This is a genomic window from Lysinibacillus sphaericus, assembly GCF_006864135.1.
Taxonomy (GTDB): domain Bacteria; phylum Bacillota; class Bacilli; order Bacillales_A; family Planococcaceae; genus Lysinibacillus.
The window spans coordinates 230,685-422,374 of record NZ_SADV01000002.1; the positions used below are offsets into that span (position 1 = coordinate 230,685).

General features: G+C 38.1%; 175 protein-coding genes, 2 pseudogenes and 1 other annotated feature (1 of these 178 only partly in view). Of the genes and pseudogenes, 30 read left to right on the forward strand and 147 right to left on the reverse strand.

Annotated elements, in window-relative coordinates; translation table 11 throughout:
• The 31 genes from trmFO to C7Y47_RS03555 all read right to left on the reverse strand — a co-directional run.
• Positions 1-274: the start of an FADH(2)-oxidizing methylenetetrahydrofolate--tRNA-(uracil(54)-C(5))-methyltransferase TrmFO gene (trmFO, locus tag C7Y47_RS03405; protein WP_142507478.1), read on the reverse strand. 1,040 nt of this gene lie to the left of the window's left edge; the window shows 274 of its 1,314 coding nt (coding positions 1-274); it begins with the start codon at positions 272-274; its stop codon lies off the left edge, out of view.
• A gap of 18 nt (positions 275-292) precedes the next feature.
• Positions 293-2,371 (reverse strand): type I DNA topoisomerase, encoded by a 2,079-nt coding sequence (topA, locus tag C7Y47_RS03410; RefSeq protein ID WP_142507479.1) that lies wholly within the window; start codon positions 2,369-2,371, stop codon positions 293-295.
• A gap of 90 nt (positions 2,372-2,461) precedes the next feature.
• The gene (gene dprA, locus C7Y47_RS03415) at positions 2,462-3,358 is read right to left on the reverse strand and encodes a DNA-processing protein DprA (RefSeq protein WP_142507480.1); all 897 of its coding nucleotides are present in this window, start codon (positions 3,356-3,358) and stop codon (positions 2,462-2,464) included.
• Between the two features lie 153 nt (positions 3,359-3,511).
• Positions 3,512-4,414, reverse strand: a complete 903-nt coding sequence (gene sucD / locus C7Y47_RS03420; RefSeq protein WP_142507481.1) for a succinate--CoA ligase subunit alpha — start codon at positions 4,412-4,414, stop codon at positions 3,512-3,514.
• 17 nt (positions 4,415-4,431) lie between these two features.
• Positions 4,432-5,592: an ADP-forming succinate--CoA ligase subunit beta gene (gene sucC / locus C7Y47_RS03425; RefSeq protein WP_142507482.1), complete on the reverse strand. Its 1,161-nt coding sequence runs from the start codon at positions 5,590-5,592 to the stop codon at positions 4,432-4,434.
• 140 nt (positions 5,593-5,732) lie between these two features.
• Complete coding sequence (locus tag C7Y47_RS03430) at positions 5,733-6,056, reverse strand: EscU/YscU/HrcU family type III secretion system export apparatus switch protein (RefSeq protein WP_142507483.1); 324 nt, start codon at positions 6,054-6,056, stop codon at positions 5,733-5,735.
• On the reverse strand, positions 6,053-7,945 hold the full coding sequence (locus tag C7Y47_RS03435; protein WP_142507484.1) for a hypothetical protein: 1,893 nt from the start codon (positions 7,943-7,945) through the stop codon (positions 6,053-6,055). Before C7Y47_RS03435 ends, C7Y47_RS03430 begins: the two co-directional genes overlap by 4 nt.
• A gap of 339 nt (positions 7,946-8,284) precedes the next feature.
• Positions 8,285-9,043 carry a ribonuclease HII gene (locus C7Y47_RS03440; RefSeq protein WP_142507485.1) on the reverse strand — a complete coding sequence of 253 codons (759 nt, stop codon included), beginning with the start codon at positions 9,041-9,043 and terminating at the stop codon, positions 8,285-8,287.
• Positions 9,044-9,682: 639 nt separating this feature from the next.
• The gene (ylqF, locus tag C7Y47_RS03445) at positions 9,683-10,555 is read right to left on the reverse strand and encodes a ribosome biogenesis GTPase YlqF (protein WP_142507486.1); all 873 of its coding nucleotides are present in this window, start codon (positions 10,553-10,555) and stop codon (positions 9,683-9,685) included.
• Between the two features lie 56 nt (positions 10,556-10,611).
• Positions 10,612-11,181: a signal peptidase I gene (lepB, locus tag C7Y47_RS03450; RefSeq protein ID WP_132357459.1), complete on the reverse strand. Its 570-nt coding sequence runs from the start codon at positions 11,179-11,181 to the stop codon at positions 10,612-10,614.
• Between the two features lie 106 nt (positions 11,182-11,287).
• Positions 11,288-11,632: a 50S ribosomal protein L19 gene (gene rplS, locus C7Y47_RS03455; RefSeq protein WP_049668419.1), complete on the reverse strand. Its 345-nt coding sequence runs from the start codon at positions 11,630-11,632 to the stop codon at positions 11,288-11,290.
• Positions 11,633-11,748: 116 nt separating this feature from the next.
• Positions 11,749-12,486, reverse strand: coding sequence for a tRNA (guanosine(37)-N1)-methyltransferase TrmD (gene trmD, locus C7Y47_RS03460; protein ID WP_132357881.1), 738 nt, complete (start codon positions 12,484-12,486; stop codon positions 11,749-11,751).
• Positions 12,486-13,001, reverse strand: a complete 516-nt coding sequence (gene rimM, locus C7Y47_RS03465; RefSeq protein ID WP_142507487.1) for a ribosome maturation factor RimM — start codon at positions 12,999-13,001, stop codon at positions 12,486-12,488. Before rimM ends, trmD begins: the two co-directional genes overlap by 1 nt.
• 611 nt (positions 13,002-13,612) lie before the next feature.
• Positions 13,613-13,846 carry a KH domain-containing protein gene (locus C7Y47_RS03470; RefSeq protein WP_004269410.1) on the reverse strand — a complete coding sequence of 78 codons (234 nt, stop codon included), beginning with the start codon at positions 13,844-13,846 and terminating at the stop codon, positions 13,613-13,615.
• Between the two features lie 15 nt (positions 13,847-13,861).
• Positions 13,862-14,134 carry a 30S ribosomal protein S16 gene (gene rpsP, locus C7Y47_RS03475; protein ID WP_142507488.1) on the reverse strand — a complete coding sequence of 91 codons (273 nt, stop codon included), beginning with the start codon at positions 14,132-14,134 and terminating at the stop codon, positions 13,862-13,864.
• A gap of 94 nt (positions 14,135-14,228) precedes the next feature.
• Positions 14,229-15,587 (reverse strand): signal recognition particle protein, encoded by a 1,359-nt coding sequence (gene ffh / locus C7Y47_RS03480; protein ID WP_142507489.1) that lies wholly within the window; start codon positions 15,585-15,587, stop codon positions 14,229-14,231.
• A 12-nt stretch (positions 15,588-15,599) separates the two neighbouring features.
• On the reverse strand, positions 15,600-15,935 hold the full coding sequence (locus C7Y47_RS03485; RefSeq protein ID WP_132357463.1) for a putative DNA-binding protein: 336 nt from the start codon (positions 15,933-15,935) through the stop codon (positions 15,600-15,602).
• Positions 15,936-16,127: 192 nt separating this feature from the next.
• On the reverse strand, positions 16,128-17,375 hold the full coding sequence (gene ftsY / locus C7Y47_RS03490) for a signal recognition particle-docking protein FtsY (protein WP_142507490.1): 1,248 nt from the start codon (positions 17,373-17,375) through the stop codon (positions 16,128-16,130).
• On the reverse strand, positions 17,372-20,953 hold the full coding sequence (gene smc, locus C7Y47_RS03495) for a chromosome segregation protein SMC (RefSeq protein ID WP_142507491.1): 3,582 nt from the start codon (positions 20,951-20,953) through the stop codon (positions 17,372-17,374). The genes ftsY and smc overlap by 4 nt, the downstream gene beginning before the upstream one ends.
• Positions 20,954-20,957: 4 nt before the next feature.
• Positions 20,958-21,722: a ribonuclease III gene (rnc, locus tag C7Y47_RS03500; protein WP_142507492.1), complete on the reverse strand. Its 765-nt coding sequence runs from the start codon at positions 21,720-21,722 to the stop codon at positions 20,958-20,960.
• A 525-nt stretch (positions 21,723-22,247) separates the two neighbouring features.
• On the reverse strand, positions 22,248-22,484 hold the full coding sequence (acpP, locus tag C7Y47_RS03505; RefSeq protein ID WP_036124798.1) for an acyl carrier protein: 237 nt from the start codon (positions 22,482-22,484) through the stop codon (positions 22,248-22,250).
• A gap of 57 nt (positions 22,485-22,541) precedes the next feature.
• Positions 22,542-23,288 (reverse strand): 3-oxoacyl-[acyl-carrier-protein] reductase, encoded by a 747-nt coding sequence (gene fabG, locus C7Y47_RS03510; protein WP_142507493.1) that lies wholly within the window; start codon positions 23,286-23,288, stop codon positions 22,542-22,544.
• A complete protein-coding gene (fabD, locus tag C7Y47_RS03515) occupies positions 23,281-24,234 on the reverse strand; it encodes an ACP S-malonyltransferase (protein ID WP_142507494.1) in 954 nt (317 codons plus the stop codon). Before fabD ends, fabG begins: the two co-directional genes overlap by 8 nt.
• 420 nt (positions 24,235-24,654) lie before the next feature.
• Positions 24,655-25,647 (reverse strand): phosphate acyltransferase PlsX, encoded by a 993-nt coding sequence (gene plsX / locus C7Y47_RS03520; RefSeq protein WP_142507495.1) that lies wholly within the window; start codon positions 25,645-25,647, stop codon positions 24,655-24,657.
• Positions 25,644-26,222, reverse strand: a complete 579-nt coding sequence (gene fapR / locus C7Y47_RS03525; RefSeq protein ID WP_132357884.1) for a transcription factor FapR — start codon at positions 26,220-26,222, stop codon at positions 25,644-25,646. Before fapR ends, plsX begins: the two co-directional genes overlap by 4 nt.
• A 130-nt stretch (positions 26,223-26,352) precedes the next feature.
• Complete coding sequence (gene recG, locus C7Y47_RS03530) at positions 26,353-28,398, reverse strand: ATP-dependent DNA helicase RecG (RefSeq protein ID WP_142507496.1); 2,046 nt, start codon at positions 28,396-28,398, stop codon at positions 26,353-26,355.
• A 540-nt stretch (positions 28,399-28,938) separates the two neighbouring features.
• Entirely contained in the window at positions 28,939-29,850 is a 912-nt protein-coding gene (gene sdaAA / locus C7Y47_RS03535) for an L-serine ammonia-lyase, iron-sulfur-dependent, subunit alpha (RefSeq protein ID WP_142507497.1), read from the reverse strand.
• A 14-nt stretch (positions 29,851-29,864) separates the two neighbouring features.
• On the reverse strand, positions 29,865-30,527 hold the full coding sequence (sdaAB, locus tag C7Y47_RS03540) for an L-serine ammonia-lyase, iron-sulfur-dependent subunit beta (protein WP_049668406.1): 663 nt from the start codon (positions 30,525-30,527) through the stop codon (positions 29,865-29,867).
• A 351-nt stretch (positions 30,528-30,878) separates the two neighbouring features.
• The gene (locus C7Y47_RS03545; protein WP_142507498.1) at positions 30,879-32,528 is read right to left on the reverse strand and encodes a DAK2 domain-containing protein; all 1,650 of its coding nucleotides are present in this window, start codon (positions 32,526-32,528) and stop codon (positions 30,879-30,881) included.
• 18 nt (positions 32,529-32,546) lie between these two features.
• Positions 32,547-32,909: an Asp23/Gls24 family envelope stress response protein gene (locus C7Y47_RS03550; protein WP_132357473.1), complete on the reverse strand. Its 363-nt coding sequence runs from the start codon at positions 32,907-32,909 to the stop codon at positions 32,547-32,549.
• 100 nt (positions 32,910-33,009) lie between these two features.
• A complete protein-coding gene (locus tag C7Y47_RS03555; RefSeq protein ID WP_255504990.1) occupies positions 33,010-33,525 on the reverse strand; it encodes a diguanylate cyclase in 516 nt (171 codons plus the stop codon).
• Between the two features lie 15 nt (positions 33,526-33,540).
• Here C7Y47_RS03555 and C7Y47_RS03560 point away from each other — a divergent pair, with 15 nt between their 5' ends.
• Together C7Y47_RS03560 and rpmB are read left to right on the forward strand one after the other, a co-directional pair.
• On the forward strand, positions 33,541-33,669 hold the full coding sequence (locus C7Y47_RS03560; RefSeq protein WP_255504991.1) for a helix-turn-helix domain-containing protein: 129 nt from the start codon (positions 33,541-33,543) through the stop codon (positions 33,667-33,669).
• Between the two features lie 412 nt (positions 33,670-34,081).
• Entirely contained in the window at positions 34,082-34,270 is a 189-nt protein-coding gene (gene rpmB / locus C7Y47_RS03565) for a 50S ribosomal protein L28 (RefSeq protein WP_004227417.1), read from the forward strand.
• 884 nt (positions 34,271-35,154) lie between these two features.
• Here rpmB and spoVM read toward each other — a convergent pair.
• The 15 genes from spoVM to C7Y47_RS03640 form a co-directional block, all read right to left on the reverse strand.
• Positions 35,155-35,256, reverse strand: a complete 102-nt coding sequence (gene spoVM, locus C7Y47_RS03570) for a stage V sporulation protein SpoVM (protein WP_100544041.1) — start codon at positions 35,254-35,256, stop codon at positions 35,155-35,157.
• 18 nt (positions 35,257-35,274) lie between these two features.
• Entirely contained in the window at positions 35,275-35,928 is a 654-nt protein-coding gene (locus tag C7Y47_RS03575; protein WP_142507500.1) for a thiamine diphosphokinase, read from the reverse strand.
• Positions 35,925-36,593 carry a ribulose-phosphate 3-epimerase gene (rpe, locus tag C7Y47_RS03580; protein WP_142507629.1) on the reverse strand — a complete coding sequence of 223 codons (669 nt, stop codon included), beginning with the start codon at positions 36,591-36,593 and terminating at the stop codon, positions 35,925-35,927. The genes C7Y47_RS03575 and rpe overlap by 4 nt, the downstream gene beginning before the upstream one ends.
• A gap of 2 nt (positions 36,594-36,595) precedes the next feature.
• The gene (gene rsgA, locus C7Y47_RS03585) at positions 36,596-37,480 is read right to left on the reverse strand and encodes a ribosome small subunit-dependent GTPase A (RefSeq protein ID WP_142507501.1); all 885 of its coding nucleotides are present in this window, start codon (positions 37,478-37,480) and stop codon (positions 36,596-36,598) included.
• Between the two features lie 11 nt (positions 37,481-37,491).
• Positions 37,492-39,477, reverse strand: a complete 1,986-nt coding sequence (gene pknB / locus C7Y47_RS03590) for a Stk1 family PASTA domain-containing Ser/Thr kinase (RefSeq protein ID WP_142507502.1) — start codon at positions 39,475-39,477, stop codon at positions 37,492-37,494.
• A gap of 2 nt (positions 39,478-39,479) precedes the next feature.
• Positions 39,480-40,229 (reverse strand): Stp1/IreP family PP2C-type Ser/Thr phosphatase, encoded by a 750-nt coding sequence (locus tag C7Y47_RS03595; protein WP_142507630.1) that lies wholly within the window; start codon positions 40,227-40,229, stop codon positions 39,480-39,482.
• A gap of 6 nt (positions 40,230-40,235) precedes the next feature.
• A complete protein-coding gene (rlmN, locus tag C7Y47_RS03600) occupies positions 40,236-41,378 on the reverse strand; it encodes a 23S rRNA (adenine(2503)-C(2))-methyltransferase RlmN (RefSeq protein WP_142507503.1) in 1,143 nt (380 codons plus the stop codon).
• Positions 41,378-42,739, reverse strand: a complete 1,362-nt coding sequence (gene rsmB / locus C7Y47_RS03605) for a 16S rRNA (cytosine(967)-C(5))-methyltransferase RsmB (RefSeq protein WP_142507504.1) — start codon at positions 42,737-42,739, stop codon at positions 41,378-41,380. The genes rlmN and rsmB overlap by 1 nt, the downstream gene beginning before the upstream one ends.
• Entirely contained in the window at positions 42,736-43,677 is a 942-nt protein-coding gene (gene fmt / locus C7Y47_RS03610) for a methionyl-tRNA formyltransferase (protein WP_142507505.1), read from the reverse strand. Before fmt ends, rsmB begins: the two co-directional genes overlap by 4 nt.
• Before the next feature lies 1 nt (position 43,678).
• A complete protein-coding gene (gene def, locus C7Y47_RS03615) occupies positions 43,679-44,173 on the reverse strand; it encodes a peptide deformylase (RefSeq protein ID WP_142507506.1) in 495 nt (164 codons plus the stop codon).
• Positions 44,174-44,731: 558 nt separating this feature from the next.
• The gene (gene priA / locus C7Y47_RS03620) at positions 44,732-47,146 is read right to left on the reverse strand and encodes a primosomal protein N' (RefSeq protein ID WP_142507507.1); all 2,415 of its coding nucleotides are present in this window, start codon (positions 47,144-47,146) and stop codon (positions 44,732-44,734) included.
• Complete coding sequence (gene coaBC, locus C7Y47_RS03625; RefSeq protein WP_142507508.1) at positions 47,143-48,153, reverse strand: bifunctional phosphopantothenoylcysteine decarboxylase/phosphopantothenate--cysteine ligase CoaBC; 1,011 nt, start codon at positions 48,151-48,153, stop codon at positions 47,143-47,145. Before coaBC ends, priA begins: the two co-directional genes overlap by 4 nt.
• 481 nt (positions 48,154-48,634) lie before the next feature.
• Entirely contained in the window at positions 48,635-48,862 is a 228-nt protein-coding gene (gene rpoZ, locus C7Y47_RS03630) for a DNA-directed RNA polymerase subunit omega (RefSeq protein WP_053483349.1), read from the reverse strand.
• A 4-nt stretch (positions 48,863-48,866) separates the two neighbouring features.
• Entirely contained in the window at positions 48,867-49,484 is a 618-nt protein-coding gene (gene gmk / locus C7Y47_RS03635; RefSeq protein ID WP_132357484.1) for a guanylate kinase, read from the reverse strand.
• 43 nt (positions 49,485-49,527) lie between these two features.
• Positions 49,528-50,403, reverse strand: a complete 876-nt coding sequence (locus C7Y47_RS03640; RefSeq protein ID WP_142507509.1) for a YicC/YloC family endoribonuclease — start codon at positions 50,401-50,403, stop codon at positions 49,528-49,530.
• 594 nt (positions 50,404-50,997) lie between these two features.
• On the opposite strand from C7Y47_RS03640, the gene C7Y47_RS03645 reads away from it, so the two are divergent.
• The 6 genes from C7Y47_RS03645 to C7Y47_RS03670 all read left to right on the forward strand — a co-directional run bounded on the left by C7Y47_RS03645 (position 50,998) and on the right by C7Y47_RS03670 (position 59,528).
• Positions 50,998-52,695 (forward strand): Rqc2 family fibronectin-binding protein, encoded by a 1,698-nt coding sequence (locus tag C7Y47_RS03645; RefSeq protein ID WP_142507510.1) that lies wholly within the window; start codon positions 50,998-51,000, stop codon positions 52,693-52,695.
• 1,222 nt (positions 52,696-53,917) lie between these two features.
• Complete coding sequence (locus tag C7Y47_RS03650; protein ID WP_142507511.1) at positions 53,918-55,567, forward strand: peptide ABC transporter substrate-binding protein; 1,650 nt, start codon at positions 53,918-53,920, stop codon at positions 55,565-55,567.
• A 122-nt stretch (positions 55,568-55,689) separates the two neighbouring features.
• Complete coding sequence (locus C7Y47_RS03655) at positions 55,690-56,619, forward strand: ABC transporter permease (RefSeq protein ID WP_132357488.1); 930 nt, start codon at positions 55,690-55,692, stop codon at positions 56,617-56,619.
• Positions 56,619-57,539, forward strand: coding sequence for an ABC transporter permease (locus C7Y47_RS03660; protein WP_142507512.1), 921 nt, complete (start codon positions 56,619-56,621; stop codon positions 57,537-57,539). The genes C7Y47_RS03655 and C7Y47_RS03660 overlap by 1 nt, the downstream gene beginning before the upstream one ends.
• Before the next feature lie 14 nt (positions 57,540-57,553).
• The gene (locus tag C7Y47_RS03665) at positions 57,554-58,609 is read left to right on the forward strand and encodes an ABC transporter ATP-binding protein (protein ID WP_142507513.1); all 1,056 of its coding nucleotides are present in this window, start codon (positions 57,554-57,556) and stop codon (positions 58,607-58,609) included.
• Positions 58,602-59,528, forward strand: a complete 927-nt coding sequence (locus C7Y47_RS03670; protein ID WP_142507514.1) for an ABC transporter ATP-binding protein — start codon at positions 58,602-58,604, stop codon at positions 59,526-59,528. Before C7Y47_RS03665 ends, C7Y47_RS03670 begins: the two co-directional genes overlap by 8 nt.
• Positions 59,529-59,680: 152 nt before the next feature.
• Here C7Y47_RS03670 and opp4C read toward each other — a convergent pair whose 3' ends face one another.
• The 10 genes from opp4C to C7Y47_RS03720 all read right to left on the reverse strand — a co-directional run bounded on the left by opp4C (position 59,681) and on the right by C7Y47_RS03720 (position 72,504).
• A complete protein-coding gene (gene opp4C, locus C7Y47_RS03675; RefSeq protein ID WP_142507515.1) occupies positions 59,681-60,589 on the reverse strand; it encodes an oligopeptide ABC transporter permease in 909 nt (302 codons plus the stop codon).
• A 12-nt stretch (positions 60,590-60,601) separates the two neighbouring features.
• Positions 60,602-61,567 (reverse strand): oligopeptide ABC transporter permease, encoded by a 966-nt coding sequence (gene opp4B, locus C7Y47_RS03680; RefSeq protein ID WP_142507516.1) that lies wholly within the window; start codon positions 61,565-61,567, stop codon positions 60,602-60,604.
• Between the two features lie 82 nt (positions 61,568-61,649).
• Complete coding sequence (gene opp4A, locus C7Y47_RS03685) at positions 61,650-63,374, reverse strand: oligopeptide ABC transporter substrate-binding protein (protein WP_142507517.1); 1,725 nt, start codon at positions 63,372-63,374, stop codon at positions 61,650-61,652.
• A 61-nt stretch (positions 63,375-63,435) separates the two neighbouring features.
• Positions 63,436-64,419 carry an ABC transporter ATP-binding protein gene (locus C7Y47_RS03690; RefSeq protein WP_142507518.1) on the reverse strand — a complete coding sequence of 328 codons (984 nt, stop codon included), beginning with the start codon at positions 64,417-64,419 and terminating at the stop codon, positions 63,436-63,438.
• The gene (locus C7Y47_RS03695; protein WP_142507519.1) at positions 64,400-65,419 is read right to left on the reverse strand and encodes an ABC transporter ATP-binding protein; all 1,020 of its coding nucleotides are present in this window, start codon (positions 65,417-65,419) and stop codon (positions 64,400-64,402) included. Before C7Y47_RS03695 ends, C7Y47_RS03690 begins: the two co-directional genes overlap by 20 nt.
• Before the next feature lie 1,448 nt (positions 65,420-66,867).
• Complete coding sequence (locus C7Y47_RS03700) at positions 66,868-68,661, reverse strand: oligopeptide ABC transporter substrate-binding protein (protein WP_142507520.1); 1,794 nt, start codon at positions 68,659-68,661, stop codon at positions 66,868-66,870.
• A gap of 13 nt (positions 68,662-68,674) precedes the next feature.
• Positions 68,675-69,577, reverse strand: a complete 903-nt coding sequence (locus tag C7Y47_RS03705; protein ID WP_142507521.1) for an ABC transporter permease — start codon at positions 69,575-69,577, stop codon at positions 68,675-68,677.
• Between the two features lie 26 nt (positions 69,578-69,603).
• Positions 69,604-70,566, reverse strand: a complete 963-nt coding sequence (gene opp4B / locus C7Y47_RS03710) for an oligopeptide ABC transporter permease (RefSeq protein ID WP_142507522.1) — start codon at positions 70,564-70,566, stop codon at positions 69,604-69,606.
• A 2-nt stretch (positions 70,567-70,568) separates the two neighbouring features.
• The gene (locus tag C7Y47_RS03715) at positions 70,569-71,513 is read right to left on the reverse strand and encodes an ATP-binding cassette domain-containing protein (protein WP_142507523.1); all 945 of its coding nucleotides are present in this window, start codon (positions 71,511-71,513) and stop codon (positions 70,569-70,571) included.
• 1 nt (position 71,514) lies between these two features.
• A complete protein-coding gene (locus tag C7Y47_RS03720; RefSeq protein ID WP_142507631.1) occupies positions 71,515-72,504 on the reverse strand; it encodes an ABC transporter ATP-binding protein in 990 nt (329 codons plus the stop codon).
• 1,206 nt (positions 72,505-73,710) lie between these two features.
• Here C7Y47_RS03720 and C7Y47_RS03725 point away from each other — a divergent pair.
• Positions 73,711-75,240 (forward strand): cardiolipin synthase, encoded by a 1,530-nt coding sequence (locus C7Y47_RS03725; RefSeq protein ID WP_142507524.1) that lies wholly within the window; start codon positions 73,711-73,713, stop codon positions 75,238-75,240.
• Positions 75,241-75,653: 413 nt separating this feature from the next.
• Here the strand turns inward: C7Y47_RS03725 and pyrE are convergent, their stop codons facing one another.
• The 12 genes from pyrE to lspA all read right to left on the reverse strand — a co-directional run bounded on the left by pyrE (position 75,654) and on the right by lspA (position 89,010).
• Positions 75,654-76,283, reverse strand: coding sequence for an orotate phosphoribosyltransferase (pyrE, locus tag C7Y47_RS03730; RefSeq protein ID WP_142507525.1), 630 nt, complete (start codon positions 76,281-76,283; stop codon positions 75,654-75,656).
• A gap of 2 nt (positions 76,284-76,285) precedes the next feature.
• A complete protein-coding gene (gene pyrF, locus C7Y47_RS03735) occupies positions 76,286-76,990 on the reverse strand; it encodes an orotidine-5'-phosphate decarboxylase (protein ID WP_142507526.1) in 705 nt (234 codons plus the stop codon).
• Positions 76,987-77,901, reverse strand: coding sequence for a dihydroorotate dehydrogenase (locus C7Y47_RS03740; protein WP_142507527.1), 915 nt, complete (start codon positions 77,899-77,901; stop codon positions 76,987-76,989). Before C7Y47_RS03740 ends, pyrF begins: the two co-directional genes overlap by 4 nt.
• Positions 77,898-78,671, reverse strand: coding sequence for a dihydroorotate dehydrogenase electron transfer subunit (locus C7Y47_RS03745; RefSeq protein ID WP_142507528.1), 774 nt, complete (start codon positions 78,669-78,671; stop codon positions 77,898-77,900). Before C7Y47_RS03745 ends, C7Y47_RS03740 begins: the two co-directional genes overlap by 4 nt.
• Position 78,672: 1 nt before the next feature.
• Positions 78,673-81,870, reverse strand: a complete 3,198-nt coding sequence (carB, locus tag C7Y47_RS03750) for a carbamoyl-phosphate synthase large subunit (RefSeq protein WP_142507529.1) — start codon at positions 81,868-81,870, stop codon at positions 78,673-78,675.
• The gene (locus tag C7Y47_RS03755; protein ID WP_142507530.1) at positions 81,863-82,963 is read right to left on the reverse strand and encodes a carbamoyl phosphate synthase small subunit; all 1,101 of its coding nucleotides are present in this window, start codon (positions 82,961-82,963) and stop codon (positions 81,863-81,865) included. Before C7Y47_RS03755 ends, carB begins: the two co-directional genes overlap by 8 nt.
• Positions 82,963-84,240, reverse strand: coding sequence for a dihydroorotase (locus tag C7Y47_RS03760; RefSeq protein WP_142507531.1), 1,278 nt, complete (start codon positions 84,238-84,240; stop codon positions 82,963-82,965). The genes C7Y47_RS03755 and C7Y47_RS03760 overlap by 1 nt, the downstream gene beginning before the upstream one ends.
• A 1-nt stretch (position 84,241) precedes the next feature.
• Complete coding sequence (locus C7Y47_RS03765; protein ID WP_142507632.1) at positions 84,242-85,120, reverse strand: aspartate carbamoyltransferase catalytic subunit; 879 nt, start codon at positions 85,118-85,120, stop codon at positions 84,242-84,244.
• Between the two features lie 388 nt (positions 85,121-85,508).
• The gene (locus C7Y47_RS03770) at positions 85,509-86,819 is read right to left on the reverse strand and encodes a solute carrier family 23 protein (RefSeq protein WP_142507532.1); all 1,311 of its coding nucleotides are present in this window, start codon (positions 86,817-86,819) and stop codon (positions 85,509-85,511) included.
• 20 nt (positions 86,820-86,839) lie between these two features.
• Positions 86,840-87,382 (reverse strand): bifunctional pyr operon transcriptional regulator/uracil phosphoribosyltransferase PyrR, encoded by a 543-nt coding sequence (gene pyrR, locus C7Y47_RS03775; protein WP_142507533.1) that lies wholly within the window; start codon positions 87,380-87,382, stop codon positions 86,840-86,842.
• Between the two features lie 240 nt (positions 87,383-87,622).
• Positions 87,623-88,534 (reverse strand): RluA family pseudouridine synthase, encoded by a 912-nt coding sequence (locus C7Y47_RS03780; RefSeq protein WP_142507534.1) that lies wholly within the window; start codon positions 88,532-88,534, stop codon positions 87,623-87,625.
• On the reverse strand, positions 88,531-89,010 hold the full coding sequence (lspA, locus tag C7Y47_RS03785) for a signal peptidase II (RefSeq protein ID WP_142507535.1): 480 nt from the start codon (positions 89,008-89,010) through the stop codon (positions 88,531-88,533). The genes C7Y47_RS03780 and lspA overlap by 4 nt, the downstream gene beginning before the upstream one ends.
• 80 nt (positions 89,011-89,090) lie before the next feature.
• On the opposite strand from lspA, the gene C7Y47_RS03790 reads away from it, so the two are divergent.
• Positions 89,091-89,789, forward strand: coding sequence for a hypothetical protein (locus C7Y47_RS03790; RefSeq protein ID WP_142507536.1), 699 nt, complete (start codon positions 89,091-89,093; stop codon positions 89,787-89,789).
• Positions 89,790-89,831: 42 nt separating this feature from the next.
• Here C7Y47_RS03790 and ileS read toward each other — a convergent pair whose 3' ends face one another.
• From ileS to C7Y47_RS03945, 31 genes are all read right to left on the reverse strand, one after another.
• Positions 89,832-92,600: an isoleucine--tRNA ligase gene (ileS, locus tag C7Y47_RS03795; RefSeq protein WP_142507537.1), complete on the reverse strand. Its 2,769-nt coding sequence runs from the start codon at positions 92,598-92,600 to the stop codon at positions 89,832-89,834.
• Positions 92,601-92,878: 278 nt separating this feature from the next.
• Positions 92,879-93,100, reverse strand: a binding site (T-box leader).
• 90 nt (positions 93,101-93,190) lie between these two features.
• Positions 93,191-93,715: a DivIVA domain-containing protein gene (locus tag C7Y47_RS03800; protein WP_142507538.1), complete on the reverse strand. Its 525-nt coding sequence runs from the start codon at positions 93,713-93,715 to the stop codon at positions 93,191-93,193.
• 94 nt (positions 93,716-93,809) lie between these two features.
• Complete coding sequence (locus tag C7Y47_RS03805; protein WP_142507539.1) at positions 93,810-94,598, reverse strand: RNA-binding protein; 789 nt, start codon at positions 94,596-94,598, stop codon at positions 93,810-93,812.
• A gap of 225 nt (positions 94,599-94,823) precedes the next feature.
• On the reverse strand, positions 94,824-95,102 hold the full coding sequence (locus C7Y47_RS03810) for a YggT family protein (RefSeq protein ID WP_142507540.1): 279 nt from the start codon (positions 95,100-95,102) through the stop codon (positions 94,824-94,826).
• 20 nt (positions 95,103-95,122) lie between these two features.
• Positions 95,123-95,620 carry a cell division protein SepF gene (locus C7Y47_RS03815; RefSeq protein ID WP_142507541.1) on the reverse strand — a complete coding sequence of 166 codons (498 nt, stop codon included), beginning with the start codon at positions 95,618-95,620 and terminating at the stop codon, positions 95,123-95,125.
• Positions 95,604-96,308 (reverse strand): YggS family pyridoxal phosphate-dependent enzyme, encoded by a 705-nt coding sequence (locus tag C7Y47_RS03820; RefSeq protein ID WP_305067635.1) that lies wholly within the window; start codon positions 96,306-96,308, stop codon positions 95,604-95,606. The genes C7Y47_RS03815 and C7Y47_RS03820 overlap by 17 nt, the downstream gene beginning before the upstream one ends.
• 143 nt (positions 96,309-96,451) lie before the next feature.
• Positions 96,452-96,688, reverse strand: a complete 237-nt coding sequence (locus C7Y47_RS03825) for a PRC-barrel domain-containing protein (RefSeq protein WP_049668351.1) — start codon at positions 96,686-96,688, stop codon at positions 96,452-96,454.
• Between the two features lie 677 nt (positions 96,689-97,365).
• Positions 97,366-98,139, reverse strand: a complete 774-nt coding sequence (sigG, locus tag C7Y47_RS03830; RefSeq protein ID WP_142507543.1) for an RNA polymerase sporulation sigma factor SigG — start codon at positions 98,137-98,139, stop codon at positions 97,366-97,368.
• Positions 98,140-98,253: 114 nt separating this feature from the next.
• Positions 98,254-98,961 carry an RNA polymerase sporulation sigma factor SigE gene (sigE, locus tag C7Y47_RS03835; RefSeq protein ID WP_049668349.1) on the reverse strand — a complete coding sequence of 236 codons (708 nt, stop codon included), beginning with the start codon at positions 98,959-98,961 and terminating at the stop codon, positions 98,254-98,256.
• Between the two features lie 13 nt (positions 98,962-98,974).
• Positions 98,975-99,808: a sigma-E processing peptidase SpoIIGA gene (locus tag C7Y47_RS03840; RefSeq protein ID WP_142507544.1), complete on the reverse strand. Its 834-nt coding sequence runs from the start codon at positions 99,806-99,808 to the stop codon at positions 98,975-98,977.
• A 424-nt stretch (positions 99,809-100,232) separates the two neighbouring features.
• The gene (gene ftsZ / locus C7Y47_RS03845) at positions 100,233-101,390 is read right to left on the reverse strand and encodes a cell division protein FtsZ (protein ID WP_142507545.1); all 1,158 of its coding nucleotides are present in this window, start codon (positions 101,388-101,390) and stop codon (positions 100,233-100,235) included.
• Between the two features lie 330 nt (positions 101,391-101,720).
• Positions 101,721-103,004 (reverse strand): cell division protein FtsA, encoded by a 1,284-nt coding sequence (gene ftsA / locus C7Y47_RS03850; protein ID WP_142507546.1) that lies wholly within the window; start codon positions 103,002-103,004, stop codon positions 101,721-101,723.
• 96 nt (positions 103,005-103,100) lie between these two features.
• Positions 103,101-103,472 carry a small basic family protein gene (locus C7Y47_RS03855; RefSeq protein WP_132357543.1) on the reverse strand — a complete coding sequence of 124 codons (372 nt, stop codon included), beginning with the start codon at positions 103,470-103,472 and terminating at the stop codon, positions 103,101-103,103.
• Between the two features lie 3 nt (positions 103,473-103,475).
• Positions 103,476-104,195 carry a DUF881 domain-containing protein gene (locus C7Y47_RS03860; protein WP_142507547.1) on the reverse strand — a complete coding sequence of 240 codons (720 nt, stop codon included), beginning with the start codon at positions 104,193-104,195 and terminating at the stop codon, positions 103,476-103,478.
• 126 nt (positions 104,196-104,321) lie between these two features.
• Positions 104,322-105,050, reverse strand: a complete 729-nt coding sequence (locus tag C7Y47_RS03865; RefSeq protein WP_142507548.1) for a DUF881 domain-containing protein — start codon at positions 105,048-105,050, stop codon at positions 104,322-104,324.
• Entirely contained in the window at positions 105,028-105,849 is an 822-nt protein-coding gene (locus C7Y47_RS03870; RefSeq protein WP_142507549.1) for a cell division protein FtsQ/DivIB, read from the reverse strand. Before C7Y47_RS03870 ends, C7Y47_RS03865 begins: the two co-directional genes overlap by 23 nt.
• A gap of 21 nt (positions 105,850-105,870) precedes the next feature.
• Positions 105,871-106,950 (reverse strand): putative lipid II flippase FtsW, encoded by a 1,080-nt coding sequence (ftsW, locus tag C7Y47_RS03875; protein WP_142507550.1) that lies wholly within the window; start codon positions 106,948-106,950, stop codon positions 105,871-105,873.
• Between the two features lie 40 nt (positions 106,951-106,990).
• Positions 106,991-108,340 carry a UDP-N-acetylmuramoyl-L-alanine--D-glutamate ligase gene (gene murD / locus C7Y47_RS03880; protein WP_142507551.1) on the reverse strand — a complete coding sequence of 450 codons (1,350 nt, stop codon included), beginning with the start codon at positions 108,338-108,340 and terminating at the stop codon, positions 106,991-106,993.
• Complete coding sequence (gene mraY / locus C7Y47_RS03885; RefSeq protein WP_142507552.1) at positions 108,337-109,320, reverse strand: phospho-N-acetylmuramoyl-pentapeptide-transferase; 984 nt, start codon at positions 109,318-109,320, stop codon at positions 108,337-108,339. Before mraY ends, murD begins: the two co-directional genes overlap by 4 nt.
• A gap of 125 nt (positions 109,321-109,445) precedes the next feature.
• Positions 109,446-111,362, reverse strand: a complete 1,917-nt coding sequence (locus C7Y47_RS03890; protein WP_142507553.1) for a stage V sporulation protein D — start codon at positions 111,360-111,362, stop codon at positions 109,446-109,448.
• Between the two features lie 58 nt (positions 111,363-111,420).
• A complete protein-coding gene (locus C7Y47_RS03895) occupies positions 111,421-113,625 on the reverse strand; it encodes a penicillin-binding protein (protein WP_142507554.1) in 2,205 nt (734 codons plus the stop codon).
• Positions 113,622-113,990: a cell division protein FtsL gene (ftsL2, locus tag C7Y47_RS03900; RefSeq protein ID WP_142507555.1), complete on the reverse strand. Its 369-nt coding sequence runs from the start codon at positions 113,988-113,990 to the stop codon at positions 113,622-113,624. Before ftsL2 ends, C7Y47_RS03895 begins: the two co-directional genes overlap by 4 nt.
• A complete protein-coding gene (rsmH, locus tag C7Y47_RS03905) occupies positions 113,991-114,941 on the reverse strand; it encodes a 16S rRNA (cytosine(1402)-N(4))-methyltransferase RsmH (protein WP_132357563.1) in 951 nt (316 codons plus the stop codon).
• Positions 114,942-114,977: 36 nt separating this feature from the next.
• Positions 114,978-115,409: a division/cell wall cluster transcriptional repressor MraZ gene (gene mraZ, locus C7Y47_RS03910; RefSeq protein WP_142507556.1), complete on the reverse strand. Its 432-nt coding sequence runs from the start codon at positions 115,407-115,409 to the stop codon at positions 114,978-114,980.
• 253 nt (positions 115,410-115,662) lie between these two features.
• Complete coding sequence (gene bshC, locus C7Y47_RS03915) at positions 115,663-117,279, reverse strand: bacillithiol biosynthesis cysteine-adding enzyme BshC (RefSeq protein ID WP_142507557.1); 1,617 nt, start codon at positions 117,277-117,279, stop codon at positions 115,663-115,665.
• A gap of 282 nt (positions 117,280-117,561) precedes the next feature.
• A complete protein-coding gene (locus C7Y47_RS03920; RefSeq protein WP_142507558.1) occupies positions 117,562-117,957 on the reverse strand; it encodes a DUF3397 domain-containing protein in 396 nt (131 codons plus the stop codon).
• Positions 117,954-118,856 (reverse strand): ketopantoate reductase family protein, encoded by a 903-nt coding sequence (locus C7Y47_RS03925; RefSeq protein WP_142507559.1) that lies wholly within the window; start codon positions 118,854-118,856, stop codon positions 117,954-117,956. The genes C7Y47_RS03920 and C7Y47_RS03925 overlap by 4 nt, the downstream gene beginning before the upstream one ends.
• A gap of 607 nt (positions 118,857-119,463) precedes the next feature.
• A complete protein-coding gene (locus tag C7Y47_RS03930) occupies positions 119,464-119,841 on the reverse strand; it encodes a transcriptional regulator (RefSeq protein WP_132357574.1) in 378 nt (125 codons plus the stop codon).
• 110 nt (positions 119,842-119,951) lie between these two features.
• Positions 119,952-120,719 (reverse strand): enoyl-CoA hydratase/isomerase family protein, encoded by a 768-nt coding sequence (locus C7Y47_RS03935; protein WP_142507560.1) that lies wholly within the window; start codon positions 120,717-120,719, stop codon positions 119,952-119,954.
• A 163-nt stretch (positions 120,720-120,882) separates the two neighbouring features.
• A complete protein-coding gene (gene rpmF, locus C7Y47_RS03940) occupies positions 120,883-121,056 on the reverse strand; it encodes a 50S ribosomal protein L32 (RefSeq protein WP_010858320.1) in 174 nt (57 codons plus the stop codon).
• Between the two features lie 24 nt (positions 121,057-121,080).
• On the reverse strand, positions 121,081-121,614 hold the full coding sequence (locus tag C7Y47_RS03945) for a YceD family protein (protein WP_142507561.1): 534 nt from the start codon (positions 121,612-121,614) through the stop codon (positions 121,081-121,083).
• Between the two features lie 198 nt (positions 121,615-121,812).
• Between C7Y47_RS03945 and C7Y47_RS03950 the strand changes: the two genes are divergently transcribed.
• Entirely contained in the window at positions 121,813-123,024 is a 1,212-nt protein-coding gene (locus tag C7Y47_RS03950; protein WP_142507562.1) for a nucleotidyltransferase, read from the forward strand.
• A 41-nt stretch (positions 123,025-123,065) separates the two neighbouring features.
• Positions 123,066-123,392, forward strand: a complete 327-nt coding sequence (locus C7Y47_RS03955; RefSeq protein ID WP_142507563.1) for a hypothetical protein — start codon at positions 123,066-123,068, stop codon at positions 123,390-123,392.
• A gap of 259 nt (positions 123,393-123,651) precedes the next feature.
• Here C7Y47_RS03955 and C7Y47_RS03960 read toward each other — a convergent pair whose 3' ends face one another.
• The gene (locus C7Y47_RS03960) at positions 123,652-124,698 is read right to left on the reverse strand and encodes a SepM family pheromone-processing serine protease (protein WP_142507564.1); all 1,047 of its coding nucleotides are present in this window, start codon (positions 124,696-124,698) and stop codon (positions 123,652-123,654) included.
• 118 nt (positions 124,699-124,816) lie between these two features.
• Between C7Y47_RS03960 and C7Y47_RS03965 the strand changes: the two genes are divergently transcribed.
• Entirely contained in the window at positions 124,817-125,716 is a 900-nt protein-coding gene (locus C7Y47_RS03965; RefSeq protein ID WP_255504992.1) for a hypothetical protein, read from the forward strand.
• A 428-nt stretch (positions 125,717-126,144) separates the two neighbouring features.
• Here C7Y47_RS03965 and coaD read toward each other — a convergent pair whose 3' ends face one another.
• The 3 genes from coaD to C7Y47_RS03980 form a co-directional block, all read right to left on the reverse strand.
• Positions 126,145-126,630, reverse strand: coding sequence for a pantetheine-phosphate adenylyltransferase (gene coaD / locus C7Y47_RS03970; protein ID WP_142507566.1), 486 nt, complete (start codon positions 126,628-126,630; stop codon positions 126,145-126,147).
• Positions 126,631-126,677: 47 nt separating this feature from the next.
• Positions 126,678-127,238 carry a 16S rRNA (guanine(966)-N(2))-methyltransferase RsmD gene (gene rsmD / locus C7Y47_RS03975; RefSeq protein WP_142507567.1) on the reverse strand — a complete coding sequence of 187 codons (561 nt, stop codon included), beginning with the start codon at positions 127,236-127,238 and terminating at the stop codon, positions 126,678-126,680.
• 167 nt (positions 127,239-127,405) lie between these two features.
• A complete protein-coding gene (locus tag C7Y47_RS03980) occupies positions 127,406-128,833 on the reverse strand; it encodes an RNA polymerase II (protein WP_142507568.1) in 1,428 nt (475 codons plus the stop codon).
• A 56-nt stretch (positions 128,834-128,889) separates the two neighbouring features.
• On the opposite strand from C7Y47_RS03980, the gene C7Y47_RS03985 reads away from it, so the two are divergent.
• Positions 128,890-129,279 (forward strand): DUF7147 family protein, encoded by a 390-nt coding sequence (locus tag C7Y47_RS03985; RefSeq protein WP_142507569.1) that lies wholly within the window; start codon positions 128,890-128,892, stop codon positions 129,277-129,279.
• 2 nt (positions 129,280-129,281) lie between these two features.
• Here C7Y47_RS03985 and C7Y47_RS03990 read toward each other — a convergent pair whose 3' ends face one another.
• The gene (locus C7Y47_RS03990; RefSeq protein ID WP_142507570.1) at positions 129,282-129,554 is read right to left on the reverse strand and encodes a YlbG family protein; all 273 of its coding nucleotides are present in this window, start codon (positions 129,552-129,554) and stop codon (positions 129,282-129,284) included.
• Positions 129,555-129,864: 310 nt separating this feature from the next.
• Here C7Y47_RS03990 and C7Y47_RS03995 point away from each other — a divergent pair, with 310 nt between their 5' ends.
• Positions 129,865-130,770, forward strand: a complete 906-nt coding sequence (locus C7Y47_RS03995; RefSeq protein WP_142507571.1) for a glycerophosphodiester phosphodiesterase — start codon at positions 129,865-129,867, stop codon at positions 130,768-130,770.
• 60 nt (positions 130,771-130,830) lie between these two features.
• Here C7Y47_RS03995 and C7Y47_RS26235 read toward each other — a convergent pair.
• From C7Y47_RS26235 to C7Y47_RS04020, 6 genes and pseudogenes are all read right to left on the reverse strand, one after another.
• Positions 130,831-130,950: pseudogene (locus tag C7Y47_RS26235) on the reverse strand (hypothetical protein); the annotation flags it as partial.
• A gap of 518 nt (positions 130,951-131,468) precedes the next feature.
• A pseudogene (locus C7Y47_RS25405) lies at positions 131,469-131,738 on the reverse strand (DUF4306 domain-containing protein).
• A gap of 152 nt (positions 131,739-131,890) precedes the next feature.
• The gene (locus C7Y47_RS04005) at positions 131,891-133,162 is read right to left on the reverse strand and encodes a hypothetical protein (protein WP_142507572.1); all 1,272 of its coding nucleotides are present in this window, start codon (positions 133,160-133,162) and stop codon (positions 131,891-131,893) included.
• On the reverse strand, positions 133,155-133,682 hold the full coding sequence (locus C7Y47_RS04010; protein ID WP_142507573.1) for an RNA polymerase sigma factor: 528 nt from the start codon (positions 133,680-133,682) through the stop codon (positions 133,155-133,157). The genes C7Y47_RS04005 and C7Y47_RS04010 overlap by 8 nt, the downstream gene beginning before the upstream one ends.
• 394 nt (positions 133,683-134,076) lie before the next feature.
• Entirely contained in the window at positions 134,077-135,129 is a 1,053-nt protein-coding gene (locus C7Y47_RS04015; protein WP_142507574.1) for a tartrate dehydrogenase, read from the reverse strand.
• Positions 135,130-135,288: 159 nt separating this feature from the next.
• Positions 135,289-135,735, reverse strand: coding sequence for a YlbF family regulator (locus tag C7Y47_RS04020; protein ID WP_142507575.1), 447 nt, complete (start codon positions 135,733-135,735; stop codon positions 135,289-135,291).
• 87 nt (positions 135,736-135,822) lie between these two features.
• On the opposite strand from C7Y47_RS04020, the gene C7Y47_RS04025 reads away from it, so the two are divergent.
• Positions 135,823-136,323 carry a PaaI family thioesterase gene (locus C7Y47_RS04025; protein WP_142507576.1) on the forward strand — a complete coding sequence of 167 codons (501 nt, stop codon included), beginning with the start codon at positions 135,823-135,825 and terminating at the stop codon, positions 136,321-136,323.
• Here C7Y47_RS04025 and C7Y47_RS04030 read toward each other — a convergent pair.
• Together C7Y47_RS04030 and C7Y47_RS04035 are read right to left on the reverse strand one after the other, a co-directional pair.
• On the reverse strand, positions 136,304-137,779 hold the full coding sequence (locus tag C7Y47_RS04030) for a UDP-N-acetylmuramoyl-L-alanyl-D-glutamate--2,6-diaminopimelate ligase (protein WP_142507577.1): 1,476 nt from the start codon (positions 137,777-137,779) through the stop codon (positions 136,304-136,306). The two genes, C7Y47_RS04025 and C7Y47_RS04030, sit on opposite strands and share 20 nt — an antisense overlap.
• Positions 137,780-137,986: 207 nt before the next feature.
• Positions 137,987-139,105, reverse strand: a complete 1,119-nt coding sequence (locus tag C7Y47_RS04035; RefSeq protein ID WP_142507578.1) for a CAP domain-containing protein — start codon at positions 139,103-139,105, stop codon at positions 137,987-137,989.
• A gap of 145 nt (positions 139,106-139,250) precedes the next feature.
• Here C7Y47_RS04035 and C7Y47_RS04040 point away from each other — a divergent pair, with 145 nt between their 5' ends.
• Together C7Y47_RS04040 and ytvI are read left to right on the forward strand one after the other, a co-directional pair.
• The gene (locus C7Y47_RS04040) at positions 139,251-139,616 is read left to right on the forward strand and encodes a YugN family protein (protein ID WP_132357615.1); all 366 of its coding nucleotides are present in this window, start codon (positions 139,251-139,253) and stop codon (positions 139,614-139,616) included.
• A 207-nt stretch (positions 139,617-139,823) separates the two neighbouring features.
• A complete protein-coding gene (gene ytvI, locus C7Y47_RS04045) occupies positions 139,824-140,888 on the forward strand; it encodes a sporulation integral membrane protein YtvI (RefSeq protein WP_142507579.1) in 1,065 nt (354 codons plus the stop codon).
• 182 nt (positions 140,889-141,070) lie between these two features.
• Here ytvI and C7Y47_RS04050 read toward each other — a convergent pair whose 3' ends face one another.
• The 7 genes from C7Y47_RS04050 to cyoE all read right to left on the reverse strand — a co-directional run bounded on the left by C7Y47_RS04050 (position 141,071) and on the right by cyoE (position 148,369).
• Positions 141,071-141,532: a DUF420 domain-containing protein gene (locus C7Y47_RS04050; RefSeq protein WP_142507580.1), complete on the reverse strand. Its 462-nt coding sequence runs from the start codon at positions 141,530-141,532 to the stop codon at positions 141,071-141,073.
• A gap of 34 nt (positions 141,533-141,566) precedes the next feature.
• Positions 141,567-142,499 (reverse strand): cytochrome c oxidase assembly factor CtaG, encoded by a 933-nt coding sequence (ctaG, locus tag C7Y47_RS04055; RefSeq protein ID WP_142507581.1) that lies wholly within the window; start codon positions 142,497-142,499, stop codon positions 141,567-141,569.
• A gap of 871 nt (positions 142,500-143,370) precedes the next feature.
• The gene (locus tag C7Y47_RS04060) at positions 143,371-143,715 is read right to left on the reverse strand and encodes a cytochrome C oxidase subunit IV family protein (protein ID WP_132357623.1); all 345 of its coding nucleotides are present in this window, start codon (positions 143,713-143,715) and stop codon (positions 143,371-143,373) included.
• A 1-nt stretch (position 143,716) separates the two neighbouring features.
• On the reverse strand, positions 143,717-144,343 hold the full coding sequence (locus tag C7Y47_RS04065) for a cytochrome c oxidase subunit 3 (RefSeq protein ID WP_142507582.1): 627 nt from the start codon (positions 144,341-144,343) through the stop codon (positions 143,717-143,719).
• Positions 144,343-146,226, reverse strand: a complete 1,884-nt coding sequence (gene ctaD, locus C7Y47_RS04070) for a cytochrome c oxidase subunit I (protein ID WP_142507583.1) — start codon at positions 146,224-146,226, stop codon at positions 144,343-144,345. The genes C7Y47_RS04065 and ctaD overlap by 1 nt, the downstream gene beginning before the upstream one ends.
• A gap of 41 nt (positions 146,227-146,267) precedes the next feature.
• Positions 146,268-147,356 carry a cytochrome c oxidase subunit II gene (coxB, locus tag C7Y47_RS04075; protein ID WP_142507584.1) on the reverse strand — a complete coding sequence of 363 codons (1,089 nt, stop codon included), beginning with the start codon at positions 147,354-147,356 and terminating at the stop codon, positions 146,268-146,270.
• A 95-nt stretch (positions 147,357-147,451) separates the two neighbouring features.
• A complete protein-coding gene (gene cyoE / locus C7Y47_RS04080; protein ID WP_142507585.1) occupies positions 147,452-148,369 on the reverse strand; it encodes a heme o synthase in 918 nt (305 codons plus the stop codon).
• Between the two features lie 336 nt (positions 148,370-148,705).
• On the opposite strand from cyoE, the gene C7Y47_RS04085 reads away from it, so the two are divergent.
• Complete coding sequence (locus C7Y47_RS04085; protein ID WP_142507586.1) at positions 148,706-149,629, forward strand: COX15/CtaA family protein; 924 nt, start codon at positions 148,706-148,708, stop codon at positions 149,627-149,629.
• Between the two features lie 449 nt (positions 149,630-150,078).
• Here the strand turns inward: C7Y47_RS04085 and pyc are convergent, their stop codons facing one another.
• From pyc to C7Y47_RS04100, 3 genes are read right to left on the reverse strand one after another with little or no spacing between them, the layout of a single operon-like run.
• Entirely contained in the window at positions 150,079-153,513 is a 3,435-nt protein-coding gene (pyc, locus tag C7Y47_RS04090; protein ID WP_142507587.1) for a pyruvate carboxylase, read from the reverse strand.
• Between the two features lie 12 nt (positions 153,514-153,525).
• Positions 153,526-154,707 carry an FtsW/RodA/SpoVE family cell cycle protein gene (locus C7Y47_RS04095; RefSeq protein WP_142507588.1) on the reverse strand — a complete coding sequence of 394 codons (1,182 nt, stop codon included), beginning with the start codon at positions 154,705-154,707 and terminating at the stop codon, positions 153,526-153,528.
• A gap of 60 nt (positions 154,708-154,767) precedes the next feature.
• On the reverse strand, positions 154,768-155,049 hold the full coding sequence (locus C7Y47_RS04100) for a YlaN family protein (protein WP_053483432.1): 282 nt from the start codon (positions 155,047-155,049) through the stop codon (positions 154,768-154,770).
• 182 nt (positions 155,050-155,231) lie between these two features.
• Here C7Y47_RS04100 and C7Y47_RS04105 point away from each other — a divergent pair, with 182 nt between their 5' ends.
• Positions 155,232-155,732, forward strand: a complete 501-nt coding sequence (locus C7Y47_RS04105; RefSeq protein WP_142507589.1) for a peptidyl-prolyl cis-trans isomerase — start codon at positions 155,232-155,234, stop codon at positions 155,730-155,732.
• A gap of 11 nt (positions 155,733-155,743) precedes the next feature.
• Positions 155,744-155,947 (forward strand): YlaI family protein, encoded by a 204-nt coding sequence (locus C7Y47_RS04110; protein WP_053483434.1) that lies wholly within the window; start codon positions 155,744-155,746, stop codon positions 155,945-155,947.
• Positions 155,948-155,996: 49 nt separating this feature from the next.
• On the opposite strand, the gene C7Y47_RS04115 is transcribed toward C7Y47_RS04110, so the two are convergent.
• From C7Y47_RS04115 to typA, 5 genes are all read right to left on the reverse strand, one after another.
• Complete coding sequence (locus C7Y47_RS04115; RefSeq protein ID WP_142507590.1) at positions 155,997-156,791, reverse strand: ABC transporter permease; 795 nt, start codon at positions 156,789-156,791, stop codon at positions 155,997-155,999.
• Positions 156,784-157,551: an ABC transporter ATP-binding protein gene (locus tag C7Y47_RS04120; RefSeq protein WP_142507591.1), complete on the reverse strand. Its 768-nt coding sequence runs from the start codon at positions 157,549-157,551 to the stop codon at positions 156,784-156,786. The genes C7Y47_RS04115 and C7Y47_RS04120 overlap by 8 nt, the downstream gene beginning before the upstream one ends.
• A gap of 1 nt (position 157,552) precedes the next feature.
• Complete coding sequence (locus C7Y47_RS04125) at positions 157,553-158,545, reverse strand: ABC transporter substrate-binding protein (protein WP_142507592.1); 993 nt, start codon at positions 158,543-158,545, stop codon at positions 157,553-157,555.
• 404 nt (positions 158,546-158,949) lie between these two features.
• A complete protein-coding gene (locus tag C7Y47_RS04130; RefSeq protein WP_142507593.1) occupies positions 158,950-159,348 on the reverse strand; it encodes a YlaH-like family protein in 399 nt (132 codons plus the stop codon).
• Positions 159,349-159,378: 30 nt separating this feature from the next.
• Entirely contained in the window at positions 159,379-161,223 is a 1,845-nt protein-coding gene (gene typA / locus C7Y47_RS04135; RefSeq protein WP_142507594.1) for a translational GTPase TypA, read from the reverse strand.
• Positions 161,224-161,361: 138 nt separating this feature from the next.
• Between typA and C7Y47_RS04140 the strand changes: the two genes are divergently transcribed.
• Positions 161,362-161,547, forward strand: a complete 186-nt coding sequence (locus tag C7Y47_RS04140) for a DUF5325 family protein (RefSeq protein WP_142507595.1) — start codon at positions 161,362-161,364, stop codon at positions 161,545-161,547.
• Between the two features lie 44 nt (positions 161,548-161,591).
• Here the strand turns inward: C7Y47_RS04140 and C7Y47_RS04145 are convergent, their stop codons facing one another.
• Positions 161,592-162,386: an inositol monophosphatase family protein gene (locus C7Y47_RS04145; protein ID WP_142507596.1), complete on the reverse strand. Its 795-nt coding sequence runs from the start codon at positions 162,384-162,386 to the stop codon at positions 161,592-161,594.
• 280 nt (positions 162,387-162,666) lie between these two features.
• Positions 162,667-162,864, reverse strand: coding sequence for a hypothetical protein (locus C7Y47_RS04150; protein WP_132357656.1), 198 nt, complete (start codon positions 162,862-162,864; stop codon positions 162,667-162,669).
• A 123-nt stretch (positions 162,865-162,987) separates the two neighbouring features.
• Between C7Y47_RS04150 and C7Y47_RS04155 the strand changes: the two genes are divergently transcribed.
• A complete protein-coding gene (locus C7Y47_RS04155) occupies positions 162,988-163,614 on the forward strand; it encodes a YktB family protein (protein ID WP_142507597.1) in 627 nt (208 codons plus the stop codon).
• Positions 163,615-164,427: 813 nt separating this feature from the next.
• Here the strand turns inward: C7Y47_RS04155 and C7Y47_RS04160 are convergent.
• The 3 genes from C7Y47_RS04160 to C7Y47_RS04170 form a co-directional block, all read right to left on the reverse strand.
• Positions 164,428-164,715 carry a UPF0223 family protein gene (locus tag C7Y47_RS04160; RefSeq protein ID WP_142507598.1) on the reverse strand — a complete coding sequence of 96 codons (288 nt, stop codon included), beginning with the start codon at positions 164,713-164,715 and terminating at the stop codon, positions 164,428-164,430.
• A gap of 232 nt (positions 164,716-164,947) precedes the next feature.
• Positions 164,948-165,220 (reverse strand): zinc ribbon domain-containing protein, encoded by a 273-nt coding sequence (locus tag C7Y47_RS04165; RefSeq protein ID WP_221887663.1) that lies wholly within the window; start codon positions 165,218-165,220, stop codon positions 164,948-164,950.
• A 52-nt stretch (positions 165,221-165,272) separates the two neighbouring features.
• Positions 165,273-166,229, reverse strand: coding sequence for an NAD(P)H-dependent flavin oxidoreductase (locus C7Y47_RS04170; RefSeq protein ID WP_142507599.1), 957 nt, complete (start codon positions 166,227-166,229; stop codon positions 165,273-165,275).
• Between the two features lie 151 nt (positions 166,230-166,380).
• On the opposite strand from C7Y47_RS04170, the gene C7Y47_RS04175 reads away from it, so the two are divergent.
• Complete coding sequence (locus C7Y47_RS04175) at positions 166,381-167,850, forward strand: aminotransferase class I/II-fold pyridoxal phosphate-dependent enzyme (RefSeq protein ID WP_142507600.1); 1,470 nt, start codon at positions 166,381-166,383, stop codon at positions 167,848-167,850.
• Between the two features lie 41 nt (positions 167,851-167,891).
• On the opposite strand, the gene C7Y47_RS04180 is transcribed toward C7Y47_RS04175, so the two are convergent.
• A complete protein-coding gene (locus C7Y47_RS04180) occupies positions 167,892-168,239 on the reverse strand; it encodes a helix-turn-helix transcriptional regulator (RefSeq protein WP_142507601.1) in 348 nt (115 codons plus the stop codon).
• 241 nt (positions 168,240-168,480) lie between these two features.
• Between C7Y47_RS04180 and C7Y47_RS04185 the strand changes: the two genes are divergently transcribed.
• Positions 168,481-169,077: a class I SAM-dependent methyltransferase gene (locus C7Y47_RS04185; RefSeq protein ID WP_142507602.1), complete on the forward strand. Its 597-nt coding sequence runs from the start codon at positions 168,481-168,483 to the stop codon at positions 169,075-169,077.
• 39 nt (positions 169,078-169,116) lie between these two features.
• Here C7Y47_RS04185 and C7Y47_RS04190 read toward each other — a convergent pair whose 3' ends face one another.
• From C7Y47_RS04190 to pdhA, 7 genes are all read right to left on the reverse strand, one after another.
• Positions 169,117-169,794: an LrgB family protein gene (locus tag C7Y47_RS04190; RefSeq protein WP_142507603.1), complete on the reverse strand. Its 678-nt coding sequence runs from the start codon at positions 169,792-169,794 to the stop codon at positions 169,117-169,119.
• Positions 169,787-170,230, reverse strand: a complete 444-nt coding sequence (locus C7Y47_RS04195) for a CidA/LrgA family protein (protein WP_255504993.1) — start codon at positions 170,228-170,230, stop codon at positions 169,787-169,789. The genes C7Y47_RS04190 and C7Y47_RS04195 overlap by 8 nt, the downstream gene beginning before the upstream one ends.
• 496 nt (positions 170,231-170,726) lie before the next feature.
• Entirely contained in the window at positions 170,727-171,509 is a 783-nt protein-coding gene (locus C7Y47_RS04200) for an SDR family NAD(P)-dependent oxidoreductase (protein WP_142507605.1), read from the reverse strand.
• 248 nt (positions 171,510-171,757) lie between these two features.
• Entirely contained in the window at positions 171,758-173,173 is a 1,416-nt protein-coding gene (lpdA, locus tag C7Y47_RS04205) for a dihydrolipoyl dehydrogenase (protein ID WP_142507606.1), read from the reverse strand.
• Positions 173,174-173,178: 5 nt separating this feature from the next.
• On the reverse strand, positions 173,179-174,519 hold the full coding sequence (locus C7Y47_RS04210; protein ID WP_142507607.1) for a dihydrolipoamide acetyltransferase family protein: 1,341 nt from the start codon (positions 174,517-174,519) through the stop codon (positions 173,179-173,181).
• Between the two features lie 42 nt (positions 174,520-174,561).
• On the reverse strand, positions 174,562-175,539 hold the full coding sequence (locus tag C7Y47_RS04215) for an alpha-ketoacid dehydrogenase subunit beta (protein ID WP_079559704.1): 978 nt from the start codon (positions 175,537-175,539) through the stop codon (positions 174,562-174,564).
• A gap of 3 nt (positions 175,540-175,542) precedes the next feature.
• The gene (pdhA, locus tag C7Y47_RS04220) at positions 175,543-176,658 is read right to left on the reverse strand and encodes a pyruvate dehydrogenase (acetyl-transferring) E1 component subunit alpha (protein WP_142507608.1); all 1,116 of its coding nucleotides are present in this window, start codon (positions 176,656-176,658) and stop codon (positions 175,543-175,545) included.
• 392 nt (positions 176,659-177,050) lie between these two features.
• On the opposite strand from pdhA, the gene def (C7Y47_RS04225) reads away from it, so the two are divergent.
• Positions 177,051-177,608 (forward strand): peptide deformylase, encoded by a 558-nt coding sequence (def, locus tag C7Y47_RS04225; RefSeq protein WP_142507609.1) that lies wholly within the window; start codon positions 177,051-177,053, stop codon positions 177,606-177,608.
• Positions 177,609-177,710: 102 nt separating this feature from the next.
• On the opposite strand, the gene phnX is transcribed toward def (C7Y47_RS04225), so the two are convergent.
• The 5 genes from phnX to C7Y47_RS04250 are packed head-to-tail and all read right to left on the reverse strand — an operon-like array spanning position 177,711 to position 182,978.
• Positions 177,711-178,517 (reverse strand): phosphonoacetaldehyde hydrolase, encoded by an 807-nt coding sequence (gene phnX / locus C7Y47_RS04230; protein ID WP_142507610.1) that lies wholly within the window; start codon positions 178,515-178,517, stop codon positions 177,711-177,713.
• Positions 178,507-179,607 (reverse strand): 2-aminoethylphosphonate--pyruvate transaminase, encoded by a 1,101-nt coding sequence (gene phnW / locus C7Y47_RS04235; RefSeq protein ID WP_142507611.1) that lies wholly within the window; start codon positions 179,605-179,607, stop codon positions 178,507-178,509. Before phnW ends, phnX begins: the two co-directional genes overlap by 11 nt.
• Before the next feature lie 15 nt (positions 179,608-179,622).
• Positions 179,623-180,606, reverse strand: coding sequence for an extracellular solute-binding protein (locus C7Y47_RS04240; protein WP_142507612.1), 984 nt, complete (start codon positions 180,604-180,606; stop codon positions 179,623-179,625).
• Positions 180,569-182,233, reverse strand: a complete 1,665-nt coding sequence (locus C7Y47_RS04245) for an ABC transporter permease subunit (protein ID WP_142507613.1) — start codon at positions 182,231-182,233, stop codon at positions 180,569-180,571. The genes C7Y47_RS04240 and C7Y47_RS04245 overlap by 38 nt, the downstream gene beginning before the upstream one ends.
• Positions 182,226-182,978 (reverse strand): ABC transporter ATP-binding protein, encoded by a 753-nt coding sequence (locus C7Y47_RS04250; protein WP_142507614.1) that lies wholly within the window; start codon positions 182,976-182,978, stop codon positions 182,226-182,228. Before C7Y47_RS04250 ends, C7Y47_RS04245 begins: the two co-directional genes overlap by 8 nt.
• A gap of 146 nt (positions 182,979-183,124) precedes the next feature.
• Between C7Y47_RS04250 and C7Y47_RS04255 the strand changes: the two genes are divergently transcribed.
• Positions 183,125-183,901: a DeoR/GlpR family DNA-binding transcription regulator gene (locus C7Y47_RS04255; protein WP_142507615.1), complete on the forward strand. Its 777-nt coding sequence runs from the start codon at positions 183,125-183,127 to the stop codon at positions 183,899-183,901.
• Between the two features lie 212 nt (positions 183,902-184,113).
• Here C7Y47_RS04255 and C7Y47_RS04260 read toward each other — a convergent pair whose 3' ends face one another.
• On the reverse strand, positions 184,114-184,884 hold the full coding sequence (locus tag C7Y47_RS04260) for a Cof-type HAD-IIB family hydrolase (protein WP_142507616.1): 771 nt from the start codon (positions 184,882-184,884) through the stop codon (positions 184,114-184,116).
• 449 nt (positions 184,885-185,333) lie between these two features.
• On the opposite strand from C7Y47_RS04260, the gene C7Y47_RS04265 reads away from it, so the two are divergent.
• Both C7Y47_RS04265 and rnjA read left to right on the forward strand, forming a co-directional pair.
• Positions 185,334-185,543 carry a DNA-dependent RNA polymerase subunit epsilon gene (locus tag C7Y47_RS04265; RefSeq protein WP_142507617.1) on the forward strand — a complete coding sequence of 70 codons (210 nt, stop codon included), beginning with the start codon at positions 185,334-185,336 and terminating at the stop codon, positions 185,541-185,543.
• A gap of 5 nt (positions 185,544-185,548) precedes the next feature.
• Complete coding sequence (rnjA, locus tag C7Y47_RS04270; RefSeq protein ID WP_142507618.1) at positions 185,549-187,216, forward strand: ribonuclease J1; 1,668 nt, start codon at positions 185,549-185,551, stop codon at positions 187,214-187,216.
• 342 nt (positions 187,217-187,558) lie between these two features.
• Here the strand turns inward: rnjA and C7Y47_RS04275 are convergent, their stop codons facing one another.
• On the reverse strand, positions 187,559-188,392 hold the full coding sequence (locus C7Y47_RS04275; RefSeq protein ID WP_142507619.1) for a TetR/AcrR family transcriptional regulator: 834 nt from the start codon (positions 188,390-188,392) through the stop codon (positions 187,559-187,561).
• A gap of 99 nt (positions 188,393-188,491) precedes the next feature.
• Between C7Y47_RS04275 and C7Y47_RS04280 the strand changes: the two genes are divergently transcribed.
• A complete protein-coding gene (locus C7Y47_RS04280; RefSeq protein WP_142507620.1) occupies positions 188,492-191,581 on the forward strand; it encodes an efflux RND transporter permease subunit in 3,090 nt (1,029 codons plus the stop codon).
• Positions 191,582-191,690: the final 109 nt, after the last annotated feature.

A 191,690-nucleotide genomic window follows, 5' to 3' on the forward strand; every position in this document is an offset into this window, starting at 1 on the left:
CTGCCGGTACTGAACATGCATCTGCTGCCTTCAAAATAACAGAATCTAAAATACGCATTTCTTCTTTAATCACACCTACGGCATTTGTTAATCCATTTGCACGTAATGAGTTTGAACAAACAAGCTCTGCAAATTTATCAGTATGGTGTGCTGGAGTTTGCTTTACCGGACGCATTTCATAAAGTTTAACTTTCACACCACGTTGAGCAATTTGCCAAGCTGCCTCACTGCCCGCAAGACCTGCGCCTATTACATTTACTACTTGTTCAGTCATGTTCTTACCATCTTTCTATCATTGAGTAGGTGTCTCTTCATAGTCACATTTCGTACACTGAATTTGTACACCTTTTTTAATTTTTTTCTCTACTAATAATGCACTACATTTAGGGCATGGTCTACTAATTGGCTTGTCCCAAGAAACAAATTCACACTCAGGGTACTGATTGCAACCATAGAATAAACGCTTTGTTTTACTCTTTCGTTCTACAATTTCGCCAGTTTCACAGGAAGGACATTTTACACCAATAGGTTTCATAATAGCTTTTGTATTGCGGCAATCTGGGAAGTTTGAACAAGCCATAAATTTCCCATATCGTCCAAGCTTAAAGACCATTGGAGATCCACAAAGCTCACAATCCTCGCCAGCGGGTTCATCTTTTATAACAACCTTTTCCATAGCCTCATCTGCATACTTTACATGGACCTCAAAATCCTTATAAAACTCACGGACAATTTCTTTCCACTGACGACTACCTTCTTCAATATCATCCAAATCTTGCTCCATTTGTGCTGTGAATTCGATATTTATTTCATCAGGGAAAAACTCTAGTACGAGTTGATGCACGATTTCTCCCAGCTCAGTCGGCATAAACCGTTTTGCATCTAATACGACATAGCCACGGCGCTGTATTGTATCGAGGGTCGGTGCATATGTGGACGGGCGCCCTATACCTAACTCTTCCATTGTCTTTACAAGACGCGCCTCAGAATAGCGTGGTGGTGGCTGTGTAAAATGTTGCTTTGGCTCAATTTCAAGAGATTTTACTTGATCGCCAACTTCCATTTCAGGTAGCAGCTTTGTTGTTTCTTCAGTTTGATCATCTGTACCCTCAATATATAACTTCATAAAGCCAGCAAATTTAACTTGTGAGCCGTTTGCACGGAATAAAACATCCCCATTTTGCAAATCAACAGCAACTGTATCAAGTACAGCCGGCGCCATCTGACTAGCGATAAAGCGCTCCCAAATTAAACGATATAAGCGCAATTGGTCGCGACTAAGCACTGCTTTTAATTCATCTGGAGTTCGTATCGTACTAGTTGGACGAATGGCCTCATGGGCATCTTGTGCATTGGATGCTTTTTTAGCCTGCTTCGACTCCGTGGAGATGAATTCTTTACCGTACTTGGATTCAATGTAGGCAATTACTTCAGTTTTTGCTGTGTCCGAAATACGTGTAGAATCGGTACGCATATAAGTAATTAAACCGACTGTCCCCTCTTTTTTACCAATATCAATACCTTCATATAATTGTTGGGCAAGCATCATCGTTTTCTTAGCACGGAAATTTAACTTACGTGCGGCCTCTTGCTGTAAAGAAGATGTTGTAAAAGCAGGTGCTGCATTTCGTTTACGTTCTTTTTTAGATACATTGACAACTTCAAAACTTGTACCTTTAACATTTTTTAAAATAGATTTTACTTGCTCTTCATTTGTTAATTTAATTTTTTCTTTGCCATTACCATAATAAAGCGCATCGAACGTTTTCTTACCTTTTTCAAAAGAACCTTCAATTGTCCAATATTCTTCCGGTTGGAAGTTTTTAATTTCATTTTCACGATCAATAATCATGCGTAGTGCTACAGATTGTACTCGTCCTGCTGATAATCCCTTTTTAACCTTTTTCCAAAGAATTGGACTAATGTTATAACCAACAAGTCTATCCAAAATACGGCGTGTTTGTTGTGCATCTACTAAATCCATATTAATAGGACGTGGATTTTTAAAGGATTCTACAATCGCATCCTTTGTAATTTCATTAAAAACAACACGACAATCTGAATTAATATCAATATTTAACGCAGTCGCAAGGTGCCAAGCAATCGCTTCTCCCTCGCGGTCTGGATCGGCCGCTAGGAAAACTTTCTTCACTTTTTTAGCTGCAGACTTTAAGTCCTGTAAAACAGGACCTTTACCACGAATAGTAATATATTTAGGTTCAAAATCATTTTCAGGACCAACACCCATTTGGCTACGTGGTAGATCACGAACATGCCCGATTGACGCTTTCACTTTATATTTTTTCCCTAAATATCGTTCAATTGTTTTTGCTTTTGCTGGTGATTCTACAATCACTAAATAATCCGCCATCTATGTCTCCCCCTTAGAGAGGTCTATTGCTATTTTTTAAGTTACCTGTTGCAAAATGTATAACAGATTTTAAGATAATGCAACTTTTTTTCAATTTTTGTTAGAAAAGAGAGTAAGTGTTTCAACGATTTCGTGACCATTGCACACCGGAATAGCTCCTTCTAATAGTAGTTTATTTGTGCCTTTTGATTGCTCCGCATTAATTGGACCCGGTACAACAAATACATCTTTTCCTTGCTCTAAAGCATATTCTGTTGTAATAAGTGTGCCACTTCTTAATGCTGCTTCGGTTACAACTAAAGCTTTGGACAATCCACTAATTATTCGGTTCCGCATTGGAAAATGCCATTTTTCTGGCTTCATATATGGGGGATACTCTGTGACAAGTAACTGATGCTCCGCCATATGCTCAGCGAGCGACTGGTTTTCCTTAGGGTATATAAAATTAAACCCATGTCCAAGCACTGCAATTGTGGAACCACCAACTTTTATGGTTGTCTCATGAGCGATCGTATCTGCCCCTCTTGCAAGCCCGCTTACGACAATATATTCGTGTTCAACAAGAGGCGGGACAATTAGGTCCAACGCAGTCTTTGTATAAGTTGTAGCCTTTCTAGAGCCTATAATGGCTACTTGTTTTTCTTTCGTTAATAAAGAATACCGACCTTTCACATACAATACAGTAGGTGGACTGGATATTTCAAATAATTGCGCCGGGTATAAAGGATGATGAAAAGGGATAGGGAAAATATTAGCCCGTTCATACGCTTCCCGAAACGAAAATGTCATAATTTGTCGAAAACTCTTGGATATTTCCAACGCTCTTTGGGATGATATTTGCAATGCTTTGGCAATCTCGTTGGGGGGCACTTCTTCAAAATAACTTAGTATATCCACCGGGGACAATAATTGCTGAAGTTTTTGAAGTGGCAATGGGTATATATAATGTAAAGCTAGTAATCTCTGTGTATCAACTGATAAAATCATTTAAAAACCTCCTTTTAATAGAAGAAATTAAATGACCGCATCTTTAATGACATAGCTTTTTTAGACAGTAAGTAGGGAGTTAGCTATTTCATCTCTTAAAGCCGTGTCTAAATAAAGAAAAAGATGTAGCCACAACGTGCTACATCTTCCATTTTAATGGGTTTTACACTTTTCGTATAGCCCTTTTTCTTTGATTACTTTAATAAGTGTGTCACCAATGACAGATGGCGTTTCTGCTACTTCAATACCAGCAGCATTCATTGCTTTAATTTTCTCTGCTGCTGTTCCTTTACCACCTGAAATAATAGCACCAGCGTGACCCATACGTTTTCCTGGAGGCGCTGTTTGGCCACCGATAAAGCCAACGACAGGCTTCGTCATATTCGCTTTAATCCACTCAGCCGCCTCTTCTTCAGCTGTACCTCCAATTTCCCCGATCATTACCACTGCATATGTTTCCGTATCGTTGTTAAACGCTTCCAAAACATCGATAAAGTTCGTACCATTGACAGGGTCTCCACCGATACCTACAGCTGTAGTTTGGCCAATACCAGCTTGTGTCAATTGGTGTACAGCTTCGTATGTTAACGTACCAGAGCGAGAAACAACCCCTACATGCCCTTTCGTATGGATATAACCTGGCATAATACCAATCTTACATTCATCTGCTGTAATAACACCTGGACAGTTCGGACCAACTAGACGTGTCTTTTTACCTTCCATATAACGTTTAACCTTAACCATATCAAGGACAGGAATATGTTCAGTAATACAGATTGTTAATTCTAATTCAGCATCAACTGCCTCTAAAATAGCATCCGCCGCGAATGGAGCAGGTACATAAATAACTGAAGTTGTTGCGCCTGTTGCAGCTACAGCTTCCACTACAGTGTTAAATACAGGCACTCCTTCGATTTCCAGACCACCTTTACCTGGTGTTACACCAGCTACAATTTTAGTACCATAATCAAGCATTTGCTTCGTATGGAAAAGCGCTGTTTCGCCCGTAATCCCTTGTACAATTACCTTCGTATCTTTATCAATAAATACAGCCATTGTTCTCCCTGCCTTCCTTAGCCTACTAGTCCCACAATTTTTTGTGCACCGTCAGCCATTGAATCCGCTGCAACGATGTTTAAACCAGATGCATTTAATATTTCTTTTCCAAGTTCCACATTTGTACCTTCTAAACGTACAACTAATGGCACAGCTAAGCCAATTTCTTTGGCAGCTGTCACAACACCCTCGGCAATAATGTCACATTTCATAATTCCGCCAAAAATGTTTACGAAAATACCTTTTACATGTGGATCAGAAAGAATAATTTTGAAAGCTTCTGTTACTTTTTCTGCCGTTGCACCGCCACCTACATCTAAAAAGTTAGCAGGGCTTCCGCCATAATAGCTAATTGTGTCCATTGTAGCCATTGCAAGACCCGCTCCATTAACCATACAGCCAATGTTGCCATCTAGAGAAATATAACTAAGATCATATTTTGATGCTTCGATTTCCTTTGGATCTTCTTCATCAAAATCGCGTAATTCGACAATATCTTTATGACGATACAACGCATTTGCATCGAAATTAAATTTAGCATCTAATGCCAAAACTTCTCCTTGTCCAGTTATAACAAGTGGATTAATTTCTACAATAGAAGCATCTTTGTCGATAAATGCTTGATACAAACCTAACATTAATTTAACAGCTTTCCCTACTAGGTTAGCTGGAATATTCATATTAAACGCCATGCGACGTGCCTGGAAACCTGTTAATCCAACAACTGGATCCACAACTTCTTTGAAGATTTTTTCTGGATTTGATGCTGCTACTTCTTCAATATCCATGCCACCCTCTTCAGACCCCATCATTGTTACACGGGATGTTGCGCGGTCTAATACTAGACTTAAATAATATTCTTTTTGAATATCAGAACCCTCTTCAATATATAAGCGTTTTACTTCTTTTCCCTCTGGACCTGTTTGATGAGTTACTAAAATTTTACCTAGTAATTCTTTTGCGTATGCACGCACCTCGTCAAGGTTTTTAGCGATTTTTACGCCTCCCGCCTTACCGCGTCCACCTGCATGAATTTGCGCCTTGACTACTGTCACATTAGAGCCAAGTTCTTTCGCTACTTTCACTGCTTCATCAGGGGAAAAAGCTACTTTTCCGTTTGGTACAGCTACACCATATTTTCTAAGAATCTCTTTCCCTTGATATTCATGGATATTCATAATACATCCTCCCATCAAACATTTGCATAAAATTGTTTTACTAACATAATCTATTCTAACGAAAGATTCTGATAAAGTCTATACCTTGTCTCTTATTCATTTTTTATCTTTTAATATGACGCTTTTTACTGTTTTGTGTACTAAAACAGAGTTTTATGAAAATCAGAATTCTCTATTTTTTCTATTTTTTCGGCATATTGTTGGTCTAATCGATAAATAAATGCAAAAACCTCAGCAACAGCTTCAAACAATTCTTCCGGGATTGACTCATTTAAATCTAATTGTCCAAGTAAATGAACAAGGTTAGGATCCTCATAAATTGGGATTTCGTGCTCATTCGCGCGTGCTAATATATTTTCTGCTATTTTCCCTTTTCCTTTTGCTACTACTGTTGGACTATCAAAACTTCCTAACTTATACGTGAGAGCGATAGCCTCTTTTCGAGTAAATTTTTCTTCACTCATACGCGAAAATCCACCCCATTATGTTCCTCCTGCTGTTCTACTACAGGTGTTTTTGCAGGTTGGGCTTTTTCAAATTGCTTAATAAAAACGCCTGAAAGTTGATATTCTTTTTCTGCTAGGCCAATTTTCAACGCTGCTTTCAGCGGTTCTGCAAGTGGAATAATATCATCATTTCCATTAAATACTGTCACAGAAACTACACGATTTTGAACCTGCATATCAATAACGGTTTCTTTCATAGATTCCATTTGTAAATAAAATAGTATACGCGCATAATTGGCATCAATTTTACCGTCTTCCTGCATGCGCCCATTCCACTGCAATGTTGCATCCATTTTCCTACCAAAGAATTCTAATGGTACTTGCATAATAAGCTGATGCTGATGACCATTCTCCCCTGATGCTAGCTGCATGCCGTTCATGCGTGCCATTAACATTTCTGCTGCTTCCTTCAGCTGCGGAGAAATATGTGTTTCCTGCAATAATGTATGTAGCTGCGGTTTTAATTGATGTGCAATCTGCTGTAAATCTGCTGACTTATTACTAAGTGTCGCTTCATAGCTAACTCCTAGATTTTTTAATACTGTTTTAAGTGCATGTTCCATTGCTTTACTGTCCATAGAATTTTGTACATGGGCATCTGCTTGCGTCACGATTTGCTGAATCATTGCTTGCGGGGATTCAACACTATTTTTCATAAGACTTCGCATGAATGCTTCATTTTGTAGCGGAGTAGTAGCTTCATGCTTTAAAAGCGATAATAAATGGTCCTTTACTGAAAGAGCATTGGCGTCTTGTGTAAATAAACGCTCCGAAGAATTTTCTGCAAACGCTTTTATAAATTGTTCTTGCATCTGTTTTGCGAAAATCTCTAGCGTTTGTTTAGTTGCTGGTAGCTGATTAAATCGATCGATAAGTTGATTGAATGACTGCTTTTGTTCGTTGGTTAGCAAGCTTTGATTTGCTGTCCAAGATTTAAGCTGGTCAACTAGATGATTTATATTGTCAGATTTTGTCGTTAAAATTGATTGAATAACTTCTCCAGCCTGTTGAAACTGATTTGATTGAATAGACTTTACATTGCTAAGGCTCGACCAGTTTTGCAAGGTTGCCTGCTGAGGAAGTATCCCTGCCTCTTTTAAAATAGTCATGGCTTGAATCTTTTCACTCATAGAAGCAGCATTATTCGATAATATTTGTATGGATTTGGCAAGTACTAAACTACCTGTTTCTACTTCAAAAGGCTTTGCAATAGCCATTACCTGTTGGATTAGATTTTGCTTAAGGTTTTCTGGTAAAGCTATTTCTTTCGTTAAAAGCTGTGTAAAGTTATCCATTACGGAAACCATGCCAGTAGTTTTTTGTCCACTTATAAGAGCATGAAAAACATCATTTGTCATCGGCATTTTAAGCTCCACCATTTTTTGAATAGCTTGTAGGGCATCCATCTTAGTAACACCCTCTGGTAATGCCTTTAACCACATTTCTGCCTGCATTAGCTGCTCTTTTGAAATCGGTAGCTGCGCTTTCATAAAATGAGCTAGAAGTTGCTGCATCTCAGCTGTTTTGGGTAAATTCATTGAGTCAAGTAACTGATTAATTTGTTGGCTTTGAGAAGCCGTTTGTCCCATAGGGCCCGTAACAACTTTTAGTTCTGTTTGTGGGCTTGTACCAGTTACTTGGAAGAAGTGGGCATCCCCTGCTTTTAGCGGCACTTCGAGTTTAGCAATAAACTTCTGATGGCCAACCTGTATTTCTGCCATTTGATCTGGATATAATTGTTTGATTGTTCCTTGAAATACTTGCCCTTGTTTTAAAGTAAGTGGCTGATTATTTAGGGTTAAAGCAGTTTGTTGCATTTGAATCGGATTAAAAGATGTGGCTGTCATATACGTACTCCTTTCATCAACTACTCCTTGTAATTGGCGTCCTTTTTAACGTGAGGTAGATTTTTGCTCCGACTGGGCGCCTTCCTAGAGGGCCTAGTCGGAGCTCTAATCAACTTATTCACATGATATACGTTTTTACAAATGTCATTTCTAACTGCTTGAATGTGCCTTTTATTTTTTGCTTGCTATTATGTTTTAAAAATGACATCCGCCGGAACATTAACTTATTTCAGCGGATGTTTGTACAATAAACATTTGTAGCTGTCGCTTTGCTTTCGCTACATAAAACACTTGTAGCTGTCGCTTTGCTTTCGCTACATAAACCATCGCTGAAACAAATTAAAGCATTGACTTTATCGGCTCAAATGATTTGCGATGATGAATAGTTGGACCAAACTCTTCAAGGGCTATTAAATGCTGTTTTGTTCCATATCCTGCATGCTGAGCAAAACCATACATAGGGAATTCCTCGTCCAATTGATCCATATAATCATCTCGAGCTGTTTTTGCCAATATGGATGCAGCTGCAATAGCTAAGCTTTTCGCATCCCCTTTAATTATTGAATCCTGCGGAATAGAGATTGGCAGCGTCATAGCATCAACTAGCACATAATTAGGTTTTATAGCTAACGATTCTACACTTGTCTTCATCGATTGCTTCGTCGCTTCGTAAATATTTAATTCATCAATTTGCTGTGTTGATTGGAAATGGATAAAGTAACATAATGCATGCTCTTTTACTAAAGCAGCATAAGCATTGCGTTTATTTTTTGATAATTGCTTTGAATCATTTAAGCCGACTAGAGCTTCACAGTTCGCAGGTAAAATAACAGCTGCTGTTACTACCGGCCCTGCTAACGGTCCACGCCCTGCTTCATCTACCCCTGCAATTAAAGTATTCTCTCCTCCGTAACTTCGATCGAAATCAATTTTCGCTTGATGTTCCTGCAGTATCTGTTGCTTTTTCTCTTGGCACTTTTGCCAACTTTGCCAAGCCTTTTGCACACCTGCACGTTCATCGGTTGCTACCCCTGTCATCCAGTCCTGCCATTCCTCCGCTTCTTTCAATGCTGTAGTAATTTCTTTAATCGTTTTCATATATTTACTCCCTATTGGTTCTTAACAGTTATTCGCTAATTTTACTTTTTAGTGGGCTAAGGATTAACCCTAACGTTTTGGCGTTCTTCACAATATATCCTTTTTTGTAATATGTACTTGAATGCACAGCACTCTTCATGCCGCACATTTGCAGCCTGAGTCTTCTCGTCCATGCTCTTATACTAACAATACTTTTTTAGAAAGAACAGGTTTGGAATCGTATTACATTTAATGGTATTCCGTGTATATTAATTGATTGTAGTGGAGGTTGGGCGACTCCTTAGGAATCAGCAATTGAGGAACAAAGGCTAAAACCATCACATCCTGCGATAACACCTTCATGACCAACACCGGTGCCGCTTCACTTTCACGCAAAAAACATCTGTTGGCCCGAGACCACGCAGCGAGCAGCGCGAGTGAAGCTGCTCATCGGACGCCCCCAGAAGTCTTTGCTCTTTTGCGAAAGCGAAGCGCAAGCCTTCACTACAATCAATCCCTACGTTATAACGAAAAGCTCCAAATCCATTCAAAAATATTTATTGCTTTTTTCTCGCTCTATATCATTTATCGGCAAGATGGCGTATTCCTAAAAGAAAAACTGTCACACTCACGATTTAAGGCGTGAGTGTGACAGTTTTATTACTGTTCTGTTTCTTTTTCAAGTTGTTCGTCAACAAAATCAAATGTTAGTTTACCTAATTGCAACCCACGGATATCGCGAACGACTAGTTGAGCTACTTGATCATAATCGATTTCTCCTCCAGGACCGAAAACACGGCGAAGTTTACCGATATGATCGAAGGTATCCACTAAATCTTCATGGATAAACTGGAAGCCATAGCGTTCTTCCATTCGTGCCGGATAATGAACGGATAAAAAGCGTAGACCATATACAGCTAAATCCTCCATATTCGTTATAGTATCCTTTATAGCACCTGTTAAGGCTAATTTAAAGCCTACTTCTTGGTCTTCGAATTTCGGCCATAAAATACCTGGCGTATCGAGTAATTCTAGCTCCTTGCCAACCTTTATCCATTGCTGAGCCTTAGTGACCCCTGGCGTATTCCCTGTTTTTGCGATATTTTTCTTCGCTAAGCGATTAATAAGCGTCGATTTTCCTACGTTCGGAATGCCAACAATCATTGCACGAATGGCTCTTGGCTTCATCCCACGTGATTTCATGCGTTCAAATTTTTCTTTCAAAATTTCTTGAGCAGCCTTTGTCACCTGCTGTAATCCTTTGCCTTCAAGAGAATTGATTGCAACCGCCTTATGACCTCGTTGCGCAAAGTATTCAACCCATTTACGTGTTTCGTGCTCATCTGCCATATCTGACTTATTTAAGATAAGGAGACGCGGTTTTTGATTGATTACTTCGTCGATCATCGGATTTCGGGAAGATAGCGGTAAACGTGCATCTATTAATTCAAATATAATATCAACTAGCTTTAATTTTTCTGTAACTTCTCTGCGGGCCTTTGCCATATGCCCAGGAAACCATTGTATAGTCATATCTATACCTCCTAAACTAAAAGAAAAAGGGAGTGTTTAGCCCTCCCTTTCAAGAATTACTTTACAATTTTAATATCACTAAACGGCCAGAAAATCAGACTTGTACTTCCAATAATCTCTTTCTGATCGACGACTCCAATAATACGACTGTCCTTACTGTATCGACGATTATCTCCCATAACGAAAACATAGCCTTCTGGAATTACATTATCTTTTAGGTTTACATCAATGTCTTTTAATGTAAAATCCTCGGTTAAAGTACCTTCTGTAATTTTTGATTTGTAAGCATCTAAATAAGGTTCATCTATCGGTTCACCATTAATGTATAATTGATCATTTTTATACTCCAATGTCTCTCCTGGAAGCCCAATAACACGTTTAATATAGTTTTTCTTTTCAGGAGCATGGAATACCACAATATCAAAGCGTTTTGGTTCACCTATTTTATAACCGATTTTATTCACAATCATACGGTCGCCATCTTCAAGGGTTGGCATCATGGATTGGCCATCTACTGCAATGGGTGTAAATAAAAAATAACGAATAATCGCTGCAATCGCAAATGCAATTAGAAGTGCCTTTGTCCATTCCCATAGTTCATTCTTTTCCTTTATCTGTTTTTCCATCGAGATTTGCCCCCTTGTCTATCCTCATTTTAGTTGATAGCTATTTAAGATGACAAGCAAAAAGAAAAGGGGCTTGTTACACAAGCCCCTCACTTTTAAGTCATAATTATCGAATTTCTTTAATACGAGCAGCTTTACCACGTAGGTTACGTAGGTAGTAAAGTTTAGCACGACGTACTTTACCACGACGTACAACTTCTAAGTTAGCGATTTTTGGTGTGTGTACAGGGAATGTACGTTCAACACCTACACCGTAAGAAATTTTACGAACTGTGAAAGTTTCGCTAATACCGCCACCACGACGTTTAATTACTACACCTTCGTATACTTGTACACGTTCACGAGTACCCTCTACTACTTTCACGTGTACCTTAACAGTATCACCAGGACGGAAAGTTGGTAGATCAGTGCGAAGCTGAGCTTTTGTAATCTCTGTAATAATGTTTGACATTGTTTTCTCTCCTTAGACAGATGCTCTTGCACGCAATCTATGCCACAGCGGAACACCGTAATTCAGTACTTCACATAGAAGTACAGAATAGATGTTATCATAAATATAGATAGCAATCAAGCATCTTTATCGTTATTTTTAAGTTTTTCTAGATACAATTTTTGCTTGTCTGTTAATGGATAATTCTCGAGCAAATCAGGACGACGCTCGAATGTTCTTTTCAGAGATTCTTCCATACGCCATTGCTCAATCTTTGCGTGATTGCCCGATAGTAAGACATCAGGTACTTTCATCCCACGAAATTCAGCGGGGCGTGTATAATGTGGGTGCTCTAGAAGACCCGTTGAGAACGAATCTTGTATGTGGGAATCCTCTTGTCCTAAAACCCCCGGCAGAAGTCGTACAACGCTATCTATAACTGTCATAGCCCCTAGCTCGCCACCAGTTAATACGAAATCTCCAATTGAAATCTCATCTGTGACAAGATGCTGACGAATGCGTTCATCATAACCTTCGTAATGACCACATAAAAATACTAGCTCTTTTTCTTGCGCCAGCTCTTCTGCCTTTTTTTGAGTAAAGCGCTCACCTTGTGGGCACATCAAAATGATACGAGGATTTTTCCCTTCTGTAATGGCCTCGACAGCGCTAAACATCGGCTCTGGTTTTAAGACCATTCCCGCACCACCACCATACGGATAATCGTCTACTTGATTATGCTTATTACCCGAAAATCCACGGAGATCAGTGACTTCCAGATTTACAGCACCTTTTTCCTGCGCCTTCTTTAATATGGACGCTCCAAAAACGCCTGTAAACATATCCGGAAATAAACTTAACACATGAATATTCATCATAGTAGACCTTCCATTACATGGATCACTATTTTCTTCTCATCAATATTAATTTCCTTGACGATATCCTCGATATACGGGATATAATGCTCTTTTTTAGTGCCTTTGACTACCCACACATCGTTTGCACCTGTTTGAAGAATGTCGGTCACTGCTCCAATTGTTTCGCCTTCTTCAGATACAATTGTACAGCCAATTATTTCGTGGAAGAAATATTCATTTTCCTCTAATAAATCATCTGTCAATTGATCTTTCGTAATTTTGAGCATTCCTTCTTTGAAAGGCTCAACCAAGTTGATGTTATTCATTCCCTCAAAGGTTAACAAAATAAAGTTTTTATGACGACGCACTGATTCAATTGTTACCCACGTTGGCTTTTTATCGTCTTTTTTAAACGCCGCAAGCTTTATTCCCACTGCAAAGCGCTCTTCCTCAAAATCAGTTGTTGATAATACACGCACCTCACCGCGAATACCGTGCGTATTGACAATACGACCTACATTAAACCATTCCATTCAAATCTCACCTCATATCAATTTCGCCTTGGCGTAATTGCGTCCGGATTTTGAATTGTGCCCAGGCCTACGCGAAGTAGGTAGGTAAGTTAACCGTTTTCGCAGGATGCGAAGGTTTTAGGCTAACATCCTTCATTTCATTCCTTTCAAAATCCGTGACATCCGCCGGAGGCTTTATCTTCATTCAGCGGGAGTTTGAAATCCGCTGAAAAGGAATCACATCCTCATTCATCTCACAACCTTAAGAGGCGGGAGTCTTAAGCTGAATGAAGATAAAAAATGCTAAAACATGCTCGTCCCCGTCAAGCTACTTGCTAGCCAGATCAAAAAGTAACATTTCTCTCACCTTTCACCTACAAAAACAGTTTAACTTTTGGTGGACGGTGTTATAGCTAAGACGTTGACCAGTCTTCCTCAATGTCATTATGTTCAATTATCTCTCAATGTAACTAAGATAATGAAAAAAGGAAGGAACCGGCAAGCTCCTTCCTTTTAAGTCCAGATTTTACGCTTTACCTCAAGGCCACTTCGAATTCCTAAGCGCATGTAAACATACCTGTTAGGACTCTCCAGTGCTTGTTGCATATAAAAGAGCGTGAAAATCTTTTCTTTCAATCCAATATATCGACGTAGGTCTTTTTTTGATGGTGACTACCCGCCGCTGAATAAACAATTGTACGAATCGCTTTCGCTACTCGCCCTTGCTTGCCTATGACTTTCCCTCGATCCTCTGGATGAACAAAAAGTTTATAAACAATTCGATTTGCATTTTCATCCGTCTCTATACGAACTTCTTCTGGATAATCGACTAACGGTAAAACGATTGCTTCAATCAGCTGCTTCAAAGACCTCGCCCCCGATTATTTACTGAATTTTTGGTTATGGTATTTTTCCATGATACCTTGTTCTGAGAACAAGTTACGCACTGTATCTGATGGTTTTGCACCGTCAGTTAACCATTTAAGAGCTTTCTCTTCATCAATGTTTACAGTAGCTGGTTTAGTTAGTGGGTTGTAAGTACCAACTGTTTCGATTGAACGACCGTCACGTGGTGAACGAGCGTCTGCAACTACGATACGATAGAAAGGAGATTTTTTAGCTCCCATACGTTTTAAGCGAATTTTAACTGCCATTTTAATAGCACCTCCGAATAAGTTTCACACAAGATAGTATATTATCAATGTTTAGGTTGTTTGTAAAGTGTTTTTTCTTAACACCTATAAAATATTATTTAAACAATGAATCGAAGCCTGGTAGTTTCATCTTTTTCTTTCCTTTTCCACTCGCCATGCCTGTCATTTGCTTCATCATTTTTTTCATTTCTTCAAATTGCTTCAATAGACGATTTACCTCTTGAATTGATGTCCCAGAACCCTTCGCTATACGCTTTTTACGGCTACCGTTAATAATTTCTGGATTCGTCTTTTCAGCAGGTGTCATCGAATAAATAATCGCTTCTACGCGACCCATTTGCTTATCATCGACTTTAACATTGTCTAAGCCTTTGATTTTGCCGGCACCTGGCAACATTTTTAAAATTTCGTCAAGTGGGCCCATTTTCTTTACTTGTTGCAATTGTTCCACGAAATCATCGAACGTAAAGGTCTGGGATTTAAATTTTTCCTCTAGTTCTTTAGCCTTTGCTTCGTCAACATTCGCCTGAGCCTTTTCTATAAGTGATAGAACGTCACCCATTCCTAATATACGGGACGCCATACGCTCTGGATGGAAAGGTTCCAGCGCATCCATCTTCTCACCCATACCAACAAACTTAATAGGCTTCTGTGTAACGGAACGAATTGATAACGCCGCACCACCACGTGTATCACCATCTAGCTTTGTTAAAACGACTCCTGTAATACCGACTGCTTCATTAAAGCTTTCTGCCACGTTTACAGCATCCTGACCTGTCATAGCATCTACAACTAGGAATACTTCATCCGGCTCTTTTAACGCACGAATATCCTTTAATTCTTGCATTAAATCTTCATCGATATGCAAGCGACCAGCTGTATCGATAATAACGACATCATGATGTTCTTCTTTTGCCAATTCAATTGCCTGACGTGCAATTTCTACTGGAGATACATCGGTTCCTAATGCAAAAACAGGTAGGGATAACTGCTTGCCTAATGTTTGTAACTGCTGAACAGCCGCTGGACGATAAACGTCTGCAGCAACTAGTAATGGCTTACGATTATATTTTTTACGTAACACATTTGCCAATTTACCTGTAGTTGTCGTTTTACCTGCACCTTGTAAGCCGACCATCATAATGACAGTTGGTGGCTTTGTATTAAATTTAATTGGGCTTTGCTCGCCACCCATTAATTCTGTTAATTCTTCTTGTACGATTTTAATAACTTGCTGACCTGGTGTTAAGCTTTGCATAACATCTACACCGACAGCACGTTCACTGACCTTTTTAACGAATTCTTTGACTACTTTTAAGTTAACATCCGCCTCGATTAAAGCAAATCGGACTTCGCGCATCATTTCTTTAACGTCTTGTTCCGATACTTTACCTTTACCTTTAATCTTTTGGATCGTTCCTTGGAGTCGTTCCGCTAATCCTTCAAAAGCCATTGCTTTCGCCTCCTAATCCCATTCTTTCAACTGTTCTATAAGCGTTAGCTGCTCTTCAATTGTCATACTTTGTTCTGTAATCCCTGTTGTTAGCTGCGCAAGCATTTGTGTACGTTGTTGAAATTTTTCAAGTAAACATAGTTTTTCTTCATATTCTTCAAGCATCGCTTCTGTTCGACGAATATTATCATAAACAGCTTGGCGTGAAACCCCATACGATTCAGCGATTTCTCCAAGTGAGTGATCATCTAAATAATAGAGTTCCATATAACTTCGTTGCTTATCTGTTAATAATGCTTGATAAAAGTCGAAGAGAAAGTTCATGCGTGTTGTTTTTTCAAGTAGCATCGAATGTTTCTCCTCCCGTTATTAGTCATTTGTATCATAACGAAAAGCGCCCGTCTGTGTCAAGGTAATCTCCTTGTCTAAAAGCTTTAATTAACTGCTTTTTAGGTGTTTTCCACCTATAGCCAGTATTTCCCTTTTAAACAATGCGATTCCCCTGTTTACAGACGAGCGCTTCAAATTACTTGTGAGCCATTAGTCCTCACTATTTTGTAATTCTTTATCTAAACCATCAGCAAATAAGCCATACACATAACGCTCTGCATCAAATGGTTGTAAATCATCCATTTTTTCACCAAGACCAACAAACTTTACAGGAATGTGTAATTTATTACGAATAGCAAGAACAATACCGCCTTTTGCAGTGCCGTCAAGCTTTGTTAAAACGATCCCCGTTACATTTGTAGCTTCCTTAAATGTTTGTGCTTGAACAAGTGCATTTTGGCCTGTTGTTGCATCTAATGCTAATAGTACTTCATGTGGAGCATTCGGTATCTCACGAGAGATTACTCGATGAACTTTTTCAAGCTCATTCATTAAGTTTACTTTGTTTTGTAAGCGCCCTGCTGTATCACAAATTAACACATCTGCATTACGGTTTTTCGCTGCACGAATGGCATCATACATAACCGCCGCTGGATCTGAACCTTCCGATTGCTTAATCACTTCACAGCCTACACGGTCTCCCCAAACTTGTAATTGATCGATGGCACCAGCACGGAAAGTATCACCTGCCGCTAAAACAACTGTTTTACCTTGCGATTTTAGACGATGGGCAAGTTTACCGATTGTCGTCGTTTTCCCAACACCGTTTACCCCTACGAATAAAATTACCGTAAGCTCACCTTTAGGTTGCATATTAAGCTCGATTAAATCCTCTTCTCCTTGCTCATAAACTTCCACAAGTTTTTCAGAAATAATCGTTTGAATACCGTTTGTATCTTTTATATTTTTACGCTGAACCTCAAAGCGTAATTTGTCCATTAGCTCCATTACTGTTTCAAAGCCAACGTCTGCCTGTAATAATAAGTCTTCTAATTCTTCAAAGAAATCTTCATCCACTTTTCGATAACGAGCAACTAGATCGTTTACTTTAGAAGTAAATGAATTACGCGTTTTTTCAAGACCAGCCTTGAATTTTTGTGTAATAGACCATGCAGAAGGTTTTTTCTCCTTTTCAGGTTCTTCTACTACTGCGACTTCTTGCACTTCTTGTTGCTCTTGATCTTTAATTGCTACAGGAGTTTCTGTTTCAATTGAGGTTTCTGTTTCAGAAACTTCTTCAATTTTTTCCATTTCATCTACAGTTGCTTCAATTTGAGCAGGCTCTGTTGCTTCGTCTTGCTTCTGTTCAGCAGCTTCTTCTTCATTGATTGCTACTACTTTTTCTTCCTCGGTGGGATTGCCTGTCAATTTATCTTTTAAACGTTTAAAAAAACTCATGCTTGTTCGCTCCTTTGCTCCGCAAGTACGGGTTCATCTTCTAATTTTACTGATACAAGTTTAGATACGCCAGATTCCTGCATTGTAATACCATACAATACATCCGCTCCCTCCATCGTCCCTTTACGATGGGTGATCACAATAAATTGCGTATTGCGACTAAATTTCTTCAAATATTGGCTATATCGAACGACATTCGCCTCATCTAAAGCCGCCTCTACCTCATCGAGAATACAAAATGGTACAGGTCGAATATTTAGGATGGAGAATAATAACGCGATTGCAGTTAGTGCACGCTCACCACCGGAAAGCAAAGTTAGATTTTGTAATTTTTTCCCTGGAGGTTGTGCTACAATTTCTATACCTGTTTCTAGCAGATTCTGAGGGTCCAATAACACTAAATCCGCCTGTCCTCCACCAAATAATTCACGGAATACACGTTTAAATTGCTCTCGAATGGCATAGAAGGTTTCGCTAAATCGTAGCGTCATTTCTTCATCCATTTCTTTAATAGCCTCATGTAATGTTTCCTGTGCAGCAAGTAAATCCTCACGCTGCTCTGTTAAAAATGAATGGCGTTCAAGTACGCGATCGTATTCCTCGATGGCGCTCAAATTAACAGGACCTAGCTCTTCTATCGATTTCTTCAGTAATTTCACTCGACGTCGCATATGCTCTTCATCTTCAATTGCAAGGGCTAACTCCTCAGCTTCCTCATATGTTAGCTGATAGTTTTCTTCTAGCTGTTCATTGAAATTATTAATTTCAAACTCTACGCGACTTCGCTTCAATTCATTTGCACGTATCGCTTCAAGGTAGCCTTTATGCGTACGTTGCAATTCCTTCAGCTGTTCTTCTAAAGTAGTAAGCTCTTGTTGTTGTGCTACTTTTTCATCTTTTTTCTGTGAAATAGTGTCTTGCAACGAATCTCTTGTCGTTTTCCACGTAGCAACTTGCTCATCCACTTCTTCATCGCTTAAAAGTTTTGTCGATTCATCAGATTGAAGCCAGATTATTTCCTGAGAAATATTTTCGTCTTTTTGACGAGCTTTGTTTAATTGTAGGGCTAACTCTGCTGTAGCAATTTGTACTTGTGACATTTGCTCCTGCATTACCGCTAACTGCGAGCGTTTTTCAGCTGACTGCTCACGAAGTAAATCTTTCTCCGATTCACTTTGTAGCTTCACCTTGCTTAATTGCTCCACTGTTTCGTTTATCTCTAGCAGTTCTGTCGCTAGTGCCGTTAAACGCTCCGTAGACGCTTCCTTTTGAGCTAACAATGCTTCTTCGCGTGTTTTTACATCTTGTGTTTCATTTGAAGCAAAGGATACTCTTGCGGATAAGCTTTTCTCGACAACCTCTAGCTCGCGAATACGACTTGCCTGTTGCATTTCATCTTTTCGAAGTTGCTCACCGTCAAGCTTCAATTGTTCTACTTTGTCTCGCAATGTTGCAAGCTTCTCTTTCTCAACTGAGACAGCCTGTTCAGCACTATAAATAGATGCATCCAGCGATTCTAGTTTTACTATTAAACCATCTAATTCCGCTTTTCTTGTAAAGAGTGACGATTGTTGCTTCATTGCACCACCTGTTAATGAACCGCCTGCATTAACGATATCACCTTCAAGTGTTACAACACGATACCTAAACCCACATAAACGAGCAATTTGACTTGCACCTTCTAAACTTGATGCAACGATAACATTACCAAGGAGGTTCTCAACAATTGTGCGGTTGTTTTCATCGAACGTTACAAGTGCATCAGCCATTTGGACAAATGCTGGGTGCTCAGTTGCTAGCTGAATCATAGATAGATTGATCTTCCGTGACTTGATAACTGTTTTAGGTAAAAATGTTGCCCGTCCAGCTCTCTTTTGTTTTAACCAATGAATTGCCTGTTGAGCAAATTGTTCATTGGTTGTCACAATATGCTGAGAGGCTGCCCCTAATGCTGTTTCAATAGCCTGGGAATATTTCCCTTCAACTTGAATTAACTCAGCAACAGCTCCTTCAATCCCAGCTAATTCACTTTTATCACGTGCTAGTAATACTTCTTTTACGCCATGGAAAAACCCAGAGAAATCTGCTTCAAGCTCAGCAAGCGTATCTTTTCTAGCTTTCAGTTGCTGCTGATGCTGATAAGCTTTATAAAGCATATCCTGCTTTTCATTAAATGATGCATTGACGTTTTTAAGCTGTATTTGCAATGCTTCATATTGCTCAAGTTTTTCCTGTAAGTCATTAGTTGTTGTAGTATGAGCAACAACTAGCTTCTCTTTTTCAGCTAGAATTTGCGCAAGCTCTTGCCCGATTTCATCAGTTTGATCTAACATTCGTGTCGCCATCGCTTTTTGCTGCGCTAACTGTTGTTCGATATTTTTTAATTCATTTTTAACTGTTGCTTCTTCGTTTAAAGAGTCGATATAGCGGTTCTTTTGTTCTTCAATTTCTTCTTCAATTTCAGAAACTGAGCGATTTAAAGATTGTTCTAATTGCTTAATGCTTTGTTTCAGCGCTGCAACCTCTTGCTGTTTTTCAATGAACAATTCTTTTTTCTCTCGCTCTTGGGCTATAAGAGACTCAACCTCAGCTTTAGCTTCCTGTAATGCCGTATTCAATTGAAGTAGTTGATTAGAAGCATTTTGTCGTTTTTCAGCCATTAACGCTTTACGACCATCCCAACGCTCTACCTCCATTGTTGCATTAACAAACTCAGCCTGAGTCGTATCTAGATAATCATCTAACTCTTTTAAAAGCTTACGAATACTTACAGTTTGCTGTTCTATCGAAGAAATATGATGAGCTTGTTTTTGCTCCGTTTCATATAGCTCCGTATACTCAGCTTTCAGAGCATGCAAAGATTGTGCACAATTTTTTAAATCGTGCACAAGGATAGCAATATCAAAATCCTTTAACTCTGTTGACATTTGCACATAATCTCTTGCACTTGATGCCTGAATTTCTAACGGCTCTAGACGACTGTCTAGCTCATGTAAAATATCCAAAACACGATACAAGTTTTCATCTGTTTCAACAAGCTTATGCTCTGCTTTTTTCTTTCTTAGTTTATACTTTAATACGCCAGCTGCCTCTTCAAAAATTGAACGACGGTCATCAGGTCGGCTATTTAAAATTTCATCGACACGGCCTTGCGAAATAATGGAGAAGGCCTCTTTCCCAAGTCCTGAGTCCATAAACAAGTCCGTAATATCCTTCAGGCGACACTGCTGGTTATTTAGTAAATATTCACTATCACCTGAACGGTATACGCGTCTTGTTACGCTAACTTCTGTATATGAAAAAGCTAACTGTTCATCTGTGTTATCTAAAATTAATGTTACTTCTGCAAAGTTTAGTGGCTTACGTGAGTCACTTCCAGCAAAAATAACATCCTCCATCTTTGCCCCACGTAACGACTTTGCCGATTGCTCCCCAAGTACCCAACGAATAGCATCAGTGACATTACTTTTACCACTACCATTTGGTCCAACCACCGCTGTAACACCAGGTACAAAATCAACTCCAATGCGTTCCGCAAAAGATTTAAAGCCAATCACTTCGAGTCGTTTTAGGAACATCTATTTAAGCCTCCTCTTTTGCAGTTTGCTCACGTATTGAACGCATCGCACATTGCGCAGCTTGCTGCTCGGCTTCTTTTTTTGATTTCCCACGACCAATACCAAGTTCTTGCCCATTTAATAGCACGCTCGATACAAAGGTACGATTATGTGCAGGACCCTTTTCATCAATAATTTCATAATGAAGAAGACCATTATTTGTTTGCTGTACCATTTCTTGCAATTGGCTTTTGAAATCCATCACATGCGAAAAAGCACCGATTTCTACTTTCGGGAATACGATTCGTTCTAAAAAGCACACAACCGTTTGTAAGCCTTGATCTAAATAAAGGGCACCTACAAATGACTCAAATACATCTGCAAGTAACGCTGGGCGTTCCCGTCCACCTGTTAATTCCTCACCTTTTCCAAGTAATACAAAGCGACCAAAGCCTAATTCATTTGCAAAGATAACAAGTGACGGCTCACATACTATGGATGCTCGTAGCTTCGTCAGCTCACCCTCACTCATATGTGGGTATTTCTCAAAAAGGTATTTAGAAACAGACAGTTCAAGTACTGCGTCTCCTAAAAATTCAAGACGCTCATTATCCGTAAACAATTTACGGCGATGCTCATTCACATAAGATGAATGTGTGAAAGCTTGATACAATAAATTTTTATTAATAAATGTGATATTTAATTCATGCTGTAACAGCTCGAATTGATTGCGTACTTTTTCAGGAAGCACGCCAGATTTCTGCATAGTTCCTTTTCTTTTCATAGCCATTGAACAATCTGCCTTCCTAATAGTTTCTACCGTTTAAGTGTACCTTTTTCAAGGCATTTATGCAAAAGTATTTCGGCTTAAATACAATGTTTTGGAAATTATTTTTTTAAAGGTCAATTTTGCCTTGGCATAATTGCGCCCGGAGGCTTTAGGCCAAGGTGATGTTGGTCACTCAGTTGTCACCACAGGACGCGGCGTTCTTAGACTGAGTTCCTTTATATCAGTAGGTGTTAGGCACTCACTAAAAAGGGGTAACTTTTGCATTCTTCTTACTACCTTGAAAAATGAGTGTCTCTACTGAATGAAGATAAAAAAAGGGACGATCACAGTTCGCTAAACGAACCATTTCGCCCCTTTTTAAACATACCCTCAGCATAGTATTTGCTCTTCACAATGAAGAAAAGCATGCGTAATTTCTGCCAAAGGCTTTAACTTTATTTAATCATAAACATTTATTGTATAATGACCGCATCCATGTCAGCACCAGTAGAGGTGATTAATCTCAGCTATATAAAGTTAAATGAATTAGTTTAATTTACTTTCGATGTATGAAATTGCAGAACCAACTGTTGAGATTTTTTCAGCATCTTCATCAGAAATTTCCATATCGAATTCGTCTTCAAGCTCCATTACAAGCTCAACTACGTCTAATGAGTCAGCACCTAAATCATCACGGAAAGAAGCTTCTAGTGTAACTTCACTTTCTTCAACACCTAAACGGTCCACGATTACTTTTGTTACGCGTTCTAATACTGTAGACAAAACATTCACCTCCCCTCAATGATTATACAAAAAATCATTATTTATGACTAATTGAAATTACATTACCATACCGCCATCTATATGTAATGTTTGACCTGTCATATAGTTAGCATCATCTGAAGCTAGAAAAGCTACTGCCTTTGCAATATCCTCAGGCTGCCCAAGTTTTGCTAGAGGAATTTGCGTAAGCATACCTTGCTTTATATCTTCTGGTAGTTGCTCTGTCATTTCAGTTTCTATAAATCCTGGTGCAATTGCATTCACTAAAATATTACGTGATGCTAATTCCTTTGCAGTTGTTTTCGTTAGCCCAATAACACCTGCTTTTGCAGCTACGTAATTAGCTTGCCCTGCATTACCAGCTACACCAACAATTGAAGAAATATTGATGATACGGCCTGCACGTTGCTTCATCATTTGACGTGTTACTGCTTTCGTACAAAGGAAAACACCTTTTAGGTTCGTATCTAGCACATCGTCCCATTCATCTTCTTTCATACGCATTAACAAGTTATCACGCGTAATACCCGCATTATTGACTAAAATATCAAGCGAGCCGAATGTTTTCACCGCTGCATCCATTAACGCAGAAACTTCCTCAGTTTTTGAAACACTCGCTTGTACGGCTATAGCCTCGCCGCCATTCTCTTGAATCGTAGCTACAACTTCCTCTGCCTTTGCCTGTGAACCGCTGTAGTTAACGACAACTTTAGCACCCTCGTCAGCAAGCTTTAATGCAATAGCTCTTCCTATTCCACGTGAAGCACCAGTTACAACAGCTACTTTACCCTCTAGTTTACGCATTAATTGTCCACTCCTTCGCCGCTTTTAGTACAGCCTCTAATGATGCTTCATCATAAACACAGTATGTCGCAACAGATCGATCGATTTTCTTCACTAATCCACTTAATACTTTGCCTGGTCCACACTCAATAAAGACATCCACACCTTGTGCAATCATTTCACGCACAGATGCTTCCCATTGTACAGCGCTATATACTTGTTCTACTAACTCCTGCTGAATAGCTGGAACATCCTCTAATACTTTCGCCATTACATTTCCGATTACAGGAATTTGTGGAGCTGATAATGATATAGTAGCCAATGCTGCTCTTAATTTTTCAGATGATGGTCGCATTAGCTCTGAGTGGAATGGACCACTAACAACTAAAGGAATAGCTCGTTTTGCACCAGCTTCCTTTGCCGCTAAAGAAGCCTTTTCAACGCCTTCCTTCGTACCAGAAATAACGATTTGCCCCGGACAGTTTACATTCGCTACCTGAACTGGATCACTTGTTGCAGATACTTTTTCAGTTACTTCATGCAGTGCCTCAAGCTCCATCCCTAAAATAGCTGCCATAGCACCTTGTCCTGCAGGTACAGCTTCATTCATATAAAGCCCACGCTTATGCACAACTGAAACTGCATCCTCAAATGAGAGCACACCAGCGATTACTAATGCACTATATTCTCCAAGCGAATGTCCAGCTGCAAAATTTGGCGTTATACCTGCTGTACGTAATTTTTCTGCAACCATTACACCAGTAGTTAAGAGTGCCGGTTGTGCATGGTAAGTCAATGTTAGTTCCTCAACTGGTCCCTCTAACATAAGCTTAGATAACTCAAAGCCAAGCGATTGATTTGCACGGTCATAAAATGCTTTACTTTCTGCAGCGTTTTCAATAAACTCTTGCCCCATCCCAACTACTTGGGAACCTTGTCCTGGAAAAATAAATGCTATTTTCGTCATTTTTTATTAATCCCCTTTTTAATCAATTATGCCTCGGCATAATTACGTCCGGAATCGGCTTTGTGCTTAGGCCTGCACGAGGGCCGACACGATGTCGGTCATTTCGGTAATGCCACAGGACGTGGCGTTTTTACCGATGCAGGTCAGTTAGCCGTTATCGCATGGAGCGATGATTTTAGGCTAACATCCTACATTGAATCCCTTTCCGATTTCGTGACATCCGCCGGAGGCTTTTGGCCAACGTGATGTTGGTCACTCAGTCGTGTGTTGTTGTTGCTGTCGCTTTCGCACAGATAAAACCGTGTTGCTGTCGCTTCGCTTTCGCACAGATAAATTGCCACAGGGCGTGGCGTTCTTAGACTGAGTTCATCTTGTACCTGTCGCTTTGCTTTCGGCACAAAAGACACTTGCTTAAATAAGTTAATCAATTTCTAAGTGACGTACTGTATCTGTAATCGTCGAGATGACTGTATGCTCAACCATCGTATTTGCTTGGCGAATTGCACTGTATATCGCTTTAGCATTAGATGAGCCATGCGCCTTAATGACAGGTGCTTGCAAACCAAACAAGCCTGCACCACCGTACTCTGTGTAGTCCATTTTATTTTTTAGGTCACGTAAATTATTTTTCATAAGTGCTGCCGAAATTTTTGTTTTTGTTGAAGACATAAACGCTTCTTTTAGCATTGAAAATAACGCTCCAGCAGTACCTTCGATCGATTTCAGCACCATATTACCTGTAAAGCCATCTGTTACAACAACATCCGCTACCCCTTCAAGTAAATCTCGTGCTTCTACATTACCGATAAAATTTAAATCAGCTTCTTTTAATAAGCCAAAAGCTGCCTTCGTTAATTCATTCCCTTTTTTATCCTCAGTACCGATATTTAATAAGCCGATACGTGGCTTTTGTAAGCCACCTACCTTTTTCGCATAAATATCGCCCATAATGGCATATTGCAATAAATGCTCAGGTCGTGCGTCCGCATTTGCCCCTAAATCGAGCATTAAAAAGCCCTTACCATCTAAAGTAGGCAGTGTAGTGGCTAGAGCAGGTCTAGCAATCCCTTCAATACGTCCTACTTTAAATAATCCTCCTGCCATTAAAGCACCTGTATTACCCGCCGAAAGACAAGCATCCGCCTTTCCTTCTTCAACCGCATCCATCATGCGTGCCATGGATGAATCCTTTTTACGACGAACAGCGCGTGCTGGATCGTCTGTTCCTTCGACAACTTCATCACACTGTATTACAGTTAATCGATCATGTATTTTTAAAAATGGTTCGAGCTTTTGCTGCTGACCATATAATTGAATTTCTAAATTTGGAATTTGCTCTAATGCTAATAAAGCACCTTCAACAACTGATTTTGGTGCGTTGTCTCCACCCATTCCATCAAGCGCTAATTTCATTGTTGTTCACCTTTACCTTTCGTGCGGTACATATCAAATTCACCAACAAAAACTGTTTCACCGTTAACAGTGGACGTTAACTCTACTTTTGTACGATGATTTTTTTCATCACGTCCGATAACGATTGCTTTTGTAATAACACGATCTCCAGCTCTAACAGGTTTCACAAAGGTAATGTTAGAATGTACTGTTAATGCTAGTTCGTCATCAATTACTGCTACCGCTAATGAGTTTGCCTGTGCAAACAAATGATGTCCACGTGCGATGCCATTGCGCTGAAAAACATGTTCTTCTTTTACGTCAAAAATAGATAATGCACGATTATCCAATTCAATATCAATTATTTCTCCGATAACTTCATCAATCGGTAGTGATTTCACTTCATTTTCATAGGTTTTCGAAGCAACATCTTTAATTCGTTCTCGTAATTCTGGAATAGATAATTCCATACGATCTAAACGAATTGTTTGGACACTAACCTGAAACTGTGTTGCTAGCTGTTCATCTGTGACGAATGGATTATCAGCTATCGTTTCGGATAATTGTCGCTGTCGCTCTTTTTTCGTTCGTCTCAACATCATTCGCCACCTTTTCAGTTGTTATTAGCACTTGGTACTAATATCAGTATATAGAGTATAAAAAAAGAATGCAAGACTTGTTTTTAAAACAAGTGCTCACATTCCTAATTGAGCATCAAAGAATCAGTTAATCGAAGCGGTCCCCTTGTAAAACACCTGAATTTTCAAGCATTTCACGTAAATATTTGTACTCATCATCATGCCAAAAAGCATCAGTCTCAAGCATATCCGTTGCATCTTTTCTCGCCGTTTCAAGTATTCGGTAATCGTGCACTAAATCCGCTACTTTAAAATCAGGCAAACCACTTTGTTTACGCCCAAAAAAGTCACCTGGGCCACGTAGTTCCAAATCCTTTTCAGCTAGACGAAAGCCATCATTCGTTTCCGTCATCGACTGCATTCGCTCTTTGCCTTCATCGGATTTCGGATCGGCTAACAACACACAATATGACTGATGTTCACCTCGTCCAACACGCCCACGCAACTGATGCAACTGAGCTAAGCCGAAGCGTTCTGCGTCATAAATAATCATAAAAGTTGCATTCGGTACGTTCACCCCAACCTCAACAACAGTTGTAGACACGAGCACGTGAATAGTTCCCTCACTAAAGGCTCGCATAACAGCGTCTTTTTCATTCGCTGATAGGCGACCATGCATTAGCCCGACTTTGTAACGCCCATTAAAATACGTTGCAAGTTGCTCATAGATTTCTACCGCATTTTGTACATCCAGCTTGTCTGATTCCTCGATTAGTGGACAAATAGCATAAGCCTGCCTACCAGCAGCAAGCTCTAATTCTAGCTTTGACATAACAGAGCCCAATTGCTCTTTTTTCATCCAATGCGTTTCAATTTGCTTACGCCCCGCTGGCATTTCATCAATCATCGAAACATCCATTTCTCCAAATGCTGTAATCGCGAGTGTACGCGGGATTGGTGTCGCGGTCATAAAGAGCACATCTGGATTTTCTCCTTTATCACGTAATATTCTACGCTGCTCTACACCAAAACGATGCTGTTCATCCGTTATAACAAAACCAAGTTTATAAAAAACGACATCAGGCTGAATTAACGCATGTGTACCAATTAAAATATCTATGTCTCCGTTTGCCAGTTCTTCTAAAAGTAAACGACGCTCCTTTGCTTTCGTCGATCCTGATAGTAAAGCTACACGTACGCCAAACGGCTCAAACCATTCCTTCAAATTTTCAGCATGCTGCTCTGCTAAAATTTCCGTTGGCGCCATTAATGCCCCTTGGAAACCAGCAGTTACTGCTGCATATAAACATATTGCCGCAACAACTGTTTTCCCCGACCCTACGTCACCTTGAAGTAAGCGATTCATACGATGTGGCTCTTTCAAATCTTTACAAATTTCATTGACAACGCGTTTTTGCGCACCTGTTAATTCATAGGGTAATGATGCAATAAAAACACGTAACTTTTGTAAATCAAACTGTATAACTGTACCGCGCTCACTATCTTTTCTAATTTTACGTAACGCTTGAATACGTACTTGAAAGTTTAGTAGCTCTTCATAGGCAAAGCGTCTTCTAGCCTGTTTCGCATGCCCAGCATCAAGAGGAAAATGAATGCCCTCAAGCCCTTCACGCATTGTCGTAAGTTTATAATCGGCTTGTAAACGCTGCGGAACAGCATCTGGTATTTCTACACCAAACTCATCTAATGCTTGTCGCATATATTTACGAAAACGTTTTTGTGGAATCAAACCTTTTAAACTATAAACAGGTTCAAAATCGACTTGATCTGTCTTAGGGCCAAACGTTACAGACGTTCCATTTATTACTTGTCTGCCGCGATCCCATTTTCCCGTAACGGTTATAATAGCTCCCGGTACAAGCTTTTGTTTCAAATAACCTTGATTAAAAAAAACAACCTTAACTAAATGTCGCCCTGCTAGCACCGTAACTTGTAATCGTGATTTATTGCGCCCTAAAAACAGTACTGTCGGTTCCCGTTCAACTTTACACTCAACTGTGACACGTTCATTATGTGGTGTTTGTGCTAAATCCTTTAAACGAAAATCCTCATGCCGATGCGGAAACGTCCATAACAAATCCGCAATCGTCTCGATGCCCAATGCCTCTAAATGTCCTGCTGTTTCTTTCCCGATTCCCTTTAATTCAGTAACGGGAGTCGTTAAATCAGTCACCTTGCACGACAGCTCCTCCAAAGTTTTTCACCACAAGTACTTTACCTGCAGTCATTTGTATCATCATACTATTTTTCAGCATATGAGTTTTCCCCTTTCATACGATTACTCTTAGCGTTTAACACATCTGAACACACGTATTATTATTCTCAATATTATTATATAACTTTTCATTTTCTGTAGGATAGCAATTCAATCTATTAATAATTGATTGATAGTTAATTATATCGAATGAATTAACACTTTTTCATCCTATTGCATTTTCATAATGATACTCCTTTTCTAGACTCATCACCATAACGTGTGGTTGATTTCCGTTCCGGCTGGGCGCTTTCCTGGGGGCGTCTGATGAGCCGCTTCGCTTACGCTCCAGGGTCTCATCTGTGACGCTAATCCCCAAGGAGTCGCCCAGCCTCCACTCCAATCAACTTATTTACATGGCGTACTATTTCAGCATGCTTTTCATTAACTATAAAAAATCTATAGCATAGAGAACCTCAAAAAAACACGCCTCCCTTAGGAATAGCGTGTTTCATATTTTTATTTTTGAAGTGACTTGATACTTTCTAAATCGCCATTATCAAAAATGGCTTTGCTAATAGCTTTACCTGTTGGTGTTGCAGCAAGTCCTCCACGTGCAGTTTCTTTTAAATTCGGACTCATAGATTGTCCAATTCGATACATCGCACCAATCACTTCGTCACACGGGATGCGACTTGTAACCCCTGCAAGTGCCATATCCGCTGCCACAAGGGAATTTGCCGCTCCCATTGCATTTCGCTTAACACAAGGAACCTCTACTAATCCCGCTACCGGGTCACAAACAAGCCCTAGCATATTTTTCAGTGTAATGGCAAATGCTTCTGAACATTGCTGCGGCGTACCAGCAGCCATCTCTACAATCGCTGCGGCCGCCATACCAGCAGCTGAGCCAACCTCTGCTTGACAGCCACCGGCAGCACCTGAAATCGAAGCATTATTAGCAACAACGAAGCCGAAAGCACCCGATGTGAATAAATAACGAATCATTTGCTCACGTGTCGGATTTAGCTTGTTCTTTACCGCGAACAACGTCCCTGGTACAACCCCAGCAGAACCCGCGGTTGGGGTAGCACAAATTGTACCCATAGCTGCATTCACTTCGTTTGTTGCAACAGCCTTACTCACCGCGTCTAGTAATAAATCCCCCGACAGTGAATTACCTTGCGCAATATAATTTTGAAGCAATACTGCGTCACCGCCCGTTAAGCCTGTTACAGATTTTACACCCTTCAAACCTCTTTCAACAGCTTCTTCCATCACCGTTAAATTATTGTCCATTTGCTGTATAATTTCATCTCTTGAGCGTCCAGTTATTAACATTTCTTGCTCAATCATAATTTCAGAAATTAGCTTTCCTTCTTGCTCCGCTCGTTCAACTAGTTCACGAACATTATGAAACAATACGTCCATATTCGTGCACCTCCTTAGTTATTAATTTTAGAAACCTTCGAAATATGTGGTATTAAAGAAATTTGTTGTAATATTTTATCCTCAATGTTTTGATCGACTTCTATCACCATAAGGGCCGTTAAACCACGTTCTATACGCGAAACCTCCATATGTCCAATGTTGACTGCATGCATCGCTAAGCAATTTGCCACATTGGCAATACAGCCAGCACGATCATCATGAACAACAAGGATTGCTGGCATACCACCTGTTAAACGTAGCTTAAAGCCATTAACCTCACTTACTTCAATTTTACCGCCACCGATAGAAATACCAACGACAGACATCTCTCCTTCATCATCGCCAATTACAAGGCGGGCAGTATTCGGATGCTCCATATTTGCTGTTTCTGGGATAAACTCATAATCTAATCCTGCCTTTTCTGCATCGGCAAAAGCTGTTTTGATCCGCTCATCGAATGTATCGTAATTTAATAGGCCCCCTACCAAAGCTACATCTGTTCCATGTCCTTTATACGTTTCAGCAAACGAACCATACAAGTGGATTTTCGCCCATTTTGGTTGTCTTCCAAATAAATCTCTAGCAACGCGTCCAATTCGTGCGGCTCCTGCCGTATGAGAAGATGAAGGCCCAATCATCACTGGTCCAATAATATCAAATACTGAAGTAAACTTCATAATAACACCCCTCTATTCTATCCATATAATAATATCGATTTTTTATTTATATCATGCTTGATAGTTACTATAAAAGTAAAGCACTTCTTTATCAACTTTCAGAAAATTTACACGACTATGTTTTTCACAATGGCAATATTGATTAACCTTTGTCTACTCCGTATACACAATAATTTCAAAATGCTGTTATTCCAATATTTCCAAGTTCGTTGTCCACTGGACACATACATCGAATCATTTATTTTTAGCTACTTCAGCTCGTGTATGATCCCCTATTCTCCCAGTACCATAAACAAAAGCAGTACACGGCTTGTGCACTGCTTTGTCTACTTATGCGCAAAGTAGAGTGAATTATTCTACTGAAATAATATATGGATATAATCCTTGTTTACCATTAAATAACTCTACTTCAACCTCTGGATAATTCTCTTCAATGAATTTCACTAATTCTGAAGCATTTTCTTCGGTTGTATCCTCACCATAGATAACTGTTACAATTTCTGCATCTTCATCCACTAAATCAGTAATTACCTTCTCAGCAGCATCTTTTAATGCTGGAGTAGATAATACAATTTTCCCTTCTGCAAGAGCCATGAAATCATCCTTATGAATTTCCACACCATCAATAGATGTATCTCGAACTGCATAAGTTACTTGGCCTGTTTTAACATTTGCGAAGGCTTCTGTCATTGTTGCTTGGTTCATTTCAACTGCCGCCTCTGGATTAAACGATAAAATCGCTGCCATACCTTGAGGGATCGTTTTCGTTGGAACTACAGCCGCTTCTATATCTAATAGCTCTACCGCTTGTTCTGCTGCCATCACGATATTTTTGTTATTTGGTAAAATCAATACTTTTTCAGCACCAATTTCTTTTACTGCCTTCACAATATCTTCAGTTGAAGGGTTCATTGTTTGACCACCTTCAATAACATAAGAGGCACCAATTGAACGGAGTAATTCAGCAACTCCCTCGCCCATTGCAATCGTTACAATTGCATATGGGTGCTTTTCTGCTTTTTTAGCTGAAGAAGGTGCTTTATGATCCTCACCAACAATGGCAGAATGCTGTTCACGCATATTGTCGACTTTAATTTTAATAAGACTACCATATTTTTGACCCATTGCTAATACAGCGCCTGGTTGTTCAGAATGAATATGCACTTTTGCAATTTCTTCATCTGAAATAACGAGTAAAGAATCACCTAGAGGATTTAATTCATTGCGGAATTGTTCTTCACTAAATGGCTCTTTTCCTTCTTCAAAACGTACCATGATTTCAGTACAATAACCAAATTCAATATCCATAGTATTCATGAAATCTTGTGCTCTATGATGTTCTGCATTAATTAAATCATCTAAAGTTGCTTCATTTTTCACCGGTAATGGCTCGCCCTTTAAGGATGCTAAAAATCCTTCATACACAAATAGCAGACCCTGACCGCCACTATCTACAACTCCGACTTCTTTTAGAACAGGTAGAAGTTCAGGCGTACGTTGCAACGAAGCCTGTGCTTCAGCAGTAAATGCCTCCATCACTGCAATGATATCGGTTTCAGTTTGTGCCACTTCTACACCTTTTTTCGCCGCTTCACGTGCAACCGTTAAAATCGTTCCCTCAACTGGCTTCATTACTGCTTTATAAGCAGTTTCTACGCCTGCTTGGAAGGCACCAGCAAAGCCCTTAGCATCAATCGTCGCTTCTTTTTCGATAGATTTACCAAAGCCACGGAATAACTGCGATAAAATAACGCCTGAATTTCCGCGTGCTCCCATAAGTAAACCTTTCGATAAAGCTTGAGCTGTTTTGCCGATATGTTCTGACGCATACTGCTCTGTTTCCTTTGACCCAGATGTCATCGATAAGTTCATATTCGTTCCTGTATCACCATCTGGTACTGGAAATACATTTAATGAATCAACATAATTTGCATTTTGGAATAGGTGATGGGCACCCATTTGCACCATTTCTGCAAACTTTATTCCGTCTAAAGACTGCATTAGAATTAGTTCCTCCTCTTAATCATTCGCTACACGAACGCCCTGCACAAAGATATTGACAGATTTCACGCTCATACCTAATGTTTTATCCACTGTATATTTCACTTTCGACTGTACTTGATAAGCAACTTCCGAAATTTTTGTCCCGTAACTAACAATAATGTACATATCAATATGTAAATCGTCGTTCTGTTTTCGAATAACAACACCTTTTGCAAAATTTTCTTTACGTAAAATATCAGTTAGACCATCACGAATTTGATGTTTAGATGCCATGCCAACAATACCGTAGCATTCTACAGCAGCACCACCAGCTATTTGTGCAAGTACATCTGTTGAAATATCAATTTGGCCGAATTCATTGTTTAATTCAATCGACATAGAAATGCCCCCTTGGCTCTTTTTGACTAAATGATATTGTAACACTTTCGTTATGCATTAAGCAACCTTAGAAGGCATTAAAGCGCATTGTATCAACGTTTTACTGACATTTTAAAGGGAAACATACATCTTCATCGAAATTTCCACTTTTGCTGAAAAAGTCGTTACGACCGTTTTGTTTTGCTGTGTATAGTGCTTGATCAGCTAATTCACAGCATATTTTCAATTGCTCGCTATTTGAGATTTTGGCATGACACATCCCGATGCTGACTGTTACAATATCAGCAACTTCTGAATGCTCATGACGTATATTTAAATGGCGTACTTCCTCTAAAATTTCCTCACACACATGCTCTGAAAATTTAGCCGCATGTTGGCTAACGATTACGAACTCTTCGCCTCCCCAACGTGCTGCAAATGCATTATACTTTTCTGCAATTTCATCTAATAGAGCTGCCACTTTTATTAAAGCTTCATCACCTTGTAAATGACCGTAATAATCATTTAATTTTTTAAAGAAATCAAGATCAATCATCATGACAGATAAAGATTTTGGTTTACTTAGTTGTTGCCCTATTTGTGTCAATTTATTATTAAAAGCTCGACGATTAGGCAAGGAGGTGGGACACCAATGCAATTACTAGAACAAGCTATGACAATCGCTCAAGTTTTGGCTTCTGAAGCAAATGAAAACAGCTTGTCCATTTCAGAGCTTTCAGCAAAATGCAATTTACCACTTAGCACATTACATAGAATTTAAAAGAGATGATGAAGTAGTCGGTTCAGTAAGTATAGGTTTTGTTGCTTTAACGTTTCTGCAGAACATATTAATACCTTAACAGAGCGTTTAGTGGAAACTGGTAAACGTGTTTCAATGAAGCTTGGCTACCGAGGAAAATAAGGTTTTTTTATCTTCCACTGATTGTCAATCCCTTACAATCAGGCGTGCGGTTAGCGCGAGTTAAAATCGAGCTACTATATACCAGGATTGCAACACCTAGGAATTTACAACCATTATTTAACAAGTATTTTTGTCTGTAAAGGTTTTTTTCTTGAAAGGTTATGTGAAAACTATTGCACTGAACGTCATGGTATGTTAAATTATTATGGTATGTGAAATATCGAACTGAAATAATAATCTTTCAGCATCAACAGTAAGGAGGGAATACTACATGCCTAAACAATGTGTAATCACTGGACGTAAAGCTCGTACTGGTAACAACCGTTCCCACGCTATGAACGCTAACAAACGTACTTGGGGTGCTAACCTTCAAAAAGTTCGTATCTTAGTAGACGGTAAACCAAAACGTGTATGGGTTTCTGCACGTGCATTAAAATCAGGTAAAATCGAGCGCGTTTAATCGTTGCTTCCAAAAAATCGATTTCGCATTTGGCGCAAATCGATTTTTTTCTGTCTTATTAACTGGGCAAACTACCAACCGCCTTTGTGAATATTTATATAATAAAATGACTATGCCGCTAGGAATTACTTCTCATAGTAATTCCTAGCGGCTTTCATTACATATAGCAGCACAACAAAACACCTATGCAGAATGGCAGTTACGATATAATAAAGTATAGTTCTTCAACAAAGCGAGGGGTTGATTTCCGTTCCGACTGGGCGCTTTGTTGCTGCCGCTTCGCTTTCGCTACAGAAAACATTTGTTGCTGCCGCTTCGCTTTCGCACAGAGCAAAGCTTCCTGGGGGCGTCCGATGAGCTGCTTCACTCGCGTTGCTCGCTCTAGGGTCTCGGGCCAACAGGATGTTGGTCACGAAGGCGTTATCACAGGACGTGATGCTTTTAGCCTTCGTTCCTCTATATCGCTGATCCCCGAGGAGTCGCCCAGTCTCCACTACAATCAACCACTTCTCATAGTATGTATCTTCTGGCATGTCTTTCGCGAAAGCCTAGAATTAACGTAGCGTCAGCAAGATCAGGTGTACAATAGCATTATTGTAATAAGTTTCTTCTGTTTGATTATGGTGAGTAGCCATAGCGTTCACTTTTGACATACATAAAATTAATAAAAGTTCTACGCTACCGCTGATTGGAGTGGAAGGCTACTCGACTCCCGTGGGAAAGCGAGACAGGCGAGACCCTGCACGGAGCGCAGCGGAGGAAGCGACTCGACGCTCGCCCACAGGAAAGCGAGTAGCCTGGAACGGAAATCATCCACCATAATATTCACAAAGAATCCCTTGACCGTTTTGTTTTTCAATACTATAAAAAAAATCCGACTAGTGTTAGTCGGATTTTTTTACTTTCTTTTCTTTTTTAAAAATGTTGATACATGTACGCGTAATACTACTTACAAATTTCGGCAACTGGAACGTATATACTTTCAGGACTCTCTCCCCCTTACGCTAATCTATGCTTCTTATCATTAAACATATGCCTTGCGAGAAAGATATAGACCCTGAATTCCCTATTATTTCATTACTTGTAAAGCGAGATGTACCAAGAGAGATTTTTTCATTTGTTGTTTCATACTTCACATGCCTTAATGTCACATCTTTAATCGGCTCTTCATGTGCAAAGAAAGACAAATAACGGTATTGCTCGTCTGCTTCAATGAAGTGCTTGCCCGGCATTAAAAATTGCAACATATTTGCATGATTAATAATCTTCAATACTACCTGTGGATGCTCTTTTTGTAATCGATAAATCGAACGAACTGCTGCCTCATAATGATCTAAACGACCACCTGTAACACCTGTAAGTACAATTTCTAGCGGTGTATAGGTCAAAGCTTTTAATAATGCTAAGTCCGTATCTGTTTCATCTTTTTCTTCCTGGAATCGTTGTCTATCATTTGTATGTGCCATCACCAGCTTGTATTCCTCTTGCGATAGTGAGTCAAAATCTCCTACTATGGCATGCGGTGTGATTCCTTGCTCGATTAAATATAGCGCTCCTCGGTCTGCTCCGATAAATAACACATCACTTTGTTCTTTATACGGACTAAATGAACAGAGTTCCGCTCTTGGCCCACCTGCACAAACAACGACTACTGTCATCCTTGAATCGCTGCCTCACCAGCAGCTAAAATTTCCTGTAGGGCCGCAGAACGATCTTCTTTACTATAAATAGCGGAACCAGCTACAAAAATTGTTGCTCCTGCTTTGGCACAAGGAATAATAGTCTCTGCATTAATACCACCGTCAATCTCTATAGCAATATCGAGATTACGTTCTTTAATGATAGCTGCTAGTGCTTCAATTTTTGGCACAACAGAATGAATGAATTTTTGCCCACCAAACCCTGGATTTACTGTCATGAACAACACCATATCAATATCTTCTAAAATGTGTTGAATAGATTCTATTGGGGTATGTGGGTTTAATACAACACCAGGTTTAACTCCATATGAGCGAATTAATTGAATCGTGCGGTGTAAATGGCGGCAAGCTTCAACATGCACCGTAATATAGTCCGCTCCTGCTTTGGCGAATTGTTCAATATATTGATCAGGATTTTCGATCATTAAATGAACGTCTAGTGGCAAATCAGTTAAAGGGCGAATGGCATCTAAAACAATAGAGCCGAAAGAAATATTTGGCACAAAATGACCATCCATAACATCGATATGAATAAGCTGTGCCCCTGCCTTCTCTACTTCTTTTACTTCTTCTCCTAATTTAGCAAAGTTCGCTGCTAAAATTGATGGTGCTATTTGTATCATCATTAATACCTCGGCTTTCGATCCATAATTTCTTGCATAAATTGTTTGTAGTGTTTATAACGGTAGTCACGAATTTCTCCCGCCTCAACAGCTGCCTTTACTGCACATTTTGGCTCCTTTAAGTGTAAACAGCCTCTAAATTTACAATCATCTGCCATACGGGCCATCTCAGGGAAGCATGCGCCTAATTCTTCTTTTTCTATTTCATCAAAATCAAATGAACTAAATCCTGGAGTATCTGCTAATAAGCCGTCACATACCTCGATTAATTCGACATGGCGAGTCGTATGTTTTCCACGCCCTAAACTTTGCGAAATAATGCCGGTTTTTAAATTTAAATCTGGAATTAAAGTATTTAGTAGTGTGGATTTCCCAACTCCAGATTGCCCTGCTAATACAGAAGTTTTTCCCTTTAAAATAGGTTGTAGACGATCAACTAATTCTTCTTCACCTTTATAGGTTTGTAGCACTGTATAACCCATGCTTTCATAATCTGCTATATAGCTTTGCAATTCCTCGCGTTCATGATCTTCTAGTAAATCCATCTTTGTTAAACAAATAATCGGATGAACATGGAATGATTCTAAAACAACTAAGAAACGATCCAGTAAAATTGTATTAAAACTAGGTTCTTTTACAGAAAATACCAAAATACCTTGATCAATATTAGCTATTGGCGGACGTACTAATTCATTTTGGCGTTCCATAATTTTTTGAATAGTACCGTCTGACCCCTCTATTTCCAGAGTGTATTCTACATTGTCGCCAACGAGTGGAGATTCCCCGCGATTGCGAAAAACCCCACGTCCTCGACATTGTATTAGTTGTTCTCCATCATATACATAGTAGTAACCGCTTAATGCTTTACGTATTTGGCCTTGCGCCATCCAATTCCCCCTTATTTAACATCATCATAATTAAAACTTTCTCCAGCAATAATTTGCGAATCACGTATAATTCTATATGCGCCTACTTTGCCTTCTTCAATGACAAGCTGGATTTTATACGGTTTATTAGCCGTAATAGTAAATTGATCGGCAGCTGATGACATTGTATGGTCTTTATCTTCAATTTCAATACGAATAGATTGCTCCATACCTTCCTCTGTTGGCTCATATGGTATTTCCAAGTGCACAGTTTTCACCAACGTTTTTACAGGTTTTTCGGCAGGTCCTTTACTTATTACAACAGCTATTGTAGATCCTACTTCAACTGAAGTCCCTGCTCTTGGCAATTGGGAAATAACACTTCCGGCCGCTACTGTATTATGATAGTCTTCACGAGCAATACTCCATTTTAAGCTATTTCTTCTTACATACTCATCCATTTGAGCCTTCGTATAATTCGCAACATTACCTACGGTAACCATTTGTATACCTGCGCTTACCTTAAATTTCATCTTTGTATCTTTTGCGATTACCTCTTCTTGAGGTTTTGGCTCTTGATCAATAATTTGCCCTTCTGGCTCTGTTGAATGCACGAAGGTAATATCTGGCTCTAAAAATTTATCCTTTAACATTGATTCAACTTGGCTGATTTGCTGCCCTCTATAATCTTCCACTTTCGTCATTTCTACTCCAAGACTGACGATTAAATCTATTTCCGTACCTTTTACACGCTCCGTACTCTCTGCAGGGTCCGTTTCAATAACTTTACCCTTTTCAACTTTCTCATCATAACGCTCCTGATGTTCTTCACCAACAGTAAAACCTTCAGTCACTAATTTATTTGTAGCTTCCTTAACGGTCATATTAGCCACATTAGGTACAGGTATCTTTTTCGGGCTAAATAAATCTGTGGCAAAGAAAAAGAATAGGAAGATAGCGATAGCGGCTATTACTAGTCCAGCAACAACTATTGGCCATTTTTTCTTTTTCTTCACAGGTGTTGTCTTTTCAACAGGCTTCTTAGTCTCAGGTTTCGGCTTTGATTGCGCAATTGGTTCGATTGCTCTTGTCTTCGTTAAATCTTCGTCTTTACGTATAACTGGCTCTTTTATAATTGGAATAGCCTTTGTCACATCATTATCTTCCGGTATGACAAACTTCGGTTCATTCATACGATTTGGCGATAAAACTGTTTCTAAATCTGCTTGCATTTCTTCTACTGTCGAATAACGATGAGAAGCATCTTTTGCTGTAGCTTTTAGCACAACGTTTTCCAGGCTTTGTGGAATCGTGGCATCGAATGCACGAACAGACGGCGTCTCAGATTGTAAATGTTTAAGCGCGATAGAAACAGCTGACTCGCCTGAGAAGGGCAATTCCCCTGTTAATAATTCATATAAAACAATGCCAAGTGCATAAATATCAGACTTGTTTGTTGCCGTACCACCACGAGCCTGCTCTGGTGATAAATAATGCACCGTTCCAAGTACGGAGTTCGTTTGTGTAAATGACGTTGCACTAAGCGTCATCGCTATGCCGAAATCAGTTATTTTCACATTGCCTTCAGCATCCATTAAAATATTTTGAGGTTTAATGTCACGATGGATAATATGATTTTCATGAGCATTGGCAATTGCTGATGTTAACTGCTTCATAATATGCACACTTCTAGCAGGAGAAATTGGTGCAAATTCCTGTATGTACTGCTTTAATGTTTTCCCTTGGACATACTCCATCACAATATAATGTAAATCACCATCATCACCTACATCATAAACACTAACAATATGTGGATGTGTAAGGCTTGTAGCAGAAAGTGCTTCACGTTGAAAACGGCGATGCAATTCATCCTCATTGGTAAAATCATAGCGTAATATTTTGATCGCTACATCACGGTTTAAAATCATGTCATGTGCTAAATAAACATTGGACATACCACCGCCACCAATTAGCCCTATAATTTTATAGCGATCACTAATTCGTTTACCTACAAGCATACTTACACCTCCTCATCTTGCCTTGTGAGTAGCACGAGGGAGATATTGTCTTCTCCCCCGCTTGCATTTGCTAATTCCACAAGTTTTCGTCCTTTTTCTTCTATTGAATCCGGATACGTAATAATTGATGCCATTTCATACACTGTAAGTTTATTGCTTAAACCGTCAGAGCAAATGAGTAAATACGATTCTGATGCTAAATCAACTTCATAAAAGTCTGGTTCAATCGTTTCTTCTGTACCAACAGCTTTTAAGATGAAATTTTTTTTAGGATGTGTCAACGCTTCCTCTTCACTAATTTCACCATTTTCAACTAGAACATTTACATAGGAATGATCTCTTGTTATTTGTTGTGCACCATCATCAAAGAAATAATACACACGACTATCACCAACATGTGCGATAAAGCAATGATGTTCTTCAATTAACACTGCAATAAACGTCGTGCCCATTCCTTTACAGTCTTCATGTGATAAAGAATAGTCATATATACTTTTATTCAATTGCTTGACTGCCTGTAATAACCACTCTTTTTTTGTTGTCGTTGATGCAAAATGATGTGCTTCTGCCTGTAAAAAAACGGATTCCATCTGTTTCATCGCCATATCACTCGCTACATCGCCAGCATTATGACCACCCATGCCGTCCGCTACAAGTGCTAGCGCAAGACCGTTTGGACGTTTGAAAAATGCCGCACGGTCTTCATTAATTGCTCGTTTTAACCCAATATCACTTTCGACTGTGTATTCCAACACTGGTCACCTCGTCTCTTCAGATCTCTCTTGCGCACGTAATTGACCACACGCAGCAGCAATATCAGAACCTTGCTCTCGGCGGATCGTTACGTTAATACCATTCTTCTTTAATGTTTTTTCAAAGGCAAAAATTTGACTACGAGATGTGCGAACATAATCACGTTCTGGTACGTAGTTTACAGGAATTAAGTTCACGTGGCATTTAAGTCCTTTTATTAATGCAGATAATTCTTCTGCAATTTCAACTGAATCATTTTCACCAGACATTAAACCATACTCAAAAGTAACACGTCGGCCAGTTTTTTTAGTATAGTAACGAACGGCTTCCATTAATTCATCTAATTTGTAAGCACGTGCAATTGGCATCAGCTTTTGACGAGCCTCTTGGTTTGGTGCGTGTAAGGATACTGCAAAGTTGATTTGTAGCTGTTCATCAGCAAATTCGTAAATTTTAGGAACAATTCCTGATGTTGAGACAGTAATGTGACGAGCACCAATATTTAACCCTTTTTCATGGTTGATGACTTTTAAGAAGTTCATCATCGCATCATAATTATCGAAAGGTTCTCCAATACCCATAATGACGATATGTGACACACGTTCGTCCAATTCATCTAAAGTTTGTTGTACTTTGACAACTTGCTCCACGATTTCTCCTGCTAATAAGTGACGTTTTAATCCACCTAAAGTTGATGCACAAAACGTACAGCCAATTCGGCAGCCTACTTGTGTCGTCACACAAACAGAGTTCCCATACTCATGACGCATTAATACAGTTTCAATAGAATAGCCATCTTGTAACTGGAATAAAAACTTGATCGTACCATCTTTGGATTCCTGTTGAATAATTGTTGACAATGTCGTTAATGCAAAACTTGCTTCAAGCTTTTCACGTAATCCCTTTGAAAGGTTTGACATTTCTTCAAATGTTTTTACACGTTTATTATAAAGCCAATCAAAAATTTGTGCTGCACGGAATGGTTTTTCACCATTTTCCTTTAACCATTCTTCTAATTGTTCCGGCTGTAATGAGTATACCGATTCCTTTAAATTTGGTTTTTCTTTTTTTGCGCGTCGAACAGGCTTGTCTTCTGCTTCATCAACTAAGTCGTTAATGCGCTCATTAAATTTCTCTTGATCCACCATTAGTTGGATCCTCCTTTTTTACGAAAGGCGGCAACGAAGAAACCGTCACTGCCAAAGTCTTGTGGAAAGACTTGAAGCATGCCATTTGCTTGCTTTTCCGCTAATTTTGTTGGTAAAGATTCTAGTTGTATAGCTTCCATTTCTGGATGCGTTGTTAAAAAGGCTTCTACAGTACCTTCGTTTTCTCTTTTATCTACTGTACATGTACTGTACACAAGCTTGCCATCTATTTTTAATACTTTTGTTGCAGCATCTAATAGTGCCAATTGTATTTTTTGGAGGCTTTCTAAATCTTCTTCTCGTTTTGTATATTTAATATCTGGCTTACGGCGCATAACACCTAAGCCACTACAAGGTGCATCGACTAAAATAGCGTCGAATGATTCTAGTTGTAGAAAATCCGGTGCCTTACGTCCGTCAATCGGAGCAGTCTCTACGATATCAATCCCTAGACGATCCGTATTATGGTCGATTAAATCTAATTTATGGGGGTGAAGGTCAGTCGCTAAAATTGAACCTTCATTTTTCATAATCTCAGCTATATGTGTTGTCTTTCCTCCCGGAGCTGCACACATATCTAAGACGCGCATGCCAGGTGATGGATGTAAAACATTTGCTGGAATCATTGAGCTTTCATCCTGAATAGTAATAAGCCCTTCTTGGAATGCCTTTGTTCGAGCTGGCTGACCATTTGTTACATATAAACATTCAGGCATTAGCTCGCTTCTTTGCGCCGATAAACCTTCCGCTTCTATGCTAGCAATCGCTTGCTCAACGCTTGCTTTCGTCGTATTTACACGTACAGTCTGCACTGGAGGCACATTATTTTCATGTAACATTTCAGCAGCTGCTTCAATACCATAGTTATCGACAAAGCGCTGCACTAACCATTCAGGATGACTCGTTTCAATAGCAAGGCGCTCAATTGGATCTTTAATGTCATCCGTAGAAGCTACACCTTGACGTAAAATAGATCGTAAAATACCATTGACCATTGAAGCTATCCCTTTGTGACCTCGACGCTTAGCAATTTCAACAGCCTCATTTACCGCTGCATGTGGTGGGATACGCGTTAAATAATGCATTTGATATAAAGATAAACGTAAAAGCCAGCGTACCCAATGATCCACTGTGCCACGAATAAATGGCTCTAGATAATAATCAAGTGTCATTTTATATTGTAAAGTACCATACGTAATTTCTGTTAAAAGCGCACGATCCTTCGCTTCAATTTTATGTCGCTTGATCGTTTCATTTAAAAGCAAATTACTATAGGCTTGATTTTTATCTACTGCTAACAGAATAGAAAGTGCAGCATCACGCACATTTCCATCCCAAATTACTACGCTTTTTTTACTCATTTAAATTGGTCCCCGATCTGTAATTTAGAACCTGTACCACGCAAATATTCCTCTGCTGTCATGCGTTTTTTACCAGCTGGTTGTACATCATACAGGGCTAGTGTTGTACCATTTCCTGCTGAAACTTCAAAATGGTCCTTTGAAATCGCAACAACCTCACCTGGTAAAGTATCATGCTTTGTGTTACCAAGCTGCGCCCACCAAATTTTAAAGTTTCCATCTTCAAATGTTGTGTAGGCAACAGGCCACGGATGAAGACCACGCACTTGATTGTATAAAGTTGTCGCATCCTTTGTCCAATCGATACGTTCCTGTTCACGTGAAATATTGCTCGCAAAGGTTACTTGTGCTTCATCCTGCACTGTACGACTATTTGTTCCATTAATAATAGAAGGAAGTGTATCTTTTAATAATTCACAGCCTACAACACTTAGCTTATCAAATAGTCCACCTGTATGATCATCCTCTTCAATTGGGATAGCCTTTTGAGATATGATGTCACCGGCATCAAGCTTTTGTGCCATATACATAATCGTTACACCCGTCTCTTTTTCACCATCAATAATTGCTTGGTGAATAGGTGCTCCTCCACGATACTTTGGTAAAAGTGACGCATGGACGTTAATACAACCAAGCGGTGGTGTATCAAGTAATTCTTTCGGCAAAATTTGTCCAAAAGCGGCTGTTACGACTAGGTCAGGCTGTAAATCAATAATTTGCTGTAATTCCTCGGAACCACGCAATTTTTCAGGCTGAATAACAGGTAAACCTAATTCCATAGCTGCTGCTTTAACAGGTGGTGGTGTTAGCACACGCTTACGCCCAACTGGACGGTCTGGTTGTGTAACTACAGCTTTAATATCATAACCTTCATGATGTAGCATACGCAAAATTGGCGCGGAGAAATCAGGTGTTCCCATAAAAATTATTGAAGTCATGTTATTCCTCCTCTTCAGCGTACATCGCTTCAAGCTCTTCTTCAGTTAAAATGCGTTTGATTTTCGAATCAAATAGCACGCCGTCTAAATGATCGATTTCATGTAAAATTGCTCGTGCATCAAAGCCTCCCGCTTCCAACTCATATACACGTCCTTCACGGTCACATGCTTCAATTTTCACGTAGTCAGGTCGTTCAACCTCACCGTATAATCCCGGGAAGCTTAAGCATCCTTCAATATCAACTTCAGCGCCATCTGTTTCAATGACAGTCGGGTTAATCATTTCTAAAATATCTCGTTCCTCGCCAAGCTCGACAATAGCAACACGTAATCCTACATTTATTTGCGGTGCAGCAATACCAACACCATCGTATTCAACCATTGTGTCATATAAATCATCTAGTAATGTAATAATTTCTTCATTGATTTCTTTTACTTCCGCGCACTGCGTTGATAATACCTTTGCTGGATGTTCAACAACTTTTTTAATTGCCATCTTATGTTCCTCATTTCTATATTTAAGGTCAAGTGTTGATTAGCTATTTTTATCCATTCTAATTATTTAGAAGGCTCTGATTTCCGCTACGGGCTACTCGCTTTCCTGCGGGAGTCGAGTAGCCCTCGCTACAATCAGTAAAAAATGGGGATATATTAGCAAGATAGCAACAAAAAAATTCTTCTATCAGCCAACAACAAACCTATATTTACCAATCAACATGCCTGATTTTAAAGTTATACCTTATTTAATTGACTCCATATCACTAACTACGACTCTTTCAGCATTTAATATGCTCAGCATCATAACTCGTAGGTAATTTTCGTTCCGACTGAGCGCTTTCCTGGGGCGTTAAGTAAGCAAATGTTTTAAATGTGCAAAAGCGAAGCGACAGCGGCACCGATGTTGGTCACGAAGGCGTTATCACAGGATGTGATGGTTTTCAGCCTTCGTTCCTCTATTGCTCATCCCCATGAAGTTGCCCAGTCTCCAATCAACTAATCCACATGACATCAGTTTTAACAAAATGTCATCCCAAACTTTGAGTGATGGAGCATTTTATATAGTTGACGGGTCTAAATCTACCGTCATTAATATACCCTGTTTAATCCATTCCGCTCGATACATCGCTAAAAGGCGCTGTAATACAGGAATGAGATTTGGTTCAATTTTATATTTTATCAAACATTGATAACGATATCTATTTTGGAGACGACTAATGCTTGCAGTTGTCGGTCCAATAATGGCTACCCGGTTTGATAAGTTTTCCCTTAGCCAATCCGCTGCACGTCCAGCATACTCTGCTGCCAGCATGACATCCTCATGAGATATTTGAACAAGTGCTACATAATAATACGGTGGATAACTAGAGCGGCGACGTAAAAACATTTCTCGTTCGTAAAATGGCTCATAATCTTGTATTTTGGCCAATTCAATTGCATAATGCTCAGGTGTATACGATTGAACAATAACCTCACCATGCTTTTCATGACGTCCAGCTCTACCACTAACCTGCGTTAATAATTGGAATGTACGCTCCGCTGCACGGTAGTCGGGTAAATGCAGAGATGTATCTGCACTAAGTACACCAACAAGCGTAATATTAGGGAAATCAAGACCTTTAGCAATCATTTGCGTCCCGAGCAAAATATCTGCCTGTCCTTCTCCAAATGACTGCAAAATTTCTTCATGTGCACCTTTTTGTTTCGTTGTATCCACATCCATTCGGAGAACCCTTGCCTCAGGAAATAGCTTATAAATTTCTTCCTCGACTTTTTGTGTTCCCGTACCAAAATAACGAATATGCTCACTCTGGCATTGGGGACATATTTGAGGAACACGCTCCTCATAACCACAATAATGACATTTTAATTTCTCGGTTGTTCGATGATACGTTAACGAGATGTCACAGTTCGGACATTGTACAACCGTTCCACAATCACGACAAAGCACAAAAGAAGAATAGCCACGACGATTTAAAAATAGCACCATCTGTTCTTTTTTCTCAAGCCGTACACGTATTGCATCAATAAGCTGCTCCGAAAACATAGAACGATTCCCTTTTTGAAGTTCTTCACGCATATCAGCAATATAAACAGTTGGTAACGCTTGATTCAAAGCACGTTGCTTTAAGGATAGCAAACTATATACACCTTTCTTTGCTCTCGCAAATGATTCAAGTGCAGGCGTTGCACTACCTAATATAACAGGACATTTGTAAAATTTACTTCGCCAAATCGCAACATCTCTAGCATGATAACGAGGTGAATCTTCTTGCTTGTAGGTTGATTCATGCTCTTCATCTAAAATAATGAGGCCTAAATTTGTAAAAGGTGCGAAAATGGCTGAACGAGCACCAACAACAACGCTTACTTTTCCTTGCTGAATTTTTCGCCATTCATCATACTTTTCACCGACAGATAATCCACTATGCATCACAGCCACCATCTCACCAAAACGACTACGAAAACGCTCTGTCATTTGTGGTGTTAATGATATTTCAGGTACTAACATAATGGCTTCCTTACCTTCATCTAACACCTTTTGTATCGCTTGCAAATATATTTCAGTTTTACCGCTTCCCGTGACGCCGTGTAGTAAAAAAGTTTGCGCCGTCTGTTCTTCCATCGAACTAGTAATAGCCTTAAGTGCAATGTGCTGCTCATTCGTCAACTGTAAAGATTGAGTACGGGAAACCTCCTTCGTAAAGGGGTCACGATATACCTCTTCTTGTATAAAATGAGCGGCCCCTTTGTCAATAACTGACTGCAAGACCGCGGAAGATGCACCTGTTTCCTCATAGATTTTCTGTGGCAAAAGGACCTCTCCAAGATGTCTGCCCATCCATTCAATCAGTTGGCGTTGTTTAGCTGCTCTCGCTGCACCTTCCATTGCTTTGTCTATATCTTGCTGATAATCGGATATTTTGACCATCCGTATTTCTTTCACATTGCCTTGCTGCTTCACAACATTTTCAATTTTTACAATTTTATTAGTCATAAGCTGTTTTAATAAAGGAAGTAATTGTGCACGCTCGAATTCTTTGAAATTAGCCTGTTGTCGCTTACCAAAAATAGCTTGAGCTTCATCTGGCAAAGCATCTTTCTCTTCTAATAGCGTTATGATTTTTTCATACTTCGCACGAAGCGCTGAAGGGAGCATGACCTGTAAGGCATCAATTTCATAACAAATCGTTTCGTTTTTCAACCATTTCGCCATTAACAACATTTCTTCGGTCAATACCGGCTCTATATCTAAAATTTGCGCAATAGACTTTAATTTATTAGATGGTACATCCGTTTCATTTTTTAATCCGACCACAAAGCCTAGAACATTTCTTGGCCCAAACGGTACTTTTACTCGACAACCCAGCTCGATAATATGTGCCCATTCTGCAGGCACTTCATAGTCAAATGGACGATCTACATGGTATGTCGAAACATCCACTATAACCTCTGCAATCAACCAACTCATCGCTTCTCACCCTGTAGTATATATGTCCAAAATGCTTGCGCAAACTGCGTGGCATTTGTCGTATCCCACAGTTGACCATTTACTTCTGCCGTGTCACTAAAATCAATCCACGTGTCAGACATAATTGTTAACATTGGCTCACCAATAACCTTTTGCCCAAAAGTTATTGCGGTCATGCCTTTTACGGATAGCATCGGCGCCCCTTCAATTGTAGGCGTATTTGCTGCATGGATAAAAAATGCAGATGGATATTGCTTTTTATAATCCTCAAGCTGCTCAAAAAGCTTATGCATGCTTCTTTCGTTCTCATCTATGAGGATTACATTTGCCCCAAGTGTTTTTGCCTCTTTTGCTATTGCCTGACCAATTCTACTATTCGACTGTGTACTAATTATATGGCGCTCGTCCATCGGAACATAAAACGCTCCAGCTGTAACTACAACCGTTTTACTAGCTAACGGCTTATGCTTCTCTGAAAAAAACGCTTGCACAATCGCCGTTATTTTTTCTGGCTCCTCTAAACGACCTTTACCAACATAGCCGCATGCTAAAAATCCTTCCGAAGGCTCAATAAATTGATAGCCATCAGATTGTAACTGCGCCAAATTTCGTTTTACCGCTGGATGGTCATACATATGTACATTCATCGCTGGTGCAAGCCATACAGGGGCAGTTGTTGCAAGCAAGGTCGTCGTTACCATATCGTCTGCAATTCCATTCGCCAGTTTCCCTATGACATTTGCAGTAGCTGGTGCAACTAAAATTAAATCTGCCCAATCCGCCAAATCAATATGGGCAATCACACTCGAATCCTTTTCATCAAAAGTATCGAAAAAAACATCATTTTTGGACATAACTTGAAAACTCAGCGGATTCACAAATTGTCTTGCTGATGCTGTCATGATAACCTTTACAGTTGCTCCTGCCTGAGATAGCTTACTAACTAAAGCGACAGCCTTATAAACTGCTATACCACCTGAAACACAAAGTAAAATATTTTTATTCATGCACAATCGTCCTTTCAAATGATAAGCTCCCAAAGGAACATTCCCCGGGAGCTCTCGACATTCTGTATAATCAAAAATCCACTGCAGACGATCAATTATGCCTCGGCATAATTGCGTCCGGAATCGGCTTTGTGCTTAGGCCTGCACATGCAGGTCAGTTAGCCGTTATCGCACGGATGCGATGATTTTAGGCTAGCATCCTTTATGAACTCATTTCCGATTCCGGGACACCCGCCGGAGGCTTTAGGCCAACACGATGTTGGTCACTCAGTCGTTGCCACAAGACGTGGTGTTCCTAGACTGAGTTCCTCTATTTCAGCTTGTGTTTGGACATCCGCTGAAAAGTAGCTTAAATCGGCATTCATCTCACCTATAGAGGTGGGAGACTTCTGTAGCTGACGCTTCGCTTTCGTTACAGGATATAAATGCTGAAAGAAGTTAACATTAATTTAGCAATTTGGCAAAAGCTCTCTTATCAATGTTAGATTTCGTCTTCGTACACAGTTGACTCATCCTGTGATACTTTCGTAAGTACACCTGCTGCTACTTCTTCAAGTGCTTTCCCTACGTACTTATGGGAAACGTATTTGTGTAAACGTTCAGTGTCTTGTTCCTCTTGCATTTGACGAGCACGTTTAGATGCTAGACTTACTAAAGAGTATTTTGAATCGATTTCTTTTTTTAATGTATCTACTGATGGGTATAACATAGGTTTATTCTCCTCTCAACATTGACAAATATCTTTTTTCAACACGTTCTCTACGACAATGCTCTGCTTTAATAATCGCATTTATACGATCACAAGCATTTGTCACTTCATCATTTTCAACTACATAATCATAAAGGCTCATCATTTCAAGCTCTTCACTTGCAGTTGCAATACGCTTCGCAATAACGTCTGCTGTTTCTGTCCCTCGACCAACTAAACGGTCTTTTAATTCCGTTAAGCTTGGTGGGGCTAAGAAAATAAATAATGCATCTGGTGCCTTTTTGCGGATTTGTGCAGCACCTTGCACTTCGATTTCTAAAAACACATCGCGTCCTGCATCAAGTGTTTCATTTACGTAGGCTAACGGTGTTCCGTAATAATTCCCTACAAATTCAGCATGCTCCAATAAGCCACCCTGTTCAATCAACGCTTCAAATTCTTCACGTGTCTTGAAAAAATAGTCTACACCATCTACTTCACCTTCGCGAGGATTTCGTGTTGTCATCGAGATGGAATACTCATAATTCGTATTCGGCTGAGAAAATAATTCTTTGCGCACTGTCCCTTTACCTACACCAGATGGGCCAGACAGAACAATTAATAATCCACGTTCTTTTATCATTTATTCTCTATATCTCCCTTAATTTATAACAGATACAGGCAAGCTATTCGATATTTTGAACTTGCTCACGCATCTTTTCTAAAATTGTTTTCGCCTGAACTACTGCAACGGCCGCCTCTGTTGATTGATTTTTGGAACCAATCGTATTGATCTCGCGGTGTATTTCCTGCATTAAAAAGTCTAATTTACGACCAACTGAAATCATTTCTTGTAATGTTTCTTCCAGCTGATTAAAGTGACTATCTAATCGGTCCAATTCTTCAGTGATGTCCACACGTTCTGCGAATATCGCTACTTCGGCAAGTAGGCGATCTTCTAACAACGCTCCATCCGCCACTTGAGAAATTCGTTCCGATAATCGTGTACGATATTTTTCTACAGCAAGAGATGCACATGAACGAATCTGGTTCACTTGTTCCATTAACTGTGCTTTATATTGTACAACAACATCATGTAATTCTTGCCCTTCACGCTCACGCATTTGAATGAGCTGTTCAAGTGCTTGTGAAATAGCCTTTTCAACAGCAAAGAGTAAATCCTCAGGTGTAAGCTGTGCCTTTTCCTGTACAAGCGCTTGTTCAAGCGATAATAGCTCTTGCATTGTCCATTTTTCTTCTAGTGGTACTTTACTTGCTAATTGCTCTTTTGCCTTACGATACGCTTCAATTAATGACCAATTAATTTCAATAGATTGCTCGACGTTCTCTAAATCCTTAACATAAACCATCACATCAATCTTGCCACGTGACAAAGCTTGCGAAATTAATTTCTTTGCAAAAATTTCTGCTTCAAGCCATTCTTTCGGGAATTTTGCATTGATTTCTAAAAATCGATGGTTGACCGAGCGCATTTCTACGGTTAATTGAAAGTCTGTTGTTATTGTGACACCTCTGCCAAAACCAGTCATACTACGCACCAAGGTTCGTCACACCTTTCTTTGCATACTGGCATTATTATAACATAAGCTCTGTCATTTATGATGTCTCTCCGTAAAAAATTAGATCAATTTCGCCTTAGCAAAATTGTAGCTGTCGCTACAGAAAACATTTGTTGCTGTGATAGGTCGTTGGACAACCAATAAATGAAAATAGAACAAAAGCTAATTCTACCACATTCGAAGCTATATTTTAATATTCACCTAAAAAATGCTATGATAAACATAAGAAAAAACTCATTAAAAAAGAAGGGATGACCTTTGTATTAAAATTCATGCCATGTCTAGAAGTTGATTGGCGTGGAGACTGGGCGGCTCCTTGTGAATCAGCAATAGAGGAACGAAGGCTAAAGCCATCACTTCCTTTGACATCTGTTGGCTCGAGACCCTGGAGCGAGCAGCGCGAGTGAAGCGACTCATCGGACTCCCCCAGGAAAGCGCAGCAATCAACCACACGTTATGCCGATGAGTCATAAATAAAGTGCATTTGTGCTCCAGCAAAGTGATGAGAATGCACCATAAAAAAATAATAAATACGAAAGTACCAAGATGCTTATATCTTTGGAAAGAGGAATTCAGATGGCATTTGATGGCTTATTTACTTATTCAATGACAGCCGACCTCCAACAATTAGTAACAGGTCGGATTACTAAAATACATCAACCAAACGCTCAGGAAGTTGTGCTACATATCCGCGCGAACGGCAGTAATCATAAATTACTTTATTCGATTCATCCTTCTTACGCACGTGTTCACCTTACTGAGCAATCTATAGAAAATCCAGCAGAGCCCCCTATGTTTTGCATGCTGTTGAGAAAGCATTTAGAGGGTGGTTTTATTTCTTCTATTAAACAGCACGATTTTGATCGAATTATAATAGTAGAAATTGAAAGTAAAAATGAAATAGGCGACCCTATTGTACGGGAGTTACATGCTGAAATTATGGGCCGTCACAGTAACCTGTTATTAATAGATAAAGAACAGGGAAAAATAGTCGACAGCTTAAAGCATTTGCCACCTTCCGTGAATAGTTTCCGTACAGTTTTACCTGGTCAGCCTTATATCGCACCGCCCGCACAGAATAAGTGGCACCCTTTAGCAGTAACCGACGAACAGCTTACACTGTTTTTCTCTGAACCAAAAACAGCTAAGGAAGTAGTTTCGCAATTTATTGGTTTCTCGCCTATACATGCTGAGGAATTATTATGCCGATTAACAGACACAGATGATCGTGTAAATTGCTTTAAACATTTTATTGCTTCCTTTAATAATGGCGGAACAAAGCCGATGTATGTAAACGTAAATAATAAAACGTACTTCTCACCAATCGCGCTAACACATTTGCAAGGAGATGTAACGATTTATCCAAATGTCCATGAGCTACTTGACCGTGTATTCTTTGCTCGAGCTGAGCGTGATCGTGTCAAACAGCAGGCTGGTGATTTGGAGCGATGGCTACAAAATGAAATTGACAAACTTATCTTAAAAACTAAAAAGTTGAATAAAGACTACGAACGCGCATCTAAGCTAGATCAGTTCCAATTATATGGAGAATTACTGATGGCAAATATTTACGCGTTCGAAAAAGGTGAAAAGGAAGTAACTGTCACTAACTATTATAGTGACACTGGAGATGAAGAAATCACCATTCCAGTGAGTGAACGTAAAACACCTGTTGAAAATGCTCAAAGCTATTACACAAAATATACAAAGGCAAAAAATGCCCTTATTATGGTTCAAGAACAGTTAGAAAAAACGAAAGAAGAAATTGCCTATTTCGAAATGCTTGCTCAGCAAGTACAACAAGCTGCTCCTGGAGATATTGAAGAAATTCGCGAAGAATTAGCAGAACAAGGTTATTTGAAATTACGTCATGCACGAAAAAAGAAAAAACAAGCGAAGCCTGAGCCTGAACGTTACGTCTCTTCAACAGGCGTAGCGATTTCTGTTGGGAAAAATAACAAACAAAATGACATGCTTACATTTAAAATTGCTAAACGCACGGATATTTGGTTGCATACGAAGGATATTCCAGGCTCACATGTTGTCATCCATACAAGTGAACCTGACGAAACGACATTACGAGAAGCTGCAACACTTGCTGCCTATTTTTCAAAAGCAAGAGACTCTTCCTCTGTTCCAGTAGATTACACAGAAATACGTCAGGTAAAAAAGCCAAATGGCGCTAAACCTGGGTTTGTTATTTACTTTGAACAAAAGACTGTATACATCGATCCAGATGAAGCTGTCATTTTACAACTAAAAAAACAGTCCTAAAGATTGAAGCTGGGACTAACTGGTTAAAACCTAAAAAGCGCGAGAAATCCATTTTAGAAATGTTGATTTCTCGCGCTTTACTAATGTTATTTTTTATTGTATCTTCCTAGCCTCTCAAACTGTAGACAAACTCTTGAATTATTAGATTTAATCGTAATTCAGTATGTTGTGGAGATACGACTCGTTATCTCTATGGTGAGCTTATCATAGAGATGAAAAGCTGCCTCGGCATAATTGATTCATTTAAGCAGAGCATTTCTTTCATCGAAAGCGTACGTGCAACGCTACCATAGTTAGGAGACTACCCTCATATACGGGCTAATAATCCTTCACACGCCTAAGAAAACGTTAGCCTTTAACGACCGTTAATCGCAACTTAACTGTTTATTTTCAGGAAGACTACCAATTAGTTATTGATATATGGTAAAATAGACCATGCAAAGATGCGCATTATATTTCTGCTCTTTAAGTTCTAGCTACATAACGGATAGTAACTTTATGTAGGAGCTTTCCTCCTAAGCAAGACAATTGAATTTCTCCATAAAACAACATCAAAAATAAACGTGTTTTTCCATTTATTGCATGCAAAATCCTACATTTATATAATTAATTCTATGCATTGTTTTTATACAGCATTGTATATTCAAGTAATGTGTAAATTATTTCAAAAAAACATATTTTACTAAATACCCGATATTTATTCTTTAAGAGAGGCACATTTTACTCTAATTTTTCTTTCTTCTCTTTTATACTGGTTAATCTTAGATAAATACAAAACAAGTTTCTTATATATCATTAATAGATAAAAATATTCATTCTTCGAGAAAATAAATTACAAAAAATACGTTTCTAGGAATCTAAATCACTCTTTTTTACAATTATTTTCTACAAATCTACACAAATATCTTAAATATCCCACGCATGACTTTAGACTCATTTTTCAAATAACAATAGTGTTATCTGAACAATAAGAATTTTCGATATAGTATGTTACTTTTTTATTTTTATTCCATTTTTGATGTATACACCAAATAAATATCATTTTTTTATCATGTAAGCGCTTTCTCGATTTAGAGTGGTGAATCAGAAAAAGTTATTATCTTCAAAAATGTCAGATAATACTATACAAATTGGAATATTTTTTATTTTGTACACAATGATTTTTTTGGTATATTAAATAAGAGCTTCATAGAAGGCTTAAAATTGTATAAGGGGGATTTACATGAATAAAAACAAAAAGTTTTTATTATTAACTGTCCTTGCAGTATTCTCATTAGTACTGGCTGCATGTGGCTTCGGTGGTGAAAAGTCTGATAATTCTTCATCTTCAGACGGCAGTAAAGATTCTGGTTCAAAAGCTAAAGAGCTTAACTTAGCAATTACTTCAGAACCACCATCTTTAAACCCAGGACTTGCAGAGGATACTACATCTAGTGCAATCTTAATTAATGTTTTTGAGGGTCTAACTGTGTCAGACGCTGAAGGTAAGCCTACTCCAGGTATGGCTGAAAAGTGGGAAATCAGTCCTGATAAAAAGACTTACACTTTCCATTTACGTGATGCAAAATGGTCAAATGGCGATACAGTTGTAGCTGGCGACTTCGAATATGCTTGGAAATGGGCATTAAATCCAGATAACCTTTCTGCGTATTCTTCTATTTTCTACCCAATTAAAGGGGCTCAAGCTTACCACCAAAATGGCGGTTCTGCTGATGACGTTGGTGTCAAAGCTGAAGATGACAAAACTTTAGTCGTAACTTTAGAAAACCCAACTCCGTATTTCCTAGAATTAACAGGATTCAAAACTTATTTACCAGTTAACAAAAAAGTGACTGAAGCTAATAAACAATGGTACGCAGACGCAGGTGAAAATTACGTAACAAATGGTCCTTATAAATTAAGCGATTGGCAACATGACGCTTCTATCACTCTTACAAAATTTGAAGATTATTGGGATGCTTCAAATGTTGATGTTGATACTGTAAATATTGCTATGATTGAAAAAGAACCAACTGTTGCTACTAACTTTAAATCTGGCTCGCTTGACTATATTGGTGCACCATTCCAAACAGTAGATCTTAATGCAATTGATGGCTTCAAAAAAGATGGTTCTTTAAGAATCAAGGACCAAGCAAGTATTTATTGGTATAAATTCAATACAAAAGACAAAATTATGAACAATGCAAATATCCGTAAAGCTCTTGCTCTAGCAATCGATCGTCAAAAATTAATTGACAACGTAACTAAAGGTGAACAAAAACCGGCTACAGGTATGATTCCGGTAGCAGTTCCTAACTTTACAGAAGACCGTGGTTACTTCAAAGATAATGATGTTGCTGCAGCAAAAGCTGCTCTTGAAGCAGGGATGAAAGAACTTGGTATTAAAGACGCTAAAGATATTAAAGTGAATATTTCATTCAACACTTCTGAAGCGCATGCAGCAATCGCTCAATATATTCAAGAAGAATGGAGCAAAAAACTTGGTATTTCATCTCAGTTAGATAACTCAGAATGGCAAGTTTATATTGACAAATTAAAAACTGGTGACTATCAAATTGGTCGTATGGGCTGGGTAGCTGATTATCTTGATCCATATACATTCCTTGAACAGTTCGATACAGCTAAAAATGGTAACAACCAAACAGGCTGGGAAAATGCTGAGTACAAAAAATTATTGGACAAAGCAGTTGCTGAGGTTGACGAAGCTAAACGTCTTGATTATTTAAAACAAGCCGAAGCAATTATTATGACAGAATTCCCAGTTGCACCTATTTACTACTACACTAACTTGTCAGTAGTTAAAAAAGGTATTGAAAACTTAGATCCAAATCCAACTGGTGATATTCACCTTAAATACGTAAAGATTAAATAATAATTTCTTTTAAGCTCTAAGCGGAGAGCTGCCTCGTAGCCACTGCGGCGCGAGTCAGCTCTTTTTAAAATACGAAGGCACTTATTTGTCAGAAAATTGACAAATAGAAGGAGGAGTTTTATGTGATTAAATATATTTTGAAAAGGCTGATGTATATACTTCTCGCGCTTTTCGTCATCGTAACGGCTACGTTTTTCCTATTGCGTCTTGCTCCTGGTAACCCATTTGCATCTGAACGTAATTTACCTCCTCAAATAGAGGCAAAGTTAAACGAAACGTATGGATTAAATAACCCTTGGTATATTCAGTACAAAGATTATTTAATCGATGCGGCCACTTTTAATTTCGGTGAATCTATGAAATATAAAGCGCGTTCTACAAATGATATGATTGCAGAAGGCTTCCCTGTATCATTAACTTTAGGAATTGAAGCGATGCTGCTAGCAATTGGATTTGGTGTATTAATCGGTGTAATTGCTGCGCTTTATCATAATAGGTGGCCAGATTATTTGGCAACGACCTTTGCGGTGCTCGGAATTTCCGTTCCATCTTTTATATTAGCTGGACTTATGCAGTATTTCCTTGCATACAAGCTCCAATTATTCCCAATAAGTGGATGGAAAGGCTTTGCTTATAGTATATTGCCAGCCTTAGCTATTGCATTATCGCATATGGGCTTTATTGCTAAACTAGTACGTTCAAGTATGCTCGATCAAAATAATAGTGATTACGTAAAAATGGCTCGTGCAAAAGGTATAGGTAAATGGACAATCGTCTTCCGCCATACTTTACGAAACGCCCTCTTACCAGTCGTTACTTATTTAGGTCCATTAACAGCTGCTGTTGTTACAGGTAGCTTCATTGTAGAGTCAATTTTTGCGGTTCCTGGATTAGGTAAGCACTTTGTGCAAAGTATTACGAACCGTGATTATACTGTTATTATGGGGACAACCGTGTTCTACGCAATCATTCTTTTATTTGCGGTATTCATCGTAGATATTTTATATAGCGTGATCGATCCGCGAATTAGACTGAAAGGAGCGAAAAAGTAATGACACAGCAACAAATCGAAAAAGATAAATTTAAAATTGTTGGCGGAAATCATGAAGCAACCGAAAAATTAACTGATAAATCTGTCTCTTTTTGGAAGGAAGTATTTATCCGTTTTTCCCATAATAAAATGGCCATTTTTGGCTTAATTGCTTTAATAATTATTGTTTTAATGGCTACCTTTGTACCAATGTTTTCACAATACCACTATAGCGATCAATTAGGTGCTTTTAATGCCCCACCATCATCAGAATTTTGGTTTGGTACAGATGATTTGGGTCGAGATATTTTCGTTCGCATATGGGCTGGCGCTCGTATTTCTTTATTCATCGGGTTTGCTGCGGCAATCATAGACTTGATCATTGGTGTATTATGGGGAAGTATTTCTGGTTTAGCAGGCGGTCGTGTTGACAATATTATGATGCGTATTGCCGATGTTTTAACAGCAGTACCTTACCTTTTAGTAGTAATCGTACTTTTAGTAGTATTAGAACAAGGTATTTTTCCAATGATTATTGCATTATCCATTACAGGTTGGATCAATATGGCCCGTATTGTACGTGGTGAAGTATTATCTATTAAAAATCAAGAGTATGTTTTAGCGGCTCGTACATTGGGCGCAAGAACAGGACATTTAATTATCAAACATTTAGTGCCAAATGCACTTGGTGCGATTTTAGTATCCATGACATTAACAGTGCCAACTGCTATTTTTACTGAGTCTTTCCTTAGTTATTTAGGACTTGGGGTTCCTGCCCCACAAGCCTCTTGGGGAACAATGGCATCTGATGGAAATGGCGCGATTGCCAATGCTCCTTGGCGTTTAATATTCCCTGCACTGTTCATTTCACTAACAATCTTTGCGTTTAACGCAGTTGGTGACGGCTTACGTGATGCATTAGATCCAAAACTACGTAAATAAGGAGGTGGCCGAATATGAGTAAAACCATTTTAGAAGTAAAAGATTTAAAAATAAACTTTAAAACGTATGCAGGACTAGTTCACGCTGTTCGTGGTGTAAACTTTGACTTAAAAGAAGGTGAAACACTAGCAATCGTTGGTGAATCCGGTTCTGGTAAGAGTGTTACGAGTAACGCATTAATGAAACTAATTCCACAGCCACCTGGTATTTATGAGTCAGGACAAATTTTATTTAACGGTCGTGATTTAGTGCCTTTAAGTGATAAGGAAATGTCAAAAATACGCGGAAATGAAATTGCAATGATTTTCCAAGATCCAATGACAAGCTTAAACCCGACGATGAAGGTCGGACGTCAAATAACTGAAGTTATTTTACAACATAAAAAAGTATCAAAAGCTGATGCTAAAAAACGTGCAATCGAGCTTTTAACACAGGTAGGTATCCCCTTCCCTGAAAAACGTTATAATCAATACCCGCATGAGTTTTCAGGCGGTATGCGTCAACGTGTTGTTATTGCTATCGCACTCGCAGCTGATCCTAAGCTTCTAATTGCCGATGAACCAACAACAGCTTTAGACGTTACCATTCAAGCGCAAATTTTAGAGCTAATGAAAGAAATTCAAAAAAATTCGAAAACATCGATCATTTTCATTACTCACGATTTAGGTGTCGTGGCAAACGTTGCTGACCGAGTTGCAGTTATGTATGCCGGACAAATCGTTGAATATGGTACTGTTAATGATATTTTCTATAACCCTAAGCATCCATATACATGGGGTCTACTTGGTTCAATGCCTGACTTAGATAACGATACGGATGAGCTATTACGCACAATTCCTGGTTCACCACCAGATCTTATTCACCCTCCAAAGGGCGATGCGTTTGCCGCTCGTAATGAATTTGCAATGGCTATTGACTATGAGCAAGAGCCACCGATGTTCCAAGTAAGTGAAACGCACTTTGCAAAAACTTGGTTGATGCATCCTGATGCACCAAAAATTCCGCTTCCAGATGAGGTTGCTAAACGTATTGAAGGATATTTAGCAAAGGAGGCACAATCAAATGACTAAATCAGGCGCAAAAAAAGTTCTTGAAATTAAAAATTTAAAGCAGCATTTCGGTTCAGCAAGTAACCCTATTAAAGCAGTTGACGGTATTAGCTTCGATGTCTACGAAGGTGAAACACTCGGTCTTGTAGGAGAATCAGGCTGTGGTAAATCAACAACTGGGCGTTCCATTATTCGCCTGTACGACATTACAGATGGGGAAATTATTTTCGATGGCGAGAACGTCCATGGGAAAAAAAACAAAAATGAATTAAAGAAATTTAATCGTCAAATGCAAATGATTTTCCAAGATCCATACGCTTCATTAAACCCGCGTATGACAGCTGGAGAAATCATTAGTGAAGGCTTTAAAATTCACGGTCTTTACAAAGATAAAAAAGAGCGCCGTGAAAAAGTAAATCAACTGTTAGAGGCTGTTGGCTTAAACAAAGAGCACGCAAACCGTTATGCTCATGAATTCTCTGGAGGTCAACGTCAACGTATTGGAATTGCTCGTGCGCTAAGCTTAGATCCTAAGTTTATTATCGCCGATGAACCTATTTCTGCACTTGATGTTTCGATTCAAGCGCAAGTTGTAAACTTATTAAAACAACTGCAAAAAGAACGTGGCTTAACATATCTTTTCATTGCCCATGACTTATCAATGGTTAAGTATATCAGTGACCGTATCGCTGTTATGTACCGTGGTAAAATCATGGAAATCGGTAAAGCAGATGATATATACAATCACCCTGTTCATCCGTATACAAAATCATTATTATCTGCGATCCCACTTCCTGACCCAATGTCAGAAAAACGCCGACAACGTATTCCGTACAAGCATACAGAGGTTGACGATAGCGCAACATACCACGAAGTTGGCGATCAGCATTACGTTTATGGTACTGCAGACCTTATGAAAACTTGGATTGCTAATCGATAAAAACTTATAAATCCATCCATTATTTATTACTGGATGGATTTTCATCTTTTTTTATTCGCCATTCATGTAAATGAAAATTTAACACCTTTAAAAGTGAATTTATTACTTTTAAAGGTGCTTTATTTTCTTCTATAACAAATCCAGCTTATCTATTACCTTCTTGATTTTGGATTTAAAGCATCTTTTAATCCTTCTCCAATAAAGTTGATAGACAAAATAACTAGAGTAATAGCCGTTGCAGGTGGTACCCACATCCAAAGCTTATCCTTTAGTACATCTGAGTTTCTAGCCTCAAATAGCATATTGCCCCAGCTAGGTGTATCAGCCGGAACCCCAAGGCCTAAAAAACTTAAACTAGATTCTGCAACAATTGTTACCGCCATCAATAATGTTGCCTGTACAATAATCGTCGATGCAACGTTAGGCAATAAGTGCTTAATGATTATTTTTGATGGTTTACAGCCAATTGACTGAGCAGCTAATATATACTCATTTTCCTTTTCAGTTAAAACCCTACTTCGTACTATCCTTGCAACGCTTCCCCACATTAAAAGTGAAATAACAATTATTAATGTCCATAGACCAGATATTTTTCCTGAAAGTATAGTATTTAAAACAATACAGAAAACTAAAAATGGAAACATTAATACAAAGTCAGTAAATCGCATTAACGTTTGATCTATTTTTCCTCCAAAATACCCTGAAATAGCGCCAACAGCTGTTCCGATCATTACAATAAAAATCATACAGCCTAATCCAACTGTTAAAGATGATCTACCAGCGTAGAGCATTCTAGTAAAAACATCTCGTCCATTCGTATCTGTTCCTAACCAATGCTCGCTTGATGGAGGTAGACTAATTTTCATAAAGTCGACACGTACAATATCTTTTGTTGTAATATAAGGAGCTAAAAACGATACAACAATAACTATTAGTAAAAAAATTAGACTAATCATCGCTAATTTATTTTTAACAAACTTTCGTCTCGCTATCACCCATGGCGAGGGGCTTTTTTTCGGTGTCTTTGGCGATAAAACTTCTTGATCAGTTACCAATGTCATATTTTCCCCTCCTTAATCTAGTCTAATACGCGGATCTACCACACCATATAATATATCCGCTACTAAATTTCCAAAAAGTGTTAAAAACGAAAGTAACATTGTTATCGACATCATGACCGCATAATCTCTACGTCCAACAGATTCTAAGAAGAGTGCGCCTATTCCCGGATAAGTAAAGATGGTTTCTGTTATTACCGCACCACTAATTAATGTGGCAATATCAAAACCTAGATACGTAATTATTGGAATAATAGAATTCCGTAAAATATGTTTGTTATATATTTTCGACTCTTTTGTTCCCTTTGCTCTCGCTGTTCTTACAAAATCCTTCCTACTATTTTCAATAATGTCATTTCGTAGAAATTGTGTATAGGACGCCGTTCCCATTAATCCTAAAATAAGTGCAGGTAACAAAACATGGTGCATCCTACTCATGTAGTACGCCCAAGTTCCTTCCCCTATGCCTACACCTACGGAACCACTGAAAGGAAACCATCCTAGCTTAAAGGAAAAGAAATAAATAGCAACAATCCCTGCAACAAATGATGGAATGGCTAAAGCTAAATAATTATAAGTTGCAATTAAATTATCTCCGAGTGTATAAGGTTTTCTTCCTGCATACATTCCCATAAGAAATGCAAAAAAGTACGTAAAAACTAATGATGTTAACGCTAAAAATATTGTATTTGGTATTCGCTGAGCAATAATCTCTGCAGCCGGTTTTTTATAAACTGTAGATTTCCCGAAATCCCCTTGTATAAATTTACTGACCCATCTACCATATTGCACGATAATCGGGTCATTATAGCCTAATTTTTCTCTCATTTCTTCAATGTATTGTGGATTCGTATTAGAAGGATTGATTTCACCAGCAAATGGATCTCCTGGCATCATTTTCGCTAAAAAGAACACCACCACAGAAATAAGGAGTAACAATGGAATCATGCCGAGAAATCTTCGAAGTGTGTATTGAAGCATGTGACGTCTCCTTATCTAGAAATTTACTAACTAGGCCCAATTCATGAAGTAGGCCTAGTTAGTAGGCTTAACAGTTTACAATTTATTCCTTAACATACCATTTATAGACATCTGTTTGGAAACCAACAGCGTTAATATGAACACCTTGTAGTCGATTATTAATGCCATATAAATCTAAGGCTTCCCATAATGGTAGGGCTGGTAATTCTTCATTGAAGTATTTTTGCCATTCCACATAAGTTTGCTTACGCTTATCTTTGTCAAATGCTTCTTCACTTAAGCCTTTATCTAATAATTTTTGGTTCTTAGCATCTATATAGCGACCGAAGTTCCATTCTGCATCGTTCCCCCATAATCCAGATGGGTCAGGATCTGCACCTGTACTCCAAGTACCGAAGAATGCTTCTAATGCAGCATCATCATTTTTTTTCATATCATTATATAAGTTAAACTCGATTAAAGTACCAGTTGCTTGTTCTGTTTTCACTCCGATATCATTCCAAGCTTGAATAATCGCTTGAGAGCGACCCTCAAAGGCAGCAGGACCAGCATAGTGACCAAATAAAATTTTAAATGGCTTCCCTTTAGGATCTTCTACAAAGCCATCACCATTAATATCTACATAACCTGCAGACTTAAGAAGCTCTTTAGCCTTTTCTGAATTGTATGCATATTGATTTAAGTCAGATTCCTCTGCAGCAGTCCAGAAAGCACTTGGAATCACAGTATTTGCAACTATAGCTTTTCCTTCTAAGAAAGCATCGATCATTGCTGGACGGTTAATTGCGTATAATAGTGCTTGGCGCAATTCTTTTGATTTAAACTTATCAAAATCTGCTACATTTTTAAGAGTAGCTTTATCACGATGACCAAAACGAAGACCGATATATGAGTAACTTACACCATTCGTTTCTTCAATACGTACATTTTTCAATGCTGACAATTCTTTCACAGCTTGTGGTCTAATATCCATAATGTCAATTTCTCCGTTTTGGAACGCACCAGCTGCCAATGATGGGTCAATTACTTTTACAATCACCCCATCAAGCTGCGGCTTGCCCTTCCAGTAATCATCAAAACGCTCTAATTCAGAATATTCACCGTCTACAACCTTTTTCACTTTAAACGGCCCTACGCCAACAGGATTTTCACGAACTTGTTTCGACTCGCTTAAATCTTTAACAGCAATACCTTCATAATGTTTCTTTGGCATTGGATAAGACCAAAGATTTTCTAAATTATTAACTTTCACTTTGTCAAAAGTAATTTTCACAGTATATGGATCAACGACTTCGATCCCTTCGATTTTGTCAGCTTTCCCTGCTTTTTTTGCTTTTGCCCCTTTAATATTTTCAACATAATTGAATCGTGGGCCATCGTAATCCTTATTAGCTATTGTCTCTAATGCAAATACCCAGTCATCAACTGTTAACTCCTCACCATTGTGCCATTTTACACCTTTCTTAAAGGTGAACGTATAAGTTAATTTATCCTCACTAATTTCCCAAGTTGCTAAATTAGGAACATATTCTAAGTTATCATTTACATCATAAATACCATCCATTATGAAATTTTGAATATAACTATCTACAATACTTCCATTAAATGCTGGGTCAAATACACCTTCAGGCGCTTGGTCAGTACCGAAAGTTACAACCTTATTTTTTGCTGTCTCACTAGTCTTTGTGGAATCACCTTTATCTTTTTCCTTATCTTTGTCAGTTGTCGAGTTATCGCTATTACACGCTGCTAAAAACAAAGCTGTTACTAGCATTAGCATGAAAGCCCATAATGCTGATTTTTTCATTGTTTATCCCCCCGTGAATTTTATTTTGAAAATAATTAACACACGATTTTCTTATTATTTTTTAATACAAATGGCATGCAACTCTATGCCCTCGCTTCACCTCCTTTAAGGTTGGTTTAGATAATGAACACTCTGCCATTACCTTTGGACAACGTGGATGGAAGGGGCACCCCTGAGGAGGATTAGCCGGACTAGGGATATCCCCCTCTAATACGATACGGCTACTCTTTTTCCTTGGATCAGGTACCGGAATGGCAGAGATTAACGCTTGTGTATACGGATGAAGTGGTTCATCATAAATATGTTCTTTATCTGCAATTTCCACAATGTTTCCTAAATACATCACACCGATTCGATCACTCATATGTTTTACAACACTTAAATCATGAGCAATAAATAAAAATGTTAAGTCAAACTCATCCTGTAACTCTTTTAGCAAATTAAGCACCTGAGATTGCACAGAGACATCTAATGCTGAAACTGGTTCATCCGCTATAATTAGTTTTGGTTTAAGTGCAAGTGCTCTAGCAATACCAATCCGTTGACGCTGTCCTCCCGAAAATTCATGTGCATATTTGTAATATGCATCTTCGGGTAAACCAACTTTTTGTAAAAGCTCCATCACTTCATTTTTTAATGATTTAAGTGGTTTTTTATGATAATTCATAATTGGTTCAGCTATGATACTACCTACCATTTGCATAGGATTTAATGATGCATATGGATCTTGAAACACCATTTGGATATCTTTCCTTATTTCTCTTAATAATTTCCCTTGCAATGTTGTAATATCATGACCATTAAAAATAATTTTTCCTTCGGTTGCGTCTAACAATCTTAAAATCGTACGACCTGTTGTTGACTTTCCACAGCCAGATTCGCCTACTAACCCTAATGTTTCACCATTTTTTATTGAAAAAGAAATATTATCAACTGCTTTAACATGTCCAATCGTATGTTTGAATAATCCACCTTTAATCGGGTAATAGGTTTTTAAATTAATTAGCTCCAATAAATTTTCTTTATTATTTGTAGTTTGATTCATATTGTCTGCCCACACCCTTTCTAGAATTACAGCCTTCAAAAAGTAAACAAGAGACTTCATGATTATCATCTACGAAAGTAAGTTGTGGCGTAACATTACTACATTCAAACATCGCCGATGGACATCTATCAACAAAACGGCAGCCTACTTGAGGCATATTTTTTAAAGATGGTACAATGCCTTTAATAGTAGCTAACTCATTTACTTCTGTATCTATTCTCGGAATCGATGCCATTAAGAGTTTGGTATATGGGTGTTTGGGATTGTAAAACAAGTTATCAACAGTTGTCCGTTCTACGATCTTTCCAGCATACATAATAATTACTTCATCACATATTTCCGCAACTACACCTAAATCGTGAGTAATCAGTACAATAGACATGTTATTTTTACCCTGAATACTTTTCAATAAATCTAGTATTTGGGCCTGCACTGTTACATCAAGTGCAGTAGTTGGTTCATCCGCTATTAAAAGTCTAGGCTGACAAGCAATAGCGATAGCGATCATTACTCTTTGCCTCATACCACCAGACAATTGATGAGGGTATTCATTCACAATTTTTTCAGCTCTTGGAATGCCAACCTGTTTTAATAAACCAATCGCCTTACTTCTAGCCTCAACCTTAGACATTTTACTATGATTAAGCATAATCTCTTCAATTTGTGAGCCTATAGTAAAAACAGGATTTAAGGATGTCATAGGTTCCTGGAAAATCATACTAATATCATTTCCTCTAATTTTATTCATCTCGTCGTTCGAATAATTCTCTATGTTTTTCCCGTGGAATCTTATTTCACCTCCCGTGATTTTACCAACTCCTTTTGGAAGTAATTGCATAATAGAAAGAGACATTACACTTTTTCCACAGCCTGATTCACCAACTACTCCAACGATCTGACCAGATTTAACTGAAAATGAAACATCATCAACAGCATGATATAGCTCCCCGTCTATATCAAAACCAGCTTTAAGGTTTTTCACTTCTAACATTAAGCTCATTTTTACATCACACCTTTTAAGAGTTTTTACTTAACTACTGTTGCAATGTAGTAAGTTAGATGCCGCGTGTTAAGTACTATCCTTTTTACATAAAAATTCCTTTTAAAAATTCATCGACTTTGTGCTTAGGCCTGTATGAGTGCGATACGATGCCGATCCTTTCGGTAATACCACAGCGACTTCTGAGCTGACGCTTTGCTTTCGCTACAGAAAACAATTGCTAAAAGGCGTTGAATTAATAGCCCGAAAAAATCAGATAAACTTATTTCAAAATCATTTCAATATAAAAATCATCAAAATAAAAGAATATCAATCTCTTCTTTGTAAAGAATTTTAAGATAAGTCCCAAATGAAATAATATTCTGATAATTAAGTGTAATATCATTTTAGCTAGAAATAACATGTTTAATCAAGTGAATTTTTACATTCCTTATATTCTTATATACAAATTAATCCATACAACTATTCCAATTTCACTCAATAAATTTGTATTTTTCTTCAATGAGTATTTTGTTGACTTCCCACTTTATCGGTTTAAAGCATTACTTTTTTATTATTACAATATAGCAAATATTCATTTATCCCTTGTACTTTTCCTCATAAATCCTACATTTATTCGGATTCTGTTTTTAGATGAATTTTAGCTGATTACCATAACGTGTGGCTGATTTCCATTCCGACTGGGCACTTTCCTGAGGATGTCCGATTGCGCTACAGAGTCTCGGGCCAACACGATGTTGGTCACGAAGGCGTTATCACAGGATGTGATGCTTTTAGCCTTCGTTCCTCTATTGCTGATCCCCGAGAAGTCGCCCAGTCTCCACTCCAATCAACTATTTACTTAGTAGACATTTTAACAAAAGTCATCCACACCTTTTGGTGATGAACTATCTTTTCCCTAATAATTATTAATAAATAATTTTTTCTATTAACACATCAACCTCTTAAAGCAAGAATTATTATAGAGGACAAATAATTTAATTCAACTATTTGTTACGGACATCTACTTATTTTTTTGTAAAAAATAAATTAATTTCTCGACATAAAATTAGATAATAATTATGGATTGTGTTTTAATTTGATGAATGACAAGCTGCAAGGGGACTTTGATTTGACTAAATTGCTCCTTATTGTCGCATTATGTAATTAACCAAAGCAATAATGTGATATCGCAACGAATGCTTTTTCTTGCCCATTTTAGTTAATGTACGGTCCTACACTTTGAAACAGACCTGTTTCCTTTGATCGTGCGGACACACGTTGAAAAATAATTTAAACCCGCATTCATCTCACCGCCTATAGAGGTGGGAGGCTTCTGTAGCTGACGCTGCACTTTCGCTACAGAAAATAATTACTGAAAGAAGTTAAATAAACGCAAAAAAATGTAGGCAATTCCTTTTAAGGGATTTGCCTACATTTTTACACTCTCACACTTAACTATTTTGCTATTAGTTTTTTAATGGAGCATCAGCAGTTAACTCGATATCTTGATATTGAGTTTCATTTGCATAGTCAACATTATAGTTTTTTACACGTTTATTAACTGGAACGATCTCAGTAATTGCTACAGTTGGAATTGTTGTAGCTTGTTCAAACATATACTCTTCAAACTTTCGGAATGCTTCTTTTCGATGATTTATATCTAAAGATTCTTTAGAATCAATATCATCTAAAATTGCAGTTAATTCAGGTGATACAAAACGTGAGTAGTTGAATAATGCACCCTCACCATATAATCCTTTTGGAGATGGATTTGTTCCTGTACCCCAAGCACCAAAGAACATTTCAATTTCAGGGTCATCTTTTTTAAGTTTATCACTAAATGAGTTAAACTCCATTAGACGGCCAGAAGCTAATTCAACATTGATACCGACTTCTTTCCAGTTTTGGCGGTAGTATTCAATCGTAGATTCTAGAACCTCAGTACCACCTTGTGCACCTAATTTGATTGTAAATGGTTTACCATCTTTGTCTTCACGAATGCCATCGCCGTCCACATCTTTATAGCCTGCTTCATCTAATAATTGTTGCGCCTTTTTCTTATCATGAGTGAAGCCTGGCATATCTTTTGTATGGAATGATGCAAATGCCGGAGGAATTAACGTTGTCGCACGTGTATTAATACCATTGCCTAAATTTTCGTTTACCCCTTCTACATCGATTGCATAAGCTAATGCTTGACGTAATTTTGGATCGCTTAACTTTGCATTTTTATCTGTTATATTAATTCCTTTTGCTTTATCAAATTTACCTAGCTTAAAGCTCAAATAGCTATAACCTAATCGAGGACGCGATAAAATTGATAAGTTCTTAGAATTTTCAATTTGTGTAATCTTTGAACCTGGGAAACCATCAACTGCTATGTCATAAGTTCCTGAATTTAATGCCTTCGGTAATGTTTCTGGTGAAACGACTTTTACTACTACACCGTCGAGTTTAGGTTCACCCTTCCAGTAATTTTCGTTTTTAACGAATTTCACAGACTCACCATTAACAATTTTATCGAACTTGAAAGGCCCTAAAGTTACTGGATTTACACGCACCGCATCAGAGCTTATCATTTTTTTCACTGGAATATCTTTCAATTGATGTTTTGGTGCAGCATATCCCCATAATCCATCACCACTGCTGTAAATTGCTGGTGAAATTGATTTAAATGAAATTTCTAATGTATAATCATCTACTCGTTTTAAACCTGAAATTGTATCAGCTTTCTTATCATGGTACTCTTCAGCACCAATAATATTTTTGAAATCATCGTCATAACGAACGCCTTCATAATCAGGGTGACCGATAATTTCATAAGGGAAAATAACATCGTCGATTGTAAAAGGCTGTTCATCTGACCATTTTACATTTTCACGTATTTTTACAGTTGCTTTTTTTGCATCTGCGTCGACCTTCAGAGTTGCAAGTCCTGTATCTGTTACTTGGAAGTCACCGTCATTTTCAAAAAGTGTATTACTAGCAAACTTCAAAATTGATGAGTCATTGCTATCTGTGTAAAGTTCTTGTAAGAAAATACCTTTGAACGGTGATGGACTTGGTAAAGCTACTTGTAAAACGCCACCTTTTATTGGTTCTCCTTCATTCTCTACTTCCATTGGAAAACTACGAGATGCTGTTTTCTTACCAGAATCCTTATCATCCTTTGAAGATTCTTTGCCTCCTCCACTACATGCCGCTAGTGCTAAAACTAGTGTCAATAGTAAAGTTAAAAGAACATAACTCTTTTTCTTCATTTACCCTTCCTCCTTAACCTAATCGTTGTCTTGAGTCAGCCGCACGTCGTAACGCTTGACCAACATAATTTATACCAAGCATCATTACTAAAATAAATAATGCTGCAGGTAACCAAATCCACCATTTATCTACTAAAATCTCAGGATCTCTTGCATAGCTTACTAGAGTACCTAAACTTGGTGTTGAAGGTGGTAAGCCATACCCTAAAAATGAAAGCCCGGTTTCAGCACCCATATTACCCGCTAGACTTAATGTTAAGTTAACGATAATAATAGAGCTTAAGTTTGGTAAAACCTCTCTAAACATAATTTTAAAATCACTTGTACCCATCGTTTTTGAAGCACTTACATAATCTCGACGAGCCTCAGTTAATGTTTTACTACGTATTAACCTTGCCTTCCCAATCCAAGCAAACATACTTAATAAGATAACGATGTGGATCGGTGAATATTTCTCTAGCGTTGAAACAATGGCAATCGTAATCATAAAACTAGGTAAAATCATAATGAAATCCATAATTCGCATAATAGCAAGGTCAACTTTACCTGCGTAATAGCCAGTGATTAAACCGATAACGATACCGATAACTGCTGCAATAATCGTAATACATATAGCAATAATTAAAGAGTTTTTCGCTCCGATAATTAATTGTCCAAAAATATCGCGCCCTGCGTCATCTGCACCTAAAATATATCCATCAGCACCCGGCTCCGCAAAGCGACCTAGTAATTTAACTTTCATTATTTCGTCTACATCAATAATAAAACTAGCAATAAACACTGCCGCTATTAATAATGTTAAAAATATTAATGAAAACATCGCTAATTTATCTTTTTTAAACTCGCGCCAAACAACTTGGAAACCTACAGCTGGGCGATGTTGTTCTTCTAATTTTTTCTCTTCTGTTTTATCCATGTAAAGTCACCTCTATTCTTTGCAAGTTAGTCGATACGAATTCGTGGGTCTACAATGCTTAAAATAATGTCTGATAACATACTTCCAAGTAACCCCAAGAAACCATACAACACAATAAGTGCTGTAATTACACTATAGTCACGACTCGCAATCGAAGACATGAATAGTTCTCCCATACCTGGATAACTAAAGATTGTTTCAATAAAGATTGTTCCGCCTAGTAAACCTGTAATAGTGAACCCAAGACCCGCCGCAATCGGAATTAATGAATTACGGAAAATGTGTCGTGTATATACTTTATTCATAGGTAAACCTTTACTACGTGCTGTTTTAACATAGTCTTGGTTTTTAGAATCAATAATTTCTGAACGTAAATATTGAATGATTGTATACGTCCCCAAAACCGCCATCGTAATAGCAGGTGTAATAATATGATACAGTTTATCCCAATAGTAAGAAAAAGTACCTTTTTCGGTTAATACATCTACTGAACCTGATGTTGGAACCCAGCCTAATTTATAGCCGAATACATAAATTAAAATTAAACCAAACACGAACGGCGGTATTGCCATACTTAAAAAGTTATAAAACACGATTCCACGGTCTAATCGAGAATCTTGATAACGACCTGCTAAAAGTCCTAATGGAATAGCGATTAAATAAGTTAGGATCATTGCAACTAATGATAAGTAGAAAGTATTGAGCGCTCGTTCACCAATAAGTGATGTTACACTGCGTTGATATGTGTAGCTTTTACCTAAGTCGCCATGTACTGCATTTGACACCCATCTGGCATATTGTTGATACCATGGGTCGTTTAAGCCTGCTGCTTCGCGTAACTCTTCAATACGGTTAGGATCTGTCTCTGGTCCCATTAAACCTGTAAATGGATCGCCTGGCATTAGCTTAGCAATGATAAACACTAACATACTTAAAATAATAATTTGTGGAACCATGATGATGACTCTTCGAAGAACCGTTTTCCACATAATCACATTCCTCCTTCAATCGACGCCAATGCAACAGCATGTGTATCTGAAATTGATTGTAAAGGATAAACTTTTCCGTCTTTATCAAAAAATTTATGCTGATTTTCTTTATAATACTGACTTACTTTCAAACGCTCTTGCTTACGTTCTACACGTGTTTCAGGCTCAATATCTGGAATGGCAGATAATAAACGGTGTGTATAAATATGACGTGGATCATTATATATATCTGCTCTTTGTCCTTTTTCCACGAAGCGTCCTCGGTACATAATATTGATTTCATCACACATATGCTTTACAACACCTAAGTCATGTGAAATGAATAAGTATGTTACGCCAAATTCCTCTTGTATATCTTGCATAAAGTTTAAAACCTGCGCTTGTACAGATAAATCAAGAGCAGAAACAGGTTCATCTGCAATAATTAATTTGGGGCGACATGCCATAGCACGTGCAATACCCAATCGTTGCTTTTGACCACCAGAAAATTCATGTGGATATTTATATTGGGCATCCTCTTGCATGCCAACAATCGCCAAAAGCTCGTTAATTCGTTTTCGTTCTTCCTCTTCACTTAAACGCAGGAAATTTCGAATAGGCTCTGCAATAACATCACGTATACGTTTTCTTGGATTCATACTGGAATGAGAATCTTGGAAAATCATTTGTACGTCACGATTAAATCCTGAATTACCGCTACGACGCATTTTCGTTACATCTTGTCCTTCATAGATTATTTGACCAGATGTCACTTTCTCTAAACCAATAATTGCCTTACCTGTTGTCGATTTACCACAACCTGATTCTCCAACAAGACCATAAGTTTTTCCTCTTTCAAACTCCATAGTAATGCCATCTACCGCATAAACATGATCTACAATGGTATTGAAGAAACCACCACGGATAGGATAATGTACGCATAAATCATTAATTTGCATAAAGCTCATATTATTTTCCCCCATCCTTCTTAAAGTGAAAGTCTTTCCAACACGTACAACGAACAAAATGTTCTGGTCCAACCTCATGTAATATTGGATTTTCCTCATGGGCGCTTTCGTCAATCCATGGAATACGTGCTGCAAAGCGACAACCTCCACGTGGCAAATTAAATAATGAAGGAACCATACCATGAATAACCTCTAACTTTTCATTTACCTTATGGGATTGAGGAATAGAGTTCAGTAACGAACGTGTATATGGATGTTTAGGATTTTTAAATAATTCAATAACTGGTGCTTCTTCGACAATTTGTCCAGCATACATGACTGCAACACGATCTGCTACTTCAGCTACTACACCTAAGTCATGGGTAATTAACAAAATGCCTGACTCAGTTTCTATTTGTAATTCTTTTAATAAATCTAGTATTTGCGCTTGAATCGTTACATCTAATGCCGTCGTTGGTTCATCTGCTATAATAAGAGGTGGCTTACATGCAATTGCTGTCGCTATCATTACGCGTTGCCGCATACCACCTGATAATTCATGCGGATATTGCTTATAAATACGTTCCGGGTTATGTATACCTACTTGCTGTAATAACTCCATTGCACGCTCACGGCGTTGTGTTTCATTTAAATCCGTATGGTATATAAGCGGTTCTTCAATTTGGAAACCGATTCTCTTTAACGGATTCAATGCAGCCAGTGGATCTTGGAAAATAAAACCGAAATCACTACCGCGTAACTGAGTATATTGCTGCTCCGTTATATCTACCAAATTCTGACCTTTATATAATATTTCACCTTCAATTTTTGTGTTGATAGGATTATGTAACCCAACAATTGATGTAGCTAAAGTACTTTTACCACAACCTGACTCACCTACAATTGCAAGCACCTCATTTTTTCGAATGCGCAAATCAACACCATCTACTGCAGCGAAATATTCATCTGCTCGCCGAAAGCTTGTACGTAAATTATTAATCTCAATAATCATTTCATGATTATTTGTCACACGATTACCTCCCTATCAAATCAAAAGAAAAAACCAACTTACTAACACCATATTCAATTTAAATGAATTTGCTTTTGTTTATAACGGTTTACTTAATATTTCCTTTACCGCGTATTTCAATTTTCGGAAAAATCAAAACAGTTTCATCCTTGAATATAATTTACATCTTAATTTCAAATAAATTGTTGTCATTAATAATCACTCTCATTCCCGAACTATTATTCCAACAAAAGAATTATCTGACAATTAATTGTATCATCATTTTATCTAGAAATAATATACTAAATCAAGTACATTTTTAAATTATTGTAAAAATAAATACAATTTCGACTTTACATCATCATCAAAATCATTAGAAATCGAGTTTACAATTTTTCATTATTTATTATTTCATATCTCAACATTGTATTATTTTAATAAAATAATTAATGTAAAATAATGGTTAAATATTAATAAAAAACTTATTTTATTAACTAAAAAAACATAATTTCAATAAATATTTATTATTTATAAAATAGAAAATATCACGAACTACATATATTTCATTATATTTAGATAACATTAAACTTCTATTTTTCTTCAATGAAAATATACATACCTCTTACAAATAATTTATAAATTTTTTAATATTACTTTTTCGAGTAAATTATTCTATTATTATGAATATTCCAAATATTACATATCTTCAAGCGGTAAATATTACGCTTAATGACTTGTTAATTATTATTTTCCGTTAAGTTGATTTATCATTTAGGAGAATTATTATCGGCAATATCCAACTTATCCCAGCAAAATGTTATCTGTAGCGAAAGCAAAGCGGCAGCAACAAATATTCGCGACAGGTACTGGTATCTCCCCTCCCTATAGGTGGTCTAATAATGCAGGTTTAAGTTACTTTTCAGCGAGTGTACATATCCGCTTATAATAGAAGAATCTCAGTCTGCCATTACCGTTATGACCGACATCGTGTCGGCCCTCATACAGGCCTAAGCACAAAGTTGATTCCGAACTTGTTTATCTGTTTTGATTCACAGTAGAGGATATATAAATTGTCCCATTACTTACAATATCCATCTAACATAGAAGTGTCTATATTGTAAATAACAAGAAAACAATTTATCATAAAACTATAAAAGTACTACTTCCTCTTATAAAAATTGAAAAAAGAATAGGTGAAAATGTATACATATGAAGAATCGCGTAGTCCAATTACTATTTGTATTTGCAATTGCGGCAATTATGCTCATCGTCTTAAATAAGTCCGTCATTTCCTTATATACCTTAATCGGCATACTATTGCCTATCACAATTATCGGGATTTCCTTTGTTATTTTTATAGAAAACCGTTCCCCGCAAAGTACATTAGCTTGGTTTTTAGTATTAGCCATTCTCCCTGTTATCGGTGTACTACTGTACTTACTGTTCGGAAGAAGTCGCTGGAGAAGAAAGAAACATTTACAACGTTCAGAAGAGAAAAGAATGATATTCCGTGAGATTTTAGAAGGGAGAAGTTTTAACTTAGACATCTCTTCCTCTCTAAATGAAAGATCCACCTATTTGACTCAAATTATCCAAAAATTTGGCGGTGGTCCTGTTGCGAATGAGACAACAACAAAGCTCTTAACAAACGGGAATGAAACATTTTCCGAAATCCTACAAGCAATTGAAAATGCTACACATCATATTCATATTCAATACTATATTTATCGATCAGATGAAATCGGCACAGCCATACGAGATGCCTTAATTAGGAAGGCAAAATCTGGCGTGATCGTACGCTTTCTTTACGATGGACTCGGCAGTAATAAATTACGTAGGAGTTTCTTACAACCAATGAAAGATGCAGGGATTGAAGTAGTTGAATTTGATTCTATTCTTTCACCTTGGCTATTAGAAACCGTCAATTATCGTAACCACCGTAAAATTGTTATTGTAGATGGGACGATTGGTTTTACAGGTGGGCTCAATGTCGGAGATGAATATCTTGGTCGTTCAAAGAAGTTTCCTATTTGGCGTGATAGTCATTTAAAAATAGAAGGAAAAGCCTTATATAAACTGCAGGCCATTTTTCTAGAAGATTTTCTCTATGCCACTAGTAGTTTAAATACGGAGTCTTGGAATCAATTTATGGATAGCACATACTTTCCTAGTCAAGGAATTCATCAAGCAGAAGGTGCCGTACAAATCGTCGCAAGTGGACCTAGCTCAGATGATACAAATATTCGAAATGCTTTATTGAAAATTATGGGCTCTGCTAAAAAGTCAATTTGGATTGCCACTCCATATTTCATTCCTGATCAGGAAACATTAACATTATTACGTTTGAGTGCGCTTTCTGGAGTTGATGTCCGCATTTTATACCCAGGAAAAGGCGATAGTATCATTAGTGATCAAGCATCCCAATCATACTTTACACCGCTTCTAAAAGCGGGTGTCTCCATTTATCGCGTTAAAGAAGCTTTTATGCACGCTAAGATTGTACTTGTTGATGATGAAGTTGCATCAATTGGTACAGCAAATATGGATATTCGTAGTTTTGAACTTAATTATGAAATCATTGCGGTCCTATATGAATCTAAAACGGTTCTAGATATTAAAAATGATTTTGAACAAGATTTTAAAGACTCCATAGAAATTACATGGGCGTCATTTCAAAAGCGAAGTATTCAAAAACGCATGCTTGAATCACTTATGCGACTCATTTCTCCCCTACTGTAAATTCGGGTGCGATTCATGATGCTATCGGCGGTTCTTGAAATTGTTATCAGCGATTCTCAGCATGTTATCAGCGGTTTTCTCGATGTTATCAGCGATTCTTGGCATTTTATCAGCGATACGGAAACCACCCCCTCGTTTTGCCGAAGAGCCCTGCTTTATTTAGTTTGACATAATAGAACAACATGAAAGGGTGGTATGAAAAAATTCATACCACCCTTTTTTATATCAATTATCCCTCAACATAAATGCGTCGGGAATCGGCTTTGTGCTTAGGCCTGCACGAGGGCCGACATGAGGTCGATCATTTCGGTAATGCCACAAGACGTGGCCTTTGACCGATGCAGGTCACTTAGCCGTTATCGCATGGATGGCTAACATCCTATAAGAATGCCTTTCCGACTCCGTGACACCCGCTAAAGCTCTCCTGCTTTTAATTTTCCATGCCAGTCTTTTAAGAATGGAATATCTTCTTCTTTAATAGTGCCTGATTCATTAGCTGCTTCAATTAAATAATCAAAATTTGTTAGAGATACATATTTTATGCCTGCCTCTTCAAATGCTTGTTCAGCACGTGGAAGGTTGTATGTGTAGACGCAAACAACGCCTAGTACTTCACAGCCTGCAGCACGTAAGGCTTCCACTGCTGTAATGGATGAGCCGCCTGTAGAAACGATGTCCTCTACTACTACGACTTTTTGACCTGCTGCGTATTTTCCTTCGATTTGGTTACCACGGCCATGCTCTTTTGCTTTAGAGCGTACATAAACCATTGGTAATTCTAAAATATCACTTACCCAAGCTGCATGTGGAATGCCCGCTGTTGCTGTACCTGCTACGATTTCAGTTGTACCAAAGTTTTCTTTAATAAGAGATGCTAGACCATTTGCTAATTGCTTACGAATTACAGGGTCAGAAATTGTCAGACGTGTATCACAGTAGATTGGAGATTTAATGCCTGATGCCCATGTAAATAGTTCTGTTGGATTTAATTCTACTGCACCTACTTTTAACATAGCGTGTGCGATTTCATTTTGTAATGTCATAGTTATGCCTCCCATAATTCACTTACGATTTTATATGCTGCTACTGGATCTTGTGCACCTGTAACGGCACGTCCAACGACGATTAATGAAGAACCGTCACGCTTTGCGCCGTCTGGTGTTGCAATGCGCTTTTGGTCGTGTGCGTCGCCACCTGCTAATCGGATACCAGGTGTCACACGTAAGAAATCTTCACCGCACACTTCAGCAATAGCTTTTGCCTCATGTACGGAGCAGACAACACCATTTAAACCAGCTTGTTTTGTTAAGTTTGCATAATGTAATACAGAGTCCTGTAAGGATAAAACAATTTTTTGCTCTGTCTGCATTTGCTCTTCTGTTGTAGACGTCAGCTGTGTTACGGCAATTAATGCCGCACGTTCACGTCCTGCCGGAGTACCCGCTTCAAGCCCCTCAACTGCTGCCTCCATCATTGGACGTCCGCCTGCCGCATGAACGTTGACTAAATCTACGCCCAATTTTGCTAGGCCTTTCATAGCAGAGCCCACTGTATTAGGAATATCGTGTAGCTTTAAATCAAGGAAAATATCATGGCCTAGAGCTTTTACTTTTCGTACAATATCTGGCCCTTCCTGCATATATAATTCCATACCAATTTTCACAAAAAGAGGCTCGTTAAAGTGCTTTAGAAAGTTGAATACTTCTGCTTCTCCAGGAAAATCTAGTGCTAGTATTGGTTTTGTATTCATAGACGATGGCTCCTTCCGATAATTTCTGAAATATGCTCCACTCCTAATTTATCGAGCTTTGCTGGTAGTTCATCAATAATAGTTGGACAAACGAAGTGATCGACAAAGTTTGCTGTTCCAACAGCAACTGCAGAAGCGCCAGCCGACATAAAGTCAATAACATCCTGTGCTTCTGTCACGCCACCCATCCCAATTATCGGAATATTGACAGCCTTATACACTTCATACACCATACGAATCGCAACTGGCTTTACTGCAGGACCAGATAAGCCGCCTGTACCATTGGCAATCACGGGCTTACCTGTACGCTCGTCTAAACGCATACCAATTAGTGTATTAATCATTGTAATGCCATCTGCACCACCCGCTTCAACAGCTTGTGCAATTTCTACAATACTCGTTACGTTAGGAGACAATTTCACGTATACTGGCACTTCAGAAACAGCTTTGACAGCTTTCACTAGCTCACGTGCAGTTGCAGGATCTGTTCCAAATTGAATACCACCACATTTAACGTTCGGACAAGAAATATTAAGCTCTAATGCTTTAACATTTGGTGCAGTAGAAATGCGTTGCGCTACTTCTACATAATCCGTTGTCTCTGTACCTGCAACATTTGCAATGATTGGCACATCATACGCTTCTAAAAATTTTAATTCTCCATGCATTACTTTTTCGATTCCGGGATTTTGTAAACCAATGGCATTCAACATCCCTGCTGCTGTTTCTGCTACTCGTGGGGTTGGATTGCCGGGACGTGTTTCCACAGTCGTAGCTTTAATCATAATAGCGCCAAGCTTGGATAAATCATAAAGCTGTGCATATTCACGTCCAAAGCCAAAGCAACCGGATGCTGGCATTATTGGATTTTTCAAGTCTAAGCCTGGTAATTGAATGTTTAAACGACTCATAATGCCACCGTACCTTTCGGGAAAACTGGACCGTCAGAGCATACTTTGACATAGTCTTTTGCTACCTGATCTGTTGTTTTACATACGCATGCAAAGCAAGCACCAATCCCACAGCCCATACGCTCTTCAAATGATAAATAACCTTCTTTTTCTGGATAAAAGCCTTCAAGTGCTTTTAACATTGGGAGAGGACCGCAAGAATAAAAGACATCGAATTCAGGTGCTCGTGACTCTAAAACATTTGTAACAAAGCCCTTTGTTCCTTTAGAACCGTCAACCGTTACATAATGCGTTTCACCAAGGGCACTGAATTCTTCCTCATAGAAGCAAACATCTTCCGATTGGAAGCCTAGCACATGAATTGTTTTAACACCACGTGCATTCAATTGCTTGGAAAGCTCATGTAATGGAGGTACGCCAATTCCCCCACCAACTAGTAGAGCTGTACCACCCTCTTTTACAGCTTCTACAGGGAATCCATTACCGATTGGACCCAGGACATTGACAAGTTGCCCTTCACGATTTGTCGCTAACACTTTTGTTCCGCGACCTTCCGCACGATATATCATTGTAAATTCGTTGTTGTCTTTATCTATATTTGCAATACTAATTGGTCGACGTAAAAGCGGCTCCAATGAATCTGACACCTTTACATGGACAAACTGGCCAGGTGTCATATCCTGAACCAGTTCTCCATGAAGTGTCAATTCGAAAATGTTTGTCGCAATATGCTTTTGAGAGACGACCGTCATTTTCTCTTGACGAATCATATTAATGTACTACCTCCGCTTTTGGCATTTGTTCTGCTGTGAATGTCATTGATTCAATAACTCGAACCATCGCTTCCGCTGTGTCTAATGAAGTGAAGCAAGGTACGCCATTTTCTACAGACTCACGACGAATTCTGAAGCCATCACGTGCTGGCTGCTTGCCTTTTGTTAAAGTGTTAACAACAAGTTGTGCCTCACCGTTTTGAATTAAATCGATTAATGTTTCACCTTTTGCACCGATTTTGCCAACTATATCTGTGCGTACGCCAGCCGCTTCGAACGCTTGAGCTGTACCTTCAGTTGCGACAATACGGTAGCCTACTGTTGAGAAGCGTTTTGCAAGTGCAATTGCTTCGTCTTTATCTTTATCGGACACAGTGAACAAGACTGTTCCTTCTGTACGAATTTCCATACCTGCTGCAACTAAGCCTTTGTAAAGGGCTTTTTCTAATGTTGCATCTTTCCCCATTACTTCACCTGTTGATTTCATTTCAGGCCCGAGTGTAATGTCAACACGACGTAATTTAGCGAATGAGAATACTGGCACTTTAACGAAGACACCTTTTTGCTCTGGCGCTAAGCCTGTTGGGTAGCCTTGTTTTACGATCGATTTACCAAGAATCGCTTTCGTTGCAATATTTGCCATCGGAATGTTTGTAATTTTACTTAAGAACGGTACTGTACGAGATGAACGCGGGTTAACTTCGATGACAAATACTTCGCCCTGTGAAATTACATATTGAATGTTCATTAAGCCTACGATGCCAAGACCTTTTGCAAGTCGAGTTGTATAATCCACTAACGTATCTTTTTGCACTTGTGTTAATTTTTGTGGCGGATAGACAGAGATAGAGTCACCAGAGTGAACCCCTGCGCGTTCGATATGCTCCATAATACCTGGAATTAAGACATTTTCACCGTCACAAATGGCATCTACTTCAATTTCTTGACCTGTTAAGTAGCGATCTACTAATACAGGGTGATCAGGTGATGCTTCTACTGCGTTCTCCATATAGTGTTTTAATTCTTCTTGGTTGTAGACGATTTCCATCGCGCGTCCACCTAGTACGTATGAAGGACGAACTAGTACTGGGAAGCCTAGTCGATCACTAATAGCAAGTGCTTCCTCCGTAGATACAGCTGTTTCACCTTGTGGCTGTGGAATGTCCAAGTCACGTAATGCTTGCTCGAATTTATCTCGGTTTTCTGCACGGTCGATATCTTCAAGCGTTGTACCTAGGATTTTCACCCCATTGGCAACTAATTTATCAGCTAGATTAATAGCTGTTTGACCACCGAATTGTACAACTACTCCAATTGGTTGCTCAAGGTCGATAATATGCATAACATCTTCGATTGTTAGTGGCTCAAAGTATAATTTATCTGAAACCGAGAAGTCAGTAGATACTGTTTCTGGATTCGAGTTAATAATAATTGCTTCGTAGCCCGCTTCTTGAATTGCCCATACTGAATGTACTGTTGCGTAATCGAATTCAACCCCTTGACCAATGCGGATTGGACCAGAACCAAGTACAACAACTGACGGCTTATCTGATTTAATCGATTCGTTCTCATCTTCATATGTGCCATAGAAGTATGGTGTTTCAGATTCAAACTCGGCTGCACATGTATCAACCATTTTATATACAGGAATAATGCCATTTTCTTTACGATATGCATATACTTCTTCTGGTGTTGTTGCCCAAAGCTCGGCAACTTTCTTATCTGCAAAGCCTAGACGTTTTGCTGTACGTAACACATCTTTATCGTTTTTATGGTCAGCAAGTGTTTGCTCCATATCTACGATGTTTTTGAATTTATTTAAGAAGAATAAGTCAATGGCAGACCATTCATGGATTTGCTCAATTGTTACACCGCGACGCAGTGCTTCACCGATGAAGAATAGACGCTCGTCACCTGCTTTGCGAATACGTTTTTCGATCCAAGAATCAGTGTTCTCTTCTGCATGTTTCAGCTCTAAGTGAACTTGGCCTGTTTCAAGTGAGCGCACTGCTTTAAGCATAGCTTCCTCAAATGTACGACCAAGTGCCATTACTTCACCAGTCGCTTTCATTTGTGTACCAAGATTACGCTTTGCTGATTCGAATTTATCGAACGGCCAACGTGGAATTTTCGCCACGATGTAGTCTAGAGCTGGCTCGAAGCAAGCATACGTAGAACCTGTTACAGGGTTTTTGATTTCATCTAATGTTAAACCAACTGCGATTTTTGCTGCTAGCTTTGCAATTGGATAGCCTGTTGCTTTTGATGCTAACGCTGATGAACGTGATACACGAGGGTTTACTTCGATTACATAGTAATTAAAGCTATATGGATCAAGTGCTAACTGTACGTTACAGCCACCTTCAATTTTTAGTGCTCGGATAATATCTAATGAAATATTACGTAGCATTTGGTTTTCTCGATCTGAAAGTGTTTGTGTAGGTGCCACTACGATAGAGTCACCTGTATGAATACCAACTGGGTCAACGTTTTCCATGTTACATACAACGATAGCGTTGTCGGCAGCATCACGCATTACCTCATATTCGATTTCTTTATAACCAGCGATTGATTTTTCTAGTAAACATTGTGTTACTGGAGAATATTTTAGACCTGATGTCACGATCTCCTCTAAATCTTGATCGTTGTAGCAAATACCGCCGCCTGTACCGCCTAGTGTGAAGGCAGGGCGAACGATTACTGGGTAACCAATTTTCGCTACAAAGTTTTTCGCTTCATCTAAGTTATGAATAATATCTGATTCAGGTACTGGAGCACCTAGCTCATACATTAAATTACGGAATAGATCGCGGTCTTCTGCTTTATGAATCGCTTCTAATTTTGTACCAAGAATTTCAATATCTAGCTCATCTAGAATTCCTGATTTATCTAATTCAATGGCCATATTTAAACCAGTTTGACCACCAAGTGTTGGTAGGATAGCATCTGGACGCTCTTTACGTAAAATACGTGAAACAAACTCCAGTGTAATTGGCTCAATATATACTTTGTCGGCAATTTCTGTATCTGTCATTATTGTTGCAGGGTTTGAGTTTATTAAAATAACGCGATAGCCTTCTTCTTTTAAAGAAAGACAAGCTTGTGTTCCTGCGTAGTCAAATTCTGCTGCTTGTCCGATCACGATTGGACCTGATCCGATTACTAAAATAGTTTCAATATCTGTACGTTTAGGCATGTTGTTTCCCCTTCCCTGCTTCTACTTCCATCATTTCGATAAATTCATCAAATAGGTGATTTGAATCCTCTGGACCCGGTGATGCTTCTGGGTGATATTGCACCGTGAAGATTGGATATTTCTTGTGACGTACACCCTCACAAGTACTATCATTTAATGCGATATGCGTTATTTCTAAATCTGTATCTTTTAATGAATCGATGTCTATCGCATAACCATGGTTTTGAGATGTTAAATCTGTACGACCAGTGCGTAAATCTTTTACCGGATGGTTACCACCTCGGTGACCGAATGGTAATTTAAAGCTTTGTGCACCACATGCCAGCGAGAAGATTTGGTGACCTAAGCAAATACCGAACATTGGCACTTTTCCGATTAAATTGCGTACAGTTTCAATGCCCTCTACTACGTCTTGAGGGTTACCTGGACCGTTTGACAGCATAATGCCATCTGGATGCCACGCTAAAATTTCTTCTGCCGGTGTATTGTAAGGGACTACAAGTACATCGCAATCACGTTTGTTTAATTCACGAAGAATACCGTGCTTCATACCGTAATCAATTAATACTACTCGTTTGCCACGACCTGGTGATGGATAGGCTGCTTTCGGTGATACTTCACGAACATGATGTGTAATCGCTGGTGTTGCCTGTAATTTTGCTACGACTTCATCCACATTCACTTCTTCATCAGCCGCTGTTAAAATAGCCTTTACTGACCCTTTACTGCGAATAATGCGTGTTAATTTTCGTGTATCAATTCCTTCAATCCCCGGAATATCCTTTGCAGTTAAATACTCATCTACCGTTAAATCACAACGGAAGTTTGAAGGTGTTTTTGCTAATTCACGAACTACAAATCCACGAATAGCTGGTGTGATCGATTCAAAGTCATCACGGTTAATACCGTAATTCCCGATTAAAGGGTAAGTTAACGTTACGATTTGTCCGTAGAATGAAGGATCTGAAATTGTTTCCTGATAACCTGTCATTCCTGTTGTGAATACAACCTCACCTTGCGAAGCTCGCTCACTACCGAACGCTGTGCCTGTAAATACTGTGCCATCTTCTAAAATAAGTAAACGTTTTTTCATTACTCTGCCTCCTGGTATACGATATTGCCTTCAAAAATTGTTAGGACCGGCCACCCTTTTGCAACCCAACCATTGAATGGTGTATTGCGTCCTTTTGATACAAAGCCCTCTGCATCAATTGTTTGCTCTTTTTTTAAATCAATTAAAATCATATCTGCCGAAGCACCAACTTCTAATGTGCCATATGGTAGATCAAAAATTTGAGCTGCCTTGACAGACATCCAGTCAATCAACTGTTTTAACGACCATTTCCCTGTTTCTACAAACTGCGTGTAAAGCAGTGGGAATGCTGTTTCAAAGCCTACAATGCCAAATGGTGCACCAACCATACCACAGCATTTTTCTTCTACTGTATGTGGAGCATGGTCTGTAGCGATACAATCGATTGTGCCGTCTAGCATGGCTGTGTGCAGTGAGTCTTTATCATCTGCTCCACGTAATGGAGGATTCATTTTCCAGTTCGCATCATCTGATGGGATATCCATTTCTTCAAGTAATAAATGATGTGGGCAAACTTCTGCAGTGACACGAATACCCGCTGCCTTCGCGTCACGTACTGCACGTACAGATTCCTTCGTAGATACGTGACATACGTGGTAGCGTGCTCCAGCTGCTTCTGCCAGTAGAACATCTCGTGCAATTTGAACAGATTCACAAATCGATGGAATTCCTGGTAAACCAAGCTCTTGATTACGCTTCCCTTCATGCATCACCCCATCGTAAATTAATGAGTTATCTTCGCAGTGTGCTACAACTACCATATCGTGCTGTGCGGCATCCTTCATTTGCTCATACATTGTGGATGCAAGCTGGATACCAACACCATCGTCTGAAAATGCGACAGCCCCATGTGCTTTTAATTCTTCAATACTTGTACGAACCTCACCTGAGATATCTTTTGTTAATGAGCCATATGGAAGTACTCGAATAACTGCGCTTTCTTTAATAAGACCGTTAATCAACTGCATATTTTCTACTGAATCTGGCACTGGTTTTGTATTTGGCATCGCACAAATTGTTGTAAAGCCACCTTTTGCTGCTGATGCTGACCCTGTAGCAATTGTTTCTTTATGTTCAAAGCCCGGCTCACGTAAATGTGTGTGAACATCGACAAAGCCTGGTGCAACAACTAAACCATTTCCTTCGATTATTTCTGCGCCTACTACATTGACGTTTTGACCTATTGCCGTAATTTTGCCATCCGCCATAGCGATATTCACTGTTTGTAACTCGCCTTGTTCATTTAGCATTTGTACATTTTGAAGAACCTTTGTCATGTTACTCTCTCCCCTTTAATATTGTTTCAACAATAGCCATCCGTGTATAGACACCATTACGAACCTGCTCGAAAATTCTAGAACGCTCGCATTCTACTAGCTCTGACGCAATTTCTACATCACGATTGACCGGTGCTGGATGCATAATAATTGCTTTTTCTTTCATTTGTTTCTCACGTTCAATTGTTAAACCGTACTCTTCATGATAGCTCTCTTTTGAGAAGCTTTTATTTACCTTATGGCGTTCATGCTGTACACGAAGTAACATAATCACATCGCTTATTTCGATTAAATCATCCCAAGAATGATGTGCTTCAAAACTGCCTTGCCACTCTTCTGGACAAAGGAAATGAACATTTGCCCCTAAGCGCTGTAACGCTAATGCATTCGATTTCGCTACACGGCTATGGCATATATCTCCAGCAATTGTCACATTCAACCCTTCAAAAGAACCAAACTCTTTTTTGATCGTATAAAGATCTAATAATGATTGAGACGGATGCTGACCAGTGCCGTCACCTCCATTAATGATCGACACATTGATATCTTCAAGTAGTTCATTGTAATACGCATCTTCCTTTGCGCGAATGACTACTGCATCCATGCCAATCATTTCTAGCGTCTTTACCGTATCGTACAATGTCTCCCCTTTAGAGACGCTCGAAAAGCTTCCATCAAATGGGATAACGATACAACCAACTTTGCGCTCTGCCATTTCAAAGCTTGTTTTCGTGCGTGTACTTGGTTCAAAAAATAAATTTGCGACGTTGTATGGGCGAGATAATGATGAAGTTTCACCATTCTCAAAAGCTTGCGCACGATCTAGAATGTGGTTAATTTCTTCAATTGTTAAATGTTCCATCGATAATAAGTTTTTCATCATGTACCTCCATTGGGTTGTGTTTCATGAACGTTATGTATAACTAACGTTTTATAAAATCAATTTCGCCTTGGCGTAATTGCGTCCGGATCTTGAATTGTGCTCAAGCCTGCACGATGCAGGTCAGTTAGCCGTTTTCGCAGGATGCGAAGGTTTTAGGCTAACATCCTTTATTCATTCCTTTCAAAATCCGTGACATCCGCCGGAGGCTTTATCTTCATTCATCTCACCTTCAGAGGTGGGATGAATGAAGATAATAAAAGCCTCGTTGATGTCATCAACGAGGCATAAGGAGGCGCGACAAACTACAGCAGGATACACTCCTACTTTTAGCCTGTCTACAACTTCCCTTTTTTTGCCTCTCTGGACAATTCATTAAAAGGTACTTCTATGAATCTTTATTTTGATTGTACGGTACTGGTATTTCCGCTTCTTTTTTACCTGGTAGGATAGCATTTAAAAGAACACCGATAATCGCTGCTAATGCCATACCTTCGATACTTAGTGATTCTGAAATAACGAACTTCGCACCACCGATGCCAATGACTAAAATAACAGAGGCGATGACCAAGTTACGACTATTTCCAAAGTCGATATGATTATCAACTAACATTCGTAATCCACTTGCTGCAATGATACCGAAAAGCAAGATGGAAACCCCACCAAGTACAGCTGTTGGAATCGTTGCAATCACTGCCATTGCTTTCCCGAAGAATGATAGTAAAATGGCTACGACTGCTGCACCTGCAATGACATACACACTGTAAACACGTGTGATAGCAAGAACACCGATATTTTCACCGTAAGTTGTTTTCGGTGGACCACCGATTAATGAACTTATAAATGTTCCAATTCCATCACCTAAAAGTGAACGGTGTAAGCCTGGCTCTTTAATATAATCTCGATTAACAACTTTCCCTAATACTAATTGGTGACCAATATGCTCTGAAATAGTTACGATAACGATTGGCACCATTGTTAGTAGTAGCTTAGTTGTGATTTCAAAGTTATAGTGAACACCTGGGATTAAAAAATCAGGCTTTGCAAAGAAATCTGCTTTGGCAATTGGTGAATAATCTACAATTCCGATCATCATTGAGTAAATATATCCCACGATTAAGCCAATTAAGATTGGCATTGTGCTTAAAATGCCTCTAAAGAAAATCGTGAAAATAATAGCTGTAAATAATGTCACTAACGCTGCTGAGAAGTGTAAAAAGCTATATTTACCATCTACATTCATCGCCATACTTACCGCTGTCCCTGATAGCCCAAGACCAATTACCATAATGACAGGTCCTACTACAATCGGCGGTAAAATTTTCATTATCCATTTGTAGCCGCTTTTCCAGATGATTAGGGATACGATTCCATATGTAATCCCGACTGCCATTGCACCAATCATCGCATGACCTGGATTTACACTTGAACCATCTTTATTTAAACCACCTGCGGCAAGTAAAATTGGAGCGATAAAAGCAAAGGATGAACCTAAATATGCTGGCACTTGAAATTTCGTAATTAATAAGAAGAACAGTGTAGCAATTCCACTTGTTAAAAGGGCAATCGCTGGACTAAGACCAACCAACTGAGGAACTAAGATCGTTGACCCAAACATGGCAAACATGTGCTGGAAACTTAATGTCACTAGTTGGACTGGGGTCGGTTTATCTTTAATATCTAATACTGCATTTGACATAAGGTTTCCTCACTTTATAGTTAGTCTTCTTTAAAAATGATGACGCAATCTTCTCCGTCTACCTCTTGTAAATTTACGACAATTCGCTCAGCGCCAGATGTTGGTACATTTTTGCCAACATAATCAGCTCTTATTGGTAGTTCTCTATGACCTCTATCGATCAGTACTGCAAGTTGAATTTGTGAAGGTCGCCCTAAATCCATTACTGCATCAAGTGCTGCGCGTACTGTACGTCCTGTGTAAAGTACATCATCGACTAAAATAATTTTTTGATTAACGACCACATCATCAATATCTACTTGTTCAACATGTGCCTGTTCATTATCATGCTTTGTCGTTAAATCATCTCGATAAAGGGTGATGTCTAGCTCCCCTGTACGGATCGGTTTGCCTTCAATTTTTTCAATTCGTTCTGCAAGACGTCTTGCAAGAAAGGCACCTCGTGTTTTAATACCAACTAAAATACATTCATCGATTCCTTTATTACGTTCAATAATTTCGTGTGCAATGCGTGTTAACGCTCTTGCCATAGATGGGCCATCTAATAACTCATTTTGTGCCATGTAAGTTTCCTCCTCTCTTTTATTTATTGTTGGCCATGTGTCCATAAAAAAACCTCTCAAGGCGAATGGCCTGAGAGGGTTATATACGTGTTTAAATAGTATGTCGAAAAATTTGCAGCACAAATTTTTTACAACACATTCACATGTACCTTCTCAGCCTCTCTGGACTGTCATTAAAGGTGAATATTTAGTTAAGTTGTTCATTCACTTTCGTTAGTATAGACCTTCTTTTACTATACGTCAATGCCTATTTCTTAAATCATTTAATAATTGTTCATAATCAGCAGGAATTGGTGCTTCAAACTGCAAATATTCACCTGATGTAGGATGATCAAAACCTAATACACCCGCGTGTAATACTTGTCCACCAAAGTCGATTGTCTTTTTCGGTCCATATTTCGGGTCACCAACAAGTGGGAATCCAATATAATTCATATGCACACGAATCTGATGAGTTCGTCCCGTTTCTAAGCGACATTCTACAAGCGTGTATTCACCAAAGCGTTCGATAACTTGGAAGTGAGTTACTGCATGCTTCCCTTTATCGACAACTGCTTGTTTTTGACGATCTTTTTGATCGCGACCAATCGGTGCATCAATAGTGCCTTTGTCATGTGCAATGTGCCCGTGAACTAGCGCAGTATATTTACGTGTCACTGTTTTATTGACTAGCTGATTCACTAACGATACATGAGCTGCATCATTTTTAGCAACCATTAATAATCCTGATGTATCTTTATCGATACGGTGAACAATTCCTGGTCGCATGATACCATTAATGCCCGATAAATCCTTGCAATGATACATTAAGCCGTTTACAAGCGTACCCTTTAAATGTCCAGGTGCTGGATGGACAACCATGCCCTTTGGTTTATTCACAACAAGGACATCTGCATCTTCATAAACAATATCAATGTCTAAGTTTTCAGCAATAACATCTAATGGCTCTGCTTCGGGTACATCAATCTCTATAATATCCCCTATTTTCACCTTATACTTCGCCTTAACAGTCTCTCCATTTACTTTGACAATACCCTCAGTAATCCAATTCCCGATCTGTGTACGCGACCACTCTGATTGCACACCCGAAAGCGCCTTATCAATGCGCTCTCCCTGTTGTTGTTCTTCCATTGTATATGATACTTGCGTCATTCTTTCACCTGTTTCTTTCCTTTTTTATCTTCAACGATTAAGCCAATCATTAATATCACTACCGCCATTGTTAAAGCAGCATCTGCAATATTGAAGATTGGGAAATCATAATTAATTACTGGAATTAAGACATTTACAAAATCGACCACTTCACCTCTAAAGATACGGTCAATAAAATTACCTACAGCTCCACCTAATAAAAACATTAAGCCTACTTGAAAAATAGGTTTACCTTTAGCCTCTTTATGATAAAAGTACAGGATCGCACAAATAACGCCTATCGTGACAATGCTAAATAACCACATTTGTCCTTCTAACATTCCCCATGCCGCTCCTCTATTTCGATGAGACAATATCCCAAACCACGGATCCCATACTGAAATTCGTTCGCCAAACTCCATATTTTTCACAATTAGCCATTTTGTCCATTGATCTAAAATAACTACGAATGCGGCCAATCCATAATATTTATACACAGACACTCCTCCGTTCGCTCAACGTCTAACCTATTCTACCATAACAGCCCATCTCAGAATAACTAATATAGCATGAAAATATGGATCAATACCATTGTGTGGAGGGATTTTCGTTCCTACTGGGCGCTTTCCTGCGGATATTTGGTGTGCTGTCCGTCGCTTTGGCTCTTCTTTCCGTCGTTTCGCCGTCGCTTTGGCTACTCTATCCACGAATTTGGCTACTCTATCCGTCGTTACGACTCTTCTTTCCGTCGCTCTGGATTTCATCCGTCGCTTTGACCTTTCCTTCCGTCGCTTCGGCTCTTCTTTCCGTCGCTCTGGTTTTCATCCGTCATTCCGGCTCTTATTTCCATCGCTTTGGCCTTTCTATCCGTCATTCCAACTCTTATTTCTGTCGCTTTAGCCTTTCTATCCGTCGCTTCGACTCTTCTTTCCGTCGCTCTGGTTTTTACGTCGTTTCAGCTCTTCTTTCCGTCACTTACGTCTTTCTATCCGTCGCTTTGGCTACTCTATCCACGACTTTGACCATTCTATCCACGACTTTGGCTGCTCTATCCGTCGTTTCCGTCGTTTCGGCTCTTCTTTCCGTCGCTCTGGTTTTCATCCGTCGCTTTGACCTTTCCTTCCGTCGTTTCAGCTCTTCTTTCCGTCGCTTTGAACTCTCTATCCGTCGCTTCTTCTGTTCTTTCCGTCGCTTTGATTTTCATCCTTCGCTCTCGGCCTCCAAAAAAAAACGCAAGCCCCCATTACTAAGGAGACTTGCGTTATTCATTACATAGAATGTAGATTCTTATTTTTAGTTTGCATTACTATTGCTTATTTTAAACGTAATACTTTTCTACAACTTCTGCACAACGGGCACACACAGTTGGTTGTGCTTCATTTGAACCGACTGTTTCAGAAATAGACCAGCAACGTTCACATTTTTCACCTGTTGCTTTTTCTACAACAATCGATGCATGCTCTAGAGCTAATGCATCTGCAGGTGCAGCTTCAATTGACGCTACTTCAAAAGCAGAAACGATTGAAAGCTGTGCAAAATCAATGCTTGCATCATTTAATAATGCTGCCACATCTTCTTTCGCATAAACTGTCACTTTTGCTTCAAGTGATTTACCAATTGTTTTTGCATTACGAGCTTCCTCTAATGCTTTTAAAATATCGTCACGAACATCGATAATTTTCACCCATTTTGCACGTAGACTTTCGAAGTTTGCATGTTCATCTACCTCTGGGAAGTCTGATAATTGTACAGATACCTCTTCTACAACACCTTGAGCATGTAAGTAAGACCACATCTCGTCACTTGTATGAGGAATAATAGGTGACATTACTTTTACTAATGTTATTAATGTATCATAAATAACTGTTTGCATTGCACGGCGATCTTTGTTGTCATGGCCTTCGATGTACACAACATCTTTTGCAATATCTAAATAGAATGAAGATAGTTCTACTGCAACAAAGTTATTCACTGCATGATAAACAGCTGCGAAATCATAGCGATCAAATGCAGCACGTACAGTTTTTAATACATCCTGTAGACGCATATAAACGTACTGATCCATTTCACGAAGATCCTCATATGCTACTCGATCTTTCGTTGCATCGAAATCAGCTACATTTCCGTGTAAGAAACGGAATGTGTTACGGATTTTTCGATAAACCTCAGATACTTGCTTCAACATATCCATTGAGATACGAACGTCGGCTGTATAATCTACAGAAGCAACCCATAAACGAAGAATATCTGCTCCATATTGATCCATAACTTTTTTCGGGATAATGACATTCCCTAAAGATTTACTCATCTTACGACCTTCACCATCTAGCACGAAACCATGAGTTAATAGTCCCTTATATGGTGCATAGCCATTAATAGCTACAGAAGTAATTAATGATGAGTTAAACCATCCACGGTGTTGGTCAGAACCCTCTAAATATAAATCAGCTGGATACTTCATACCACGTTCTACTAGCACACCTTGGTGAGAAGAACCTGAGTCAAACCAAACGTCCATAATATCGTTTTCTTTTGTAAATTCACCATTCGGGCTACCAGCGTGTGTGAAGCCTTCAGGTAATAATTCTTTAGCTGTTTTTTGGAACCAAATATTTGACCCATGCTCACGGAATAATGCAGAGATATGGGCAATTGTTTCTGGTGTAATAATTGGTTCGCCATTTTCAGCATAGAAAATTGGAATTGGCACACCCCATGCACGTTGACGTGAAATTACCCAGTCTCCACGGTCACGAATCATATTATAAAGACGAGTTTCACCCCAAGCAGGTGTAAATGATGTTGATTTTACAGCATTTAGTAACTCATCACGGAATGCATCAACTGACGCAAACCATTGTGGTGTTGCACGATAAATAACTGGTTTTTTTGTACGCCAGTCATGTGGATATGAGTGTGTAAAGAAGTTAAGCTTTTCTAAAGCGCCTACTTCTTTTAATTTTTCTGTAACCAATTTGTTTGCATCATTGTAGAAAATACCTTCAAAACCAGGTGCTTCATCTGTATAGCAGCCGCTATTATCAACAGGGCTAAGAATAGGTAGACCGTATTGTTTACTAATATGATAGTCATCTTCCCCGTGTCCTGGTGCTGTATGAACACAGCCGGTACCCGCTTCAGCAGTTACGTGCTCCCCAACCATTACAAGAGATTCACGGTCATAGAATGGATGCTGTGCAACAATTCGGTCTAATGCTTCACCTTTAACTTCTTGAACAACTTCATACGCTTCCCATTCAAGTACGTTAGCAACTGTTTCTAATAATTCTTTTGCAATGATGAATTTTTTATCGGCAACTGCAACAACTACATAGATAAACTCAGGGTTTACAGAAATCCCTAGGTTCGCTGGAATCGTCCAAGGTGTTGTTGTCCAAATGATCATTTTAGCGTCTGCTGGGACAACACCTTTAGCATCTTTTAGCGCAAAGCTTACATAAATAGAAGCCGATTTAACATCTTTATATTCAATCTCAGCTTCTGCAAGTGCAGATTCAGATGATGGAGACCAGTAAACTGGTTTTAAACCTTTATAAATATAGCCTTTTTCAGCCATCTTACCGAAAACTTCAATTTGACGAGCTTCAAATTCAGGCTTTAATGTAATATATGGATTTTCCCAATCACCACGAACACCTAAACGGCGGAATTGTGTACGTTGGTTGTCGATTTGCTCGTAAGCATACTCTTCACATAATTTACGGAATTCAGCAACAGACATTTCTTTGCGCTTTACACCTTTGTTCGTAAGTGCTTGCTCAATTGGTAAACCATGAGTATCCCAGCCTGGAATATAGTTTACATGGTAGCCAGTCATAGAACGATGACGTGTAATCATATCTTTCAGCACTTTGTTTAATGCATGGCCGATATGGATATCACCATTTGCATATGGAGGTCCATCATGTAATACATACTCAGGGTAACCTTTAGTACGCTCCATCTGTAATTTATTAATGTCCATTTCATCCCATTTTTCTTGCATCTTCGGTTCATTTGCCGGTAAATTTCCACGCATTGGGAAATCTGTTTTTGGCATTAATAAAGTATCTTTGTACTCAACCATTTTTCAATTCCTCCTTTATGTTTACAAACAAAGAACATATGCAATTAGGCGCTCATTCACATACGACAATTATTAGACTCATCACCATAACGCAGGGTTGATTCCACTCCGACTTGGCGCTTTCTAGAGGGTGTGCATGATAATTTATATTCACGGCATACGTTTTAAGTTTTAGTTATTAGCAAAATCAATACTTTTCAATAACGAAAGTATAGAGCCACACGACTAAAAATGGAAGCCTTCCGCCATTTGAACATAAAAAAAGCCCCTCAATCCCTCAAAGGGACGAGAAGCTTATACTCGCGGTACCACCCTAATTGTAGCACAAAATCGTACTACCACTCTTAAAGCACATTAACGTTGTGCATCACGAAATAACTTACTGCATTCAGTTATTTTAGCTCAGAAGTGATGTTCATTGTTATTTGCTGTTCGGGCTCACACTATCCCCAAATCGCTTAACTACGCCTAACAAATACTGTCTTCGTCTCTGCCTATTTTGCATATGTGTTCAAAATAATTACTATTACATTAGTATATGAAAATCATACAATCACGTCAAGTTTCACTTATTGCTACCTACTATAGGATTAAACTTGATCAGCTTCCTGTGCTTCTTCAACAGATGCTTGAATTTCAGTAAGGTCAATATCATATTGTAGCAAATGGTCCCAATCGTCAGCATTTAATAAATCAAGCTGTGCTTCTACAAGCATTTTAAAACGATTACGGAATACCTTTGATTGCTTTTTCAGCTCATCAATTTCAATTGTCACCTTTCGAGCCTTTGTTAAAGCCTCGTTGATAATACGATCAGCATTTTTTTCTGCTTCCTTCACAATGAGTTTAGCCTCTTTTTGAGAATTTCTTCGTACTTCATCAGCTGCTTCTTGTGCAACAACAATTGATTTTTGTAACGTTTCCTCTAATGTGTTAAAATGTCTCGCTTGTTCTAAGGAAATTTCTAGTTGTCTGTCTACTTCCTTCTTTTCACGTAACAAAATTTCATAGTCTTTGATAATTTGATCTAAAAATTCATTTACTTCATCTTCGGCATAACCTCTGAAAGATTTAGTAAACTCCTTATTATGTATATCAATAGGTGATAATGGCATACGATCCTTCTCTCCTTTACATGTACATTCGTACTTTCTATTATACAATTGTTCCAACAACTTAGCAGTAAAAATTAATGGAATTCACTGATTTTTAGCTTTTTTGGGTCAATCGACCGATTTGTATACGAATTTTATTTTTTTTTGTACGACCTTCAGTCAGCATCATTTTTATACGACCACTTCCACGTACAGATAAAATATCTCCTTCTTGTAATTCAAAAGCAACTGAATCTCGTTCAGTCCAATTGACACGTACCTTTTTACCTGTAATTAATGCTTGTGCCTTCTGGCGAGAAATTTTTAAAATCGTTGAAATAATCACATCTAAACGCATAGAAGAAACAGTATGAGATTCTTCTAGCCACTCATCCTCGTTTTGTAGCAATGGCTCCGTCTCTTTAATCGATTCTACATGTACCTTTACCCTGCCAATGCCTGTTAAATGTAAGCGTACATATTCAGCCACCTCAATCGCTACTACAAATTGTACATGATGGTCACTGACACGAATATCACCGAATTTGCCACGATCCAATCCTAAAGATAACAAAGCTCCAAGGACATCTGGATGGCTTAATTGGACAAATTTCACAGGATATTGAATCGTAAATACTGTAAGCTGAAAATCTTCCTCCATAGGCTCATAATAAGTAGGATAAATCAGCATGCGTTGTCTTTCTGCTTCATCAAAGAGCCCAGCACTAGCTGTTTTTAATGTATCATACTGCCCAATTATCGATGCTACAATAAAGCGCTGTCGAGGATCTAGAAAATCAGTAAGCTTTGGAGCATATCGATCCTCTACCTCATGCTGCCAGCCTACAACTTGTTCAATGAAAGGCTGTTCATCTTTCCTAAAATGCTGTATTAAATGCTCCATATAACTTCACCTCTATTATGACTCTTTTATTTGTACAATTTCATTGGTATTTTAAGGATTTATAAAAAGGGGTTAATTTCCGTTCTTGGGCATCCGACGAGCCGCTTCGCACAGGGTTCTTGCTGCTCCTGCTTAGGAGTTCTAGGGAGATCACCACTAAATATTGTTTAAATTTAGTATTCCCCATAAATAAAAAATCCCCACCGTTCGTGAGGATTTCTTTTATTAAAACATAAAGTATATTTTTTGAATAACAATAAAAAGCCCATTTTTAATAAAATTAAGTAAAAAAATCGCCACAATCGGTGAAATGTCAATCATCCCAATCGGAGGGATGAATTTCCTGAAAATACCCAAATAAGGCTCGCATACTATTTTAAGGAAACGGCCAATTGCTGAATCTTGTACAGCAGGCACCCATGACATTAAAACATATCCAACTAACATATAAGAATACACGTTAAATGCTAATGATATATAACTTAGAATTATCCATAAATCCATATAAACTACAATCCTCGCTATTAATTATCGTCTAAAATAAAATTTGAAATTTCGCCAGACACTTCTACATTATCAGGTGTGCATAGGAAAATGTCTTTACCGATTCTTTGGATATCACCGCTAAGTGCATAAACTGTGCCACTTAAAAAATCAATAATTCGTACACCTTGCTCTCGCTCAATACGTTGTAAATTGACGATCGTTGCACGCTTATTTTTCAAGTGTTCAGCAATATCCTGTGCTTCGGCATAAACTCTAGGTTCAACTAAGACAACTTTTGCGCCTTTAGAATTCATTGCTGCCTGCAAACTTACTATGTTGTTTGTAGGTGTTGTACTTTGTGGAAAAATTTCCTGAACTTGTGCTTTACGCTCCTTCATAACTTTTTTAGGCTTCGCAGATTGAATCTGTTGCTGTTGTTGTACGGGTTGTTGCTGTTGAATAGGAGCTTGCGTGATTTCTTCTTCTAGTTCTTCCTCAAGATAAAAGAAATTTTTAATTTTATTTTTCATGCTCATCCTGTTCCCTTCTTTCATATCCAACAAGAGCCGTTCCAACTCGAACAAATGTAGCCCCTTCTTCTACCGCAATTTCAAAGTCATTAGACATGCCCATTGATAACTCGGTACAAGGAGCGTGCGCGAATCCTTGCTCGGCTATTTGCTGTTGACATTGTTTTAATTGCTTAAAAACAGAGCGAATAATTGTATCCTCATCTGTGTTTGGTGCCATTGTCATTAAACCAACAATTTGAATTTTTGTAAAATCCTTTAATGATTCAATAAAAGGCAGGACTTCTTCAATCGATAAACCATGTTTTGCTTCCTCGCCAGATACATTAACTTGTACAAAACATTTGACAGGTTTGTCTGCTCTTTTTTCAATTTCCTGTGCTAAACTCAAACGATCTAATGAATGTAAAAAATCAATACTGTTAATAACTTGTCTGACCTTACGGGTTTGTAAAGACCCGATATAATGCCAATATACATCAGCTTGAATCGTTTCAATTTTACGATTTAAGCCTTCAGGACGGTTCTCACCTAAATGTATAAGCCCTGCATCAATTGCTTCTTGTGTTCTTTCTACAGAAACTTCTTTTGTCACTGCAATAACTTGGACTTTTTCCGTTTCACGATTTGCACGTTTTTTTGCTGTTTGTATAAGATCATTAATTTTCTTCAAATTTACTAAGATTTTTGTCACTGTTTTTCCCAACTTTACAACAATAGTTTCTTTTATTGTAACAAGCAATGCTTGAATTATCAATGAATAGCCTGGACTATGTGAAAGTACTTATACCCTGCCTATGCTTTAAAATTGCTTAATTTGTATAAATATTTTTCTCTTTAGGATAGTGCTTTTACTAAAATTACATCTTTCCCCACTACAAGTACATCTTTCATATACACTTTCCTAACAGATTCTTCTCCGCGAAAAAAGCCTAGATATTTACGGGGTTCTGCAATCATAAAAGCCGTTACATAGCCTGTTTCTTTGGAAACCTCTGCATCTACCACAAATCCTAAAAAGCGTCCATTGCCTGCTTCAATAACTTCTTTTTGCTGTAACATCGAGAAACGCATTTTATCCCTCCCTAAATCAATTACTCTCAACATCGTTTTATCTCAACAAACTATGTTTTCTCTATATATTTATGTGTTTATTGTTGTTTAAATGAAAATGAAATGATTAAGGAATCTCTCTTTGGCAAAAAGAAGAGGTGATTTCCGTTCCAGGCTACTCGCTTTCCTGTGGGCGAGCGTCGAGCCGCTTCCTCCGCTTCGTTGCTGCCGCTACGCTTTCGCACGGAAAACATTCGCTTCGTCCAGGGTCTCGACTGTCTCGCTTTCCCACGGGAGTCGAGTAGCCTTCCACTCCAATCAGCGATAGCGTAGAAATTCAATAGTGGACGCTATAACAACATACCTTTTTGCTAAAGTAACGTTTTATCACTTAAATTATAGCGATTGGATGAGGATACATGCTATATGAATTAGTTGATTGGAGTGGAGACTGGGCGACTCCTTGGGGATCAGCGATATAGAGGAACGAAGGCTAAAGCATCACGTCCTGTGATAACGCCTTCGTAACATCCTGTTGGCCCGAGACCCTGGAGCGAGCAACGCGAGTGAAGCGGCTCATCGCCCCCAGGAAAGCGCCCAGTCGGAATGGAAATCAACTCCTCATTTTTGCAAGAGCTATACTCTATTTCATTGATATAAATTAAAATGCGCACCGAGAATTCGGGTGCGCATTTTTTTCACTTATAATCTTTCTGCATTGTTTCAATTGCATTTTTTTCTAGACGTGAAATTTGCGCTTGAGAAATCCCCAATTCTTTTGCAATTTCAGTTTGTGTCTCACCGTAATAAAAACGCTTTGCAACAATCATTTGTTGACGGTCATCTAACTTTTGCAAACTTTCCTTTACTGACACGTAGGCAACCCATTGATCTTCCGATACATCATCATCACGTAATTGGTCCATCATATAAACAGCGTCTCCACCGTCTGAATAAATGGGTTCCTGTAAGGAAACTGGGTCTTGAATGGCATCTAAAGCAAATAAAACATCTTCCTTTTTCATGTCAATCATTTCAGCAATTTCTTCAATTGTTGGCTCTCGTAAATTATCGGTTATCCATTGTTCTTTTGCCTGCATTGCTTTATATGCAATATCTCTTAAAGAACGAGAAACGCGCAATGCATGATGATCACGCAGATGGCGACGAATTTCACCAATGATCATTGGAACAGCATATGTTGAAAAACGTACATTATGTTTCAAATCAAAATGATCAATAGCTTTCATGAGGCCAATACAGCCTACCTGAAATAAATCATCTGCCTGTTCACCCCTGTAGGCAAATCTACCGACTATACTGAGCACTAACCTTAAATTGCACATTACAAGCTCTTCCCTAATCTCATTTTCTCCAGCTTGTAAACGAATGAATAGTTCTTTCATTTCCTCGTGCTTTAAAATTGGCAAAGTCGATGTATCTAAGCCGCAAAGATCTACTTTAGTTCGCATATTCGATTCCTCCGGATGTTATTCTCTGACTAAACCGTTACATCAGTTTGTCCGAGAGAAACGAGAATATGCACAAAAGCTAAGACCAATTTTAGGTAGGTTAAATTTCCCTCTCTAAGATATTGGCTGATTCAGATTTTCACGTAAATCTTGAATAATTTTCTTCTCTAATCGGGAAATATAGGATTGCGAAATACCTAAATGATCAGCAACTTCTTTTTGAGTCATTTCAATTTTTCCATTGAGGCCAAATCGGCATTCCATAATATATCTTTCACGCGCACCTAGTAAATTAATGGCATGAAACATATGTTGACGCTCAATTTTTTTCTCTACATTGTCTAAAATAATATGCTCTTCAGTTCCTAAAATATCAGACAATAACAACTCGTTTCCATCAGCATCGGAGTTTAATGGTTCATCTAGTGAAACTTCACCCTTCATGCGACTTGTTTTACGTAAATGCATCAAAATCTCATTTTCAATACAACGAGATGCGTATGTGGCAAGCTTAATATTTTTATCTGTATTGAACGTTTCAATCGCCTTTATTAAACCGATTGAGCCAATACTTATTAAATCCTCAATCGGCGTTCCCGTATTATCAAAACGTCTAGCAATATAAACAACAAGACGTAAATTACGTTCAATTAGTGTATCTCTAGCTCGTAAATCACCATTCATAAAGGATGCAATGACTGTAACTTCTTCTTCTCGACTTAATGGCACTGGCAATGAATCATTTCCCCCTATATAGTACGTTTCACGACTCCGAAACTTACTCCAAAATTTTTTCAAGCTAGCAAGTAGCCTAAGAAGCAATAGTTCTCCCCCTCTATGAGTTATTTGAAAGCGCTGAAAAATGCAAAATTGCTGCTGTGCTATGTGGAAAATTTTTAGCCTTTTTTGTTAAAACGATATATTCATTCGTTTTCACTTGTGAGTGCTCCCCCTTTATATGCCACTCTTCAAAGCGAAAACCTAATACAACCGATTGCTGTTGTACTGTATTGACATGAATAAATCGAATATAACGCTGATAATCTTCTGAAAACATGGATACATTATACGGATCAGTTTCTTGCCATTCTAATAATGATTTGCAAAATGCTGCAGGTAAGTGTGGACGTAATGCTGCATAAGAGACAAAGTGTACAGGTTTTCCTGATAGTGGCTCAATCGCTTGATTTCCCGTATCCACAAATGCAGAAAGCGGTATCTTTACATCAAAAATTTTTAACGTCGTAGCAAACACAAACTGACCACTTAACCGCTCAAGCTTTACAAATCCCCATTGCTTATAAAAAGCTACAAGATTACCAACAGCTAGTAGTAGGCAAATCATTATAAAATGGACAACAGAAAGATTCTTTAAATACGGTTGTAATGCTGTTAATAATCCACCAATAATAATTGTTGCTGTTAAAACGATTGGTCCTTGCTTTTGAAAGCTTCGAATCTTGAAGCGAAAAGCTAGTCCAATCAGTAAGATAAAGCTCAGTAGCGTCGTTAACAGCATTTGCCCACCTATTACAGCTACAAAACTACTACAAATAGAACTCATTAATAATCTTGTGTTCTTTACAAAAACCCCTGTTACTTTTGCCGTAAACTTGAGTATCGCTAGATTAAAAAGTGTATTAATGAGCACCAGCCATTCTCCATACATAACAGCCGCCTCCTACATACAAAGTTAGCATGTTACTCCCACAAATATTGTCAAACAATCGCATCATTTTATTAAAATGTTTTGACAAAATACATCCTTTCCTTACACATTTGAACATAATTAATTTTTAAGTCATTGAAAATAGTCAGGGGAATATCAATGAATTATGCTGTCATATTAAATAAAGTATATGGCTTTTCTGCAAGGCGAGGGGTTGATTTCCGTTCCGACTGTGCGCTTTGTTGCTGCCGCTTCGCTTTCGCACAGATAAAACATTTGTTGCTGCCGCTTCGCTTTCGCGCAGAGCAGAGCTTCCTGGGGGGCGCCCAGTCTCCACTCCAATCAACCAAGTTTTTCAACAACACAAAAAAGCTCGTATTTCACATAATGTAAAATACGAGCTTTTTAAAGTTTGAATGCTGATTTATCCGCGATTTTTACGGTTACGTAAAAATGCTGGTACCTCAAGCATGTCATCCTGTACATAATTTTGTTGATTTTGGCGTGGTTGTTCTTGCTGTACATGCACATCTTGACGTTGCTCACGAATCGGAGCTTGCTGTTGTTGTGCAGCTTGTCTATTTGTATTTAACGTCGGTCGTGTAGGATTACGCTGTTGCTGTAAAGCTTCCTCTGAGAAACCAGTCGCAATTACTGTAACAATAATTTCATCCTTTAGATTTTCGTTAATAACAGAACCGAAAATCATATTTACTTCTTCGTCTGATGCTGATGCTACAATATCTGCAGCCTCTTGTACTTCAAATAGACTTAGATTTGAGCCACCAGTAATATTCATGAGGACACCTTTTGCGCCATCAATTGATGATTCAAGTAAAGGACTTGAAATAGCTTTCTTAGCTGCTTCTGCAGCACGGTTTTCACCTGTAGCAATACCAATACCCATTAACGCAGAACCTTTGTTAGACATAATTGTTTTTACGTCTGCAAAGTCTAAGTTAATAAGACCTGGCGTTGCAATTAAATCCGAAATACCTTGTACACCTTGTCGTAAAACATTATCTGCTTCACGGAATGCCTCTAGCATTGGCGTAGATTTATCAACAATTTGTAACAGCTTGTCGTTCGGAATAACGATTAAAGTATCAACAGACTCCTTCATGCCACCAATACCGCCGATAGCTTGTGTTTGTCGTTTGCGACCTTCAAACGTAAATGGACGCGTTACAACACCGACTGTAAGAGCTCCTAAATCGCGAGCAATTTGAGCGATTACTGGCGCGGCACCAGTACCAGTTCCTCCGCCCATTCCAGCTGTAACGAATACCATATCTGCACCACGTAGAACCTCTTCTAATTGTTCACGGCTCTCTTCAGCAGCTTTTTTCCCTACTTCAGGGTTTGCACCTGCACCTAATCCACGTGTAAGTTTTGTTCCAATCTGTAGCTTTATTTCTGCTTTCGATAAATTTAGCGCTTGTGCATCTGTGTTTACTGCGATAAAGTCAACACCTTGTACACCATGTTCTATCATTCGATTGACAGCGTTGTTACCGCCGCCACCAACACCAATGACTTTTATTACTGCAAGTTGATCAACACTTGTATCAAATTCTAACATTTCTTTTTCCTCCCACGGTAACTCGACTCTGTATCATTCATTACGCATTCAAGATCAATTATGCCTCGGTATAATTGCGTCCGGAATCGGCTTTGTGCTTAGCAGGTCAGTTAGCCGTTATCGCATGGATGCGATGATTTTAGGCTAACATCCTCTTAGAACTCCTTTCCGATTCCGTGACATCCGCCGGAGGCATTAACTTCTTTCGGCAGGTGTTTGGACATCTGCTGAAAAGTAGCTTAAATCCGAATTCATCTCACCACCTATAGAGGTGGAGACTTCTGTACCTGTCGCTACGCTTTCGGTACAAAGGACATTTGCTGAAAGAAGTTAATCAAAAAATTTATCAAATAATTTTTTTGCTCTTCCGATTACGCTTCCTTTTGATTCTGAAGGTGCAGCATATTCTTGCTTCTTTGGTGTGGCTGCAGGGGATCCTACAACTGCATATTCAAGAGGCTGCGTATTTGTACTTTTTCCATAAAAATCATCTTCTAAATAGGCGTAACGAATAAGTCCAACTGCCGTCGTAAATGAAGGCTCTCTAACGCCAATATAGTCAGGTGTGTATATTCTAACACGTGTTTGCAGTATCTGGCGTGCCAGTTGAGCAATTCCCTCAAGCTTTGCAACGCCTCCTGTCAAAACAACACCGCCTGGTAAATCTCTAACACCTAGACGGGCTAACTCGTCGATGACTAACTCAAATAATTCTTCCAAACGAGCGCCAATTATTTCTGATATAAAGCGCTGACTGTACTGATCTGTTGAATCTGTCCCTACAACTGGTACTTCGAAGAGTTCATCATCTGATGCGTCATCATAAAAGGCATGTCCAAATTGATGTTTAATTTGTTCTGCCTGTTCTGTTGGTGTTTTTAAGACGATTGAAATATCTTTCGTAATATGATCGCCACCAACTGGAATGACACCCGTATGAGTTAACAGTCCTTCGTCGAATACTGTGATAGTCGTTGAACCGCCTCCTAAATCAATGAAAGCGGTACCTTGGTTTTTTTCATCCTCTGTTAATGCAAAGTAACCTGCTGCTAGTGGTTGTAAATAGATTTCTCGAATACTTAGACCTGCACGTTCTACACAACGTAAAACATTGTGTAAAAGTGTTTTGGAAGTTGTGATCATTGTGGCATCCATTTCTAAACGAATACCAATCATACCTCGCGGATCTTTTATTTCATCTAAATTATCCACAATAAATTGTCTTGGAATAATATTTACTAATTCACGTTCAGGAGGTATTGACATGACTTGTGCAGATTCTACCACTCTATCTAAATCATCATCTGTAATTTCTCTATTTTCACTATTTACAGCGACAACACCTTTAACTAGTTGTAACATCGTCTGGTTAGCAGGAACACCTAAAACGACTTCATTAATTTGATACCCTGTCATTCGTTCAGCTTGATCTATTGCTTTTCGAATCGATTGAACTGTTGCATCAATATCAACAATTGCACCTTTTCGAACACCATTCGATTTTACATTTCCGACTCCAATTACATGTAATTGGCCGTCGCTCATTTCACCTATTAATACCTTGATAGAGGAGGATCCTATATCAAGAGAAATATATAAATCTTGCTGATTCAATTAGCTGCACCTCCTTGAAAAAATGCTCTTATTCTCATTCTATTGTAAATTCAGCATAATGTCTAAGCAAATCGAGCATTTTGCTCAATTTTTCTCTCATTCTATGGAATTTTTGTTCTTTTTATGACGTTTCTCATCTAAGCGAGTTAGTAGAATACGCCTAATTATTGCTATATTTTGGAACAAACGTACTCCGAAAGCGAAAATAGCAGCTAAATACAAATCTATCCCTAAATACACACCTAAAAAGGCTAATCCTGCTGCTAAAGCTATATTAAAAAAGAATCCTGATACAAATACTTTATCGTCATATACTTGCTGTAATTGAGCACGAATACCGCCAAATAATGTATCTAAAGCTGCTAAAACAGCTATTGACAGATAATTTTCATATATAGAGGGTATTTGTATATTTGTTAACAAGCCAAGGGCAAGTCCAAATATCAAACCTAAAAATGGTAGCCACATATATTATTCTCCTTTTTCCACCTCTGTTAAATAATCATTTGTCAATGGCTGATCAAATGCTGGGATTGTTAAATGCTCAGATGGTTCCTCTATTAATAAATTAAAGTTATCCAAATAAAAGGAATCGATAAATGTAGAAGCTTGTAACGAGTTGTACATTTTTTGAGCTTCTTTAAAAGAGCTTGTCCCAACATAAATTTCAAAGGGTGGTGAGGACAGTGGTACACTGTTCACTGTAGTCTTTCCATTTATGTCTCGAATGGCTGTCGTCTGAACAACGCGATTTCCATCTATCGCGACACTTGCTGCATTGTTTTTAAACAGAGCATTTAGTAATTGGGTTAGTAAATCAGGTGTAATTTCTTTGATTTCATACCCCATTTCAACTAATTCGGGTGCTGGTTCAACTCGAAGTATAACTCCTGGACTTGTGACTTCCGTTAGCCCTGCCTGTAGTTTTAAACGATTCAGCGTTTCATTTAATGCTGACTGTAAATTTGCTTTCTCAGATTGCTCATAGCGACCCACTACTTCATTAAGTGAGCGAATTTCTGCTAATAATGCGGAATGCCTTTGCTTCTCTTCTGCTAATTCCTCTCTTATGGCCCAAATATCTCGTGTATCTCGCTCAGCTGGTTGCTTTATGGTATTGTATTGTACCGCTATCATCAAACCGATAATAAATAGCACGATCGTTATTCGGGTAAACATATTTTTTTTCAAAATAGCCCCTCCTAGACGTATCGTAACCCCTCACAGATTTACGCCTTAGATCTTAAACTTTGCAAATCTATAAGCTACCTAGAGGCTATAACCAAATTTAATCTGTAAATATTGACTTGAAATCGTTTAACTTTCTACTTTTGCTTTTGGCATTGCAAGCTTTTGATCTTCTTCTAATGATACAACAATATTGTCATTTAATAATTGATCCACAACGCCACCAGTTAAGTTTAAGGCAGCTTTTAATGTTGCTGAATCTCCTACAGCTTCGACGACGAATGGAGCTGGATGTTGCTTGCCATCAATAGTGATGACTGGTCCATTACAGCGTATATAAGAATTCGCTAAAACACGTTGACCATTAATAGCAATTGCTTGCGCACCAGAAATTTTAAGTTCATTGAGCAATTTAAAAATATGACTTTCATGCACGATATAATCATTAGGATTAGCAGATTTTGGATTGTAATCACCATCTTGAAGGGTAATACGTATCCCTTTTCCTTCTGAATTTAAATCACCTAACAACAAGCGTAAATCCTCTGCTTCTTCAACAAGCTTTGTATAAGCCTTTTTGCTAGCGACAAACGATTTTTCATACTTGCGAATTTTTTCTTGCAAAGCATTCGCCTCTTCTGATAATTCTTTATTTCGCTCTTGTTGTGCAATTAACTCCTCACGATAAGATTCCTCTTGCTCGAAAAGCTCCTTATTAGTCGAACCTGCATCTCGATTTTCTTTTGCCTGGTTGTAGGAATAGCCAATGATAAACCCCATAGTCACACAAACAATAAGCAACTGAAATTGTTTTCTTGAAAAGAAATTTTCTTTGCTATTCTTTTTCTTGTTGTTCATCTTTTTTCACTTCCTGGTTGGCCGCATCTTGATCTAAATCAATATTTGCTTGGTTGTACTCAGTATTGAAAGGACGATAATACGAGCCGACCTCTAAATCGATAACCCCCTTCTCCAAATTTGGAATTTGTGCCACAAGTGAAGGGTAATGATTTAGTTTTTCTGCTAAAGTTTGAATAACGGCACGAACTTCATAGCCATCGTTCATATAGAGCTTGATTGCATTAGGATTTGTTTCATTACTATTTGTATTGACTTGAGAAATTAATGCTAATACTTCTGGGTTTAATTGTGCTAATTGCTTGACAAGTTTCTTAATTGTCTTTTCGCCAGTTATGCCGATAAATACAGGTGCATCAATCGGGATATCATCCCCAACTTGTTCAAAGCGCTTGCCATTTTCAAGCAATGGATAATAAGTACCGTCACCAGCTAAGTAAGCAACCTTTTTCCATTCTTTAATATCTATTGTCACACCCCGAAGCCAATTACGTTTAACATGTGCTTCTTTCACCCATTTATCCTTTAGTAATATTTTCTCTACGTCTTCTACTTTAAATCCCCACATCGACTTCCCAGTTGTAAGAGTACTTGTCTTCATATAATATTGTTCTTCTACTAATCGAGCACCGTTGACTGTTATTTTGTTGATTTTACTGTAAGGAGATTGAAAATAAAGGAGTACTGCTAACACGATAAAGAAAAGTAATATTAGCACTATAAATTTCCGATTTGTACGCTTTTTTCGTCGCTTTTTTAGCGTAGGTATGCGATCTTCTATGTCAATTACTTTCTCCAAAAAAGTACTCCTCCTTTATATTTATTTCGCTAATTGATAAATAATACCTATTATTAGCCACATTGTTACTAAAGATGTTCCCCCATAGCTGATAAAAGGCAATGTAACACCTGTTACAGGAACTAAGCCAATCACTACTGCTATGTTTAGAAATGCTTGTACGGCAAGCATTGTTACAAGTCCGATGATTGCGTAATATGATGTTCTTGTTTTAGCGCGCACTGCAAATTTATAGCCTGCATAAATCACCAGTACGAAAAGTGCTAAAATACCAAGTCCACCAAGCAATCCAACCTCTTCAAGAATTATTGCGTAAATAAAGTCATTTTGTGGTTCAGGTAAATATAAAAACTTTTGCCTACTTTGTCCAAAACCATGCCCGAAAATTCCAGCAGGGCCTATAGCCATTAATGATTGTACAGCTTGAAACCCACTGCCTAAAGGATCGACCCACGGATCGATAAACGCCTCAATCCGCTTTAGCCGGTATGGCGCTGTAACAATCAAGCCTACTAAACCAGCAATTCCAGCTATCAAAAACATGGCATAAAGCTTTAAAGGATACCCTGCTACAAAAAGCAATAAAAACACAGACACAACGAGAATAAATACTGAACCAAAATCAGGTTGAAGCATAATAAGTACTACAGGCAATAATAAAATCAATCCATGCCGCCAATTAACAATCGACTTACCTGTTTTATGCTGTGCTAAAATATGGCTCATATATACAATGACTGTAATTTTCGTTAGCTCTGCTGGCTGAATTGTTAAAGGACCTATGCCAATCCAGCTTTGAGAACCATTTCGAACTAGTCCAATTCCTGGTATAAGTACAAGGACTAGTAAAATTAACGAAAATATATAGGCCATTTTCCAAAAGGACTGCTCTTTCAAAATATTTAATCGAAAAGTGATTAAAAACACTACAATAGCTACCGCAAAGTATAGACTTTGCTTCATATAAAACGGCATTTTTCCACTATAATGAACGGCACTCCAATAGGTACCTGCAGAATAGACGAAAATAATGCCGATTATAGAAAGCATCAATGTTGTGACGAGCAATAAATAGCTTTCTTTCCCTCTCAGTATTGCCATCCTTCCAAGTCAAGTATATTCTAAAATAGTTACAGGCTCATTACAGCTTCATTACAGCATCAATAAAAACATCGCCTCGTATTTCAAAGCTGTCATATTGATCCCAACTTGCACATGCTGGAGATAATAGCATAACATCGCCTTCCGCTGACATTGGCGCCGCGTAATGGACTGCATCCTCAACATTCTGGGCAATGACAGCTTGTTGTACACCACATGATTTTGCAAATTCTACAAAGCGTAGTCCTGTTTCTCCAAAGGCAACAACACCCTTTACATGGCTCATACATGGACGTAATTCTTCAAACGAATGTCCTCGATCTAAGCCACCTGCCAGTAAAATAACAGGTGCTTGGAATGCATCTAAAGCACTTTTTGTTGCTAAGCAGTTTGTAGCTTTTGAGTCATTGTAAATTTTGCGGCCGTTCCATTCACGCACGAACTGAGTACGGTGACGAACTCCCCCAAACTTCGCTAAAACTTCTTCCATTTTAGCTTTGTCACAGCCGACTAAAATACAAGCTGCGACAGCCGCTAAAATATTTTCTAAGTTATGCTTACCAGGCAAAGCGATATTTGCTCGATCTAGATAAGGCTCACCTTGCCAGTAAATTGTTGTATCATCCGCACTAATTCCTTCATCCGTACGTCCCTTAGAACTAAATGGTACCTTTTTAGCTTTTGATTGTGTAGCATAGCCTACAACGATCGGCTGATCAGCATTATAGATAAAATAATCGCTTTCATCTTGATTACGTGTAACACCAAACTTTGCCTCAGCATAGTTGTCAAACGTCCCATGATAATCAAGATGAGCATCATAAAGATTTGTTAATATGGAAATTTTTGGCTTAAAAGTTTTAATTCCCATTAATTGGAAAGACGATAACTCTGTAACGATTACATTATCCTTTTGTGCTTCTCTTGCAACACCACAGGCGACTGTCCCTATATTCCCTGCAATTAACGGTTGTAAACCACCGTTATTCAGCATGTCGAAAATTACTGTTGTCGTTGTTGTTTTACCGTTTGATCCTGTAATACCGATAAACGGGGCTTCACTAATTAAATAGGCAAGCTCAATTTCTGTCCATACGGGGATTCCACGGTTTATTGCATCAGCTACTATTTTGTTACTATAAGGAATCCCTGGATTTTTCACTACTAATTCAAAGCCTTCATCGAGTAAATCCTCTGGGTGACGGCCACAAATAACCGTAATTCCCTTTTGCAATAGACCTTGCGCATCTGGGCTTTCATCAAATGGTTTAGAATCATTGACCGTCACAAAGGCGCCAAGCTCATGTAAAATCTCAGCTGCAGCCACACCACTTTTAGCTAGACCTAAAACAAGGACTTTTTTATGTTGTAAATCTGAAAAGTTTCTCATAAGAATGCCTCCAATGAAACTGCAGTCAATAAAACTGCAATCAATGCTACTGCTAAAGCAGTTGACCAAAAGACAAGTACTACCTTCCATTCTGACCAACCTGATAATTCAAAATGATGATGAATAGGACTCATTTTAAAAATACGTTTTTTACGAAGTTTGAAGCTACCTACCTGTAAAATAACGGATAATGTTTCAATAACAAACACCAATCCAATTAACAACAGTAAAAGTTCTGCTTTTACTAATACAGATACCATGGCTAAAGCTCCACCTAATGCTAACGAACCCGTATCTCCCATAAATACTTTTGCAGGATTCGCATTGAAAAGTAAAAATCCTAATAATGCACCTGTCACCGCAAATGCAAATAAGGCGATATCAGCTTGTTCTTGGAATAGAGCAATAACACCAAATGCTGCAAAGGCAATGGATGCAGTACCTGCCACAAGCCCATCTAATCCATCTGTTAAATTCACAGCATTTGAGAAGCCTACTAACCAGAAAATTAAAAAGGCTACATAGAAATTACCAAGATCGATCGTCCAATCTGTAAATGGTATAGCAAGTGTTGTATCAAACGATCCTAGTAAGAAATAAGCCAGGACCGCAATAACAATTTGACCGATAAGCTTTTGAATTGATGTTAGTCCTAAATTACGTTTAAAAACAACCTTTAAGCTATCATCTAATAAGCCGATTAACCCAAATCCTACTAATACTAATAACAGTACGACAGTATATGTTGTAAATAAATCTAAAAAGCTACCTACACCAACAGTAGTGAGGATAATGGCCAGTAAGAAAATAATGCCACCCATTGTTGGTGTACCAGCTTTTTTCATATGGGATTGTGGTCCCTCTTCACGAATACTTTGACCGAACTTTAATCGGCGAAGAAGTGGAATACTAATTGGTGCCAGGATAACTGTTACTATAAAAGCAAGAGCTAAAATGGTAAGTGTTGTTGCGAGTTTCATTGAAAAATCTCCTTTAAATCTTGTTTCACTTTCTTCTTGAAGAAAAAAGCACATACTTTCATGTATTTATTACTACCCTTCATTATAATAGTGGTTCTTTCCCATTTTTTAAAGGTAAAGTTATATTAGTTCTCTAAATAAAGGTGAATGGTGCCATCTTGTTTAATAACACTATCCACTTCAGGCAGTTGATTGCCAATTTTAGTACCTTCTCCATGCCATTCAATACGGAATGGATATTGTTGCTTGGCAATATCATCCTTCGTTTGACCAATAAAACTTGGTACCTTCACAGTGATTGGGTCACCCCAACGATAATCCTTTTCAAGCTGTTCCTTCGATTTTTCAATGCCAACAAAAGGTGCAACGTCTTCAATAATCTGTCCAACGATTGGAGCTGCGATCACACCGCCAAACTGTGTTCCCTTTTTCGGGTTATCTACTGCTACATAAACGACAATTTGCGGATTATCCGCAGGTGCGAAGCCAATAAACGATACGATATATTCACCGTCTTTATAGCGCCCATTTTCCACCTTTTGTGCTGTACCTGTTTTGCCGCCGATTCGTAATCCATCTCGGTAAGCTTGACGTCCTGAGCCTTTTGCTACAACAGATTCTAATGCACCTCGTACCTTTGCAGACGTCTCCTCACGAATAACCTGTTTTTTAACTTCCGGTTTAGTCTCTTCTATAACTTCTCCAGTATTAGGATTAATAATTTTCTTCACAACATATGGCGTATAAAGCTTGCCCCCATTTACTGCTGCGGCTACTGCTTGCACTTGCTGAATTGGTGTTACGGCAACACCTTGGCCAAATGAAGTTGTGGCCTGCTCAACAGGTCCAAAAGAATCTTTGGAAAATAAAATCCCTGAAGCTTCGCCAGCGATGTTAGAACCTGTTTTTTTGCCAAAACCAAAATCTTTAACATATTGTAGTAGTTTTTCATTACCTATTCGTTGACCTAATTCAATAAAGCCAGGGTTACAAGAATTTTCTACAACTTCAAGGAAAGTTTCAGAGCCATGACCTTCACGCTTCCAACAGCGCAATCTTGCTCCTGCAACCATTGAATAGCCTGGATCATAAAAAGTATCCTTCTCTAAATCTACTACATTTTCTTCTAAAGCAGCACTGAGCGTTATAATTTTGAACGTTGACCCTGGCTCATATGTCATCCAAACTGGTAAATTCCGATTGTAGATAGCAGGCTCTACCGTTTGATATGCTGCCGGATCGAAGGTTGGATATGAGGATAACGCTAAAATCTCGCCAGTATTTGGATTCATAGCAATCGCCATTGCTTGGTCAGCATCATAACGTTCCATTGCCTGTGACAGTTCACGCTCGACGACCTGTTGTACATCTACGTCTACAGTTAGCTCGATCGTTGCGCCATCTTCCCCAGCCTTCCAGGCGCTCTTTACGTTCGGTAAATTATTCCCTTTGGCATCTGTAAAGATCCGTATTGCAGAAGAATTAGCCTTTAACAACTTATCGTATTCATATTCAATTCCTGCTAAACCTTGAGCATCATAACCTGTGAAGCCTAAAAAACGAGATAGTAGGGTACCGTATGGATAATCCCTTGAATAATCGACACCGCTATATAATCCCTCAATCTGCATACCTTGTAACTCCACTGCTTTTTCATACGAAATATTTTTTCCTTCAGGTGCCAGCTTTACTAAGTATGCTTTTTTCTTCATTTTTACCAACAGCTTTTGTTCATCTACTCCCAAGACTTGTGCAATTTTCGCTGCTGCTCCTTCAATATCCTTACTTTGCGAAGGCATGAAATACAAAGTTGGCGCAAGCTTATTTGTGACAATATTTTTCCCCTTACGGTCAGTAATATGCCCTCGCTCATTGGCAAAAGGAATTTCTCGGTCCCAATTCTCTTCGGCTTTCTTTGTCAGATCTTTTTGATCTAATACTTGTAAGAAGACAAGCCTAATAACAACCGCAACAGCTACAAACATAAACAATACGTATAATATACGCAATCGCTTTTTGGAATGGATAGAAATCCACTTCATTCGACATCACACCTTGTTTTTTACAACGTATGAAATAAAGTGGGCTTCTATTCAGGGGTTATTCAGTTGTTTCACCCTCGGGTGGGGTCTCTACATCTTGCTTAAAGCTTTCAGCTGGCGTTTTCAGCTTCACAACAATCGGTGAACTATCTGAAATTACCGTTCCTGCCGAGACGCTCTGACTAGCTACAAAGCCCTCTCCGACAACTTCAATTTCTAAATTTGCCATCGTCTTAAAAGCAAGTACATTACGTAACGACCAGTTGGTGAAATCTGGTAGCGTTATTTTACCCTCAGTCTTTAAAAATACAAAATTACCTTTTACTAGTTTTTGAGGACCTTTTGGATATTGGTCAATAATTTTACCGCCACTACCAACAATAACAGGCTTTAGACCATCGTTCGCAAGCTCTACTTGTATAGCCTCAGCACTTTGACCTGTGTAATCTTGTATTGTTGTTTCGTCAACATGCTTTACATCTTCAGGATTAACATTTAAATACTTTAAACTATTTAACATAACTGGATTAAATATTTTTGAAACTGGTACAGAACCAAGTTCATTCTTTAGCTTTGGCCTTTTTACAGAAACATACATAATGAGCTGAGGATTATCAGCAGGAGCCATCCCTAAGAAAGAATATAAAAATTCATTTGCTCCCCATGAATAGTTACCATTTCCTAGTGGAATTTGGGCAGTACCTGTTTTCCCTGCAACTTCATATTCATCAAGGATAAAATCCTTCGCTGTACCGTTTTTAGCTGTTAACGTAGATGCAAGGATTTCTTTTACTTGCTTCGCTGTGTCGGCTGAAACTGGTTGTCCCTTGACAATCGGCTCATGCTTTTTCATCGTTTTTCCTGTCGAAGGGTCCACGATACGATCTATCACATACGGTTGCATCATTTTCCCGTCATTCGCTATCGCTGTCATCGCTTGAATTAACTGAATCGGCGTTACTGTAGAACCTTGACCGAACGTTGTTGTCACTCGCTCTATTGGATATTTCGATAAAAGTGTACCCGACGCTTCATTTGGTAAATCAATGCCGGTTTTCTTACCAAATCCAAATCGATCTAAATAATCAAAAAATACATCGTTACCAATTCGCTTTAAAAGGTGAGCCATTGCCGTATTAGATGAACGTTGGAAGCCTTCTAAAAATTGAATCGGACCCCAACCAATCCCATTATTATGGTCTCTAATAGGCTTACCAAAAACCATGTATGTTCCTGACTTATACCATGCATTTGGATCCCACGCACCTGTATCAATAGCCGAGGCGAGCGTGAACGTTTTCATTGTCGAGCCTGGTTCAATGGTCTCTTCAATAGCTTCGTTCAGCCATTTCATATTATTGCCTTCTCGTGTATCGGGATTAAACGTAGGTCGTTGTGACATCCCTAGGATTTTACCAGTTTTCGGATTTGCCACAATAGCTGTCATCGATTCAGGGTTATATTCCTTTTCAACCGCTGTCATCGCTTCCTCTAAAAAGCTTTGAATTGTTTTATCTAGTGTTAAATAAATGTCATCACCATTTTTCGCAGGCGTCACCATTTTTTCACTACTCGGCAATAAATAATGGAATGCATCTGTCTCATATTCAACCTTACCGTCTTTTCCGGTTAGTTCTTTGTTGTAGGTAAGCTCAAGACCCATTTTCCCTTTTGTCGTAAACGTACCATCCTTATTATCCTCTTTTAGTGCGAAACCAATTAAGTGCGAGGCAAAGATACCATTTGGATAATAACGTTTTAAATCGTTGATAAATACAATCCCTGGTAATTTCTCCGCTTTGATTTTACTCATAGTATCATGACTTAATCCACGGCCTGCACTTCCAAATTCAACTTGATAAGGCTTTTTGCCCTTATTTACCCTAGTAAGCTGTTTATAGATTTTTTCTTCGTCCATAGGAATATATTCTGCTAATATTTTTGCAGTTTTTTCAGCATCTACTACATGTCGAGGTTTTTTTTCATCCGTCGTTGCTTGTTCATTGACGACGGCGATTAGTCGATAACTAAGTGTATCTTCCGCGATAACTTGTCCATTTGTATCGTAAATTTTCCCACGGCTTGCTGATATTGCACTTTCTTTGCTATATTTCGCAGCTGCTCTGGCTGCAAGCTCTTGTCCTTCCACTTCACCTGTCACCTGTAACATAAACATTCTTGAGAACAATAGAAAAAAGAGCCCTCCATAAAAAATTAATAATAGAAAGGCTCCCCATTGGAATCGAAATCTCTTTTTTTTCATTCTCCCGGCACTACCTTTACATTTTTCTCATTTTGAGTTAAACCGAGTTCTTTAGCTTTTTTCCATATGTTATCGTATGTAGAAAGTTCACTCACACGAACTGTCAAGTCAACATTCTTTTTTGCAATCTCTTCTGCTTCAGTTTCGATTTTTTGAATGTCCATGCTTGTCGTTTGAATTGCTGCTTGCTTGTTCAAAACTAGTACCGATAATACAGCAACAATGCTAACTAAAACAATTAGCATTGTTTTTTCAAACTTCTGGTTCGTTTTTTTACGACGGATAATAGTGGGTTGTGGACTAGGGGGTGTTATCGGTTGTTGCACTTGTTGTTGCTGGTGCTGCCTTACACGAACTGCTGCCATTTACTCACGCCCTTTGTCGTTAATTTTCTCAACCACTCTAAGCTTTGCTGAACGAGCACGATTGTTTACTGCCAATTCTTCATCAGAAGGAAGAGTCGGCTTTCTCGTGATAAGCTTTAAAGTTGGTTTCATGTCATCTGGAATCACTGGCAAATTCGGTGGTAATTCCGGTAATGATGACGCTTCCTTAAAAATAGTCTTGCATAGGCGGTCCTCCAATGAATGGAACGTAATGACACTAATGCGTCCACCTACGTTTATCATATCAATCGCATCGACTAACGAATCCTCTGCCGCGCCTAGCTCATCGTTAACAGCAATTCGTATTGCTTGGAATATGCGCTTCGCTGGATGTCCACCTTTACGGCGAGCCGCTGCTGGAATACCCTCTTTAATAAGTTCTACAAGTTGGCCGGTTGTTTCAATCGGTGCCACCTTACGTGCTTCTTCGATTTTACGAGCAACTTGCTTGGAAAATTTTTCTTCCCCATAACGGAAAAATATACGTACTAAATCTTCATATGCCCATTCATTCACAACATGAAATGCTGTAAGTGTTGCTGTTTGATCCATGCGCATATCTAGAGGTGCATCATGGTGATAACTAAAGCCACGTTCTGGTGTATCTAGCTGAGGTGAAGATACGCCTAAATCATATAAAACACCATCAACTTGCTCAATACCAAGCGCTAATAGCTCTTCTTTTAAATAGCGGAAATTCGAATGAACAAATGTCACACGCTCAATATATGGCGCCAATCGAATTTTTGCATTGTTAATAGCTGTCATATCTTGATCGAAGCATATTAAACGCCCTTTTTCAGATAATTGTTGTACTAAATATTCACTGTGTCCTGCTCCACCTAACGTACAGTCCACATATACACCATCAGGATCGATGTTCAACCCATCAACAGTTTCTTTTAATAACACGGTTGTATGATCGAACATACCACTCGCTCCCTTCGGGCCTTAACTAAATAAATTTTAAAAATCAAAGCCAATCATATTTTCTGCAATTTCATTAAAGGATTGTTCCGACTCACTGAAGTAAGCTTCCCAAGCATCTTTCGCCCATATTTCAATTCGATTCGAAACTCCTAACACGATACATTCTTTCACAAGATGTGCATGCTGCATAAGAGTTGAAGGAATATTTATGCGCCCCTGCTTGTCTATTTCTACTTCCGTTGCTCCTGAAAAGAAAAACCTTGCAAAAGCACGTGTATCCTTTTTAGTCATCGGTAAGTCCTTTAATTTTTCTTCGAGTTTTCGCCATTCATTCATAGGATAGCCAAATAAACAATTATCAAGTCCGCGCGTTACAACAAATGTTTCACCTAAGGCGTCACGAAATTTTGCGGGCACGATTAATCGTCCTTTCGCATCAACAGAGTGTTGATATTCTCCCATGAACATGCTATTCACCCCACTTTATTAAATAATGTACCACATCCCCCCACTTTCCACCACTTTTTTTAAAAAAAACTTGACATTTTAATACTTAATATGTGAATAGACCTTTAACAACATATCAAACCCATGATAAATGACACAAAAAAAGAGCTACCCTTAGTAGGATAGCTCTCCATTTACTATTTATATCATCATTGTTCATCAAATTAATATTGAATTAAATTGTTAATTGGGTATAAAGTTACAAATATTAGGATTATAAATAAATTAAATAGTGGTGATTGCCAATGCTATAATTTTGTTTCAGCATTTCAGTAATTAGCATAGGCCCAAACTCATTAAAATATTGATACGGGTTATAAGTTCTTTCCTGGAATCCTTCATTCGGATACAACTCATTTTGTAGCGTCATAAATTTTCGAATTGTCGTTTCATGCTTGTTAAGGACAGTTTGTTCAACCTTTTGCTGTAAATACTCAAATTGCTTTAGATGATTCTCTTTATTTTTCACAAGAATTTTATCTAGTAATAGTTGTTGCTCTTCTAAATAAAGTTGAAGGGCCTCATACTTTTCTAAAAGATCTTGTTGCATCGCCTGAATTTGATGCTTCGCTTCAGCATCCTGTATTTCAGCAATAAACTGTTCTTTAAGCTGTACCGCTTTTCCACCCAAAACATCGGCAACATTTAAACGATACTCACGTAAAAGTTGTTCTACATGACGTGTGACAATCGTGATATGAAGACGCGGAGCAAAAATCGGCATTTGTAAACCTAATACCGCAAACGCATCTTTCAATGTCGCCCAGTACGCCAGCTCCCCTGGTCCACCAACAAACGCAAGCACAGGCAATGTCATTTCCTGCATTAGCGGACGCGTCACAACGTTATTACTTAACTGCTCAGGATGTTTTTCTGCAATTTCTAAAACTTCTTCACGCGATAGCTTGATATTTGCAGCTAGATTTACAAATTGCTGATTTTTTCTTTCTAAAAGATGACGCTCTCCATCTTCTACATAAAATAAATTGGCCGCCTCGTTTGAAGCCAAAATAGGATTGCCATAGCCTGCACGTTCAAGCTCCGCTTCTTTTTCTGTCACCACTCTAGCAATTTCTTCATTTTTATGAATGATACGGGTAAAATTATCACGCTCATATTGGCGGAATTTAAAGTCAGCTGCATCAATCATCAATAAACCTTCATCTTTAAACAATTGGTTCATAAGTTGCGCAAAGAAGTCCGTAAATGTTTCACACTCATTAAGAGTATCCACTAATTGTTTCACAAGCATTTCAGTGAATGCTGTTTCGCCCATATCCTTCGCAATCGTATTTATTAATTGTGTCATTGATTCTCTGTTTATACTTGTTTCAGAAGCCATCGTTTTACGTCTTGAACGTTCACCGTAAACACGTTTTTTAATATCTTCACCGCATACTGTATACGTGTGGTTAATTTCCTCTAAATCATGATCTTCACCAGCTATCCAAAAAACAGGAACAACCGGTCGCTGAAGTTTTACACTTTGCTCTTTCGCTAATGCAATGACCGAAATCGCCTTATGCACTGAGTAAAGAGGGCCTGTTAATATACCCGCTTGTTGCCCACCGACAACTGCAACAGCCCCTTGCTCTAGTTGCTGCAAATGTTCATTCGCTTTCTTCGATAATCCGAGCGGCTCCATAAATTGACGTATGATGGCTGTTAATTCTTTTTGATCATATGCATGCTGATCTAAATATTGCGCTCGTTTTTCAAAAGATTTATCGTTATATGCGTATTCAAAAAACTCATGGATAGCAGTATTCGACGACCAATAATCTGCTAGCAAACGATTTTTTATGGGTACTTGGATTGACTCCAGTTTCATTTAACACAAACTCCTCTACTCACTAAATCATCTTCTTACTCTTCATAAGCAAACTTGAAATAAAATAAATCCCTTTTGATACTACTAAGCAATTTGAACGTTTATCAAATCGACAAACTCCAACAAATATTCAAAAAACGGTATACGATTTTTGTTAGCTACTCAAACGTTGTCGTACATTGGAATTTTATTTAATTTATTTGCAATATAGAGTTATTAATATAAAACAATCTTTAATGCTATTATTTTAACGCTTATGGCATCAACATGAAAAGAAAATGCTTAGACAGCCTGTAAATATTCAATAACAGATCGAATAACACCTACTATACAAATAACAATATATGCCGTACTTAACACTAAAAATTGAAAGCGCCAAATTTTCCTAAGGAGCGATTTCACTTCAATTTCCTTTTTCGTCCGCCAATCAATATATGTAAAAATCATCGCCATCATTATCGCAAACGTTACTAATAGCGCACTAACATCGATATTCCACAGCACACTAATTACTAGTGGTACTGAAAAAAACAAACACACTGTTGTCACGTCCGATGCTACTCCAAAAGCATGAGTTCCTCGAATTTTAACCTTCCGACTAATTAAATAGACAATCACAAAAAGAAGGATTGGACAAAAAATAACGATACTTATAACTATATGTAAAAAATCTTTCAACGTCTTTCACCGCTCTCCTCTATCGCAAGTACTTGGAAGTATAAAGTGCGTAAAGTAGGCAAATTATGACCTTTCGCTAGAGCTTTTTCTAAAATTACTCCTACAATCGTGTCAATTTCACTTTTTTTCCCATGTATCCGATCCGCTAGCATAGATGATGTATTGCTTGCTGTTATTTCACATAACTCTATCACTTTGAAAAAAGGTATAGCTTGTTCTATGTCTTCAAAAGCATCCGTTAATTCTCGATAGATAGTTTGCATCAATAAAAACGCTTGCTTATTCGTTATTAACTCTCCATTCCTCACTTGCAATATAGCCGTTAATGGGTTAATCAAGCAGTTAAATACCGCTTTCTCAAATAACATTTGTTCAGCATTAGCAACTAACTCAAACGAATACAAGGAATTTTTTAATTGCAACAAATCGTTAAACGTATCACCGTTTCCTCGCTCTATCGCAATTTTACAAACACCCACACCCCTATGTTGCACGGTTGCCCGATCTATCATTTGAGCACCAAATGACACAGAGCAAAAGGCAATATTTTTTTGTGGCAAACGAAGAGCTTCATCAAAATGTGCTAAACCATTTTGCATAAACAACAACGAAACTGTACTCGGCAACGCAGATAATTGTCCGTAAAGCTCTTGTAATTGACCATACTTAACAGCAATTACAATTAAATCTTGCTGTGATAACTCCATTAAGTTCGTAGTTGAAGCAACTTTTTGTGCAGTTTTCGTTCCATCAACATTCACTCGTGTTAAATACTTCGCATTAAGTTCATCTATCTGTTCCAGCCTTCTTGAAACCAACGTTACAGACATACCAGACTCAGCTAAAAAGCTTGCCGTTAACAGACCTACAGCACCTGCACCAATAACCGCTACATCCACAACTCATTACACCTCCCACATTTACAATGGACGATCTAACATAAGAGAACGCCCTCCTAAACAGTTCTACTGCCATTACATTTTAGCCGCTACCGACCATCACTCAATTTTACCTCGATATAATTGATGCTGCCACTTCGCTTTCGCACAGAAAACATTTGTTTCCGACGCTTCGCTTTCTCACAGATAAATTGCCACAGGACGTGGCGTTCTTAGACTGAGTTCCTCTATTTCAGCGGATGTTGTGACACCCGTACCTGTCGTTTGCTTTCAGCACAAAAGACACCCACTGAAAGAAATTAAATGATCCTTTTCATCCCTTTCTACAGAAGGAGGTGCCTTAGAATGATCTCTAAGGCACCTCCTATGCAGGTTCTTTTATTATACAGGATTGACTAAGTGTTTACGATAATATAAAAAGTGAAACTTTAATCAGTAGTTTTTTCTCACTAATTATCAGCCTTCACCTATTGGAATTTTACGGACCGTTAATGAGGGATGAATATTTTTTGAAACACTCAGCGCAGCATTATGTTTTCATTCAAGTTTAAATTTTTTTCTAAGTAACTTACTCTACAGCACGTTTAACTTTTGGCAGCTTCCTTATTTAATCTTTCATTAAAGAATACCCTTGCTGCAACCATTTCACTAGTTTATCATGTTCATTTTGTAATTCACGGTGCCTTACTTCGAGACTTTGATAGGCTTCTGTTAATTCATCAAAACTTGTTAATGCCAGTTTCAAATGACTTCGCATCGATTGTTGTGGCTGATTTCGGACAGCTAGTAGTGACTGACTATATTGACTGCGTAATGTTTTATTCCAACGGAAACCACAAGCTTGTTTTGTACGACCTAGTTCAGCAGCAGCCAATTCAAAAGCTTCTAGCTGTGTTTTGCCATTTTGCACATTATGCAACACAATTTCTGCTAATCTTTCATCGTCTTCCTTTGTCCATTGATCTTTTCTTTTTTTCAATTCCATAATCTATCACCCTCGCATTTTTTACTACTATATGCGTGAACGAGCAAAATAGAATCATCGAATTAAAAAAGACAGTGATTATGTTTTGTTATAATCACTGCCGTTATACATTATTTATTGTTTTTCTTTGTTAGGAAATTAGCAACTGCCTCGTGGTGAGCTTCACTTTCCCACAATTTAGCACATGTACGAACTTCCTCCATAACACGCTCATACATATTACGCTCACGCCACTTACGAAGCTCAATTTCTTTATAAGCCTTATGAACAGAAGGATGAATTTTACGCATATGTTCGATAAAATTATTCAATGCCGCTTCTTTTGAACCTTCAAAAACGCGCATTGCCCAACCAATCTCATATAGCAATTCTGCTGAATATGGCTTCGCATCGACTAGCATCTTCATCGCACGATCATGGCGTAATCCTCGTTCGAATAAGTATGTACCGCCTCCCCAACCGCTCGTAATTGCTAATGTCCCCTGTATAAAACCGCACTTCGCATGACTTGCCACTAGACGAAAATCGCAAGCTGTTGCAATTTCACAACCTCCACCAACCGCTGTTCCGTTAATTAACGCAATTGTTGGCACAGGTAACGTTGCAAGATCGTATAATATTTCGCCCATCTTACCTAACATCCCAAACGCTTCATCCTCCGTTTCGAGCGCATGGAATTCAGATAAGTCGCCGCCCGAGCAAAATGATTTATCCCCTACTCCCGTAACGACTAAAAAACGAACATCCTCATGATTTCGAATATATGTAATGACTTCTTGTAGCCCATCCATAACCTCATCATTTACGGCATTCCGTTTTTCTTCTCGATTAATCACAAACGTCATAATACCTTCTTTGTTATCAATTATGTAAGCCATACTATTTCCCCCTTTGTCCTGATGGATAAATTGTATCATACAATTATTATAGTACTATATATCTTTTCGTTATTGCCGGAAAATTCCGTCTCTTTAAACCAACAAAAAGGCTAGTAAAGAGCCATGGTCTCTCTACTAGCCTTTTAAGTGAGCAAACACTGTATTATTTGCTTACTACTTCTTTACCTTTGTATTGTCCGCAAGCTTTGCAAACACGGTGTGATAATTTAGCTTCACCACAGTTTGGGCAAGCTACCATACCAGGTACAGATAATTTGAAATGCGTACGACGCTTTCTTTTTGCAGTTTTAGAAGTTCTTCTAAATGGTACAGCCATTGATGGCACCTCCTTACAGATCGTCTATTCGTCTGTTTGATCAAAATACTTAGCTAAATTAGCAAGTCTTGGATCCACTTTTTGTTCGTCAGCTTTTTTGTGTAGTTTAACGTCTTCATCCGTCGCGTAAGACCAATTTTTCCCACCATGCACTTGCCCTTCGGAATTTTCCTTAAACACTTGCAAAGGTACTTCAAGAAGCACTAACTCCTCAATAACCGGCTTCATGTCGATTACTTCACCATTAATATAGTGAATATCTCCGTCATCTTCCCCTCGTTTTTCCTCGTCAATCCAGCTGAAAACTTCAACTGTCTCAACTTCGATAGGAAACTCAACATCTTCCCATGTGCGTGCACATGGTAATGTTAACGTCGCTTCCACAGTTAGCTGACATGTCATTTGCGATGCACCGAAAGTACATAGCCCTTTTACATGAACGGGCGAAATTGCTCGAATATCCTGGTTTCGCTCCATCACCTCGTCCAGCTGGACATAGGCATCGATTGGCATCCCGTTTTGGCGGTATTTAGATAATTGATGAATTGACCATTTCATTCGTTTAATCACCTCGAGACAACACTGTTGATTATATAATGTGTAAAAATAGATGTCAAGATAATTTCTTGTCACCACAATAAAACCCACCTATAATTAAATATTATAAAAAGTGTATTTGCTCCAAACCGTTCTATATAAGAAAAAGGTTCTAAGTAAGAACGAGAAGCAAATGACATTGGTAAAGGGGGCTTAAATTTGCAAGCAGTCGGAATAGTTGTTGAATACAATCCTTTTCACAACGGACACGCCTATCATTTAGAACAGGCAAAAAAAGTAGCACAAGCGGATATTGTCGTTGCAGTCATGAGTGGAGATTTTTTGCAGCGTGGTGAACCAGCCATGGTTGATAAATGGACACGCACAAAAATGGCTCTCGCAGGTGGTGTTGATATTGTCATTGAACTACCCTACGTTTATAGTACCGCACCTGCAACTGATTTCGCAAAAGGAGCAATTTCCTTACTATCTGCAATTGGTTGCGGTTCTTTTGCCTTTGGAAGTGAAGACGGTTCCATTCAACCCTTTACGAATACGTTTCAGCTCATTAATAATCATCGCACTGAATATAACACTCTTATTAAAGAAAGCCTTAAAACGGGTGCAAGCTATCCCAAAAGTCTACATTACGCCTATGAACAGCTTTCTCAAAAATTCCCTGCAACATACATTGATTTGGGACAACCAAACAATATACTTGGTTTTCATTATATTGAGGCTGCAACGACTCTAGGTAGTAACATTAAACCTTTAACGATCCCGCGCATTGTTGCAGGTTACCATGACGCTTTGCAAGAAGGAGCATCCATAGCTAGTGCCACAGGAATACGCAAGGCTCTAGCAACAACCAACACGCTTCAAAGTGTGGAAGATTTTCTCCCTAAAGCATCGTTTGATTATTTAGCTGATTGGTACGAAAAATATGGTGAATTTGCAAGTTGGGAAACTTTTTGGCCATTGTTACAGTTTACGCTTATTCGTCACACACCTCATGAACTTACGCGCTATGCAGAAGTAACAGAAGGCATTGAAAACGCTCTAATTAAAGCAGCGAAAACAAGTCATTCATTCAGTAGCTTTATGGAGAAAATTAAATCAAAACGCTATACTTGGACGCGACTTCAACGCATGCTTACACACATTTATACTGGGCTTACAAAGGAACAGTTGCAAAGCTTTGACGCCCCATCTAGCATACGTTTACTTGGTATGAGCAAGAAGGGACAACGTTATTTAGGAATGCATAAAAAAGATATACCTTTACCTTTGATCAGTCGTGTAGCTGCTATGGATGATGCTATGCTTGCTGTAGATATACATGCAGCAGAGGTTTACAATTTAAGTATAGAACAAGGAACAAAAGGGCAAAGTCTTCCTAAAGATTATCAAACACCACCGATTCGTTTTTAAGAAATGGAAAACCACAAAAAAATTCTTCAGGAGGTATGGCTTTGAAGTATTTTTCATATTTTTATTGTTTTTTGTTAATTTTCTTGTTAATAGGATGCAATTCTTCATCTTCTTGGGCATTTCAATTCGTAAAGTACAATAATACACATTACATTATGACTGAAGAAGTTTTAGAAAATAACCAACTTGGCGAAAAGTTAGGCGAAGTAAAATACGACCTCAACAAAGAGCAAGACAGTAAAGAATTGTCTTCAAATATTTATCCAGTTGGAACAAAAATTTATGCTATTAACAACTTAGATACTTCAAAAGCGATTGCCGTAGTTAATGAAGAAGGAAAAATAATAAAACTTGTAGCAGAGAATTAAGTTAGATTTTTAAAACATCAAGGTAAACAAAAAAGCCTGGCTACTCAATTAATTTTGAGTAACCAGGCTTTTTTGTCGTTTTTTTCCATCAACATAAGCAAGCAATTAGAGAAACGAAGACTAGGAGCATCACTCCCTGTAATACGCCTTCGTATCAACCTCCTGTCGCTGTTGCTAGACAAACCCCAAGCATCTCATTGGACACTCCCAGGAAAGAACCAAACCGCAACGGAAACTAACCGATCGTTACAGTGAAAACCTATTTCGGATGTAACTGTTTTAAATATTCGATTGCATCATCCACAGTTTTAACTGGAACTATTTTCATTTTTGTTCCAATTTCTTTCGCAGTCTTTACTGCTGTAGCATAATTTGATTCCAGTTCAGGATATTTAGCTTTCATTTCTGGAGTAATTTCATCATCTGGTGCAAAAAAGATTTCCATACCATCACGATCAGCAGCAATCACTTTATAGTCTATTCCACCAATTCTTCCAACAGAGCCATCTACCAGCATTTCACCTGTCCCCGCAATAGCATAACCTTTCGTTAAATCTTCTTCGAGAAGTTGGTCTAAAATTTCTAAGGTAAACATTAGCCCAGCAGACGGACCTCCAATATCCTCCGTTTTCATAGACACATTTGGATTTGTTTCAATAGATTTACTTTCAGTATAAGTAATACCTAATCCTGCCCTTTTCTCTTCTGATTTAGGGATTTCCTTTAATGTAATCGTTACCTCTTGTTCTTTTGTATTACGATTAAATTTAATTGTCACCTTATCTCCAAGTTGCTTTGGCTTTAAAAGATCTACAAGCGTTTGTTGATTTTTAATTTTTTGTCCATCAACCTCAATAATTTCATCACCAGCTTTTAATAAATTATCCGAAGCACCGCCATCTAGGACATTTAATACAAAAACACCATTAAAGAGAATTTTTGTTTGGAGGCCAGCCCTCTGAAAAGCTATATACTTTGCATTAAATTGAGAATCAGACATTAATTTAAACTGTCGAACATTATATTCCTCTTCATCTTCTAATGGATTTCGAACTTGTTCAATATTCATTAGTTTTTGATATTTTTGAGTTTTCGCCCATAAATATGAAAAAGGAGTTGCTTGCTGCATAGCCACCGTCATTAAGCTCAATGATCCTTTATCATCGGTGTGACTATTTTCAACGTTAACAAATTTACTGACATCATAAGCACTTCCCGGCTTCATGATATAAGCGTCTAGTCGGAACAACATTAAAAAACAAATCACGACTATTAACACTGCATAAATACTAATTTTTTTCTTCAAAGAAAAACACCTCCTAGGACGCTCGCAAAACCATACGTTCATGTTTTTGCCTTTTTTACATATATTGATTTTAGCATTTGCCTATGTGAATGACAAAAAGTTGAAACGAGATGATAACATGTATGCGATAATTCAAATAGCGATTTGCATAGTTCTTATTCTATTACTCTTGTTATTCCCACAAACTGCTCATAATGGTACTGATTTAGGTTTAAACCTCTTTATGGAGGCCCTTTTTCCGTATTTATTACCTTACCTTATTTTAACGCAATGGCTTCTCCGTTTAACAGCTCCTATGCGAACTAAAACAAAAAGAGCTTCTTTATACGTACAAGCCTACATTATTAGCGCACTCGGAGGGTATCCATCTGGAGCAACAACGATTGTTTACTTAAAAAACAGTGGGCAACTACATCCAAAAGAAGCAAATTTTTTATTAGCCGTATGTCACGCACCTAGTCCTCTTTTCGTGCTAGGCTTTGTAAGCCTTGATTTATTACACAGTAATACGTTCGGATGGATGTTTTTATGTTTACTACATAGTTTTAATATTTGCTGTTTAATAACTGGTTACTTCTTATTTCGTAAAACGGATCCTCCTAGCATCTCCATACACAATACACCTTTGCATACAGCACCATTTTCTGAAAGTATTAAAGAAACAGCACCGACAATACTTTTAGTTGGAACTACAATAATTTTTTTCACTACCATCCAAACGATTGTCCAGCAAGGCTTAGATTCACTAATACCTAAACTTCCCTATACAGCTGAGCTTTCCATAGCAGCCATTCTTGAAGTTACAAATGGACTTAAAATGACCGTCTCAGCATTTCCAGATCTCCCATATTTACCATTACTAGTTGTTATGTTGTTAACAATGCAAAGTATAAGCATTCACTTACAAATTTTCGTAATTGCGAAATCAGCCAAGCTTTCCGTTCGACCATATATAAAATTCCGCCTACTTAGCATAATCATTGTACCCACTATTTATGCTCTTTTTTTCTTAAAATAAATAATCGTTCTTTAGAGTAAAGATAAGGTTTACTATTTAATGATTGGCATGAGGAGTAAAGAATGGACTTAGGAGTAAGCATAGCAGAGGAAATCAATCATTCCCCTACTCCTATAGCTTCCCTCGGATTTAATCACAAATAATAGCGCAGAAAGTATTATGATAATTCCTAAATCCATTTTTTGTCAAACAAATAAAACCAGGACAAAATTTTACGTCAAAAAAGCGCGGGAAATCAACTTTTTTAAAATTGATTTCTCGCGCTTTTTAAGGCTTAGACTAGTTTTTGTCCCAGCCTCATTCTTTTAGTTTATTTAACAATTATGCCTCGTTGCTGTCGCTTGCGTGGCGTTCTTAGACCTCTATTTCGTCTTATGTACCGAAAGTTTAGCGACAGGTACAGATGTTTGGACACGGGCTAAAAAAAGTTAAAAATGATACTTTTCCTTCAAAGCTTCTACAACACAAGCAGGAACAAGCTCGCTAACATCACTACCGTATTTCGCAACCTCTTTAACAATGCTTGAGCTTAAGAATGAATATTGATTTTTTGTCATGATGAAAAACGTTTCAATGGTTTCATCAAGAAAACGGTTCATCGAAGTAATTTGCATTTCGTATTCGAAATCCGAAACAGCACGTAGACCACGGACAATCGCTTTTGCTTTTTTTTCCTTAGCATAGTCTATTAATAGCCCCGATGAACTTTCAATACGTACATTAGGCAATGTTTTAGTGACTTCTGCCATTAATGCCATGCGCTCTTCCACTGAAAATAACGGCTGCTTGGATGAATTATTTAAAACAGCAACATAAACTGTGTCAAATACATCTGCCGCCCGTTTAATAATATCTAAGTGACCAAATGTCACCGGATCAAAACTTCCAGGAACTACAGCAATCTTCTCTGACAACTTATTCTCCCTCTTCCTCTATGCAACGATCAATGTCCAAGGGGTGCTTAGACACCTTCCGAATGAAGATAAACGGATATAATCGTTCCGCCATATATTTCTTGTCTTTTTAATACAAAATCCCCAAATATTTGTGGTAATTCTACTTCTTTTGCATGCTCACATAAAATAATGCCATCATGTTGAATTTTATCATTGTCAACAAGAATCTGTACTAAGTCATAATATTCTTTATGATGATATGGTGGATCTAAAAATACTAATTTAAACGTAATATCACGTTTTAATAACGCTTTCACAGCACGCTTCGCATCGATACGAAAAAGCTCAGAGCAATCCTCGTAACGACATTTTTTTATGTTATCCTGTAGTACTTGGAACGCCTTTGCATCTTTTTCAATAAATACGGCGTGCTCAGCCCCTCTACTTAAAGATTCGATACCTAAGCCACCGCTCCCTGCAAATAAATCGAGCGCTATACCTCCGTCGAAGAATGGGCCAATAATATTAAATATGGATTCCTTTACTTTATCAGTTGTAGGTCTCGTCGTGTTCCCTGCAATTGCCTTTAAAGGCATCCCTTTACGTTCTCCTGCTACAACTCTCATAGGTAAATCACCGTACTTTCTTTTTCCAAAGTCAATTTCGCCTTGGCGTAATTGTTGTTGCTGTCGCTTTTCGCACAGTCAAAACTCAGTTGTTGCCGCAACAACAACATGCTGATTGAAGATAAAAGCATTTTTGCAGCGAAAGACGAACCTCCGCTGCAAAAAGTTTATTCTTGTTCTTGTGTTAATAACTTAATATTGATACGACCATCACTTTTTTGTAATTCTACTAAAAATAATCGTTGTAGCCAAGCTTCTTCAATATAATAATTATTGGCAATTTTAATAATCGGTTCTGAAATAGTCGAATATCTACGTTGATTAAATACATAAAATCCTGGTTCTTTCGGGAATCGGAAGGTACGATTATCACTATTGATATAATACCCATTTTCACCTTCACCAGCAGTATAGCCTAAATAAGGTAACAATTTATCAGCATTATATAATACTTGCCCTTCATAAAGTATTACACGAACGTCTTCTTTCAAAACATCATTCACGTAAACACTTCGTTCATCCTCAAATAATAGTGGATATGTGCCATTTTCTTGAGCAGCATTCAACTTAAAATAAGACGTTTTTGCATCTAATACCTCGGATAAAAGATCGTCCATTGATGCAGGGGAAATCGGCTCTTCCCCAATTTTATTCAAAGCTTCCTGCCATGTCGACTCTTGATTAGCTGTCATATATTCTTTTAACGTCTTCACGATTTTCTTTGTTTTATCTGAGCCAATCGTATCTTTCACTAAATAGGATGCCACCACTTCCGGCAACCATGTCGGTGAATCTTTAAACTTATATTGCGACTTTATTTGTGACAGTATAACTTCCTGTTCAACAGCTTGTTCCGTTAGCTCTGGTAAAAATAAAAGTCGGTCATCATGTTCTTTCACTGGATTCTTTTCTTGAATAATAGCAATATGTTGATCATTCAAAAACTTAAAATTCTCCAATGATTTCAAGAAATCCTTCGAAATAGCTCCCGGGGCATAAATAGACAATACAGGAGTTTGCTCTTGTACTTTTAAATTAGCCGTTTGCCAATAAATATCACGAACTGTACCATATCCACTAAACATTGTATAGTTAACAAGTGATAGTTTTTGCTGACCTACTAAAGGCAAGCCCGTTACCCACTGACCAACAATTTTACTATCCGTTGAAATATGTACAACAGAGTAAGATGATTCACCATTCGTTAATGTGGCGAAAGCATTTTGGATGAGCATTTTATCTTTTAAGCCATCCTTAATTGGAATTATGTATGAAACAGATTGTGATTTAGTCTCCCCTTTTTGAAAATACGAGACTTCTTTTGATAAGCGATCACAACTTTTTTCGTTATCGATAAAGCAACTAGGATTTATCGCATTTTCTGGCCACTCTATCTTCACTTTTTGGTTGGGTAAATTTTTAAAATGTTGACGAATATCCAAACTATTTTCTCGATAGACAATTTCTATCTCTTGTGAATAACGGAATTCGCCATCGCCTGTCTCTAAGTCAGAAGAATAAGCATGGTACTGAAAAAATAACGTTCCGGTAATGATTAGTGCTAGAATAGAAAAAAAACTCATTGCAAATTTCATGTGCTTGACCTCCCGCAGCATGATACTATGTGTATTGGAAAGGATGTGCAATTTTTATGCCACAACAATTTATAGAATTAGGTGAGGGCTATGGTGATGTTTATGAGCTACTTGAAATAGTGAGAACCAACCAAGATCGCTTCCACCAAGCCTTTATACTAACATCCACTAAAGAAGAAAAAAAGGTTGCCTCTTTAGCAGTCGCTTTAAAACCAGTCGGTGAAAGTAAATTCATGCCGATTTATATTTGTCGAGAAGGCATCCCTTATAATGAAGAGCAGCCTTCGCAGCGACAAAAAATGTTTGAAGAAAGTATTAAACGACTAGATCGAAAAGCGGTTGTTGTAGAAATAAAGCACTCTTCTATATTTTCGGAATCAAAACTATTTTATCAATACTTAATTGGAATAATGAGACTTCATCACTATATTCCATCGTTGACATAGTATTATAGACCCGCTTTGTAGTCATATTCTTTCGCTTTATCTGGTTTTGCATTTTCATACTCAGTTTTAACAAATGGACGATAAGACTTTACAACGTCTTTCACAAATGGAAGGCGTTGTAGTTTTGTTGTCATTGGTTCAATTTCCTCTCGCTCGCAATAAATTACTACATATTTTTGCCTCCGAGAAATATAAAGAACATGACCATATTTTCGAAGAGACTTCGCATGTTTTAATTGATGGACGTAAACGATTAGTCCTTGGCGTTCGTTCATAGTATTCCCCTCATTTCTTACATAAAAGAATACCATAGACCGGAAAATGATAGCAACAGAGTTTAGCTGACAGAACGCTCAATTTTCCGTTATAATGGAAAAGCATACAACTTTGACTACACGTTTTAGATTCACTTATGTAAGTTATAGAGTTCTAGTTTACGTTAGATTGCTCACTGAAAAATCAATTATGCCTAGGCATAATTGTAGCTGACGCTTTGCTCTCGCTACACAATACAATTGCTGAAAAAGTGAAAAAGTGAAATTGCCAGTACTATTTATATTAATTTAATCGTTAAGGAGGACGAATATGGGTAAGAAAACAAAGATTGCTCTTGCAATCGCAGCGGCAAGTGCAGCTGCTTGGGCAGGTAGTAAAGCTATTTCTAAACCTCAACAACGAGAGGGGAAACAAGCATTACAATTTGATCACCCAATTATTCTCGCACATCGTGGCGGTGCTCATATAGCACCTGAGCATACAATGCCTGCTTTTGAAAAAGCCGCACAGTTAGGTGTTGACGGCTTTGAAATAGATATTCGCTTAACCAAAGATGAGGAAATTATCGTTTTCCACGATGATACTGTCGATCGTACGACAGATGGCTATGGACTTGTTGCAGATATGACTTTTGCGGAAATAAATGCATTAAACCACGGTTATCAATTCGAAGATTTAAATGGGGGATATCCTTATCGAGATGAAAAAATAGACGTTGTATCATTACGTGAACTATTAGAAACTTATCCAAACATGTTAGTAAATATTGATATTAAAGATGCACCAGATACGTATGAAGGAAGTTTAATGCCATCTAAACTATGGCGTTTAATTGAAGAACTTGGTGCTGAGAATCGAGTAGTTGTCACAAGCTTTTACGGTGAACAGATCGATCGCTTTAATTTATATGCACAAAATCAAGTAGCGCTCGGTGCAGGTGAATCAGATGTTCGTAAAGCATTTGCTTCTTTCTCAAGCCAGTTTGGACACTTATATCATCCAAAGGTAGACGTATTCCAGATACCGCCTAAATCAGGAGTAATCACACTGGAATCTCCGAAGTTTATCCAGTTTCTAAACAATTTAAACATTCCTGTTCATTATTGGACTATCAATGACGTAGCAACAATGAATAAATTAATTCACAACGGTGCAAAAGGTATTATTACAGATCGACCTGATATTGCTGTAGAATTACTACAAAAACAAAAATAATAAAATGGAGATTTGGCTTCATTTTATTATAATTAACACTTAATTGGTGAGGGCCTTCTTTTAACAGCCCTTACCTTTTTTAATTTCTCTACCTATTATAATTAGCGGGTACAAAGACAGCTGCCCTATATGATGAATTTTATGCGCAATAACTTGGTGCAAAATCTCATTTTTAGTATAAGCATTTATACCCAAAGAGCCGCGTCCTATTGTTGAAGATCACAAAATATAAAAAATAACGACTGCATACATACGTTGTAATGAAGTAAACTATATTATTAAAAGCACAAATGATTTTGTTCTTTATTACTCTTCAACAGGAGTTGGATAATTACAGAATATTAGGTAGGGATTACAAAAAAGAAGGAGAGATACGATGTTCGATCAAGTTGCGTATTTGATTTTTCAAGCACTGGTAATTCTAACGGTTTTGGTTGTTGTGGTTGGCATCCCTCTTGGGGATACACTGTTTAGAAAAAAATAAAACTGTATCCAAATGGATGCAGTTTTTTGATTTTACCATCTTGCTTCGTTTCTATAATAGATTTAGGGATTGGTGAAAAATAGTGAACCATATTGAAGTCAAGCACTCGTTACTTTAAGTACATTTCTTCACAAATTTCTCGTGATAATGCTTGGAATTTTTCTTAACCATACTATAACGGTAACTGCTATACTTAAAATTCCACTTATTAAAGTCACCCCAAAAAAAATTCTCCCTCCAATAGTTGAAAAACACATATATAACCTGTTAATCCCCAAAAGCCAATTGCCCATTTAGTATTGCGTTTTATTAAATAGTAGCCAATTACACTCAGAATGTAGAGGACACTAACCATCATAATAGTAGGGAAAAAAGGCTGGAATTTAGCTGAATAAACAAACTAATCGAGTTGGCTAATATCATGCCCATTTGTAATACCAATGTTAAATAACTCTGTAAACGGTGTTGAATACTTCCATTCCAAAGAATTTTTTATAATGGCACTTCCCTCATACCAAGCTATACATGTTGATACAGCAAAATTAAAATTCCAATTATAAGTTGCAATATATACTTAAACTATTTATCCCTCCCGATAAAGTTCATTATTCACGATACCAGAAACGTCCTCTTTTGTTAAAAATCCACTTTAAATCCATTAATCATAATGGATTTAATTTGTTCGGGCTTTAATGGTTCCTCTGACATTAACTTTAGTTTCACTTGATTTTCATCCGTAAAGGAAACTAAACTTGTCAATTCCTTATGACTTCCGTCATTATTAACAATTGTAGCCGTTAATTCTTCCGTTTCTGTCGCATCGCCTTCCCCTATGAACGTTAAACCCAGTGGAGAAATCTTTAGCTCTTTCGCTTTCCAGTCACCAAAATTCATAGCAAATGGCACTGACTGCCCTCTCATCTCTTTTAGTTTGAAGGTTGCTTCCCAATCACCCTCCACATATTGACCAGCTGTATAAATCTTGGCCTGCAACTCATACTCAGCTAGATCGATATCCTTCACATCAAATATATTTTCCTCATAATTATAAGCATAAATGGGTGTTCCTTGTTCATCTCTCCCATAGGAATATCTCTCTGTAGGATGAATCTTCTGCCCGGCTTGATTTACCAAATAAAATTGTCCGTGATCAATCGCATTATTGGCTGGCCACTCTATTTGCACATAGAGTTTGTCATTTTGAAGTCCTATATTTGTCATTCGCATTCCGTCATATAGTTGAGTTTGAATATTCAATTTACCTGCAGGCAGTACATATACATCCTCTCCAGGAGACGCTCCGCCTCGAATTGTCCCATCTGGCAAAAGCTCTGTTTGTTGTTCTTTTACATCTTGTAAATCTAGTGGGAATGTTACATCCTCTAACACTGATTTATCATTTAAAAAAGAACGGATTTTCAACTTAAAATCATCTGTACTACTCCCATTAAATGACATGAATCGAACTAAGGCTGTTTTCGTTGTAGCATCATAACCAATTCTTTCCACAGTAAAAGACCTTCCTTTTGACATGGAATAATCATAAATATCCAATGTTTCATCAATACGGTTTCCTTCAACATCCTGCAATGTCACATACACTACTGCCATATCTTCATCCCGCATTGCTGAAACGATTTCCATTTTTATCCCATCATATTCAACAGTACTTTCTATTGGTTCAAGTAATGCAGCTATTTCAGGGCTAATTTGCCATAGCAAATTTTTTACATTGTCATTCATTGCAGCACCAACTGTAATAGAGCTAGCTAGAAATACGGTAGCCACTAATGGAATGAGCCATGTTCTCTTCCTTTTTTTCTTTACTTGGCTAACACCCATTTTCGCTCTTTTGTGTAAATCCTGCGGTAATGGAATCGACTCTACTGACTCTTTTAACTTATCCATAAAAATCTGCCTCCTCTACTTGAACACGTAACTTTTTCAATGCACGATAAAGGATTGACTTTACTGTTCCTAATGGGATTTGGAGCGTGTCAGCAATTTCTTGAAAAGTATAGCCCTCATAATATTTCAGTAATACAATCCCTTTTTCATCGCTTGTTAATTCCTCTAGTATCTGTTGTAGCAAGACTTTAACGGTATGGTCACCCTGTTCAAACTGTATATTGTCTATGTATTCATTTTGCATAGGCACAATCTTTTCTAGCTTTTTTAAACGATTCAGTGAATTACTAATGGTAATCTTAATAAGCCATGTTTTAATATACGCAGGTTCTTTTAAGCTTTCAATTTTATCGAACGCTTTATAAGCGGTTTCTTGTACAATATCTAGAGCCTCCTCTTCATTCTTTAAATAAATAAATGCCATTCGATATATATCTGCTTCATACATTTGAAAAAGTTTTAAAAAGGCTTTTTCATTTCCTTTTTGAGCTTTTTTAATTAAACGAATAATGTAACTCACTCCCTTCTATACATTAGACAATTTAGTTCATGATTTAGCTTAACTAATTTACATTTTCCCATAAAAAAATAGGAAGAATATTCTCCCTACGATTTCATTTATATTATTCCAATTAATTTTTAATAAGATCTTATTACGAAGGACTGCCCGAATGTCTAATACGGTAAAAAGAATATAAGTAGTCCATTTTGATTTGCAAAAACTATTCCAACTTATAAAGAAAACTGCCCCGTTAGCCATCCATGAAGCGCAAAATTCAGCTCTTCACCACAGAAAACGAAAGATAATGAAGTTTAATCTGCTCTCGTTAGTTGAATAGCAACAATCTTTAAGAAAACAGCCAAAATCTAATAAAAGCGGGGCTGAAGAAAACCCCACTGTTTAAAGTTTTGCTTTATTGTAGATGATGTAATACAGCATCCGTTACATCACGTAATGTCGCTGTTCCGCCCAAATCGCCTGTTTTAATACCTTTTGCTAGTGTCGCTTCCATCGCATTCAGCACTTTTGTACCAATTTCATGATAGCCTAAGAAATCAAGCATCATTTTACCTGTCCAAATTTGTCCAAGCGGATTTGCTATACCTTGTCCTGCAATGTCAGGAGCAGAGCCATGAACTGGTTCAAACATGGATGGATATTGTCTTTCTATATTTAAATTTGCAGCTGGAGCAATTCCGATACTTCCCATAATCGCACCACCTAAGTCTGTTAAAATATCCCCAAATAAATTGGATGCAACAATGACATCAAAGTTTTCTGGCTTCATTACTAAAAAGGCAGCTAAAGCATCAATATGATTAGATACTTGTCCTATATTCTCGTAATCTTTACCTACTTGCGCAAATATTTCATCCCAAAAAGGCATACTGTATGTAATTCCGTTAGATTTTGTGGCACTTGTAACATGCTGGCGTCGAGTTTTCGCCATTTCAAATGCATATCGCATTGCACGCTCTGTTCCCTTCCTTGTAAAAATAGCATTTTGGATAGCGACCTCATCCTGTCCACTATGTATTCTGCCACCACTCTCAGCATACTCTCCCTCTGAGTTTTCACGTACAACAACAAAATCAAAGCCATTTGGGTTACGTAAAGGTGAAGGTAAACCTTGAAGTAATTTTGCTGGACGCACATTAATAGATTGCTTCATCTCACGGCGGATTTTAATAAGTAGGCCCCATAATGAAATATGGTCTGGTACTAAATCTGGCATGCCTACAGCACCTAAAAAGATTTGATCGTAATCTTTCAAAATTTCAATACCATTATCAGGCATCATTTTACCTGTCTCTAAATAATAATCACAACCCCATGGGAATGTGGTCCATTCAATTTGAAAGCTGCCATCTAATTGAGCGGCTTTATCAAGAACTTCTATCGCCGCTGGTACTACCTCTTTACCAATCCCATCTCCTGGTATAACGGCAATTCGATAAGTCTTCATCTGTTAATCCTCCTTTAATTTCTATAACACCTATGCAATGACTATACAATTTTTCTGCAGTAATTACACCCTGATGTTTACGGCTGTCGCAGTATAAAAAAAGACTGTATAGAAACTCACCCGAGTTTGCATACAGTCTAAGAAAAAGTATTACCTTGTTTATGCAGAGCAAGAGCAAGAACCGCCTGAGCCACATCCTCCACCACATGAAGAACCTGATGCAAAGAACGGATTACTTACAGGAACTTTTACCGCTTCTGAAACATTTTTCCCTATAAGTAAGCTTATTTGATCAAGTAAATCTTGAAAATCGTTCTCAGCAATTCTTAAAGCTGAAACCTTTCCATTTAAATCGAGTGCGCGCTTTTGCTGACGAATCGATTTCATAATTGTATGATAGTCCGGATGATATTTTCCGAAACGTTGTACATCTTCATACTGCTCTTTCATGCGATTAAATGCATAAATAGCTTCGACTATTTGGACATCGCTATACACAGCATCATATGCTTGCTGTAGCATTTTCGCAGGTTCAGAGGAAAGAATCATCTCACAAAGCGCATCGGCCTCATCCAAAATGATTGCCCAGTCAGAGGTCATCATCATTTTTAATTCCCCCAATCTCTTTTCCATCATAACAGATTTTATGGTAATTTTACATTATTGATATTTTTAAATGAAGGAGTTTTTAAATTGGTACCATCGTCTAAAAAAGAAATAGAGCAATTACTTGCAGAGATTTTACAACATAGTACAGCTGAAGATGAGGAAGTATTACTACATTTATTGTCTGGCCTTCACGATAAGCAACAAGGTATTCATCGACGCTATATTAATGCTGCCTTACACATGGTTGGCGAATTTGAGCCTGAAATTAGCGAAGTTCGCATGCCCATTACACCTGTTATCCATAATACCATTAAGGTACCACACGGCGGGATTATTGCAACAATTGCAGATGCAGCAATGGGAGGACTTGCTTCACGTTCAGTGCCAGAAGGCTTTAATGTTGTCACAACAAATATGAATATCACTTATATTGCTACAACAACCAACAAAGAACTTATTGCTCGTGGACGTTTCGTACATAAAGGGCGTCAGACACTTGTGATGGAATGTGATATCGAGGATGAGACAGGACGAAAACTTGCTATTGCGACAGGTTCTTTCTTTGTCATTCAACGCCGTCCTTAGACATAAGATTTAAAAAGTAATCTCGAATACATTGTTGATCGGAAAAAGGGAATTTTTGATTTTTTATTTGTTGGGTTTGTTCATGCCCTTTTCCGGCAACAAGTACAATATCGCCTTTTTCTGCCTTTGCTAATGCTTGATGAATAGCAACTTTCCGATCTAGATAGACTTCATAATATTGCTGCTCAGTAAAACCAGCAATAATACTTTCATTAATTAAAATTGGGTCTTCATCACGCGGATTATCAGTTGTTAAAAAAATGACATCCGCATACTTACTAGCTACTGCTCCCATCGCAAAACGTTTCGCCTTATCTCGATTCCCCCCGCAGCTAAATACAAGGTAAAGGGTTTTCGAGCGATCAAAAGTTTGCAGAACAGCCTGTAATGCCTCTGCAGTATGTGCATAATCTACATACACATCAATCCCAAATGGATTGTCTATTTTCTCAAGTCTTCCTTCTGGTAGCCTTAACAACCACATATGCTCTGCTATCTCTTCAATTGAGAAACCTAGGCGCCATAAAGTCATCAACGCGGCTACAGCATTTTGCACATGATATTTACCAACAAAAGGGATTTCTACAATATGCTCAGTCGATGATGTTTGTAAACAAAGTACCGTTTTTCCAAATGATTCACTGACAATTTGGATATGTAAATCATTATGATTATCAAAGCCAAATGAGCAAGATTTTTTCTTATCATAAATACCGACGGAACGGCAAAAATTATCATCTCCATTTAGCACTAGCTTTTTCGATAAATCTGCCAGCCTTTTTTTCGCACGCTTATATGCCTCGAGTCCTCCATGATCTTCTAAATGATCCTCCGATAAATTTAAAAAAACACCACAATCGATATCACAATGATCAAGTCTATTTTGCTGTAATCCCATTGATGAAGCTTCTAAAACAACATGTGTAACACCATTTCGTACACATTGCTTTAAAATTGGATGCAACTCTTTCGCCTGTAATGTAGTTAATTGCTCATACACGGTTTGTTGTTTCTGTTCATTGATGAAAAATCCTACAGTTCCAATAACTGCAACGTTTTTATGTAGGGCTCTTAATAATTGGCTCACGAAATGACTCACTGTTGTTTTACCATTTGTACCTGTAATCGCAATGACTGTTAATGCTTCTGCGGGAAAGGCTGAAAGCTTTGCACTCGCATACGATAAAAATAAGGCTGTATTTGGAACCCAAACAAAAGGAATATTTTGATCGGTAATAGGCATTGAAATACTTTCTTCTGATACTATCGCGGCAGCACCCCGGGCTAATGCTTCTTTTACAAAACGACTTCCCGATGTCTTCTTACCTTTACGTACAATAAAAATATCCCCAGGTTTTACTGCCTGAGCATAATCCTCGACTCCTGTAATAATTGTGCGAATAGATCCCCCAGTTATGCTACACGGCCAGTCTTTTAATAGCTCCGCTAATTGCAAGCTTCATTCCCCCTTTCGGTTCTCTATCATATGACGGCGTATGTAACGATGTGACGAAAAATGTAGGCGGCGATCATTGTGCTTATCTCACCTATAGAAGTGGGAGACTTCTATAGGTGAGGTTTTGCTTTCGCTTCTCAATACATTTGAAAAAGACTGAAGATAAACTTGATTTCGCCAAGTTTATCTTCAGTCTCAAATTTCTATTTATGGTGATGATTCATCAATATTTTCTACTGGTTCCTCGGAGTCTTTCTCACTATCCAGCCCCTGTGAAGATGATTCTAATAATATTTGCGTATAATAGTTTAAAAATACTCCAGATCCCACTGTCGTATATTTATCATTTAAAATGACATTTCGATGCTCAGGTGAATTAAGCCAGCCATGCATTGCTTCAATCGCATCAAAATAATCAGTCGCAAGATTTTCATTTGCTTCACTATATTCGATTCCCCGTGTTTCTAATCTCTTTTTTAAATCTCCATTTGTTGGTGATTCATGAGCAAGGAAATTGTGCACCTTCATATCTTCACTATGCATTTTTGCAACTTCTTCTAATGAATCATCCATATTTAATGGTGTTAAATCATGTTGAACTCTCGTTACATTTATTAAATCGTTAAGCTGCGCAGCATTTGCTTCATTAATTTCCTGCTGTAAAAAGGAAGATGGTGGTGTTGGTATTACTAGCTCACCTTGATAAGTCATTTCATACGGTTGATGAAGAACAAGGGTTTTACTATTAGTAAAACGTATTCCTTGTAGCTTACCCGTTTCTCTATCTATATAAAGTTGTGCAAAAAGCCCTTCAAATTTTACAAGCAGTCGTGTCTGCATATCTTCTTCACTCATCGAGAAAACGAAAATATTTTCACCGACATTCGCAGTTACTTCATAATCAATAATTGTCATTCGGTATATCTCATCGCGCTTCTGACCAACCTTAAAAGGAGAAGCATCCAAATCATCACCAGCGATGTAAACTTGTGTCACAATGTGATTGTCAACGCCTACCATGAAAAATGTAGAAGCACTGGAGTTATAGATCCACCAATCATATCCAAAGGAGGATGGTTCCTTTCGTACTGGTTCACCATATTTCTCCAAAACTACCTTAGCTTCTTGACCGATTAATGTCGACATCCCGCTTTTTGGACGTGTCGTTGCTCCCATTTCAGGCTGCTTTAATTCGGTTTTGGGAATAACATTTGAATTGGCATTCGGGCCTTTTAGTGGCTCGTTTTCACGCGGTGTATTAAAAAACATAAAGCCAATTAATGTAATTGCAGCACATGCCATAAAAATGCGAAATAAAGCTTTCATACATGACTCCTTCTTATCACATTAGTCTATTTATTATATCAATTATAATTGGGTTGACACAATGTTGTCATTGCAACAATGTCGAATATGCTCTATTATAAAAATGAGCGTATACTTTGTACGAGAACCTAAAGGAGGATTAAAGATGTATTTCGAAAATACTAACCTTGAAAATTTAACAGCTGATCAAGAACTTATTGTAAGCGTCATGAAAAAAAACGGTTTAGAATGTGATGGCGGCTGGGATTACGAACGTATGACATTTGATAAGCGTTTCGATACTCGCGAAGGTCGTTATTATCTACGTGTATTCTCATATGCTAAATCTGGTGATGTTGGTGCACACGATGCCATTTTAACATTAATGAAACCAGTACTTGGTAAGTACTACTATCCACACGGCGTTGAGTATGGTGATGATGAAGTTTATCCAGCTCATCTTGTAAAAAAATGTGAAGAAATCTTAAAAAAGGTTAAATTAGACCTAGAAGCTTTTGAAATTCATGCTTAATTTTAGATAGTTATGTCATTTTGCATTGATGTCGATTAAACATCGAAATTATTTTATTTTTTTATTAGGGTTTACAGTAAATCGGCAATAACATGCAGTGCAATAGCTAAATCTGAAAAGACTGGTGGTCCAGTCTTTTTTATTTTGAGTAAAAATTTTATTTCTTCTCATACTAACTATATCTTTTACATGATGTAGGTGAGACAAATGTTACAATTTTTAAAACACCCCTTTTTTCGCCATCCGATCATTGTTATAGCTATCGGAATTGCAATTCTCTGGTTTATATCTCTGTCATTACCCATACTGCTTGCCTACGTAACTGCATTATTATTGGAACCTGTCATCATACGAATTAGTAAACGGTTCCGAAAAAAACGCAAAATAGTCGCATCTCTTTTTTTCTTGTTCTTTTCAAGCATGACATTACTTTTATGTATTCTCATTATATTTATAAGTTGGAAACAATTTTCGACATTTATCATTCATATTCCAGAGTACCTCAACCAGCTATCTGCACTATGGATTCAAACACAATCCAAGCTTTCCAACTATACTTATCACTTGCCCTTAGATCTTGTTATACAAATTCAACTTATGATAGCACGAGCTCTCTCTTCAATCGAGAAATATGCTCTTTCTTTAACAAATGTAAATGTTTGGTCATCTTCACTTACGTATATAACTTCTCGTTTGTTTGATATTTTCGTTTATTGGATTGTACTATATATGTTTCTTTTAGAATTACCGAACATTAACCGTAAAATGTTAGCGCCTATTTCGTTTCACTATCATCAAAAAATACTATTTATTGGACAGCGTGTAAAACTTGCTTTATTTGGTTTTGTAAAAGCTCAATTTTTAATTGGTATTTGCATTTTTGTTATCGCTTTTGGAACCTTTTATTTTCTTAAAACACCGTTCCCATTTATTTTAGCACTTTTACTAGTCATTTTAGATTTCGTGCCTTTTTTAGATTCATTTATTTTGCTTCTTCCTTGGGCAATATACAAAGCTTTTACAGGTGAATACATTTATGCTGTTATGTTAGTCGTACTTACGATCGCACAATTTTTAGTTCGACGAATGATTGAGCCTAGAGTTATTGGAAATAAAGTTGGACTCTCCTCACTAACAACCTTTATTGCTATGTTTATCGGTTTTAAAATGTTTGGATTTTCCGGTATTTTAATTGGCCCTTTACTCGTTGTTGTTATCGTTTCCCTATTTAATCAAACATCCATAAAAAATCTCCCACCTTCTCAAAAATAAGGAGGGAGATTTTTTTTTAATCAATTATGCCTCGGCATAATCGCGTCCAGAATTCTGCTTTGTGCTGCATATAGAACTTCATTCCGATTCCATGACATCCGCCGGAGGCTTCAGGCCAATAAATGTTTTTTGCGGAAAGCCCAGTGCGCAGGTACAGATGTTCGAGCACCCGTTAAAAGAGGTTAAAAGCCTAATATAGCTTTAATGACAGATGTTGTTTCACCTGGTTCAAACATAACGTATAGTAAAAAGTATACTAAAACTCCTGTAATAGCTACGAAGAACCAAATAATACTTGTAATCGGTCCAATACGACGGTGAAGCTTGAGATTAGTTTTCAAACCAGAAATAATACTAACAATTCCAAATACTGCTCCAGTTGTTGCGAGAGTAATATGGAAAATTAAGAAGAAAGTATAATATGGCTTTAAATCTTCTCCACCACCAAACGCTGTGTTACCAATAAAGACTGTTCGTGAAGCGTAAATAATAAAGAAGATAAGTGCTGCAACTCCTGCTGCAAGCATTACTTTTTTATGTGCCTCTACTTTTCTTTTTATAATTAAGCCCCAACCAATAGCTACAAGTACAGCACTAATAACGATGAATGACGTACTTATAGTAGGCAAAATTTGCAATTCCATTTACAAAACCCCTTATACAAATTAAAGTTTCTTTTTACAACTGATGTTGTTGTTGTTGATTTTCCCATTTCTTTTGATGTTCTTTTAATGCATCAGCAGTAATTTTATCAGGATCCTTTTGTTCTGACCGATACCACTTAATAAATATTGATCCAAGTAATACACCAAAAATAAGCTCTTGTAAAATCTTCATTAAAACGCCGCCTAGTTGCTGATCGGCAACAGGTGTCATATTTGTAAAGAGCTCTGGTCCTGATAAAGATAAACTAGACAATGTAGAAACAGGTACACAAAGTTCCATTGCCTTTAGCCATGCATCACCATTTGTATATGTTTCATACATTGCGTTTGGCGCAAAAATAATTAACGCACACGCAGGTGTAATTAATACCGCGTTAGCAATAATATAGGCTAATTTATACAAGGGTTTCATATGCGAACTATTAGGCATCTTTTGAATCAAAGGCCAGTACATTAAAGTAGCAGAAACAAATAATACAAATGTATATGTACCATGTAAAGTTTCGTTTAATTTAATGTAGTCTAATACTGCAGGTAAATGATAGAAAGAAAATAACCCAATAAACACAAATACCGCAACGACAGGGAGTGTAAATACTTTAAATAAAGATTTAACAACCGGTGCTTCAATCGCAACTTTCCATACCCACCAAGGAATTCCCTTAATTAAGAAAATCGGTACAAGTAATAATAAAATAGCCATTTGCACCATATGCATCGTAAACATAATATGTGCCATTAAATCTATTGGAGATCCTTTAATAATATAAATCGTTACCATTGCCAGTACAAAATAAATAGCCTCTTCCTTTTTCAAAGGCTCACTTACTTTAAAATCTTTGCGCCACTTTGTTGTGACTAGAAAATAGATGACTGTTATGAAAACAAGAACCCCTATTAAGTATGGGCTCCATAAAGCTTGGAAACCAAATATACTAAGTGGCATACAGAACGCACTCCTTTTACTTCAATACCCCTATTATAGAACGCTTACACTTATTCTGCAATGAACGAAAGGTGAACAAATTACTAACCATAGTATATTACTTGAACAAGCTAGAGCATCCATTAAGAGTATTTTATTTCTTGTGGGTCGTCAGCCATAGCGTGGGGTTGATTTCCGTTCCGACTGGGCGCTTTGTTGCTGCCGCTTCGCTTTCGCACAGAAAAAACATTTGTAGCTGACGCTACAGAAAACATTTGTTGCTGACGCTTCGTTTTCGCACAGAGCAAAGCTTCCTGGGGGCGTAGCGGCTTGGGGCAACAGGATGTTTTTTGTGCGAAAGCGTAGTGTAACGTAGCGGCAGCAACAGGATGTTGGTCACGAAGGCGTTATCACAGGACGTGATGCTTTTAGCCTTCGTTCCCCTAGCTGCTCGCTCCATGGTCTCATCTGTGACGCTGATCCCCAAGGAGTCGCCCAGTCTCCACTACAATCAACTGATTCATACGGCATGTATCCTCTGCCTTGTCGCTACAATTTAAGCAATAAAACTTAACTTAAGCAAAATAGTTTGTCTCTGCGAAAGCATAGATACAGCAAAAATAGATCTAATCACGTCACTATTATAAGTCTATTCTGTTCAATTAAGGCGCGTTTACATAGTGTCAACTTTTGAAATGCATAATATTTATAAAAGTTCTCCACTATTGTTGATTGGAGTGGAAGGCTACTCGCCCACAGGAAAGCGAGTAGCCTGGAACGGAAATCACTCTCACATAAATTATATTAATTCTTAGCGGCTCATTCACTTGAATAGAACCCAAAAAGAAAAGCACGTTTCTACTGAAAGTAGAGAACGTGCTTTTTTTGGTGATTACCACCAAATAATTGTTAAAAATGCTAAGAAGAATGTAAATGCGATTAGTATACCCATCCACATGAAGAAACCAATTACACCACCGAAGTGTGTTTTTTTGTCTTCTAAGTGCATGAAAGCGTAAAGTTGAAGAACAACTTGAACACCAGCAAGCAATAAAATAAGCGGTAATACTAAGTATTTAGAAAAATCAGCAGCAACTACAGCGAATGCGATGAACGTAAAGAAAATCATAATCGCAAAGTTGAGTACTTGTTTACGCATATGAACGGCATTATGATGACGGTCATACTCGTATTGTGCCTGTGTCTTAGCAACTATAGGTGTATCGTGTGTAGACATATTATCCGATCACTCCCATCAAGTATACTACTGTAAAGATGAATACCCAAACTACGTCGATAAAGTGCCAGTATAAAGCAGCTACGAAAAATTTAGGTGCATTGTATAAGTTAAGACCGCGCTTAGCATTACGAAGCATTAACGTAGCAAACCATACAAGACCTAATGTTACGTGGAAACCATGTGTACCAACTAAAGAATAAAACGCAGTTGAGAATGCAGATTGGTCAAATGTAAAACCAAGACCTACATAATGATTGAATTCATAGATTTCAAGACCTAAGAATCCAAGACCTAAAAGTAATGTAATACCAAACCAAGTTTGCATAGCTTTAAAGTTAAAGTTACGCATATGGTAAATGGCATAAACAGACGTTAGTGAAGATGTTAATAATAACATCGTCATAGCGAAAGCTAAAGGTAATTCAAATAAACCTTGTGTTGTGAACTCCATGCCAGCAGGCCCTTTGTTCTTAAGCGCTAGGTAAGTAGCGAATAAACTCGCGAAAAGTACAACTTCACAGGCAAGGAAAATCCAGAAACCAACAACTTTATTTTTCCCTTCCATCGTCGCTTGTTCAGGATGATCTGGCCAAGTATGAGGAGTAAATTTAGTATTGAAATCCATTATTTATTTCCTCCTTTGCCGTAAAGATGTTCTTCAATTTCAAGAATTTCTTCTTTGTGTAAGTGGAAACCGTGATCGTCCTTAACAGAACGGAAAATCATAGCACCGAATGTAATTGCAAGACCTGCAATTAAAACATAAATTGACCATGGTTTATCTGCATCTTGATTATAAAGAGCACCGAATGCTGCGATAAACAAGCCCATAGAAATAACAAATGGGATGGCTGAGTTGTTTGGCATATGAATATCACCGACTGGCTCAGCAAATGTAATTTCTTTATTACCTTCTTGCTTTTCAATCCACCATGGATCTAAACCACGAACAAGTGGTGTTTGACGGAAGTTATAGAATGGGATTGGTTGTGGAATTGACCATTCTAATGTACGTCCATCGCCCCATGGATCGCGACCTGCTGGTTTGCCTTTGATTGACATTAAGCAGTTGATTACCATTAAGATAACCCCTACACCCATCATTAATGCACCGATTGTAGAGATATAGTTAAACTGATCCCAACCTTGACCTTCTCTGTAAGTGAATACGCGACGTGGCATACCCATTAAACCTAAGAAGTGTTGAACGAAGAACGTTAAATGGAATCCAATAAAGAATACCCAGAAAGTAATTTTACCAAGTGTTTCGTTTAACATACGGTTGAAGAAAATTGGCCAGTAGAAGTGCGCTGAACCAAATAACGCTGTTACGATACCACCAACGATTACGTAGTGGAAGTGAGCAACGATAAAGTAAGAATCGTGTAATTGGTAGTCAAGAGGTGCAGATGCTTGCATTACCCCTGTAACACCACCCGCAACGAATGACGGGATGAAACCAAGTGCATAAAGCATTGGTGTTGTAACTTTAATAGATCCTCCCCAAATAGTTAAGATCCAGTTAAATACTTTCATACCTGTTGGAACGGCAATTGCCATTGTTGCAACAGCAAAGATTGCGTTTGCTGTTGGCCCAAGACCAACTGTAAACATGTGGTGAGCCCAAACCATGAACCCTAAGAAACCGATTAAAATTGTTGCGAATACCATTGAAGAGTATCCAAATAAACGTTTACGAGAGAACGCTGGGATAATCTCAGAGAATAAACCAAACGCTGGTAATACTAAGATATAAACCTCTGGGTGTCCGAAGATCCAGAATAAGTGTTCCCAAATAATTGTGTTACCACCCATAGTATGGTCAAAGAAGTTACCACCGAACATACGGTCAAATAACATCATTAATAAACCAATTGTTAATGGAGGGAATGCGAATAAAATTAATGCACTTGATACTAGCGCTGTCCAAGTGAATAATGGCATACGCATGAATGTCATACCTGGAGCACGCATCGTAATAATCGTAACGATAAAGTTAAGACCTGATATTAATGTACCCGCCCCTGATATTTGTAAACCGAGAACATAGAAGTCAATACCATGTCCAGGAGAATATAAAGATAATGATGCATAAGACGTCCAGCCCGCATCAGGCGCGCCACCCATAAAGAATGACAGGTGAAGGAATACTGCACCTAGGAAGAATAACCAGAACCCTAACGAATTAAGGAACGGGAATGCTACGTCACGTGCACCAATTTGTAATGGTACAAGCATGTTCATAAATGCAAATAGTAATGGAGTTGCAGCTAGGAATAACATTGTTGTTCCGTGCATTGTTAATAATTGATTGAAAAAACCTGCTGAGACGAAATCGTTATTTGGTTGCATTAATTGAATACGCATTAATAACGCTTCAAAACCAGCGATAGCGAAGAACAATGTACCGGCTAATAAATACATTACTGCTAACTTTTTATGGTCAACAGTTGTAATGTAGTCCCAGACAGTTGCTCCAAAGCTCTTTTTCTGTGTGTATGAGCTCACAACTTTTACCTCCCTCAAAGTTTGTTACATTAAAGTTAAAATCATTTCTCAACAGATAAGCCCATGATATAAGTTGCTAGAGCTTGAATTTCTTCGTCAGTTAAATCGCCATAAATTGGCGCAGTACCTTCTGCGTTCATCATTAAGTTACCTGGCTTGAATTGCTCAGGATTCTTAATCCAAGCTTTTAAGTTTTCTTCATCATGATCTAAGAAACCAGCGACACGGTTACGGTCACCAAATGTAGTTAAGTTAGGACCCTTTGAACCTGGACCGCTTGTACCAGATACAGCATGACAACCCATACAGCTATTAGCAAATGTTGCCTCGCCTAGATCAGCTGAAGTTTTGTCTGGCATTTTTTTATCTGTTGCTTTCATTGAAGCTACCCATGCGTCGAATGCATCCGGGCTTAATGCTTTAACTTTGAAGTCCATTAGAGCGTGTGAAGGACCACATAACTCAGCACATTTACCATAGAATACGCCGTCTTTAAGGTCTTTTGATTCTTTATCGAATTCTAGATAGAACTTGTTTAAGTTATCAACGTTCGTATCCATTTTACCGCCTATAGCAGGAATCCAGAATGAGTGCTTAACATCGGCAGCTTTTAAGTTAAAGTAAACTTTTTGACCTGTTGGTACAACTAATTCTTGTGCAGTTATAATACCTTGGTTAGGGTATTCAAACTCCCACCAATATAAATTTGCAGTTACATTTACAGTAAGTGCTGTTTTGTCACCGTTTTCATCTACTTCGTCCATCGCAGCAACATCTGCAAATTTGTAAGTAGCCGTAACGACTGGTACAGCTAAGATTAATAATAAAATAATTGGAATAACTGTCCAAATTATTTCAAGAGTGTGACTTCCTTCTACTTGCTTAGGAATAACGTTTTCGCCAACTTTTGAACGGCGGAATTTTAAGAATGCAAGTAAATAGATAACGGATACTACTACTACAACTAACGTCATAATTCCAGTAGCTAGCATTAATAGATTGAATTGTTCTTTACCTACTTGACCAGACGGTTTCAGTGCAGAAATATAATCTTCACCACAACCAGAAAGGAAAACCATCATCACTGCTAGTAGTGAAAAAAGACGCCATTTTTTAAGCCCTTTCATCATAGCTTAATTAAACCCCTCTTTCTTTGTTGTATTTTTCATGTGTACCTAGGAAATAAGTTCTGTCTATATGAATTCAAAAGAAAGAATTCCTAAATTTAGCTAAACAACGCAAAAATTATGATGGCTACAAATAGTATGGTCATATGATTCAAAGAATAGATAAACATTTTATTTGCCCATTTCATATCATCTTTTGTGGTAAAGCCTTTAAAAGCTAGAATCAACCAGCCTAAGTTCAATGCAGTGGCAAGAATTAAGAAGCCAACACCAAGCTCTGGTAAAAGGAATGGTAATGGTAATAATAAAAGAATCCAGAAAAACATCGAGTACTTTGTACGTTTAAATCCTTTTACTACAGGTAGCATTGGTATATTAGCTGCACGATATTCCTCAGTACGTTTCATAGCAAGTGCATAAAAATGCGGTGGTTGCCATGCAAACATGATAAGGAATAGAGCAAGTGCTCCAGGACCTAATGCAGGTTCAACCGCTGCAAACCCAATAACTGGTGGGATCGCCCCTGAAATACTTCCTACAACCGTGTTACTAACATGCTTCCTCTTTGACCACATTGAGTACAGAACGACATAAGCAAATATCCCTACTAGTCCCCACATGCCGGCCGCAAACGATGCCGCAAATAACAAAATTTCACCTACAATTAAAAATGAGAGGGCAATAGTCAATACAAAATTCGGCTTAAATCTACCCGTTACTGTCGGTCTACCCTTTGTTCTTTTCATGATTGGATCAATATCCTGATCAATAAAGTTATTCATTGCGCCTGAGCCACCTATAATTAATGCCGCACCCAGCATGGTGAACAATATGACATCAAGCTCTTGCAAGAAGTGTCTACTAGTAAATTGAAATGCCAGCCACATCCCTGTAAACGTTGTGACAAGATTCGAGTTAACGATTCCAATTTTTATTAGTGCTAAGAAATCTTTTACAAATGATGTTGATGCTGGTCCACTATTTCTAGTAGCCGTCAGAGCACGACCGTTTGACATGATACCTTCTCCTTTCATTTTTGTAAGCATATTCCGCTACCAATTACTATAGCGAAATTTGCGATTGATTTCTAGACATTAAGTGAAATTTAGATGAAGTTGTAAAAATTAGCTTTGTCTAGAAATATATTAAAAACAACATATCTATAGTAAATCATTTTCTAAAATGAATTGTGAAGGTTAGAGCACGAAATTATGAACAATTTGTGAAATGGAATCGACATCTAATACTCCCTACTCTTTACAAGTTGTATTTTAATTGTATTTTCGATATTATCTAGTAGCAGAAACATTACTTTCATGTAATGTCCATAGATAAAGTAGGTGACTCATTTTATGCAACAAAACAGGTATATGAAATGGTTTGCTGTTGCCGCTACAGTTGGAATGCTCCTAGTTTTACTAGGTGGGGCACTTGTTACCAAAACAGACAGTGGCTTAGGCTGTGGTCGAAACTGGCCTGATTGCAATGGTTCTCTTATTCCAAAAGAAATTACACCAGCAATCTTAATTGAATTTTCACATCGTCTTATAACTGGGATCGTATCTATTTCAATTCTTGCGTTAACAGTTTGGACATGGCGTAAAATCGGCCATATTCGCGAAGTAAAATTATTAGGTTTCTTAGCAATGTTTTTCTTAATCGCACAAGCTCTTATTGGAGCAGCTCAAGTGTTGTGGGGACAAGGGGATTTCATATTAGCGCTCCACTTTGGGATTTCTCTTATTTCCTTTGCTGCTGTTCTCCTCCTTTCTATGATTGTATTTGAAGTCGATCGCAAATTTGATGCCGATAACGTTTTTATTGGAAAAAAATTACGTTGGCATACGATTGCTGTCACAATTTATTCTTATTTAGTCGTTTATACAGGGGCGCTTGTTCGCCATACAGATTCAAGCTTAATATGTCCTGACTGGCCATTTTGCTATAACGATACACCATTCGCAGCTTTTAATAATATGTACGAATGGATGCAAATGGGGCATCGTCTAGCTGTTCTTATCTTTTTCATTTGGATTGCATACATAACGTGGCACGCTGTAAAAGAATATAAACATCAACGTGTAATTTACTATGGCTGGATTATTGCCTTTACTATAGTAATTTTACAAGTAATTGCTGGTATGCTAGTAGTTCTAACTAAATTGAATTTAACAGTCGCATTACTTCATTCATTATTTATTTCAATGCTGTTTGGTCTACTTTGCTATATGGTAATGCTAGTTGCACGTAGCAATTATAATGAAAAAAACAAATAATAATAGAAAAAGATTCGCCATATTTTTCAATGGCGAATCTTTTTTATTTTCAAACGCTTCTATCTCAATAATATGTCAAAAAATCGACAAGTTTATTATTAAAAAATAGTAATATTTATAGGTAGGTGGATGTCGTTAAAATTCAAAAGTTGGACGATAATTCCTGAAAGTGTTCCGATAAAACTAAAAAGTTGGATGATATTATGTTAAGTATGCCACGGGGATAGGTTGATTAGAGCGAGCCAATAGAGAAGGCTACAACTATCACCTGTGATAACGCCTTAGTAACCAACATCCTGTCGCTTCGCTTTAAGCACAGACAAAACGCAGTTGTTGCCCCGACGCCCTCAGGAAATCAACCCTACATTTTGATAATGAACCAAAATAGCAAAACAAAAAAGGTTATTAGTATGCTATAAAAGCCATCTAATAACCTTCTATTTTATCAATTATTCAATTTCAATTAACAAATCACCTGTTGAAATGGCGTCGCCCGCACTTGCGTATACTTCTTTCACAATGCCATCTTTCGGTGCTTGGACGGTCGTTTCCATTTTCATTGCTTCAGTAATTAATAAGTGATCCCCACGTTTTACATGGCTTCCTTTCGATACGACTACCTTTAAGACCGTACCTGGCATCGTTGCGCCAATTTGATTTGGATTACTTGGATCAGCTTTTAATGCCAAGCTACCATCTACTTCGACAGTCATATCTTGAATCACTAATTCACGGGATTGACCGTTTAGCTCAAAGTAAATAACACGCGTACCATCGTGCTGTGGTTCACCAATGGAAACAAGTTTAATTATCAGTGTTTTTCCTTTTTCGATCTCGACTTCAATTTCTTCGCCTAGTTTTAACCCATATAGGAATGTTGGCGTATCTAATACCGAAATATTGCCGAAGGAGTTCACAGTTTTTGCATACTCTTCAAACACTTTTGGATACAAAGCAAACGCTAGCACATCCTGTTTCGTCACGGCACGATTTAATTTTCCCTCTAGTACCGCCTCTAGTTGCTCAAAATTCACAGGCTCCAATAGCTCGCCAGGACGTACTGTAATTGCTTCACGATCCTTTAACACAACCTTTTGCAGTGCCTCTGGGAAGCCACCATGAGGTTGTCCTAAATAACCCTGGAAGAACTCAATCACAGAATCTGGGAAGTCGATAGTTTGCCCTCTTGTCAGTACAGAATTTTCATCTAAATCATTTTGTACCATAAATAACGCCATATCACCGACTACTTTCGATGATGGGGTTACTTTGACAATATCGCCAAATAGAAGGTTTACACGGGAATACATGTGCTTCACTTCTTCCCATCTGTCCCCTAGGCCAACTGCTTTAGCCTGTTGCTGCAAGTTACTGTATTGACCACCAGGCATCTCGTGGACATAAATTTCAGAATGTGGGCTAATCATGCCGCTTTCAAAATCCTTATAATACTTACGCACATCTTCCCAATAGTACGATAACTTTTCAAGCGCATCGATATCGGCACGAACGTTACGCATATTACCCTTCATAGCATAGTACAAGGAGTTGGCGCTTGGCTGGGACGTTAAACCTGCCATCGAACCGAGCGCTGTATCAATGATATCCACTCCTGCCTCGATCGCCTTGGCATATAAATAAATACCATTACCACTTGTATCATGCGTATGCAAATGGATTGGTAGACTTGTCGCCTCTTTTAACTCAGAAATTAAACGATATGCTGCCTCTGGTTTCAATAATCCAGCCATATCTTTTATCGCTAAAATATGGGCACCTGCTGCCTCTAACTCCTTTGCCATTTCCTTGTAGTATTGAACTGAATATTTTGCTCTTGTTTCATCAAAAATATCTCCTGTGTAACAGATCGCTGCTTCAGCAATTTTACCTGATTGACGTGCAGCATCAATGGCTACTTCCATTCCTTTAATCCAGTTCAAGCTATCGAAAATACGGAAAACATCAATGCCTGATGCCGCTGATTCAGCGATAAATTCACGAATTAAATTGTCTGGATAGTTTGTGTAACCAACTGCATTCGCACCACGTAATAACATTTGGAATAGCACATTCGGAACTTGTTCGCGCAGCTTGGCAAGACGCTCCCATGGATCTTCTTTTAAGAAACGGTAAGCCACATCAAACGTCGCACCTCCCCACATTTCAAGTGAGAAGAAATCATGCATCATACGCGCTGTTGCATCTGCAATTTCGAACATATCCTGTGAACGTACACGTGTCGCAAGAAGTGATTGGTGCGCATCTCGGAAAGTTGTATCCGTTAATAGCACATCCTCTTGCTCTAGAATCCATTTCACTAGCCCGTCTGCTCCTTGGGCATCTAAAATTTGCTTTGTCCCCGCCGGAGGAACGATTAGTTTATCGACTTTCGGGATGCTCGGCTGTACAAAAATTGGTTTCGCCTTCTGCTCTACTCCAGGGAAGCCATTTAATGTCACATTACCAATATAGCTTAAGAGCTTTGTCCCACGGTCTTTGCGCTCAGGGAAATTGAATAGCTCAGGTGTTGTATCGATAAAGCTTGTATCAAATGCTCCCGTTAAAAATTTCTCGTGCGTCACGACATTATTTAAGAATGGGATATTCGTTTTCACCCCACGAATACGGAACTCCTTTAAATTTCGATCCATTTTTGCTGCGGCTTCTTTAAACGTCATCCCTGTCGTTGAAATTTTCACTAGCAATGAATCATAATACGGTGTTACTACAGCCCCTTGGAAGCCATTTCCGGCATCTAATCGAACGCCGAAGCCACCGCTTGAACGGTATACCATAAGCTTCCCCGTATCTGGCATAAAGTCATTAGCGGGGTCTTCCGTTGTGACACGCGCTTGAATCGCATAGCCAATCATTGGAACATCTGCCTGTTGTGGAATGTGGATTTCCTCACTATGCAGTCCGTAGCCTGCTGCTACTTTAATTTGGGCGTGCACAATATCAACACCCGTAATCATTTCAGTAATCGTATGCTCTACTTGAACACGAGGGTTAACTTCGATGAAGTAGAAATCCTCGCCTGCAACTAAAAACTCTACTGTCCCTGCATTTATGTATGAGACATTTTTCATTAATTGAACCGCCGCATCGCAAATTCGGCTTCTTAAATCTTCCGAAATTGAATTAGATGGTGCGATTTCAACAACCTTTTGATGACGACGTTGAATCGAGCAATCACGTTCATATAAATGAATGATATTACCTTGTTGGTCGCCTATAATTTGGACTTCAATATGCTTTGGCTTAATAATAGCCTTTTCTACATATACATCATCAGAGCCAAATGCTGCCTTCGCCTCTGATTTTGCACGTTCATAGGAGGAAGCTAACTCCTCTTCTGTATGAACAAGACGCATTCCACGACCACCGCCGCCTAATGTTGCCTTAATCATAATTGGATAGTTGTATGCGCTAGCAAAAGCCTCTACCTCTGCTAAATTATTTACTGGACCATCTGTACCAGGAATAACAGGAATGCCTGCAGCAATTGCTTGTTCACGCGCCTTCACCTTATCTCCAAACATATCTAAATGCTGAGAAGTCGGCCCAATGAAGACAATCCCCTCTTCTTCACATCGACGTGCAAACTCTACGTTTTCTGATAAAAAACCATAACCCGGATGAATCGCATCAACATTAGCATCTTTGGCAATTGTAATAATGCCTTCAATATCTAGATAAGCATCAATTGGTTTCTTGCCAGCCCCCACTAAATAGGCCTCATCTGCTTTAAAGCGATGAAATGCACCACTATCCTCCCGCGAATAAATGGCTACTGTTCGGATATTCAACTCCGTACATGCACGGAAAATACGAATTGCAATTTCTCCTCGATTGGCTACGAGAATTTTTTTCATTGACCCCATTGATATCCCCCTTTATGATTGTGTCTTTTTCCTTTCTACCTTTTCAAACATAGAAACATTGATTAATATTCCCATCGCTAAAGATAGAATAATTATAGATGTCCCGCCATAGCTAATAAAAGGTAACGTTACACCGGTTAACGGGATTAACCCAGTTACACCCCCAAGATTGATAAACGTTTGCCAGCCAATCCAGCTCGCAATACCTGCCGTAATCATACGTGCTAGTGGATCTTTCGTGCGCAACGCAATCGAAAACCCTTTATATACAATAAATCCTAAACCAACTAATACGATTAGAACTCCCCGAATTCCGAGTTCCTCCATAATAATCGCCATAATAAAATCGGTTTGTGGTTCAGGCAAATACCCTAATTTTTGAATCGACTGACCGAGACCCCTTCCTTCTAAACCGCCTCCGCCAATTGCATAATAACTATTGACAACTTGGTGACCACTACCATCTTCATAATTAAATGGGTTTATAAATGATTTAATACGGCCTAAACGGTTATCAGTTAACATGCTGCCTTTAAACAGCAATAGTATACCAAAGATGGCTCCCCCAAACGCGCCCAATACCCCAAAAAACTTCCAAAACGTTTTAAAGGGAATGCCACTCGCTGCTACTACACAAACAGCAATGCCACAAAGAATAATACTCGCTCCCAAATCGGTTTCAAATGCTACACCAGCAACAACAAGAATCCAGAGGAATATTGGATAAAATATTTCTGTTGGTTGTAGTTTTTCAAGTGTGTATTTTTGTCCTTTCCGAGAAAAAGCAGCAGCAAAATATAAAATTATAAATAGCTTCGCATATTCAGAAGGCTGAAAGTTCCCTAGACCGGGAATTTGTATCCAACTTTTGGATCCTACTCCTATTTCATCATTACCAGCAACTTTTACCCAAGTAAATAGCACAACTAGTACAGCCGTAAGTAACAACATAACTTTTTTATTTGCATAATGCTTATAAGGGAAAAATGCTGCTACTAAAAATCCAAGAAAAGCTACAGTTAAATTGATTACTTGCTTGTGATAAAAAAAGTCTGGTGCCTTTCCTTTTATTGCAATTGCTACCATCATACTTGAGCTATAAATCATTACTAATCCAAATAAACTTAACAATAGGACAGTAAAAAATAATGGGTAATCAAAATTTTGTGCATAACGTTTTAAGTATTGTTTCATCGGAAAACCTCATTCTAGAAAAAAAACTCAAATCGCAAATTGCGTTTGAGTTTTTTCTTTTTATTTGTCTGTATACGCGTCATGTAGTACAGAAAGCTCTTTCTCGAGTGAATCGAGAATTTCTTTGCCTTTTTCGCGATCAATGAGTCCAAGCTTCACAGCAAAGTCAATTTCACGTGAAAGGCCGAACATTTGTGTATCTAATACTTCTTCATATAAAGGGCATTGTGGCATTGTTAAATGATCCATTTGTACTCGAATGAGGCGAGCAATTTTATCTGCATCAGCAACTAAAAGCTCCAAAGCCTTCTCCTGAAAAGAAGTTTGTGATTTAGTATCCATGAGGACGCCCCCATTATCTGATATTTCTTCGATTCTATCTTAATAAAGTTTATCTTTTAGTCGTTAAAAATGCAAGTGTCTACATTGGAAAATAGAGAAATCGAATTATATTTCTTTATTATCTCTAGTCATTAGCGTTATACTATTTCATGGATATACAAGATTTGAGGAGGATTTCTATAATGGAAACAATAATTCCTATCAAGGGCGCAGTTACATTCCAACTAACATTAGATCCCACTGTTTGGATTTTCGATGATCGTAAATTAGATTTAAAAACGTACTTCGATACAAAAGAAGTTGAGGAAGATTCGGATATTAAATATATGCGTGAAGTAGGTGCTCACTGGTCGCGTGAGATTATGGAAGGAGCTACTTTTCCACCAACATTGAAATCAGAACGAAAATTTGACCGCAAAGGAATGGAAACAGGTACTTTCGGGATTGAATTAAGTCACTTCTTGAAAAATGCTGAGATTAAACCTGAAGCAACAACAATCGTCATTGAATGTGAAGATGGCAAAGAATATTCATTTTCAATTGAAGAAGCTTACACATTCATTTTAAAATACAGCCAAGATGGCAAGCCATTAACGGAAGATGGCCCTGTTCATGTGCTATTTAGAGACGGTTCAAATGTAGACAACCCTATCAAAAATATAGTAGCAATTCGTGCTGAGTAGGAGGGAATGCAATGCGCGTAAAATGCGTTATTTGCGATACAATTAACAATTTAGATGATAATTTACCGTTAGCAAAAAAATTACGTAATCGACCAATTCATACGTATATGTGCGGTACTTGCCATGATCGTATTGAAGAAAATACCGTTGCACGCATTGAAACAGGAAATTTCCGTTTTTATCGTACTTCACCACAAATGGATAAAGAATTTTAACAGCAACTAAGGAGGTGGTTCATTATATTTGAGACACCTCCTTTGTCGTCTAACCATTATTTTTTACAATCGCCTTCTCAATCAACTCGACAACCTGATACATAATCGTCGCAAAAAAAGCGATGATGAGAAGTGACATAAGCACAAGATTAAAATTAAACACTTGGAAGCCATAAATAATTAAATAACCTAGCCCTTTTGAAGCAACTAAAAATTCACCTACAATGACACCTACCCAAGAAAGTCCTACATTTACTTTCAAAGTAGAAATAATCGTTGGAAATGAAGCGGGTAAAATGACTTCCCTAAATATTTGCCATCTAGTTGCCCCAAAAGTTTGTAATACTTTGCTGTAGTTCGGATCTACCCCTTTAAATGCTGTATAAACTACGATGGTTGTAATAATGATTGAAATCAACGCACCCATCGCTATAATTGAAAAATACCCCGGACCAAGAGCGACTATTAAAATTGGTCCTAAGGCAACTTTCGGCATGGCGTTTAAAATAACTAAATACGGATCTAGTACCTTTGATAGCATCGGCGACCACCACAATACGATTGCTATTAAAGTGCCTATTAATGTACCAGCAATAAAGCCAATGACCGTCTCCATTAACGTAACACCAACGTGCAATGTTAACGTACCATCGCTCACTTTTTCTACTAATGTGTGCCATACCTGCGTTGGTGAACTAAAAATTAAACGGTCAATCCATCCAAATCTTGAAAGAAGCTCCCACCCACAAAAAAATACGAGTAAGATGATAAGCTGATATAATCGAACATAGCGCTTTTCTTTTTTTAACATTTGCAGATACTGTTTAAATAAAGCATTATCCAAGACTCTCCAGCTCCTTCCAAATAGTTTGGAATATATCTGAATATGTTGGATGCTGTCGAACATCAAAAGGTGAAAGCTCTTGTAACTCAGTAGGTATTTCAAAAACTCTATGCAATGTACCCGGATTTGCCGAGAATAGAAATACCCGTTCACTCATCGCAATGGCTTCACCAATATCATGCGTTACAAGAACTGCAGTTTTTTGATAGGCCTTTAACGTTTCAACAACCAAATCCTCCAGTTTTAATTTAGACTGATAATCAAGTGCCGAAAACGGTTCATCTAGCAATAAAATTTTAGGGTCCACCGCTAAAGTTCTTGCCAGCGCTACTCGTTGACGCATGCCACCCGATAACTCTCTCGGATAATTATTCCCTACATGCGGTAAACCAATTTCTCGCAAAAGTGCATTTGCAGTTACTTTATGCGTTTTAGTGCTTCGCTCCATGATTTTCAAACCAATCGTGACATTTTCTTCAATAGTCTTCCAAGGGAATAAATAATCTTGCTGAAGCATGTAACCAATGAGAGACTGATTGTGTGATGAAAATTCCTCACCATCAATGTATACCTTACCTTCTGTTGACGAAAACAAGCCCGCAATAATTGATAATAACGTCGTTTTCCCACATCCGCTAGGTCCTATAAAAGAAACAAACTCACCTTCACGAATATCCAAATTTATATCATGTAAAACATCCTTAGCCTGCGTTTTCGAAAAATAGCTATGGTGAATATTTTCTACTTTTAAAAAACCCATATTACTCAGCTGCCTTTTTAGCAAAGGTTGTATTCACAAGCTTTTCATAATCCACCCGTTGAGGAAGTTCACCTGCTTCCTCCATGATCTTTTGCAAGTTATCCCATTCCCCCTTATCCAAAATAGGATCTGTAGCATAGGAACCTTGTGATTTATAACGCTCAACCACTGTTTCAATTAAGCCTACATCTACATTTTCAAAATATGGCTGAATAATTTTCGCTATTTCGGCCGGACTCGCTTTTTGCACAAAATCCTGTGCTCGTTTCAAAGCATTTGTAAAGCCTTGAACTGTCTTCGCATTGTCTTTTAAATAGCTACTTTTCGCCATAAACGATGTATAAGGTAATTGCCCCGATTCAGTACCAAATGAAGCGACAATGTAACCCTTACCTTCTTTCTCAAAGATACTAGCTTGTGGTTCAAATAGCTGTACATAGTCCCCTGTTCCAGAAGCAAAGGCTGTAGAAATATTAGCATAATCAATGTTTTGAATGAGTTTTAAATCATTGGTAGGGGCAATGCCATGTTTTTTCAGGACAAACTCACCAGCCATTTGTGGCATCCCTCCTTTACGTTGACCTAAAAATGTAGAGCCTTTTAACTGATCCCATGAAAAATTATCCATCTTGTTACGTACCACTAAAAATGTGCCATCTGTTTGTGTTAACTGCGCAAAATTTTGAATCGGGTCATTGGCGCCTTGGAGCGTAACATAAATAGAAGTCTCCGATCCAACTAAGGCAATATCAATGCCATCAGAAAGTAGCGCCGTCATTGTCTTATCGCCACCTGCAATTGTTTGTAGCTCAACGGAAAGCCCTTCATCCTTGAAGTACCCTTTTTCAAGTGCTACATACTGCGGCGCATAGAAAATCGAGCGCGTCACTTCCCCAACTTTGACTTTTTCAAGCTCCGTTTTATTACACGCCGTCAAAGAAAGGAGTAATAAAGCAATAACACTAAATAGTAAACCTTTTTTTAGCCACCGCATTCCATTTCCTCCTTGATTGATGAAAATAAGCCTATCGACATTAACTTATTCATATCGGAAGATTTCGGTGCCTAGATTTTAAAATTGTTCAAATACCCAATGTTTGAATGATGTTCTATTCGCTTTGTTGCTGTCGCTACGCTTTCGCACAGAAAACATCCGCTGCGCTGCTGGGTCTCGAGCCAACACGATGTTGGTCACGAAGGCGTTATCACAGGATGTGATGCTTTTAGCCTTCGTTCCTCTATCGCTGATCCCCGAGGAGTCGCTCAGTCTCCACTACAATCAACTATTTGCACAGTATACGATTTAACAAAAGTCACCCACAACTTTTGGTGATGAACCAAAAGAAAACAGCCTTAGCTATTCAAAGCTAAGGCTGTTTCTATTAAGGTAAAGTTATTTCACTGATTTGTAGCTTGTTGCTCTTCTCTTTTTTCACGCCATAAACGTGTTTTATAGATGATCAAGATTAACGCTGCTACAATGAGCCCTTCTACCATCGGAAGATATAATGCAAAAAATGTTAATATAATACACCCTAAAAACAGGAAAATATAAATAACTATATTTTGTGATAGTTTTAATTTCTTTGCAAAGCCTAGTTTATAAACAAGTGCAGAGAGCAAAAACACTAGAGCAAACAGAACATAGCCTGCCATATCATAGTTCGGTAAGTTTTGATATAAAAAACGCGTTATCCCTGCCATTTTTTTATAGGCTTCAGCTGTTTCCTCTACGTTTGTTTGTGCAGCAACTTGAATAACATTTAGTTCACCTAATAAAGCGGACTTAATATCCAAGACTCATCTTCCTTTCGTGGCAGCAAAAAATTATTTATCAGCGTTTTTTAATTTTTTCGCTGCTTTCTCACGTTCGTTTTTATCTAGAATTTGTTTACGAAGGCGAATAGATTCTGGTGTGATTTCTAAGTACTCGTCATCACCTAAGTATTCAAGCGCTTCTTCTAGTGATAAAATACGTGGCTTTTTAATAACATTCGTTTGGTCTTTGTTTGCTGAACGGATGTTTGTTTTTTGTTTCATTTTTGTGATGTTTACAGTGATATCAGCGTCACGAGTATTTTCTCCAACGATCATACCTTCGTAAATATCTGTACCTGGCTCCAAGAACAGTGTACCACGGTCTTCAATTTGCATCATACCATAAGTAGTTGATTTACCAGTTTCCATTGAAACTAGTACACCTTGGTGACGGCCACCAATTTTTCCTGGTATTAATGGTTGATAGCAATCGAACGTATGGTTGATAATACCGAAACCTTTTGTCATCGACATGAATTCAGTTGTATAACCGATTAATCCACGAGCTGGTACTAAGAACGTTAAACGAACTTGACCACTGCCGTTGTTCACCATATCAAGCATTTCACCTTTACGTGTACCAATTGATTCAATAATTGAACCAACATTTTCTTCAGGCACATCGATTTGAACGCGTTCGAAAGGTTCACATTTCACGCCGTCGATTTCACGCACGATTACTTGTGGTTTTGACACTTGTAATTCGAAGCCTTCACGACGCATGTTTTCGATAAGGATAGATAAGTGAAGCTCCCCACGACCTGAAACTGTCCAAGCATCTGGAGAATCAGTATCTTCAACACGTAAAGATACGTCTGTTTGTAATTGAGCACGTAAACGCTCTTCTACTTTACGAGAAGTAACCCATTTCCCTTCACGACCTGCGAATGGAGAATTGTTTACTAAGAAAGTCATTTGTAAAGTTGGCTCATCAATACGTAATGGCGTTAGCGCGTCTGGGTGCTCAACAGGGCAAACTGTTTCACCAACGTTGATGTCTTCCATACCTGAAACGGCGATTAAGTCACCAGCTTTTGCTGTCTCAACTTCTTCACGTTTTAAGCCGAAGAAACCAAAGATTTTCGTTACACGGAAGTTTTTCACTGTTCCGTCTAACTTCATAAGAGATACTTGTTGACCTACAGAAATTGTTCCGCGGAATACACGACCAATACCGATACGTCCAACGAAGTCGTTATAGTCAAGTAAAGCTACTTGGAATTGTAATGGCTCTTCTGAGTTATCAATTGGTGCTGGAATAGCTTCGATAATTTTCTCAAATAGACATTTCATATCCGCTTCTTGCTTAGATGGATCAGCGTCTAAAGAAGCTGTACCATTTACACCTGAAGCATAGACAACAGGGAAGTCTAATTGATCTTCATCTGCACCTAGTTCAATGAATAATTCAAGTACTTCATCTACTACTTCTAGTGGACGAGCTGAATCTTTGTCTACTTTATTAACAACAACGATTGGTGTTAAACGTTGTTCTAATGCTTTTTTCAACACAAAACGTGTTTGTGGCATACAACCCTCATACGCATCGACAACTAGTACAACGCCATCTACCATTTTTAAAATACGTTCTACCTCACCACCGAAGTCAGCGTGTCCAGGCGTATCAAGGATGTTGATACGAGTTCCTTCATAGTTTACTGCTGTATTTTTAGCTAAAATCGTAATACCACGTTCGCGTTCAATATCGTTAGAGTCCATTGCACGTTCTTCAACACGTTCGTTTGAACGGAATGTACCCGATTGTTTTAATAATTGGTCGACTAAAGTAGTTTTACCATGGTCAACGTGTGCGATAATTGCGATATTGCGAAGATCTTGACGTAAGTTTGTCATTATTCCACTCCATATTCTTTTTTCGAATGTTTAACTGTGATATTATAGCACAAGAAGGATAGAAATGTCCTTATTAGAATTTTCCTCATTCTAAAAAATATATTTGCATTATAAATTTTTTATATAGGAGGCTCGGCTATGAATCGTGCAAAATTCGTAATGGCCGTTTACGCATTAGCGGCTGTTTTAGCAATGTGTTCTATCGGATATTCAGTGGCAGCTAGTAGTTGGTTAGGTATAATAGCAGGCATTGTGGCTACTTGTGTCATCTTCATGACAGCCTTTAAAATGAAACGTAAACTGCGTGAGCAAGGACTACTTTAATAGCACAAAGGAGCCTGTCTAAAAAATAGACATGGCTCTTTTTATTATTCATAAGGCACAATATATTTTTCTAATAACTCTTTGTGGATAGAAGGATTGGCAATAATAAACGTATCCTGATGCAAGAAATCAAAGCCTTCTCCATGTAAATTAGTGGTAATAGCACCAACTTCCTTAGCGATAATCGTACCTCCAGCAATATCCCACGGCGATAGTCGCATAGACACATAAGCATCTAATTTACCACTGACAACAAACGCTATTTCCATGGCAGCTGAACCATATGACCTCGTACCACGTACTTTCCTAACCATTTCAATTACTTTTTCATTGTGAATATGTCGATTTGGTGCTACCCAGTGAGCATTTATACCAATGACCGATTCTTCTATTTTGACTGACTGCAATTTACGTAATGGTGAGTCATTGTACCATGCCCCTTCACCTGCAATAGCATAAAATAAATCTTCACGCATGACATCAAATATGTAACCAAGCTTGCCTACCCCATTAACAAAAATACCGATAGAAATCATAAAATGACGATGTTGTTTCACAAAATTCATCGTGCCATCGATTGGATCAATAATCCATACAACACCTTCTAACGACTCTACTTTCTCTCCCATTCCCTCTTCCCCTAAAATTTTATGGGTTGGATTGAAACCTCGTATTTTTTCGATAAAGAATAATTCTGTTTCTCGGTCAATATTTGTGACAAGGTCGTTTGCGCTTGATTTTGTCTCGATAACTAGATTGTACGAAAAGGCCTCTCGAATACGGCTACCCGCTTCATATATAATACTTTTCGCAAATTGATCAATTTGTTGTAAATCCATAAAAACCCACCCTTCGATTATAAGAAAAGGCCCTATGCTTTTAGCCTACATCACTAGTTCCTCTATGTCAGCGGATGTCTTTTGTACCGAAAGCGTAGCGACAGGTACAGATGTTTGGACACCCACTGAAGAAGTTAAAATACTTTTTTGTTAATAATTCTTCCCTAAAAATATAACTTTGCATTATGATATATTGTCTATTTTACCCTTTATAGCAATAAAAATCACCTGCTGTCGGAATATTCAGCAAGTGATTTTTCAAATCGGTATATAATTCTCATTACGCATAGGCGTGCAAGCTTTCAAGTTCCAGCTGTATTTCAACCAGACGCTTTTTACTTTTTTCAATTTCAAATTCATTTTTTTCATTCATTGCCGAGAATAGCGAGGCTAATTCATAATCTAATTCTAATTGCAAAATGTGTTCATATTGCTTTTCAATGTCGACTTTACGTATAATTTTTACGATTGGTTTCATAAAAATCACTTCCTTTTTTTATTTTTCACAAAAACTTATCACATTCGATAAAATGCTTGTTATAAGATTTTTTCCCATTTTTCTTATAAAATAAACCTTATAAATCGAAAGGAGTTCATAAAAATGCCGAAAATAAAGTGGACTAACAAAGACTTTAATGTTTTTCAAATAGACGGGCTAGAACAGAGAATGGATGCTTTAAATGAATGTGTACGACCAAAATTCCAATTGCTTGGAGAGGATTTTTCTTCCTTCTTTTCAAGTCATCTTGGGGAAGAATTTTATCCTCATGTTGCGAAGCATGCGCGTAGAACAGTAAATCCCCCAAATGATAGCTGGGTTGCATTCGCTCCGTACAAAAGAGGTTATAAATCATTACCTCACTTTCAGATTGGACTTTGGAGCACACATTTATTCATCGTCTTAGCTATTATTTATGAAGCTCCACAAAAAAATGTGATGGCAGAACGTTTAATTGCCAACAAAGCAATGCTACAGCAGCTTCCTGATGATTTCATTGTCTCTGGAGATCACATGTCTCCAGCAGCAAGCTCCTTGCAAGATGCAAAGGAAGACAAGCTAGAGGAATTACTTATCCGTTTACGTGATGTTAAAAAAGGAGAATTTTTAGTAGGTCGTCATATTCCAAAAGATCAAGCTGTCAAGCTGTCAGCTAGCCAACTTCATCAATTAACGGAAGAAACCTTTAGCCGTTTACTCCCTATTTATAACATCATTGTTGGAAAATAAAGTTTGACGGATTGTGCTTTAAGCTTTGTAAATAATAACTAAAACAGTTTTCAACGATATTTATATATTGTGGAAAATTTTCGTTATTATTCCTAGCAAATGAAAATTTGTTTGAAGATTATTTGTGGATGAGGGTATGGGGAAATTATTTTTTTGGATCATCACCAAAACGTGTGGTTGATTTCCGTTCCGACTGGGCGCTTTGTTGCTGCCGCTTCGCTTTCGCACAAAAAGAACATTTGTAGCTGACGCTTCGCTTTCGCTACAGAAAACATTTGTTGCTGCCGCTTCGCTTTCGCACAGAAAACATCCGCTGCGCTGCAGGGTCTCGGGCCAACACGATGTTGGTCACGAAGGCGTTATCACAGGATATAATGCTTTTAGCCTTCGTTCCTCTATCGCTGATCCCCGAGAAGTCGCCCAGTCCCCACTCCAACCAACTATTTAATAGTAGACGTTTTAACAAAAGTCATCCACAACTTTTGGTGATGAACCTTTTTTCCTACTTTTTAAAAATTAGGAATTTTTTTATTTTGTTTATGTAGTATATGAAATAAGCTAATTTTTAACACAGACATAGTGTAAAGTGGACGTGAGTATTTCTCGCGTCCACATTCATGCTCATCCCACTCCAATCAACCGCTTCACGAAAGCTTGTTGTTTTTTAACACTATGAAGCGGTTAGGGCATAAGTATATTTTTAAAGAAAAATGTTAAAAATTTCTCATTAGAAAAGCGCGAGAAATCAACGTTGCTAAAATTGATTTCTCGCGCTTTTTAAGGTTTTGACCAGTTTTGTCCTAGCCTCATTTTTTATCGACGTTGCTTCGGGGCAACTTTAATAATCGTACCATCAGTTCCTTCTTTCGCTTGTTTCACAACAGGGTAACTGACATAGCCACTTGCTTCTTCAAACTCACGGAAAATTGATTTTTCCTCGGCCTGTGAAGGAACAATTTCTTTAAAACGACGATATTTCACCATCATTACTTCACGCTTAATGCCTTTTTCATAAGCTTGTTCAATTCCTTCAAAAAATCGGACAACATCTACAATTTCCTCAGTTGACCAATCAGTTGAAAACGGATAAGAGTATTCCATTAGACAAACCACCTTTATATTACTGACCCGATACGAAAAACATCTACATTTCTAAAAAATGTAGACATCTCTACTGTGACACGACTTATTTCTTCCGACTTCCGTATTTGTGTCTTCCTTATTCTCGGAGTCTGGTTTCGCATAAAGCTACTGCCATTTAGTATGACTCTCCAAAGGCATAAATTCCGCAGTATCGTTGCGTACACATCTAAAGTTAGTTCAGTTGAATTCCTTAGATTAAGTAATTTGCTAAGTTAAAGCTTACGTTCAAATCTCTATCCAATTTTAATCTACAAGAGCAGATATATAATCTGCCTTTTAGTTTCAAATCGGTTTTGATTTGTCCACAACTACAACAAGTTTTGATACGGAAACGATCTGTCGGCTTCAACAAATTCAATTCCGTATTTTTTACTATTGTATTGAATTCATATAGCTTTTGCCTGGCTACCGCCTTCGCCAGATGTATATTTTTCATCATACCTTTTACATTTAAATATTCCATGGTTTTCACAATCTCATTAGAACATTGATATAAATGATTGGCTCGGATGACGTTAAGCCCATTTTACCCGAATACTTTCTGCTTCTGCAAGCATTCGGGTGATTAGCTCCTCGACTGTTGGAATATCATGAATCATTCCTGTAACTTGTCCAGCCCAGCCAATCCCTTCGTCTTTTTCACCATCATAAATAAAACGTTTATTTGCTTTCCCGCTAATATAATCTTTTAATGCCTCATACGTAGGTGTAGTGCGCTCAATTTCTAAAATCTTTTGCGTAAATTCACTGCTCAACGCTCTTGCTGGTGCACCTATAGAGCGTTTTATAACAGTCGTATCTGCCTCGGTACTTGCAATTAAGGCTTCTTTATAAGCCTCAGAAGCATCAACACATTCTTTTGTCGCTATAAAACGCGTACCCATTTCAATTCCCTCTGCTCCTAGTGCATGAGCTGCCATCCAGCCACGTCCATCACCAATTCCGCCCGAGGCAATAACAGGTATTTTCACACTATCTACAACCTGTGGCACAAGTACCATTGTTCCAATATCATCGCGACCAAGGTGACCTCCACCCTCTTGCCCAACAACCATAACAGCATCTGCGCCTAGTTCTTCCGCCTTTTGAGCTTGTCTACGTGCAGCAACTAGTACTAATTTTTTAATATCCGTTCCTTTCAAAATATCAAAAATAGGTGCAGGATTTCCTCCAGTCATTGTAACAACTGGTACTTTTTCTTCCACTGCAACACGCACCATATCCTCATAACCAGTGCCATACATACCAATTGCAAAATTTACACCAAACGGTTTATCCGTTAATGTTCTTACTTTATGGATCTCTGCGCGCAATAAGTCAGGATCTCTTAAACTCATAGCTGTTATTTGCCCTAACCCCCCAGCATTTGATACCGCCGCTGCTAAATCAGCATATGCTAAATAGGCTAATCCTCCTTGAATAATTGGGTATTTAATATTTAAAAGCTCCGTCACACGTGAATTCCAATTCATAATATCTCCCCTTTCCTTCGATACTATTTTCTCGAAATTATCAAAATATCCTTTTTATTTTATTTTTTTCTGTAAAGTCTATTTTTTCTTGCAATTAGGTGCTATAATTCATTTGTTTTCTTACATATTATAAAGTGAGGTGGTACCTGCGTTGTCACAATTAGAGACTCCATTGTTCGACGTATTACTCAAACATCGGAACAGACACCCAATTCAGTTCCATATTCCAGGCCATAAGAAAGGGCAAGGTATGGACCCTGCGTTCCGAGAATTCGTCGGCGACAACGTTTTATCAATTGATTTAATTAATATTGCTCCACTAGACGATTTACATTCACCGAAGGGCGCCATTAAAGAAGCGCAAGCACTTGCTGCCCAAGCCTTTGGTGCTGATCATACATTCTTTTCCGTTCAAGGTACTAGTGGCGCCATCATGGCGATGATTCTGACCGTTGTCGGTCCAGGTGATAAAATTCTAGTACCGCGGAATGTTCATAAATCCATTATGTCGGCGATTGTTTTCGCTGGAGCAATCCCGATTTTTATTCATCCCGAAGTAGATAGTGAGTATGGTATTTCTCATGGAATATCGCCTGAAGCTGTTGAAAAAGCATTAAATGCTTATCCAGATACAAAGGCAGTTCTTGTTATTAATCCAACGTACTTCGGCTTCTCTGCAGACTTAAAGCGGATTGTCGAAATAGTCCATAGTCGCAATACTCCGGTAGTTGTCGATGAAGCACATGGTGTACACATTAAATTTCATGATGATCTTCCGTACTCTGCAATGGAAGCTGGAGCTGATATGGCCGCAACCAGCGTACATAAGCTTGGTGGTTCTATGACTCAAACGTCTATTTTAAATGTTCGTGAAGGACTTGTTTCTGCCAAACGTGTACAAGCTATACTGTCGATGCTTACAACAACATCGACATCCTATCCATTACTCGCTTCCCTTGACACAGCAAGACGTCAGCTAGCGATCCATGGTTATGATTTAATTGGGGATGCACTTCGCTTGGCCAAAGATGCACGTAAACGTATTAACCAAATTCCACATTTAAAATGTGCTGGTAAAGAAAAATTAAATTCATCAGCAACTTATGATATGGATCCTTTAAAGCTATTAATAAGCGTTAAAGATTTAGGTATCTCAGGTCATCAAGCTGAAGAGTGGCTTCGTCACAATGCAAATATTGAAGTAGAATTATCAGATCTATACAATATTTTATGTTTAGTGACATTAGGTGATACGAAAAAGGACATCAATCTTCTAATCAATGCACTTAGTCGTATGTCAAAAGCATTCGATTCAGAAGCTGCAATTACTGAAACAATGGTCAATGTTCCAGAAATCCCTGCACTTGCTATGTCACCGCGTGATGCATTTTATGCAGATACTGAAGTTGTTCCACTTGCAGAAGCGGATAATTGTATTTGCGCCGAATTCGTTATGGTATATCCCCCAGGTATTCCGATTTTTATTCCCGGGGAAATAATTACTCTAGAAAATATTCGTTATATTCAAATGAATATTGAAGCTGGTTTACCAGTACAAGGACCAGAAGATACTACATTAAAAACAATTCGCGTCATTAAAGAACGCAAACCTATTATTTAATAGTAAAGCTACCTCAGAATGGGGTAGCTTTTTGTCAATTATTAATGATAATAAAACCAAGAAGAGACCATACCAAATATAGGGAAAACAAGCCACCAATACCTCCACAAAAAATCACCAACAGTTTTGTGATCGGACTTATTTGTATCAGGAGCTGAAACTGGGGCTGAGGCTTCTAGTTTATGATATTTTTCTTCCCCTGTAATAAGCTGATCTAAAGAAATTTTATATAAATCACTTAACCTTCTTAAATTATCAATATCAGGATAGCCCTTTCCTAACTCCCATTTCGAAACGGATTGTCTTGAAATATTTAAAAAACTTGCGACATCATCTTGGGTATACTTATGTTGTTCTCTTAATTCCTTTAAACGGTTTTCTAAATTCATTGAACTTCACCTCCAACTTATCGGATTTTGATCAAATAATAATGGATTATTACACTTTATTCTAGAAGTTGTTATTTGCTAATTCGCAACGCATAGTTGCTTCCATGAACTAAGCAAAAAATTCGATTCTAGAGCATATTTCACTTACAATTATATTTCAGCAGATATCTTTTGTGCCGAAAGCGTAGTGACAGGTACGGATGTTTGGACACCCGCTGAAAGAAGTTAAAGGAGTGATGGGATGAACACATGGAATCAACGTTTCAAAACGATCGAATATGTTTATGGTGAGAAGCCAAATGCATTTATAGAAAACTATGTACACTATTTAAAAGATTATCAAAATGTGGCTGCATATGCCGAAGGTGAAGGTCGAAATGCTGTATTTTTAGCTTTACAGGGGCATACAGTAACTGCCTTTGATTATGCGGAAAGCGGTCTTGAAAAAACAAAACAACTCGCAGAAAAACATAATGTTTCGGTTCACACAAAGCTTACTGACTTACTGCAAGATGAACTACCAGTAGAAAAGTTTGATGCTGCTATTATGGTGTTTGGACATTCCCAAGCCGAGCAGCAACAAGAAGTGTTTAAGCGGATTGTAAACTCAGTAAAATCTGGTGGTCGTATTATGATGGAACTTTATTCAATTTATCAACTATCTTACGCGTCTGGTGGCCCAAGACAACTTGATTTTTTATATGACCCTTTAGATGTTCTAAAATGGTGTCAACCTTATAAGATTATCCATTTTTCCACAGGTGAACAAATGCGAAATGAAGGTATACTCCACACAGGACTTGCTCATACCATTCAATTTATTATCGAAAAAAATTAAAAAGACTATATACAGTTTATATCTGTATATAGCTTTTTTTCACAAAAACAAATAAACAAATAGCGGACATAAAAATGCGCCTACAATTGCCGTTAAGGCCATTGATAGTGAGCCTACTGATAATTCTTGTTCTCCGTATTCTCTTAATTTAACAAGCCCAACGCCATGTGAAGCACTACCTACTGCAACACCTCTACTAACGGCTGATTCAATTTTGCCGTATTTAATGACTAAAGGTCCAATAATAGCGCCTACAAACCCTGCTAGCATTACGAGTACAGCCGTTAATGGTGGAATACCGCCAATGGTCTCACTCACCTGCATACCTACAGGTGTCGTTAATGATTTAGGTAAGGCTGTCAGCAGCCAGCTTTTATTGACACCAATCCATTTCAGCATAACAAATATTGTTGCTAAGCCTGTAATCATAGCGATAAAAATACCTGACAAAATAGCATACTTATATTTCATAATGATCTTACGTTGATTATATAGAGGATAAGCTAGAGCTACAACTGCTGGACCTAGCATTTTTTGAAGCCATTGCCCTCCCTCCATATAAGTAGAATATGGAATATTAAAGATTAATAATATAACAGCACTGACGATCGTTGTCGTCACTAGTGGAATCATTAAAGGATGTGGGTAACGTTGATAAAGTTTTGTAAATAAAACGAATAAAACAACGGTGCCAGCGACAACAATAATTTCAATCAACCGTTAATTCCCCCTCTCCTTCTTCTACAACGGCTTCTGTTTCTTTTTTAGCCAGCTCTTTTTTCTCAACCATTTGACTAAGTAATCCTGTAACATAAATAGAGATTAGCGTACTTGCTATAACGGCTAGAATAATCAAGAGGCCAGTTGTTGAAAAAAGTTCAGGGTAGTCAATCACTCCTACTGTTGCAGGAATAAAAAACAAGGTTAACACGCCAATTAAGAAACCGGCTCCATCTTGAATGTATTCTACTTTAATTATTTTGAAATTGAGTGAAAGTGCTAGTAATAGTAATCCAATTACACTTCCTGGAAGAGGTACATGTAGTAAAGCCACAATACCGACACCCATGTAATAAAAAATATTGAGTATCCCAATCTGAACAATAATACGAACAACTCTCTTTAACGTCGAAGCAAAATTTTCGTTCAACATTTCGCCACATTTCACCCCCTATAACGTTCATTCTACATCTGCAGGAATTTTCTGTCTATTATAATTTTAGGAAAACAATAGAAAAAAAAGGATAACTACAAAACACTTTGAGCCATCCTTTTTCTATATAACTTAAATAGGTTGTCTAAAACTGTTCTACATTCATTCGTTAGACACCAGTAAATGGGGGTCATCACCATAACGTGTGGTTGATTTCCGCTCCGGCTGGGCGCTTTCCTGGGGGCGTCCGATGAGCCGCTTCACTCGCATAGCTCGCTCCGGGGTCTCGGGCCAACACGATGTTGGTCACGAAGGCGTTATCACAGGATGTGATGCTTTAGCCTTCGTTCCTCTATTGCTAATCCCCAAGGAGTCGCCCATCCTCCGCTCCAATCAACTTATTTACAAAGTAAGCGTTTTAACAAATGTCATCCATAACTTTTGGTGATGGGCCTTAAATATTCCTTTTCTCAAAAAATTACTAGTTAAGGCTTTTCTATAATGCATGTCCTGAACCACCATCAATGTTTACAGAAGTTCCTGTCACATAACTAGCTGCATCTGATACTAAAAAAGTAATGACATTCGCCGCCTCTTGAGTATCCCCTATCCGACCAAGCGGAATCGTTTGACCTACAGTACGGGAATAATTTTCCCACGATAATTCTGGCGCTTCTTCTTTCCACTTCTTCTCTATTTGATCACTACGAATAAGCCCAATACAAACAGAATTCACACGAATATTATCTTTACCTAAGTCTTTGCTCATAGCCTTTGTTAACGCAAGTCCTGCCGCACGACTTACAGTAGTGGGGAGTGAGTTTGCTGGTGGTGTTTTAGCCATTACCGCAGTCACATTAACTATTGCACCACCACCAACCTTACGCAAATGAGGTGTAGCATATTTTGAACAATTGACAGCACCAAACACTTTTAAATCTATATCAGCTTGCCATAGCTCACTACTAACCGATTCAAATGGATGAGCTGAAGCTGTCCCTGCATTATTAATAAGAATATCAAGGCGACCAAAATGTTCTATTGCTCGCTCAATTAAGTACTTACAATCTTTTTCCTTTGTAATATCAGTCGGTACAATTAAAACGTCCTCGCCTGTTTCGTTTTTAATACAACCAGCAGCCACTTGAAGCTGTTTTTCACCACGACCACAAAGTACAACCTTTGCCCCCTCTTTCACAAGCTGCATCGCTGTATAATAACCAATCCCCTTACTTGAACCTGTAATAACTGCTACTTTCCCCTTTAAGCCTAGTTCCATTGTTATCACCCCAGTTTTTTGTTCAACTTCTCTTGTTACACAAACATCGATAGCATTTTCGAATATCTAACAGTTAATTTCTGAGACTATCTAACACATTCGCTAAATCTATTCGGTATTTACTATAATCCAAGCCGAATTATATTTTTAGAATATTCATTCGATAGTATTACTTTATCAAAATTACAAGTAATATACAAAAAAACGGCTACAAAGCACATGCTTTATAGCCGTTTTTATAAACTTTATTATTTTTTTGCTACAATATGGATTGGATTGCCAAGTAATACTTCAGCAGCTTCCATTGTAATTTCACCTAATGTTGGGTGAGCATGGATTGTTAACGCGATATCTTCAGCAGTCATACCGCCTTCAATTGCTAAGCCCATTTCAGCGATCATATCTGATGCACCAGCACCTACGATTTGAGCACCGATTAATAAGCCATCTTCTTTACGCGCAACAAGCTTCACGAAACCTTCTGTTTGGTTTAATGCAAGTGCACGACCATTTACTGCGAATGGGAATTTCGCTGCAGTGTATTCAATGCCTTCAGCTTTCGCTTCATCTTCATTATAACCAACTGTTGCCATTTCTGGATCTGTGAAGCATACAGCAGGAATAGCTAAATAATCAACGATTGATTTTTCACCAGCGATTGCTTCAGCAGCAACTTTACCTTCATAAGATGCTTTATGAGCAAGTTGAGGACCAGCTACAATATCACCAATTGCATAGATGTTTGGAATATTTGTACGACATTGTTTGTCAACATTGATAAGACCACGTTCACCGAATTCAATACCGATTTCAGCAAGGCCCATTTCATCTGTATTTGGACGACGACCTACAGTTACTAATACATAGTCAGCTTCAACTTTTTTCTCTTCTCCGCCAACTTCATATGTTACTACTACGCCGTTTTCTGTTTCTTCAACGCCTTTTGCAGATGCGTTTACTTCCATTTCAACGCCTTTCTTTTTAAGGCCTTTTTTCACGATTTGTGTCATTTGTTTTTCGAAACCAGCTAAGATATCTTTTCCGCCTTCGATAATTGTTACTTGTGAGCCAAGATTAGCATAAGCTGAACCTAACTCTGTACCAATATAACCTCCACCGATAACGACTAATTTACCTGGTACTTCTTGTAAAGAAAGTGCGCCAGTAGAATTTAGTACGCGTTTAGAGAATTTGAATGTTGGAATTTCAACTGGACGAGAACCTGTTGCGATAATTACATTGTTAAATGTGTAAGTTTGAGCAGATTCACCATTGATGATACGCACTGAATGAGCGTCAACGAAATAAGCTTCACCTTGTACAATTTCAACTTTATTACCTTTAAGTAAGCCTTCAACACCGCCAGTTAATTTTTTAACAACGCTGTCTTTAAATGCTTGTGCTTTTGAGAAGTCTAATTTCACGTCAGAAGCGATGATACCCATGTCATCTGAATGTTTAGCATGCTCAAAACGGTGACCTACTGAAATTAATGCTTTTGATGGGATACAACCTACGTTTAAGCACACACCACCAAGTACATTTTTTTCAACGATTGTTACTTTTTGGCCAGTTTGAGCTGCACGGATTGCGGCTACATATCCTCCAGGACCTGAACCAATGACAAGAGTATCTGTTTCGATTGGAAAATCTCCTACTACCATTTTTGTTACGCCTCCATTAATAATAATTCTGGTTCACTTAACAAACGCTTTAAGTGATTTAAAGCATTTTGCGCAGTGGCTCCATCGATCATACGATGATCAAAGCTCAATGATAATGCTAACACAGGTGCGGCTACAATTTCACCATTTTTTATTACAGGTTTTTCTGATATTCGACCAATACCTAGAATTGCTACTTCAGGATGATTAATTACCGGAGTAAACCATTGTCCTCCTGCAGAGCCGATATTCGTAATCGACATCGAAGCGCCCTTCATTTCATGTGGTGCAAGTTTGCCTTCACGTGCTTTAGTCGCTAAGTCATTAATCTCATTTGATACTGCAAAAACAGATTTACGATCTGCGTGCTTAATAACTGGTACTAACAAGCCTTTTTCTGTATCTGCTGCAATACCAATATTATAATAATGCTTCTGAATAATTTCTTGTGTTGCATCATCTAATGAGCGGTTAAATTCTGGGAATTCGCGTAAAGTTGAAATAAGCGCTTTAACTACGTATGGTAAGTACGTTAATTTGACACCTTTTTCAGCAGCGATATCTTTGAATTTTTTGCGATGTGCTACTAGAGCTGTTACATCGACTTCATCCATTAGTGTAACATGTGGAGCCGTTTGTTTCGAGTGAACCATCGCTTTTGCAATCGCTTTTCGAATGCCCGACATTTTCTCACGTGTTTCCGGGAAATCACCTTCAAGGACTACTGGCGCAGCTGGTGCAGTAGTTTCTTGCTGAACAGCTTCTTCATTAGCTACAGTTGCTACTTCAACCTCTACAGCGCCTCCACCTTTTAGGAAATTCTCAATATCTTGTTTTAAAATACGACCATTTTTGCCTGTACCTTTAACTTCACGAATATTAACATCATGCTCTCGTGCAAATTTACGTACTGAAGGCATTGCGATGACACGCTTATTGTCATCAGCTACAGTTACAGCTTCAGTCTTTTCAGTAGCTTTTTCTGGAGCCTGCTCATCTTTAACAGGTGCCTTCTCTACTTTCTGACCAGACTCAGCTGTTGCTTGAACTTGAGCCTCTGTTTTCGCTTCAGCATGGTCATCACCTTTTAGCTTTAAGTCTTCATAGCCAGGTGCATCAAAGCGGATTAAGACATCACCAACAACCGCTACTGTACCTTCTCCTACTAAAACTTCCTCTACTTTCCCTTCAACCGGAGAAGGAATTTCTACTACCGCTTTGTCATTTTGTACTTCACAAAGAATATCATCTTCTTTTACTGTATCTCCAGCTTTAACGAACCATTTCACGATTTCGCCTTCGTGAATACCCTCGCCTATGTCTGGTAATCTAAATTCAAATGCCATGTGTACCCATCCTTTCTATATTACCGTCGTTTAGAAGCTACATTAGAATGTTAAAACTTTTTTTGCTGTTTCCATTACATCTTTATAGTTTGGTAACCAAACACCTTCAGCTTGTGGGAATGGGTACACAGTATCAGGTGCAGCCACACGAAGTACAGGTGCTTCTAAGCTTAAAATCGCGCGTTCTGTAATTTCAGCCACAACATTTGCAGCAATACCTGCTTGTTTTTGAGCCTCTTGTACAACGATTGCACGACCTGTTTTTTCAACTGACGCGATAATTGTTTCAATATCAATTGGTTGGATTGTACGTAAATCAATAACTTCTACAGAGTGACCTTCTTTTTCTAGTTCTTCTGCAGCTTTTAAGCTTTCGTGAACCATCAAACCATAGGCAATAATTGTTAGATCTTTACCTTCACGTTTTACATCCGCTTTACCTAGTGGAATTTCGTATGCTTCCTCTGGTACCTCTTCACGGAATGAACGATATAATTTTAAATGCTCTAAGAAAATTACTGGGTTATCATTTCGAATAGATGAAATCAGTAAGCCTTTCGCATCGTACGGTGTAGACGGTACAACAACCGTTAACCCTGGTTGTGCTGTCATTAAACTCTCTAAGCTATCTGAGTGCATTTCTGGTGTATGTACACCACCACCAAATGGAGAGCGGATTGTTACTGGCGCATTATAGACACCACCGCTACGATAGCTCATACGTGCTAATTGACCACTAATTGAATCCATTACTTCATAAACAAAGCCAAAGAACTGAATTTCAGGAACTGGACGGAAACCTTGAAGAGAAAGTCCGACTGCTAAGCCACCAATACCTGACTCTGCTAATGGAGTATCGAAAACGCGGTCAACACCGAATTCTTTTTGTAGGCCTTCAGTTGCGCGGAATACCCCACCATTGACACCTACATCTTCCCCGAATACAAGAACGTTTTCATCGTTCTTTAATTCTGTGCGAAGTGCATCTGTAATTGCTTGAATCATTGTCATTTGTGCCATAGGTTATTTCGACTCCTTCTCTTTATAGATTTCATATTGTTCTTTTAAATTTGATGGCATTTCGCCTTTATACATGTTTTCCATTAACTGTGTTACTTTTTGTTTTGGAGCAGCATCGGCTTTCTTGATTGCCTCTTTAATTTCTTCTTTTGCACGCTCAATAACAGCCTCTTCTTTTTGCTCATCCCATAAACCTTTCGCTTCTAGATATTTACGGAAGCGTACAAGAGGGTCTTTTTGCGCCCATTCAGTATCTGTATCCGATGTACGGTAACGCGTTGGGTCATCCCCTGCCATTGTATGAGGACCATAGCGATAGCACAGTGTTTCAATTAAAGTTGGACCTTCGCCATTAACTGCGCGCTCACGTGCATCACGTGTTGCTACGTAAACTGCTAGCGCATCCATTCCATCAACTAAAATACTTGGTAAGCCTGCTGCTACACCTTTTTGAGCAATTGTTTTCGCAGCTGTTTGTAATTCACGAGGTGTTGAAATTGCATATTGGTTATTTTGTACAATGAAGATTGCTGGTGATTTAAACGCACCTGCAAAGTTAATGCCTTCATAGAAATCCCCTTGCGATGAACCACCATCACCTGTATAAGTGACAGCCACAGCCTTTTTACCACGTTTTTGAATACCAAGAGCTACACCTGCAGCTTGAATATATTGTGCACCGATAATGATTTGAGGTGCTAATACGTTTACCCCTTCAGGAACTTGATTTCCCATAAAATGACCACGTGAGAATAAAAACGCTTTATCTAAAGGTAAACCATGCCATACGATTTGTGGTACATCACGGTAACCTGGTAAAATCCAGTCTTCTTTTTCTAATGCAAAGTGTGAAGCAAGTTGTGAAGCTTCTTGCCCAGCCGTTGGTGCATAGAAGCCTAATCGACCTTGACGGTTAAGAGAAATGGAACGTTGGTCTAAAATACGTGTATAAACCATACGCGTCATTAACTCAACTAGCTCCTCATCAGATAACTTTGGGTCTGCCTCGTCATTTATAATTTCGCCTTCTTCATTCAAAATTTGAAACATTTCAAATTTATCTTCTATTTCAGTTAGCGTTTGTTTAGCGTCAAAAATATTATTGTTTTTCTTGCCCATTTGTCACATCTCCCTTTCAGCTGTATTAAAATAAATCACCATTTCAACTAGTACAACTTATTCTTTGCACTCAGTATACTGAATAAAATACTGTCGGTCAATCATATAATTCGCGTGTAAACAAAGATTTTTTCTAACATAACAAATAAACAAACCTGTCCCACACTGTACCACCAATAAAGAAAAACTGTATTATAACACCTTGTCGAAAGTACACAATTATTTAGTTCCCCTACATGATTACCAATAGTAGAATGCCCAGTTCTAGACAATCTAATAGCTTTAGAAAAATTTTTAAGTATATTCAAATAAGGTCTTTTTTCATGTGATTGTTTTAAGACGTGGTGTATACTTATAAGTAAGCACCACAAAGTTGAAAGGAAGATTTATATATGATTTTAATGGATGATATTATTCGCGAAGGTCATCCGACTTTACGCACAAAAGCCGAGGAGGTCAAATTCCCTTTAACTGATGAAGTAAGACAGCTTGCAGAAGACATGCTTCAATATTTAATAAACAGCCAAGATCCTGAAATGGCAGATAAATATAATTTACGCGGCGGTATTGGATTAGCTGCCAATCAAGTAAATAGTCTACATCGAATGTTTGCCCTTCATTTGCCTGATGACAATGGCGAACAATTAAGTTTTGTAGCGATCAACCCAAAAATCGTTAGCCACTCTGTAGAAAACTCATACCTTGCAGCAGGTGAGGGCTGCCTTTCTGTAGACCGCAATGTTCCAGGCTATGTACCACGTCATGCTCGTGTTACAGTTAAATTTAAAACAATTGACGGCGAAGAGAAGAAAATGCGACTTAAAGGCTTACCTGCTATAGCCTTCCAACACGAATTAGACCACCTAAACGGCATTCTGTTTTACGATCGTATCAATGAAAAAAATCCATTTGCGGAAATTCCAGATTCTACACCATACGAGCGCGATTAGGAGCATAGAACGAAAGCAAACCCCTGCAGTTACTATAAACTGCGGGGTCTACTTTTTTACAAGCTCGTTTCGATCTTCTACCCATCATTTTCAACTTTATTTTTATGATATTTCTATCCCTGGTTCTAAATGTTCATTTATTTTTTCCAGCAGTACAGGCAGCTCTTCCATTGTTTGAATCGTATAATGTGCACCTGTTTCTTTAAATACTCGTGCTGTTTTTTCAATAGTTACTTGCTGCTCTTCTTCAGATAAAGCCATAAACTCTTCTTCAGATAACCCCATCTCAGAGCTTCCAACAATAACACCAACAGCCCAGACCCCTGCATTTAAAGCCTCTCGAATATCTGAAGTTGTATCTCCAACCTTCACAACTTGCTTCGTGGCCTCAATACCTAATGCCTCCATATTTTTAAAAATCATATATGGGTACGGACGTCCTTTATCTCCTACTTGAGTAGGCGTTACTAAAAAATCAGGTTCATATCCTTTTGCCGCTGCATATTGAGTCACTACCTCCATCATAGCGTCTGTATATCCCGTCGTAGAACCGATACGAATACCCTCTTCCCTTAATCGATGCACCGTTTCTTTCACATGCTGAATCGGATCTGTGTAAGTAGCTAACGATTCCATTAGCTTTGATTCAAACTGCCTATATAATGCTAGGACATCCTGTTCCGTAAAATCTCGGCCATATTTTCGGTTCCATACCTCACGAATTCTAGGCATTTTGAGCATTGTACGAATATGATCGATTTTCAGCATGCCCATTGGTTTACGCGCTTCCTCTAGCGTTACCTTGATTCCCGCATCTTCAAAAACCGTCAAGAAAACATTCACAGGAGCAAAGCAACCAAAATCAACGGTTGTACCTGCCCAATCAAAAATAACACCTTTAACCTTCATTACTCATCACCGCCATATAATTTTCGATAACCTTACATAATGTAGTCATATCGTCTTCATGAATATCCCCAATATTGCCAATTCGGAATGTATCCACATCTGTTAATTTCCCTGGATAAATAACAAAACCTGATTTTTTCATCGCACCATAGAAATGCTCGAAGGAAAACCCTTCATTAGGGAATAAAAACGTTGTAATAATAGGTGATTGTAGCTCCTCTGAAATATAGGCATTAAACCCAAGTGCTTTTAAACGAGAGCGAAGTATATGATTATTATTCGCATATCGTGCGTAGCGAGCATGTATTCCACCTTCTTCTGCGAGCTCCTCTAATGCCTTCGCAAAAGCTGCCACTACATGTGTAGGTGATGTAAAACGCCATTTTCCATCTAGTTTCATCACTTCCCACTGATTATATAAATCTAACGCAACGCTTCTCGCTTGCCCTTTGCACTTTTCTAACTCCTCTATTCTTGCAATAACAAACCCGAACCCCGGCACCCCCTGGATACATTTATTGGCACTGCTAATTAAATAATCAATCCCTAATGCCGATACATCCATCGGTACGCCACCAAAGCTACTCATTGCATCAACGATAAACGTTTTGTCCAACCCTTTCACAACGTCTCCTATTTCACTAATAGGATTTAAAATTCCAGTTGTCGTCTCACAATGTACAATAGCAACATGTGTTATTGTTGAATCATTTTCCAACAGTGCTTTAATTTCGAATGGAGACGGTTGTTCATTATAAGGAACACTATAGACCGAATGCTGTAGCTTAAGCACTTTGGCCATTTCTACAATGCGTTCACCGTAAGCACCATTTGTGATAATAAGGACTTTATCTCCCTCACCAATTGCCGTTGTTAACACAGATTCTACAACAAAACTACCACTTCCTTGCATAAGAACAGTTGTATAATCTGGTTCTTTCACTTGCGCTAACTCTAAAAGCTGCTTACGTATTGTTTGCGTGACATTTTTATAATCATCGTCCCATGTGCAACGATCCTTTAACATCACTTGTTTTACTGTTTTTGTTGTCGTTAATGGTCCTGGTGTTAATAATTTATAGTTGTTCATAAAATTAATAGCTCCTTATCGTTGTGCTTCTTTAAAGAACGCTTGATGTTTTTCTAATAAATCTACCGTTAATGTTGTGTCCCATTTCTTTAAATATTTAGGAACAAACTCTTCATTTACTTGTTCACTTTCATAAAGGGCAACAGGATATTGCTTCAACAAATCAGGACGGGCATCTGTTGCTATTACTTTGGCTATTTCGCGCGCTAACGCTTCATCCCCCTCTTTATCTACCACAGCCACTGATTCTGTTAATGTAAAGTTACCTTCCTTTGGATCGATGTAATCAATCGGCAACCCTTCTTTTTTAGCATCGATCGCCTGAATACGTAGGCCAAACCCTACAGCTACCTCGCCCGTTTTTACTTTTTTAATTGGTCCTGAACCTGAACTTTCAATATGTGGTCCAGCATTTTTGATTAAATCAGCTAATATTTGTTTACCTTCTTTTTCTCCATACTCATTAATAATTGCTTGTACTAACAACCAACCTGTTGAAGAGTCAAGAATATTAGGAAATGACAATAAATCTTTATAGGCAGGGTTTGTTAAATCCTTTATAGATGTTGGAACTGGCAAATCTTTTTGTTTTAACAAATCCGTATTGATAAAAATCGAGCCGATATTCCCTAAAATCGGTAACGCAAATGTAGAGCCATCATCTAGAGGCTTTAAATCAGAAGATAAATCTACAAACATTGACTGAGATTTTTGCGCACTTTCAATAAAATAAGAAGCCGTTGTAACGACATCCGCCTCAATGTCTTTCCCCTCCGCCATTATTTTCCCACCCAGTTCAGAAGTTCCGAATGATTGGATTAAATATTTACCTTCGTAACCCTTTTTATCTAATGTTGCTTCCATTACTTGAATGGCTTCATCATCCGCATTTGAATAAATAATGACTTGATCTTTCGAACCCGCTTCCGCTCCTCCACAAGCAGCTAAAACAATTGCAGAGCTAACTGTACCTAACATCATTACCGTTGATTTTTTCATCTTTATGCTCCTTTGTTTTTTCTTTAGGTGTTGCTATATAATCACAACCTAATTTCACAATAAGGTTTGTGCATAAAATAAAAATCGATAGGACAAAAATATCTGTATACTTCGCAAAATGTTGAAGTTCTTTTATACGTGTCGATACAAGCATCGTTTTCGTACTGACAAGGAAAATCACCCCACTAACAGTCACCATAGCGTTTAAAAAATAATAGCTAAACATTTGATAAATCGTAGGCCTGATATTCGGCAATATAACGCGAATAACCGTTTTTAACCACGAATCTTTTAATAGTTCCGCCGTTACTTCCCATGTCGGATCCATTTTTTGCAATGAATTTTTCGCCATTAAATATGGTGTTGTAAAGAAGTGAACAATATTACACGCAATAATGATAAGGAAAGTCCCTTTTAAGGTACTTCCGTTAAAGAAAAACAAATAAGAAAGACCAAGTACCATGCCTGGCACAGTATTCGTAATCATCGAAGCAAAATCTAAGCTTTTCTTCCCTTTAAGTGGCGTTCGTACATTTAATAGAGCGGCTACAAATGCTACACCTACACCTAAAACAGCTGTCAAAACAGCAACAATTAGTGAATTCATATAGACTTGCTTCAAGCCTTGTTCAGCTAAAACGTTTTTCACATGCTCTATAGTAAAGCCGAAATCATATGGATAGCCCTTGGTAAAAGGTACTATAAATATTGTTGAAAACATGATTAACACTGAACCTACACAGACCAATGAGAAAACAGTAAATATCAAATCACGTAACCGATGAACAACGAGGTCACTTTTAGAAACTTGCTTATATTGAAAATTAAATCGTTCTAAAATAGTTAACATAACAACTCCAAGTACAGCAGGTACTAACATTAAAATCGAAATCACTGCACCTCTCTCGAAATGTACAATGGAGCCAAGCATTGCTTGATATAGCTCAGTTGCAATAACTTTGTAGCCTCCACCAACTGACGCGGGGATCCCGAAATCTGTAAAGCTTAAAACAAACGATAATATGAATGCCCCACCAATCGCCCCTAGCATCGGTCGCAATACTGTATGATAAAATCTTCGTAATGGACGATCATGCATCAGCATGGAAACTAGCAGAAAACGTTTATCAATGTATTGCATAGAATTTTGCATTAATATAAAGGCAACAGGTAATGTATAAAGTACATAACCAATTAACAAACCGTTAAATCCATATACCGTAAACAAGGGCTGACCAAATATCTTCGTAATAATCCCTTGATTGCCAAAGGTATAAATTAGTACAAAACCATATGTAATGGTCGGTAATAGCATCGGCAATGTAATACCAACTTGGACAAGCTTTTTCGTAGAGCGGTGCATCGTTGTAAAATGCACAGCATAGGCCAATAAAAAAGCTAAAATTGTCGTAATCAAAGCCGCTACTAAAGAGACTTGAAAACTATTTAAAAACGCATCACGAATCTCTACATTTTGCAATGTTTCCACATAGTTTTGAATGGTGATGGCCTTCCCCTTTTTTAAAGACTGCCAAAACATATAAAGTAACGGAACAATTAAAAAGAATACTAAAAAGAAAAGAATCGGCAGAAAAATCAATTTCATCATTTTATTTGTTTTAAGCATAAGATTCTCCAAATAGTTGATAAATGTTATGACGTTTTATATGAAGCTGCCTTAATATAAAATCTTCCACAAATTTATTTTCTGGCGTATTTACTATTTCTTGCGGCGTTCCAAATTGCGAAACAGTTCCTTCATTAATAATTAACACTTTATCCGATAGTGTGAGAGCCTCCTCTGGATCATGAGTTACAATGATTGTCGTTAAATTAAATTGGCGAGCAATGGATTGAATACGTTCCTTAATCGATTCTTTTATTACTCCATCAAGCGCACTTAACGGTTCATCCAACAATAAAATTTTAGGTTGCATGACAAGTGTTCTAGCTATAGAGACACGCTGTTTTTGTCCACCTGACAATTCATGAATCTTTTTATGTAAATGTGGAGTCAGTTCTAAAAAGTCTATATATTCCTGAACCTCCGCTTTTGACATTCCTTCTTTTTTATTTTTTAAACCATACACGATGTTGTCATACGCATTTAAATGCGGAAACAATGCAAAGTCCTGAAAAACAATATTAAACCCTCGATCTCGCATTGATTGTTTCGATATATCTTGTCCATTGAAAAAAAGCTGTCCATTCGTTTGTTTTGTAAGACCTAAAATAATATTGAGTAAAGTTGTTTTTCCACAGCCACTCGGTCCTAGTAAAGAAACTATTTCACCAGATTGAATGCTTAAATTTATATTCTCTATAACTTTTTTATTTTTATAGTTTTTCGAGATATTTTTTAGTTCTAACAAATCCTTCACCTCTCTTTAGTTCTTAGTTTTAGTTTAGGGGCAATTTGTAAAGGAAATTACGGATTTGTGTAAATGTTGAGTAAATCATGACCAAGTGTTGACAAAGTTATAAGTATTTTGGGTAAATAATAAGGAGAGGTGATGAAATGTATACAATAGAAAGGCAACAGCTTATTTTGCAATTTGTACGGAAACATAAGGTAGTAAAATTAGTAACACTAACAAATGAGTTCAACGTATCCATGGAAACAATCCGTCGTGATATTCAACAACTTGTTCAAGAAAAGAAAATCGAGAAGTTTTATGGCGGTGTAAAATATATTGAGCCTGTTGAGGGATTGATTGATCACAGACTTCATGAACAGCTACCAGAAAAAATCGCTATTGCAAAAGCATGTGCTTCTTTAGTACAAGACGGGGAATGTATTTTTATAGATAGCGGAACAACCACATACCAAATGACACCATTTTTATTAGAGAAAGAAAAATTAACTGTCATTACAAACTCACTTCCAGTAGCCTTTGATTTAATTGGCTCCAATATCGAAGTGATTATCCTCGGTGGTAAAATTCGACATTCCGAAAAATCTGTAACGTCTAATGATTTCCTCTTCCGCTTCGATCACCTTAATATTAATAAAGCTTTTATTTGTGCTAGTGGCGTATCGATTGAAAAAGGAATTTCCGATTTCAATTTAGAAGAGGCTATTACCCGGAAACAAATTATAAATATTTCTCAAACTGTCTTTGTAGCAGCAGACTCTTCAAAATTTAACAAAGATGTCGCTATTCAAGTTTGTCCAGTAAATGAGGTAGATATGATTATTACTGATTACGCTCTACCAGAAGACACGATCAATCATTTCACGGATAAAGGTATACAACTAAAAATAGTAAAAACAAACATTAAAGACACTGAATAATTTACTAAATACAAAAGCAACTAGTTGTAAGAATTGATTAACAACTAGTTGCTTCTTTAGTTTCTTTTTTCAATCATTTATGCCTGCAGATGTCTTTTGCGCGAAAGCGGAGCGGCAGCGACAATAGGATGCAGGTCAATTAGCCTATATCCTTTATTAACGCGCCGGAGGCTTTACTTATTTCAGCGGATGTTTGAACCCGCTGAAATTAGTTAGATAATATTTAATTGGCGCATGATTTTAGCAAGACCATCCTCGTCCACATGCTCTGCAACATGAGTAGCAACAGCCTTCACTCTCTCATGTCCATTCCCCATCGCCACGCCAGTCCCAACAGCTTGCAACATTTCAATATCGTTGAGTCCATCCCCAAAAGCAATCGCATCATTTAACGTCAGCCCTATCTTCTCAAGGACCTTTTCAATACCAGCAGCCTTCGAGCCTCCCTTCGGTAAAATATCACAAGAATAGTGATGCCAGCGTACAAACTGCACGTTTGGAAATGCCTTACGATATAAATGTTCATCTTTTTCTTCCATAAAAATAAGTGTTTGATAGACATCGTTCTGCATATAATAAGTTGAGTCTATAGTTGGATACTCGTATTTCAATGTATTTAGACTTTCTACTACCATATCGTTATTTCCTACAGATGCAATCATACGCTTGTCGTCTAAAAATACTACAGGTTCATTTCGCGCTTCACCAAAGGCAATGATTTTGGCTAGTTCATCTTTTCCAACACCATTTGCATAGATAACCTCACCACGATAAACAACATATTGTCCGTTAAATGTCACATACGTATTAATATCTAGCTCTTCTAGTAAGGATTGAATCATGAAAGGTGCACGTCCAGTTGCAATCGCTATCTCATATCCATTACGACGAGCTTCAAGAAGTGCCCCTTTCGCAGAAGCCGGTAATATTTTCTCACTATTATAAAGTGTACCATCTACATCAAAAAATAATATTTTCTTCATCTTATAGTCCCCTTCATTATGTATTATTCTGCAAGGTTAATGACTTTACAGAGGCAATATTTTTTATTATAATGATCCTAAGGAGTGATGTGCCATGTTGAAGAAATTCAAACGTAAATTGTTGAAGCAACTTCGCGGCATACTCGGAAAAAAATCAATTGCCTAACATTTGCCCTTCATTATTTGAAGGGCTTTTCTTTATTTTAGAGTAACTGCGTGATAATATAAAGGAAATGCATTTATTTGGCTATGTGCAACCACTGTCTCATTGCTTAATTCAATTACACCTTGTTGTAATTACGTCTGGATTGTAACACTGAGAATACAAGAACTTCAAACGCCTAATTTCTTCTTTTGCTTACTAGAAATTTGCTGTTTTTTCTTGTAGTACGTGTGTGGTATTAGTCAAAGGTGCAAGAAAATTGTACGCAATTAAAGGAGAGCAAACTATGATTTACAAAGTTTATTATCAAGAAAAAGCAAATGAAATTCCAGTTCGCGAAAACACTAAAAGTCTATACCTAGAAGCTGCTTCAGAACGCGAAGTACGTGAAAAGCTAAAAGACCGAAACTACAACATCGAGTTCGTTCAATTGCTTGAAGGTAACTATTTAGTCTACGAACAAGCAAGCCCGAACTTTATCTTGGAGGAAATTTAACAAACATGAAGTTTGTTAAAAATGACCAAGCAGCTGTTTTCGCGCTCGGCGGACTGGGCGAAATCGGCAAAAACACTTACGGCGTTCAATTTCAAGATGAAATCATTTTAATTGATGCCGGCATTAAATTCCCAGAAGACGACTTACTCGGTATTGATTACGTTATTCCGGATTATACGTATTTAGTACGCAACGTTGACAAAATTAAAGGATTATTTATTACACATGGACACGAAGACCATATCGGTGGTATTCCCTACTTATTACGTCAAGTAAATGTCCCTGTCTATGGCGGTAAGCTTGCACTTGGTTTATTACGCAATAAGTTAGACGAGCATGGCTTACTACGTACAACAAAGCTTATCGAAATTAAAGAAGAAGATGTTATAAAGTTCAGAAAAACATCTGTTAGCTTCTTTAGAACAACACATAGTATTCCAGATGCTTACGGAATCGTTGTAAAAACACCACCTGGTAACATCGTGCATACAGGTGACTTTAAATTTGACTTTACACCTGTAGGAGAGCCAGCTAACTTAACAAAAATGGCTGAAATCGGCCGTGATGGCGTACTGTGCTTACTTTCAGATAGTACGAATGCAGAAAAGCCGAACTTCACAATGTCAGAGCGTACAGTTGGTAAAAGTATCGATGAAATTTTCCGTAAGGTTGATAGTCGTATTATTTTCGCAACTTTCGCATCTAACATTCACCGTTTACAGCAAGCAACAGATGCTGCAATAAAATACGGAAGAAAAATTGCTGTCTTCGGACGTTCAATGGATAATGCCATTACAATTGGTCGTGAACTAGGCTATATTAATGCACCAAAGGATACATTTATTGATGCCCAAAGCATTAATCGTCTTCCTGCCAATGAAGTAATGATATTATGTACAGGCTCTCAAGGTGAACCAATGGCTGCTCTTTCTCGTATTGCCAATGGTACACATCGTCAAATCCAAATCCAGCCTGGTGACACAGTTGTCTTCTCTTCTTCACCAGTACCAGGAAATACAGTAAGTGTAAACAAGATCATCAACTTACTTTTCCGTGCAGGGGCAGAAGTTATACATGGTGCACTAAATAATATCCATACTTCTGGTCACGGTTCACAGGAAGAACAAAAATTGATGTTGCGCTTAATGAAGCCTAAATTCTTTATGCCAATTCACGGTGAATTCCGTATGTTGAAAATGCATACTCATCTAGCAGAAGATTGTGATGTTCCGCTTGATAATACATTCGTCATGGAGAATGGTGACGTGCTAGCATTAAGTGCCAACGAAGCACATGTAGCAGGTCGTATTCCTTCAGGAGACGTTTATATTGATGGCAATGGTATCGGAGATATCGGTAATATCGTATTACGCGATCGACGCATTCTTTCTGAAGAAGGTTTAGTGATCGTTGTTGTAAGTGTGGATATGGAAAACCAAAAAATCGTTTCCGGTCCAGACATTATTTCACGAGGCTTTGTTTACATGCGTGAGTCAGGTACGATGATTAATGAAGCACAAAAAATGCTAAACCGTCACCTAAACGAGACCATTCAAGGCAAAACTCCTCAATGGACTGAGCTGAAAAATGAAATTACCGACGTTTTAGGACCATATTTATTTGAAAAAACAAAACGACGCCCTATGATTTTACCGATAATTATGGAGGTTTAACATCATTAAAAAACTACGCAAAATTGCGTAGTTTTTTTATTTTCATTTTTTTGGAACCTCTTTGCTCTTTTTTTCGTATATAGTATGACGACTCTAAAACCATTTCAAACGACAATGAATTAGAGTAATTATATCCCTATTTTAACACTATCAGAAACCCTGCCCACACTTCTAGTCACCTAGACTATTTCTTAATTGCCGCTAACACTTCAAGTTTTCTTACAGTATTCTTTAATCTTAACTAATTTCGCAGTGTCATAACTTTAACTATCGTTACAGACACTGTTAAATGTAGATAAGGATCGCTCACCCGTCTTAGAGTGTGCAATCCTATCCTTATGCCTACATATTAAAGTATTTAGCTATTACATAAGCAATCCAACGATAATCTGGCTGCAAGCGTATGTTTTCAATTAAACCTTTTATAATCGGTTTACTATAGGTTGGATTTTCGACTTGTTCTTTTAATAATTCTAGAGACTCGCGTTCTATAGTTTCTATTAAGCCATCTAGATGTTGTTCGATTAATTCTAGCAAAGATTCCTTTGAAAATTCTTCATTACAAGGTTTTGCTGTTAATTGAACGAGTTCTTCGGTCATAAATGGAATCGTTGTATACCTTGCAAGAATTTCCGTCTTTTCAGCTAGAGATTTAGACAATTGATCTAAATCGAGTGGTATATCAGAAAAAATAAAAAGTTCTGAATAACTTTTCATGAATCCTTTAATGCAATACATAACATCATATTTTGTTTCGTCGAGTTCATCCTGATATAGCTGCTCAAGCATATAGATAATCGACTTAGACATCTCGACATCATAGGCAATTATTTTCTGAAACAATTCTTTTTTTGTAAGAAGTACTTTCTCATTAAAAAACACACGGGCAGATGCAGCATGTTTTTTAAAAGCTTGAAAAATACTTTTGTAAAATTCAACTAAAATGATATCTTTACTAAGTGAACTTCTGACTACTTGGTCAACGTCAGTGACAAACTGTTGTAGATAATTCTCTACCATTGAAATTAGAAGCTCGTCTTTTGTTTTGAAAGATAAATAAAATGCGCCTTTTGAAATCCCACATCGTTCTGTAATTTGCTGTACAGATGTAGCTTCAAAGCCTTGTTCTGAGAATAGCTCCAACGCTTTCTCCATAATAAGTTGCTTTTTTAACATACTTTTAATTCTCTCCTAATGTGTTTCATTGACAAATGACCGATTAGTCATTAGTATATATAACGAAATCTAGTTAGTCAATAAAGGGTAGGTGTGAAGGTGAAAGGTTTAGTTAATTTCGTATTGAAAAACAAATTGGCAGTGTGGTTATTAACAATTATCATCACTGTCTCTGGTATTTATTCAGGTACAAAAATGAAAATGGAATCCATACCTGACATTTCTATACCATATTTAATTGTAATGGGTGTTTATCCTGGTGCAACACCTGAACAGGTAATGAATGAGCTTTCCATACCATTTGAAAAATCAATTGAAAGCTTAGAAGATGTAAAAGCAGTTTACTCATCATCCTCTTCAAACGTAGCACAAGTTCAAGTGGAATATGACTATGGAATTGATATGGATGAGAAAAAACGCCAATTAGAGTCCGCTTTAGAAGGTATAAAATTACCTGAAGGTGCTCAAAAACCAACAGTTATGGCAATTAGCATGAATATGATGCCTGTTGTCGCTTTATCGGTTAGTAGCTCTAAGGAAGATATTGTCGGATTAACGTCAACAGTAGAAAACATTCTACTTCCTAAAATCGAAAAAATTGATGGCGTTGCTTCAGCAACTATCAACGGTCAGCACATTAATGAAATATCATTTAAATATGATAAAGCAAAAATGGCTGCTCTTGGCTTAACAGAAGATTCAGTCAAGCAAATGATTCAAGCAAGTGATATGTCACTTTCACTTGGTTTATATCAATTTACTGTAGGTGAACAGGCCGTTTCAGTAGACGGTAAAGTTAAATCTATCGATGAGTTAAAAGACTTATTGATTCCAGTTACACCTTCAGCTACAAATCCTTCTCCATTCGTTCGCTTAGGCGATATTGCAACGATTGAAGTCGAAGGTAAAGTACAATCCGTATCACGTACAAACGGCAAAGATGCGATTGCGATTCAAATCGTTAAAGCTCAAGATGCCAATACGGTAAAAGTCGTAAATGCAGTGAAAGATTTAATGAAAGACGAAGAAAAATCATTAGACGGCCTAAAAGTGGATATCTCACTTGACCAAGGTAAACCGATTGAAGATTCAGTGTTTACAATGATTGAAAAAGCAGTATTCGGTGGTGCCATTGCCGTATTAATTATTTTACTATTTTTACGTGATTTCAAATCAACAATTATTTCGATTATTTCTATTCCAGTTTCAGTATTCATGGCATTACTACTATTAAACTGGATGAATATCACATTAAACATTATGACTCTCGGCGCGATAACCGTGGCGATTGGTCGTGTAATTGATGACTCCATTGTAGTTGTTGAAAATATTTATCGACGTATCCATTTAAAAGATGAAAAACTAACAGGTCGCGCTCTTATTCGTGAAGCGACAATTGAAATGTTCAAACCAATCCTTTCTTCTACATTAGTAACCATAGCAGTATTCGCCCCACTAATGTTTGTAGGCGGTATGGTTGGCGAATTATTCATGCCGTTTGCGTTAACAATGTCGTTTGCGCTAGGTGCTTCATTAATAGTGGCGATTACAATTGTTCCAGCTTTATCTCACTTCCTATTCCGTAAAAAAATATACGGTGAGAAAAAAGAAAGTCAACATAAAGAAGTTGGTAAACTAGCTCTTTGGTATAAAGGTGTACTAGCAAAATCATTAAATCATAAAATCATTACATCAGTTATAGCGATTGTACTGCTTGTTGGTTCTCTTGCTTTAACACCACTTATTGGCTTCAGTTTCATGGGCTCACAAGAAGATAAGGTTATGTACTTAACGTACACTCCTGGTACAGGCGAGCTAATGAAAGATACAGAAGCAAATGTTGCAAAAGTAGAAAAAGAATTAATGAAACGTAAAGACGTTAATATTTTACAAGTTTCGATCAATGACCCTAAACATGTTGATCCTTCGGCAATGATGATGGGTGGCGGTGCTGGTGGTGCCTTAATGTACCTCATCTTCGATCCAGATATGAAGGACTTCCCTGAAGCACGTAAAGAAGTTGAAGATTATGTAACTAACATCGGTCAATCAGGAGAATGGAAATCTCAAAACTTCTCATCAATGTCATCGTCTTCAAATGCAGTAAGTTACACATTATATAGTGAAGATTTAGATAAGCTTCGTAAAGCAGTGAAACAAGTAGAAGGCGCACTAAAAGAAGTTGATGGTTTAGAAGAAATTAAGTCTGATACTGAAGATCCATTTGTTGAGAATACCTTAAAAGTAGATCAAAAAAATGTTCTACAATACGGTTTAACTACTGCTCAAATTGTAATGGCTTTAAATCAAAATACATCACCAGAAGTTCTAACTAAAGTTCAGTATGATGGTGAAGATATTGATGTTATTGTACAGCATGAAGAAAAAGCTGCTGCTAAATCTCTTGATGATGTATTAGCTACTAAAATCCAAACAGCTTTAGGCACAACAATGACAATCGGTGAGTTAGTAAAAGTAGAAGAAGGCACTACATTAAACTCATTATCTCGCTCAAAAGGTGAATACTTCGCAAAAGTTTCTGGTACGATTATCGGTGACGATATTTCAAAAGCTACTTCAGCTGCTGATAAAAAAATCGATAAATTAGATTTACCTAAAGGTGTAACGACTGGCGTTGGAGGCGTTGCTGCAGACATGCAAGAAACGTTTACACAGCTTGGAATTGCTATGTTAGCTGCGATCGCGATTGTTTACTTCATCCTAGTAGTAACATTCGGTGAAGGTTTAGCACCATTCGCTATTCTGTTCTCCCTACCATTCGCAGTAATTGGTGCATTTGTCGGATTATTCGTCACAGGTCAAACAATTTCTGTTTCTGTTATGATGGGACTATTAATGCTAATCGGGATCGTTGTAACAAACGCCATCGTATTAGTAGACCGCATTATTCATATGGAACGTGACGGACTTGCAATGCGCGAGGCCATTTTAGAGGCTGGTGCAACTCGTTTACGTCCAATCCTAATGACTGCCATAGCAACAATCGGTGCGATGATTCCAATGGCACTTGGTAATGGTGGCAGTGGTCTAATTTCAAAAGACCTAGCAATTACAGTAATCGGTGGTCTACTATCCTCAACTTTATTAACATTAGTAGTTGTACCAATCGTTTATGAAATGCTATCTAAAATGTTAAAGAAAAACCGAAAAGACGTTAAAGATAATTAATAAACACATGTAAAAAGGGCTCTCCATTGAAGGAGGGCACTGAAAAACTTACGTTTTCATAAAAGCGAACCTTTCTCAGATAAAAATAAGGCACTTCTTGTTCGATTTT

What these genes read in the sequence shown, in the direction of transcription:
- ctaG (WP_142507581.1), bottom strand. Translation starts at nt 142,499, where the DNA reads ATGCCACTTAGTATATTTGGTTTCCAAGCTTTATGGAGCCCATACTTA.
- C7Y47_RS03645 (WP_142507510.1), top strand. Translation starts at nt 50,998, where the DNA reads ATGGCATTTGATGGCTTATTTACTTATTCAATGACAGCCGACCTCCAA.
- C7Y47_RS03840 (WP_142507544.1), bottom strand. Translation starts at nt 99,808, where the DNA reads ATGTATGGAGAATGGCTGGTGCTCATTAATACACTTTTTAATCTAGCG.
- C7Y47_RS03560 (WP_255504991.1), top strand. Translation starts at nt 33,541, where the DNA reads ATGCAATTACTAGAACAAGCTATGACAATCGCTCAAGTTTTGGCTTCT.
- C7Y47_RS03755 (WP_142507530.1), bottom strand. Translation starts at nt 82,963, where the DNA reads ATGAAAAAACGTTTACTTATTTTAGAAGATGGCACAGTATTTACAGGC.
- rpsP (WP_142507488.1), bottom strand. Translation starts at nt 14,134, where the DNA reads ATGGCAGTTAAAATTCGCTTAAAACGTATGGGAGCTAAAAAATCTCCT.
- C7Y47_RS03855 (WP_132357543.1), bottom strand. Translation starts at nt 103,472, where the DNA reads ATGTGGCTACCATTTTTAGGTTTGATATTTGGACTTGCCCTTGGCTTG.
- C7Y47_RS03865 (WP_142507548.1), bottom strand. Translation starts at nt 105,050, where the DNA reads ATGAACAACAAGAAAAAGAATAGCAAAGAAAATTTCTTTTCAAGAAAA.
- C7Y47_RS04060 (WP_132357623.1), bottom strand. Translation starts at nt 143,715, where the DNA reads ATGTCTACACACGATACACCTATAGTTGCTAAGACACAGGCACAATAC.
- C7Y47_RS04110 (WP_053483434.1), top strand. Translation starts at nt 155,744, where the DNA reads ATGCGCGTAAAATGCGTTATTTGCGATACAATTAACAATTTAGATGAT.
- murD (WP_142507551.1), bottom strand. Translation starts at nt 108,340, where the DNA reads ATGAGAAACTTTTCAGATTTACAACATAAAAAAGTCCTTGTTTTAGGT.
- C7Y47_RS03485 (WP_132357463.1), bottom strand. Translation starts at nt 15,935, where the DNA reads ATGCTACTTGAAAAAACAACACGCATGAACTTTCTCTTCGACTTTTAT.
- C7Y47_RS03945 (WP_142507561.1), bottom strand. Translation starts at nt 121,614, where the DNA reads ATGAAATGGTCAATTCATCAATTATCTAAATACCGCCAAAACGGGATG.
- C7Y47_RS03745 (WP_142507528.1), bottom strand. Translation starts at nt 78,671, where the DNA reads ATGATTCGTCAAGAGAAAATGACGGTCGTCTCTCAAAAGCATATTGCG.
- opp4B (WP_142507522.1), bottom strand. Translation starts at nt 70,566, where the DNA reads ATGTGGAAAACGGTTCTTCGAAGAGTCATCATCATGGTTCCACAAATT.
- ftsW (WP_142507550.1), bottom strand. Translation starts at nt 106,950, where the DNA reads ATGGCAATACTGAGAGGGAAAGAAAGCTATTTATTGCTCGTCACAACA.
- C7Y47_RS04155 (WP_142507597.1), top strand. Translation starts at nt 162,988, where the DNA reads ATGCCGAAAATAAAGTGGACTAACAAAGACTTTAATGTTTTTCAAATA.
- sigG (WP_142507543.1), bottom strand. Translation starts at nt 98,139, where the DNA reads ATGCGAACTAAAGTAGATCTTTGCGGCTTAGATACATCGACTTTGCCA.
- rimM (WP_142507487.1), bottom strand. Translation starts at nt 13,001, where the DNA reads ATGGAATGGTTTAATGTAGGTCGTATTGTCAATACGCACGGTATTCGC.
- C7Y47_RS04065 (WP_142507582.1), bottom strand. Translation starts at nt 144,343, where the DNA reads ATGGATTTCAATACTAAATTTACTCCTCATACTTGGCCAGATCATCCT.
- C7Y47_RS03980 (WP_142507568.1), bottom strand. Translation starts at nt 128,833, where the DNA reads ATGAAATTTGCAATGAGTTTTTTTTCTATTCTAGCACTAATCATTACC.
- ffh (WP_142507489.1), bottom strand. Translation starts at nt 15,587, where the DNA reads ATGGCTTTTGAAGGATTAGCGGAACGACTCCAAGGAACGATCCAAAAG.
- rsmH (WP_132357563.1), bottom strand. Translation starts at nt 114,941, where the DNA reads ATGTTCGATCATACAACCGTGTTATTAAAAGAAACTGTTGATGGGTTG.
- C7Y47_RS04185 (WP_142507602.1), top strand. Translation starts at nt 168,481, where the DNA reads ATGAACACATGGAATCAACGTTTCAAAACGATCGAATATGTTTATGGT.
- ftsY (WP_142507490.1), bottom strand. Translation starts at nt 17,375, where the DNA reads ATGAGTTTTTTTAAACGTTTAAAAGATAAATTGACAGGCAATCCCACC.
- fmt (WP_142507505.1), bottom strand. Translation starts at nt 43,677, where the DNA reads ATGACTTCAATAATTTTTATGGGAACACCTGATTTCTCCGCGCCAATT.
- trmD (WP_132357881.1), bottom strand. Translation starts at nt 12,486, where the DNA reads ATGAATATTCATGTGTTAAGTTTATTTCCGGATATGTTTACAGGCGTT.
- C7Y47_RS03740 (WP_142507527.1), bottom strand. Translation starts at nt 77,901, where the DNA reads ATGAGTCGTTTAAACATTCAATTACCAGGCTTAGACTTGAAAAATCCA.
- C7Y47_RS03725 (WP_142507524.1), top strand. Translation starts at nt 73,711, where the DNA reads ATGAAGAATCGCGTAGTCCAATTACTATTTGTATTTGCAATTGCGGCA.
- fabG (WP_142507493.1), bottom strand. Translation starts at nt 23,288, where the DNA reads ATGCGTAAACTAGAGGGTAAAGTAGCTGTTGTAACTGGTGCTTCACGT.
- lpdA (WP_142507606.1), bottom strand. Translation starts at nt 173,173, where the DNA reads ATGGTAGTAGGAGATTTTCCAATCGAAACAGATACTCTTGTCATTGGT.
- mraZ (WP_142507556.1), bottom strand. Translation starts at nt 115,409, where the DNA reads ATGTTCATGGGAGAATATCAACACTCTGTTGATGCGAAAGGACGATTA.
- C7Y47_RS03995 (WP_142507571.1), top strand. Translation starts at nt 129,865, where the DNA reads ATGGGTAAGAAAACAAAGATTGCTCTTGCAATCGCAGCGGCAAGTGCA.
- C7Y47_RS04140 (WP_142507595.1), top strand. Translation starts at nt 161,362, where the DNA reads ATGAATCGTGCAAAATTCGTAATGGCCGTTTACGCATTAGCGGCTGTT.
- C7Y47_RS04170 (WP_142507599.1), bottom strand. Translation starts at nt 166,229, where the DNA reads ATGAATTGGAATTCACGTGTGACGGAGCTTTTAAATATTAAATACCCA.
- C7Y47_RS03800 (WP_142507538.1), bottom strand. Translation starts at nt 93,715, where the DNA reads ATGCCATTATCACCTATTGATATACATAATAAGGAGTTTACTAAATCT.
- C7Y47_RS03895 (WP_142507554.1), bottom strand. Translation starts at nt 113,625, where the DNA reads ATGAAAAAAAAGAGATTTCGATTCCAATGGGGAGCCTTTCTATTATTA.
- C7Y47_RS03810 (WP_142507540.1), bottom strand. Translation starts at nt 95,102, where the DNA reads ATGGATTTATGGATAATTCTAAGTTATATATCATTAGCATTTAACGTG.
- C7Y47_RS04240 (WP_142507612.1), bottom strand. Translation starts at nt 180,606, where the DNA reads ATGAAAAAATCAACGGTAATGATGTTAGGTACAGTTAGCTCTGCAATT.
- C7Y47_RS04105 (WP_142507589.1), top strand. Translation starts at nt 155,232, where the DNA reads ATGGAAACAATAATTCCTATCAAGGGCGCAGTTACATTCCAACTAACA.
- C7Y47_RS03990 (WP_142507570.1), bottom strand. Translation starts at nt 129,554, where the DNA reads ATGAACGAACGCCAAGGACTAATCGTTTACGTCCATCAATTAAAACAT.
- rpmF (WP_010858320.1), bottom strand. Translation starts at nt 121,056, where the DNA reads ATGGCTGTACCATTTAGAAGAACTTCTAAAACTGCAAAAAGAAAGCGT.
- C7Y47_RS03965 (WP_255504992.1), top strand. Translation starts at nt 124,817, where the DNA reads ATGTATGCGATAATTCAAATAGCGATTTGCATAGTTCTTATTCTATTA.
- C7Y47_RS04085 (WP_142507586.1), top strand. Translation starts at nt 148,706, where the DNA reads ATGCAACAAAACAGGTATATGAAATGGTTTGCTGTTGCCGCTACAGTT.
- C7Y47_RS04200 (WP_142507605.1), bottom strand. Translation starts at nt 171,509, where the DNA reads ATGGAACTAGGCTTAAAGGGGAAAGTAGCAGTTATTACAGGTTCAAGT.
- C7Y47_RS04015 (WP_142507574.1), bottom strand. Translation starts at nt 135,129, where the DNA reads ATGAAGACTTATCGAATTGCCGTTATACCAGGAGATGGGATTGGTAAA.
- rplS (WP_049668419.1), bottom strand. Translation starts at nt 11,632, where the DNA reads ATGTCAAACATTATTACAGAGATTACAAAAGCTCAGCTTCGCACTGAT.
- bshC (WP_142507557.1), bottom strand. Translation starts at nt 117,279, where the DNA reads ATGAAACTGGAGTCAATCCAAGTACCCATAAAAAATCGTTTGCTAGCA.
- opp4A (WP_142507517.1), bottom strand. Translation starts at nt 63,374, where the DNA reads ATGAAAAAATCAGCATTATGGGCTTTCATGCTAATGCTAGTAACAGCT.
- C7Y47_RS04005 (WP_142507572.1), bottom strand. Translation starts at nt 133,162, where the DNA reads ATGGATAAGTTAAAAGAGTCAGTAGAGTCGATTCCATTACCGCAGGAT.
- def (WP_142507609.1), top strand. Translation starts at nt 177,051, where the DNA reads ATGATTTTAATGGATGATATTATTCGCGAAGGTCATCCGACTTTACGC.
- C7Y47_RS03720 (WP_142507631.1), bottom strand. Translation starts at nt 72,504, where the DNA reads ATGATTATTGAGATTAATAATTTACGTACAAGCTTTCGGCGAGCAGAT.
- C7Y47_RS04180 (WP_142507601.1), bottom strand. Translation starts at nt 168,239, where the DNA reads ATGAATTTAGAAAACCGTTTAAAGGAATTAAGAGAACAACATAAGTAT.
- C7Y47_RS04160 (WP_142507598.1), bottom strand. Translation starts at nt 164,715, where the DNA reads ATGGAATACTCTTATCCGTTTTCAACTGATTGGTCAACTGAGGAAATT.
- C7Y47_RS03985 (WP_142507569.1), top strand. Translation starts at nt 128,890, where the DNA reads ATGCCACAACAATTTATAGAATTAGGTGAGGGCTATGGTGATGTTTAT.
- C7Y47_RS04145 (WP_142507596.1), bottom strand. Translation starts at nt 162,386, where the DNA reads ATGGATTTACAACAAATTGATCAATTTGCGAAAAGTATTATATATGAA.
- C7Y47_RS03935 (WP_142507560.1), bottom strand. Translation starts at nt 120,719, where the DNA reads ATGGCTTACATAATTGATAACAAAGAAGGTATTATGACGTTTGTGATT.
- C7Y47_RS03765 (WP_142507632.1), bottom strand. Translation starts at nt 85,120, where the DNA reads ATGAAAAACTTATTATCGATGGAACATTTAACAATTGAAGAAATTAAC.
- C7Y47_RS03660 (WP_142507512.1), top strand. Translation starts at nt 56,619, where the DNA reads ATGACACAGCAACAAATCGAAAAAGATAAATTTAAAATTGTTGGCGGA.
- C7Y47_RS03780 (WP_142507534.1), bottom strand. Translation starts at nt 88,534, where the DNA reads ATGACGCAAGTATCATATACAATGGAAGAACAACAACAGGGAGAGCGC.
- C7Y47_RS03670 (WP_142507514.1), top strand. Translation starts at nt 58,602, where the DNA reads ATGACTAAATCAGGCGCAAAAAAAGTTCTTGAAATTAAAAATTTAAAG.
- C7Y47_RS03805 (WP_142507539.1), bottom strand. Translation starts at nt 94,598, where the DNA reads ATGGAGCATTTAATACAGCATTTTAGGAAAGATGAACAGCCTTTCATT.
- plsX (WP_142507495.1), bottom strand. Translation starts at nt 25,647, where the DNA reads ATGAAATTAGCGCTTGATGGAATGGGTGGAGACAACGCACCAAAATCA.
- C7Y47_RS04095 (WP_142507588.1), bottom strand. Translation starts at nt 154,707, where the DNA reads ATGAAACAATACTTAAAACGTTATGCACAAAATTTTGATTACCCATTA.
- pyrE (WP_142507525.1), bottom strand. Translation starts at nt 76,283, where the DNA reads ATGACATTACAAAATGAAATCGCACACGCTATGTTAAAAGTAGGTGCA.
- phnX (WP_142507610.1), bottom strand. Translation starts at nt 178,517, where the DNA reads ATGAAGGTTAAAGGTGTTATTTTTGATTGGGCAGGTACAACCGTTGAT.
- sdaAB (WP_049668406.1), bottom strand. Translation starts at nt 30,527, where the DNA reads ATGAAGTTTACTTCAGTATTTGATATTATTGGACCAGTGATGATTGGG.
- smc (WP_142507491.1), bottom strand. Translation starts at nt 20,953, where the DNA reads ATGTTCCTAAAACGACTCGAAGTGATTGGCTTTAAATCTTTTGCGGAA.
- sdaAA (WP_142507497.1), bottom strand. Translation starts at nt 29,850, where the DNA reads ATGGACGTATTGTTTCATAATGTTCGTGAACTAGTTGAACGAGCGGAG.
- ylqF (WP_142507486.1), bottom strand. Translation starts at nt 10,555, where the DNA reads ATGACTATACAATGGTTTCCTGGGCATATGGCAAAGGCCCGCAGAGAA.
- rnc (WP_142507492.1), bottom strand. Translation starts at nt 21,722, where the DNA reads ATGGCTATGAAAAGAAAAGGAACTATGCAGAAATCTGGCGTGCTTCCT.
- topA (WP_142507479.1), bottom strand. Translation starts at nt 2,371, where the DNA reads ATGGCGGATTATTTAGTGATTGTAGAATCACCAGCAAAAGCAAAAACA.
- rsgA (WP_142507501.1), bottom strand. Translation starts at nt 37,480, where the DNA reads ATGGCGCAAGGCCAAATACGTAAAGCATTAAGCGGTTACTACTATGTA.
- C7Y47_RS03430 (WP_142507483.1), bottom strand. Translation starts at nt 6,056, where the DNA reads ATGAGTGAAGAAAAATTTACTCGAAAAGAGGCTATCGCTCTCACGTAT.
- pyrF (WP_142507526.1), bottom strand. Translation starts at nt 76,990, where the DNA reads ATGAATACAAAACCAATACTAGCACTAGATTTTCCTGGAGAAGCAGAA.
- rsmD (WP_142507567.1), bottom strand. Translation starts at nt 127,238, where the DNA reads ATGAGAGTTGTAGCAGGAGAACGTAAAGGGATGCCTTTAAAGGCAATT.
- C7Y47_RS03440 (WP_142507485.1), bottom strand. Translation starts at nt 9,043, where the DNA reads ATGAAAACGATTAAAGAAATTACTACAGCATTGAAAGAAGCGGAGGAA.
- pknB (WP_142507502.1), bottom strand. Translation starts at nt 39,477, where the DNA reads ATGCTTGTAGGTAAACGAATTAGTGATCGCTATAAAATTATAGGGCTA.
- ileS (WP_142507537.1), bottom strand. Translation starts at nt 92,600, where the DNA reads ATGGTTGAGTACAAAGATACTTTATTAATGCCAAAAACAGATTTCCCA.
- C7Y47_RS04050 (WP_142507580.1), bottom strand. Translation starts at nt 141,532, where the DNA reads ATGGAATTGCAAATTTTGCCTACTATAAGTACGTCATTCATCGTTATT.
- pdhA (WP_142507608.1), bottom strand. Translation starts at nt 176,658, where the DNA reads ATGGGCAAGAAAAACAATAATATTTTTGACGCTAAACAAACGCTAACT.
- sucC (WP_142507482.1), bottom strand. Translation starts at nt 5,592, where the DNA reads ATGAATATCCATGAATATCAAGGGAAAGAGATTCTTAGAAAATATGGT.
- gmk (WP_132357484.1), bottom strand. Translation starts at nt 49,484, where the DNA reads ATGATAAAAGAACGTGGATTATTAATTGTTCTGTCTGGCCCATCTGGT.
- coxB (WP_142507584.1), bottom strand. Translation starts at nt 147,356, where the DNA reads ATGATGAAAGGGCTTAAAAAATGGCGTCTTTTTTCACTACTAGCAGTG.
- C7Y47_RS03760 (WP_142507531.1), bottom strand. Translation starts at nt 84,240, where the DNA reads ATGACAAAGGTTCTTCAAAATGTACAAATGCTAAATGAACAAGGCGAG.
- pyrR (WP_142507533.1), bottom strand. Translation starts at nt 87,382, where the DNA reads ATGGCACAAAATGAGTTATTAGATGGCCCATCTATGGCAAGAGCGTTA.
- C7Y47_RS03705 (WP_142507521.1), bottom strand. Translation starts at nt 69,577, where the DNA reads ATGGATAAAACAGAAGAGAAAAAATTAGAAGAACAACATCGCCCAGCT.
- priA (WP_142507507.1), bottom strand. Translation starts at nt 47,146, where the DNA reads ATGAGTTGGTTGATTGCAGAGGTTATAGTGGATGTTTCGACATACCAT.
- C7Y47_RS03825 (WP_049668351.1), bottom strand. Translation starts at nt 96,688, where the DNA reads ATGCGTTTCTCGATGTTACAGCAAAAAGAAGTTATTGAAGCAGGCAAT.
- C7Y47_RS04035 (WP_142507578.1), bottom strand. Translation starts at nt 139,105, where the DNA reads ATGAAAGCTTTATTTCGCATTTTTATGGCATGTGCTGCAATTACATTA.
- C7Y47_RS04120 (WP_142507591.1), bottom strand. Translation starts at nt 157,551, where the DNA reads ATGGGTTTTTTAAAAGTAGAAAATATTCACCATAGCTATTTTTCGAAA.
- rlmN (WP_142507503.1), bottom strand. Translation starts at nt 41,378, where the DNA reads ATGGTGGATCAAGAGAAATTTAATGAGCGCATTAACGACTTAGTTGAT.
- C7Y47_RS04040 (WP_132357615.1), top strand. Translation starts at nt 139,251, where the DNA reads ATGTATTTCGAAAATACTAACCTTGAAAATTTAACAGCTGATCAAGAA.
- lepB (WP_132357459.1), bottom strand. Translation starts at nt 11,181, where the DNA reads ATGGAAAAACAGATAAAGGAAAAGAATGAACTATGGGAATGGACAAAG.
- C7Y47_RS04100 (WP_053483432.1), bottom strand. Translation starts at nt 155,049, where the DNA reads ATGGATACTAAATCACAAACTTCTTTTCAGGAGAAGGCTTTGGAGCTT.
- C7Y47_RS03550 (WP_132357473.1), bottom strand. Translation starts at nt 32,909, where the DNA reads ATGTCGATTGAATTAAACAATGAATTCGGCCAAATTGATATTTCAACA.
- def (WP_142507506.1), bottom strand. Translation starts at nt 44,173, where the DNA reads ATGGCAATTAAAAAAGTTGTTGAACATCCAGCAAAGGTATTATCAACG.
- mraY (WP_142507552.1), bottom strand. Translation starts at nt 109,320, where the DNA reads ATGAAACTCGCAACAACACTTACCATTTTAGCTCTTGCTTTTATAGTA.
- C7Y47_RS03790 (WP_142507536.1), top strand. Translation starts at nt 89,091, where the DNA reads ATGGATCAATACCATTGTGTGGAGGGATTTTCGTTCCTACTGGGCGCT.
- ftsZ (WP_142507545.1), bottom strand. Translation starts at nt 101,390, where the DNA reads ATGTTAGAATTTGATACAAGTGTTGATCAACTTGCAGTAATAAAAGTC.
- C7Y47_RS04245 (WP_142507613.1), bottom strand. Translation starts at nt 182,233, where the DNA reads ATGCTTAAAACAAATAAAATGATGAAATTGATTTTTCTGCCGATTCTT.
- rpoZ (WP_053483349.1), bottom strand. Translation starts at nt 48,862, where the DNA reads ATGTTATACCCATCAGTAGATACATTAAAAAAAGAAATCGATTCAAAA.
- rpmB (WP_004227417.1), top strand. Translation starts at nt 34,082, where the DNA reads ATGCCTAAACAATGTGTAATCACTGGACGTAAAGCTCGTACTGGTAAC.
- C7Y47_RS03770 (WP_142507532.1), bottom strand. Translation starts at nt 86,819, where the DNA reads ATGTCAAATGCAGTATTAGATATTAAAGATAAACCGACCCCAGTCCAA.
- C7Y47_RS03665 (WP_142507513.1), top strand. Translation starts at nt 57,554, where the DNA reads ATGAGTAAAACCATTTTAGAAGTAAAAGATTTAAAAATAAACTTTAAA.
- fabD (WP_142507494.1), bottom strand. Translation starts at nt 24,234, where the DNA reads ATGACGAAAATAGCATTTATTTTTCCAGGACAAGGTTCCCAAGTAGTT.
- C7Y47_RS04210 (WP_142507607.1), bottom strand. Translation starts at nt 174,519, where the DNA reads ATGGCATTTGAATTTAGATTACCAGACATAGGCGAGGGTATTCACGAA.
- typA (WP_142507594.1), bottom strand. Translation starts at nt 161,223, where the DNA reads ATGACAAACTTACGTCAAGATCTTCGCAATATCGCAATTATCGCACAC.
- phnW (WP_142507611.1), bottom strand. Translation starts at nt 179,607, where the DNA reads ATGAACAACTATAAATTATTAACACCAGGACCATTAACGACAACAAAA.
- C7Y47_RS03930 (WP_132357574.1), bottom strand. Translation starts at nt 119,841, where the DNA reads ATGGAATTGAAAAAAAGAAAAGATCAATGGACAAAGGAAGACGATGAA.
- C7Y47_RS03690 (WP_142507518.1), bottom strand. Translation starts at nt 64,419, where the DNA reads ATGAATCAAACTACAAATAATAAAGAAAATTTATTGGAGCTAATTAAT.
- coaBC (WP_142507508.1), bottom strand. Translation starts at nt 48,153, where the DNA reads ATGAATAAAAATATTTTACTTTGTGTTTCAGGTGGTATAGCAGTTTAT.
- C7Y47_RS03700 (WP_142507520.1), bottom strand. Translation starts at nt 68,661, where the DNA reads ATGAAGAAAAAGAGTTATGTTCTTTTAACTTTACTATTGACACTAGTT.
- sucD (WP_142507481.1), bottom strand. Translation starts at nt 4,414, where the DNA reads ATGGCTGTATTTATTGATAAAGATACGAAGGTAATTGTACAAGGGATT.
- C7Y47_RS03545 (WP_142507498.1), bottom strand. Translation starts at nt 32,528, where the DNA reads ATGCAGTCTTTAGACGGAATAAAGTTTGCAGAAATGGTGCAAATGGGT.
- ytvI (WP_142507579.1), top strand. Translation starts at nt 139,824, where the DNA reads ATGTTACAATTTTTAAAACACCCCTTTTTTCGCCATCCGATCATTGTT.
- rsmB (WP_142507504.1), bottom strand. Translation starts at nt 42,739, where the DNA reads ATGAGTAAAAAAAGCGTAGTAATTTGGGATGGAAATGTGCGTGATGCT.
- carB (WP_142507529.1), bottom strand. Translation starts at nt 81,870, where the DNA reads ATGCCTAAACGTACAGATATTGAAACTATTTTAGTAATCGGATCAGGT.
- C7Y47_RS04165 (WP_221887663.1), bottom strand. Translation starts at nt 165,220, where the DNA reads ATGGAATATTTAAATGTAAAAGGTATGATGAAAAATATACATCTGGCG.
- dprA (WP_142507480.1), bottom strand. Translation starts at nt 3,358, where the DNA reads ATGATTTTATCAGTTGATACACAGAGATTACTAGCTTTACATTATATA.
- C7Y47_RS03575 (WP_142507500.1), bottom strand. Translation starts at nt 35,928, where the DNA reads ATGACAGTAGTCGTTGTTTGTGCAGGTGGGCCAAGAGCGGAACTCTGT.
- pyc (WP_142507587.1), bottom strand. Translation starts at nt 153,513, where the DNA reads ATGGGGTCAATGAAAAAAATTCTCGTAGCCAATCGAGGAGAAATTGCA.
- C7Y47_RS04255 (WP_142507615.1), top strand. Translation starts at nt 183,125, where the DNA reads ATGTATACAATAGAAAGGCAACAGCTTATTTTGCAATTTGTACGGAAA.
- ftsL2 (WP_142507555.1), bottom strand. Translation starts at nt 113,990, where the DNA reads ATGGCAGCAGTTCGTGTAAGGCAGCACCAGCAACAACAAGTGCAACAA.
- C7Y47_RS03695 (WP_142507519.1), bottom strand. Translation starts at nt 65,419, where the DNA reads ATGAGCTTAATGTTAGAAGTGAAAAACCTTAAAGCTGGTTTTGATATA.
- C7Y47_RS04215 (WP_079559704.1), bottom strand. Translation starts at nt 175,539, where the DNA reads ATGGCACAAATGACAATGATTCAAGCAATTACAGATGCACTTCGCACA.
- C7Y47_RS04275 (WP_142507619.1), bottom strand. Translation starts at nt 188,392, where the DNA reads ATGTTAAAAAAGCAACTTATTATGGAGAAAGCGTTGGAGCTATTCTCA.
- opp4B (WP_142507516.1), bottom strand. Translation starts at nt 61,567, where the DNA reads ATGCTTCAATACACACTTCGAAGATTTCTCGGCATGATTCCATTGTTA.
- C7Y47_RS03435 (WP_142507484.1), bottom strand. Translation starts at nt 7,945, where the DNA reads ATGACAGCCACATCTTTTAATCCGATTCAAATGCAACAAACTGCTTTA.
- cyoE (WP_142507585.1), bottom strand. Translation starts at nt 148,369, where the DNA reads ATGTCAAACGGTCGTGCTCTGACGGCTACTAGAAATAGTGGACCAGCA.
- C7Y47_RS03715 (WP_142507523.1), bottom strand. Translation starts at nt 71,513, where the DNA reads ATGAGCTTTATGCAAATTAATGATTTATGCGTACATTATCCTATCCGT.
- rpe (WP_142507629.1), bottom strand. Translation starts at nt 36,593, where the DNA reads ATGATACAAATAGCACCATCAATTTTAGCAGCGAACTTTGCTAAATTA.
- C7Y47_RS04020 (WP_142507575.1), bottom strand. Translation starts at nt 135,735, where the DNA reads ATGATGATGACCTCTGACTGGGCAATCATTTTGGATGAGGCCGATGCG.
- opp4C (WP_142507515.1), bottom strand. Translation starts at nt 60,589, where the DNA reads ATGACATTGGTAACTGATCAAGAAGTTTTATCGCCAAAGACACCGAAA.
- C7Y47_RS04265 (WP_142507617.1), top strand. Translation starts at nt 185,334, where the DNA reads ATGATTTACAAAGTTTATTATCAAGAAAAAGCAAATGAAATTCCAGTT.
- C7Y47_RS03890 (WP_142507553.1), bottom strand. Translation starts at nt 111,362, where the DNA reads ATGAAGTGGATTTCTATCCATTCCAAAAAGCGATTGCGTATATTATAC.
- C7Y47_RS04260 (WP_142507616.1), bottom strand. Translation starts at nt 184,884, where the DNA reads ATGAAGAAAATATTATTTTTTGATGTAGATGGTACACTTTATAATAGT.
- C7Y47_RS03815 (WP_142507541.1), bottom strand. Translation starts at nt 95,620, where the DNA reads ATGAGCATGAAAAATAAAATTAAAAATTTCTTTTATCTTGAGGAAGAA.
- C7Y47_RS03650 (WP_142507511.1), top strand. Translation starts at nt 53,918, where the DNA reads ATGAATAAAAACAAAAAGTTTTTATTATTAACTGTCCTTGCAGTATTC.
- C7Y47_RS04150 (WP_132357656.1), bottom strand. Translation starts at nt 162,864, where the DNA reads ATGAAACCAATCGTAAAAATTATACGTAAAGTCGACATTGAAAAGCAA.
- C7Y47_RS04195 (WP_255504993.1), bottom strand. Translation starts at nt 170,230, where the DNA reads ATGTTGAACGAAAATTTTGCTTCGACGTTAAAGAGAGTTGTTCGTATT.
- C7Y47_RS04125 (WP_142507592.1), bottom strand. Translation starts at nt 158,545, where the DNA reads ATGCGGTGGCTAAAAAAAGGTTTACTATTTAGTGTTATTGCTTTATTA.
- rnjA (WP_142507618.1), top strand. Translation starts at nt 185,549, where the DNA reads ATGAAGTTTGTTAAAAATGACCAAGCAGCTGTTTTCGCGCTCGGCGGA.